173 protein-coding genes and 4 pseudogenes are annotated in these 193,397 nt (G+C 70.6%); 72 read left to right on the top strand and 105 right to left on the bottom strand.

The window, feature by feature from the left end; all coding sequences use genetic code 11:
- From SSP24_RS17510 to SSP24_RS17495, 4 genes and pseudogenes are all read left to right on the top strand, one after another.
- A pseudogene (locus SSP24_RS17510) lies at window positions 1-1,330 on the top strand (hypothetical protein); the annotation flags it as partial.
- Window positions 1,327-2,187 (top strand): immunity 49 family protein, encoded by an 861-nt coding sequence (locus SSP24_RS17505; RefSeq protein WP_141310486.1) that lies wholly within the window; start codon window positions 1,327-1,329, stop codon window positions 2,185-2,187. The pseudogene SSP24_RS17510 and the gene SSP24_RS17505, both read left to right, overlap by 4 nt.
- 192 nt (window positions 2,188-2,379) lie before the next feature.
- Entirely contained in the window at window positions 2,380-3,171 is a 792-nt protein-coding gene (locus SSP24_RS17500; RefSeq protein WP_141310485.1) for an immunity 49 family protein, read from the top strand.
- Between the two features lie 134 nt (window positions 3,172-3,305).
- Window positions 3,306-4,166 (top strand): immunity 49 family protein, encoded by an 861-nt coding sequence (locus SSP24_RS17495; RefSeq protein ID WP_141310484.1) that lies wholly within the window; start codon window positions 3,306-3,308, stop codon window positions 4,164-4,166.
- A gap of 21 nt (window positions 4,167-4,187) precedes the next feature.
- Here the strand turns inward: SSP24_RS17495 and SSP24_RS17490 are convergent, their stop codons facing one another.
- On the bottom strand, window positions 4,188-4,445 hold the full coding sequence (locus tag SSP24_RS17490) for a hypothetical protein (RefSeq protein ID WP_141310483.1): 258 nt from the start codon (window positions 4,443-4,445) through the stop codon (window positions 4,188-4,190).
- 78 nt (window positions 4,446-4,523) lie between these two features.
- Here SSP24_RS17490 and SSP24_RS17485 point away from each other — a divergent pair, with 78 nt between their 5' ends.
- Window positions 4,524-4,967, top strand: a complete 444-nt coding sequence (locus SSP24_RS17485) for an immunity 49 family protein (protein ID WP_229865903.1) — start codon at window positions 4,524-4,526, stop codon at window positions 4,965-4,967.
- 20 nt (window positions 4,968-4,987) lie between these two features.
- On the opposite strand, the gene SSP24_RS17480 is transcribed toward SSP24_RS17485, so the two are convergent.
- The gene (locus SSP24_RS17480) at window positions 4,988-5,413 is read right to left on the bottom strand and encodes an ATP-binding protein (RefSeq protein WP_373306767.1); all 426 of its coding nucleotides are present in this window, start codon (window positions 5,411-5,413) and stop codon (window positions 4,988-4,990) included.
- A gap of 226 nt (window positions 5,414-5,639) precedes the next feature.
- On the opposite strand from SSP24_RS17480, the gene SSP24_RS17475 reads away from it, so the two are divergent.
- The 3 genes from SSP24_RS17475 to SSP24_RS17465 all read left to right on the top strand — a co-directional run bounded on the left by SSP24_RS17475 (window position 5,640) and on the right by SSP24_RS17465 (window position 8,549).
- Complete coding sequence (locus SSP24_RS17475) at window positions 5,640-6,491, top strand: helix-turn-helix domain-containing protein (protein WP_141310482.1); 852 nt, start codon at window positions 5,640-5,642, stop codon at window positions 6,489-6,491.
- Window positions 6,492-6,495: 4 nt separating this feature from the next.
- Window positions 6,496-6,711 carry a DUF397 domain-containing protein gene (locus tag SSP24_RS17470; RefSeq protein WP_141310481.1) on the top strand — a complete coding sequence of 72 codons (216 nt, stop codon included), beginning with the start codon at window positions 6,496-6,498 and terminating at the stop codon, window positions 6,709-6,711.
- A 152-nt stretch (window positions 6,712-6,863) separates the two neighbouring features.
- Window positions 6,864-8,549 (top strand): immunity 49 family protein, encoded by a 1,686-nt coding sequence (locus tag SSP24_RS17465; protein WP_244951796.1) that lies wholly within the window; start codon window positions 6,864-6,866, stop codon window positions 8,547-8,549.
- 120 nt (window positions 8,550-8,669) lie between these two features.
- Here the strand turns inward: SSP24_RS17465 and SSP24_RS17460 are convergent, their stop codons facing one another.
- The 6 genes from SSP24_RS17460 to SSP24_RS17435 form a co-directional block, all read right to left on the bottom strand.
- Window positions 8,670-11,276: a SpoIIE family protein phosphatase gene (locus tag SSP24_RS17460; RefSeq protein WP_229865881.1), complete on the bottom strand. Its 2,607-nt coding sequence runs from the start codon at window positions 11,274-11,276 to the stop codon at window positions 8,670-8,672.
- Between the two features lie 262 nt (window positions 11,277-11,538).
- Entirely contained in the window at window positions 11,539-11,967 is a 429-nt protein-coding gene (locus SSP24_RS17455; protein WP_141310501.1) for an ATP-binding protein, read from the bottom strand.
- 202 nt (window positions 11,968-12,169) lie between these two features.
- On the bottom strand, window positions 12,170-12,586 hold the full coding sequence (locus SSP24_RS17450; protein WP_141310479.1) for a (deoxy)nucleoside triphosphate pyrophosphohydrolase: 417 nt from the start codon (window positions 12,584-12,586) through the stop codon (window positions 12,170-12,172).
- 36 nt (window positions 12,587-12,622) lie between these two features.
- Window positions 12,623-12,811, bottom strand: coding sequence for an SPOR domain-containing protein (locus tag SSP24_RS17445; RefSeq protein ID WP_141310478.1), 189 nt, complete (start codon window positions 12,809-12,811; stop codon window positions 12,623-12,625).
- A gap of 334 nt (window positions 12,812-13,145) precedes the next feature.
- A complete protein-coding gene (locus tag SSP24_RS17440; protein WP_141310477.1) occupies window positions 13,146-13,898 on the bottom strand; it encodes a GntR family transcriptional regulator in 753 nt (250 codons plus the stop codon).
- A 146-nt stretch (window positions 13,899-14,044) separates the two neighbouring features.
- Window positions 14,045-15,328, bottom strand: a complete 1,284-nt coding sequence (locus SSP24_RS17435; RefSeq protein ID WP_141310476.1) for a DUF4190 domain-containing protein — start codon at window positions 15,326-15,328, stop codon at window positions 14,045-14,047.
- Window positions 15,329-15,430: 102 nt separating this feature from the next.
- Here SSP24_RS17435 and SSP24_RS17430 point away from each other — a divergent pair, with 102 nt between their 5' ends.
- A complete protein-coding gene (locus SSP24_RS17430) occupies window positions 15,431-16,627 on the top strand; it encodes a serpin family protein (protein WP_141310475.1) in 1,197 nt (398 codons plus the stop codon).
- Here the strand turns inward: SSP24_RS17430 and SSP24_RS17425 are convergent, their stop codons facing one another.
- Both SSP24_RS17425 and SSP24_RS17420 read right to left on the bottom strand, forming a co-directional pair.
- Complete coding sequence (locus SSP24_RS17425) at window positions 16,628-18,205, bottom strand: S8 family peptidase (protein WP_141310474.1); 1,578 nt, start codon at window positions 18,203-18,205, stop codon at window positions 16,628-16,630.
- A 245-nt stretch (window positions 18,206-18,450) separates the two neighbouring features.
- On the bottom strand, window positions 18,451-19,281 hold the full coding sequence (locus SSP24_RS17420) for an SDR family NAD(P)-dependent oxidoreductase (RefSeq protein ID WP_141310473.1): 831 nt from the start codon (window positions 19,279-19,281) through the stop codon (window positions 18,451-18,453).
- Between the two features lie 87 nt (window positions 19,282-19,368).
- Here SSP24_RS17420 and SSP24_RS17415 point away from each other — a divergent pair, with 87 nt between their 5' ends.
- The gene (locus tag SSP24_RS17415) at window positions 19,369-20,274 is read left to right on the top strand and encodes a LysR family transcriptional regulator (protein WP_174864667.1); all 906 of its coding nucleotides are present in this window, start codon (window positions 19,369-19,371) and stop codon (window positions 20,272-20,274) included.
- Window positions 20,275-20,297: 23 nt separating this feature from the next.
- Here the strand turns inward: SSP24_RS17415 and SSP24_RS17410 are convergent, their stop codons facing one another.
- From SSP24_RS17410 to SSP24_RS17370, 9 genes are all read right to left on the bottom strand, one after another.
- Entirely contained in the window at window positions 20,298-21,311 is a 1,014-nt protein-coding gene (locus SSP24_RS17410; protein ID WP_167529613.1) for a metallopeptidase TldD-related protein, read from the bottom strand.
- The gene (locus tag SSP24_RS17405) at window positions 21,308-22,093 is read right to left on the bottom strand and encodes a JmjC domain-containing protein (RefSeq protein WP_167529612.1); all 786 of its coding nucleotides are present in this window, start codon (window positions 22,091-22,093) and stop codon (window positions 21,308-21,310) included. Before SSP24_RS17405 ends, SSP24_RS17410 begins: the two co-directional genes overlap by 4 nt.
- A complete protein-coding gene (locus SSP24_RS17400) occupies window positions 22,090-22,887 on the bottom strand; it encodes a hypothetical protein (RefSeq protein ID WP_141310469.1) in 798 nt (265 codons plus the stop codon). The genes SSP24_RS17405 and SSP24_RS17400 overlap by 4 nt, the downstream gene beginning before the upstream one ends.
- Window positions 22,877-23,812: a multinuclear nonheme iron-dependent oxidase gene (locus SSP24_RS17395; RefSeq protein WP_141310468.1), complete on the bottom strand. Its 936-nt coding sequence runs from the start codon at window positions 23,810-23,812 to the stop codon at window positions 22,877-22,879. The genes SSP24_RS17400 and SSP24_RS17395 overlap by 11 nt, the downstream gene beginning before the upstream one ends.
- A complete protein-coding gene (locus SSP24_RS17390) occupies window positions 23,812-25,773 on the bottom strand; it encodes a B12-binding domain-containing radical SAM protein (RefSeq protein WP_141310467.1) in 1,962 nt (653 codons plus the stop codon). Before SSP24_RS17390 ends, SSP24_RS17395 begins: the two co-directional genes overlap by 1 nt.
- An 80-nt stretch (window positions 25,774-25,853) precedes the next feature.
- Window positions 25,854-27,104 (bottom strand): tetratricopeptide repeat protein, encoded by a 1,251-nt coding sequence (locus tag SSP24_RS17385; protein ID WP_141310466.1) that lies wholly within the window; start codon window positions 27,102-27,104, stop codon window positions 25,854-25,856.
- Window positions 27,088-28,539, bottom strand: a complete 1,452-nt coding sequence (locus tag SSP24_RS42865; RefSeq protein ID WP_167529611.1) for an MFS transporter — start codon at window positions 28,537-28,539, stop codon at window positions 27,088-27,090. Before SSP24_RS42865 ends, SSP24_RS17385 begins: the two co-directional genes overlap by 17 nt.
- Window positions 28,540-28,732: 193 nt before the next feature.
- Complete coding sequence (locus SSP24_RS44930) at window positions 28,733-28,864, bottom strand: hypothetical protein (protein WP_268255099.1); 132 nt, start codon at window positions 28,862-28,864, stop codon at window positions 28,733-28,735.
- A 281-nt stretch (window positions 28,865-29,145) separates the two neighbouring features.
- Entirely contained in the window at window positions 29,146-29,505 is a 360-nt protein-coding gene (locus SSP24_RS17370) for a MarR family winged helix-turn-helix transcriptional regulator (protein WP_141310464.1), read from the bottom strand.
- A gap of 90 nt (window positions 29,506-29,595) precedes the next feature.
- Between SSP24_RS17370 and SSP24_RS17365 the strand changes: the two genes are divergently transcribed.
- A complete protein-coding gene (locus SSP24_RS17365; protein ID WP_141310463.1) occupies window positions 29,596-30,888 on the top strand; it encodes an MFS transporter in 1,293 nt (430 codons plus the stop codon).
- A 67-nt stretch (window positions 30,889-30,955) separates the two neighbouring features.
- On the opposite strand, the gene SSP24_RS44925 is transcribed toward SSP24_RS17365, so the two are convergent.
- A complete protein-coding gene (locus SSP24_RS44925) occupies window positions 30,956-31,084 on the bottom strand; it encodes a hypothetical protein (protein ID WP_268255100.1) in 129 nt (42 codons plus the stop codon).
- Entirely contained in the window at window positions 31,072-32,490 is a 1,419-nt protein-coding gene (locus SSP24_RS17360) for an ATP-binding protein (protein WP_141310462.1), read from the bottom strand. The genes SSP24_RS44925 and SSP24_RS17360 overlap by 13 nt, the downstream gene beginning before the upstream one ends.
- Before the next feature lie 59 nt (window positions 32,491-32,549).
- Here SSP24_RS17360 and SSP24_RS17355 point away from each other — a divergent pair, with 59 nt between their 5' ends.
- Entirely contained in the window at window positions 32,550-32,789 is a 240-nt protein-coding gene (locus SSP24_RS17355) for a hypothetical protein (RefSeq protein WP_229865888.1), read from the top strand.
- Window positions 32,747-33,292, top strand: a complete 546-nt coding sequence (locus tag SSP24_RS43375; protein ID WP_174864666.1) for a DUF6000 family protein — start codon at window positions 32,747-32,749, stop codon at window positions 33,290-33,292. Before SSP24_RS17355 ends, SSP24_RS43375 begins: the two co-directional genes overlap by 43 nt.
- 398 nt (window positions 33,293-33,690) lie before the next feature.
- Here SSP24_RS43375 and SSP24_RS17345 read toward each other — a convergent pair whose 3' ends face one another.
- Window positions 33,691-34,668: a hypothetical protein gene (locus SSP24_RS17345; RefSeq protein WP_141310461.1), complete on the bottom strand. Its 978-nt coding sequence runs from the start codon at window positions 34,666-34,668 to the stop codon at window positions 33,691-33,693.
- Between the two features lie 60 nt (window positions 34,669-34,728).
- On the opposite strand from SSP24_RS17345, the gene SSP24_RS17340 reads away from it, so the two are divergent.
- The gene (locus tag SSP24_RS17340) at window positions 34,729-35,400 is read left to right on the top strand and encodes a TetR/AcrR family transcriptional regulator (protein ID WP_141310460.1); all 672 of its coding nucleotides are present in this window, start codon (window positions 34,729-34,731) and stop codon (window positions 35,398-35,400) included.
- A gap of 83 nt (window positions 35,401-35,483) precedes the next feature.
- On the opposite strand, the gene ychF is transcribed toward SSP24_RS17340, so the two are convergent.
- On the bottom strand, window positions 35,484-36,572 hold the full coding sequence (gene ychF / locus SSP24_RS17335; protein WP_141310459.1) for a redox-regulated ATPase YchF: 1,089 nt from the start codon (window positions 36,570-36,572) through the stop codon (window positions 35,484-35,486).
- 198 nt (window positions 36,573-36,770) lie between these two features.
- On the opposite strand from ychF, the gene SSP24_RS17330 reads away from it, so the two are divergent.
- Complete coding sequence (locus SSP24_RS17330; RefSeq protein ID WP_141310458.1) at window positions 36,771-37,400, top strand: DUF6542 domain-containing protein; 630 nt, start codon at window positions 36,771-36,773, stop codon at window positions 37,398-37,400.
- Window positions 37,401-37,420: 20 nt separating this feature from the next.
- On the opposite strand, the gene ppgK is transcribed toward SSP24_RS17330, so the two are convergent.
- Together ppgK and SSP24_RS17320 are read right to left on the bottom strand one after the other, a co-directional pair.
- On the bottom strand, window positions 37,421-38,167 hold the full coding sequence (gene ppgK / locus SSP24_RS17325) for a polyphosphate--glucose phosphotransferase (protein ID WP_141310457.1): 747 nt from the start codon (window positions 38,165-38,167) through the stop codon (window positions 37,421-37,423).
- Window positions 38,168-38,238: 71 nt separating this feature from the next.
- On the bottom strand, window positions 38,239-39,258 hold the full coding sequence (locus SSP24_RS17320; protein ID WP_141310456.1) for a 4-hydroxy-3-methylbut-2-enyl diphosphate reductase: 1,020 nt from the start codon (window positions 39,256-39,258) through the stop codon (window positions 38,239-38,241).
- A gap of 89 nt (window positions 39,259-39,347) precedes the next feature.
- Between SSP24_RS17320 and SSP24_RS17315 the strand changes: the two are divergent.
- The 3 genes and pseudogenes from SSP24_RS17315 to SSP24_RS17305 all read left to right on the top strand — a co-directional run bounded on the left by SSP24_RS17315 (window position 39,348) and on the right by SSP24_RS17305 (window position 42,211).
- Window positions 39,348-40,652, top strand: a pseudogene (locus SSP24_RS17315) (APC family permease).
- Between the two features lie 104 nt (window positions 40,653-40,756).
- The gene (gene xseA / locus SSP24_RS17310) at window positions 40,757-41,965 is read left to right on the top strand and encodes an exodeoxyribonuclease VII large subunit (protein ID WP_141310455.1); all 1,209 of its coding nucleotides are present in this window, start codon (window positions 40,757-40,759) and stop codon (window positions 41,963-41,965) included.
- Between the two features lie 9 nt (window positions 41,966-41,974).
- A complete protein-coding gene (locus tag SSP24_RS17305; RefSeq protein ID WP_141310454.1) occupies window positions 41,975-42,211 on the top strand; it encodes an exodeoxyribonuclease VII small subunit in 237 nt (78 codons plus the stop codon).
- Between the two features lie 65 nt (window positions 42,212-42,276).
- On the opposite strand, the gene SSP24_RS17300 is transcribed toward SSP24_RS17305, so the two are convergent.
- Complete coding sequence (locus tag SSP24_RS17300; RefSeq protein WP_141310453.1) at window positions 42,277-42,813, bottom strand: DUF4245 domain-containing protein; 537 nt, start codon at window positions 42,811-42,813, stop codon at window positions 42,277-42,279.
- Between the two features lie 126 nt (window positions 42,814-42,939).
- Here SSP24_RS17300 and glpX point away from each other — a divergent pair, with 126 nt between their 5' ends.
- Window positions 42,940-43,971, top strand: coding sequence for a class II fructose-bisphosphatase (gene glpX / locus SSP24_RS17295; RefSeq protein WP_141310452.1), 1,032 nt, complete (start codon window positions 42,940-42,942; stop codon window positions 43,969-43,971).
- A gap of 150 nt (window positions 43,972-44,121) precedes the next feature.
- Here the strand turns inward: glpX and SSP24_RS17290 are convergent, their stop codons facing one another.
- Window positions 44,122-44,499, bottom strand: a complete 378-nt coding sequence (locus tag SSP24_RS17290; protein WP_141310451.1) for a WhiB family transcriptional regulator — start codon at window positions 44,497-44,499, stop codon at window positions 44,122-44,124.
- Between the two features lie 102 nt (window positions 44,500-44,601).
- Window positions 44,602-45,282, bottom strand: coding sequence for a DUF1707 SHOCT-like domain-containing protein (locus SSP24_RS17285; RefSeq protein WP_141310450.1), 681 nt, complete (start codon window positions 45,280-45,282; stop codon window positions 44,602-44,604).
- A gap of 178 nt (window positions 45,283-45,460) precedes the next feature.
- Here SSP24_RS17285 and SSP24_RS17280 point away from each other — a divergent pair, with 178 nt between their 5' ends.
- The 4 genes from SSP24_RS17280 to SSP24_RS17265 all read left to right on the top strand — a co-directional run bounded on the left by SSP24_RS17280 (window position 45,461) and on the right by SSP24_RS17265 (window position 51,908).
- Entirely contained in the window at window positions 45,461-47,152 is a 1,692-nt protein-coding gene (locus tag SSP24_RS17280) for a fumarate hydratase (RefSeq protein WP_167529610.1), read from the top strand.
- 237 nt (window positions 47,153-47,389) lie between these two features.
- Window positions 47,390-48,775, top strand: a complete 1,386-nt coding sequence (locus SSP24_RS17275; RefSeq protein WP_141310448.1) for a class II fumarate hydratase — start codon at window positions 47,390-47,392, stop codon at window positions 48,773-48,775.
- Window positions 48,776-48,856: 81 nt separating this feature from the next.
- Complete coding sequence (fomD, locus tag SSP24_RS17270; protein WP_141310447.1) at window positions 48,857-49,549, top strand: cytidylyl-2-hydroxypropylphosphonate hydrolase; 693 nt, start codon at window positions 48,857-48,859, stop codon at window positions 49,547-49,549.
- 289 nt (window positions 49,550-49,838) lie between these two features.
- Window positions 49,839-51,908 carry an ATP-binding SpoIIE family protein phosphatase gene (locus SSP24_RS17265; RefSeq protein ID WP_174864665.1) on the top strand — a complete coding sequence of 690 codons (2,070 nt, stop codon included), beginning with the start codon at window positions 49,839-49,841 and terminating at the stop codon, window positions 51,906-51,908.
- 53 nt (window positions 51,909-51,961) lie between these two features.
- Here the strand turns inward: SSP24_RS17265 and SSP24_RS17260 are convergent, their stop codons facing one another.
- Window positions 51,962-54,274 carry a transglycosylase domain-containing protein gene (locus SSP24_RS17260; RefSeq protein WP_141310445.1) on the bottom strand — a complete coding sequence of 771 codons (2,313 nt, stop codon included), beginning with the start codon at window positions 54,272-54,274 and terminating at the stop codon, window positions 51,962-51,964.
- A gap of 204 nt (window positions 54,275-54,478) precedes the next feature.
- Between SSP24_RS17260 and SSP24_RS17255 the strand changes: the two genes are divergently transcribed.
- The 5 genes from SSP24_RS17255 to SSP24_RS17235 all read left to right on the top strand — a co-directional run bounded on the left by SSP24_RS17255 (window position 54,479) and on the right by SSP24_RS17235 (window position 59,368).
- Window positions 54,479-55,414: an SPFH domain-containing protein gene (locus tag SSP24_RS17255; protein ID WP_141310444.1), complete on the top strand. Its 936-nt coding sequence runs from the start codon at window positions 54,479-54,481 to the stop codon at window positions 55,412-55,414.
- On the top strand, window positions 55,411-55,656 hold the full coding sequence (locus tag SSP24_RS17250; protein ID WP_141310443.1) for a type II toxin-antitoxin system antitoxin: 246 nt from the start codon (window positions 55,411-55,413) through the stop codon (window positions 55,654-55,656). The genes SSP24_RS17255 and SSP24_RS17250 overlap by 4 nt, the downstream gene beginning before the upstream one ends.
- 138 nt (window positions 55,657-55,794) lie before the next feature.
- Window positions 55,795-56,319 carry a PadR family transcriptional regulator gene (locus SSP24_RS17245; RefSeq protein ID WP_141310442.1) on the top strand — a complete coding sequence of 175 codons (525 nt, stop codon included), beginning with the start codon at window positions 55,795-55,797 and terminating at the stop codon, window positions 56,317-56,319.
- Complete coding sequence (locus SSP24_RS17240; RefSeq protein ID WP_141310441.1) at window positions 56,316-57,002, top strand: ABC transporter ATP-binding protein; 687 nt, start codon at window positions 56,316-56,318, stop codon at window positions 57,000-57,002. Before SSP24_RS17245 ends, SSP24_RS17240 begins: the two co-directional genes overlap by 4 nt.
- A gap of 68 nt (window positions 57,003-57,070) precedes the next feature.
- Window positions 57,071-59,368 (top strand): ABC transporter permease, encoded by a 2,298-nt coding sequence (locus tag SSP24_RS17235; protein WP_141310440.1) that lies wholly within the window; start codon window positions 57,071-57,073, stop codon window positions 59,366-59,368.
- A 1-nt stretch (window position 59,369) separates the two neighbouring features.
- On the opposite strand, the gene SSP24_RS17230 is transcribed toward SSP24_RS17235, so the two are convergent.
- A complete protein-coding gene (locus SSP24_RS17230) occupies window positions 59,370-60,326 on the bottom strand; it encodes a LysR substrate-binding domain-containing protein (protein WP_141310439.1) in 957 nt (318 codons plus the stop codon).
- A 140-nt stretch (window positions 60,327-60,466) separates the two neighbouring features.
- Here SSP24_RS17230 and SSP24_RS17225 point away from each other — a divergent pair, with 140 nt between their 5' ends.
- Both SSP24_RS17225 and SSP24_RS17220 read left to right on the top strand, forming a co-directional pair.
- Window positions 60,467-61,018: a peroxiredoxin gene (locus SSP24_RS17225; protein WP_141310438.1), complete on the top strand. Its 552-nt coding sequence runs from the start codon at window positions 60,467-60,469 to the stop codon at window positions 61,016-61,018.
- A 6-nt stretch (window positions 61,019-61,024) separates the two neighbouring features.
- Entirely contained in the window at window positions 61,025-61,558 is a 534-nt protein-coding gene (locus SSP24_RS17220; RefSeq protein WP_141310437.1) for an alkyl hydroperoxide reductase, read from the top strand.
- A gap of 94 nt (window positions 61,559-61,652) precedes the next feature.
- Here the strand turns inward: SSP24_RS17220 and SSP24_RS17215 are convergent, their stop codons facing one another.
- From SSP24_RS17215 to SSP24_RS17190, 5 genes are all read right to left on the bottom strand, one after another.
- Entirely contained in the window at window positions 61,653-62,969 is a 1,317-nt protein-coding gene (locus tag SSP24_RS17215; RefSeq protein ID WP_141310436.1) for an AI-2E family transporter, read from the bottom strand.
- Between the two features lie 151 nt (window positions 62,970-63,120).
- The gene (locus tag SSP24_RS17210; RefSeq protein ID WP_141310435.1) at window positions 63,121-63,816 is read right to left on the bottom strand and encodes an aggregation-promoting factor C-terminal-like domain-containing protein; all 696 of its coding nucleotides are present in this window, start codon (window positions 63,814-63,816) and stop codon (window positions 63,121-63,123) included.
- A 419-nt stretch (window positions 63,817-64,235) separates the two neighbouring features.
- Window positions 64,236-65,561, bottom strand: coding sequence for an RNA 5'-3' helicase PhoH2 (phoH2, locus tag SSP24_RS17205; RefSeq protein ID WP_141310434.1), 1,326 nt, complete (start codon window positions 65,559-65,561; stop codon window positions 64,236-64,238).
- A gap of 313 nt (window positions 65,562-65,874) precedes the next feature.
- The gene (locus SSP24_RS17195) at window positions 65,875-66,648 is read right to left on the bottom strand and encodes an isoprenyl transferase (RefSeq protein WP_141310432.1); all 774 of its coding nucleotides are present in this window, start codon (window positions 66,646-66,648) and stop codon (window positions 65,875-65,877) included.
- Between the two features lie 572 nt (window positions 66,649-67,220).
- On the bottom strand, window positions 67,221-68,024 hold the full coding sequence (locus tag SSP24_RS17190; protein ID WP_141310431.1) for a methyltransferase domain-containing protein: 804 nt from the start codon (window positions 68,022-68,024) through the stop codon (window positions 67,221-67,223).
- Between the two features lie 87 nt (window positions 68,025-68,111).
- On the opposite strand from SSP24_RS17190, the gene SSP24_RS17185 reads away from it, so the two are divergent.
- Window positions 68,112-68,615, top strand: coding sequence for a DinB family protein (locus SSP24_RS17185; protein ID WP_141310430.1), 504 nt, complete (start codon window positions 68,112-68,114; stop codon window positions 68,613-68,615).
- Here SSP24_RS17185 and SSP24_RS17180 read toward each other — a convergent pair.
- Window positions 68,596-69,468, bottom strand: coding sequence for an LLM class flavin-dependent oxidoreductase (locus SSP24_RS17180; protein ID WP_141310429.1), 873 nt, complete (start codon window positions 69,466-69,468; stop codon window positions 68,596-68,598). The two genes, SSP24_RS17185 and SSP24_RS17180, sit on opposite strands and share 20 nt — an antisense overlap.
- Before the next feature lie 172 nt (window positions 69,469-69,640).
- Between SSP24_RS17180 and SSP24_RS17175 the strand changes: the two genes are divergently transcribed.
- Both SSP24_RS17175 and SSP24_RS17170 read left to right on the top strand, forming a co-directional pair.
- Window positions 69,641-70,831, top strand: coding sequence for a DUF418 domain-containing protein (locus SSP24_RS17175; protein WP_141310428.1), 1,191 nt, complete (start codon window positions 69,641-69,643; stop codon window positions 70,829-70,831).
- An 84-nt stretch (window positions 70,832-70,915) separates the two neighbouring features.
- Complete coding sequence (locus SSP24_RS17170; protein WP_141310499.1) at window positions 70,916-71,272, top strand: DUF192 domain-containing protein; 357 nt, start codon at window positions 70,916-70,918, stop codon at window positions 71,270-71,272.
- A gap of 157 nt (window positions 71,273-71,429) precedes the next feature.
- Here SSP24_RS17170 and SSP24_RS17165 read toward each other — a convergent pair whose 3' ends face one another.
- The 17 genes from SSP24_RS17165 to SSP24_RS17085 all read right to left on the bottom strand — a co-directional run bounded on the left by SSP24_RS17165 (window position 71,430) and on the right by SSP24_RS17085 (window position 87,442).
- Window positions 71,430-72,986 carry a pectate lyase family protein gene (locus SSP24_RS17165; protein ID WP_141310427.1) on the bottom strand — a complete coding sequence of 519 codons (1,557 nt, stop codon included), beginning with the start codon at window positions 72,984-72,986 and terminating at the stop codon, window positions 71,430-71,432.
- Between the two features lie 488 nt (window positions 72,987-73,474).
- The gene (locus SSP24_RS17160) at window positions 73,475-74,959 is read right to left on the bottom strand and encodes an alpha/beta hydrolase (protein WP_141310426.1); all 1,485 of its coding nucleotides are present in this window, start codon (window positions 74,957-74,959) and stop codon (window positions 73,475-73,477) included.
- A 244-nt stretch (window positions 74,960-75,203) separates the two neighbouring features.
- Window positions 75,204-76,106, bottom strand: coding sequence for an NADP-dependent oxidoreductase (locus SSP24_RS17155; protein WP_141310425.1), 903 nt, complete (start codon window positions 76,104-76,106; stop codon window positions 75,204-75,206).
- Window positions 76,107-76,314: 208 nt separating this feature from the next.
- On the bottom strand, window positions 76,315-76,944 hold the full coding sequence (locus SSP24_RS17150; RefSeq protein WP_141310424.1) for an OmpA family protein: 630 nt from the start codon (window positions 76,942-76,944) through the stop codon (window positions 76,315-76,317).
- Between the two features lie 8 nt (window positions 76,945-76,952).
- A complete protein-coding gene (locus SSP24_RS17145) occupies window positions 76,953-77,534 on the bottom strand; it encodes a hypothetical protein (protein WP_141310423.1) in 582 nt (193 codons plus the stop codon).
- 16 nt (window positions 77,535-77,550) lie between these two features.
- A complete protein-coding gene (locus tag SSP24_RS17140) occupies window positions 77,551-78,162 on the bottom strand; it encodes a pilus assembly protein TadG-related protein (protein ID WP_141310422.1) in 612 nt (203 codons plus the stop codon).
- On the bottom strand, window positions 78,159-78,356 hold the full coding sequence (locus SSP24_RS17135; RefSeq protein ID WP_141310421.1) for a Flp family type IVb pilin: 198 nt from the start codon (window positions 78,354-78,356) through the stop codon (window positions 78,159-78,161). The genes SSP24_RS17140 and SSP24_RS17135 overlap by 4 nt, the downstream gene beginning before the upstream one ends.
- A 123-nt stretch (window positions 78,357-78,479) precedes the next feature.
- Complete coding sequence (locus tag SSP24_RS17130) at window positions 78,480-79,190, bottom strand: response regulator transcription factor (protein WP_141310420.1); 711 nt, start codon at window positions 79,188-79,190, stop codon at window positions 78,480-78,482.
- Window positions 79,187-80,485, bottom strand: coding sequence for a sensor histidine kinase (locus SSP24_RS17125; RefSeq protein ID WP_229865892.1), 1,299 nt, complete (start codon window positions 80,483-80,485; stop codon window positions 79,187-79,189). The genes SSP24_RS17130 and SSP24_RS17125 overlap by 4 nt, the downstream gene beginning before the upstream one ends.
- A 65-nt stretch (window positions 80,486-80,550) precedes the next feature.
- Entirely contained in the window at window positions 80,551-81,438 is an 888-nt protein-coding gene (locus tag SSP24_RS17120) for a DUF5936 domain-containing protein (protein WP_141310418.1), read from the bottom strand.
- A 25-nt stretch (window positions 81,439-81,463) separates the two neighbouring features.
- Window positions 81,464-82,408 (bottom strand): type II secretion system F family protein, encoded by a 945-nt coding sequence (locus SSP24_RS17115; protein WP_141310417.1) that lies wholly within the window; start codon window positions 82,406-82,408, stop codon window positions 81,464-81,466.
- Between the two features lie 14 nt (window positions 82,409-82,422).
- Window positions 82,423-83,760, bottom strand: a complete 1,338-nt coding sequence (locus SSP24_RS17110) for a TadA family conjugal transfer-associated ATPase (protein ID WP_141310416.1) — start codon at window positions 83,758-83,760, stop codon at window positions 82,423-82,425.
- Window positions 83,761-83,776: 16 nt separating this feature from the next.
- Window positions 83,777-84,187: a TadE/TadG family type IV pilus assembly protein gene (locus tag SSP24_RS17105; RefSeq protein ID WP_141310415.1), complete on the bottom strand. Its 411-nt coding sequence runs from the start codon at window positions 84,185-84,187 to the stop codon at window positions 83,777-83,779.
- A 1-nt stretch (window position 84,188) separates the two neighbouring features.
- The gene (locus SSP24_RS17100; protein ID WP_141310414.1) at window positions 84,189-84,572 is read right to left on the bottom strand and encodes a TadE/TadG family type IV pilus assembly protein; all 384 of its coding nucleotides are present in this window, start codon (window positions 84,570-84,572) and stop codon (window positions 84,189-84,191) included.
- Window positions 84,569-85,801, bottom strand: coding sequence for a CpaE/TadZ family protein (locus tag SSP24_RS17095; protein WP_141310413.1), 1,233 nt, complete (start codon window positions 85,799-85,801; stop codon window positions 84,569-84,571). The genes SSP24_RS17100 and SSP24_RS17095 overlap by 4 nt, the downstream gene beginning before the upstream one ends.
- A gap of 7 nt (window positions 85,802-85,808) precedes the next feature.
- Window positions 85,809-86,516 (bottom strand): Flp pilus assembly protein CpaB, encoded by a 708-nt coding sequence (gene cpaB, locus SSP24_RS17090; protein WP_141310412.1) that lies wholly within the window; start codon window positions 86,514-86,516, stop codon window positions 85,809-85,811.
- A 110-nt stretch (window positions 86,517-86,626) separates the two neighbouring features.
- Entirely contained in the window at window positions 86,627-87,442 is an 816-nt protein-coding gene (locus SSP24_RS17085) for a hypothetical protein (RefSeq protein ID WP_141310498.1), read from the bottom strand.
- 397 nt (window positions 87,443-87,839) lie between these two features.
- Here SSP24_RS17085 and SSP24_RS17075 point away from each other — a divergent pair, with 397 nt between their 5' ends.
- Window positions 87,840-89,501 carry a chitinase gene (locus tag SSP24_RS17075; RefSeq protein ID WP_141310497.1) on the top strand — a complete coding sequence of 554 codons (1,662 nt, stop codon included), beginning with the start codon at window positions 87,840-87,842 and terminating at the stop codon, window positions 89,499-89,501.
- Window positions 89,502-89,575: 74 nt separating this feature from the next.
- Here SSP24_RS17075 and SSP24_RS17070 read toward each other — a convergent pair whose 3' ends face one another.
- The 4 genes and pseudogenes from SSP24_RS17070 to SSP24_RS42860 form a co-directional block, all read right to left on the bottom strand.
- Window positions 89,576-90,988, bottom strand: coding sequence for an FAD-binding oxidoreductase (locus tag SSP24_RS17070; RefSeq protein WP_141310410.1), 1,413 nt, complete (start codon window positions 90,986-90,988; stop codon window positions 89,576-89,578).
- 356 nt (window positions 90,989-91,344) lie between these two features.
- The gene (locus tag SSP24_RS17065; protein ID WP_229865894.1) at window positions 91,345-92,145 is read right to left on the bottom strand and encodes an alpha/beta fold hydrolase; all 801 of its coding nucleotides are present in this window, start codon (window positions 92,143-92,145) and stop codon (window positions 91,345-91,347) included.
- Window positions 92,146-92,586: 441 nt separating this feature from the next.
- A pseudogene (locus SSP24_RS45125) lies at window positions 92,587-92,868 on the bottom strand (hypothetical protein); the annotation flags it as partial.
- 136 nt (window positions 92,869-93,004) lie between these two features.
- On the bottom strand, window positions 93,005-93,514 hold the full coding sequence (locus SSP24_RS42860) for an SMI1/KNR4 family protein (RefSeq protein ID WP_167529606.1): 510 nt from the start codon (window positions 93,512-93,514) through the stop codon (window positions 93,005-93,007).
- A 1,693-nt stretch (window positions 93,515-95,207) separates the two neighbouring features.
- On the opposite strand from SSP24_RS42860, the gene SSP24_RS17045 reads away from it, so the two are divergent.
- From SSP24_RS17045 to SSP24_RS17030, 4 genes are all read left to right on the top strand, one after another.
- Window positions 95,208-96,059 carry a helix-turn-helix domain-containing protein gene (locus SSP24_RS17045; RefSeq protein ID WP_141310407.1) on the top strand — a complete coding sequence of 284 codons (852 nt, stop codon included), beginning with the start codon at window positions 95,208-95,210 and terminating at the stop codon, window positions 96,057-96,059.
- Window positions 96,060-96,069: 10 nt separating this feature from the next.
- A complete protein-coding gene (locus SSP24_RS17040) occupies window positions 96,070-96,261 on the top strand; it encodes a hypothetical protein (RefSeq protein ID WP_141310406.1) in 192 nt (63 codons plus the stop codon).
- A gap of 87 nt (window positions 96,262-96,348) precedes the next feature.
- Window positions 96,349-96,852 carry a SigE family RNA polymerase sigma factor gene (locus SSP24_RS17035; RefSeq protein WP_141310405.1) on the top strand — a complete coding sequence of 168 codons (504 nt, stop codon included), beginning with the start codon at window positions 96,349-96,351 and terminating at the stop codon, window positions 96,850-96,852.
- A 57-nt stretch (window positions 96,853-96,909) separates the two neighbouring features.
- A complete protein-coding gene (locus SSP24_RS17030) occupies window positions 96,910-98,160 on the top strand; it encodes a hypothetical protein (RefSeq protein WP_141310404.1) in 1,251 nt (416 codons plus the stop codon).
- 21 nt (window positions 98,161-98,181) lie between these two features.
- Here the strand turns inward: SSP24_RS17030 and SSP24_RS17025 are convergent, their stop codons facing one another.
- The 4 genes from SSP24_RS17025 to SSP24_RS44125 form a co-directional block, all read right to left on the bottom strand.
- Complete coding sequence (locus SSP24_RS17025) at window positions 98,182-99,510, bottom strand: Nramp family divalent metal transporter (RefSeq protein WP_141310403.1); 1,329 nt, start codon at window positions 99,508-99,510, stop codon at window positions 98,182-98,184.
- A gap of 144 nt (window positions 99,511-99,654) precedes the next feature.
- Entirely contained in the window at window positions 99,655-100,149 is a 495-nt protein-coding gene (locus SSP24_RS17020) for an ATP-binding protein (protein WP_141310402.1), read from the bottom strand.
- A gap of 88 nt (window positions 100,150-100,237) precedes the next feature.
- Window positions 100,238-101,146 (bottom strand): anti-sigma factor RsbA family regulatory protein, encoded by a 909-nt coding sequence (locus SSP24_RS17015; RefSeq protein ID WP_141310401.1) that lies wholly within the window; start codon window positions 101,144-101,146, stop codon window positions 100,238-100,240.
- Between the two features lie 41 nt (window positions 101,147-101,187).
- Window positions 101,188-104,046 (bottom strand): LuxR C-terminal-related transcriptional regulator, encoded by a 2,859-nt coding sequence (locus SSP24_RS44125; protein WP_229865896.1) that lies wholly within the window; start codon window positions 104,044-104,046, stop codon window positions 101,188-101,190.
- A 349-nt stretch (window positions 104,047-104,395) separates the two neighbouring features.
- Between SSP24_RS44125 and SSP24_RS17000 the strand changes: the two genes are divergently transcribed.
- Window positions 104,396-105,751: a M14 family metallopeptidase gene (locus tag SSP24_RS17000; protein ID WP_141310400.1), complete on the top strand. Its 1,356-nt coding sequence runs from the start codon at window positions 104,396-104,398 to the stop codon at window positions 105,749-105,751.
- A 60-nt stretch (window positions 105,752-105,811) separates the two neighbouring features.
- Here SSP24_RS17000 and SSP24_RS16995 read toward each other — a convergent pair whose 3' ends face one another.
- The 6 genes from SSP24_RS16995 to SSP24_RS16970 all read right to left on the bottom strand — a co-directional run bounded on the left by SSP24_RS16995 (window position 105,812) and on the right by SSP24_RS16970 (window position 111,152).
- Entirely contained in the window at window positions 105,812-106,330 is a 519-nt protein-coding gene (locus SSP24_RS16995) for a hypothetical protein (RefSeq protein ID WP_229865897.1), read from the bottom strand.
- A gap of 33 nt (window positions 106,331-106,363) precedes the next feature.
- Window positions 106,364-107,929, bottom strand: coding sequence for an AAA family ATPase (locus SSP24_RS16990; protein WP_141310399.1), 1,566 nt, complete (start codon window positions 107,927-107,929; stop codon window positions 106,364-106,366).
- Window positions 107,930-108,018: 89 nt separating this feature from the next.
- On the bottom strand, window positions 108,019-108,582 hold the full coding sequence (locus SSP24_RS16985) for a hypothetical protein (RefSeq protein ID WP_141310398.1): 564 nt from the start codon (window positions 108,580-108,582) through the stop codon (window positions 108,019-108,021).
- Complete coding sequence (locus SSP24_RS16980) at window positions 108,579-108,803, bottom strand: hypothetical protein (RefSeq protein WP_141310397.1); 225 nt, start codon at window positions 108,801-108,803, stop codon at window positions 108,579-108,581. Before SSP24_RS16980 ends, SSP24_RS16985 begins: the two co-directional genes overlap by 4 nt.
- Window positions 108,800-110,572, bottom strand: a complete 1,773-nt coding sequence (locus tag SSP24_RS16975; RefSeq protein WP_141310396.1) for a sterol desaturase family protein — start codon at window positions 110,570-110,572, stop codon at window positions 108,800-108,802. Before SSP24_RS16975 ends, SSP24_RS16980 begins: the two co-directional genes overlap by 4 nt.
- Before the next feature lie 58 nt (window positions 110,573-110,630).
- A complete protein-coding gene (locus SSP24_RS16970; RefSeq protein ID WP_167529605.1) occupies window positions 110,631-111,152 on the bottom strand; it encodes a hypothetical protein in 522 nt (173 codons plus the stop codon).
- Between the two features lie 177 nt (window positions 111,153-111,329).
- Between SSP24_RS16970 and SSP24_RS16965 the strand changes: the two genes are divergently transcribed.
- Window positions 111,330-113,261, top strand: a complete 1,932-nt coding sequence (locus SSP24_RS16965) for a caspase family protein (RefSeq protein ID WP_141310395.1) — start codon at window positions 111,330-111,332, stop codon at window positions 113,259-113,261.
- Here SSP24_RS16965 and SSP24_RS44120 read toward each other — a convergent pair.
- From SSP24_RS44120 to SSP24_RS16920, 8 genes are all read right to left on the bottom strand, one after another.
- Window positions 113,242-117,657, bottom strand: coding sequence for a CHAT domain-containing protein (locus SSP24_RS44120; protein WP_229865898.1), 4,416 nt, complete (start codon window positions 117,655-117,657; stop codon window positions 113,242-113,244). The genes SSP24_RS16965 and SSP24_RS44120 overlap by 20 nt on opposite strands.
- A 37-nt stretch (window positions 117,658-117,694) precedes the next feature.
- Complete coding sequence (locus SSP24_RS16950) at window positions 117,695-118,348, bottom strand: RES family NAD+ phosphorylase (RefSeq protein WP_141310491.1); 654 nt, start codon at window positions 118,346-118,348, stop codon at window positions 117,695-117,697.
- Between the two features lie 5 nt (window positions 118,349-118,353).
- Window positions 118,354-119,037 carry a hypothetical protein gene (locus SSP24_RS16945; RefSeq protein ID WP_141310394.1) on the bottom strand — a complete coding sequence of 228 codons (684 nt, stop codon included), beginning with the start codon at window positions 119,035-119,037 and terminating at the stop codon, window positions 118,354-118,356.
- Entirely contained in the window at window positions 119,037-120,137 is a 1,101-nt protein-coding gene (locus tag SSP24_RS16940; RefSeq protein WP_141310393.1) for a macro domain-containing protein, read from the bottom strand. The genes SSP24_RS16945 and SSP24_RS16940 overlap by 1 nt, the downstream gene beginning before the upstream one ends.
- 145 nt (window positions 120,138-120,282) lie before the next feature.
- A complete protein-coding gene (locus SSP24_RS16935; RefSeq protein ID WP_141310392.1) occupies window positions 120,283-121,758 on the bottom strand; it encodes a GntP family permease in 1,476 nt (491 codons plus the stop codon).
- A 129-nt stretch (window positions 121,759-121,887) separates the two neighbouring features.
- Window positions 121,888-122,298 carry a RidA family protein gene (locus SSP24_RS16930; RefSeq protein ID WP_141310391.1) on the bottom strand — a complete coding sequence of 137 codons (411 nt, stop codon included), beginning with the start codon at window positions 122,296-122,298 and terminating at the stop codon, window positions 121,888-121,890.
- Window positions 122,295-123,056, bottom strand: a complete 762-nt coding sequence (locus SSP24_RS16925) for an IclR family transcriptional regulator (protein ID WP_141310390.1) — start codon at window positions 123,054-123,056, stop codon at window positions 122,295-122,297. The genes SSP24_RS16930 and SSP24_RS16925 overlap by 4 nt, the downstream gene beginning before the upstream one ends.
- Window positions 123,053-124,204 carry a sugar kinase gene (locus tag SSP24_RS16920; protein WP_141310389.1) on the bottom strand — a complete coding sequence of 384 codons (1,152 nt, stop codon included), beginning with the start codon at window positions 124,202-124,204 and terminating at the stop codon, window positions 123,053-123,055. Before SSP24_RS16920 ends, SSP24_RS16925 begins: the two co-directional genes overlap by 4 nt.
- 151 nt (window positions 124,205-124,355) lie before the next feature.
- On the opposite strand from SSP24_RS16920, the gene SSP24_RS16915 reads away from it, so the two are divergent.
- Together SSP24_RS16915 and SSP24_RS16910 are read left to right on the top strand one after the other, a co-directional pair.
- On the top strand, window positions 124,356-125,648 hold the full coding sequence (locus SSP24_RS16915) for an amino acid deaminase (protein WP_141310388.1): 1,293 nt from the start codon (window positions 124,356-124,358) through the stop codon (window positions 125,646-125,648).
- A gap of 10 nt (window positions 125,649-125,658) precedes the next feature.
- Window positions 125,659-127,269: an N-acyl-D-amino-acid deacylase family protein gene (locus SSP24_RS16910; RefSeq protein WP_141310387.1), complete on the top strand. Its 1,611-nt coding sequence runs from the start codon at window positions 125,659-125,661 to the stop codon at window positions 127,267-127,269.
- A gap of 18 nt (window positions 127,270-127,287) precedes the next feature.
- On the opposite strand, the gene SSP24_RS16905 is transcribed toward SSP24_RS16910, so the two are convergent.
- Entirely contained in the window at window positions 127,288-128,127 is an 840-nt protein-coding gene (locus SSP24_RS16905; protein ID WP_141310386.1) for a S1 family peptidase, read from the bottom strand.
- A gap of 110 nt (window positions 128,128-128,237) precedes the next feature.
- Entirely contained in the window at window positions 128,238-128,831 is a 594-nt protein-coding gene (locus tag SSP24_RS16900; RefSeq protein ID WP_141310385.1) for a hypothetical protein, read from the bottom strand.
- Window positions 128,832-129,018: 187 nt separating this feature from the next.
- Here SSP24_RS16900 and SSP24_RS16895 point away from each other — a divergent pair, with 187 nt between their 5' ends.
- The 6 genes from SSP24_RS16895 (at window position 129,019) to SSP24_RS16870 (ending at window position 135,450) form a co-directional block, all read left to right on the top strand.
- Window positions 129,019-130,230, top strand: coding sequence for a pyridoxal phosphate-dependent aminotransferase (locus SSP24_RS16895; protein WP_141310384.1), 1,212 nt, complete (start codon window positions 129,019-129,021; stop codon window positions 130,228-130,230).
- 101 nt (window positions 130,231-130,331) lie between these two features.
- Complete coding sequence (locus tag SSP24_RS16890; RefSeq protein ID WP_141310383.1) at window positions 130,332-130,754, top strand: SCO4983 family protein; 423 nt, start codon at window positions 130,332-130,334, stop codon at window positions 130,752-130,754.
- Window positions 130,755-131,012: 258 nt separating this feature from the next.
- The gene (locus SSP24_RS16885; protein WP_141310382.1) at window positions 131,013-132,089 is read left to right on the top strand and encodes a substrate-binding domain-containing protein; all 1,077 of its coding nucleotides are present in this window, start codon (window positions 131,013-131,015) and stop codon (window positions 132,087-132,089) included.
- A 13-nt stretch (window positions 132,090-132,102) separates the two neighbouring features.
- Window positions 132,103-133,314, top strand: coding sequence for a toxic anion resistance protein (locus SSP24_RS16880; protein WP_141310381.1), 1,212 nt, complete (start codon window positions 132,103-132,105; stop codon window positions 133,312-133,314).
- A complete protein-coding gene (locus SSP24_RS16875) occupies window positions 133,311-134,852 on the top strand; it encodes a substrate-binding and vWA domain-containing protein (RefSeq protein WP_141310380.1) in 1,542 nt (513 codons plus the stop codon). The genes SSP24_RS16880 and SSP24_RS16875 overlap by 4 nt, the downstream gene beginning before the upstream one ends.
- A complete protein-coding gene (locus SSP24_RS16870) occupies window positions 134,839-135,450 on the top strand; it encodes a hypothetical protein (protein WP_174864664.1) in 612 nt (203 codons plus the stop codon). Before SSP24_RS16875 ends, SSP24_RS16870 begins: the two co-directional genes overlap by 14 nt.
- Before the next feature lie 163 nt (window positions 135,451-135,613).
- Here SSP24_RS16870 and SSP24_RS16865 read toward each other — a convergent pair whose 3' ends face one another.
- Window positions 135,614-137,440: a phosphoenolpyruvate carboxykinase (GTP) gene (locus tag SSP24_RS16865; protein WP_141310379.1), complete on the bottom strand. Its 1,827-nt coding sequence runs from the start codon at window positions 137,438-137,440 to the stop codon at window positions 135,614-135,616.
- A 339-nt stretch (window positions 137,441-137,779) separates the two neighbouring features.
- Here SSP24_RS16865 and trhA point away from each other — a divergent pair, with 339 nt between their 5' ends.
- The 3 genes from trhA to SSP24_RS16850 are packed head-to-tail and all read left to right on the top strand — an operon-like array spanning window position 137,780 to window position 139,851.
- Entirely contained in the window at window positions 137,780-138,493 is a 714-nt protein-coding gene (gene trhA / locus SSP24_RS16860; RefSeq protein ID WP_141310378.1) for a PAQR family membrane homeostasis protein TrhA, read from the top strand.
- A 36-nt stretch (window positions 138,494-138,529) separates the two neighbouring features.
- Window positions 138,530-139,123 (top strand): TetR/AcrR family transcriptional regulator, encoded by a 594-nt coding sequence (locus SSP24_RS16855; protein ID WP_141310377.1) that lies wholly within the window; start codon window positions 138,530-138,532, stop codon window positions 139,121-139,123.
- Window positions 139,120-139,851 (top strand): Mut7-C RNAse domain-containing protein, encoded by a 732-nt coding sequence (locus SSP24_RS16850; RefSeq protein WP_141310376.1) that lies wholly within the window; start codon window positions 139,120-139,122, stop codon window positions 139,849-139,851. Before SSP24_RS16855 ends, SSP24_RS16850 begins: the two co-directional genes overlap by 4 nt.
- Here SSP24_RS16850 and SSP24_RS16845 read toward each other — a convergent pair.
- The 6 genes from SSP24_RS16845 to SSP24_RS16820 all read right to left on the bottom strand — a co-directional run bounded on the left by SSP24_RS16845 (window position 139,848) and on the right by SSP24_RS16820 (window position 149,918).
- Window positions 139,848-142,250, bottom strand: coding sequence for a galactose oxidase family protein (locus SSP24_RS16845; protein ID WP_141310375.1), 2,403 nt, complete (start codon window positions 142,248-142,250; stop codon window positions 139,848-139,850). The genes SSP24_RS16850 and SSP24_RS16845 overlap by 4 nt on opposite strands.
- Window positions 142,247-143,413: a glycosyltransferase gene (locus SSP24_RS16840; protein WP_141310374.1), complete on the bottom strand. Its 1,167-nt coding sequence runs from the start codon at window positions 143,411-143,413 to the stop codon at window positions 142,247-142,249. The genes SSP24_RS16845 and SSP24_RS16840 overlap by 4 nt, the downstream gene beginning before the upstream one ends.
- A complete protein-coding gene (locus tag SSP24_RS16835) occupies window positions 143,410-145,059 on the bottom strand; it encodes an ArnT family glycosyltransferase (protein WP_141310373.1) in 1,650 nt (549 codons plus the stop codon). Before SSP24_RS16835 ends, SSP24_RS16840 begins: the two co-directional genes overlap by 4 nt.
- On the bottom strand, window positions 145,056-146,318 hold the full coding sequence (locus SSP24_RS16830) for a glycosyltransferase (RefSeq protein WP_141310372.1): 1,263 nt from the start codon (window positions 146,316-146,318) through the stop codon (window positions 145,056-145,058). The genes SSP24_RS16835 and SSP24_RS16830 overlap by 4 nt, the downstream gene beginning before the upstream one ends.
- 193 nt (window positions 146,319-146,511) lie before the next feature.
- The gene (locus tag SSP24_RS16825; RefSeq protein ID WP_141310371.1) at window positions 146,512-148,542 is read right to left on the bottom strand and encodes a thioredoxin domain-containing protein; all 2,031 of its coding nucleotides are present in this window, start codon (window positions 148,540-148,542) and stop codon (window positions 146,512-146,514) included.
- A 50-nt stretch (window positions 148,543-148,592) separates the two neighbouring features.
- Window positions 148,593-149,918, bottom strand: a complete 1,326-nt coding sequence (locus SSP24_RS16820) for a recombinase family protein (RefSeq protein WP_141310370.1) — start codon at window positions 149,916-149,918, stop codon at window positions 148,593-148,595.
- Window positions 149,919-150,071: 153 nt separating this feature from the next.
- Between SSP24_RS16820 and SSP24_RS16815 the strand changes: the two genes are divergently transcribed.
- Window positions 150,072-153,272 (top strand): tetratricopeptide repeat protein, encoded by a 3,201-nt coding sequence (locus SSP24_RS16815; RefSeq protein WP_141310369.1) that lies wholly within the window; start codon window positions 150,072-150,074, stop codon window positions 153,270-153,272.
- 158 nt (window positions 153,273-153,430) lie between these two features.
- On the opposite strand, the gene SSP24_RS16810 is transcribed toward SSP24_RS16815, so the two are convergent.
- Together SSP24_RS16810 and mca are read right to left on the bottom strand one after the other, a co-directional pair.
- A complete protein-coding gene (locus tag SSP24_RS16810; protein WP_141310368.1) occupies window positions 153,431-153,691 on the bottom strand; it encodes a hypothetical protein in 261 nt (86 codons plus the stop codon).
- Window positions 153,684-154,544: a mycothiol conjugate amidase Mca gene (gene mca, locus SSP24_RS16805; RefSeq protein ID WP_167529614.1), complete on the bottom strand. Its 861-nt coding sequence runs from the start codon at window positions 154,542-154,544 to the stop codon at window positions 153,684-153,686. The genes SSP24_RS16810 and mca overlap by 8 nt, the downstream gene beginning before the upstream one ends.
- 168 nt (window positions 154,545-154,712) lie before the next feature.
- On the opposite strand from mca, the gene SSP24_RS16800 reads away from it, so the two are divergent.
- Both SSP24_RS16800 and greA read left to right on the top strand, forming a co-directional pair.
- Window positions 154,713-155,111 (top strand): DUF4307 domain-containing protein, encoded by a 399-nt coding sequence (locus tag SSP24_RS16800; protein WP_141310366.1) that lies wholly within the window; start codon window positions 154,713-154,715, stop codon window positions 155,109-155,111.
- Between the two features lie 168 nt (window positions 155,112-155,279).
- Complete coding sequence (greA, locus tag SSP24_RS16795; protein WP_141310365.1) at window positions 155,280-155,780, top strand: transcription elongation factor GreA; 501 nt, start codon at window positions 155,280-155,282, stop codon at window positions 155,778-155,780.
- A 151-nt stretch (window positions 155,781-155,931) separates the two neighbouring features.
- Here greA and SSP24_RS16790 read toward each other — a convergent pair whose 3' ends face one another.
- From SSP24_RS16790 to ilvA, 3 genes are all read right to left on the bottom strand, one after another.
- A complete protein-coding gene (locus SSP24_RS16790; protein WP_141310364.1) occupies window positions 155,932-156,777 on the bottom strand; it encodes an ABC transporter permease in 846 nt (281 codons plus the stop codon).
- Complete coding sequence (locus SSP24_RS16785; RefSeq protein ID WP_141310363.1) at window positions 156,774-157,796, bottom strand: ATP-binding cassette domain-containing protein; 1,023 nt, start codon at window positions 157,794-157,796, stop codon at window positions 156,774-156,776. Before SSP24_RS16785 ends, SSP24_RS16790 begins: the two co-directional genes overlap by 4 nt.
- Before the next feature lie 207 nt (window positions 157,797-158,003).
- On the bottom strand, window positions 158,004-159,233 hold the full coding sequence (gene ilvA, locus SSP24_RS16780; RefSeq protein WP_141310362.1) for a threonine ammonia-lyase: 1,230 nt from the start codon (window positions 159,231-159,233) through the stop codon (window positions 158,004-158,006).
- Between the two features lie 161 nt (window positions 159,234-159,394).
- Here ilvA and SSP24_RS16775 point away from each other — a divergent pair, with 161 nt between their 5' ends.
- The 3 genes from SSP24_RS16775 (at window position 159,395) to SSP24_RS16765 (ending at window position 160,967) form a co-directional block, all read left to right on the top strand.
- The gene (locus SSP24_RS16775; RefSeq protein ID WP_174864668.1) at window positions 159,395-159,901 is read left to right on the top strand and encodes a MarR family winged helix-turn-helix transcriptional regulator; all 507 of its coding nucleotides are present in this window, start codon (window positions 159,395-159,397) and stop codon (window positions 159,899-159,901) included.
- Between the two features lie 300 nt (window positions 159,902-160,201).
- A complete protein-coding gene (locus SSP24_RS16770) occupies window positions 160,202-160,705 on the top strand; it encodes a sigma factor-like helix-turn-helix DNA-binding protein (RefSeq protein WP_174864663.1) in 504 nt (167 codons plus the stop codon).
- A 13-nt stretch (window positions 160,706-160,718) separates the two neighbouring features.
- Entirely contained in the window at window positions 160,719-160,967 is a 249-nt protein-coding gene (locus SSP24_RS16765) for a hypothetical protein (protein WP_141310361.1), read from the top strand.
- A gap of 10 nt (window positions 160,968-160,977) precedes the next feature.
- On the opposite strand, the gene SSP24_RS16760 is transcribed toward SSP24_RS16765, so the two are convergent.
- Window positions 160,978-162,132 (bottom strand): cystathionine gamma-synthase, encoded by a 1,155-nt coding sequence (locus SSP24_RS16760; RefSeq protein WP_141310360.1) that lies wholly within the window; start codon window positions 162,130-162,132, stop codon window positions 160,978-160,980.
- Window positions 162,133-162,331: 199 nt separating this feature from the next.
- On the opposite strand from SSP24_RS16760, the gene SSP24_RS16755 reads away from it, so the two are divergent.
- The 4 genes and pseudogenes from SSP24_RS16755 to SSP24_RS16740 all read left to right on the top strand — a co-directional run bounded on the left by SSP24_RS16755 (window position 162,332) and on the right by SSP24_RS16740 (window position 165,776).
- On the top strand, window positions 162,332-163,450 hold the full coding sequence (locus SSP24_RS16755) for a hypothetical protein (RefSeq protein ID WP_141310359.1): 1,119 nt from the start codon (window positions 162,332-162,334) through the stop codon (window positions 163,448-163,450).
- A 198-nt stretch (window positions 163,451-163,648) separates the two neighbouring features.
- Window positions 163,649-164,326: a peptide-methionine (S)-S-oxide reductase MsrA gene (msrA, locus tag SSP24_RS16750; RefSeq protein WP_141310358.1), complete on the top strand. Its 678-nt coding sequence runs from the start codon at window positions 163,649-163,651 to the stop codon at window positions 164,324-164,326.
- Window positions 164,327-164,347: 21 nt separating this feature from the next.
- Window positions 164,348-164,607: pseudogene (locus SSP24_RS44115) on the top strand (DUF6247 family protein); the annotation flags it as partial.
- 83 nt (window positions 164,608-164,690) lie between these two features.
- Window positions 164,691-165,776: an AI-2E family transporter gene (locus tag SSP24_RS16740; RefSeq protein WP_141310357.1), complete on the top strand. Its 1,086-nt coding sequence runs from the start codon at window positions 164,691-164,693 to the stop codon at window positions 165,774-165,776.
- A gap of 32 nt (window positions 165,777-165,808) precedes the next feature.
- Here the strand turns inward: SSP24_RS16740 and SSP24_RS16735 are convergent, their stop codons facing one another.
- Window positions 165,809-166,441 (bottom strand): hypothetical protein, encoded by a 633-nt coding sequence (locus tag SSP24_RS16735; protein WP_229865899.1) that lies wholly within the window; start codon window positions 166,439-166,441, stop codon window positions 165,809-165,811.
- A gap of 285 nt (window positions 166,442-166,726) precedes the next feature.
- On the opposite strand from SSP24_RS16735, the gene SSP24_RS16730 reads away from it, so the two are divergent.
- Window positions 166,727-167,950 carry an FG-GAP-like repeat-containing protein gene (locus tag SSP24_RS16730; protein WP_141310356.1) on the top strand — a complete coding sequence of 408 codons (1,224 nt, stop codon included), beginning with the start codon at window positions 166,727-166,729 and terminating at the stop codon, window positions 167,948-167,950.
- A 40-nt stretch (window positions 167,951-167,990) separates the two neighbouring features.
- Here the strand turns inward: SSP24_RS16730 and SSP24_RS16725 are convergent, their stop codons facing one another.
- Entirely contained in the window at window positions 167,991-168,914 is a 924-nt protein-coding gene (locus SSP24_RS16725; RefSeq protein WP_141310355.1) for a helix-turn-helix domain-containing protein, read from the bottom strand.
- 171 nt (window positions 168,915-169,085) lie between these two features.
- Here SSP24_RS16725 and SSP24_RS16720 point away from each other — a divergent pair, with 171 nt between their 5' ends.
- Window positions 169,086-170,129, top strand: a complete 1,044-nt coding sequence (locus SSP24_RS16720) for an NAD(P)-dependent alcohol dehydrogenase (protein ID WP_141310354.1) — start codon at window positions 169,086-169,088, stop codon at window positions 170,127-170,129.
- A 155-nt stretch (window positions 170,130-170,284) separates the two neighbouring features.
- The gene (locus tag SSP24_RS16715; protein ID WP_141310353.1) at window positions 170,285-170,668 is read left to right on the top strand and encodes a VOC family protein; all 384 of its coding nucleotides are present in this window, start codon (window positions 170,285-170,287) and stop codon (window positions 170,666-170,668) included.
- Window positions 170,669-170,673: 5 nt separating this feature from the next.
- Here SSP24_RS16715 and SSP24_RS44920 read toward each other — a convergent pair whose 3' ends face one another.
- The 6 genes from SSP24_RS44920 to SSP24_RS16685 all read right to left on the bottom strand — a co-directional run bounded on the left by SSP24_RS44920 (window position 170,674) and on the right by SSP24_RS16685 (window position 178,591).
- Window positions 170,674-170,805, bottom strand: a complete 132-nt coding sequence (locus tag SSP24_RS44920) for a hypothetical protein (protein WP_268255101.1) — start codon at window positions 170,803-170,805, stop codon at window positions 170,674-170,676.
- 85 nt (window positions 170,806-170,890) lie between these two features.
- Window positions 170,891-174,187, bottom strand: coding sequence for a S8 family peptidase (locus SSP24_RS16705; protein ID WP_229865902.1), 3,297 nt, complete (start codon window positions 174,185-174,187; stop codon window positions 170,891-170,893).
- A gap of 212 nt (window positions 174,188-174,399) precedes the next feature.
- Window positions 174,400-175,083, bottom strand: a complete 684-nt coding sequence (locus SSP24_RS16700) for an ABC transporter ATP-binding protein (RefSeq protein WP_141310351.1) — start codon at window positions 175,081-175,083, stop codon at window positions 174,400-174,402.
- A 95-nt stretch (window positions 175,084-175,178) separates the two neighbouring features.
- On the bottom strand, window positions 175,179-176,624 hold the full coding sequence (locus SSP24_RS16695) for an ABC transporter permease (protein ID WP_141310350.1): 1,446 nt from the start codon (window positions 176,622-176,624) through the stop codon (window positions 175,179-175,181).
- Window positions 176,625-176,771: 147 nt separating this feature from the next.
- Window positions 176,772-178,022 (bottom strand): L,D-transpeptidase, encoded by a 1,251-nt coding sequence (locus tag SSP24_RS16690; RefSeq protein WP_141310349.1) that lies wholly within the window; start codon window positions 178,020-178,022, stop codon window positions 176,772-176,774.
- A gap of 224 nt (window positions 178,023-178,246) precedes the next feature.
- Complete coding sequence (locus SSP24_RS16685; protein WP_167529604.1) at window positions 178,247-178,591, bottom strand: hypothetical protein; 345 nt, start codon at window positions 178,589-178,591, stop codon at window positions 178,247-178,249.
- Window positions 178,592-178,700: 109 nt separating this feature from the next.
- Here SSP24_RS16685 and SSP24_RS16680 point away from each other — a divergent pair, with 109 nt between their 5' ends.
- A complete protein-coding gene (locus SSP24_RS16680) occupies window positions 178,701-179,006 on the top strand; it encodes an LPXTG cell wall anchor domain-containing protein (RefSeq protein WP_174864661.1) in 306 nt (101 codons plus the stop codon).
- A gap of 56 nt (window positions 179,007-179,062) precedes the next feature.
- The gene (locus SSP24_RS16675) at window positions 179,063-179,836 is read left to right on the top strand and encodes a hypothetical protein (RefSeq protein ID WP_141310346.1); all 774 of its coding nucleotides are present in this window, start codon (window positions 179,063-179,065) and stop codon (window positions 179,834-179,836) included.
- A gap of 44 nt (window positions 179,837-179,880) precedes the next feature.
- Here the strand turns inward: SSP24_RS16675 and hutH are convergent, their stop codons facing one another.
- From hutH to SSP24_RS16660, 3 genes are all read right to left on the bottom strand, one after another.
- Window positions 179,881-181,419 carry a histidine ammonia-lyase gene (gene hutH / locus SSP24_RS16670; protein ID WP_141310487.1) on the bottom strand — a complete coding sequence of 513 codons (1,539 nt, stop codon included), beginning with the start codon at window positions 181,417-181,419 and terminating at the stop codon, window positions 179,881-179,883.
- 907 nt (window positions 181,420-182,326) lie between these two features.
- Window positions 182,327-183,469, bottom strand: coding sequence for a GGDEF domain-containing protein (locus SSP24_RS16665; RefSeq protein WP_141310345.1), 1,143 nt, complete (start codon window positions 183,467-183,469; stop codon window positions 182,327-182,329).
- A gap of 993 nt (window positions 183,470-184,462) precedes the next feature.
- Window positions 184,463-185,263, bottom strand: coding sequence for an enoyl-CoA hydratase/isomerase family protein (locus tag SSP24_RS16660; protein WP_141310344.1), 801 nt, complete (start codon window positions 185,261-185,263; stop codon window positions 184,463-184,465).
- 227 nt (window positions 185,264-185,490) lie between these two features.
- Here SSP24_RS16660 and SSP24_RS16655 point away from each other — a divergent pair, with 227 nt between their 5' ends.
- Window positions 185,491-186,249: a hypothetical protein gene (locus SSP24_RS16655; RefSeq protein WP_141310343.1), complete on the top strand. Its 759-nt coding sequence runs from the start codon at window positions 185,491-185,493 to the stop codon at window positions 186,247-186,249.
- Between the two features lie 17 nt (window positions 186,250-186,266).
- Here the strand turns inward: SSP24_RS16655 and SSP24_RS16650 are convergent, their stop codons facing one another.
- Together SSP24_RS16650 and SSP24_RS16645 are read right to left on the bottom strand one after the other, a co-directional pair.
- Window positions 186,267-187,373: an adenylate/guanylate cyclase domain-containing protein gene (locus SSP24_RS16650; RefSeq protein ID WP_141310342.1), complete on the bottom strand. Its 1,107-nt coding sequence runs from the start codon at window positions 187,371-187,373 to the stop codon at window positions 186,267-186,269.
- A gap of 92 nt (window positions 187,374-187,465) precedes the next feature.
- Window positions 187,466-188,326, bottom strand: a complete 861-nt coding sequence (locus tag SSP24_RS16645) for a biotin--[acetyl-CoA-carboxylase] ligase (RefSeq protein WP_141310341.1) — start codon at window positions 188,324-188,326, stop codon at window positions 187,466-187,468.
- 110 nt (window positions 188,327-188,436) lie between these two features.
- Between SSP24_RS16645 and SSP24_RS16640 the strand changes: the two genes are divergently transcribed.
- Both SSP24_RS16640 and SSP24_RS16635 read left to right on the top strand, forming a co-directional pair.
- Window positions 188,437-190,047 (top strand): acyl-CoA carboxylase subunit beta, encoded by a 1,611-nt coding sequence (locus tag SSP24_RS16640; protein WP_141310340.1) that lies wholly within the window; start codon window positions 188,437-188,439, stop codon window positions 190,045-190,047.
- A gap of 9 nt (window positions 190,048-190,056) precedes the next feature.
- On the top strand, window positions 190,057-190,266 hold the full coding sequence (locus SSP24_RS16635; protein WP_141310339.1) for an acyl-CoA carboxylase epsilon subunit: 210 nt from the start codon (window positions 190,057-190,059) through the stop codon (window positions 190,264-190,266).
- Here the strand turns inward: SSP24_RS16635 and SSP24_RS16630 are convergent.
- On the bottom strand, window positions 190,251-191,393 hold the full coding sequence (locus SSP24_RS16630) for an SGNH/GDSL hydrolase family protein (protein ID WP_141310338.1): 1,143 nt from the start codon (window positions 191,391-191,393) through the stop codon (window positions 190,251-190,253). The genes SSP24_RS16635 and SSP24_RS16630 overlap by 16 nt on opposite strands.
- Before the next feature lie 123 nt (window positions 191,394-191,516).
- Here SSP24_RS16630 and mmpB point away from each other — a divergent pair, with 123 nt between their 5' ends.
- A complete protein-coding gene (mmpB, locus tag SSP24_RS44915; protein ID WP_141310337.1) occupies window positions 191,517-191,645 on the top strand; it encodes a morphogenic membrane protein MmpB in 129 nt (42 codons plus the stop codon).
- Between the two features lie 31 nt (window positions 191,646-191,676).
- Window positions 191,677-192,297 carry a Maf family protein gene (locus SSP24_RS16620; RefSeq protein WP_141310336.1) on the top strand — a complete coding sequence of 207 codons (621 nt, stop codon included), beginning with the start codon at window positions 191,677-191,679 and terminating at the stop codon, window positions 192,295-192,297.
- On the opposite strand, the gene SSP24_RS16615 is transcribed toward SSP24_RS16620, so the two are convergent.
- Entirely contained in the window at window positions 192,266-192,736 is a 471-nt protein-coding gene (locus tag SSP24_RS16615; protein WP_141310335.1) for a hypothetical protein, read from the bottom strand. The two genes, SSP24_RS16620 and SSP24_RS16615, sit on opposite strands and share 32 nt — an antisense overlap.
- Window positions 192,737-193,113: 377 nt before the next feature.
- Here SSP24_RS16615 and SSP24_RS16610 point away from each other — a divergent pair.
- Window positions 193,114-193,397: biotin carboxylase N-terminal domain-containing protein (locus SSP24_RS16610; RefSeq protein WP_280527083.1), on the top strand; the 284-nt coding region annotated here is incomplete at its 3' end.

Raw genomic sequence — 193,397 nt, 5'->3', positions numbered from 1 at the left:
CGGCGACGACACACCCACCATCAACGCAGGCGGCGACATCCCCGGCACCGGCCTGGGCAACCACCTCCCCGGCGGCACCGCGGACAACCTCCCCGGCGGCGGGGTCGGCGACAACATGCCGACGAACAGCGTGGACACCCACCTTCCGGGCAACAACGTCGGCGACAACCTCCCCGGCGGCCGCGCCGACAACCTTCCCGGCGGCCGCGCCGACGACCTCGGCCATGGCCCGTCCGGCAGCCACGACCTGCCTGGCGGCAGCACCACCGACACACTGCCCCGCGGCGACGGCCCGACGGGCGGCGGGCTGGACGACATCGGCCGTACCGGCGACGAGGCCGCCGCAGGCGGGGACAACGCGGCGCCCACGCCGGAAGGCAGCGCCCCCGCCCGGGACGCGGAAGCCGCCCGGCCCAGCTTCATGCGTGATGGCGACAACCCGTACGGCCCGGAGGGCTCTCTCACACCGGAGCAGGTCCACGAGATCCAGGTCTACCGTGCCAACCACGAACCCGGGTACTTCGAGCAGTTCTACAAGTCCAACGGCAACCGGAAGAACCTCGAGTTCCTCGACGAGAGCGGGACGACGCCTCCCCAACTGACCCGGCAGTCGCCCCAGCACCCCTGGGTCTCGGTCAAGGACGCGCCGGACCCCATCCAGCCCCACTACCTCGGCGACGCGATCAAGGCCGGGCGCGAGACCGCGAGCCCCGAGGCCCTCAGGACTCTCGACGAGGCAGCGGCCAACCGGCATTACGCCGTCGGCTACGACAAAGCCGCCGCCGGCCACAGGGCCGAGGCCATCGAGGCGCACAAGAACAACCCCACACCCGACACCCACCTGGACCAGGTCGAGCGCACCTACGAGTACAAGGCCGCGCACCGCGACATGCGGGACAACGCGGAGGCATACGGCGAGGCCATCGCCGAACACCACGTCATCCCGGAGCACTATCCGAACGCCACCCGGGAGCCTCTGGACGGCCCGGCAAACGGCAACGACCAGTTCGACCAGGTGTGGCGGCGCGAGGACGGCGGCTACGTCGTCGTCGAGGCCAAGAGCAACGTCACCACGGAACTGGGCGCGCGGAACTTGCCGGACGGAAAGCGAGTTTCGCAGGGGACCAGGGAGTACTTCCTGGACATCCTGAACGAGATGCGCAAACGCGGTGAGGACAACCCCAACGAGTTGCTGCTCGCGGACGAACTCGAAGCGGCGCTGGCCAGGGGAGATGTGGACTACATCGTCGTCAAGGGACAGAAAAACGTCGGCGAGTACGCTGGCTACAGCATGAGGCAGTTCAACATCGCCAACAGGAGCACGCCGTGACCGTCAGCATCGCCCGGCATGGAGCGCCGGGGCCGAACGCCGAGCGTTTCGCCGAGGCTCTGAGCGGGAGCACCACCGCGTCGATCGAGCGCTTGGAGGAGGCTCCTGCCATGATCGACACCACGTTCACCAAGTCCTTGTTGAACGTGCAGGCGCACTGCACGGTGGACCCCCGTGCCGCGAGCATCGAAACATGGGAGGCGGTGGTCGCCGCCATGCAGCTCGGCTCGGCGCTGTTCACCGTGACGAGCAGTACGGACGGTGTTGTCGAAACCCGCATCCACCACAAGATCCGGCACATCCCGGCTATCGGGCCCCGCCCGTACGCCGACGCGGGCAACTGGCTCACCGCCTTCTGGCTCGCGATCATCTGCCGCGACCAGAAACGCATGACCCGGCTCTGCGAGATCCCGATGGACCGCCTGCGCTCTCCCGAGGGCCAGTTCGACGAGTACGTCTACCACTGGGTGGCCGCCCTGCAGGCGTACTGGCTGCAGCGGCCGGGGATGGTGGAGGAACTGACCGCGGCGCTGCAGGGCTCGAACCCCGATGTGGCGACCGTCGCGCCCCGTGATCTGCTGCAGAAGGTTCTGTATCCGCCGATCAACCTCTTCTACCGCTTCCTGCGCAAGGACCACGACGGGTTCAACCAGGCCCTCGTGGAGGCCCTGGAGCTGCACAAGGCGTACTGGACGGCCGACGAGGACCGGGCGAAGGACCCCGAAGGCCGTATCGCCCTGGCCCCGCTCGCCATCGCCTGTCTCGCCTACGACGGAGAAATCCCGATCGAGGTGGAGTCGGACTATCTGCCGAAGCACCTGCTTCAGCGCGGCTGGCTCGGCGAGTTCGAGGTCTGAGTTCGCGATGCTGGTCGACCGGGCCCGGAACGAGGGCTGCAGCTGACCGGAGAGGGCGGGCTGCTGCATCAGCTGACCAAGCGGGTGCCGGAGCCGAGCTGGGCTGCTTCAAATCTTCTAGGGAGAAACGCGTTGGTCGCGATCATCCCCCGCCATCCCTTTCCCACGGGGAACGCGGAGGAGGGGCTCACTGTGCTCCACGAGAACGCGCTGGAACTGATCGACGGTCTGGAGGAACGCTCCACCAGGCTGGGCGACGCTCAGCGCACCACGCTCACCCTGGCCCAGTCGCGCTGTCTGGTGGACCCGCGGGCGTCGATCTTCCCCACGTGGGATGCCTGGGTCAACGCAATGCAGGTCGGCTCCGCCGTGTTCGCCGCCGCGACCACGGCCCAGGACCACGTTCAGTGCCGCATCGCACACAAGGACCGCACGCTCCAGGCCACCGGCCCGCAGTGGTACGTGAACCCAGGCAGCTGGATCAGCGCCTTCTACCTGGCGGTTGTGTGCCGGGAACGGGACCGGATCACGGCCCTGTGCGAAGTGCCTCTGTCCCTGCTGCGGGAGAACGGTTCGCAGTTCGACGAATACCACTACGCCTGGATCGACACCCTCCAGACCTACTGGCGCGGCGGCCCCGACCTCGGCTCGAAACTCGTGGCGGCGGTCGACGGCACAGACCCGGCAGTCGCCACCGACCCCGAGACGGCGGGCAAGCTGCTGTACCCGCCGATGGAGATGTTCCACCGCTTCATCCGCGAGGACAACGCCGGCTTCAACCGGGCGCTCGCCAGCGCCCTCCAGTGGCACAAGGAGTACTGGACCGAAGAGAGCCGAGCCTTCCAGGCCTCGGGCCTTGTCGCCCTCGCCCCCCTCGCCATGGCCTGCTTCGCCCACGACGTCGGCATCCCCATCGAGGTCGAGTCCGAGTACCTCCCCGCCACCCTCCTCGGGCGCAACTGGCTCGGCGAGTTCCCGACGTAGAACCAAGATCTTCCAGGGACAGACGCCTTGGTGGCTCATCGCCGACCGGCGGCAGGCGCTCGCCGGGATCGTCGGGCGGTGCACCGAGGCGGGGGCAGCATGAGGCAGTTCGACATCTCCGACAGGAGTACGCCGTGAGCGTCACCATCCCACGCCATAGTTCGCCCGGTCCCGACGACGAGCGCTATGCGGAGCGACTCGGACGGAGTGTGATCAAGGGCGTGGAGAGACTCGAACGATCTCCCGGTTCGCTCGACATGTCTCTCAGTACCGCAATCCTCCATCTCCAGGCCCGCTGCGCCGTCGACCCACGGGCCGCGCGGCTGGAGACCTGGGAAGCGGTGGTCACCGCCATGCAGCTCTACTCGGCGATTTTCGCGGTAACCGGCGCCACGGAGGGCACGGTGCAGTGCCGTATCGCTCACGAGGTCCGCACCATTCCGGCCATCGGCCCCCGGCCGTACGCCGATGCGGGGAACTGGCTCACCGCGTTCTGGCTGGCCGTGATCTGCCGCGACCAGAAGCGCATGACCGAACTGTGCGAGGTCCCGCTCGATCGGCTCCGCTCACCCGAGGGCGCGTACGACGAGTACGTCTATCAGTGGGTGGCCGCTCTTCAAGCGTACTGGCTGCAGCAGCCTGGGCTGGTTGAGGAAATGACCGCGGCACTCCAGGGCTCAAACCCCGACACCGCGGTCATCGCCCCCCGTGACCTGCTTCAACAAATCCTGTATCCGCCGATCAACCTCTTCTACCGCTTCCTGCGCAAGGACCACGACGGGTTCAACCAGGCCCTCGTGGAGGCCCTGGAGCTCCACAAGGCCTACTGGACCGCCGACGAGGACCGCACCGACGACCCCTCGGGCATGGTCGCCCTGGCCCCGCTCGCCATCGCCTGTCTCGCCTACGACGGAGAAATCCCGATCGAGGTGGAGTCGGACTACCTCCCCAGACACCTCCTCCAGCGCGGCTGGCTGGGCGAGTTCGAGGTCTGAGCCCGGTCGTCGTCCACGTCGTTACAGGATGTCCTCGATCCGTTCGCGGTTGAGCAGGTACTTGGGTAGATACGGCTGCGTGGAGGCGACCGGGAACTCGTAGTCGTCCCATGGTGCGTGAGGACTTCGTCGAGGGTCTTGGCGAAGGCGTCGTGGTCCCGTGGCGACCAGTTTCTGCACGACGTCGTCCATGGAACCGCGCGAGAAGTAGGTCCGCAGGGTGTCGATCCAGTGCAGTACGTATTCGTCGACCGGGGCGAAAGCACGTGACGTGCGCACGGACTTCGGGGCGGAAATAGTTCGGACCGCACACTCCAGGCCACCGGCCCGCAATGGTACGTAAACCCAGGCAGCTGGATCAGCGCCTTCCACCTGGCCGTGGTCTGCCGGGAACGGGAAAGAATCACGGCCCTGGCGCCTCTGTCCCTGCTCCGGGAGAACGGTTCGCAGTTCAACGAGCACCACTACGCCTGCATCGACACCCTCCAAACCTACTGGCGCGGCGGCCCCGACCTCGGCTCGAAGCTCGTGGCCCCGGTCGACGGCACCGACCCGACAGCCGCCTCCGACCCGGAGACGGCGGGCAAGCTGCTGTATCCGCCGATGGAGATGTTCCACCGCTTCGTGCGTTCCAGGCTTCGGGCTTCGTCGCTCTCGCCCCTCGCCATGGCCTGCTTCGGCCACGACGCGGCATCCCGATCGAGGTCGAGTCCGAGTACCTGCCCGCCGTCCCCCTCGGCCGCAACTGGCTCGGTGAGTTCCCTACGTGCAGGTAGGCATCTCTTGAGCGCCACGATCTGAGGTTCCGAAGCGCTCTGGGCTCAGGCAGTACGGCGCCTACGCTGCGGCAAGCTCGCACCATACGTACCCCGATTGCCCTCTCTTGCCAACGGCTGCCAGCCCCATACGTCTGCGCAGGCCCGGACCAGTGCCAGCCCGCGCCCCTGCTCCGCGTCAGCCCAGCTCTCCAACGATGCTGGCGGCTCGGGCGGCTCGGGGTCGGCGTCCCACGCGCCGATCCGCAGGACGCCGGCCGACCAGCACACCCGAAGGGCGGCGGGGCCCTTGGTGTGCCGTACGGCGTTGGAGACCAGCTCTGTTGCCACCAACTCGGCGACATCCCACCGGTGGATCAGGCCGTGCATGGTCAGAATCAGGCGGAGGGTTCGGCGGCTTACCGTGACCGCGCGCAGGTCGTTCGGGATGTAGAGGCAGTACTCCCACGGTTCGTTTTCGTTCTCGGACATGCCTGAACTCCATTCGGCTAGAGAGGGATCGCGGCCGACCGGGCGGTGGCAGTGCCGCCCCCGTCGTGGCAGGACGGTGCGGTGCGCTTCCGACACTCCGACATTCCGCAGCGCGCGCGTCGCGTCACTGACGGTAGGTCATAAATTTCAGTCCGTGCAAGCAGATCACCTAGTCTGACCCTCCAACGAGTCGTCCCACCAGGGCTGTTGAAGGAAGAAGGACGCCGTGCCAGTAAGGCAGCACCCCACGGCACGCCAGGTACGCCTGGGCGCCGAACTGCGGAAGATGCGTGAAGCAGCAGGGCTCAAGGCAACCGAGGCGGCGAGCCTCCTTGGCGTGAACTCTGTCCAAATGAGCCAGATCGAGTCCGGGATCTCAGGCGTGAGTGAGCAGCGGCTGCGTCGGCTCGCAGCCAACTACGCCTGCCCGGATCATCAGTTGATCGATGCCCTGGTGGCGATGGCGACGGACCGGACACGAGGCTGGTGGGAGGAGTACCGGGGCCATCTTCCTACATCGTTCCTGGATCTGGCCGAGCTGGAGCACCACGCCGACTACCGGTGGGACGTGGACTTCCTGCACGTCCCAGGCCTGCTGCAGACCAAGGACTACGCCCGAGCGCTCTTCTCCTACGTGAACCCGGAGTTCCCGGACGACGAGGTGGAGCACCGGGTGGACCACCGGATGAAACGCAGGGTCATTATCGAGCGCCCCAGTCCGACCCCGTACGTGACCGTGATCCACGAAGCGGCGCTGCGCATCAGGGTCGGCGACCGTGCCGCAGTACAGGCTCAGTTCGCCCGCATCCTGGAACTCTCCGAAGCCGACCAAGTCACCGTGCGCGTCATCCCCTTCGATCTGGACGGCTTTGCCGGAGCGGGAAGCGCCATGGTGTATGCGGGCGGCCCCGTCTCCCAGCTTGACACCGTCGTACGCGACGGTCCGCACGGCACGGCATTCATTGACGCCCAAGCCCAACTCAACCGCTTTCGAACGCTCTTCCGTAGGCTAGAAGCGGTGTCACTCGAACCCGACCGTTCGCGTGACTTCATCCACAGGCTGGCGAAGGAGCTGTGAGCACATGATCACCCCCGGCACCTGGCAGAAGTCGTCCTTCTCCGGCGGCGGCGAGGGCAACGCCTGTGTGGAGGTTGTACATCGCGACACCCACATAGCCATCCGCGACTCCAAGGCCCCCACCAGAGCAACCCTCACCATCCCAACCGGAGCCTTCACCACCTTCGTCGAAGCCCTGAAAACGCCGGTTTCCGGCTGGGCAGGCAAGACGGAGGCCTGAGCCCGCCACACGGAGATCACGGGAATGCAGCCGCTGTCAGTGACGCCCGCCGCATCCCTTGCCGGGCACCCGAGGGTTCAATGCGCCGGGGGCGGTTGTCGGTCGGCCGGGCCAGGCAGTGACCTCGCCCGCTGATCTAGGGTGAGATGGTGATGAACGGCCACGGGGAACGGGACATGCGGATAGAACGGCACTCGGTGAGCGCCGCTACGGCAACGGCGGCGCGTGAAGACTTCACCAACAGGATCGGCCGGGTGGTGCACGGCATGTCGAAGGCCGGGCCCATCACCGGGCACGACTGGTGGATGGTCGGTACGGCATTCCTCGACTACCTCGGGGCGCTGTCCTTGGAACACCCTGACCTGGACGTCCCAGAGGCCAAGGCGGTCCTGCTCGACGCCGCCGAGGCAGCAGTCGGCAAGGTGGCGTTCGCCGCCTACTACCCTGTTGCCCACTTCGAGGTATTCCTCCACTACGTCAACTTCGGCATGACCTACGAACAGGGCGAGTCAGCGGGCAAGGCAGAGTCCATTACCGCAGGGGAGTGGATCGATGCCTTCTGTTTGGCACTCCTCGCCGGGCGGGCCGAATGGCACGGGGAGGCGTTCCACTTCGCCCGCCAGAAGTGCCAGCGTGACTGTGCGGGACGCCCGGCCGGAGAGCTGATCAACGGTCTGATGGCATACGTTTTCGGGGACCTCGGGGACGACGACCAGAACTTCCCGCCGTCCCGCGCGGAGAAGCTGGCCGCGCTGGACGCCGCGCTTGCCCGGATTCACACTCACAACAGTGACTCCGGCGACATCCTCGAAACCACCGCACTGTCCGCCCTGCGTGCCATGGCGGCCGGCGACCGGGAGGACTTCCGCACCGCGCTCGCCGCCCTGCTGACCTACCAACGCGGCGCGCCCGACGCCACGCCCCGCTCCCTGCTGCCCCTCATTCCCTTGGCGCTGGCGGCTCTTGCTCACCGCCGAGAGGGTTGGCAGCCACCGGTCGAATCCGGCTACCTGCCGCGGGCACTGGTGACCGGGTTCGAGTCCGCGGGACCGCGGGTCAAGGCGTACGGCAGAGAGCGGCGCCCGGACGCGGTCGCGGAACTCGGCGCCGGTCCCGTCTTCGTCGGCCGCCCGGAGAATCCACGCCCGATGAACCCGGAGAGTGAAGCCATCTTCGAGCGAGGGACGCGCGCAGTCCTCGCATGCGGCGATGACGAGTCGGTCTCCGCCACACAACTGCTGGATGCCATGCGCGACCAGGAACTGCTGTTCAAGTTCCGCGCCACCCTCGGTGCCGAGGTCAGCGACCAGCAACTCGAAAACGTCGCCCTGGGGTCCCGGTTCGGAGCGGCTGCCGCCTCCTCCGTCAAGGCACCGCAGTGGCTCACCGCGACGTACTTTGCCCTGATCACCGGCAGGCGTGAGCATCTGGCCCCTCTGGTACTCATCGACCCCGGCGTTCTCGCGGACGGCTCCGCCTACGCGTCGTACTACCAGGCACTGCACGCCTACCTGCGCGCCGACGATCCCGAGCCCGCCATGGACCGCGCTCTGGCAGACCTGGACAAGGTGGCCAGGTGGGGCTTTCAGCTGCCACCCGCCATCCTGCTCTCCCAACTCGTCGAGGGCGACGAGGAGAGCTTCAACCTGGCCCTCATCGACGCCCTGGAAGCACACCGTGACCACTTCGCCGTGGCGGACCGCGGCGACGACGCGGACGCCGCAATCGACTTGGGCATTCTGGCTCTGGCCTGCCACGCCCGTCGCAGGGGCTGGCGGATCCGCATCAGCTCCCCTTATCTGCCGCCCCGGCTTCTGCAGGCGGCCGAGCCTCGGTAGCCCCCAGAGGCCGCCGGCTATGTCTGCACCGCTCCACGGGAGACCGGCTCGCCCCCGGCCCCGAAAGGGCATCGGCCCACGAAGGAACGCCCTTGCTCCAGCCGACCGTCAGACCCCGGTCTAGAACAGACTCAGCAACGCCTCCGCCGGGTCCACCACCCCGTTCTCCCCGTCCGGCAGCGGCAGTTCGAACCACACCGTCTTGCCGCGGTGCGTCCGGCGGGAGCCCCACGCGGCCGACAACAGGCCGACGAGTTGGAGGCCGCGGCCGCCCTCGTCGGTGTCGCGGGCGCGGCGGCGGCGGGGCTGGACCAGGCCCGAGTCCCAGACTTCGCAGACCAGGGTGCGGTCCAGCAGCAGACGGAGTCTGATCTCGCCCTCGCCGTACCGCAGCGCGTTGGTGACCAGTTCGCTGACCAGTAGTTCCGTCGTGTCGACCAGCGGCTCCAGGTCCCAGCTGAGGAGCTGGCCGCGCGCGTACTCCCGGGCCCGGCCCACGCTGCGCGGCTCTCGCGGGAGCGTCCAGTCGCCGACCGACTCGGCGGGCAGGCCCTGGACGCGGGCCATGAGCAGGGCGATGTCGTCCTCGCCGTGGTGGGTGTCGAGGGTGTTGAGGACCTGGTCGCAGACGTCCTCCAGCGGGCGGGCCGGGTCGGTGAGCGCCCCGACGAAGGCCTGGAGTCCCTCGTCCAGCGGGTGGTCGCGGGATTCGACCAGTCCATCCGTGTAGAGAGCCAAAAGCGCGCCTTCGGGGAGTTCCACCTCGACCTCCTCGAACGGCTCCCCGCCCACGCCCAGCGGCAGGCCCGGCGGTACGTCGAGCATCAGTGCCGCATCGCCGGGTTCGACCAGGACCGGCGGCAGATGGCCCGCGTTGGCGAAGGTGCACCGGCGGGTGACGGAGTCGTAGACCGCGTACACGCACGTCGCCAGGTACACCTCGGACAGATCCGCCTCGCGGGGACGGCGGGCGGCCCGCGTGGCCTGCTGGATGCCGCCGGGGGTGCCGAGGCCACGGGCGATCTCGTCCAAGTGGGAGAGCACCTCGGCCGGTTCGAGGTCGAGCTGGGCCAGCGTACGGACCGCCGTACGGAGTTCGCCCATGGCGACGGCGGCGCGCAGGCCTCGGCCCATGACGTCGCCCACCACCAACGCCGTACGGTGGCCGGGCAGTTCGATGACGTCGAACCAGTCGCCGCCGACCTCGCTGGGGCGGCCGGTGGAGGCGTTCCCTGGCAGGTAGCGGCAGGCGATGTCGAGGCCGGAGGCGACCGGGTCGCCGGGCGGGAGCAGGGACCGTTGCAGTATCAACGCGCGTTCGTGCTCACGGCGGTACAGGCGCGCATTGTCGATGCAGACCGCGGCCCGCGCGGCCAACTCCACCGCCAGGTCGCGGTCCCGGTCGCCGAACGGCTCGCTGCCCTTCGTCCGCGAGAACTGCGCGAGTCCTACGACCGTGTCGTGGGCGACCATCGGCACGGCGAGCGTGGACTGGACGAGGCCGCCCTCCTCGGCGGGGACGGTCCGCGGGCGGGCCGTGCGCAGGGCGTCGGCACAGGGCGAGTTGAAGGGGTAGTGGTGGACCGCGCCGACCGTGACCGGCTTGCCGGTGCCGGCGAAGGGCGCGTCGGAGACCGCGCTGGCGAAGGCGACGCGGCGCAGTTCGGCGCTGCCGTCGGCGAGTCCCTGCGGGATCTGATCGCCGACCAGGAGGCCCTGGTAGAGGTCGACCGTGGCCAGGTCGCAGAAGCCGGGGACGACGACGTCGAGGAGTTCGCGGGCGGTGGTCTCCAAGTCGAGGGAGTTGCCGATGCGCGCGCCGGCCTCGTTGAGGAGGGCGAGATTGCGCCGGGCGGCGGCGGCCTCGCGGGCGGCGGCGCGGCGGGAGGTGATGTCGGTTCCGAGCCAGGCGATGCCGATCGGGCGGCCGCTTCCGCTGTGCACCCGGTAGAGGTTGACCGACCAGTGCCGGCGTTCGTCGGAGCCGGGTACGAAGCCCGTGACGTGCATGTCCGTGATGCTGTCGCCGGTTTCCAGGACCCGGCGCAGCGTCGCGTCGACCCGTTCGGCCTCACCGCGCGGCAGATAGTCGTGGACCCCGCGGCCGCGGTGGTCGTCGGGTGTGCCGCCGAAGACGGAGGCGAACCGCTGGTTGGCGCGCCGCACCTTCAAGTCGGGGTCGATCAGCAGGAAGCCGAACGGGGATTGACCGAAAATCGACTGCGAGGCGGCGAGGTCGGTCTCGATACGGCGCAGCACGCGTACGTCGACGACGATACAGACGGCCGCTTTCTCGCCGTCCTCGGTGCGCGTCGGCATCACATAGACCTCGGCGAGCCCCGTGCCGCCGCGCCCGCCGTCGGCCGTCTCCGGCAGCCGGAAGGGCACGACACCGGTCCACTCCCGACCGTCGAGGATCTCGGCCATCTTCCGTTGTCCGCGCTCGCGCAGATCGGGGTCGATGAACGCCTCGATGGGGTCGGTCCCGACGGCGCGCGCGGCCGGGATGCCGAAGAGGTTCTCGGCGCGCAGGCTCCACTGCTCGATCAGTCCGTCGGGGCCGATGGAGAAGGACGCGACCTTGATGTAGTCGTAGATCGAGCCGGGCGGACTGCTCTGCCACAGCGCATCCGAAGACGCCGGCTCCCCGTAGGCACCCGCGGCCTGTGTACTCGCGCCGTCCGACGGGTCCTCGGACTCCGTGGCCTTCGCTGGTATCTCGCTCACGCGAACCGTCCCCTCCAGCTCACCGCGCCCGGCACCGGTCACCGGGGGCGGCTGCCCGCAGTATCCAGCACTACGGCGCCGCGCAACACGGTGTTCACGATCACAGCACGGTCCAGGCGGTTTTCGGACCGTGCCGCGACAACACTTCCAGTCTTCTAACCAGGGGACACGCCCTCGAATCACGCCTTCGGGCAACGCCTTCCGGCCGGACCCCGTCCATGGACAGAAGTACGACCGCTGTAATCGGCCGACGAGCCCGCCTTCAACCCGGGACGGCGAGTTCGAACCACACCGTCTTGCCCGACTCCCCGGGCCTGGTTCCCCAGCGGCGCGAGGAGGAGGCCACCAGTTGGAGCCCGCGACCGCTCTCGTCCTCGGGGTGGGCGTCGCGTTCGCGGGGCAGGTCCGGGAGGGGGTCGGAGACTTCCACGAGCAGGACGTCGGGCAGATCGGCGGGGCGTACCAGGCGTACCCCGATGGGGCCCGTGGCGTGCCGCAGCGCGTTCGTCACCAGTTCGCTGACCAGCAGTGCCGTGGTGTCACTGACACTGTCGAGCGCCCAGCCGTGCAACTGGCGGCGGACGACGGAGCGCGCGGTGCGCACGGCTGTGGGGTCGGCGGGAAAGGTCCACTCGACGCGGTCGCCTTCGGTGTCGAGCACGCCGATCACTTCCCAGGACAGTGAGCCCACCATGTCCGGTTTCGTGGGGTTAATGGGCACATACCCGATATCCCCGGCGCAGTACCGCCGGGGAGGGCGCACAGTGGCCCCAACGGCGTACGGGTGGAAGGCGCGCACCGAGAAGGCGGCCGCGGCGCCGGATCACGCCGGTCGCGCTCCTACGAGCCCACAGCTCACGCCCGTCGCGCTCCTACGAACCCACGCTCACGCGTCAGCCCTCCGCCCCACCGGCGTCAAGCACCCGCGCAACCTCCCGCACCGCCCCGACATCCTGCTCCAGCCACTCCACATCCCACAGCGTCCCGGCCGTCAGCCAGCGCAGTTCGTCATGGTCCTGGAGAGCCTTCGGCTCGGGAGAGCCGGCCAGCAGCCGTGCGGTCCACACCTGCAGGACGTACGGCGATCTCAGCGGCCACTCCCCCGCCACGCGCCGCACGGCCTCCGTCTCGACGCCGAGTTCCTCGCGCAACTCCCGCACCAGCGCCGCCTCGGGCGCCTCGCCCGGCTCCACCTTGCCGCCGGGCAGCTCCCAGCGGCCGGCCAGCTCGGTGGGCGCGCTGCGGCGCGCGGCGAGGAGTCGGCCGCCGTCGAGCAGGGCGGCGCCCACCACCACGATCCGTTCCGTCATGCGCCGGAGCCTACGGGAGCACCCGGGCGGCGCCGCTCACACCTGGTCTTCCCCGTCCTGCCCGATGCGCTCGACCCAATAGAGCTGCTTGTGCCCCCGGCTGTCGAGGCTGTCCGCGATCTTCTGGGCCTCGGCGCGCGTCGCATACCTGCCCACGCTGTAGCGATTGCCGTTGTCGTCCTGCCGTATGACCAGCCACGGAAGAGTCACCGTGCTGTCGTTCATCGCGCCCCTCCGCTTCCCGCCCTCGGCCCGCGCGCCCCGCCCGCTAAGGAAACCGCAATCCGCATATGCCCGAGCCTACGCCCAACCTTCACGCAGCGAATACGGCTTTTTACAAAGAGGTACGCAACAAGCCAGCACCAGGGGGGCGCACGACGTCGAACGCGCCGTCCGCGCACCTCCGCGCATCCGGTCAGCGGCATACCGGGCACGCCACGGGCCACCTGCGAAAACGTCCGGAATCCACCGCCGCGTGAAGGCGCGTGAAGGCGTGTGACGGTGCGTAAAAAGGCTCCCGGCACCCCTGTGCCGGGAGCAACTACCGCAAGGTTGTGCGCTACTTCACCGGGAGGTGGTACGCGACCCGGTAGCGGTCGGCCGGGATCACGACGTCGGCCGTCTCGACCGGGCGCCCGGAGGCGTAGAAGGTGCGCTGCACGACGAGGACGACATGTCCGGGGACACCGCCGAGCGCGAGCAACTCCTCGGCGAGTCCGGGACGGGCGCCGACCTCCTCGGTGACGTTGTCCACGACGACGTCGATGGCGGCCATGCGCTCGACGACACCCATGCCGCCGAGCGGGCCCTCCTCGGGCAGCATCACCGGCGTACGCCCGGTGACGGCGAGCGGCTCCCAAGAGGTGGACAGCATCATCGGCTCGCCGCTGTCCCGGAAGACGTACTTGGTGCACATCACCCGGTCGCCGGGCCGGATGCCGAGCCGCTCGGCGACGGCGCCGCTCGCCTCGGTCTGCGCGCTGCTGGACTCCCAGGTGCCGCGCGCGGCGGCGTCGGCCTGCTCCTGCCGGAACGGCGTGGCACCACTGGCCGGGCGGTACCCGGAGCGGGCGATGCTGCGGGGCACGGGCCGCTCCCGCACATAGGTCCCGGAACCGGAGCGGCCCTCGACCAGCCCCTCCGCCATGAGCACCTTGCGCGCCTCCAGCGCGACCGTGTCCGAGACCCCGTACTCCTCGCGGATTCTCGCCTGTGACGGCAGGCGGGTGTGCGGCGGCAGCAGACCGTCGACGATCTTCTGGCGGAGATCACCCGCGACGCGCAGGTACGCCGGCTGCTCACCGAATGTCACTGGCCGCTCCCATCAGGTTGTACAGACAGCAACAGCGTGGCAACCGTGGGTTGTGTCAGGCAAGCGGAGGCCAGAGAATCACTCGATGTGATTACTTCTGGCCCGCGCAGGCTTACGCAGGCACTTTCTCCCCGCTATAGGGGTGATCACACGTCGGCGTCCGAGCCGCCCTCGGCCGAATCGTCGGTGGGCGGACTGGTGTCCAGCCCCAGGGCCTCGCGCGCGGTGACGGTGGCCGGGCCGTCGTAGAACCCGTAGGCCTCGTCGTAGTGCACGTAGAAGGTGTCCGCGTCCCCGGCGTCCGCCGCCTTCGCCCACTCCTTCCGGGCCGACTCCAGCTCCTTCACCAGGTCGGCCATGGGCCGCTCGGCGTCGGCGGGCCAGGTGTGCGCGTCCAGCGCCGGGCCCTGCTCGGCCAGCACGTCGTGCACGTCCTGCGCCCACGCCCGGTTCGCCGCGAGGTCCTCGTCGGGGAACGCCTCGGGCTCCTCCCCCAGTACGGCGTCGATGGCGCGGGCCGCCTTCAGGTAGGCGACCTGGTCCGCGTCGAGCGTGCTCTCGTCGTTGCGCAGGGAGCCGGTCAGGCTGCCCTGCTCGTCGGTGTTGCCGAAGATGCAGGTGATCTCACGGTCGCCGAGGCTCCAGCTCTGCCGGGTCGGGGTGAGGTAGTACACGTCGACGTCGTTGGGCAGGGCCCAGCTGTCCATGGCGTAGTCGGCCTCCAGCGCGTAGCACTTGTCGTCGGCGACCTTCGTGATGTGGTCGTCGCCGGGGAAAGTGCCGCCGGGCAGGGTGACGGTGGCGAACACCTCGCCGTCGTGCATGCCGGAGCAGGGCACCACGTCGACGTCGTACGTCTCACCCTCCAGCGAGCCACTGGGCGAGTTGAAGCACTCGCCCTTGTCCGGCGAGGCGATCGCGCTGTCCCGCGCGCCCTCCTTGAAGCCCTCCCAGAAGGCGGACACGGCACCCGTCGAGAGCGACACGGTCAGCAGTACGAGCCCGACGGTCGACAGCACGGCCCCGGTGACCGCCATGCCCTTGCCGCGCTCGCCCTTCCGCTTGATCTGCCGCAACGCGATCAGCCCGAGCACCAGCCCGACGGCCGGCAGAAAGCAGAGGATGCCGAGCACGAGGGCGGCGATCGCGAGACCGTTGACCGGCGGCAGCCCTTGCGGCGGGTACGGGCCCCACGGCCCGTACGGCGGCTGAGGACCGTACGGCCCCGGCCTCTGAGGACCGTACGGCCCCGGGCCCTGACCGCCGTACGGTCCCTGACCGCCGTACGGTCCCTGGCCGCCGTACGGTCCCTGGCCGCCGTACGATCCCTGGGCGCCGTACGGCCCCTGGGCCTGCGGAGCCGGGTACGGGCCGTAGGGACCCTGCGGGTCCTGCGGCTGCGGGGGCCCAGAGGGCGGAGGTATGGACACAGGTACGGTGCTCCTGTTTCAGGGCTGCGGAGGAGGACGGGCCTACGGCTCTGCGAGTCGCAGGACCTGGCGCATCGTAAGCGGGCGACGAGTGGGGGCGGAATGCGGATTGCGCGGGCGACGACAGGCGCGGTGAACGGGCTGACGTCCCGCTGGGCCCGGACCGTCACGGACGGTACGGCCTTCTCGGCGGCCGGGGTGTGGCCCCTGCTCGCCCTCCTCGCGGACGGGGCCGGGGGCGCGGCGCGGGCGGAGCTGGCGGACGCGGTGGGCCTGCCCGCCGACCAAGCCGCGGACGCCGCACGGGAGTTGCTCGCCGCCCTGGCCTCGATGCGGGGCCTGAACTCGGCCCTGGGCCTGTGGACGAAACGCACGCTGGAGCTGAAGGAGACCTGGGCGGCCGGGCTGCCCGCCGAAGCACACGGGGTGCTCATGGGGGACAAGGCGGCCGATCGGGCCGCGCTGGACGCCTGGGCGGAGAAGCGGACGGGCGGGCTGATCGAGCGGATGCCGGTCGGGCTCACGGACGGCACCGAGATGGTGCTGGCGAGTGCGCTGGCCTTGCGGACGGACTGGATGCGGCCGTTCGAGGAGACCCCGCTGTGGCCTGCCGACGGACCCTGGCGGGGCAGGACCCTGGTCGGCCTGAACCGCTGGAGCGCCCTGCTGGACCGGGTCGGGGTCGCCGAGACGCCCGACGGTGCCGTCACCGAGCTGAAGGTGCTGGGCAGCAACGGCGTCAGCGTCCACCTGCTGCTCGGCGAGGAGCGGATGACACCGGGGCAGGTGCTGACGGCGGGCGTGGACATCCTCGCGGGCCGCCACACGGTCGTGCCGGGGCCGCGGCTCCCGTACGGGGACGCGGGACCGGGCCTGCGCATCGAGAAGATGCGCTGCGTCACCCCGGAGCCGCCGACGCTCCTGGTGCGCACGGTGGCGTACGACATGACGGCCGAGCACGATCTGCTGGCGGCGCACCGCCTGTTCGGGCTGACGACGGCGCGGGACGCCACACAGGGCCACTTCCCCGGCATCAGCGACGCCCCGCTGGCCGTCGGTTCGGCCCGGCAGTCGGCGATGGCGCGGTTCGGCGCGCTGGGCTTCCGCGCCGGAGCGGTGACGGCGGTCGCCGCGGTGCCGGGCGGGGCTCCCGAGTTCCGTTACGTGACCACCCTCGCCCGCGCCACCTTCGACCGGCCCTTCGGCTTCCTCGCCCTCGACCGCCGTACACGCCTCGTCCTCGCGGCGGGCTGGGTCACGGACCCGGAGCCCTACCGCGAGGAGAGTCATTCCATGTGATCAGAACTGCAGCGCCCAGGCGTCGATGCGCCCGGTGTCGAACCGCGCGTTGTCGCTGACCCTCAGCTTCCACGTGCCGTTGGCGGCCTCGGAGGAGGCGTTGACGGAGTACGTGGTGTCGATGTTGTCCGAACTGCCGCCGGTGCCGTAGCCCTTGAGCGTGTACGCCGTGCCGTCGGGGGCGATCAGCTGGACCTGGAGGTCACCGATGTAGGTGTGCACGATGTGCACCTCCACGGCGAGCGCGGAGGGCGCGTTGCCCGAGACGCCGGAGACCGTCACCGGGGACTCGACCGTGGAGTTGTCGCTGATCGCGTAGTCGCCGGTGTTCTCGAAGCGCGGGCCGGGCGGCGTCGGGTCGCCGCCGTCGCCGACGTACAGCAGCCGGTTGGGCGAGCCGGAGCCGGGGCTGGTGACGACGCCGGTGGTGGCCGCGGACGTCAGCGCGGTGGACACCTGGGCGGGCGTGGCCGAGGGGTTGTCGGCCAGGTAGAGTGCCGCCGCTCCGGCGACGTGCGGGGTCGCCATCGACGTACCGGAGATGGTGTTGGTGGCCGAGTCGCTGCTGTTCCAGGCGGACGTGATGGACGAGCCCGGGGCGAAGAGGTCCAGGACCGAGCCGTAGTTGGAGTAGCTCGCCTTGGCGTCGGAGCTGGTGGTGGCGCCGACCGTGATCGCCTCTGTCACGCGCGCGGGTGACCTGGTCGAGGCGTTGGTGGACTCGTTGCCGGCCGCGACGGCGAAGGTGACGCCGGAGGCGATGGCGTTGCGTACGGCGGTGTCGAGCGCGGAGTCGGCGCCGCCGCCGAGGGACATGTTGGCGACGGCCGGCTTGACCGCGTTCTGGGCGACCCAGTCGATACCGGCGACGACCTGGGCGGTCGTACCGGAGCCTGAGTTGTTCAGCACGCGGACGCCGACGATGTTCGCCTTCTTGGCGACACCGTAGGCGTTGCCGGCGACCGTGCCGGCGACGTGGGTGCCGTGGCCGTGGCCGTCCTGGGCGGTGTTGTCGTTGTCGATGGCGTCGTAGCCGTAGGAGGCGCGGCCGCCGAAGTCGCTGTGGGTGATGCGGACGCCGGTGTCGATGACGTACGCCGTCACGCCCTGCCCGGCCGAGTCCGGGTAGGTGTACGAGTTGTTCAGCGGGAGGTTGCGCTGGTCGATGCGGTCCAGGCCCCAGGAGGGCGGGCTGGGCTGGGTCCCGGCGATGGTGAAGGTGCGGTTCTGGACGACGGAGGCGACGGCCGGGTCGGCGGCGAGACGTTTCGCCTCGGTCTCGTCGGCCTCGATCGCGTAGCCGTTCAGGGCCTTGGTGTAGGTGCGCTCGATGGAGGCGCCGTACTTCTTGGCCAGCGCGCGTCCCTCGGCGGAGCCCGAGCGGGCCCGGTCCGCCTTGAGGGTCACGATGTAGCTGTCGGCGACGGCGTTCGCCGCGCCCTCGTACTGGATGTGGCCTTCGGCCGCCTGGGCGGGCAGGGCGGAGACGAGGCCCGCGGCGAGCACCGCACTGGTCAGGGCGCCGATCGCGGCCAGTCTTCGCCGGGAGGTGCGGAGGGGAGTACGCATCACTGCCATCTGAGGGGTCCTCCTCAATCGGTGGTGCGCTGGTGTGGGGGCGACGCCACAGATGGCTCATGAGATAGACAGGAACATGTCAACCCACACTGTGCTCACCTGTGCGTCAGCCGAAAGATTGAGGCTTCCACAGGAATTGCACAAGGGCCCTGCACGGATGTAACCAGGCTGCCATACGGCTGACATGACGGCGCGTCAAGGCCCTCCCGGAGCCGAATCCGCTCCGGGAGGGCCTCGCCGGTCGCTCACTCGTCGAACGCGGTGTCCCGGGTCCGCTTCTCCCACGCCATGACCTCGGCCCGCACCTGGTCGAGGTGGTCGAGCACGGTCGTCACCGAGTCGTCGCCCAGCGGCAGCCGCAGCGGCGTCCGGTCGGCCTCCAGCGCGGCCCGGATGAGCGCCGCCGCCTTCGCCGGGTCCCCGGCCTGGGCGCCGTCGCCGCCGGAGACGTATGCACGCGTCCCGCTCACCTTCTCGTACACCCCGCTGTCGGCGCTGAACCCGGCCCGGCTGCCCTCGAACAGCGAGGTCCTGAAGGCCCCCGGCTCCACGATCAGCACCTTGATGCCGAAGTCGGACACCTCGTCCGCGAGCGCCTCGGACATGCCCTCCAGGGCGAACTTCGTCCCGCTGTACGCCGAGAACCCCGCGAACGAACCCTGCCCGCCCACGCTGCTCATCTGCACGATCGCGCCCGATCGCCGCTCGCGCATGTACGGCAGCACGGCGCGCACCAGGGCCGCGGGGCCGAGGACGTGCAGGTCGAACAGGGCGCGCAGTTCGTCGTCGGTCGTCTCCTCGAAGGCGCCGACGTGGGTGCGGCCGGCGTTGTTGACGAGGACGTCGATCCGTCCGTGCCGGGCGACGACGTCCCGTACGGCGGCGGCGATGGCGAGGATGTCGGTGACGTCCAGCCGTAGCGCCTCCATCTGGTCGGGGTGGGCGGCGACCAGCTCGTCCAGCGCCTCGGGCCGCCGCGCGGCGCCGACCACCACGTCCCCGGCGGCCAGGGCCGCCTCGGTGAGCGCCCGCCCGAAACCGCTGCTCGCCCCCGTGATCAGCCAGACCTTGTTCATGGCCCCTCCTCGTCTCTGTGCCGTATGCGTCGACTCTCCCCCGCAGGGCGGTTGCCCGTCCAAGACCTGCGGTGATAACCGTTGGGCATGACCACCGACGTGCATGGCCGGGACCTGCGGTACTTCGTCGCCGTGGCCGAGGAACTGCACTTCACCCGCGCCGCCGAACGGCTGTACGTCTCCCAGCCCGCGCTGAGCAAGCAGATCCGGGCGCTGGAACGCCGGCTGGGCGTGGAGCTGTTCCGGCGCGACCAGCACGGCGTGGCGCTCACCGAGGCGGGCGAGGCGCTGCTGCCGCACGCCCGGCGGGTGCTGGAGGCCTGGGAGGCGGGCGCGGAGGCCGTGGCCCGGGTCAGGGCGGTGCAGCGCACGACCCTGCGGGTGGGCATGAGCACAAGCCCCGGCCGTGGGGGCCTGCTGCCCGCGATCCGCTCCCGCTTCACGGCGGCCCACCCGGAGGCGACCGTACGCCTGCGGCACGTCAGCTGGGAGGACGCGACCGCGGGCCTCGCCGACGGCGACGCGGACGTGGCGTTCGTCTGGCTTCCCCTGCCCGACGCCGAGCGCTACGGGTGGACGGTGCTCGCGGAGGAACCGCGCCGGGTCGCCCTACCCGAGACCCACCCGCTCGCGGCCCGTCCCGAGGTCGACTTCACGGACCTGCTCGACGAGCCGTTCCTGGCGCTGCCGGACAGTGCGGGGCCGCTGCGGGACTACTGGCTCGCGCTGGACGAGCGGGGCGGGCGGCCGCCGCGGATCGGTGCGGAGATCGCGAGCACGGAGGAGACGTACGAGGCACTGGTCGCCGGTCTCGGCGTCTGCCTCGTGGCGGAGGGCAACGTTCCCCTGCTCACCCTGGGCGGCGTGACGACACGTCCGGTGCGCGGGGTCTCACCGAGCCGTTATGCCGTGGCGTGGCGGCGGGAGGACGGGGAGCGGGCGCTGGTGCGGGGGTATGCGGAGGCGTGCCGACGGGTGGCCGGAATGCGCTAGCCGACCGGCTGCGCACCTCGGGTTCATGCCCGCGGGGCGGTGGAACGGGCCAGCAGCCGTTCGACGTCCGCGAGCGGGCGCAGGACGCAGTGGTCCAGCAGCAGGGACGGGCTGATGAGGGTCGAGCCGACCTCGTGGCCGTCCTTGACGCAGGTGTAGGGCGTGCTGTGCACCGTCACGTCGTCGCCGACGGCCGTGATCCGGCCCGCCAGCGCGGCCTTGCGGGCGCAGATCGCCACCGGTCCGACGATCTCGCGGGTCGGCCGACCCGCCCGTACCCGGCGCGCCCACAGCAGTTCCAGGATCAGGTGTCCGCGCACCGAGAAGCCCCCGATCGCCGTGCCCAGCAGCCAGCCGTCGCCCAGCCGGTCGCGCAGTCCCTCCGCCGTGTCCCGGCCGGCCGCGACCTCCAGCACGCTGCAGCGCGGGGCGACCGCGTCCCGGCGGCCCCGTCCGTGCCCGGTGCTGCGGCCGCCGCTGAGTGCGCGGGTGTTCCGGTCGGTGAGCAGGCCCGTCCAGCGGCCCTCGCTCAGCAGCGTGACGGTCCGCGCGGCGGTGCCCTCGTCGTCGTGCGCGTAGCTGCCCGCGTACGGGTGGGCCCGCGGCCGGTCCCGTACGGTCAGCGCGGCCGGTGTCCAGCGGTCGCCGAGGGTGCGGCCGAGGGCGCCGCCGTCGGCCAGGTAGTTGTCGGCCTCGCTGGTGTGTCCGAAGCATTCGTGCACCAGGACCCCGGCCGCCGTGGGCGACAACAGCGCCGGGCCGGCCACCGGCCCCGCGAGCGGCACGCGCAGCCGCAGCAGGGCTTGGTCGGCGAGGAGTTGCCGTAGGCCGTGCGGTATCTGTTCCGCCACGAAGGCGGGGTCGTAGGCGGCCGCACCCCACTGGGGCGTGGCGCCGTGAGGCGTGGCGCCGTGAGGCGCGGCGCCGAGGCTGATCCGCACCCGCCACAGCCCCTCCCGCTCGTCCCGGTCGATCCGCGCCCGGGGCCCCAGCCGCACGCGCGCCGAGTCCAGTGCCGCGTCCAGGACGTCGGTCACCGTGCGGGCGCGTCCGTGACCGCCCGCAGGGCGCGGCGCAGCGCGTCCTCCAGCCGATCGGTGTCGGGCCCGCCCAGCGGCAGCGGCTGCCACCAGGCAGGTTCCCGCGACAGCGCACTCAGCAGCGGTTTGAGGTGCCGGGACAGTGCGCTCTGGGCGTTGTAGGAGAAGGAGACGCTGACAGAGCCGTCGCTGCCGTCCCCCTCCACGCCCTCGTGCGGTGCGAACAGCGGCAGGTAGAGCACGTCGCCGGGGTGCAGCACCACGCTGTAGGGCTCCTCGGGCAGGCGGCCGGAAGGTACGAAGCCCTTGGTCTCCAGCATGCGTTTGCGCTGCCGCTCCGGTTCGGTGTCCTCGGGCAGGCCCACCAGCCAGGTCTTCGAACCCTGCTGCTGTACGACGAAGTTGTCGCTGTGGTCGAAGTGGCAGCCGATCCCCGCCCCGCGGCCCCGGGTCACGGACAGATCCGCCGTGCACTCGTCCCAGCCGAACAGGCCGGCCAGCTTCACGCAGGCATCGGCCAGTTCCGGCAGGGTGTGCTGGGCCTGGTTGACGAAGAGCACCGCGCCGTCGGGACGCCGCCGCACCTGGGCTTCGGACTCCGCCGCCGGGGGTGTCTGCTCCAGTCGGCGCTCCAGGGCCTCGATGTCGGGCCAGTCGAGCGCGGGGGCGAGGAAGCGCGGGCCACAGCCGCGCCAGACGATCGGGCGGCGGCGCCAGTGCTCGCGGTAGAACAGCTCCAGGTCGAACTCGTCCGTCTCCAGCGGTGGTCGTGTGCTCATCGCAGCCCCCATGAACGCAGTCGCTGTTGGAGTTTCGCCCGTACGTCCGGTGCCATCCCCGCATCGTGACCGGCCAGGACGGAGGTCAGCGCGTCAAAGAGGGGGCGCCCGGCCGGGCCGACGACGCAGCGCCCCGCACCTGCCAGGAACATCGTGGGGTGCAACTCCCAGGCGGCGGGCGCCTCGGCGTAGTCGCGGAAGGCGCAGAACACGCCCCCGTGGAAGGCGGCGCCGCGCAGCGTGACGTCGAAGGTGGCGCCCGCGCCGGTGGCGAGCGCGCGGGCGATGGCGCAGGCGGCCTCGTAGTGGACGAGCGGCTCCAGCGTGCCCTCGGGGTCGAAGGACGGCCCGGCCGCCATGAACCGGTGGAAGCACTCGGGCAGCGTCAGCCCGCGCCCCTGGGGGGAGTAGGGCACGTCGCGGAAGTGCTGGAACTGTGGGGAGGCGAGGAAGAGTTCGGCCACCGCGTTGACACTGAGCCCGTGCCGCTCCTGGATCACCTCCAGCGTCCGCGCGAAGGCGCCCTTCAGTCCCTGCCCCGTGCCGGTGCCGCCGCTGACCACCGCCGAGCGGATGTTGCGCCCGACCAGCCGCAGTTCCGTCAGGTCCACCCGGTCGAAGACCTCGATCAGGTCCGCGTCGAGCGGCGGCCGCATGCCGTCGGGGCCGTCCGCGATGAACGCGGAGCGGAACTCGGAGTCGTACAGCAGCCGGTCCAGCACCCGCAGGATACGCCCGTGCAGCCCGACTTCGGTCATATCGGCCATATCGGCCTCGGCGGCCTTATGCGGCATGGGCGGTCTCCTTCCAGTCGTGTACGAGGGCGAAGAGGCGCTCCGCGTTCTTCCGCGACTTGGGCACGAGCGTCCCGTCGGCGGTGAACTTCGGGTCCTCGTAGGTGACTCCGGTCAGTCGCGGCATCATCGGCAGCAGGTGTTCCAGCAAGGTGAGCTGCTCATCCAGCAGTACGCCGTGGTGCAGGTCGCGGAAGCGGCCGTCGACGATCTGGCAGCCCGACAGGTGCACCTCGTGGCAGCGGTCCAGTGGCAGCGCATCCAGTCCCTCGAACATGCGCGATCCCGTGCGCCCCATCAGCCACTGGTAGGCGAGGATGTGCCCGATGTCGATCGTCGCGTACGCGCCCGTCTCCCGGATCACGGTGTCGAAGAACGCGAAGGCGTCCATCGTGCCGACCAGGAAGCTGCCGCCCTCGGTGAAGCCGGGGAACTCCACGGACAGCGGCGCCCGCAGCCGCTCGCGCCACTCCGCGACCCCGGCGACACAGCGCCGCAGCCCCTCCGCGGTGAGCACGGGCGGCATCGGGTACGGCAGGCTGCGGCCCGACAGCGACCAGATCCCCAAGTCCTCGATGACCCAGCGGAATCCGTAGCGTTCGATCAGCGCGTTGGTGAAGTCCGCGACGGCTGCCCGCTCGTACGGCTCCGGGCTGCCGGTGTTGAGCAGGGTGTGGTGGAAGGCGCGCGGGCGGCCGTCGCCGAACAGGGCGAAGAGTTCGTCGTACGCCGGGAAGTACCGCTCGGGGCTGAGCGGGCCGTAGTCGATGGGCTGGAAGGCGACGAACATGTAGTCGTACGTCTGCGCGTTGCGCCGCAGGAACGCCGCCACCTGGTCGGTCGGGCGGCCCTGACCCGTCCTGTCGAATCCGATGCGCTCGCCCCAGACGAGGTCCATGCCCAGCCCGAGCCCCAGTTTCTCCATCAGGCACTCTCCGCATCCGGTGTGTCCAGCACGAGCAGCCTCTTGTCGACCATCTGTGCGAGCCAGCGGCGCGCCCGCGGCTCCTCGGCGACGAGGCCGCCGTCGGGGGTGCGCTCCACGTCGGCGGGTACGGCCGCCATCCGGGGCCAGGCGACATCGGCCAGGAACCAGCGCGTACGGACGGAGTCGAGCGCCACCCCGAACCGCGGCCGGGCCCGCACCACCGGCCCGGCGACCGCCGTTGGCGCTGCGGAGCGGTCCGGCGCACGCGGCGACAGGTCGGGCCGGACGGACCGTTCGGCGTCGGGCACCGCCTCGACGGTCATGCGCAGCAGCCGCTGCCGGGCCTCCTCCGTCGCGGTGTCCTCCAGCAGCGCGCCGCCGATCCGTCCGGCGGCGAAGGCCAGGCCGTCGTTGGTGACCAGGTAGGCGTCGTCGGCCTGGCGCCGCCGCTCGGCCCACAGGTAGCTGCCCGGTTCGGCGACGACCAACTGCATGGTGTCCAGGCCCATTTCCGCCGGGTGGCGTTGGATCACCCCGACCGTGTCGTGAAAGCCCTGGAGGGCGTCGTCGTGGTCGAAGCCGTCCATGAACGACAGGTTGGTGACGATTCCGGCCCGGGTGAGGTTCAGTACGGCGCGTTCGGCGTGCGCCGCGTCCTGGCCCTTGTGCAGCGAGTCGAGGATGTCCTGGTGGGCCGTCTCGAACCCGGTCGACAGCTGCACACAGCCCGCCGCGCGCAGCCGTTCGCAGAAGCCGGGGTCGGCCAGTTCGCGCTCCAGGCGCGCCCGGACCCGGAAGGTCAGCGGCGCCCCGCGCCTGCGGACCGCCTCCGTCACGCGCAGCAGGTGGCGCAGGCCGGTGTTCTCGTCGGTGACCGCCACATCGGTCATCTCCAGCCGGTCGGCCAGCGCCACCAGGTGTTCGGCGGCCACCTCCGGGGCGATCTGCTGGAAGGCACGGGCGTCGCGGTAGCGGTTGCCGTACGAGCAGAAGGTGCACTTGCCCCAGTAGCAGCCGACCGTGAGCCGGTAGGGGAACTGGTGGGCCATGTTGGTGTAGAGGGAGAAGTCGAACTGGTCGAAGTCGGGCATGGGCTGCTCGCTCAGGACGAAGCCGTCGGCGAGGCCTGGGGATTCCGGCGGGGGGTCGCCGACGGCGGCGGTGTCCGGTTGCGCGCCGTTTCGTCGCGCGCTGTTTGGTGGCGCGCCGTTTGGCCCCGCGCCGTTTCGCCACCCGCCGATTCGCCCGCCGCTCAGGATGCGGGCGAGGAAGCCCTCGCCGTGGCCCAGACACCAGTGGTCGACCGCGTGGGAGCTGGTGACGTGCCGGCGCAGCAGGGCCGCCCACATCTGCACGGTGGGCCCGCCGAGCGCGATCCGCAGCGCGGGCCGCCGTTCCTTGAGCAGCGCGCACAGGGTGAGGACGGGGACGACCTGGCTGAAGAACGGTACGGAGAACGCCAGCACCCGCGGCGGGTCTTCGGACAGCAGCTCCTCCAGGCGGTCGGCGCACCAGCGCGCCGACCAGCTGTCGCGGGCGGCGTCGACGAGCTTGTCCAGTTCGGACAGCAGCAGCGGGCCTTGGACGATCCAGCCGTCCTCGGTGGCCTGCCGCGTGACGTAGCGGACCATCGCCTGGATGGCCGTCTCCTGGGCGAAGCCGGTGGAGCGGTCGCGGGCGGTCTCCAGGATCCGGGCGCCGTGCCGTGCCCGGTAGCGCTCGCTGACGGTCCGGAAGACCTCGCCCGCGCTCGGCGCACCCGCCCCGAGGGCCGGGCCGTCCGCCGCGGGCGGGACGTGGCGGCGGACCAGGACGCGAGCGCGGTACTCCAGGTTCAGGTCGACGGCGCGGACCCGGTAGCCCTGGGCCGTCCAGGCCGCGGTGAGCTGCGGCAGCGCCAGGTACGGGAACTGCACGGCTTCGCTCACGGGCGGCATCACCAGCAGTACGTCGCTCATCGCATCACCAGCGCTACGTCGCTCATCGCGTCACCAGTAGTACGTCGCGCATGCGTCACCAGTAGTACGTCGCTCATCGCTCATCCCCGCCCCGTGCTCCGACCGGTGGTCCATGCCCGCGTGAGCCGTTCGACGATGTCCAGACGGTCCCGTGCCAACTGCGCGCTCTCCGGGTCGCCCAGCGCGTCGGCGAGCACCCGCACGGTTCGCCAGACACCGGCGCGCAGCGGCAACTCCTCGCCCACGGCCCGGAATTCCGCCAGCGCGGGGCCCGGCCCGTCCAGGCGCAGGGTGGCGCGGGCCGCCAGGACGCGCGCGTGCATCGCGAGGGTGTCGCGCGGGTCCAGCGCGATGGCCTCGCGCAGCCGGTCCCGAGCGGCGCGTTGGTCGCCTCGCGCGTAGTGCGCCGCGCCGATCTTGTACGCCAGCCAGCTGGACCGGTACCCCTGGGCGGCCGCCTGCTCGTAGCACTCCTGGGCCTGCTCGGGGCTTGCGGAGGCATGCGCCAGGCCCTGCAGGGCCACCGTCACTCCCGGCGCAGGATCCGCCGCGCCGGGCTCGTCGCGTTCGTCCAGGGCCGGAGGCCCGGCGCCTTGGTGGACGCGCAGCATCAGGTCCTCCGGCCACGGAGTGGCGGGCAGGAAGGAGGACTCGCGGGCCCGCAGTCCCAGCCGCCCCGCGACATCCGGGCCCACCCCGCGGAACTCGCCGGGCAGGAATCCGGACCGGGTCGACCACGTCATCGCGGACAGCTCGCCCCCGCAGGCCGCGACCAGGTCGGCCAGGTCGTCCACGGAGTGGTCGGGCACGCCGTGCTCGTCCACCAGCCAGTCAAGGTCGATGTCGGTGCTGACGTCGCCGGTCACGTGCCGGTCCAGGTGACGGGTGAGGAGATCGGGCGGTACGACCGACAGCCGTACGCCGCACAGTGTCACCGCCAGGCAGCAGTCGCCGGTCTGCGGATCGGTCGGCGCGCCGCCGGTGGCGATGAGGGAGACGCAGCCCACCGCCCGGCTCTCCCAGCCCTCGTACGAGGTCCAACTGGGTACCCACACCAGGTCGGTGAGGCCGGCGGCGAGGGCGGCGGCGGACCAGAAGTCGTCGAGCCCGAAGGCGCCGGGCACACCGCGCACCGGCAGCCGGCGCAGCAACTCCGCCGGGGACGTTCCCGTACGCGCCGCGGCGCGCAGGGCCTCCTCGCCGCCGGGGGCGAGGGGCTTGAGGTCCAGGTGGCGGTCGAAGCAGACGACGGTGCGGCCGCGGTAGGGGCTCTGCGGCCACAGCGCCGCGACCTCTCCGTGTTCCTCGAACAGGTCAACGTGTCCCGGCATCGCGCGCCCTCTCCGGGAACGGCGCGTCGAGCGCCGGTACGGGCGGTGGCATCGGGGGTGCCTCGGGCGCCTCGAGGGGCAGCACCGGCTCCGGCATCGGCACCGGCTTCGGCTCACGCTCGGATGAGAAGCGGCGCGCGTCCGGGCTGAGCGCCGCGACGGCGGTGGTCACCAGGACGAGGACGGCCGCCCACAGCATGATCGTCCGGGCGTCGGCCAAGCGGAGCAGCACCGCGCCGAGCAACTGGCCGAGGGGCAGTGAGGCGAAGGAGAAGAAGAAGTCGGCGGAGAACGCCCGGCCGTGCAACTGCTCGGGCACCTCCCGGCGCAGCCCGGCCATCTTGACGACGTCGAACGCCTGCTGGCCGATGCCGCCCGCGACGAACGCGGCCGTCAGCAGCAGCACCGATCCGGTCGCCACGGGCGCCAGCACGGTCACGCCGAACAGGCCGAGCATCGCCAGCGCGTACAGTCCCCGGTGCCGGCCGGTGATGCGCCCGCCCACCAGCGCGCCGGCGACGGTGCCGGCCGCGAAGGCGCCGAGCACGAAGCCGTAGACGGTGACGCTGTGTCCCGCTTCGAGCAGGAACACCGGCAGGGCAACCATCCAAGGTCCGACGGCGAGCAGGACGTGGACGACGGCGAGGAGCTGCACATACCGCAGCCACCGCACACGCCACAGCACAGCGAGCCCGCCGAGGGCGGAGCGCAGCAGCGATTCCTCGGACTCTTCGGACTCTTCGGACTCTTCGGGTGCGCCGGTGGCGGGTTCGGCGGGGTCGGCCTTCGCAGGGCTGTCGGCCGCGGGGCCGCGCGCCGCGGGGCCATCCACAACAGGACCGTCCGCCGCAGGGCCATCCACCACAGGACCGTCCACCACAGGACCGCCCGCCACAGGACCGTCCGCCGCAGGGCGCGCCGCGTAGCGGGCGCCCGCCCAGCGGGTCGCGGCCGCGGACAGGCCGAAAGCCGCGGCGGCGACGACGGCTCCCGCGGAGAAGCCGAGTACGGCGACGAGCGTGGCCGCCAGGGTGGGACCGACGATGCCGGAGGTGTTGCGCATGCCTTCGAGGAGGCCGTACGCGGCGGTGACTCCCGCTTCCTCGCCGGCGGGGTCGTCGGTCCTGCCGCCGTCCGTGTCCTTGCGCAGGACACGCGGGGTGATCAGCAGCAGGGCCGGTTCGCTCACCGCTTCGCACAGACCGATGAGGACGGCGACGGCGAGGACGACGGTGTCCAGCCGGCCGTCCCAGAAGAGGGCCAGCCCGATGAGCGCGAAGAGACGGGTGGCATCCGCGGTGACCGCCGGGATGACGGGGTTGACGCGGTCGAGGAGCGCGCCGGTGAAGAGGACGACACCGCCGAGTGCGAGAAAGCGTGCGGCGAATACCGCGCCGATGGTCTCCGCTGTCGTCCCCGACTGCGTCGCGGCCACCACGACAATGATCGGGAAGAATGCGTCACCGAGCAGAGAAACGGCCTGCGCCAGACAAAGTCCAGCGAAGCGCCGATTTCGAAGCAGCCGAAGATAAATTCTCACCGGAAGGTGCGAGACCTTTCTTGAGAAGCCTGCCGCCGGGGCTCTCGCCGGCCGGCGGCACGCCTGCGTCAGCCCTTCAGGTCAGGCCTCAAGACACTGCCTTGAAGCGGAACGCGTGGAACGCGACGCTCTCCTCCAGGTCCTCGGCCTCCAGAACTTCCAGGCTGTCGAGGTCTTCGATTTCATCGAGGATGGTCTGCTCGTTGTGCGACTCGCCCATAATTCCTCCTGAAAAGGAAGGGGGCGCGGCAGGCTGATTCCCGCGGCGCTGGAAGAGATGCTAACGGCGCCGTTCTCCGCCTTGAACATGCCGTATGCACTTTGACCGAAAGGGCGCTTCGAACAGGGAATCCACTACGGCTCCGAATCAGGCGCGGAGCTGGCAGAATCCGGTGAACGGAAGGGGAATTTCAGGATCCGTAATGATGCGCGTGGCTCGTTCCGCACCCGCAGAGAATCGCGGCACCGCCGGTCGGCCGTCCCGTCAGCCGCCGTGTCCCGTCAGCCGGTCTGAGGAACCGTCGGCCGCATCAGTGCCCGCGCGTCCACGTCGTCGACGGCCAGACGGGCAAGGACGTCCTCCACCGTCGCACTGGCCTCGCGGAACAGCGCCCGCCCCGACGGCGTGAGCTGGACCAGGGAGCCCCGGCCGTCCCCGGGGGAGGGTTTGCGGGCCGCATAGCCGGCGTCGACCATCTGCGTCAGCAGCCGCGAGACCTGCGGCTGGCTCCGCGAGGACCGGGAGCTGAGCTCTCCCGAGCGGATCCAACCGCGCTCGCGCCACATCACGTCCATGACTTCGTAGGCGCTCACACAGAGGTTGTGCCGGTCCGACAGAGCCCGCTCGACCGCCTGGTTCATGCGCGCGGTGACGCGTACGCAGGACAGCCACTGGTCACGAAGGTCCGAGGTGGAGACGGAACGACAGCAGGCACCGCGCCCTGGACTCCGATGGGCGTCGTAGGCGTGGCCCAGTTGATGGTCATGCTGGACTCGACGGTGGTGAACGTGGCGCTGCCGTCGATCGGTGCCGAGCTACCGGCGGGGCCGTCGGCACTGCAGTGGACGATCAGCGCCAATGTGCTCATGTACGGCAGTCTCCTGCTGTTCGGAGGCCGCGTCGCCGACGTGCTGGGCCGACGGCGGTCATTCCGCCTGGGTGCCGCGCTGCTGTCGGCCGCGGCCCTGTCGATCGTCCTGGCCGTCTACCAGATCCCCCAGCAACGCAAGATCGCCCTCACCGTTTGGAGCGGTCTGGGCGTACTCGGCGCGACCATCGGGGTGGTACTGGGCGGGCTCATGGTGACGGCGATCAGCTGGCGCTGGGCGTTCCTGATCAACATCCCCGTGGGTGTCGCCGCCTTCGTCGGCGCGCTGCGCACCCTGCCGGCCCTGTCCGCGACGACCGCCCGTCCCCTGCGCATCCCCACGGCGGCCCTGGCCACCGCGGGCCTCGCAGGCCTGTCCTACGGCCTGATCCGGCTCCAGGACGGGATGACCACCCCCGCCGCCTGGATCAGCATCGGCGTGGCCGCGGTGCTGCTCACCACGCTGACCATGGTGGAACTGTCCGAGAACGACCCCCTGCTGCCCCTGCACCTGCTGCGCATCCCGACCTACTGGCTCGCCAGCGTCGGCCTGCTGCTCGCCGCCGCGGTGATGATCAGCAGCTCCTGTCTGGCCAGCATCTACTTCCAGCAGGTGCACGACATGAGCGCGCTGGCCGCCGGCCTGTCGCTGCTGCCGATGGGCCTGGCCTCGCTGGTCGTGGCCCTGGTCGTGCCCAAGCTCGTCACCGCACTCGGCCCCGGCGGCCTCTACCTCTGCGGAGTCGTCGCCCAGCTGATCGGCGCGGGCGTGCTCGCGACCGGGACCTCCAGCGTGGCGGTGACCATCCTCGCGCTGGCGCTGATCGGCGCCGGCCTGCCCAGCTGCTTCGTCCCGCTGTACGGGATCGGCAGCTCCCATGTGCGGCTGCAGGAATCCGGTGTCGGATCGGTCCTGCTCAACACGTTCAACCAGACCGGGGCCGCGCTGGGGATCGCCGTCATCGGCACCGTCCTGGCAACCACCACCCGCGGCGAGATCTCCGCCGGGGCATCCGCCCCGGACGCGACGACGACCGGTGTCGGCCACGGCTTCCTCGCCCTGGCCGTGTGCGCCGCCGTCGCCCTCGTCGTGGCACTGATCCTTCGGCACCTGACCCGCTCCCCCCAGCCGGACACCCGGCAGCCACAGTCCTGAAAGGGAACCACCCGTGACCTCCGTCACTCCACCTGTGCCCCCGGGCCATGGGCTCGAACGAGGCGTGTCAGGCGACGTGCAGGACATCGGCGTGGACCGCCGGCCCCAGCAGACCGGCCGCGGCGGCCGGCGGATCGACGACCACGGTCGGTGGCGCGAAATGCGTGCCCGCGATTTCGCTGCTCACAGCGGCCATGCCGTCAGCAGATCGTCGGGGCCGTAGGCGGCGTCGAGTCCCGGACAGTCGACTCCGCTGCGCGAGACCGCCACGACCGGGACGGGTTCGGCGGTGAGCGCAGCTCGGTGGCGGTGGAGGGCTGCCAGGTCGTGCCGGTCGAAGGGTGATTGCTCCAGCCACTTGATGGAACCGACGAACAGCAGCTCCGTGGCGACGGGGGCGCGGTCTGCCCCGACGAGGTCGATCTCGATGTCGTTGGTGCGCGTCCAGTAGCCGCCCACCGCGGGGGCCGCGGGCAACCGGTCGTCGGGCAGTATCCGGGCGAGCGCCTCGCGGACGAGCGGCTCGACGGCCCTGCCGCGCCAGCTGGTCCAGTTCTCCCGAATCCGCGCCAAGGTCAAATCGCCCCGTCCCCGCTCGATCTCCTCCATGGCAGGGCCGAGAAGATGCAGCCAAAACCGCAGATACGGATCCGTCACCCGGTAGCGGCGGTCCTTCGACGCGCGCAGGGACACGGGCAATTCCCCGGCAACGATCCGCTTGTGCGTGAGCAGCTCCAGCGCTCGCTGCAGCGGCGTGGCGCCGATCCCGCCGGCCGCGCGGGCGATGTTGGTGAAGGTGCGCTCGCCACTGCCGATCGCCGCCAGCACCGCACGGGCCTGGGCCTGCGGCGGGAATTCCGCGGCCAGCGAGCGCTCGGCGGACACCAGCAATGCCGAGACCGGATCGTTCAGTGCCTCGCCGAGGAAGTCCCACAGTCCCGCGCCGTGCGGCCACTCTGCGCAGATCAGCGGCAGCCCGCCGGTGACCAACGCGGCGTCGAAGGCTTCGGCCGGATGCAGTCCCAGCATCCGCCCGACCTCGGCGGGGTTCAGCGGCCCGAGCACCATCTCCCGACCCCGCTGGTGGAAGGGGCGTCCGTAGCTGTTCAGCGCCTCCATCATCGACAGATCCGAGCCGATGAGGACCAGCAGCACGGGCTTGGTCTCCAGCGCCCGGTCCCAGGCCCGCTGCAGCATCCCCTCGAAGGCGCCATCGGCATCCATCAAGTACGGCACCTCGTCGATGACCAGCACGCTGGCCCGGTCGGCGGGCAGCGCCGCGGCCAGCACATCGAACGCCGCATCCCAGTTCTCCGGTCGCGCGGCGGCCACCAGCCGCGCCAGCGGCAGCGTCGACGCCTGGGCGTCCCGGGCCAGCCGCGCCAGATCATCCCCCGGCGATGCCCCGGTGGCCGCATAAAACAAGAACGGCGCCCCGGCACGCTCCACGAACCGCTCGACCAGCCGCGACTTCCCCACCCGGCGTCGCCCGCGCAGCATCACGCACCGACCGGGCCGTTCCCCGCCGACCCCCGCCGCCACCTTCTGCAGCTCTCGCTCCAGCGTCGCCAGCTCGTGCCGACGCCCGACGAAATCCACCACGTCCGCCGACCTCCACGCATCCCCAGCGTATGTCACTAACACCAACGTCAGTAACAATAATGTTAGCAACACGCCCGAGCAAGGCCCACCACGGGACCCGGGACCTCGACTGGACCGCGCCCTGGGAATACCTGGTCGAAGAGGCGCGTACCTGGTCCCTCCTCGAGGCCACCGAAGCCCCGTTCGGCGACAACATCTTCGTAGCCCCCACCTGGATCGACCGCGCCGACCTGCACCCCGGAGAGGTGGTGATCCCATGCCGTCCCAGCACCCAGAAGAGATCGGCTACGGCCATGTGATCGAGCGCTTCGTGACGAGGAAGGACTCGGATCATCCTCGCTACCTCGAACTGAACAGTGCGCGCGTCCTGCGGCCCGGGTGGCCACACGCCAAGCGCTTCGCCCGCCACCTGATCAACGACGCCGCCACGATCACCGACGCCGAGCTGGAGGCCCTCCTCTCCTACGAATGGCGCTCGCGCCTCACCGCCGCCTGGCTGATCGGTGTCGGTCGGCGCGAATCGTTCCGCGAGCGCATCGGCGACCTGCTCCTGGCCAGCGAGAACTGCTTCTCCAGCGGCGCCTACTGCTTCGCCCTGGCCCGCTTCGGCACGCACGCCGACGCCGAGATCCTCACTGCCTACCTCGACCGCTACCTCCCCCCACCGACCTCCGCTACGACCAGCCCCGCCGCCCTCGGCGCCGTCCTCCGCGACCTCCCCGCCTACACACCCGAGGAGCAGCGCCGCTGGACCGACCTACGCTGCGACTTCGCCAACGGCTGGACAGGCAGCGGTCGCTGACCCACCGCGCGATCCTCCGGCTGATCGACCCTGCTGCACGAGGCCGGCGTCGCCGGGATCGTCCGGCCGTCCTGCCCCCGCCGCCACACAGTCGTGCGCATCGACAAGCCCCTGGACGGGCAGCGGGTCTTTCGCACCTGCATCAGCAGCGGCCACTGTGCCCGAACTGCCTGGTCAACGATCCAGCGAACCTGGAGACCTTGCGGCACCTCCCGCTCCACGGGGCGACCGTGGTGCCCGGCCAGTCAGCGCCGCACACCATCATGCGCTCGCCACCGAGATCCCCGCCGCGATCCTCGCCCGCACCCAGCACCCAGCACGGAAAAGACATACGTGACCATCGATGATCAGCGCCGCTTGAGAAGCAGTGACTGCGTCTTCCATCGGCAGTGACAGCGTCAACGGACCGACATCATCGCTGGATCGCCCAGCTCGTTGATGAGGCGCCGGTATGTTTCGAAGGCCGGCTTGGGGGTGTAGTCGTCGCGCAGAAGACCGAAGTGATGGAAGAGCCCCTCGGCGGTGCTGTCGGCGTCTCGCAGGGCGAAGAACGAGTACCCGTCGATGTTCAGGTCGGCGGCGAGGGCGGACACGGTCCGCACGACGGCTTCGAGAACGGCGGCCTGTCGCTGCTCGCTGCGGCCGGGGCCGGTGGGCCAGCCGTTCTCGCAGATACGGATCGCGACGCTGTCGGGAATGCCGGCCTTTGGCAGATCGGTGCGCCGGAACGCGGTGAGGACCGCAGTGACCGCTTCCGTCAACTGCTCGGCGGCAATGGGACGGAACACGTCCGGGAAGAAGTCCAGGCCGACGTAGTCCAGGTCCTGCCGGAAGCGGTCGTCGGCCAGGGCGCCGAGCTCGGCCCAGAAGGTGTCGGCCGGATTGAACGTCGGCACGGCGTTGAAGCCGACCGCCAGGTTGAGGCCCAGGGCCCGGGCCTCCTGCTTGGCCGCGACAACCCCCTTGCCAAGCGCGTTCAGGACGTTGGGGATGCTGCCGTCGACTGCGGGCAGGTCGGCGTTGGGCTCTTCGCAGATCTGGACGGATGCCAGGTGCGGCCCACCGGCGCGGACGGCCTCGCGGATGAAGTCCAGCCACCCGTCCAGCTCGCCGGACGGCTCGCGGAACTGCAGCACGAGGTCGAGCTTGCGGCCCCGGTGGAGATACGACTGAGGGTCGGCGGGCGTGGGCGGTTCCAGCGGCGTCACGGTGGCGGCGAACGAGTGATAGGCACGCACCGACAGGCTGGCCCTGTCCCCCTGGAGCGCGTCAAGCGCCTCGATGATGCGGTCCGGCAGATCCGGGCGGCGCGGGTGGACGATGCCCTGGTCGTCGCCGAGGATCCCACCGGGATAGATGCCGAACTGCAAGGTCATGCTCACTCCCCCAGAACTTTGGCGTCACTCCAAATTTGGAGTGACACTATCATCTGGGACATGGGCCTTCGAGAGACCAAGAAGCAGCAGACCCGCACGGCGATCGCCGACGCGGCCCTGCCACTCTTCCTGAAGCACGGCTTCGACCGGGTCACGGTGGCCGAGGTGGCACGACACGCCGGCGTCTCCACCAACACCGTGTTCAACTACTTCCCCACCAAGGAAGACCTCTTCTTCGACCGCCAGGCAGAAGTAGAGGGCCACCTCGCCGCCCTGGTACGCAACCGCGCACCCGGCACCTGCCCAGTGGAGACCATCCGCGACGACCTCCTGACCGCCCTGCGACACGACGACCCCGCACTGGGGCTCCACCCCGACGCACCCCGGTTCTGGCAGGTCATCCACGACAGCGCCGCACTGCGTGCACGCGAACGCGAGATCAGCGAACGCGCCGAGACTGCCCTGACGGCCGCTCTGGCCGAACATCCGCCGAACATCGCCAACGGGCCGAACCAGGCCGACCACCCGGTGCTCGCACTTCTCGCAGGTGCCATCGCCGGCACACACCAGGCAGCCCTGCGCGAACTGCAACGACGCATCCTGTCCGGCGAAACACCCGCGGACGCCCGCGACAGCGTCGCCACAGCCGCAGCCCAGGCATTCAACATGCTCTGCTTCGGACTCCACGCAGATGCTGACCAGACATCGCAGGAGCTACGGCTCCTTCAGTAACCCTGCCGCCCCGCCAAGGCACTCGGAGCGAAAGGCCGCCCGACCCGCTCCGTCGCAGGTCGGACGGCCTTTCGCCGAACGTATTAGACGTTGAAGCGGAACTCCACCACATCCCCGTCCTGCATCACATAGTCCTTGCCCTCCATCCGCGCCTTCCCCTTCGCGCGGGCCTCCGCCACCGACCCCGCCTCCACCAGGTCGCCGAAGGAGATGACCTCGGCCTTGATGAAGCCCTTCTGGAAGTCGGTGTGGATGACGCCGGCGGCCTCGGGAGCCGTGGCGCCCTTCTTGATCGTCCAGGCGCGGGATTCCTTGGGGCCGGCCGTGAGGTAGGTCTGCAGGCCGAGGGTGTTGAAGCCGACGCGGGCGAGGGTGGCCAGGCCGGGCTCGGTCGCGCCGACCGACTCCAGCAGTTCCATGGCGTCCTCCTCGTCGAGCTCGGCGAGGTCCGCCTCCAGCTTGGCGTTGAGGAAGATCGCCTCGGCGGGGGCGACCAGCGCGCGCTGGTCGTTCTTGAAGTCCTCGTCGATCAGTTCATCCTCATCGACATTGAAGACGTAAAGGAAGGGCTTCGTCGTCAGCAGGTGCAGGTCGTGCAGGAGCTCGGCGCGCTCGCTGCCCTGGACGATGCCGTGCGCGAAGAGCGTGTCGCCCTTCTCCAGGATCTCCTGGGCCTCCTCGACCGCCTTGACCTTCGGCGCCACGTCCTTCTTGATCCGTGACTCCTTCTGGAGGCGCGGCAGCACCTTCTCGATCGTCTGCAGGTCGGCCAGGATCAGCTCGGTGTTGATCGTCTCGATGTCGTCCTTCGGCGAGACCTTGCCGTCGACGTGGACGACGTTCTCGTCCTTGAACGCGCGGATGACCTGGCAGATCGCGTCGGACTCGCGGATGTTCGCCAGGAACTTGTTGCCCAGGCCCTCGCCCTGGCTCGCGCCGCGTACCAGACCCGCGATGTCGACGAACTCCACGGTCGCCGGGACGGTCCGTTCGGACGTGAAGATCCCGGCGAGCTGGTTCAGGCGCGCGTCGGGCACACCGACCACGCCCACGTGCGGCTCGATCGTGGCGAACGGGTAGTTGGCCGCCAGCACGTCGTTCTTGGTCAGGGCGTTGAACAGGGTCGACTTGCCGACATTCGGCAGACCGACGATTCCGATCGTGAGCGACACGTTGCGACTTCCCGTACGTGAGAGGGGCTGGGGCCGGTGGGCCGGGGACGGCCAGGAGCCAGGAGGTCTGGCCGGCCGATCCACCAGTTTACGGGGTGCCGGACTCCGCCCGGGCGCCCAGTCGAACGCTTGGCCAAGCTCTGCCCAACGGCGTGTCGGACGGGCTATTCGGCACATTAAACGACCTAAGTTAGGCCAGTGGAGCAACACAGGCCGCGATCTCCTCAGCACGGACCGCGACGCGGAACCTCACCGCCGACGCCCCTGCCCCCGCAGGCACGGCGCGGCGGCGGTAGCGATAGCGGTCGCGGTGGTTCTTCGCCGCGCCCGGCCAAGCCCGCCGCGGCGCGGCCCGAACGCCGTCCCGCCGGTGCGGCCCGGACCCCGGCGGCGGTACGGCGTCCTGCCCCGCCGATCGTCCAGACGTTGCGCCGGATGCCCAACCCGCGGCTCACCGGGCTCGGCTGCGGCCTGTTCTGCGGGGCGGTGATGCTGACGTTCGGCTTTCTCGACTCGCTGCTGTTCGGGTCGTCGCTCGTCGTGTACGGCGTGCTGTTCCTGCCGGTGTGCGTGCTGGCGGCGGTGTGGGTGCGGGGGGTTGATCTGGTGACGGTGCCGGTAGTGGTGCCGATCGCCTTCGCGCTGGGGCTGGTGTTCGTCGCCGACAGGGGGGAGGGGCTGAGCGGGCGGGCCGTGGGACTGTTCACCGCGCTGGCCACGCAGGCGGGGTGGTTGTACGGGGGGACTCTCGTCGCCGGGTCGATCGTCACCGTGCGTAAGGTCCAGCTGATGCGGCGGCGGGTGGCGCGGAACCGCCCGCCGGTGTGAGCCTGCGTCCCGGCGCGGACCTATCCCCCGTTCGCCGCTCTCATCGCCGCCCCCACGATCCCCGCGTTGTTCTGCAGCTCCGCCGGGACGATCTCCGCCTTGATGCCCTCCAGGTACGGCAGGAACTTGTGCGCCTTGCGGCTCACGCCGCCGCCGATGATGAAGAGCTCGGGCGAGAACAGCATCTCGACGTGCGCGAGGTACTGCCGGACGCGGTGTGCCCAGTCCTCCCACGACATGTCGTGGTCCTCCTTGACCTTGCTGGAGGCCCGCTTCTCGGCGTCGTGCCCGTGCAGTTCGAGATGGCCCAGCTCGCTGTTGGGCACGAGAACGCCGTCGGTGAAGACGGCACTGCCGATGCCGGTGCCGAAGGTCAGCATGATGACCGTGCCCTTGCGGTCGCGCCCGGCGCCGAAGGCCATCTCGGCGACGCCCGCCGCGTCGGCGTCGTTCACCACGGTCACCGGAACGCCGCCCAGGCGGTCACCCAGCAGCAGGCTCGCGTCCGTGTCGATCCAGGCCTTGTCGACGTTCGCCGCCGTACGGATCATGGCGCCGCCCGTGACGACACCCGGGAACGTCGCGCCGACCGGCCCGGTCCAGCCGAAGTGGTCGACGACCTCCTTGACCCCGTCGGCCACCGAGTCCGGCGTGGCCGGGTGGGGGGTCAGCACCTTGAAACGTTCGTCCGCGAGGTCGCCCCTGTCGAGGTCCACAGGGGCGCCCTTGATCCCGGATCCACCGATGTCCACGCCGAAGATCTGCATGGCACCACGTTACGACGGCCCACCGACAGTCACGACGCCGGAGCCGTACCCGACCAACGCGCTACCGGCGCTCACCCCTCGGCGGAATCCCCCGCCTCCGTCCGCTGCGCGATCATCGCCGCCGCCTCCTCGCGCAGGTCGCGGCGGAGTTCCTTGGGCAGCGAGAAGGTGATGGACTCCTCGGCCGCCTTGACGATCTCGACGTCCTCGAAGCCGCGCTGGGACAGCCACTCCAGCACCTGCTCGACGAGCACCTCGGGAACGGAGGCGCCGGAGGTGACGCCGACCGTCGAGACACCCTCCAGCCAGTCCTCGTCGATCTCCTCGGCGAAGTCCACGAGGAAGGCCTCGCGGGCGCCGGCGAGCTTGGCGACCTCGACGAGCCGCTTGGAGTTGGAGGAGTTGCGGGAGCCGACGACGATCACCAGATCCGCCTCGGCGCCCATCTGCTTCACCGCGAGCTGGCGGTTCTGGGTGGCGTAGCAGATGTCGTCGCTGGGCGGCGAGATCAGCTGCGGGAACTTCTCCTTCAGGGCGTCGACGGTCTCCATGGTCTCGTCGACGGAGAGCGTGGTCTGGGACAGCCAGACGACCCTGGACGGGTCGCGGACCTCGACCTTCGCCACGTCGCCGGGGCCGTCGACGAGCTGGATGTGGTCGGGAGCCTCGCCGGAGGTGCCGATGACCTCCTCGTGGCCCTCGTGACCGATCAGGAGGATGTCGTAGTCCTCGCCCGCGAACCGGACGGCTTCCTTGTGGACCTTGGTGACCAGCGGGCAGGTCGCGTCGATGGTGGCCAGCTTGCCCTGCTCGGCCTCCTCGTGGACGACCGGGGCGACGCCGTGCGCGGAGAACATCACGATGTTGCCCGGGGGGACCTCCTCCGTCTGCTCGACGAAGATGGCGCCCTTCTTCTCCAGGGTCTGCACGACGTACTTGTTGTGGACGATCTCGTGCCGGACATAGATCGGAGCGCCGTACTGCTCCAGGGCTTTCTCGACGGCGATCACGGCGCGGTCCACACCCGCGCAGTAGCCCCGGGGGGCGGCGAGCAGGACACGGCGGCCAGTCGAAGCAGTCATGGCACCCATCGTAAGGCCGCGTTCGGGGGGTCAAAGATCGCGCCCTTGTGACGTTCCTGAGGAGACTGGACCGCGTACGCGACCGTCGGAGGCACCTGATGTCCGAACCCGGCACGGCGGCACCCACGGCGGACGAGCATCACCGGCTGCGGCGCACCCTGGGCTTTCGGGACCTGGTCGTCTACGGACTGCTGTTCATCGCCCCGATGGCCCCGGTCGGCGTGTTCGGCACTCTGGACGCCAGGTCGCACGGGGCGGTGGCCCTGGTACGTCGTTGCCACGGTGGCGATGGCGTTCACCGCGTTCAGCTACGCCCAGATGGTGCGGGTGGTCCCCCAGGCGGGCTCGGTGTTCGCGTACGCGCGCGTGGCGCTGGGCAAGGAGGCCGGGTTCATCGCCGGCTGGATGGTGATGCTGGACTATCTGCTGATCCCGGCGGTCGCCTATCTGTTCTCCGGCATCGCGATGGAGGCGCTGGTCCCGCAGGTCCCGCGCTGAGTGTGGACGGCGCTGGCGGTCGTGGTGACGACGCTGCTGAACCTGTGGGGCGTACGCGCGGCGGCCCGGGTCGGCTTCGCCGTCCTCGCCATGGAGATCGTGGTCCTGCTGGTCTTCGTCGTGTCGGCGATCGTCGTCCTCACGCGCGCGGGGGCCGAGCGGGGTGGCTGTCGCCGCTGTCGGGGGACGGCACACAGGCGTTCGCGGTGTCGGCGCTGTTCGGGGCCGTGTCGATCGCCGTGCTGTCGTATCTCGGTTTCGACGCGATCGCCACGTTCGCGGAGGAGATCACGGCAGGGTCGCGGCAGGTGGCGCGGGCGGTGCTGTTCTGCCTCGGCCTCGCCGGGGTGCTGTTCATCGCGCAGACCTACTTGGTGGCCCTGCTGCAACCGACGTCCTCCGCGGAGCTGGCCGCCGAGCCCGCCAAGCAGGGATCGGCCTTCTACGACGCCGTGGACGCGTCCGTGGGGACGTGGCTGCACGATCTGGTGGCCGCGAGCAAGGCGATCGGCGCTGCGTTCGCGGCGCTCGCCGGGCAGGCGGCGGCCGGGCGGCTGCTGTTCGCGATGGGACGGGACCGGCGGCTGCCACGGGCGCTGTCCCGGACGGACTCCGGAGTGCCGCGGGTGGCGCTGCTGTGCGCGGCGTTGATCACGATGGTCGCGGGGGTGTGGGCGGCTCGGCGGGACGACGGCCTGGACCAGCTGGTGTCGGTCGTCGACATCGGTGCCCTGACGGCCTTCACCCTGCTGCACGCGAGCGTGGTGGGGTGGTTCGCGCTGCGGCGGCGGGGCGGCGCGGTGAGCTGGTGGCGGCATGTGCTGGTGCCGGTGCTGGGGGCGGTGATCACGATCGCGGTGATCGTCGAGGCGTCGCGGGACGCGCAGGTGGTGGGGGCGGTGTAGTTGCTGATCGGTGTAGTGGTGCTGGTGGCGCAGGCCTGCAGGAAGAGCCCCTCCGGCGTCTGAGGTCGGGCCGGGATGTCGGTGCCGCCCATTACGCTCGCGGCATGGCAGTCAACACGTCCCCGGAATCCCCCCTGCCCGTCGGTGAGGTGTCGCGGCTCATCGGGGGCTGGATCGACCGGCTCGGGGCGGTCTGGGTCGAGGGGCAGATCACGCAGTTGTCGCGGCGGCCGGGCGCGGGCGTGGTGTTCCTGACGCTGCGGGACCCGTCGTACGACATCTCGGTGAGCGTCACCTGCTACCGGCAGGTGTTCGACGCGGTCGCCGACGTGGTGAGCGAGGGCGCGCGGGTCGTCGTCCTGGCGAAGCCGGAGTGGTACGCGCCGCGGGGGCAGCTGTCGTTGCGGGCCGCCGAGATAAGGCCCGTGGGGGTCGGGGAGCTGCTGGCGCGGCTGGAGCAGCTGAAGAAGAAGCTGGCGGGCGAGGGGCTGTTCGCGCCGGAGCGGAAGCGGCCGCTGCCGTTCCTGCCGCAGCTGATCGGGCTGGTGTGCGGGCGGGCCTCGGCCGCGGAGCGGGACGTGCTGGAGAACGCCCGGCACCGCTGGCCGGCCGTGCGCTTCGAGGTGCGCAATGTCGCCGTGCAGGGCGTGCATGCCGTGCCGCAGGTCGTGCAGGCGGTGAAGGAGCTCGACGAGATCGACGACGTGGATGTGATCATCGTCGCGCGCGGCGGCGGGAGCGTGGAGGATCTCCTGCCCTTCTCCGACGAGCAGCTCGTCCGCGCGGTCGCCGCCTGCCGTACGCCCGTGGTGTCGGCCATCGGGCACGAGCCCGACAATCCCCTCCTGGACCACGTCGCCGACCTGCGGGCCTCCACGCCCACCGACGCCGCGAAGAAGGTCGTACCTGACGTGGGCGAGGAGTTCGAGCGGGTACGGCAGCTGCGGGACCGGGCGCGGCGGTGCATGGCGGCGTTCGTCGAGCGGGAGGAGCGCGGGTTGGCGCACGCGCTGGCGCGGCCCTCGATAGAGGACCCGCACCGGATGATCGACGAGCGTGCCGACCAGGTGGCGGCGCTGATCGAGCGCGGGCGGCGGTGCCTGGGGCACCACCTCGACCGGGCCGAGTCGGAGCTGACGCACACGCACGCGCGCGTGGTGGCCCTCTCACCGGCGGCGACCCTGAAGCGGGGGTACGCGGTGCTGCAGAAGGCCGACGGCCACGTGGTCCGCACACCGGACGAGGTGACGGCCGACGAGCGGCTGCGGGCGCGGGTGGCCGAGGGTGAGTTCTCCGTACGGGTCGATGTCTAGGGTGGGCGGATGAGCAGCAAGGTGGATGAGGCGCTGGGCTACGAGCAGGCGCGGGACGAGCTGATCGAGGTCGTACGGCGGCTGGAGGCGGGCGGTACGACGCTGGAGGAGTCCCTCGCGCTGTGGGAGCGCGGCGAGGAGCTGGCGAAGGTGTGCCGGCGGTGGCTGGAGGGCGCACGGGCCCGGCTGGACGCGGCGCTGGCCGAGGAGGCGGCGGAGGAGGCCGGCGAGGGCGACGCCGAGTAGTCACACCGACATGGAAGGGCCCGCGGCTGATGCCGGGGGCCGCTCATGTTGTTACGACTCAGGTGTTACGACGTCTTCAGCGCCTTCGCCATCGTCACCAGCTGCTCGAACGAGCCCGTGCCGGCCACCACCGTCGTCGTGCCCTTGGCGTCGTCGTCCTCCGCGAGGACGAGCGCGTCGTACCGGCCGCCGGTGTAGCGGATCCACGTACGGCCGCCGATCTCCTCGGTGACCTCCGTCTCGTCCGCGCCCTGGGTGGCGTCCTCGATGAACGGGATCCGCTTGTCCATGGACTGCTTCACGGTGACGTACTCGCCGTCGGGGGCGTGGAAGCCGAGGTGCCAGGTGTCGTGCTCCTGGCCGTCGAAGCGGACCGACGTCGCCTTCCAGGTCTGCGGCAGGCCCTCCGGCGCTGCCACCGGGTACGCGGCGGCACGGCGGGCCGTGAGCAGCTCGACCCGGTAGTCGACTCGGGGGATGTTGGGTTCCTTGTCGTCGTCGTGCGGGATGAAGAGGTACATGACCAATCCCGCCAGCACGATCAGGCCCAGGGAGAGAACCATGTCCCGGACCGTCTTCTGCTTGCCGTTCGTACCTGCCACGCGCCCTATCGTCGCAGGTGCCCCGGCTGCTCATCCGTGGGGGGCTCTGCTCATTCTGCCGATCTGAGGATAGAGTCGACGCCGAACCCTCATCCGGCCGTCGTCGTATCAGAAAGGTGCGCTCCGATGACCGAGCATCACTTGCCGTCCGAACTCGATGTCCCCTCCGAAGCCCCCGACCGCAACCTCGCCCTGGAACTCGTCCGGGTGACCGAAGCCGCGGCGATGGCCGCCGGCCGCTGGGTGGGGCGCGGTGACAAGAACGGGGCCGACGGTGCCGCGGTGCGCGCGATGCGCGCCCTCGTCTCCACCGTCTCCATGAACGGCGTCGTCGTCATCGGGGAGGGCGAGAAGGACGAGGCGCCGATGCTCTTCAACGGGGAGCAGGTCGGCGACGGGACCGGGCCCGAGTGCGACATCGCCGTCGACCCGATCGACGGTACGACCCTGACCGCGAAGGGCATGCCGAACGCGATCGCGGTGCTGGCGGCGGCGGAGCGGGGGTCGATGTTCGACCCGTCGGCCGTGTTCTACATGGACAAGCTGGTCACCGGGCCCGAGGCGGCGGACTTCGTCGACATCGACGCGCCGGTGTCGGTGAACATCCGGCGGGTCGCCAAGGCCAAGCGGGCCACGCCGGAGGATGTGACCGTCGTCATCCTCGACCGGCCCCGGCACGAGGGGCTGATCCAGGAGGTCCGGGAGACCGGGGCGCGCATCAAGCTGATCTCCGACGGGGATGTGGCGGGGTCGATCCTGGCGCTGCGCGAAGGCACGGGTATCGACCTGCTGCTGGGGATCGGGGGGACGCCGGAGGGGATCATCTCGGCCTGTGCCGTGAAGTGCCTCGGCGGGACCATTCAGGGCAAGCTGTGGCCCAAGGACGAGGAGGAGCGGCAGCGGGCGCTTGACGCCGGGCACGACCTCGACCGGGTGTTGACGACCGAGGATCTGGTGACCGGGGAGAACGTGTTCTTCGTGGCTACCGGGATCACGGATGGGGAGTTGCTGCGGGGGGTTCGGTATCGGTCGGAGACCGCTACTACGGACTCGATCGTGATGCGGTCCAAGTCGGGGACTGTGCGGAGGATTGATTCCGAGCATCGGCTGAGCAAGTTGCGGGCTTACAGCGCGATTGACTTTGATCGGGCGAAGTAGCGCCTGATCAACGGGGGGCTGTGGCGCGTCGGCGGCTGCGGGTTCGTGGTGGCTGGTCGCGCAGTTCCCCGCGCCCTGGAGGGCATGCAGTTCCCGGCATCGCGAAGGCGCCCCCTGTGCGGAGGGGGCGCCTTTTTGCGTGTGCGGGTGTCAGCCCGCTGCCGCTATGCGGTTGGTTGCTCGGGCCGCCTTCTTCAGTTCCAGTTCGCGGCGGCGGCGCCTCGCCAGGACCACTCGGCGTTCGGCGGCCGTGAGGCCGCCCCACACGCCGTACGGTTCGGGCTGGAGGAGGGCGTGTTCGCGGCACTCGACCATGACGGGGCAGCGTGCGCAGACCCGCTTGGCCGCCTCCTCACGGGAGAGCCGGGCGGCGGTGGGCTCCTTGGAGGGCGCGAAGAACAGGCCGGCCTCGTCGCGCCGGCACACGGCCTCCGTGTGCCAAGGGGCGTCTTGGTCCCTGTCTCGCGCTGGCACCCGCTGGGCCGGAACTCCAGCTACCTGCAGGGACGAATGCGGCGGTTGCAGCACGGTCTACTCCTGACGACGGCTTCGCGAGCGAGAGACGATGCAGCAAGGTCTACCCGCTGTACGCGCGCCTATGCAGGGAGTCCCCAACCGTTGGAATGACCGTCAGCGATCCAGGTGCTTACGCAAACCCTTGTCGAGCTTGCGCTGCCGATCGAGAATGTCCGCCACGAGCTTCCCACGCTTCGGCCGCGCCTCGATGTTGCCGAGCACGGCCCAGCCGTCCACGAAGACGACGGGCGCGTCGGGGTCGGCCGCGTCCAGCGTGTCCACCTCGAAGTTGCCGAGGATGCCGCCGCCCGTGCCGCGCAGCGAGACGTTCTCCGGCACGCGGACCTCGACGTTTCCGAAGACGGACCAGGCCTTGATCAAGACCTGCTGGTACTCGAAGATCGCCTCGCTGAGGTCGAGCTCGACACTGCCGAAGATCGAGTACGCGTGGATACGGCGGCCCGCCCGCCAGCGGCCCTTGCGCACCGAGGCGCTGAACACCGCGACCACGTTCTCGTCCGGGTCCGCCGGTATCGCACCGGCCGTCGGACGATGGGGCGCGGAGGTGTACGCGGGGGTCGCGCGGGCCTGGTGCGCGCCGGGCAGGTCCCGCACATATGGCTCTAGTTCGCCGACCGTCTTGGCGCGGTAGACACCCTCCACCCGCTCGGCGTGCTCCTCGGCGGTGAGGCGGCCCTCGGCGAGGGCGTCGCGCAGGATGTCCGCGAAACGGTCGCGGTCGGCGTCGGAGGCACGGAGCTCGGCGGCGGGCGCGGTCTGCTTCTGAAGGTCCACGACAGCAGCGTACCCAAACACGATAGATCGCGACACCCCAGAGGCGCCCCGGAGCCGCCTGAGGGAACCGCGAACTGAGCCTTACCTCACAAGCTCCCCGTCAGTGGCACGTCCTACGCTGGTGGACGCTTGCCAATGGAGGCCAGCCGCTGTCTGCCGTAAGTGAGGAATGGGCGAGATGCCTGAGTTCGAGTACACCGATCTGCTCCCCATGGGGGAGGACACCACCCCGTACCGGCTGGTGACCTCCGAGGGTGTCTCCACCTTCGAGGCCGACGGGCGGACGTTCCTCAAGGTCGAGCCCGAGGCGCTGCGCAAGCTCGCCGAGGAGGCCATCCACGACATCCAGCACTACCTGCGCCCGGCCCACCTGGCCCAGCTGCGCCGGATCATCGACGACCCGGAGGCGTCCGGCAACGACAAGTTCGTCGCCCTGGACCTGCTGAAGAACGCGAACATCGCCGCCGCCGGTGTGCTCCCCATGTGCCAGGACACGGGTACGGCGATCGTCATGGGCAAGCGCGGGCAGAACGTGCTGACCGAGGGCGGGGACGAAGAGGCCCTGTCGCGCGGCATCTACGACGCGTACACCAAGCTGAACCTCCGCTACTCCCAGATGGCTCCGCTCACCATGTGGGAGGAGAAGAACACCGGCTCCAACCTCCCCGCGCAGATCGAGCTGTACGCGGCGGACGGCGGCGCCTACAAGTTCCTGTTCATGGCCAAGGGCGGCGGCAGCGCCAACAAGTCGTTCCTCTACCAGGAGACGAAGGCCGTCCTGAACGAGGCCTCCATGATGAAGTTCCTGGAGGAGAAGATCCGTTCGCTGGGTACGGCCGCCTGCCCGCCGTACCACCTGGCGATCGTGGTCGGCGGGACGAGCGCCGAGTACGCGCTGAAGACCGCGAAGTACGCCTCCGCGCACTACCTGGACGAGATCCCCACCGAGGGCTCGCCGCTCGGGCACGGGTTCCGGGACAAGGAGCTGGAGGAGAAGGTCTTCGAGCTGACGCAGAAGATCGGGATCGGGGCGCAGTTCGGGGGCAAGTACTTCTGCCATGACGTGCGGGTGGTGCGGCTGCCGCGGCACGGTGCGTCCTGCCCGGTCGCCATCGCCGTCTCCTGCTCGGCCGACCGGCAGGCGGTCGCGAAGATCACCGCCGAGGGTGTGTTCCTGGAGCAGTTGGAGACGGATCCGGCGCGGTTCCTGCCGGAGACGACCGACGAGCACCTCGACGAGTCCTCCGCCCGCGGCGAAGCCGCTCATAGGCACAGTGTCCGGATCGACCTGAACCAGCCGATGGACGACATCCTCGCCGAGCTGACCAAGTACCCGGTCAAGACCCGGCTTTCGCTCACCGGCCCGCTGGTCGTGGCCCGCGACATCGCGCACGCCAAGATCAAGGAGCGGCTGGACGCGGGCGAGGAGATGCCGCAGTACCTCAAGGACCACCCGGTGTACTACGCCGGTCCGGCGAAGACCCCCGAGGGCTACGCCTCCGGTTCCTTCGGCCCGACCACGGCCGGGCGGATGGACTCCTACGTCGAGCAGTTCCAGGCGGCGGGCGGTTCCAAGGTGATGCTGGCCAAGGGCAACCGCAGTCAGCAGGTCACCGACGCGTGCGCCGCGCACGGCGGTTTCTACCTCGGCTCCATCGGCGGTCCCGCCGCCCGCCTCGCGCAGGACTGCATCAAGAAGGTCGAGGTCGTCGAGTACGAGGAACTCGGCATGGAGGCCGTCTGGAAGATCGAGGTCGAGGACTTCCCGGCGTTCATCGTGGTCGACGACAAGGGGAACGACTTCTTCAAGGACCCGGCGCCCGCGCCGACGTTCACGTCGATTCCGGTACGGGGGCCCGGGCTGGCGTAAGTGGTGTGTGGCGGCGGGGGTTTTCTCGCCCCCGCCGCCCCTACCCTTCCCATCCCCAGGGGCTCTGCCCCTTCGACCCCGCCAGGGGGCTTCGCCCCCCCTGGACCCCCATCGGCCTGGACGGCCTCGTCCTCAAACGCCGGACGGGCTTTATTCAGCCGGCCTGCGCTGATCAGCCGAGCCCCGTTCAGCCCACGCCCCCGGAACATCCCCGCCGCCCCGATCGCTGTACCCGGTATGAGCGAATACCGGATCGAGCACGACTCCATGGGTGAGGTCAGGGTCCCCGCCGACGCCAAGTGGCGGGCCCAGACGCAGCGGGCCGTGGAGAACTTCCCCGTCTCCGGGCAACGGCTGGAGCGCGCCCACATCGAGGCACTCGCGCGCATCAAGGCCGCGGCCGCCGCCGTCAACGCCAAGCTCGGCGTTCTCGACAAGGACATCGCCGACGCCATCCAGGAGGCGGCTCGGGAGATCGCGGAGGGGTGGTGGGACGAGCACTTTCCCGTCGACGTGTTCCAGACGGGCTCCGGCACCTCGTCCAACATGAACACCAACGAGGTCATCGCGACCCTCGCGAGCGAACGGCTCGGCCGGGACGTCCACCCCAACGACCACGTCAACGCGTCCCAGTCGTCCAACGACGTCTTCCCCTCCTCCCTGCACATCGCCGCCACCGCCGCCGTCCTGCGCGACCTGATCCCGGCGCTGGAGCACCTCGCCGGCTCCCTGGACCGCAAGGCGGAGCAGTTCGCCGACGTGGTGAAGTCGGGGCGGACGCATCTGATGGACGCCACGCCCGTGACGCTGGGGCAGGAGTTCGGGGGGTACGCCGCCCAGGTGCGCTACGGCATCGAGCGGCTTCAGGCCTCGCTGCCCCGGCTCGCCGAACTGCCGCTCGGCGGCACCGCGGTCGGCACCGGGATCAACACCCCGCCCGGATTCCCGGCGGCCGTGATCGCGGAGGTCGCCCGCACGACCGGTCTGCCACTCACCGAGGCCCGCGACCACTTCGAGGCGCAGGGCGCCCGGGACGGGATCGTGGAGACCAGCGGACAGCTGCGGACCATCGCCGTCGGACTGACGAAGATCGCCAACGATCTGCGCTGGATGGCGTCCGGGCCGCGCACCGGGCTGGCCGAGATCAACCTGCCCGATCTGCAGCCCGGTTCGTCGATCATGCCCGGCAAGGTCAACCCGGTCATCCCCGAGGCCGTGCTCATGGTCTGCGCGCAGGTCGTCGGCAACGACGCCACCGTCGCCACCGCGGGCGCGTCCGGCAACTTCGAGCTGAACGTGATGCTCCCGGTCATCGCCAAGAACGTGCTGGAGTCCGTCCGGCTGCTCGCCAACGTCTCCCGCCTGCTCGCCGACCGGACCGTCGACGGCATCACCGCCAACCGCGAACGGGCCCGCGAGTACGCCGAGTCGTCCCCCTCCGTGGTGACGCCGCTCAACAAGTACATCGGGTACGAGGAGGCCGCCAAGGTCGCCAAGAAGTCGCTGGCCGAACGGAAGACGATCCGTCAGGTCGTGCTGGAGAGCGGGTACGTCGAGCGCGGCGACCTCACGGTGGAGCAGCTGGACGAGGCGCTGGACGTCCTGCGGATGACGCATCCGTAACGGACGCCGTGCCGTGTGACCGGCGCGTGAACCGTGACGCGCGCCGCAGCGTCGTATGCCTGTGACACCTAATATCTGTGCATGACGGACGACGGAGCGGTGAGACGCGTGGAAGCGGGCGGAGCTACGGCCTTCTGGGCACCCGGCAGTCACATCCTGTGGCGCTACCGGGAGAACGCAGGCGACCGCTTCCACATAGCGCGCCCCGTCACCGTCGTCCGTGACGACGCCGACCTGCTCGCGGTGTGGCTGGCGCCGGGCACGCAGTGCGTCAGGCCGGTGCTCGCCGACGGGACGCCGGTGCACCTGGAGCCCCTTCAGTCGCGCTACACCAAGCCGCGGACCGTGCAGCGCGACCGCTGGTTCGGCACCGGCGTGCTGAAGCTGGCCCGGCCCGGTGACCCCTGGTCGGTGTGGCTGTTCTGGGACCCGGGCTGGCGGTTCAAGAACTGGTACGTAAATCTTGAGCAGCCGCTGGCCCGTTGGGGCGGCGGGGTGGACTCCGAGGATCACTTTCTGGACATCTCCGTGAACGCGGACCGCACTTGGCACTGGCGGGACGAGGACGAGTTCGCGCAGGCCCAGCGGGACGGTCTGATGGACGCCGCGCAGGCCGAGCGGGTCCGGGACGCGGGGCGGTCCGCGGTGGAGGTGATCCGCGCCTGGGGGCCGCCGTTCTCGGACGGCTGGCAGCACTGGCGCCCGGATCCGTCCTGGACCGTACCCTCACTTCCGGAGGACTGGGACCGTATGCCTGCGCATGTGTCCTCATGAGACCCTTGCTGCGCCCCCGGGCAGGAAACGTAGGATCGTCCTCCGCAAGGGCGCGCGGCGGCAACTCGCGGGGCGCACAGTGTGCTTGACCGGATGTCACCGAGGGGCGGCAGGACGTGAGCGAGGGGTACGAGGGCAACACCCGTGCGGGGCGCTGTCGGCCCGCCGGTGGCACAGGAACAGCCTCTGACCACGCGGGAATTCCGTTCCTGGGGCATGTATTCCGGGTATCGGGACTTCTGCGGGACGAACTGCACGCGCGGTGCAAGGCGCGCACGGCCCCGGACGGATGGATTCGACACGCGTGACGGAGCAGCCGACCTCTTACGAGCGCCCCCAGCCGGGCACCGACCCCGCGGATCCCCGCGGGGCGCTCCTGCGTACCCCGGCGGCTCCGCTGACGCCCGGCGCCGCCGCCTTACCGGCGCAGGCCCGCAGCACCGGCGAGACGCCCCCGGGACCGTCCGTGACACCCAGCGACGGCAGCGGACCCGAGCACTCCCAGCCGGCCGCCGCGGAACCCGACACCCACCGCCCGCGCCCCGCGCCGGAGGTCATCCCGGCGCAGCCCGGCACGGACCCGGAGCGTTCCGGCCCCGGCGGCCAGGAGCGCCGTACCGGCCAGGTCACCCCGCCGGGGCGGCCCACGCCGATGCGGCGGGACGGCGACCGGCTGCGCTTCGTGGGCGCGGCCACCCGGCGGATCGCCCGCGGCATCGACCTCGACGAGATCGTGATGGGGCTGTGCCGGGCGACCGTGCCGACCTTCTCCGACGCGATCCTCGTGTATCTGCGCGACCCGCTGCCGGTCGGCGACGAGCGGCCGACGGGGCCGGTCGTGCTGCGGCTGCGCCGGACCGACCGGATCCCGGAGGAGCGGGACACCGAGGGCGGCTTTCTGCCGGTGGCCCAGCCCGAGCCGTCGGAGCTTTCGACGCTGACCGCCGAACTGTGCGAGGTCCGGCCCGGTGGCGCGCTCGCCGAGGTGCTGCGCGGGGTACGCCCCGTGTTCGCCGACGCGCCCGCCGCCCGCGCCGCGCTGCCCGAACTGCTCGGCGAGGACGGCGAGGCGGTGATCCCCGCCGGCCAGCGGGCCATCCTCGCCCCGCTGCGCGGCCGCCGCCGCGTCATCGGCGCCGCGGTCTTCCTGCGCCGCCCGGAGCGGATGGCGTTCGAGGCCGACGACCTGCTCATCGCCGCCCAGCTCGCCACGCACAGCGCGCTCGGCATCGACAAGGCGGTGCTGTACGGCCGGGAGGCTTACATCGCCGACGAGTTGCAGCGCACCATGCTCCCCGAGACCCTGCCGCAGCCGACGGGCGTCCGGCTGGCCTCCCGCTACCTGCCGGCCGCCGAGACCGCGCGGGTCGGCGGCGACTGGTACGACGCCATCCCGCTGCCCGGCAGCCGCGTCGCGCTCGTCGTCGGTGACGTCATGGGGCACTCCATGACGTCCGCCGCGATCATGGGCCAGCTGCGGACGACGGCGCAGACGCTCGCCGGGCTCGACCTGCCGCCGCAGGAGGTGCTGCACCACCTCGACGAACAGGCGCAGCGGCTCGGCACCGACCGCATGGCGACCTGCCTCTACGCCGTCTACGACCCGGTGTCGCACCGGATCACCATCGCCAACGCCGGCCACCCGCCGCCGGTGCTGCTGCATCTGGGCGGGCGGGCCGAGGTGTTGCGGGTGCCGGCGGGCGCGCCGATCGGGGTCGGCGGCGTCGACTTCGAGGCCGTGGAGCTGGACGCGCCGGCCGGCGCGACGCTGCTGCTGTACACGGACGGGCTGGTCGAGTCCCGGCTGCGGGACGTGTGGACCGGCATAGAGCAACTGCGCGAGAAGCTCGCCGCGACCGCGCAGCTCACGGGGCCGGACCATCCGCCGCCGCTCGAAGCGCTGTGCGACGAGGTGCTGGACATGCTCGGGCCGGGCGACCGGGACGACGACATCGCGCTGCTCGCCGCACGGTTCCACGGGATCGCGCCGAGCGATGTGGCGTACTGGTTCCTGGAGCCGGAGGAGATGGCGCCGGGCAAGGCTCGGCGGCTGGCTCGGCGGGCGCTGGTCCGGTGGGGGCTGGAGGAGCTGACGGACTCCGTGGAGTTGCTGGTCAGTGAGGTGGTGACCAACGCGGTGCGGTATGCGTCGCGGCCGGTGACCTTGCGGCTGCTGCGGACCGATGTGCTGCGGTGCGAGGTGGGCGACGATGTGCCGCAGCTGCCTCGGCTGCGGCAGGCCCGGGCCACCGATGAGGGCGGGCGCGGGCTGTATCTGGTGAACCGGATGGCTCGGCGGTGGGGGGCTACTCGGCTCAGTACCGGAAAGGTTGTGTGGTTCGAGCTGAACAGTGGGTGAGGTTCGCCCCCGAAGCGTTGAGGGCGCCCGGCGTTTGTGCCGGGCGCCCTTTCTCATTGCTCGTCGTTCGGGAAGAACGGGTTCTCCGGTGTGGTCCCGTCCGTCGGTTGGCCCGTGGTCGGGGTCTCCGTCGGCTGTTGAGGAGTCGTCGGCGTCTCCGTCGGCTCCTCGGTCGTCGGCGTCTCCGTCGGCTCCTGGGCCGTCGGGGTCTCCGTCGGGGTCGGGGTGAACGTCGGCTGCACCGCCGCGCCCTGAGTGGTGTCCAGGTCGAACTTGGTGACCTCGTCCATCACGCCGAAGGTGTACGCCGCCCAGATCTTCGCCGGGAAACCACCGCCGTTGACGCGGCCCTTGCCCGGCAGGGTGCCGGTGGCGCCGGCCATGTTCACCTGGCCGCCGGTCTTGGCGTCCTCGCCGAACAGACCGACCGACGTCACCAGGTTCGGGGTGTAGCCGGTGAACCAGGCGGACCTGCCGAAGTCGGAGGTACCGGTCTTGCCGGCCACCTGCTGCCCGTCACGCGCCGGGTTGTCGCGCACCGCCACGCGGGCCGTACCGTCGTCGACCACGCCGGTGAGCACCGAGGTGACCGTGTCGGCGGCCTCGCGGCTGATGACCTGTTCGCCGATGGGATCGGGCAGGTCGACCACGGCGTCCTTGTGCTCGGCCGAGGCCAGGATCGCCGGCGTGACCTTCTTGCCGTGGTTGTCGAGGGTGGCGTAGATCCCCGCCATCTCCAGCGGGCTCGCGCCCATGGAGCCGAGCGTCTGGGCCGGCACCGCCTGCATTCCGTCGGTGTCCATGCCGAGCTCGCCGGCGACCTCCATCACCTTCTCCATGCCGACGTCGACGCCCATCTGCGCGAAGACGGAGTTGATGGACTTGTTCATCGCGGTCTGCACGGTGACATCGTCGTAGTCGACGTCGTCCTCGTTCGGCGGGGCGAAGCCGACCTTCTTGCCGTTGTCCATGACCTGGTGCTTGCTGTCACCGTCGTAGATCGTGTTCGCGGTGATCGGCTCGCCGTCCTGGGTCTCGGCGTCCTCCTCCACGGCGGCGGCCAGGATCACCGGCTTGAAGGTGGAGGCCGGCTGGTAGTCGCGGCGGGTGGCGTTGTTCCGGTAGTGCTTGACGTAGTCCACGCCGCCGTACATCGCGACGACCTTGCCGGTCTTGGGGTCGACGGACACGGCGCCGGGCTGGATGTTCCCGTCGACCTTCCGCTTCTTGGGGTCGAGCTTGCTGGTGAGCTGTTCCTTGGCGGCCTGCTCCAGCTCGTCCTGCTTCTTCTTGTCGATGTTCAGCGTCATGGTCCAGCCGCCGCGCTTGACCAAGGCGAGGGCGTCCTCCTGGTTCTCCGCCGTTCCCTGGGCCACCAGTTGCCGGGCCAGCTCCGCGTTGGCCGCGTCGACCAGATAGCCGACCTGGCCCTCGAGTCCGGGCGTGCCCTGCGGCTCCTTCGGCACCGGGAACTCCATGCCCTGGCGCTCGGAGACGTTCAGCCAGCCCTCCTCGACCATGTTGTCCAGGACGTAGTTCCAGCGGTTCTTCACCAGATCCTTGCTGGTCGGCGAGGCGACCGCCCAGTCGTACTGGCTCGGCGCCTGGAGCAGCGCGGCGAGGTACGCGCCCTGCTCGACGGTGAGTTGGTCGGCGTCGACGCGGTAGTAGGCCTGCGCGGCGGCCTGGATGCCGTAGGCACCCCGGCCGTAGTAGCTGGTGTTGATGTAACCCGCGAGTATGTCGTCCTTGGACATCTGGCGGTCCACCTTCAGCGAGATCACCAGCTCCTTCAGCTTGCGGGTGACCGTCTGTTCCTGACTGAGGTAGTAGTTCTTGACGTACTGCTGGGTGATCGTCGAACCGCCCTGTGCGCCCTTGCCGCTGAGCGTGTTGAACAGGCCGCGCGCCGTGCCCTTCAGGTCGACGCCGTTGTCCTGGTAGAACGTCTTGTTCTCGGCGGCCACGAAGGTCCGCTGGACGGCCTTGGGCACCCTGGCCAGGTCGACGACCTCGCGGTTGACCTCGCCCTCGCGGGCCAGGACCGTGCCGTTGCTGTACTTGTAGACGTTGCTCTGCTGCTTCGCCGCCGCGTTGCCCTCGGGGACCGGCACGAGCAGGTACAGCAGGATGAAGCCGCCGATGCCGAGCAGGCACAGGCCGAGGAACGTGCCGAGGATCTTCTTCCAGGTGAACAGCCTGCGGATGCCGGTCTTCCCGGTCTTCCCGGGCTTGGCCCTGCGGCGGCCGGGACCGGTCGGGCCCGCCGGGCTCGCTGCGCTCGGCCCGCTCGACGAACGGCGGCGCTTCGGCGCCGCGCGGTGGCCACCGCGCTGTCGCGCTCGTCTGTCTTCCGCTCGTCCCATGAGTCCGTCGCTCCACTCCGCTCTCAGGTCAGCTCAGAAAGCTAACACCGCTCTCTATGACAAAGTCCGACTCATTCGGTCTTTTGTGGGCGTGAGAATCAGCACGCTTCCCTACGGAACCGACGCCCGAGAGGGGGTTGGGGTTGCCGTGGCGGGGTAAAGCGATATCAATTAGATAGAACTGAGCTAGAAACGGGGGACCCTATGTCCACGCACGACTCCCCGGCCGTCGCCGACGCCCCGGAGATGCCCGCCCCACACGTCCGTGAGTTCCCGGCGCACAGCATCGGCGGCGGACTCGCCCTGCTCCTGGGCCTGATCGGGCTGCTGGGCGGCATCGCCATGGTGGTCGCCGCCACGGCCGTCTCCGCGACCGGCGCCAAGGCCGCGCTGATCGTCCTCGGCGTCCTGATCGCCATCAGCGCGTTCGTCGCGATGTGCGGGCTGAACATGGTGGCGCCGGGCGAGGCCCGGGTCGTCCAGCTCTTCGGGCGCTACCGGGGCACGATCCGGCAGGACGGCCTGCGCTGGGTGAACCCGCTCACCTCCCGCACCAAGATCTCCACCCGCGTCCGCAACCACGAGACCGCGGTACTGAAGGTCAACGACGCCTATGGCAACCCGATCGAGCTCGCCGCGGTCGTGGTGTGGAAGGTCGAGGACACCGCGCAGGCCACGTTCGAGGTCGACGACTACATCGAGTTCGTCTCCACCCAGACCGAGGCGGCCGTACGGCACATCGCCATCGAGTACCCCTACGACGCCCACGAGGAGGACGGCCTCTCCCTGCGCGAGAACGCCGAGGAAATCACCGAGAAGCTCGCCGTCGAACTGCACGCGCGCGTGGAGGCGGCCGGCGTGCAGATCATCGAGTCCCGCTTCACGCACCTCGCCTACGCGCCCGAGATCGCCTCGGCGATGCTCCAGCGGCAGCAGGCCGGAGCGGTCGTCGCGGCCCGGCGGCAGATCGTGGACGGCGCGGTCGGCATGGTCGAGATGGCGCTCGCCCGGCTGACCGAGCGGGACATCGTGGAGCTGGACTCCGAGCGGAAGGCGGCGATGGTGTCCAACCTGATGGTGGTGCTGTGCGGTGACCGGGCCACGCAGCCGGTCGTCAACACCGGGTCCCTCTACCAGTGACCGAACCGTCCGAGGCTTCCTCGAAGCGGCGGCCGCAGCAGCAGCGCAAGCAGGTGCTGCTGCGGCTGGACCCATCGGTGTACGAGTCGCTCGCCCGCTGGGCGTCGGACGAGCTGCGGTCGGCCAACGCGCAGATCGAGTTCCTGCTCCGCAAGGCCCTCAAGGACGCGGGCCGACTGCCGGGGGACGCCGGTCCCCTGCCCCGCCGGGGCCGCCCGCCACGGGACTCCGAGCCGCAGTAACAGACCGGCTCCCGGAGGCCCCAACCGCCGTAGCAGAACCGTGACAATCGACTCCCACCAGCGGCGACGTACCGCAGGCCATGAGCTGCACACTGCACGTATACACACGACGTATACGCGGTGTGTAGAATGCTCCGCATGTCCATCGGTCACACCCTTCTCGGGCTCCTGGAGTCCGGCCCCCGCCACGGCTACGACCTGAAGCGGGCCTTCGACGAGAAGTTCGGTCAGGACCGGCCGCTGCACTACGGCCAGGTCTACTCGACGATGTCCCGCCTGCTGAAGAACGGCCTCGTCGAGGTCGACGGCATCGAGCCGGGCGGCGGGCCGGAGCGCAAGCGGTACGCGATCACCGACGCCGGGATCACCGACGTGGAGCGGTGGCTCGCGACGCCGGAGAAGCCCGAGCCGTACCTCCAGTCGACCCTGTACACCAAGGTCGTCCTCGCCCTCCTCACCCGGCGCGACGCCGCCGACATCCTCGACACCCAGCGCTCGGAGCATCTGCGGATGATGCGGATCCTCACCGACCGCAAACGCAAGGGCGATCTCGCGGATCAGCTGATCTGCGACCACGCGCTGTTCCATCTGGAGGCCGACCTGCGCTGGCTGGAACTGACCGCCGCGCGGCTCGACAAGCTGGCGGAGGTGGTGGCGAAGTGACTCCCTCCGGTTCCCTGCTCGTGGCCGAAGGCCTACGCAAGACGTACGGCCCCACCACCGCCCTGGACGGCGCCGACTTCTCCATCCACCCCGGCGAGGTCGTCGCCGTGATGGGCCCCTCCGGCTCCGGCAAGTCCACGCTGCTGCACTGCCTCGCCGGGATCGTCCCGCCCGACGCGGGCTCGATCCGCTACGACGGCCGGGAGATGGCCACGATGAACGACGCCCAGCGCAGCGCGCTGCGGCGCTCGGAGTTCGGGTTCGTCTTCCAGTTCGGCCAGCTCGTGCCCGAACTCACCTGCGTCGAGAACGTGGCCCTCCCGCTGCGCTTGAACGGCACCTCCCGCAAGGCCGCCGAGCGCACCGCCCTGTCCTGGATGGAGCGCCTGGAGGTCGACGGCATAGGCAAGAAGCGGCCCGGTGAGGTCTCCGGCGGTCAGGGCCAGCGCGTCGCCGTGGCCCGCGCCCTGGTCACCGGCCCGCGCGTGCTGTTCGCCGACGAGCCGACCGGCGCGCTGGACTCCCTCAACGGTGAGCGCGTGATGGAGCTGCTGACGGACGCGGCCCGCTCCACCAACGCGGCCGTCGTCCTGGTCACGCACGAGGCACGGGTCGCCGCCTACTCCGACCGCGAGATCGTCGTACGGGACGGGAAGTCCCGGGACATGGAGCGCGTCGTATGAGAGCCCGATGGGGGCACCTCCCTGCTCGAGCGAAGTCGAGAGCTTGGGGGAGGTCCCGTGACCTGGCCATGGGCGCCGGGTTCGCGTTCACCGGCCGGGGCGGCTGGGTTCGGGCGGTGCTCACCGCGGTCGGCGTCGGGCTCGGTGTGGCGCTGCTGCTGCTCACCACCGCGCTGCCGAGCGCGCTGGACGCCCGGCACGAGCGCGAACAGGCCCGCACCGACTTCACGTTCAGCCAGACCGTGCCGCCGAAGACCGACGCCACCCTGCTCGTCGCCAACGTCGGCACCACCTTCCGCCACGAGGACATCCGCGGCCGGGAGCTGGAGCCGGAGGGCCCGAAGGCGCCCCTGCCGCCGGGCGTCGACAAGCTGCCCGCGCCGGGCGAGATGATCGTCTCCCCGAAGCTGAAGGCGCTCCTTGAGTCGCCGGACGGCAAGCTCCTCCGCGAACGGCTGTCCGACCGGATCGTCGGCACCATCGCCGAGCCGGGTCTGGTCGGCTCCGCCGAACTCGCCTTCTACCGGGGCGGCGAGGACCTCGCGTCGAAGCTCGACAACGGCCGCGTGGTGCGCATCGAACGGTTCGGGGAGCCGATCCAGGGCACCTCCGACCCCTGGGACCCGGTCCTGATCCTCCTCGTCCTGGTCGTCTTCGTGGTCCTGCTGATGCCGGTGGGTGTCTTCGTCGCGGCGGCCGTACGGTTCGGCGGCGAGGGACGCGACCGGCGGCTCGCGGCGCTGCGGCTGGTGGGCTCCGACAGCGGGATGACCCGCCGGGTCGCGGCGGGCGAGGCGCTCGCCGGATCCGTGCTGGGCCTGGTCTTCGGCATCGGCTTCTTCCTGATCGGGCGCCAGATCGCGGGCCGGATGGAGGTGTTCGAGGTCAGCGTCTTCCCGAGCTATCTCAACCCCTCTCCCGCCCTCGCCGCGCTGGTCGCGGTAACGGTCCCGGCGGCCGCCGTCCTGGTCACCCTCTTCGCGCTGCGCGGTGTGGTCATCGAGCCGCTCGGCGTGGTCCGCACGGCCAAGCCGCGCCGCCGCAGGCTGTGGTGGCGGCTGCTGCTGCCGATCGGCGGCCTGGCGATGCTCGCCCCGATGATCGGCCAGGGCAGCGACGGCGGTGACTTCAACCAGTACCTGGTCATCGGCGGTGTGATGCTGCTGCTGATCGGCATCACGGCGCTGCTGCCGTGGATCGTCGAAACAGCCGTCGCCCGGCTCGGCAGCGGTCCGGTCGCCTGGCAACTGGCGGTGCGCCGCCTTCAGTTGAGCAGCGGCACGGCAGCCCGTACGGTCAACGGCATCGCCGTGGCGGTGGCCGGCGCGATCGCGCTGCAGATGCTGTTCGCCGGGGTGGAGGACGACTTCACCGAGGTGACCCCGTACGACGAGACCCGAATCCAGATGCAGGTGTCCATACCCGAGGGCATGCCGCCGGCGCAGGCCGCGGCGGACTTCCGGCGGACCGAGGGCGTGCGCAAGGTGTACGCGTACTCGGAGGGCTATGTCGGCGAGAAGCGCACCGACCCCGACTTCAGCACCCAGGTGACGGTCGGCGACTGCGCCGCCCTGCGGGAGGTGGCGAAGCTGCCGTCGTGCCGCGACGGCGACGTGTTCGCCGTATCGGGCGCGGAGTACGACACCGACACCTCCGACATGGCGAAGCCCGGCCGGACGCTCTACTTCGACCCCAGCTACGAGGACGGACACGAGGGCACGGAGACCCCCTGGACGCTGCCGGCCGTCAAGCGGGCGGAGGCGGCCGTGGACATGACCGGCAGCGAGCGCGGCGGCCTCCTCGTGACGCCGAAGGCGCTGCCTGCCGCGACCACGAAGAGCCTCGGCGGCCAGGTCTATCTCCGGCTCGACGAGTCCGTACCGGACGTCTACGACCTGGTCCGCAACACGGCGGCGGCGATCAACCCGCTCTCCGACCCCATGCTGTGGGTGTCCAGCCAGCGCTCCGAGCGCTACGACTCCATCCGCACCGGCCTGTTCGTCGGCGCCACCTGTGTGCTGGCCCTGATCGGCGCGAGTCTGCTGGTCTCCCAGCTGGAGCAGCTGCGCGAACGCAGGAAGCTGCTGTCGGCCCTGGTGGCCTTCGGCACCCGGCGCCGCACCCTGGGCCTGTCCGTGCTGTGGCAGACGACGATCCCGATCGTGCTCGGCCTGACCCTCGCCTCGGTGGTGGGCCTCACCCTGGGCGTGGTGCTGCTGAAGATGACGGCCACCGGGTTGAGCGTCGACTGGGCGAGCCTGCTGGCGATGATCGGCATCGGCGCGGGCGTCGTGCTCCTCGTCACGCTGCTCAGCCTGCCGCCCCTGCTCCGGCTGATGCGCCCGGAGGGCCTGCGCACCGAGTGAGCTACTCGCCCCCGTCCAGCACCCGCACGGGAAGCGGCCGCAGTGCCTCGCGCAGTGCGGCCGCCAGCTCCTCGTACTCCGCCCCGCGCGCCGCGCCCGCCCGCATCGCCAGCGCGATACGGCGGGTCGGCGCGGGATCGGCGAAATAGCCGGTGAGCAGCTGATTACTGCGGCTCGTCTCCACCTTGACGGCGGTACGCGGCAACAGCGTGCACCCGAGCCCACCGGCGACGAGCTGAACGAGCGTGGACAGCCCCGCGGCCGTGGTGGTCACCGGCGCATCCTCGCGCCCGGCCTCCCGGCAGATGTCGAGGGCCTGGTCGCGCAGGCAGTGCCCTTCGTCGAGGAGCAGCAGGTTGAGCTCCTTGAGCGCCTCGCGCGGAATGCCCTCGCGCCCGCCGAGCCAGTGGTCGAGGGGCGTGACGAGCACGAAGTCCTCGTCGAACAACGGCAGTTCGGTCACCCCCTGAACCCCGAGGGGTACGGCGAGCAGCAGCAGGTCGAGCCGCCCGGAGGTGAGCCCGTCGAGGAGGTTGGCGGTCTGCTCCTCGTGCACCTGGAGGTCGAGGTGGGGGTAGCGGTCGTGGACGAGCCGCAGGACGGTCGGCAGCAGATAGGGCGCGACGGTCGGGATGACGCCGAGCCGCAGCGCCCCGGTGAACGGCGCGCGGACCGCCTCGGCCTCCTCCATCAGGGCCCCCACCTCGCTCAGCACCGCCTTGGCCCGTACGGCGAGCCGCTCGCCGGCGGGCGAGAGGAGCACCTTGCGGGTCGTACGCTCAAGAAGCGTGACGCCGAGAACCTCCTCCAGCGCGGAGACGGCACCGGAGAGGGCGGGCTGGCTCATGCCGATCGCGGCGGCGGCGTCGCGGAAGTGCAGATGCTCGGCGACGGCGGCGAAGGCCCGCAACTGGGCAAGACTGGGCTGACGCCTCCTGCCGGCGTTACCAACGGTCACTGATAGCTACCTCCGATCAACTCGACCGAGTGTAGCTATTTCCCGAATCAATGCGCGTTGTGCCAGGATCGGGGCTCGTCCAACCCATGGGAAACACCCGCCAAAAGCGGGTGTTTTTCGCTGCGCTGCAAGGAGAGCTAGTGCTCACTGTCGGTGACAAGTTCCCCGAGTTCGAACTGACTGCCTGCGTCTCGCTGGAGAAGGGCAAGGAGTTCGAGAAGATCAACCACAAGACCTACCAGGGCTGGAAAGTGATCTTCGCTTGGCCCAAGGACTTCACCTTCGTGTGCCCGACCGAGATCGCGGCCTTCGGCAAGCTGAACGACGAGTTCGCCGACCGTGACGCGCAGGTCCTCGGCTTCTCCGGTGACTCCGAGTTCGTGCACCACGCCTGGCGCAAGGACCACGACGACCTGCGGGACCTGCCGTTCCCGATGATGGCCGACTCCAAGCACGAGCTGATGCGCGACCTCGGCATCGAGGACGAGGACGGCTTCGCCAAGCGCGCGGTGTTCATCGTCGACCAGAACAACGAGATCCAGTTCTCCATGGTGACCGCCGGTTCCGTCGGCCGGAACCCGAAGGAGGTCCTGCGGGTCCTGGACGCCCTGCAGACGGACGAGCTGTGCCCGTGCAACTGGACCAAGGGCGAGGACACGCTGGACCCGGTCGCCCTGCTGGCCGGGGAGTGATCCGGGGTGTCCCTCGACTCTCTGAAGTCCCGCATCCCGGACTACGCCAAGGACCTGAAGCTCAACCTGGGCTCGGTCATCGGCAACTCCGACCTCCCGGCGCAGCAGCTGTGGGGCACGGTGCTGGCGACGGCGATCGCCGCCCGCTCCCCCATCGTGGTGCGTGAGCTGGAGCCGGAGGCGAAGGCGGCGCTGTCGCCGGAGGCGTACACGGCGGCGAAGTCCGCTGCGGCGATCATGGCGATGAACAACGTCTTCTACCGCACGCGGCACCTGCTGTCCGACCACGAGTACGGCACCCTGCGCGCGGGCCTGCGGATGAACGTCATCGGCAACCCGGGCGTGGACAAGGTCGACTTCGAGCTGTGGTCCTTCGCCGTCTCCGCCATCAACGGCTGCGGCATGTGCCTCGACTCCCACGAGCAGGTCCTGCGCAAGGCTGGCGTCGACCGCGAGACCATCCAGGAGTCCTTCAAGATCGCGTCCGTCGTCCAGGCGGTCGCGGTGACCCTGGACGCCGAGGCGGCCCTCGCCGAGTAGCCGCAGAGCGACTGACCGCGCATGAAGACCCCGTCCACCGTTTGGTGGGCGGGGGCTTGGCGTTGGCCGGCGGTAGTGCCTCGGACTGCTGGGCTCAGGTGCCCGGTTCGGGTGGCTGGGTGGGCGCGGTGTCCGTCGCTGTGGCGCCTCGGGGGCGTGGGGAGAGACGTAGGGCTCGTTCGTGGGAGTAGGCGCGCAGGTAGCCGACGACCGTGTTCGTGACCGCCACCAGCGGCACCGCCACCACCGCGCCGCCGATCCCCGCCACCAGGCCGCCCGCCGTCACCGACAGCACCACCGCCAGCGGATGCACCCGCACCGCCCGCCCCAGGATGAACGGCTGCAGGATGTGGCCCTCGATCTGCTGCACGGCGAGCACGACCACCAGCGTCATCACCGCCGTGAAGACGCCCTGCGTCACGAGCGCCACGACCACGGCCAGCGCACCCGAGATCACCGCACCCACCAGCGGGATGAACGCCCCGAGGAAGATGAACACCGCCAGCGGCACAGCCATCGGCACATCCAGGAAGTAGATGCCGAGGCCGATGAAGATCGCGTCAATCAGAGCCACGACCACCGTGCCGCGCACATAGGCGGTGAGGGTCCGCCAGGCCCGGGGACCGGCCCCGGCCACTCCCGGCCGCGCCGCCGCCGGCACCAGCTTCAGCGTCCACTCCCAGATCCGGCGGCCGTCGTAGAGCAGGAAGAGCGTCGAGAAGAGCGCGAGCAGAATCCCGGTCAGTGTCTCGACGACGACCGTCACGCCCTCCAGCCCCGCGGAGGTGATCTGGTCGGTGTTCGCGCCGATCGCCTCGCGCAGATTCTCGGCGATGTCGTTGATCTGTTTGTCCGTGACGTGGAAGGGACTGTCGAGCAGCCATCGCCGCAGCTCGTCGATGCCGTCCTGCACCTGGTCGGAGAGGTTGTCGATGTTCTCCATGACCTGCCAGGTCACGAACCATCCGATCAGGCCCATCACCACGAACCCGAGGATCGCGGTCATCGCCGTCGCCGGCCCCCGCGGCACCCCCATCCGCCGCAGCCGCGCCACGGTCGGCTGCAGCACCGCCGTCATGAGCAGCGACGCCACAAACGCCAGCACGACCAGCTGTACGGCACTGATGACGCGCATCAGCACCCACAATGTCCCCGCCAGCACCAGCAGCCGCCACCCGGCCTCCGCCGCCACCCGCATCCCCCACGGCACGGCCTGCGCCGGATCGGGACGGGCGATGACCGGTACGTCAGGCGCGTACTGCGGGGACTCCGCCTTCTCGGCCGACTCCTCGGGCTCCACCTCCGGCTCGGCATGCGCTCGCTCGGCCTCGGCGCGGCGCTGCTCCCACCGTTGCCCCATCTCGGTCAGCCGGGCGCCGACCCGACCGAGCCACCCTGGCACTCGCGACATGATCCGTCCCTTTACCCCTGCTGTCCCCACCACTCCCCCCGGAGCCGTCCCGTCCGACCGTACATGGCTGGAACTCCACATGCCCGAAGCCCCTCACCGAAGGACGGCGAGGGGCTCGGAAAAGTTGAGTGGGAGGCTGCCCGACCGGGGCTCAGTACCAGTGGTTGGCCTGCCAGAACGCCCAGGCGTCACAGGGGCTGCCGTAGCGCTCGTTCATGTAGTTGAGGCCCCACTTGATCTGGGTGGCCGGGTTGGTCTGCCAGTCGGCGCCGACGGAGGACATCTTGGAGCCGGGCAGCGCCTGGAAGAGGCCGTAGGCACCGGAGGAGGGATTGACCGCCCGGTAGTTCCAGTCGGACTCGTGGTCCACGATGTTGCTGAAGCACTGGAACTGCCCGCTCGGCACCATCGCCGCCGCCATCGACTGGATCTCGGCGATGCTGTACGAACCCTGGGCGGGGAAGTCGGACGCGTCCCGGGTGGCGGAACGGCTGGCCGCCTTCTCCGCCTCCTCGCGCTCCTTGGCTTCCTGGGCCGCCTTCTCGGCGGCTTCCTTCTTCGCGATCGCGGTCTGGGCGGCCGCCTTGCGCGCAGCCTCCTCGGCTTCCTTCTTGGCGCTGGCGTCCGCGGCGATGGCCTGTACGTCGGCCTGCTGCGTCAGGGACGCGGTCTGCACCTGGGCCTGCTGGCCCGCGGGTATGTCCGCGAGGAGCGTCAGGTCGGTTGCCGCCGCCTCGGCGTCATTGGGCTGCGCGGTGCTGCCCGAGGCAACGCCGACGACGCTTCCGACAGCGGTGACCGCGGTGGCCGAGGCCACTGCGAATCCCCGGACCGAAATCCGGCTCACACGGTTTCCTTCCAGCATCGCCCGCTTCGGTGACCCTGGCGGACGCAATCGTGCCCCTGGCACTGGCCTCCCCAACTGCGGGTCACGGAAGGCACGGGCCCGGTGGGCAACTCCCGGTCCAGGAGCGCCACATGGTGCTCGGGCGGCATACGACGACGCTATGGAGTTAGCTGTGATGCCTCTGTTGTGCCGTACCGCTGGGGGTACAGGTGTGTCGTATGCGGGGCCTGACAGGAGTGAGACTCTGCCGTAACCCGACACCGCAAGGCAATTCTGAGTTGCGTGTGAAAGCTCACATGCCGTTTGGCCCTGGGGATTTTGAGAAACCGTGACGCGCGAAGGCGCCGCCCGACTAGGCTCTGGGCCTTTGCCGAACGGCGCCAACTACCGCGTAACCGCCCCGAGATGGGACGCGGTGCTCAGATCGCCCCGTCCTCCAGCATTTCGGTCACAAGCGCCGCGATCTGGGACCTCTCGGACCGCGTCAGGGTCACATGGGCGAAGAGCGGATGCCCCTTCAGCTTCTCCACGACGGCGACGACACCGTCGTACCGCCCCACCCGCAAATTGTCCCTTTGCGCCACATCGTGCGTCAGAACGACCCGTGAATTGGCGCCGATTCTGGACAGAACGGTCAGCAGGACGTTCCGCTCCAGCGACTGCGCCTCGTCCACGATCACGAACGCGTCGTGCAGCGAGCGGCCGCGGATGTGGGTGAGCGGGAGCACCTCCAGCATCCCGCGCGCGGTGACCTCCTCGATGACCTCGCGGCTGGTGACCGCGGACAGCGTGTCGAAGACCGCCTGCGCCCAGGGGCTCATCTTCTCGGCCTCGGTGCCGGGCAGATAGCCCAGCTCCTGCCCGCCCACCGCGTACAGCGGGCGGAAGACCATGATCTTCTCGTGCTGGCGGCGCTCCAGGACCGCCTCCAGGCCCGCGCACAGCGCCAGCGCCGACTTGCCGGTGCCGGCCCGGCCGCCCATCGACACGATCCCGACGTCCGCGTCGAGCAGCAGATCCAGCGCGATCCGCTGCTCCGCGCTGCGCCCCTTGATGCCGAACGCCTCCCGGTCGCCGCGCACCAGGCGGACGTTGCCCTCCGGTGTCACCCGGCCGAGTGCCTTTCCACGCTCGGACTGGATGGTCAGGCCAGTGTGGACGGGCAGGTCGGCGACTTCGGGGACGTAGACATGGCCTTCCTCGAAGAGGATGTCCACCTGCTCACCGGGCAGGGTCAGTTCGGACATTCCGGTCCAGCCGGAGGAGTCCGTGATGGCCAGTTCGGCGCGGTACTCCTCGGCGAGCAGGCCGACGGAGGACGCCTTGATCCGAAGCGGGAGGTCCTTCGAGACCACGGTGACGTCGAACCCCTCGGCCTGCAGGTTCCGCGCGACCGCGAGGATGCGGGAGTCGTTGTCCCCCAGGCGGTAGCCGGTCGGCAGCACACTGGGGTCCGAGTGGTTGAGCTCGACACGGAGCGTTCCGCCGAGGTCCCCGATCGGGATGGGGGCGTCCAGACGGCCGTACCGCACGCGGTAGTCGTCGAGCAGACGCAGGGCCTGCCGGGCGAAGTAGCCGAGTTCGGGATGGTGCCGCTTGGCCTCGAGCTCCGTGACCACCACGACCGGGAGCACGACCTCGTGCTCGTCGAAGCGGTTCAAAGCGTTCGGGTCGGCCAGCAGGACGCTGGTGTCGAGAACATAGGTGCGCCGGTCTGGCTTGTGGCGCTTTGTGCTGGTCACCACGGAAGGACGTACCCCCTCGGATGAGGTCGGGGAGCGACGGAGACGATCTGGACCGGTTGCCGGCCTCGATGCACGGGCCGGAACCGGCCCTTTCGCCTCTGTGTCCGTGCTGTGACCGCACGATCGGGCTGGTGCAAAGGGCCTCCCGGGCGGACGGCCCCGTGCCGTCCGCTGAGATCCGACACCCGTGGTTCGGGAGTCGACCTGCTTGCCTTATGCCCTCGAAAACGCGCCGCCATGCCACGGCATATGACGGCGCGCCGGTGAACTCCGTATGAAGCGCCGTACGTCCCGGGTGGTCGGGGTGGGTCCGTCAGCCGCCGTAGCGGCGGTGGCGCGCCGCGTAGTCGCGCAGGGCGCGCAGGAAGTCGACCTTGCGGAAGGCCGGCCAGAAGACCTCACAGAAGTAGTACTCGGAGTGCGCCGTCTGCCACAGCATGAATCCGGACAGCCGCTGCTCGCCGCTGGTGCGGATGACCAGGTCGGGGTCGGGCTGGTCACCCGTGTAGAGGTGGCGGCCGATCATGTCGACGTCGACGGCCTCGGCGACGTCCTCGATGGAGCGGCCCTTGTCGGCGGCGTCCAGCAGCATGGAGCGGACGGCGTCGGCGATCTCCTGGCGGCCGCCGTAGCCGATGGCGACGTTGACGAGTATCCCGTCGACGTGCGCGGTGGCCTCCTCGGCCTCCTTCAGCGCGGTCTGCATCGGGGACGGCAGCAGGTCGGGGGTGCCGACGTGGTGCACGCGCCAGCGGCCGTCGGCGGCGAGGGTGCGCACGACGTCCTCGATGATGCCGAGGAGCGGGACGAGCTCCTCCTGGGGCCGGTCGAAGTTGTCCGTCGACAGCAGCCAGAGGGTGACGACCTCGACGTCCGTCTCGGTGCACCAGCCGAGGAACTCCTCGATCTTCTCGGCACCGGCCCGGTGACCGTGCACCGTGGTGGAACCCGCGGCCTTCGCCCAGCGCCGGTTGCCGTCCATGATGACGCCGATGTGCTTGGGCACCTGAGCGTGGTCCAGGTGGCCTTCCACCCGGCGTGCGTAGAGCCTGACCAGCAGGCCGCGCAGCTTGTCGCGCAGGTTCACGTGATTGTCAGCCCCTCCGTACGGATCGGACAGGTACGGTCGAGCGCAACCCCTGTCCGTATGACGGTCCCCGGGGGCGAAGCCTACCCCCGCGGTACGACAGTGCCCCAACGGGCGTTTGGGGCAGAAAAAACGGGCCGGTCCGTGGGGGGGAGACGGACCGGCCCGAGGGGGGGCTTCCACCATAACCCTTCGTAAGGGCTGCTGGGTGCATCGGCGCGCGACAACTACTCTCCGAAATCGCCCGGCAACGCGCCGGTGGCCGCGGAATGCCTGGTTCACAGCGTATTCATGGCCGGACCCCGGGGGACGCACAGGATTTTTCCGGCATCCCTCTGACGGGCGACCCGCCTGCCGCCGACGGCTTGACGCCCGGGAACGGGCCGTGGGCACCGCGCAGCCCCCTCCACTGCGCGGTGCCGCCCGCGCAGCTTTGCTCACGCGAATTACCTTGGTCTGAACTTACGCGATGTGTCATGGGTGACTGAGTGGTGGCTGATAACAATGTGGAAAACCGTGGCCAGGGCTCGCCCGCTCACAGCACCGAAGGCCACCCAGGCGTAGGGCGTGTTTCAGTCGGCCGGTTTGCGGGCGTCGAACAGGTGGCGGGTGCTGTGGGCCACGAAGGGGCCTTCCGCCTCGATCCGCTCGTGCAGGGCGCGGAGCTTGTCCTCGTAGGCCTCGACGGTGAAGCCGGGGACCATCCAGATCACCTTGCGCAGGAAGTGCACGACGGCGGCGATGTCGTGGAACTCCATCCGCAGCCGCTCCGCGCGCAGCTCGACGACCTCCAGTCCCGCCGCCTGTGCGCCCGCGCGCTCACGGTCGGGGTGGCGGGCGCCGCGCACCTGCGCGGACTGCGGCCCGAGGAAGTACTCGACGAGTTCGAAGACGCTGCTGGGACCGACATGCTGGGCGAAGTACGTACCGCCGGGCCGGAGCACGCGCGCGATCTCGTCCCAGTGGGGCTGAACGGGGTGGCGGCTGCAGACGAGGTCGAAGGTGCCGTCGGCGAAGGGCAGCGGCGCGTCGTCCGGCGCGGCGACGACCACCACGCCGCGCGGGCGGAGCAGGGCGGTGGCCTTGGCGACGTTCGGCGGCCAGCCCTCGGTCGCGGCGAGCAGGCCGGGCGGGTGCGCGGTGGCGCCGAGCGCGAAGTCGAGGACCTCGCCGCCGCCGGTCTGGATGTCGAGGGCGGCACGCGCGCGTGCGAGTCGCCCGGCGAGCGACTCGGCGTACCGCCACGACGGCCGCGCCTCGGTGGCCCGCCCTTCGAACCAGGAGAAGTCCCAGCCCTCGGTGGGCACGGCGGCCCCTTCGGCGACGAGTTCCTCGAAGGTGCGGCGAGGTTCCGTGGGACGGTGGTCATGCTGCATGCGTTTGATCGTCGCAGGGCGTTGTCAGTGGCCGCTGCTAATTTTCCTGCAGTGGGGAACGAGGGCGGGACGAACGAGGGGGCGGGCATGCCGTACCGGGACGGCGAGAAGGCGACGCTGCACGCGAGTCTGGACCGGCACCGGGACGCGGTGCTGTGGAAGCTGGACGGCCTGGACGACGAGCAGTTGCGCCGACCGATGACACCGTCGGGCACGAGCCTGCTCGGCCTGGTGAAGCATTTGGGGTCGGTGGAGTACGGCTGGCTGGTGGAGACCTTCGGCCGGGAGGTTGAGCCGCTGTGGTTCGACCCGTACGAGAACGAGGACATGCGGGCCGACCAGGGCGAGACGACCCAGCAGATCATCGACTTCTACGGCCGTGCCCGCGCCGCCGCCGACCGCACGATCACCGAGCTGTCGCTGGACGACACAGGCAGCCCGGCGTGGCGGGAGGGCCGCGTCTCCCTGCGCTGGGTGATCGTCCACATGATCGAGGAGACGGCCAGACACGCGGGCCACATGGACATCGTGCGGGAGCTCATCGACGGGACGACGGGCGACCACCGACCAGCTACGGGACCAGCGGTCTGACCTCCCGCGCGGCGAAGCGGACGAAGCCCTCGGGGTCGGGTTCGTCGCCCGTCGGCTGCAGGATCACCGTGTCGGCACCGGCCTCGGTGAGCCGCTCGACGGCCTTGGCGACGGCCCCCGCGTCCCCGGCGACACCGAGGTCGGGGACGTCGGCGAGACCCTCGGCGGTGAGTTCGGCGCGCAGACGGGCGGCGGCGTCGGGGCCGGTGGCGGTGAGCAGGTAGACGACGACGCGGTGCGGGTCGGTGCGGTCGGCCGACGCCCGCCCCTCGTCGATGAGCCGCCGGGCCCGGCGTACGCCGTCCGGGGGTGTGCCCGCGGTGAGGACCGTGCCGTCCGCCGCCTCCCCGGACAGCCGGAGCGTGCGCGGGCCGGTGGCGCCGGCGAGGATCTCGACCGGGCCCGGCGGCGGCCAGTCGAGGGCGACGTCGTCGAGCCTGACGTACCGGCCCTCGGTCGTCAGCCGCTCACCGCGCAGCAGCGCCCGCAGCGCGTCGAGGTGCTCGCGCAGCAGCGTCAGCGGCGATTCGGCGCGGGCGCCGACCTGGCCCATCCAGTCCTGCACGCCGTGGCCGACGGCGAGGACCGGGCGGCCGGGGAACATGCGGTGCAGGGAGGCGGCCTCCATCGCGGTGATGGCGACGTTCCGCAGCGGCACGGGGAGCAGACCGACGCCGACCCGGACGCGTTCGGTCCAGGCGAGCGCGGCCGCGGCGGTGGAGACACCGCCCTCGCGGAAGCAGTCCTCCCACAGCCACAGTTCGTCGAGGCCGGTCTCGTCGGCCAGTTGAGCGAGGGCGCGCAGCCGCTCGGGGGGCAGTTGGGGACGGAACACAGCGCCGAGTCCGGTCATGCGCCCTTCCTACCCACCGTTCGGTGAGCGGACAACTGATTTACCCGGTCGGCTCGTTGGTTCCCACGGCTCACCTCGGGTTGAGGAGGATCGGTGCCTGCATCGAAGGATGTACGACGTTTTCGTCCGGCCGCAGGACGTTCGGGGCGCGGCGGGCCGGGAGCCTGGACGTATGGCTGGCATCTCGTCGAACAGCACGCGTGCGTCCACGGACGCCACCGCATCCCGCCCCTCCCCCACGGGCGGCCGACTGCCCCTGCTGGACGTCCTGCGCGGGGTGGCGATTCTCGGCACCTTGATGACGAACGTGTGGATCTTCGCCACGCCGGGTTCGGAGTGGGCGTTCCTGCAGGGTGCGCCCATGGCGGACCCGTTCGAGGAACCGGCGGAAGCGCTCTTCCGCTTCCTCGCGGACGGCAAGTTCCTGTCGCTGCTGACGATCCTCTTCGGCGTGGGCCTGGCCATCCAGTACGACTCCGCCCAGCGCCACGGCACCCCGTGGCCGCGCGGCTACCGCCCCCGCGCCCTGTTCCTGTTCGCCGAGGGCACGCTCCACTTCGTGCTGGTGTTCGGCTTCGACGTGCTGATGGGGTACGCCGTCACCGCCCTGCTGGTGGCGCGGTTGCTCGTACGCTCCGAGCGCCTGCGACGCGTACTCATGTGGACGTCGGTGAGCCTGCACGTGGCCCTGATGTCGCTGATCACGCTGGCCCTGCTGGCGGACGACTCCGAGCCGCGCCAGGTCTCCGCGAAGTCGGTCGACCTGTACGCGCACGGCAGCTGGTTGGATCAGATCGGCTTCCGCCTGGAGAACGCCGTCGCCCTGCGCATGGAGCCGGTCGTCACCTTCGGCCTGCTGGTCTTCCTCTTCCTGCTCGGCGTCCGCCTGTACCGCGCCGGTGCCTTCGCCCCTACCGACCGGGGCCGCCGACTGCGTGCCCGGATGGCGCTCTGGGGCCTCGGCCTGGGCATCCCGTTCAACGCGGCGCTGACCCTGGGCGGCGAGGACTTCTTCTTCCTCGGCCGCTACGTGGCGGCGCCGGTGGTCGCCCTCGGCTACATGGGCCTGATCGGCGTCGTACTGGACCGCGGCCGCCTCCCCGCCCCGGTCACCCAGGGCCTGTCCTCGGTCGGCCGCACCGCCCTGTCGTCGTACGTCCTCCAGAACGTCCTGTGCACGCTGCTCTGCTACGGCGTCGGCCTCGGCCTGACCGAGCGGTTCGGGCCGGACGGCGGGCCGTGGTGGGTGATGGCCATGTGGGCGCTGATCTGCGCGTTCCTCATCGCGGGCTCGACCCTGTGGCTGCGCCGCTTCTCGCACGGGCCTCTGGAGTCGGTGCAGCGGTGGGCGCTGCGCCGCTGAGGCCGGTTGGCGGACTGCCGATACGGTCGGTGCGCACACCGGAGGCGGACGTACGGCGGAGGGGGCGCGGGCGTGGGCGTGGGCCTGGGGCGGCGTTGGCAGGACGGGCGGGGGGAGCTGGTCGTGCACGGGGGTGCGACGGTGCCGTTGGAGATCGCGACGTCGTACCGAGCCCGTACGAGGGGACTGCTCGGGCGCGACGCGGTGCACGGCGCGATCCTGCTGTCCCCGGCGAACAGCATCCACACCTTCCGGATGCGCATCCCGATCGACGTCGCCTACCTCGACCAGAACCTGGTCGTCATCGCCGTACGCACGATGAAGCCGGGGCGGCTGGGCGCGCCGCGGGTGCGGGCGCGGCATGTGCTGGAGGCGGAGGCGGGGGTTATGGAGGGGTGGGGGGTGCGTGTGGGGGTCAGGGTGACGGTGGAGGCGGGGTAGGGCGGACCGGGCCTGGGCTTGCGCCTCGGTGAGTGAAGGCGACGTAGGGCGGCGGATCGGGCCTGGGGCTTCCGGTTCATGATCGGACGGTCGGGCCGGGTGCTCCTTGGGCCGTCTCCCCCGCCGCATTCGGGGGGACGGCAGGAGGAGCGTGCCGCTAACCGGCGTAGGTCTCGAACTCGGCGACCTGCGGGGTGCCGGACGAAGCGGTGATCTCGAAGGTGATCTTGTCTAGGGAGATCTGGGGGAAGCTGATAACGCCCGCCCCGCTGCCGGAGGTCAGGACGGCGCCGGTGTCGTGGTTGATGACCCGCCAGGACCCGATGGTGCCCGCGCTGCCCGGCGTCTCCCTGATGTTGATCCTGGAAACCGAGGTGGCGGAGTCCCACTTGACCGAGATGGAACCGGTCGAGCCGGACGGCGACCAGTAGGTGCTCATGTCGCCGTCCCGCACGTTGCCGTAGCTCGTGCCGGAGGCCTTGCTGGACCCGTCGGAGCCGGCTCCGATGCTGAGGTTGGTGCCGCCGGGCTGGGTCGGCGTCGGTGTGGGTGTGGAAGTCGGTGTGGGCGTCGGTGTGGACGTGGGGGTCGGTGTGGGCTGCTGCGGGGAGCAGCTGCCGTCCGACACCTGAAGGCCCTTGTTGGCGCCCGCCGTCGCGCTCACGACGCTCGGCACGCAACTGGCCGCGTCGAGAGCGTAGGAGTACGGGATGCTGACGGTGGTGTTGGACTGCGGGTCGGGTCCGGCCGGGTTGTTCTCGCTGCCCGGGCTGGACCATGTGACGTTGTCGTAGATATTGCCGCTGACCTGCCAGTAGCCGGCCGCGTCGGTGTAGAAGGTGCCGAGGACGTCCTTGGAGTCCTCGAAGTAGTTGTGGTCCACCTTGGCGCGGGCCCCGGCGCGGGAGTTGATGCCGGATTCGTTGATGCCGGTGTAGTGGTTGTTGTAGATGTGGGCGATGCCGCCGCGCAGCAGGGGCGTACGGGAGTCGATGTTCTCGTACCGGTTGTGGTGGTACGTGATGAAGCTGTTCGAGGTGTCGCTCTCGCTGGATCCGACGAGGCCGCCGCGGCCGGAGTTGCGCAGGATGCTGTAGGACAGGGTCACGTACTGGGTGTTGTTCTTCATGTCGAAGAGGCCGTCGAAGCCCTCCGACTCCCCGCCCGACGCCTCCAGTGTGGTGTGGTCCACCCAGACGTTGCGGACGTTGCTCTCCATGCCGATGGCGTCACCGCCGTTGGAGGTGGGCGAGCCCGACTTCTTGACGTTCCGTACGGTCACGTTCTGGATGATGATGTTGCTGGCTTGGCGGATGTGGATGCCCAGCTGGTCGAAGACGGCTCCACTGCCGACCCCGACGATGGTGACGTTGCTGATCTCCTTCAGCTCGATGACGTCGTCGGCGGTGTTGCAACTATCGCCCGACACCTTGCTGGTGTTGCCGTGATTGATGGTTCCCTCGACCTGGATGGTGATGGGGGTGCTGCTGCTCGCCCGGTTGCACAGCGCCGCGTGGATCGCGGTTCCGGTGGTGGCCCGTACGGTCTGACCGCCGGCTCCGCCGGTGGTGCCGCCGTTCTGGGTGGCGTAGCCGGTGACGCCGCCGGTCGCGGCCGAGGCCTCGGGCATTAACAGCAGCGTGCCGGTCGCGGCGGCCGTGAGGGCCGTCGTGGCCAGTGCGGCGGGGAGCCGCACTGTTCGTGATCGTCTCATCCTCGCTCTGTCCTTTCGTCGTCGGACGCGGGTGGTTCCTGCGTGCCGTTGTCGTTTCGGCAGACCGTCGAGGCGCCGACCTGACCCAGAGACCGGCAGGCCCATGTCGATCAGGTCGTCGAACCAAGTTCTGCTATCTGAACCCTCCGACGCGAAGGCCGCGCCAGGTCACGCGAGGTGGTTCAACTCGGCCGACGCCCCTCAGGCTGCGGATGCGTCGCGACGTGGATGCAGTCTCCACGCCGGGTTGGCGCGATATCTGTGCACGTCGGCGACGACGAAGGAGGGACGCCGCAGCAGCTCCCCGACAGTGGGAAAGCGTTTTCTCGCCCGGAGAATAGGATGGCGTCAGTGAGGCAGCAAGGCTTTGCACAGTTGTGGAATGCATGACTCCACATCATGAACATGAACCGGGCGAATCTACGCCCGAGTCGGTACCGCATCCTCGGCGCGTAAGCGTGTGGCGATGCCGGCGGATCGGCAAGCTGTCAGGACGGCACGGCGGGGCAGCTGGTGCCCCGTGGTGGGACTGCCAGGTCGGTGAGGTAGCTGTTCACGGCGTCCTCCATACACGGGCCGCTGGTGACGCTGCCGTGGCCGTGGCCCTCGTAGGTGAGGAGCACGCCGCTGCGGCCGAGTTGCCAGGCCACCGAGACCGCCCACGGGTAGCCGGTGGCGGGGTCGTGCAGCGCGTTGGACACCAGGATCGGCGGGGCACCGTGTGCGTCCAGGCGGTGCTGCGGGTTGGCGGTCGGCGCGCCCAGGCACGCCGCTGCCATGTGGATCGGCAGCAGGTAAGGCAGGTCGGGCGCGGTCCTGTTCATCATGGCGACGAGCGAGGCGTACTCCTGGTAGTCGCGCACTGGCAGGTGCCAGTCCGCGCAGAAGACCGGGGTGGCCTCAGGCAGCGGCGCCATCGAGGTGGGCGACGCGGGCAGCGGCCTGCTCGCGTCCATCCCCGCGATCGCCGTGGCCAGGCCCGCGTAATCGGCCCCGTAGAACCTCCGGAACGCGACCTTGTTGACCAGGTCCGAGGACGACAGCGAGATGCCCGGCTTCGCCGGGTCCTCCAGCTCGCCGCGCCCGGCCCGCGCCAACAGCCCCTGCCAGACGGCGCGGACGTCGCGGCCGTGCAGCGCGCAGTCCGCGGCACCGTCGCACCACTTCACGAACTCCTGGAATGAATCCTCTGCCGTGGCCGCCGCGGCCCGCAGGAAGTCACGGGTGGTCGGGACGCTGTGGTCCATGACGCTCTCCAGCACCATCGCGCGCACGCGGCGCGGGTAGGTCTCGGCGTACTGCGCCCCGAGCAGCGTGCCGTACGAGCTGCCGTGGAAGGTCAGTTTCCCCTCGCCGAGGGCGGCCCGGAGGGCGTCCAGGTCCCGGACCGTCTGGGCGGTGTCAATGTGGTCGAACACCGGGCCGGTACGGGCCCGGCAGTCCGCACGGAGCCGCCTGTTGTACGCCGTGGTGGCGTCGAAGTCCGCCTGGCTCTTCAGCTCCGGTGACGGCCGCTCGGCAAGCAGGTCGTCGGAGCAGGTCACCGGGTTGCTGCGGCCCACGCCGCGCGGGTCGAAGCTGACGATGTCGAACCTGCGGCGGACCTCGGGGCTGAACCGGCTGATACGGCCCACCACCATCTCCACACCCGAGTCGCCCGGCCCACCGGGCCCGAACACCATCGAGCCGACGCGTGCGCCGGGGTCGGTGGCCTTGCGGCGGGCCACGGCCAGGTCGAGTCTCGGCCCGTCCGGGTGGGCCCAGTCGACCGGCACCGAAAGAGCGGCGCACTCGGCGCCCGGCTTCTCCGGGTCTTCACACGGCGCCCACCTCAGGGCCCCGGTGGCAGACGGCGACGCGTGGACCGCGGGAGCGGCGGCGAGGCCGGTGATGAGGGCCATGGCGGCTCCCACGGCCATGGTCGTGCCCCGCGTGACGATGCGCCGCAGTGCGGATCTGCCCCTTAACGGCATGGATCCTCCTCGTGAAGAGAGCGGTTGTGTCAGGGCGTGCGGGCCCGGCCGGGGCACCGTCGTCACGTTAGGTGCACTGTTGCCCGTGTGGTGCCCCTGTCAGGGTGTTTTCCGGGTCGGGTCGGGGGCCGCTCAGGGGTGATCGGGGCGCAGGGCGACGCACCCGCGTACGGCAGCCCCGCCCACATACGCGCGAGCCGGGTGGTGGCACGCTTCAATCGTGAAAAGTCCCTTTGAAGGCCGGTCAGTCCACGAGTAGTACGAGCTTGCCGCGCACGGTCCCGGCTTCGCCGACGCGGTGCGCGTGGGCCACCTCGGTCAAGGGGAAGGTCTGGCCGACCTGGATGGAGAAGCGTCCAGTTTCGGCCATTTGAGCGTCCTGGGCCAGCGCGTAGGTGGCGCGGCCGGTGTCGCCGTGACTGAAGCGAATGCCCGTCTGCTGCGCGCCGTGGAAGTCGGCGACCGTGATCACGTGCTCGGGCGCGCCCACGAGTTCCACGAGTTCGGGAAGGACGCCGCTGCCGGCGACGTCCAGCGCGAAATCGACACCCGACGGCATGATTGCCCGGACTCGCTCTGGCATACCGTCGCTGTATGCCACCGGCTCGGCCCCGAGCAGGCGGAGGGCATCGTGCGTGCCCGGACTACCCGTGCCGATGACGCGCGCGCCGCGCTCCATGGCGAGTTGGACAGCGGCACTCCCGACGCTGCCGGATGCCCCGTTGATGAGCACGGTGCTGCCCGCTGTGACGCCAAGCTGGTCGAGCGAGCGCGCTGCGGTCTCGGCGGCCGCGGGGATCGCTGCAGACCTCGCATAGTCCAGCGAGTTCGGGATCGGGGCCCAATATGACAGCAGGGCCAACTCCGCTTGGGCGGCGCCGTATGGTGAGGCTCCGAAGACCCGGTCGCCAACCGTGACGCCCGAGACACCGTCGCCGATCTCGTCGACGATGCCCGCAGCCTCGTAGCCCAGGGTCTGTGGCAGCTCCTGGTCCATCAGGCCCTGACGCTTTTTCCAGTCGCTGGCGTTGATCCCCGCGGCACGGACCTTGATCCGTATCTCTCCGGCACCGGGGTGGGGATCAGGGAGGTCAACGATCTCAAGGACCTCCGGGCCACCGAACCGGCTGAACTGTGCTGCCCTCATGACGCACTCCTTCCGCGGAAGAAGTGGTGGATCGTCCGATACCGCGTGTGCGCGTACTCCCTGTCCGGCCATCTGCTCGGCCCCAGAGCACGTTTCTACTCCGATACATCGACCCTACGTCATGACCGCCGACACGTGGCGAGCTGCCTCCGGGGCCACCTCGACCCACACAGCCCCGCCGGCTCCCATGGCAGCTGGTCGCGGAGAATCAACCATCACTGCGAGGGAAAGACACCTCCACCCGGCGGTTCTTCTTGCGGCCGGATTCTGTTGAGTTGTCCGCGATGGGGTACTGCTCGCCGTAGCCGCGTACCTCGAAGGTGATGTTGGAGTCGTTCAGTTCCGAGTCGAGGACGTCGTGTACGGCGTTGGCGCGGCTGCGGGAGAGGGTGTCGCCGTGGGCGGAGGATCCAAGGTTGTCCGTGAAGCCGAAGACGCGGACCTTTGTGGCGTTCTGGGTGTTGATCTCCTCGGCGATCGCGGAGATGCGGGCCTTCGACTCGGCGCTGAGTTTTGCGCTGTCCTTGCCGAACAGGACTTCGGCCTGGAGGGCGAACTTGACGTCCGCGTTGGTGTCCTCGCGGCGTTCGTCGCCGCTCTGGTCTTCGACGACCTGCTTGATGTCCAGGACCTTGGGTTCGGCGAGGGTGGCGCCTTCCGGGAGCTTGAGGTCGGGGTCGTTGGGGTCGACTTCGACGGGGGCGGAGGCGGTGGCTTCGGTGCCTGGGGGGACGCTGGGGTCGTCTTTGGCGTGGGCTGTTGTGGTGGCGTAGAGGGTCGTGGTGAGGAGGAATGTGGCGGTGGTGAGTGCGGTCATGGTGAGGCGGGTTTGGGTCATGGCTGGCCTCAACCGGAGATGGTGATGGTGCCGCTGGCGAACGTCGGCAGTTGGAAGGAGACTTCGGTTGTGCTGGTCGGTGGCGCGGGGAACTGCATGAATACGGGGATGGAAGCGCCGCCCTTGATCCTCGGGATGCTCGTCGTGGTCAGTGGGCGGCCGTCCGTGTCCCGCAGTACGTAGTAGCGCTTCTTGCTCGCCGAATCCACGAGCGTCGCTCCACCGAGCGACGAGCCGTGTCTGATGATCTCCGTCTCGTCACCTGCGGTGCGCACCGAGACCCGAACCGACTCGTCTCCGTCGTTCTTCAACTCACCGCTGACGGTCACGAAACCGCCGGAGTCCCTGGTGGCTGAGGTGATCTGCAGGATGAGGCCGTCCTCGCCGCGGAGTTCGACCAAGGGTTCATCCGTGCCTTCCTGAGCACTCGGTTGCAGCCTGCCTTCCTCGGAAGTGGACGCGGAATTGTTCGGCTTCTTGTCCTCACCGCCACCGCCGCTGCCGCAACCGGCCACACCGAGGGCCAGACCAGCCGCAACAGTCAGTGCGACCATCCCCCTGCGGGCCTTCGTAGTGAACCGAATGCTCATGACTCCATTTCCTTCATCACTCGTCGTTCGCTTGTGAGTCGGCCAGATGGACGTCGAAGAGGTCCTCGGGTGCCGGCAGGATGTCCAGGTCATCCGGGTCCAGGTCCCAGTCCCTGTCCTTGCAGTCCAGGTCCGGCAGGACATCGTCACCCGCATCCTCGCCAGTTAGTTCGAACGAACAGCGCGGCTCGATGACGGCAGTGGCGGTTGCCGTCGCGTACATGTCCTCCGTACCGGGCACGATGGTGTCTCCGACGGGCTCAGTGGTCTCGATGCCGACCGTGTAGCCGAGGAGCTCCGGATCACAACCGGTCACTCGCGCGTCGTTCTGCGCAGCGAGCTGATCTGCGCGCCAGCAGGAGTTGGCTGCCCCCACGTTGCCGTCGAAGATGCCCTGCCACGAGTCCGGGTCCAGCACGTTCTCCAGCCACTGGCCCGCGAGCTGATCCCGAAGATCCTGCGCTGCTGCGAGCGCTGCGGCGTCCGCCGCCGTTTGAGCCTCGTTGCGAGTCGCCCCGGCCTGGCCGACCGCAAGGTACGCGAACGCGAGAAAAAGCAGGCCCGCCACCACCGTGATGTAGATGGGGAAGGCCTGCCCTGTGTCGTCGTACCTGCTAAGCCGCGTCAACCTCCGGTGACCTCGTCGATCTTGTCCACGATGGCGTCGTAGATCGACTGCCCGATGTCCGTGCCGGTAATGGCCAGTACGATCGCCACGACAACCGCGATGATCCCCAAATACTCCACCGCCGTCTGCCCCTTGTCGTTGCGGGCGACGCGGGCGCGAAGGTGCGAGACCGTGGTGTTCATCCAGTTGTTCATGGCGTTGCCCTCCGGGTGACTCGGCTTCGGTGCCGGGAGCGTACGGCGGAACGCCGGGGTTGGCAGAGGGTCCCGGGGCCCAATCGTGGGCCCAATCATGCGCTGACGGACGGTCCATCGTCGTCACCCCAACCCCAGCCACTTCGCCGTGGCTTCCGAGCGGCTGGTGCTGTGGAGCTTGGCGAAGATGCGGTTGATGTGGTTCTTGACCGTCTTCTCGCTGATGAAGCACGTGGCGGCGATTTGCTGGTTGTTCATGCCGGATGCGATGAGGTCCATGATCTCCGCCTCCCTCGCGCTGAGTTGGAACCGTGACCGGTATGACGACGACTGTGCCACAACCGGTTGCACTTGCGAAAGGTTTTCCGAAGAATTAGGCGCTGTTGGGGCATCAGAGTTTGCAGTCGCATTTGATGTGGCTCTGAGCCGGGCAAGGAGCGCCCCTGCCGCCGTCGCGGTGAAGTGGGGCCTGCCCCGTTTGATGTCCCGTACCGCCGCCACCAGTTGGTCCGCCGTGAACTCGCCGTGGACCAGGTAACCGTCCGCCCCTCGCCGCAGCGCCTCCTCGACGATCTCCGGCTCGCGGCTGTAGGTGAGCATGACGACGGGGGCGAGCTTTACGAGGTACGGGAGCGCCGCGATGCCGTCCACGCCCGGCATGCGGACGTCCAGGAGGATCACGTCGGGGCGGTGGGCCCTGGCCGCCTCGTACGCCTCTTGGCCGTCCGCCGCCTCCGCCACGACCGTGATGTCCTCACGGCCCGAGAGGAGGGCGGTGAGGCCCGCGCGGACCACGGGGTTGTCGTCGGCCACGACCACACGGAGCGATGTCATCTTTCGGCCTCCTCTCTGGTGCGCGTGTCGAGGGCCGCCAGCGGGAGTTCCAGGCGTACTTCCGTGCCCTTGGGGTGGTCGCCGCGGCCGATGCGGATGCGGGCGCCCACCGAGGCGGCGCGTTCGACCATGCCGACCACGCCGAAGTGGCCTGTTCGGCGGAGTTGTTCGAGGGTGGTTCCGGGCGGGAGGCCGCGGCCGTCGTCGTAGATGCTGAGGACGAGCAGGTCTCCGTCGATGCCTGCCGTTACGTCGATTCGGGTGGGGCTTGCGTGGCGGTGGGCGTTTTCCATGGCCTCCGCCGCGATCGTGAGGAGGTGGCGGGCCACCGCCGGGGGGACGGGGGGTACGGCCGTGTCACCGGTGGGGTGGTAGGTGGTGGGGACGCCTGTCCGGGTCGTGAAGTCCGCTGTACGGGCTTCCAGTTCCGCGAGCACGTCCATGCCCTGCGTCGGGTCCGATGCCCGGCGCAGGTCCGTGAGGAGTTCGCGGGACTCGGCTGCGGCTCGGCGGGCCGAGCGGGCCACCAGCTCCGCCTGGTGTTTGAGCAGGGGTGGATTCAGCTTGTCGACCGAACCCGCCAGGCCGTCCGCCGCCAGAGCCACGCCGTGCAGGGTCTTGGCCACCGAGTCGTGCAGTTCACGGGCAAGGCGGGCGCGTTCCGCCGCCACCGCCTCCGTGACGGCCAGGCGAGCCTGGACCGTGGTGAGGGCGTGGGTGGCTTCGCCGAAGCGGAGCATGAGGTTGCGGAGGGTGGAGCCGAGTGCGCCCGTGATGACGCAGAGGCCGGGGAGGAGGAGGGTTTCGGCGGGGGTCGCGTCCGGGGTCTTCGTGAGGGTGGCGTGGACCAGGAGCAGGATCAGGGACTGGAGGGAGGCGAAGACCGCGGCGCCTCGCCAGCTGTAGACGAGGCCGGCGAGGAGGGGGGTGCAGACGCTGACGTAGGCGAGGGTGCTGTCGGGGCCCGCCGAGATCAGGGGGAGGGAGCCTACGAGGGTGTCGAGCGCCAGGAGGGTGGGGTGGCGGAGGAGTAGCGGGCCGAAGCTTTCCCAGTCTCTGAAGAGGACGTACGAGGCCATGAAGGTGACGACGACCGCTGCGCCTACCAGGCGTACGCCGATGCCGGGGGAGGCGTTGAGGAGGGCTGCGGGGGCGGCCAGGGCGATCATGGCCAGGCGGAAGCCGAAAACTTGGCGGCACATTGCCTGTAGTGCGTTGAGCTGGAGGGCCAGTGCAGGTGCGGGTGGCCCCTGTGAGGGCCGAGCACCCTCGGCGGCTTTCCGTTCATGCGCCATGGTCAGTCCCGACGGTCCCTCCCTCGCCCACCCCACCGGCGGCATCGGCGTGATCGTCATCCCCGTCACTCACCCGTGAGCGTGCCGAAGTCCGTCCCAGAGCCCAGCAACAACCCCGCCCCCAACAGCAGCATCGTCGCCGGCACCATGAACGTCGTGATCATCATCGTGGCCTTGGGTACGGCCCGCGCCGCCTTGCGCCGCGCGTTCTGCGCGTCCGTGCGCCGCATGTCCTTCGCCAGCGACACCAGCGTGTCCACGATCGGCGCCCCCAGCTCCTCCCCCTGCTGCAACGCCGTCACGAACATCGCGACCTGCTCGGAGTCATTGCGGCGCCGCAGTTCCGCGAAGGCCTGGCGGCGGCTCATGCCGAGGTCCATCTGACGCAGGGTGATACGGATCTCGTCGGCCCACGGACCCTCGTAGCGCGAGGCGACCCGGTCGAGGGCCTGGCGGAAGCCGAGGCCCGCGCTGACCACGACCGCGAGGACGTCGAGGAAGTCCGGCAGCGTGCGCTCGATCACGTCCTTGCGGACCCGGATCGCCGACCAGAGACCGACCTCCGTCCAGAACGCGGCGAAGGCGAACAGCAGCAGGGTCATCAGTACGTTGCCCTGGAGCAGGAACACCAGGCCGCCGACGCCGCCCAGGAAGCCGTACACCGCCCTGCGCGCCGCGTAGCGGTCGATCGTCAGGCCGCCGGGGTTGCCCGCCAGGTCGATCTTGCGGCGGTACTTGGCGACCTGCTTCGGGCCCATCAGACGCAGTACGGCGGGGGCGTACCGCATGCCCATCCGGTCGACCAGCGAGTCCACCGCGCCCGTGCGGGTCGAGCCGACCTCCAGGGCGAGGACTAGGTCGCTGGGTAGTTTCGCCTCCGCCCGGTACATCCGGATCCCGGCGAAGATGCCCCAGACGCCCACACCCATCAGCAGTGCCAGCAGAAGTGCCATGCCGGATCCCTCCCTTCCAAGTCGCTCAGACGTCGATGCGGGACAGGCGGCGGATCATCACGAAGCCGACGGCGTACAGCGCGAACGCGATGAGCACGCAGGCCTGGCCGACCGGGGAGCCCGTCATGCGGTCCAAGGCGCCGTCCTTGACGCCGTTCATGAGGAAGAGCGAGCCGACGCCCATGACCGGGACCGCGTACGACGTCATGCTCACCTGCGACAGCTGGGTGCGGATCTCACGGCGGGTCTCCTTGCGCTCCTCCAGCGTCTCCGTGAGGTTGCGAAGCGCGCTGACCAGCTGGCCGCCGGCCCGGTTCGACAGCACCAGCGTGGTGACCAGGACCACCAGTTCCCGGGACGGCAGCCGGTCGGCCATCTCCCCCAGCGCCTCGTCCATCGACGCGCCCACCGCCAACTGGTTGGACACCTTGGCCAGTTCCTCGCCAGCGGGCGCCTCCAGCTCCTCCGCCGCCATGCTGATCGCGGTACGCAGGGCGAGACCGGCCTGGGTGGCGTTGGCCAGGATGCGGGCCAGTTCGGGGAGTTGGTTGATGAACTTCTCGATGCGTTTCTGGCGTTGCCAGTTGAGGAACTGGACCGCCACCCAGACGCCCAGCAGCCCGGCGATCGGGCCGAAGAAGGGGGCGAGGGTGGCCTGGCCGATCAGCCACAGCCCGGCGACCGCGGCGAGCATCGCGACGAAGAACTCGCCGGGCGTCACGTCCAGACCCGTCGCCAGCAGCCGCAGCTCCAGCTTCCGGCCCAGTTGCGTACGGCGCAGGCGGCGGTCCAGATTGCGGAACCGGCGTCTGCGGCCGACCGGCTGGACCTGGCCGGTGGACGACAGGCGCTCCACCAGGGCCTGGCGCTGGGCCCTGCCCATGGCGTAGGCGTGCAGGCCGGCCACGGCGAGGACGCAGGTCAGCAGGGTGACACCGGTGGTGAGGGAGACGAGGGTCGTCAGTTCCATGGGTCGGCTCCTGCCTACCGGGCTTCTCGGGTGGCCAGCTGCTGCGCGGACTGGGCGACGCCGAAGGCCTGGGGGACGGGCTGGCTCGCCATGTAGAGGCGGTCGGCGCTGCGGCGGGTGAGCGGGAAGTACTCGAAACCGCCGTAGATACGGCCGTCGGCGGCCATCGGCTGTGCGTTGAAGCGGGCGACCGTGGCCAGCCGGTACGGCTCTCCGCCGTGGCTGTCGAGCAGCGCGATCTCGGTGACCCGGCGCGCCCCGTCCGCGAACCGGGTGAGCTGCACGATCACATCGACCGCGCTGTTGATCTGGTCGTGCAGCGCCGCGAAGGGCACCTCGACGTCGGACATGGAGGCCAGGGTCTGCAACCGCATCAGCGCATCCTCCGCGCTGTTGGCGTGCACGGTGGCCAGCGAGCCGTCGTGGCCGGTCGACATCGCCTGGAGCATGTCCAGCGACTCACCGCCGCGGACCTCACCGACGACGATCCGGTCGGGGCGCATGCGCAGCGAGTTGCGGACCAGGTCGCGGATGGTCACCTGGCCCTGGCCCTCCACGTTGGGTGGCCGGGACTCCAGCCGGACCACGTGGTGCTGCTGGAGCTGGAGTTCCGCCGAGTCCTCGATGGTGATGATCCGCTCGCTCTCGGGGATCAGCCCGGACAGCGCGTTGAGCAGCGTCGTCTTGCCGGTGCCGGTGGCGCCCGAGACGATGATGTTGAACCGCGCCTGCACCAGCCCCGCCAGCAGATACACCATCGGCTCGTCCAGCGAGCCGAACTGGATCAGCTCCTGGAGCGTGAAGGAGCGCGGGAAGCGGCGGATGGTGAGCGTGGCGCCGGTGAGGGACAGCGGCGGGATGATGACGTTGACGCGCTCACCGGACGGGAGGCGGGCGTCGACCATCGGATTCGACTCGTCCACGCGGCGGTTGACCGTGGAGACGATCCGCTCGATGGTCTGCATCAACTGGTCGTTCGAGGCGAAGCGGAGCGGCAGTTGCTCCACCCGGCCGCCGCGCTCCACGAAGATCGCGTCGGGGCCGTTCACCATGATCTCGGTGATCGACGCGTCTTCGAGGAGCGGCTCCAGGATCCCGAGTCCGAGCGCCTCGTCGACGACCCGCCGGATCAGCTGCGACCGCTCGACCGTCGACAGCACCGGGCCCTCACGGCTGATGATGTGCCCGAGCACCCGCTCCAGCCGCGCCCTGCGCTCGGCCGCCGCAAGCGCGCTCATCTCCGCGAGGTCGATCTCCTCCAGCAGCTTGGCCCGGTACGAGGCGACCAGGTGCCCGTCCTCGCCCCGGCTGCCGTTCTCCTCCGGGGAGTTGATCCGTGCCCGCAGACTCATCGCCGTAACTCCCTGCTCAGCGGTCCATCGGCATGGTGGCGGTCTTGCGGGCGGGGTCGAAGTCCCAGCCGGGGACGATCGACGGGATGTCGATCGTGGCGGTGACCTCGACCTCGTCGCCCAGATCCGCCCTCGTACAGGCGGCGTCGAGCCAGGAGCTGACCGCGTTCTGGCAGTCCTGCGCGTAGGGCCCGTCGAGCGAGGCGCTGCGCGCGCCGGTGCGGGCGGCCGTACCGGCCTGCTGCGCGGTGTAGGCGATCAGGCCGATCTGTACGGCGGCCATCGCGACGAGGATCAGGATCGGGATGAACCCGAGGTATTCGAGGGCGACTTGCCCGCGGTCGCGGCTTTTGCGCTCGTACGCCGCCCCAGTCCGGCCTTCATGGCCGGACGCCACCCCAGTCCCGCCTTCACGGTCGTACACCATCTCAGTCCGACTCCTCCACGACGGCCCCCGCGTGGCCGACGACGCCCGGGAACTGGAAGCCGACCGAGCCGGGGAAGAGCACCGGCACCTCAAGACGCACGTCGGCCGTGACCAGGCCGCCGCTCTCGCCGCAGGACACCTCGGCACCCCCCTCCCACGCGGACGGCAGATGCCGTACGCCCGCCTCCTGGCAGGCCGCCTGGCGGTCCTCCGCTGCCGTGCCCGCCCGTACCGCCTCGTCCGCAGCGTTCCCCGCGAGCGCGTAGGTGTACCCCACGAGCACGAACTGCCACAGCAGCACCAGCGTCAGAATGATCAGCGGTGTCATCCCGAGGAACTCGATGGTGACCTGGCCTCGGTCCCGGTCCTCAGGCGCCATCCTCATCCGTCCCTCCGCCGCAGGAAGCCCACCGACCCGCGGCCCCCCTTGCGGTCGCCCACCGGCGCCTTGACCAGCCCCAGCTCCGCCGCGAGGCCCCACAGGGCCTGCTTCACGGCGCTTCTGTTGTCCAGTTCGTGGACGCGCCCGGCGTCCACCACCCCTTGCAGTTCCTTGAAGTTGGCGGGCACGGCCGTCGCGGCGACCGACGTGCCGGTGATCTTCTGGATGAGGGGCGGCTGGATCTCCGTACCGCGCGTGTGCCGGTTGACGACGACCGTGGTCTCCTCGGCCTTGCGGATCTGCAGCCGGTCCCACATCCGCACCGTCCGCTTGGCGCCCCGGACGGCGACCACGTCCGGCGTGGTGACCAGCAGGGCGGTGTCGGCCATCTCCACCGCCGCCGCGCTCGCGCCGCTCACCTGGGCGCCGCAGTCGATGACGACGGTCTCGTAGCGGGAGCGCAGGGCGCTGACGATCTGCCGGGCGGCGCGGTCGGTGACCTCCTCGCCGCGTTCGCCCTCGGCGGGGGCGAGCAGCAGGGCGACGCCGGTGTCGTGCCGGAAGACGGCGTCGGCGAGGACGCGCGGCGAGATGTCGGTGATGGCGGCGAGGTCGGCGACGGAACGCCGGAACTGTACGTCCAGATACGACGCGACGTCCCCGGCCTGGAGGTCCATGTCGACCAGCACGGTGGAGCGGCCCGACGCCTGGGAGGCGAGCGCCAGCTGGATGGCGGCGAGCGTCGCCCCGACCCCGCCCTTGGCGCCGCTGACCGTGACGACGGTGCCGCCGACGCCGGTGAAGACGTCACCGCCGTGGCCCAGGTGCCGTCGTACCCCCACCGACCACTGGGCGACCGCCTGCACGCGGTTGGCCAGTTCCTCGTACGACAGCGGCAGGGCGACCAGGCCGCGCGCGCCGGAGTCCATGGCGGCCTGGAAGAGGCCGGGGCTCGCGTCGGAGGTGACGAGGATGACGCCGACGGCCGGGAAGCGCAGCGCCACCTCACGGATCAGCTCCAGGGCCGGGACGGGGCCGATGCGTTCGTGGACGACGACGACTTCGGGCAGTTCGTCGACGGACTCGGCGGCGAGGCGCGCGAGGGTGTCGATGAGCTGGGTGGAGTCGACGACCGGGGCCACCGGTTCGGCGTCCGGGAGCTGGCTGAGCAGGGTCGTGACCGAGCGGACCGCGTCCGCGTCGCCGACGGCCGGCAGGATCCTCGTGGGCATGCGGGCCTCACTTGTCCTTCGCGAGTTCGTAGGTGCGGTCCTCGTCGGGGACGGTGGTGTCGCCGCCGGGCGCGACCAGGGCGAGCCGGACGCGCTCGGCGAACGACTCCGCGTACGTGATGCGCTGGGCGTCGATGGTGGACAGCGCGAAGGTGATGGGCACGGCCTCGGTGGCGCGCCGGGTGCGGTCGTCGGCGTCGGGTTCCAGGGCGGTGAGCTCGCCAACGTCGATCACTTGGGCGTTCGTCACGATGATCTTCGACTGGGCGGGGTCGCCCTCTCGCTCACCCGCGAAGGTGGCGTACACGTTGACCGTGGATCCCGGCGTGATCTTGCCGGCCACTCCGGTCGCCGCGTCGATCATGATGGCGACCTCCTGCTGCCCGGGCCGCAGGGCGGGCTGATCCACGATCATGTCGGTCTGCAGCAGGGAGCCCTCGCGCAGGGTGGTGACGGCGATCTTGCCCCTGACCTGCCGCAGATCGGTCACGGCGTTTTCCGACAGCCAGCGCTCGGGCATCTTGATCTGCTCGAACTTGTCCTCGGTGAGGGTCGTGTAGGGCGCCACGTCGTCCTTCAGCCGGTACGCGGTGACCTCGGGGCCGACCTTGGACTCGACGTCGTTGATGACGGAGAGCACGCCCGCGAACGCGCCGAGGGCGCACAGGACGGACAGAAGCAGGAGTATCACGCCGCGGCGCTGACGGGAGTTCATGAAGCGTGCAACCTCATTGGGGGGTGGGGTCGAAGGGGTCGGGGGTCTCGTCGGGGGTCTGGTCGAGGGTCTCGTCGGGGGCCTTATCGGGGGCTCATCGGGGCAGCGGGTCACCCCGCCGGAAGCTGGAGCTGGTTCTCGTACGACGGTGCCGTCGCGGAGCAGAACACGCACCGGTCGCCGATGACGTCGATGCCGCACCAGTGGCAGCGGCTGCGGCGTACGGAGCTGACCAGCTGGTAGAGCACCGGCAGGTCGGGCAGATAGGTGCAGAACTCGATCAGCTTGCCGGTCCCCCACCAGTCGGCGGACTCGGCGGGCAGCCGCACCTCGCGCAGGCCCTGCACGCGCCAGGCGGGCGCCAGCGCGGCGGTGACCCAGTCGGACTGGAGCTGTCCTCGGGCGAGCAGCATGCAGGTGCCGAACTCCGGTCCCGCGAGCCGCGCTTCCGGGCCGATCCGGACCAGCTGCGGCTCGGGATGGGCGATCACCCCGAACTGGCTGCCCGGGACCCAGGACTTGGCGTGCGACTTGAGGCCGACGGGGACACGGTCGAGCCGGGCGACGGAGCCGAGGAGTGCTCCGGCGTGGATGTAGTGGGTGAGCAGTCGGCCCGCGGAGGCGAGGACGCCCGGGCTGAGGTCGCAGGAGGCGAGCTGTCTCAACTGGCGGGCGAGGACGGCGAGTCCGAGTGGCGGCAGATCGGGGCGGAAGAGGGCGATCCGGTCACTCTCCAGCAGGGACCGGATGGTGTGCAGCCGCCGCTCCACTCCCGCCGGAACGGCCCGCGAGCAGGCGACGATCACATGCCCGTGCGCCTCGATCAGCGCCTGCATCTCGGCGAGCACCTGCTCCAGCGGGCGTTTGTCCACATCGTGCAGGACGACGGCGGGCAGGGTCCGCTCGTCCTGCGGCGGCAGCGCCATGTCGGCACTGGTCACGGCAACGGCTGTTGGCACGCGCAGCTCCCCGTTCCCACCCAAGTCCGGCCCGCCGATGCAACTCTCGTGCACCGGGACGACTTCATTGCGTGACTACCTCAGCACTGTATCCACGCCTCCGTGACCGGAGAACAGCGTTTCCGTAGCCGGACGACAACTCGCGTTGCACAAGAGATGTCAAATCGGGACAGGGTGAGCATCCCGACCGAACCCGAGAGGGTGAGGCGCCTGTGGGCGGCTGACGCGCCTGCCGAATTGGTCTGGACCCCTTGACAGTTGAATTGGTCTGGACCAACTTGGGTGAGCCGGGAAGCCCGGAACCCCGGAAGCCCCCTCTCCCCCACCGGAGGCCTCAGTGGACCGCAAACGCAGACGTACCCGCATGTGGTCGGGAGCGGTGACCGCCGCCCTCGCGCTCACCGTGTCGACGATCGGCCAGGCATCCGCCGCGGACATCAACAACGCCAAGAACGCCGGCTTCGAGTCGGGCCTGAGCAGCTGGACCTGCTCGGCGGGCAGCGGTACGGCGGTCTCCTCGCCGGTGCACGGCGGCTCGTCCGCGCTGAAGGCGACGCCGGCCGGGCAGGACAACGCGCGCTGCACGCAGACGGTGGCGGTGCAGCCCAACTCGACGTACACGCTGAGCGCGTGGGTTCAGGGCGGCTACGCCTACCTGGGCGCGACGGGCACGGGCACGACGGACGTCTCGACGTGGACCCCCGACTCGTCCTCGTGGAAGAAGCTGTCGACGACCTTCACCACGGGCTCCTCGACGCGCTCGGTGACGATCTACACGCACGGCTGGTACGGCCAGGCGGCGTACTACGCGGACGACGTCTCGGTGTTCGGCCCCGACGGCGGCGGGGGCGGCGACCCGGCGCCGACGATCCCGGGCGCGCCGGCCGGACTGTCCGTGTCGGGGACGACATCCTCGTCGGTCTCCCTGTCCTGGAACACGGTCTCGGGCGCGACGGGCTACAACGTCTACCGCGACGGTACGAAGGTGACGGCGGTGACCGGCACGTCGGCGACCGTGACCGGGCTCGCGGCGTCGACGTCGTACAGCTTCCAGGTCACGGCGACCAACGCGGCGGGTGAGTCGCCGAAGTCGGCGGCGGTGACGGGGACGACGGCGCCCACGGGCGGTGGCGGCTCCGATGTCCCCCGGCACGCGGTGACCGGCTACTGGCAGAACTTCAACAACGGGGCGACCGTGCAGCGGCTGTCGGACGTGCCGGGCCACTACGACATCATCGCGGTGGCGTTCGCGGACGCGACGACGACGCCGGGGGCCGTGACGTTCAACCTGGACTCGGCGGGGCTGGGCGGCTACACGGTGGACCAGTTCAAGGCCGACATCCGGGCCAAGCAGGCCGCGGGGAAGAAGGTCATCATCTCGGTGGGCGGCGAGCTGGGCCGCGTATCGGTGAACGACTCGACGTCGGCGACGAACTTCGCGAACTCGGTGTACTCGCTGATGCAGACGTACGGCTTCGACGGCGTGGACATCGACCTGGAGAACGGCCTCAACGCGACGTACATGACGCAGGCGCTGCGCTCGCTGTCGGCGAAGGCGGGCCCGTCGATGGTGCTCACGATGGCGCCGCAGACGCTCGACATGCAGTCGACGTCGAACGCGTACTTCCAGACGGCGCTGAACGTGAAGGACTTCCTCACGGTCGTCAACATGCAGTACTACAACAGCGGTTCGATGCTCGGCTGCGACGGCAGGGTCTACAGCCAGGGCTCGGTGGACTTCCTGACGGCGCTGGCCTGCATCCAGCTGGAGAACGGCCTCGCCCCGTCCCAGGTGGGCCTCGGCCTCCCCGCCTCGACGCGGGCGGCGGGCAGCGGGTACGTCTCACCGACGGTGGTGAACAACGCCCTTGACTGCCTGACCCGCGCGACGAACTGCGGCTCCTTCAAGCCACCGCGGACGTACCCGGACCTGCGCGGCGCGATGACGTGGTCGACGAACTGGGACGCGGCGAGCGGTAACGCGTGGTCGAACGCGGTGGGGCCGCACGTGGATGCGCTGCCGTAGCCCTTGGAGGTTCTTGGCGCCGGCCGTGGGTGTTTGGACGCGGCCGGCGCTGTTCTCAGGCAGCTAGTGCCGCGTCAGGCGGACCCGGTGGTGTTGGCCGGCTCGGGCGATCCGGTGGGCTTGATGTTCTGGTTCGCGTGGAAGAAGTTGTCCGGGTCGTAGGCCCGCTTGATCTCCGCGAGCCGCTCGTAGTTGCGGCGGTACGTGGCCAGCACACGGTCGCGGCCCTCGTCAGCGCCTATGAAGTTCACGTACGAGCCGCCCATTGAGTAGGGATGCAGCGCCCTGCAGTAGTCGCCGCTCCACTCCTTGACGAGCTCGGCGTTGGCCGGGTCGGGATCGACGCCGGCGATGACACCGGACCAGACGGCGTCGCGGTAGCCCCAGGCCGTCTCGTCCGGGCCCACCCGGTGCGCGGCCCCGTCGACCGGGTACAGGTGCATCGTCGACAGAGGGGTCGGCAGGTTCTGCCCGTACGTGAGATGTACGTCGATCGAGTCGTCGTCGATCCGGTCGAAGAAGGCGCCCCGCCAGTACCACTGCAGCCCTTTCCGGTACAGCTCGTCGAACATGCTCTGCAGCGCGGGATACGGCATCGGTGTCGCGAAATGAAACGCCGGCGGGCCCGGCTGATCCACAGCAGCGAAGATCTCATCCGTTCGGCCCAGGTCGCCCGTGAGGCACCACACCACGCCGCACACCTTCTGCCCGTGGATCTCCTCCGGGAACGGCGGCCCCGGCGGCACGACGAACAGGGCGAAGAAGCCGTAGACGTCCTCGGCCGCACCCGGGAGGAAGTCGCGGTACCACTCCAGCACCTCACGGATCCGCTCGACCGGCCACACGGTGACGCCGAACCCGATCGTGTCCACCGGGTGCAGCCGGTAGGTGAAGGAGGTGATGACCCCGAAGTTCCCACCCCCACCGCGCAACGCCCACAACAGGTCGGGCCGTTCATCCTCGCTCACCGTGACGAAGGTGCCATCGGCGAGCACTACGTCCGCGCCCAGCAGGTTGTCCGCCGTCAGGCCGTACTTACGGGTCAGGTAGCCGTGGCCGCCACCGAGGGTCAGCCCGCCGACACCGGTCGTGGAATTGATGCCCGAGGGCGTCCCGAGGCCGAATCCGTGTGCGGCGTGGTCCAGGTCGCCGAGCTGACTGCCGGCGCCGACCCAGGCGGTGCGGGTCACCGGGTCCACCCGCGCCCAGCGCATCAGGGACAGGTCGAGGGTCAGCGCGTCGTCCACCACGCAGAGGCCGGGGCCGCTGTGTCCACCGCCTCTGACTGCGAGGTCCAGGCCGCGCTCGCGGGCGAACCGAACTGTCCGGATGACGTCCGTCGCATCCACACATCGCGCGAACGCCGCGGGGTGTCTGTCGATCATCGCGTTGTAGATCGCGCGGGTTTCGTCGTACGCGTCGTCCTGCGGACCGATCACCGGTCCGCGCAGCGTCTCGCGCAGCGCATCGAGAGTCGCGCCGTCCATGAGAACTCCTCTGCAGGGCCCGCGCCCGGCACCTCCCCGGCCTTCCGCCTGCCGGCCGCACTATGGATCACATGGGCGCGCCCCGCCGGCCCCCTTCGGCGGCGCGTCGTCAGAGCCGTCGGCAGCCGCCACGACGCCTCCTCGGGGCCCGCAACCGCCACAACTCACTGAGGGCCGAGGGCCGACAACTTAAGCCTTCCATCGACCCTCCGCCCACGCAACGCGATCGAGGGCCGGGGCCTGCGGCGCGCCCCGCCAACCTGGTATCGCGGCAGCTCAGGCCCGGCGGGCAGTGGGCCGAACGCGGCGGCGTCCGGCAGTGGGTTACTCAGGTGGGGCGTCCAGCCGAGTGCCCCTCAGCCTCGTGCCTCGACCTCACGCCAGAAGGCGTCGACGCGTGCGTTGAACACGTCCGGTACCTCCTGGAAGGGCTGATGGGCCTCACCGGGCAGTACTTCGAACCGGGCCCCCGGGATCCCCTCGGCGACCACGCGACCGAGGCGCGGTGGCGCGGCGCGGTCGAGCTCGCCGGCCAGGACGAGGGTGGGCGCGGTGATCTGTGCCAGGCGGTCGAGCGTGTCGTGGGTTCTGAACGCTTCGAGCTGGCGCTGGAAGGCTTCGGTGGACTGCGGGTGCGGGAAGGCCAGCGTCTCCTCGATGAACCCCTCGACCGTGCCGTCGGCGTGTGCACGCGGCGTGTAGACCCACAGGTAGAACGCATCGAGCATGGCGCGCTCGCTCGGGGCGCGCTCGGCCATCCAGTGCCAGAAGCCCGTCATGGTGCGGAGGTAGGCATCGGAGCGAGCCCACGTGCTCATGAGAACGAGGCTGCGGACGAGCCCGGGATGGCCCAGCGCCAGCTCTTGGGCGATGAGGCTGCCTCCCGAGAAACCGGCGATGTGGGCGGCGGGGATGTCGAGCGCGCGCAGCAGCGCGGCGGCGTCGTCGGCCATCCCTGGCACCGACAGCGGCCCCTCGGGCAGCGGCGTGCGCCCGGCGCCGCGGTTGTCGAAGGCGGTGATCCGGTAGCGGTCGGAGAGCCCGTCGAGCTGCGCCTGCCACACTTCGGCGGGATCGCCGAGCCCCGCGATGAGAAGGACGTCGGGTCCCTGGCCCCGACGCTCGACCCAGAACTCGGCGCCGTTGGCGTTGATCATTTCGCCCATCCTCGGCCTCCCTGGGCGGCCTCGCGGTGCTGCTGCGGCGCGTCGAGACCGCCGACTCCTCGGCATGGTCGACGGGCGGGAGCCGCCCCCGCCTACGGCGTCGAAGCGGACTGGCTCGCCCGAGTGCCGCGGCGGCACCAGATGGCGGGCCGCACTCCCAGCGTCCCACAGGCCAGGGAGCCCTGCCCGGAGCGGCTGGCGGCCGACTGATCCACGCCGCGCAGGTCCGACGGGCAGGCCATCTCCATCACCGGATGCGGCTGCCCTCGACAACGAGCCGCACGGTGCGCAGAGCTCGAAGGGGCATGATCGACAGGCGCCCTGTGGCGACCACGTCCTCGTCACCGTCGCACTGCGCCACCAGTGCCTGTGGCCGATCATGTGATCACGCGCCCGGACCGGCGCGTCACATCACGACAGGGCAAACGTTGCCTAATGCGGCACCAGGGAAGAATGAATCCGACTGACAGCACGAAGCATCTCGTCTCGGTTCTTCGCTCGCTTGATCCATGCCGGGAGGCGGGCCACCAACGTCATCCTGGGGCCGGTCTCGTACGAGGGCGCTCGTTCCCGCAGCGACGCTTGGACGAAGCGGCGGATCACGTCGAGATGTTCGAGGTTGTACGCCCACAACCACCCATGCCGGGTCTCAACCTGGAGCCACAGCGGCAAACCGAAGTACGGATCCGTCGCGGGTTGACCTGTGCCGCCGGGGAGCTTGTCACCCGCGCGCAGTGGCTGGTGGGCGTCTACGGTCGAGGGTGCCAACCAAGTCGCGCTGTCAAGAGAAGAGCCCCGAGGTGGAGCCGTGTGACACCGCGTCGATGGCTGACCCCAGCTCGCAGCCTGATCAGCGTGCGGCGCAGTTTCTGCCGGAAAACTCACGCTGCGGATAAGGCCCGTCGGGCAAGGCGCCGCGCAGCCAATCAGTGATCCACTCGGCCAGCGACTGCCCGAGAGGGGCCAGGGCATGTTCGGTGCAGCAGCACAGGTTGGGGTCCCAGTCCCACATCTGCCCGTCGACCGTCCTGAAATCGATCAGAGCCCACATGGCGCAGCCCCGGTCCATGAGCGGAACGATCCCCGGCGGGAGAGGATCCTCGGGATCAGCGAAGTCACGGTATGCCTCCGTGAGATCGGCACAGTCGCTGAACCAGTCGCCGGTGTCCGTCAGGGACACCACCCTCCAGGGCCCGAAGCCGCCGTTGGCAACTTCGAGGTAGAGCCTCCGTAGAAGCCGGGGCATCGGGTGCCCCACCATCTGCTCCACCGCCCGGACGTCATCCGCGGACGCAGGGTCGGGCAGTTCCCGATCGGCCACATGCGCACGGACAGCGAGGATGAGATCGTCGTCAGTCACAAGCGGATCTTCGGCCACCTCGACCCGCTTGTCGATGGGCGAATCTCCACGGGCGGTTGTAGGCCGGACCGTAGAGGCCTGTTGGTGGAGTGCCGTCGGGGCCGCCCGCTTCTTTGCCAGTGTCGTGCTTCCACGACCCGAGTAAAGGGCGCTACGCGTCGGCTCCGCCGATCGGCCTTCGGCCGCCCCTTGACTCGGCTCGCTCCAGCACGGGGAAGAAGCGAGCGAGCGGCCCGCAAAGGCGGGTGGCCGAGGCCAGCGGTCGCCTGGGTCGGCTGCGTAGTCGGCCGGAGTAGACGGGCGCGTCAGCGGCTCCCATGCACGCCGGGTGGGCTTGGCGGCTTGCGGCCGGTGGGTGGGCGCGCTCGCGAAGTGGGGGCACTCCGTGTAGGTAAGCGGCTGCCGGTAGAGGGGTGAGGGGCAGTGGTGTGCCGGGCAGCTGGCGGCGTAGGGCCGGGTCTCTTGTGTCGCACGCATCCCGCTGGTCCCGTGCCGGGCCGTGATTGGGGCCTTTGGGGCATCGGTCGTCCTGACCCACCACGGTCTTCGACATCGACGAGTGTCCCAAACGCTCCAATCGCCGATGTTTGCGCCGCCCCAGGCCACAACCGCAGGTCGGGGTGCGCCCGCCCACTAGCCCGCAAGCCGCCAAGCCACCCCGGCGTGCCGCCACTGCGCGAGCGCGCCCCGCCCCACCGGCCGCAAGCCGCTAAGCCCGCTCGGCGTGCATGCGAAGTGCTGACGCGCCCCAACCCCGGCCAGCTGCTGAGCCCACCCGCATGGTCGGCCGACCTGGGGCACCCGCCTTCCGGGCCGCTCGCTCGCTTCGTCCCCGTGCTGGAGCGGGTCGGGTCAAGGGTGGCCCGGAGGGCCATCGCCGAAGGCGACGCGAAGCGCCCTTGAGGCGGGCCGTGGAAGCACGACACTGGCCAAGAAGCGGGCGGCCCCGACGGTCACTTGGCGGCGTAAGTTGCCGTTCCTGACCTCGGCAGGGTCGCCCACATCCTCGTTCCACCGCCTGGTTCTCGGGATTCGCCGAAGCCCCAGTCGCCTTCGCAGGCTCGGCAGACGCAGGCCAGGAGACGTAGGGATGCGCGGCGGCGGGTGTCGCAGGCTGTGGCGAGGTGGGGGTTGGTGTGGCGGGGGTGGTTGTCGTAGGCGATCAGACGGAGGGTTGCCGCGCGGTAGCGGAGGGAGAGGTAGAAGTCCGGGGCGTCGGTGAATTGGGCTGCCGTTGCCGTCAGTTCCGAGACCACTTGTAGCGCCGGGTCCAGCATGTCCGTGAGGGCGTGGGTTTTCAGGACCTCCCCTGTTGTCGCCCTTGCCAGTGCCGGGCTGGCCAGTGCGGCGGGGAACGTGAAGCTGTAGGCCAGGGTTTCGGGGATCGGCCTGGTCAGGTTCGTGGGGAGGGGGCGAGGGGGCAGTGGGATGCCTGCATGTGGGGCTCCGTTCCAGTCCGGGGTGGGCAGCAGTCGGTGGCTCGTCTCCCTGGCGCGGGCCCGCCCCTCCCAGGGCAGGAGGTTGCGGGCAGGCTCGCGCGATGCACTGCCGACCGCCACGAGTAGCGGGTGCGTTACTGACTGTAGGGTTGCCGTTGGTTACTTTGCCACGCGCTCGCTGAAATTGACCCGATCGTGGTGCGGCGACTCCGATTGACGGCAGACTGCTGACGACCCGCACGGGAAGGATGGGCATGCCACCGAGGACGACACCCACCGAGCGTCAGAGGCGTCTGGGCAGCGAGCTGCGCAAGATGCGGACGGCCGCCGGGATAACGGCCGACCAGGCCGCCGGGCTGCTCGGCCTCGACCGGGCGAAGATCTCCAACATCGAGACGGGCATCCGCACCATCAGTCCGGAGCGGCTGCGCACCCTCGCCTGCAACTGCGACTGCTCGGACCCGGCGTACGTGGAAGCGCTGGTGGCCATGGCGAGGCCCGACGGGCGGGGGTGGTGGGAGCGTTATCGAGGGACGCTGGCGCCGGGGCTGTTGGACATCGCCGAGTTCGAGACGTACGCAACGCGGATGCGCACGGCCCACATCGTCCACATCCCGGGCCTGTTGCAGACCAGCGACCACGCCCTCGAACTCTTCAGGGCCGTACTGCCTCCCCTGCCCGAGCACGAGGTCGCGCTGCGGCTGGCGTACCGGGTGGAGCGGCAGCAGGTGCTGGACGGGGACGACCCGCCCGAGTACGTCGCCGTCGTGCACGAAGCCGCGCTGCGGATGCAGTTCGGCGGGCGCAAGGTGGCTCGTACGCAGCTCGAGCATCTGCTGGACGCCTCCGAGCGCCCGGCCGTGCGGCTGGTGGTGATTCCGTTCGCCGCCGGTACGTTCCCCGGGTCCGGGCAGACCTTCACCTACCTGGAGGGTCCCGTCTCCCAGCTGGACACCGTCCAGGTAGACAGCACCCACGGGCCGGAATTCCTCAGTGGCGAGGCTCAGTTGGCGAAGTACCGTACCCACCTGGACCTGATGGAGCGCATCGCCCTGTCACCGGACGCTTCGCGCGACTTCGTGCGGGACGTCGCCAACAGCCTCTGAGGAGACCCCCATGGACGGCATCACCTGGGAAGAGCCCTTCTGCGGCGAGGGAGCCAGTTGTTTCCGCCTCGGCACCGACCCCCAAGGCAACGCCTACATAGCCGTCGCCGGTGCCGAGGACACCTACCTCTCCGACACCCGCGAAGCCCTGCGCCGCATGATTCTCGACATCAAGGCCGGGAAGGCCGACCACCTGCTGTGAGGCATGCTCCCGGAAAGGTGTGAAACATTTCCCCCGGCCCACCGCATCAATGAAGTGACGGGCGCCGACGACGGGGGGAAACAGGTCATGCAGGTCCGCCGGGACGAGTACGCGGAGTTCGTCGCGGCACGCGCGGGGCATCTCTATCGGTCCGCCTGTCTGCTCACCGCCGGGGACACCTATCTCGCCGAGGATCTCGTGCAGGAGACCCTCGGGCGGCTGTACATGAGATGGGGGCGCGTCTGGCGTGCCGAGAACCCGGCGGCGTACGCGCAGACCGTCCTCACCCGCGTCTTCCTCGCCCAGAAGCGGCGGCGCAGCAGCACCGAGCGGGCCACCGACGTGCTCCCGGAGACGGCCGCCGCCAGTGGGGACACGACGCTGCGGCTCACCCTGCTTGAGGCGCTCGCGCGGCTGCCCGCCAAGGACCGGGCGGTCATCGTGCTGCGCTACTGGGAGGACCGCAGCATCCAGGAGACGGCCGACGCGATGAACACCAGCTCGGCCGCCGTACGGACCCGGTGTTCCCGCGCCCTTGCCCGGCTGCGGGAGTTGCTCGGTGAGGATCTCGCCGAGTACGCGGCGACCTGAGCCCCGTACGCCCTCGCCTTTCACTTCACCACCACCCTCAAGAAACGGTGATTCGCCATGCCCACAGGACACCAGGACGACCCCTTCGAGGACCGGCTCGGCGCCGCCCTGCGGCAGACCGGGGACACCTTCGACACCGACCGCCCCGCCCTGATCGCCGCAGGCCAGGCCCGTGGGCGCAAGTTGCGGCTGCGCCGCCGGGCCGCGGTCGTCGGCGGCGCTGCGAGTATCGCCCTCGTGGGCATCGCCGGGGCGCTGGTCCTGCCAAAGGGCGGAACGGAGGCCGTCGGCTCCGGGCCCACGCCTTCCGCGCCCGCCTCCTCGACCGCCCCGCAGACCGTGTCCGCCGAGCGACTGATCGCCACGCTGAAGCAGCTGCTTCCCGAGGGGAAGGTCAGCGGCGCGGAGGCCTGGGGCGGCGGGGGTGTCCACTCGATGCCTTCCGTGCGGCTCGTCCACGACGACGGCGAGGGCGGCGGCGCGATCAGCGTCGGGCTGAACCGGGTCGAGCCGGGCAGCGCAGCGGCCCGTGAGGCCGTCAGTTGCCCGGACAAGGTCTATGTCCCGTACGACAGTTGCCGCACCAGCCGGCTGTCCGACGGCTCGATGCTGATGCTCTTCCAGGGGTACGAGTATCCGGACCGCCGCGTGGACACCAAGCTGTGGCGGGCGGAACTCATCACCCCCGAGGGTGAGCAGGTCAGCGTGATGGAGTGGAACGCCGAGGCCGAGAAGGACGCGCCGATCACGCGGGCCGAACCGCCGCTGTCACTGGAGGAATTGAGGGCGGTCGCCACGGCTCCGCAGTGGCGGGCCCTCGTGCCCGCCACCTCGGACGGCTCCAAAAAGGCGGGGGCTTCCGGGAAGCCCGCCGACCCGGCGCCGACGTTCACCGGGTCGGCCGTGGACATGCTCGTGCCCCTTCTCCCCAAGGGCGTCAAGGTGGTGAGCCGGGGCGGCGAGGGCGACTTCGGGTACGTCGTCGTCGACGACGGCAAGGGGCAGAGCCTCGTCCAGGTCAACGTGCAGCCCGACATGCGGGACGTGGCCAACGAGCTCTACGGCGGCGCCGAGACCCTGCCCGACGGCACGCTGGTCGCCACCCAACAGGGACCCGGCGAGAAGGGCGGCGCAGGGGTCGTGATGTGGACCGCCGACACCATGCGCACCGACGGCTTCCGTGTCGTGATCAGCGCCTTCAACTCCGGCGCCCAGCACACCGCCGCGACCCGCGAAGCCCCCGCCCTCACCATCGAGCAGCTCCGCGAGATCGCCCTCGACCCCAAGTGGTCCACCCAGCTCAAGTGATCGCTGGAAAAACTCCGAACGCTAGAAGAACTCCGACCACGGCTGGTCCCAGACCTGCTTCACGCACAGCACCAGGAACAGCAGCCCCGCGATCACCAGCATCCCGTTGCTCACCCAGCCGTTGCGCCACTCCCTGGGCGTGCGGTCGGTGTTGAGCAGCCAGAGCAGCGTGCCGGCGAGGAAGGGGAGGAACGCCGCGCCCAGGACGCCGTAGATGATGACCAGCCGGAACGGCTGGCCCTCGAAGAGCAGGACCATGGGCGGGAAGGTCAGCCACAGCAGGTACGCGCGGAACGGCCAGGAGCGTTCCCGCTCGCCCGAGGCGATCTCCTCGCCCTTGGCCGCCTCGCGGCGACGGTAGCGCGCGACGAAGTCGGCGAACATCAGGCTCACGCCGTGCCAGACGCCGATCAGGGAGGTGAAGGAGGTGGCGAAGAAGCCGATCAGGAAGAACTTCGCGGTCGCCGTGCCGTACTCGTCCTCCAGGATGCCGCCCAGCTGGATCAGGCCCTTGTCGCCGCTCTCCAGGGCGATGTTCCGGGCGTGCAGCAGCTCGGCGCCGACGAAGAGCATCGCGACGACGAAGACGCCGGTGGTGGCGTAGGCGACCCGGTTGTCCAGCCGCATGACCTTCATCCAGCCGGTGTTGGTCCAGCCCTTGGCGTTGACCCAGTAGCCGTACGCGGCCAGCGTGATGGTGCCGCCGACGCCGCCGATCAGGCCGAGGGTGTTGAGGATGGAGTCCTTCTCGTCGGGGAGGACGGGCAGGAGTCCGGCGATCGCGTCGGGGATGTTGGGGGTGACCCGGATCGCCAGGTACACCGTCACCACGAACATGACGCCGACCAGGACCGTCATGACCTTCTCGAAGACGGCGTACTTGTTGAACCAGACGAAGACCAGGCCGACCAGACCGCAGGCGATGCCCCACCACTTGAGGTCCATCACGTCCGGGAACAGCGCCTGCAGCGGCAGCGCGCTCGACGACATCGCCGCCGCCCCGTACACGAAGCCCCAGATCACGGCGTAGATGACGAAGAAGTACGTGGTCCAGCGGCCCAGGCTCGCCCAGCCGTCGAAGAGGGTGCGGCCGGTGGACAGGTGCCAGCGGCCGGCCGCCTCCGCGAGGGAGATCTTCACCAGGCAGCCGATGACGGCGGCCCACAGGAGGGTGTAGCCGAAGTTGCTGCCCGCGATCAGGGTCGCCACGAGGTCGCCGGCCCCGACACCGGTCGCCGCGACGACGATTCCGGGGCCGATGTACTTCCAACTGGCCTTACGAGGAGTGGAGTCGGAGTGGGGTCCGGGTGTCGCCCCGGTGTCGCTGGTGTTTCCCGTGGTGTCCGCCATGAAGGTCAAGTAAGCCGATGGACGGGCGGGGGACAAGAGGGCGTGCGGGATCTTCACTCGATGTGTTCGGAGCCCTGTGTGTTCGGGATCGGGACGGGGCCCGGCGGCTGGGCGTGCCGCCGGGACCGCCGATCCTGCGGAGCGCTACGGCTGTCGCCGACCGCAGCCGTCGCACGCGCACGTGCCGAGCTCGAACCAGACGGTCTTGCCCGGCCCGTCCTGGTGGCAGCCCCAGCGCCGGGCGAGCGCCTCCACCAGGAACATCCCCCGGCCGCTCTCCGAGGTGCCCGCGTCGAGCACCTGCGGGACCCGCCGGCCGCCGTCGGAGATCTCGCAGCGCAGCACGCCGTGGGCGGCGGAGAGCGTGAGCCGGAAGCGGCTAGCGGCGTGCAGCAGGGCGTTGGTGGCCAGTTCGCTGACGAGCAGTTCGGCGGTGGCCACCAGGTCGTCGCCGATGCCGTCCTGGTCGGCCAGTCCCCAGCTCTCCAGCTGCCGCCGGACCTCCGCGCGGGCCTCGCGGACGGCGGACGGACGCGGGTCGTACTCGACGCTCAAGTGGCCCGCGCCCAGGGGTGGTTGTGGATAGGCACTGTACCGGGGGTCGGGGTCCGGGCGGCCTCCCCCGGAGAGTTGCAGCATGTCTTCAGAGTGGGGCGTATCGGGTCTGGTGCACACGGGGAGGACTACCTGTTTCCATACCTGCGTGGGGGTGCGCATAGGGATCGGGCTACGCGTACTGCAGGCGGACGACCGCGCCCGCGTCGTCGTCGCGTACGTCGACGTACGCGCACACCTGCCGCGCGAACCACAGCCCCTGCCCGGGGGCGGGTTCGGTGGCGGGCGGCGGTACGAAACCGGCCAGCGGGTCGTCGACGCGGCGCGGTGAGCGCAGCTCGCAGACGCAGTTCGGCGCCTCGCCCCACAGCAGGACGTGGCTGACGGGGTCGAGCTGGGCCGCCGCCTCGGAGACGGCCGCGGCGAACCGTTCCGCGTCGGCGGCGGGCAGGCCGTGGTCGGTGGCCCAGGTGCGCACGGCGTGCGGTTCGGGGGCGGGCAGCGGGTGCGCGTCGCGCGGGGGCGGCGGCAGCGGTACGGCGTCCAGTTCGGCGGCGATGTGCAGCGGGTCCTCGTAGACGTCGGTGCCGGGGTGGGTACGGCGGGCGGCGGCGACCACGGCCGGGCCCGCGATGCGGGTGTCGTAGGCGCACAGGGCGGTGGTCGCGAGCGGGGCGAAGAGGAGGTTGGCGAAGGCCTCGTAGCGGATCCACTCGCTGCTCTCGCGGACGGAGCGTCCGGCGCGGCCGCCCCAGTCGGGTTCCATCAGCAAGTGGATACGGCCCTGGGGGCCGGCGTGCGCGGTGAGGTAACCGGCGCCCTGCGCCACGGCGTTGGCGGCGGACCCGGTGTACCACTCGGTGTTCGGCATGAAGCCGACGCGGCGGGCGTCGGGGCCGAGGGCGTCACGGAGGAGGTCGAGCTTGCCGGGGGCGGCGATGGCGACGGGCGGGGGCTCGTCGGGGGCGGCGAGGCCCTCGGTGAGGAAGGGCAGGGCGGCGGCGACGAACTCCTCGTCGGTGGCGAAGACGGCCATGCGGTGGTCGAAGGTGCCTTGGGCAAGTGCGGGTGGGGTGGGCATGGGGTTCCTGTCGGTTTGTAGGTATGTGTGGGTGGGTGCGGTCAGCGTTGGGCGGTGATCCAGGCGGCGATCTGGCTGCGGTTGCTGAAGCCGAGCTTGCTGAGGATGCGTTCGACGTGGCCTTCGGCGGTGCGGCGGGCGATGACCAGGCGGTCCGCGATCTGCTGGTTGGCGAGGCCCTCGGCGACGAGTTCGGCGACCTGTGTCTCGCGGCGGGTGAGGCGGACGCCGGGCTGGGGGCGCTGGGTGGTGGGCTGCTCCGGGCCTTGCTGTTCGGGGTGCTCGTCCAGCGCGTAGCGGGCGATGCCAGTGAGGTCGAGGGTGGCGCCGTGCTCGTACGACCGCTCGTAGGCGGCCGCGCCGAGTGCTTCGCGGGCCCGGGTCTCGGTGCCGCGGCGGGTGGCGTCGAGGGCGGCGGAGCCCCAGCGGTCGCGGTCGACGTCGGCCCAGATCCGGTCGGCGCCGCCGAGCAGGACGGCCGCGCGGTCGTGGGCGCCGCTCTGGGCCGCGATCTGGGCGAGCAGGTCGACGGTGAGTCCGATGCCGACGATGTCGTTCACGGCGAGTTTGAGGCGCAGGGCCTCGCGGGCGTGCCGTTCGGCCCGGCGGCGGTCCTTCTTGACGGTGTGGGCGAGGGCGAGCATGCGGTGGACGTACGACAGCACCCACTCCTCGCCGTGCCGCTCGCACAGCCGGCGGGCGTCCTCGCAGACCGCGATGGCCTGGTCGGCCTCGCCCAGGAAGCCGAGCGCGCAGGCGAGTTCGACGCGGTCGAGGCCGACGAGGCTGAGGTGCTGGCCGGGGAGGCGGCCGCGTTCGACGACGGTGCGGAAGTGGGCGAGAGCGGCGTGCAGGTCGTCGCTGAACAGCAGGATGACGCCGAGTACGTACTCGGCGTGCGCGGCCTCGGCCTCGACGCCGAGCCGCCGGGCCAGCGTCCGCGCCTCCTCGGCCCGCCGACGCCCCCTGGTGAGGTCCTCGGGACAACCGGCGAGCAACCCTGCGACCCACAGGGCCCGCGCACGCTCGGGCGTGGGCTCGGGGCACGCATCGAGGGCCCGATCGAGCCAGTACCGGCCCTCGCGGGGGGCACCACAGGCATGCCAGTAGAACCAGAGGGTGCCGGCCAGCCGAAGACTGGCGAGGGCGTCGGCGGGGGTGGGGCGGATCTCGGCGGAGGCGGCCAGGGGGTCGGCGGGGGTCGGACCGACCTCGGCGGGGACCACCAGGGCGTCACCAGGGGTGGGACGGACCTCGGCGGACACGGCCAACGCGTCAGCAGAGGCCCAACCGACCCCAGCGGCAGGGGCGGGACGGACCTCGGCGGACACGGCCAACGCGTCAGCAGAGGCCCAACCGACCCCAGCGGCAGGGGCGGGACGGGCCTCGCCGGGCGCGGCCAACGCATCGGCGGAGATCGGACCGACCTCGGCAGAGACAGCCAAGGCATCGCCGAGGGTGGGGCGGTCTTCGGCGGGGACGGCCAACGCGTCGGCGGAGGCCGGACCGACCCCAGCGGCAGGGGTGAGGCGGGCCTCCCCGGGCGCGGCCAACGCGTCGGCGGAGGCCGGGGCGAGCTCGGCGGGCACCGCCAGCGCATCGGCTGAAGCCGGGCCGAGACCAGCGGCAGGGGTCGGGGGGCCGTTCGTGGCGGAGCCCGAGGTGTCGTCAGGTGTCGGGTACGTGCCCGTCAGGCCGAAGGTCAGGGCCGCGCGTAGGTTGTCCTGGTCTGCCCGCAGCCGGGCCACGATCTCGCGTTGGCCCGGGCCGAACCACGCCCCCTCGCAGGCGGCCGCCCGTTGTTGCATCCAGTCCCGTTGACGGCGGCGGGCGGTGAGTTCCTCGCCGGGGTGTTGGCGGAGCCGTTCCAGGCCGTAGTGGCGCAGGGTGTCGAGGAGGCGGTAGCGGACGCCGTCGGGGCCGGGCTCGCGGCACAGTACGGACTTGTCGACCAGGCCGGCCACGGCCTCCAGGACGTCGTACGACCTGACCCGCGCACCGTCCGCGCACACCGCCTCCGCCGTCTCCAGGTCGAAGCTCCCGGCCAGCACCGACAGCCGCGCCCACACCAGCTGTTCCCGCTCGGTGCACAGGTCGTGGCTCCAGTCGACGGCCGCGCGCAGCGTCTGGTGCCGGGGCAGGACCGAGGGGCTGCCGGCGGACAGCAGGCGGTAGCGGTCGTCGAGGCGTTGCAGCAGTTGCTCCACCGACAGCACGCGCATGCGGACGGCGGCGAGTTCGATGGCGAGCGGGAGGCCGTCGAGGCGTTGGCACAGGCGGGCCACGGCGGGCCGGTTGGCGGGGGTGAGGCGGAAGCCGGGGACGACGGCGGCGGCCCGGTCGGCGAACAGGGCGAGCGCCGGGCCCGGTTCGGCGGCGGACAGCTCGCCGTCGGGGTCGGGCACGGGCAGGGGCCGTACCTCCAGGAGGTGTTCCTCGGTGAGGCCGAGCCGGTGGCGGCTGGTGGCGAGGACCCGGACGCCGGTGGTGCCGTGCAGCAGCGCCGCCGCCAACTCCGCGCAGGCGTCCAGCAGATGCTCGCAGTTGTCGACGACGAGCAGCAGCCTCCGCTGCCGTACCTGCGCCACCAGCGCCTCCAGCGGCGGCTGCGCGGAGTGGTCGTGCAGGTCGAGGGCGTCCGCGGCGGCGACCGGTACGAGCGCCGGGTCGTGCAGGCCGGAGAGGTGGACGACGCGCACGCCGTCGGGGAAGGCGCGCGCGACGCGGGCCGCGATGCGTCCGGCGAGCCGGGTCTTGCCGACGCCGCCGGGTCCGGTGAGCGTGACCAGACGGGCCCGCGCCAGCAGTTCGCGGCCTTCGGCCAGTTCGGCCCGCCGGTCGACGAAGCTGGTCGTCTCGACCGGCAGCCGGCAGTCCCGTCGTGGCGCTGATCCGCCCATGATCAGCCAGTCCTTGGGGGGTGGTGGGGTCGTGTGCGCGAACTTCACTCTTCCCCGCCGCCTACATATATGCACGCGCCGCTCACACCCGCGGGTGTTATTTGCCGGGGACTCATTCCGGTGGGGTCGGCCCGCGTACACTGCGCGGCCCCTCGCCCGGCCGTTTTGCGCCGGTTCCGGCGGCCACTTGGCGGCGCACTCTTGACCTGGTCATGCCAGAAGCTCACGATGAGCGCCACACCCGCACCAGAACGTCGTACGTCGCACGGAGAACCACCCCCACAGCTCCACTCCAGCTCACTCCCCACTTCCGGAGACCCCGGAATTCCTGGAGAACCAAGGAGATTTCATGCGACTTCGCATTCGCGGCTCAGGCGTCCGAAGCGGCCCACGCACCGCCGCCCTCGCCACCCTGCTGGCCCTCGCCCTCGCGGCCCCGATCTCGGCGACGGCCACCGACGCCACCGCCGACAGCGCGGGCAGGGCGGCGGCCTCGGCGGACGACATCCGCCAGTACGAGATCCACACGCATTCGTCCGCCAAGGACCGTACGGCGATCCAGCGGGCCGGCGTGACCGTGGACGAGGCCGACGACCACACCGTCGTCGTCTCCGGCCGCGCGGACCAGATCAAGAAGCTACGCGCGCAGGGCTTCGAGATCGCCCCGCTCGGCGCCGCCCCCGACCGGTCGGCCGGCGAGGACGACGTCCGGCTCTACGACTTCCCGTCCGCCGACTCCCGCTACCACAACTACGCGGAGATGACGAGCGAGATCAACTCGGTCGTCGCGGCGAATCCGAGCATCGCGAGCCAGCGCGTGATCGGTAGGTCGTACCAGGGCCGGAACATCGTCGCCATCAAGATCAGCGACAACGTGGGGACCGACGAGGCCGAGCCCGAGGTCCTCTTCACCCACCACCAGCACGCCCGTGAGCACCTCACCGTCGAGATGGCGCTGTATCTGCTGCGGGAGTTGACGTCGGACTACGGCACCGACTCGCGCGTGACGAACATGGTGAACGGCCGCGAGATCTGGATCATCCCCGACCTCAACCCGGACGGCGGCGAGTACGACATCGCCACCGGTTCCTACCGGTCGTGGCGCAAGAACCGGCAGCCCAACTCCGGCTCGTCGTACGTCGGTACGGACCTGAACCGGAACTGGAACTACCGCTGGGGCTGCTGCGGTGGGTCGTCCGGCTCGCCGTCCTCCGACACCTACCGTGGCTCGGCGCCGGAGTCGGCGCCCGAGGTGAAGGTCGTCGCGAACTTCGTGCGCAGCCGCGTCGTGGGCGGGACGCAGCAGATCAAGGCCGGGATCGACTTCCACACGTACAGCGAGCTGATTCTCTGGCCGTTCGGGTACACGTACTCCGACACGGCCCCCGGGATGACGGCGGACGACCGGAACGCCTTCGCCACGGTGGGGCAGAAGATGGCCGCGAGCAACGGCTACACGCCGGAGCAGTCCAGCGATCTGTACATCACGGACGGGTCGATCGACGACTATCTGTGGGGCTCGCAGAAGATCTTCGGGTACACGTTCGAGATGTATCCGCGCGGGTTCTCAGGGGGTGGGTTCTACCCGCCCGATGAGGTGATCGAGCGGGAGACCTCGCGGAACCGGGACGCGGTGTTGCAGCTGCTGGAGAACGCGGACTGTATGTACCGGTCGATCGGGAAGGAAGACCAGTACTGCAGCTGATGGTTGGGCCGGTGGGGAGCTGCGGGCCGTGGGTGGCTGGTCGCGCAGTTCCCCGCGCCCCTAAGCGGCGTTGTCGTCGCCGTCTGTTTCGAAGTACGCGTCGAGTACCGCGTCCAGCTGCTCGTCCCACTCCTTGTGCTGGGACTTCGACTGGGCCTCGATCTCGATCGGGTACCAGCGGCGGTCCGGCGTGTGCACCGTCACGGTGAATCGCTTGCCGAAGCGCGGTGACTCCGTCTCGATCGCGCCGATCTCGTCCCAGCGGAACTCGCAGCTCTCGTCGTCGAGGCTGAGGCGTACGCCCCTGGCGTCGGCGACGATACGGGCCCGGCGATCGGCGGCCTCGAAGACGGGGCCGTCGGCCGCCTCCGGCTCCTCGGGCTCCTCGGCCTCGGGCTCCACTGCGTCGGAGGCCTCCTCGGTGGCCTCCTCCTCGACCGGCGCCGCATCCTCGGGCTCGGGCTCGGCGGCCTTCTCCGGGCCGGTGAGCCCGGGGATGTGGGCCGGGTTCACCCCGGCGTCCAGGGGCTGACTGCTCGTACCTATGCGCTGCTCCACAGCGGGCAGTATGGCGGACATTGCTGTGCCGTGGGGCGCCGGGGGCGGCAGAGGTCACTCGTCCATGAAGACGATCCTCCGGGACGGTGTGGCCGCGCCCGCCGCAGCGGTCGTCACCGAACGGCCGGCCGGTACCGCGCGCTCCCGGCCCCACGCGCGGATCTCCTCGATCTGCTCGGGGTTGACCCGGCTCAGCGGCACCGTGTTGGCGAAGGTGTCCAGCACGAACGACGGCTTCAGCCGGTCGGCGCCGCCCAGCCGGTACGCCTCCTCCCCCACGTCGTGCAGGGTGGACTCGATGTCGGAGCCGGCGAAGCCCTCGGAGAGGTCTACCAGCCGGTCCACCTGCTCGGGCTCGGGGTCGGTCTTGAGATAGCGGTGGTAGTACAGCTCGATGATCTCCCGCCGGTCCTGGCTGTCCGGCAGGTCGACGAAGAACAGCTCGTCGAACCGGCCCTTGCGCAGCAGCTCGGGCGGCAGACTGCGGATGTCGTTGGCGGTGGCCACGACGAAGGCCCGCGACCGGGACTCCTGGAGCCAGAACAGGAACTGCCCGATGATCCGCTGCGGCACACCGGACATGTCGTCCTTGCCCGCGAGGCCCTTCTCGATCTCGTCGATCCACAGGATGCAGGGCGCCACCCGGTCCGCCATCGACAGCGCCTCCCGGAACCGGCCCTCGGACTCGCCCAGGTACTTGCCGTGGATGCTGGCCATGTCGAGCCGGTAGAGCGGCAGTTGCCACTCGTGGGCGATGGCCTTGGCGGACAGCGACTTGCCGCAGCCGGGCACGCCGACGAGCAGGACGCCGCGGGGCGGGCGGAGTTCGGTGTCGCGCAGGTCGGCGTGGAGCATGTCGTGCTTGCGCCGCAGCCACTCGCGCAGGCTGGTCAGTCCGCCGACGGTGTAGTTGCCCTCCTTGAGCTGGACGCGTTCCAGGCCGGTGAGATTGCTGAATATGCGGTCCTTGGCCTGGGCCAGGCCGAGGACGTCGGACTTCAGGATCGAGCCCTTGGCGGCGATGGTCGCCATGAGGTTGATGCACTCGGCCTCGGTGACGCCGCTGAGGAACTCGGCGGCGCGCCGGGTGTCGTCCTCGTCCCATTCGATGGGGATGTGGCCCCGGAGGTCGCCGAGGAAGCCTGCGAGGGTGCCGTACATCTCGTCGGCGTCCGGCAGGTCCAGGTGCAGGCTCATGCCGAGGCGTTGCAGGCCGCTCCAGATGGGGGCGTCCGTGATCAGGACGATGCTGCCCATGTTGTTGTCGGCGAGCCGGGCGAGTTCGGCGATGTGCCGGGTGACGGGGGTGTCGGACTCCAGGTGGTCGGGGTCGACGAGGACGATCGTGGCGTTGGCGCGGCTGCTGAACTGGGCGGCGGCGAAGTCCATGGCGCCGGTGAGGGAGCGGTCGTCCTGGACAGCGGCGTTGGTGCGGAGGTCTCGGAGGCCGGTGGCTCTGGTGTAGATCCAGAACGGCATGCTGCTGCGGCGGGGTTGGAGGGCGGCGTCTCTGAGGAGGCGGAGGGCGCGTTGTTGTTCGATGGTCCGCATGCCGATCACCGGGACACGGGCGGAGATGTAGCTGTCTAGGTGGTGGAGGCTTTCGGTGTAGTTCGACATGGGGGGCCTTCGCATCGTGGGCGGGTGCAGGTGCGTTGTGGTTGATCGCGCAGTTCCCCGCGCCCCTAGGTAAGAACAATCACGTTCGTCTAATCCGTTACGACTCTTCGGCGGGGGCGGTCCCCCACCGGTGCCTGCGCCCAGGGGTCCGCTGCCGGTGCAGTCGAACGGCCCGTCAGGGCGTTGTCCCGGACCGTGCGTCTGCGTTGTTCGATCCAGCGGATGTCCGAGCCGTTCGTTGCGGCCAGGTTGTCGAGGTTGCGTTCGATCTGGGACTGGAAGTCGGTGATCTGGGACTCGACCAGTTCGGTGAACCTGGTGCGGAGGGTTTCGGGCAGGCCGGGGTGGCCCGCCACCGTCCGTACCTCCTCAAGGCCCGCCCTCGCCTGGGCCAGGGCGCGGCCCGCCGAGAACTCGTCGGGGGCCGCGAGGAGTGCCTGGGCGAGGTGGCGGTCCCAGGACTTCAGGCGTTTGTCGAGGGCCTCGCCGAGGTGGAGGGCGAAGCGCTCCCAGGTCTCGCCGGGGAAGTCGTCCTCGGACAGGGGCGGCAGGGTGGCCGGGTCGGCGGGCGGCTCGGCGGCGGCCCAGCGGTGCAGGAAGTCCACCCAGGTCTCGTAGGGGCCGCCGTGTCCCCAGTAGGAGTACGTGTTCACACCGTGCCGCCCGGCCTGCGGACGAGGGTCTCGCCGGGGGGCAGGGGCTCCCAGTCGGGCAGGCCCTCGGCGATCTTGCGGACCCTGCTGGTGGCGCGCTCACCGGCGGGCCTGCGGCTGGCGCCCCAGGGTGAGGTGCCGGGGGTGGCGTACTGGGGGTCGCCCTGGGGTCTGCGGGGTGGGGGCGGGGCCGCGGGGGTGGGGCCGGGCGCGGTGCTCATGACGCGGTTTCCTCCTTGGCTACGGTGCGGCCCTCGAAGGGTGAGGCGCCGCGGGTCGCGGTGGCGAGGGAGTTGATGAACTCCCGGCACTGCGGCTCGACGGCGTCGGCGGCGCGGAACTTGGTGTTCCAGTCGGTGAGTTCGGCGGAGGCGGCGCGCAGGTGGTGCACGGACTCCTGCTTGGCCTGCTGGAGGATCTGCCGGGCGTTGTTCTGCAGGCGGGTCGCGGCCTGGGCGCCGTTGTGCAGGACGAGCCCCCACACGCCGCCGACGATCAGCGCGGCCACCAGGGCGACGGGGAAGGAGATGGAGCCGACGATCACCAGGATGCCGAACAGGACGAGGGCGAGCGGGATCGCCTTCTTGGCCCACGGGTAGGCGTAGGACGCGATGAACGGCTCCATGTGCTGGTCCCAGTGGGCGGACAGCGACGCTTCCAGCTCGGGCAGCGGGCGGGTGAAGGAGCCCTGCCAGGGCGGGAGTTGGAAGGTCTGCGCGGCGACCGTGTAGGCGGTGCCGAACTGAGCCTGCACGTCCTGCGGGACGGCGGCCCGGTAGTCGCGGGTGGACCCGGCGTGCGCCTGGAGGAACCACTCCTGGCAGGCGGCGACGGAGAGCCGCTGGGTGGCGGGCGAGGCGCCGATGGCCGTCGGGTTGAGGGCGGCGGTGGTCTGCACCGTCAGATAGTCGAGCGTCTCCTCGTACGAGGCGGAGTCCGCGTCGGCGGCCTTGCGGGCGGCGTCGAGGTCGCCGCCGTGGTCGATCACCGCGTGGTTGAACGCCAGGTCGCGGCGGAGCGGCAGCTCCTCGGTGTCGTACTCGGAGACGAGCCGGTCGAGGATGTCGTCGACGGCGTCCTCCAGCCGTTCGGAGGGCTGGAACTCGCGGTCCATGACGGCCCGGTACTTGTCGAGGACGACCTGGTGGGCGCGGGCTCTGCTGAGGACGGCGTCGAGCTGCGGCCACTGCGGGCTGACCTGGGCGATGCGGGGGAACTCGGCGGCGGCGGAGGGCTGGGCGAGGGAGTCGATCTCCTGGCGCCAGCGGTCGATCTGCTTCTGCTGGCCCTCGGCGCTGTCCATGAGCTGTTCGCGCCAGCCGGTCAGGGTGGTGTGCAGCAGCTCGCGTCCGGCCAGCCCGAAGGCGCCCTGGGCGATGGACTCCAGGATGACGGCGAACTCCCGGCCGAGCGCGGTCGGGTCCTGCGCGAGCAGGTAGTGGCGCAGCCAGCGTACGGCGGCCTCCCTGCGGTTCTGGCGGCGCAGCACCAGCGCGAAGAACAGCGAGGTGCGGTCCGGTGAGCGCCGGAAGGCCTCCTCGACGGCCCGCTCGCACAGCGTCCGGTCGTCGGCGGACCAGGAGGCGAGCGCCACCAGGGCGGGCGCCAGCCAGTAGCGGGGCGTCTGGATCATCAGCTGGTCGCCGACCGCGCGGACGTTCTCCTCGGAGACGAGGCCGACGTCGAAGGCCTGGAGCATGCCGACCGCAGTGCGCCGTACCGTCTTGTGGTGGCCGAACTCGTGGTCGACCTGGTCCTGGATCACGCCGACGCGGGTCTCGGCGCGCTGCACGTTGGCGGTGAGCTGGGCGCTCTTGACGAAGGCGAGGAATTCGTCGCGCAGTTGCTGCAGTTCGGTGCGGGTCTGCTGCTGGTTGGCCTCGACGGCCGAGACCTGGCCGGACACGGAGCCGACCTGCTCGCTGAGCCGGACCACGAGGTTGCTGACCTGCTGCACCTTCTGGTGCAGGGCGTAGTCCACCTCGGACATTCGGTTCTCCGATCACGATTGCATGGGGGACGAGGGGCGCCTGCTGCGCCGGGAGCGTTCAGGGACGTACGACGGTCCCGTCGTCGAGGACCGGCAGGAGCAGTCCGCCGGAGTACACCTCGACGAAGGCGTAGCCACCGGAGCGCACCAGCATCCGGGCGCCCGCGAACGGCTCGGGCACCGGGTCGGACGGGGCGAAGTGGCGGATGATCACCTGGAAGAGGTTGAGCTGGTGGTCCACGTAGGGCGGGCCGAGGTAGCAGCGGGCGAAGAAGCCGAGCGGGACCTCGCCGTAACTGGCCTGGTACTCCTCGCCGATCCACTGGGCGAGCTGCCGACGGGCCTGCTCTTCGAGGCCCGCGTCGAGGCGGCCGACGGCGTCGCGCAGTCCCTGCGGGCGGGGGGCGAGGCGCTCGCGGCGCAGTGGTGCGGCCGGGCCGGGCGCGCCGACGGTGCGGCGGGCGCCGCCCGAGGTGGTGAGGCCCTGGTCCGTGCGGCGCAGGGCGTCCGACGAGGTGGACGGCGGTGTCCCGGCGCCGCCTGGCTGCACGATGCGCCGTGGCCGCTCCAAGTGGCCCATGTGTCCCCCGAGCTGAAGTGCATGAGCGATGGCGAGAGAAGAGTAGTGACGTTCAGTCAATAGTGCGACCTGGTCTGCAACTTGGCACGCCGAAAACCGGTTCCTGCCCCGAACTCGCCCCGATGCCGCCCAGTTCACTCACGTCACGGGCCGGGGTGGGCTGACAGACTGCCCGGCATGGGGTCGATCCACACGTTCATGGCGGGCATCAACGACTATCCGTCCGAGATCGCACCGCCCCTGAAGGGCTGTGTCAACGACGTCACCGAGGCGCACCGGCTGCTGTCCGCCCGTACGGCGGGGGCCGCGCAGGTGCGGACCGTGCTGGACGGAGCGGCGACGGTGGCGGCGGTCGAGGACGGTATCCGTACGTTCCTGGGGGCGGCCGGGCCCGGGGACACGGCGTTGTTCTGGTTCTCCGGGCACGGCACGCAGCAGGTCGCCACGGGCCCGGACCTGCTGATCGAGGCCACCGGCTTCAACCAGGCGCTGGTGTGCGCGGACGGCCCGCTGCCCGACAAGCGGCTCGGCGCGCTGCTCGACGCGGTCGCCGCACGCGGGGCGCATGTGGTGGCGGTGCTGGACTGCTGCTACTCCGGGGGCGCCAGCCGGGACGACCTGCCCGAGGGCCTGACCGCGCGGTTCGCGCCACCGCGCCCGGAGTGGGCGGGTGCGGGTGGCCGGGAGGTCGGGCTGCCGCAGGGGCCCGCCCGGCATGTGCTGCTGGCGGCAAGTCGGCTCGATCAGCTGTCGTACGAGGGGCACTACGGCGGCCGGCGGCACGGGGCGTTCACGTACGCCCTGCTGAGCGCGGTGCGTGCGGCGGGCCCGGACGCCACTTACCGGCAGCTGCTGTCCGCGGCGGACGCGCGTGTGCAGCGCTCCGGGGGAAGGCAGCGGCCGGTGCTGTATCCGGAGACGCCGGCCGGTGCCGCCGATCTGCCGTTCCTCGGGGGTGCGGTCGCGCAGGCGGCCGGCGAGCATCTGCTGCGGTGCGCGGCGCAGGGCTGGGAGGTGGACTGCGGCACCGGTCACGGGCTGCGGGACGGGGAGGGCGCCGAGGGCACGGAGTTCGGCGTGGTCGGCCCGGAGGGCGCGCTGCCGGGCGCGGTCGTGCGGACCCGCTCGGTGCGGGCCGACCGGACGCTGGTGGCACCGGTCGGCTGGGCGCCCGACCCCGAGCGGGTGTACCCGGTGAGCCTGACCGCGCTGGCGACCCCGCCCGCGACGGTGAGCGTGGCCGAGGGCGACCCGGCGGAGCTGCTGCGGGCGGCGGTGGCCTCGCACGGCCCCGGCGGCGGGCCCGCACCCCTGCTGCGGGTCGTCGACCGGCCCGAGGAGTACGGGGATCTGCACTTCCGGGTGGTGGTACGCGGGGACAGTGCGCGCGTCCTGGGCCGGGACGGGACGGACTTCGTGGCCCCACTGCCGTTCGCCTCGGACGGCGACGCCCGGCGCGTGGTGGACTGCCTGGCGCATCTCGCCCGCTGGCACCAGTTGCGCGACCTCACCTCCCGGCCCTCCGTGCTGGACAACCTCGTCCAGGTGGAGGTCGTCCCGTGGGACGCGGCCGACGGCGGGCCCCTGGTGCCGGACGGCAGCGGCGACCTCGTCTGCTCCTACGCCCCGGAGGGCACGCCCGGGGCGCGCGAGCCGTGGGTCTCCATCCGGCTGCACAACCGCTCCCCGCACCGCACCCTGTGGTGCGTCCTGCTCGACCTCACCGACCGCTACGCCGCCGACCCGGCGCTCTTCCCCGGCCACTTCATCGGCCCGGGCCGTACCGGGTACGCCCTGGACGGCGACCCCGTCCAGCTCTCGCTGCCCGCCGACCGGGCCGTCGTACCCGGCGCGGAGTGCCGGGACTGGCTGAAACTGATCGTCGCGGAGGGCGAGTTGAACACGGCCCCCTTCCGGCTGTCTGCGTGGGATCCGGACGGTCCCGGCAGCCGGGAAGCCTCGGGCGATCCTTCCGGAGTACTGCGGTTCCAGCCAGCGGCCGCCGGTCCCCGGGAGGCGGGCCCGGTCGCGGGGGGCGTGCCCGGGCGCTGGGCGACCAGGACGATCGCCCTGCGCACGGTCGTGCCGCCTACTGGCCGAGGTGTGTGAACCCGGCCCAGGCGCTCAGGTCGTCCGGGTCGATGTGCGCGGCCCGTTCGGCGAGCCGGGCGGGCAGGCCGACGGGCAGTTCACGGGCGGGGTCCAGCATCCACAGCTGGGCCCGGCGCAGTGCCCGGGCGGGCGGTTCGCCCTCGGTGCGCAGGAAGTGGTGGGTCAGGAACATCAGCACCGAGGTCGCGTCGTCCGGCACCGGCCACAGTGAGCCGACCACCGAGCGGGCCCCGGCCACCAGGAACGCGGTCGCCAGGCTGTACGCCTCGTTGTGCCCGCGCCCCGAGACATGGCTGCGGCACGCGGCCAGCACCACCAGGCCGAGCCTGCCCCGGCTCGCCCCGGCGACCGCCTCGGTGAGTTCCTCGGCCGCCAGCTCGCCGTCGTGCAGGGAGAGATGGGCGGTGCGGTGGGCGGTGCGGGCGATGGAGGCGTGGCAGGCGAGGTGCAGTACGGCGCCCTGCTCGTCGGGGCTGTCCGTGCCGGTCAGCCAGGACAGCACCTCGCGCGGGGTGCCGGGCCCGTCGGCGCCGCCGTCCTCGCGCCGCCCGAGGAACCGGCCGCGCGGGTAGAAGGCCCGCTGCACCGCGTCGGCCTCCGCACCGGCCCAGTGCAGGTCCCCGGTGGGGTTGCCGACGACGAGCGCGGCGCCCGAGTGGGCGGCCTCGGGGCGGGCGGCCACGTCGCACAGGAGGCGGGCGGAGGCGGCGTAGGAGATCTCCGCCTCGTGCAGGGCGTAGCGGCGCCGCCCGTCGGGGCCCTGGGCCCAGGCGGCGTGCCAGGGAACCAGGCCGAGGGTGCCCATCGGCACGAACACGAGGCGGGGTGCCCGCCCGGTGCGGGTGGCGAAGACGTCGAGCAGGGGGCGCATCCCGGCGTACCAGGCCCAGCCGCACAGCCGGTCGAGGCGCTCCCGCAGGGACGGCAGGTCGGGCCGGGTGCCGGACCAGCCGGGGACTGGTCCCATGACGCGGTGGTCCTGCGGGGCCGCGACGAAGGGTGCCGCGTCGCGTGCGTCCTGCGCGAGCCGTACGGCGTCGGCGTGCGGGGCGCGGGCGTAGTCGCGCAGCGCGGCGGCGTCCTCCGTGAGCGTCGGCAGGGGCACGGAGTGGACGGCGCCGGTGGAGGTGACGACGACGGCGGTGCCGGGGGTGTCCTCACCGGCCGGGACGAGGTAGACGAGGGCGTCCTTGCGCAGGGTGCGCAGGGCGGTGCCGATCTCGTCCGGGGCCGGCGGGTCGAGGAGGCGGTCCTGGGTGGCGTCGGTGCCGGTGAGGGCGGCCAGGACGCGGCGGCGCAGAGCGCTCGGGACGGACATCGGCGCCTGCATCGCGGTGAACGGGTCGGCCGCTTCGGTGGCGAGGCCCGCGGCACGCCACTCCTCGGCGAGGGCGTCGTGGCCGGCCGCGACGAGGCGTTCGGGGACCGTTCGGGAGGTGGTCGCGGCGTGCAGCAGCAGGCCGCGACAGGCGTCCAGGGCTTGGACGGCCTCGTCGAGGGCGTTGTCGCGCAGACACCAGCCGGCGACCTCCAGCGCGGTCGTGGTCGCCATGGCCACGGCCTGCGCGGCGTGCTCGGTACCGGACTGCAGCAGCGCCGCCCAGGCGTGCCCGCGCAGCGCGTCCAGGCCGGTGCGGCGGCCGAGGCCCTTGTCGTCCCGGCGGAGTTCGCCGCGGGTGCGGTAGGCGCGGCCGAGGGCGAGTCCGGCGCCCGCGTAGAGCCGGTGCTCGGGGCCGCCGGCGGTGCGGAAGGCGTCCTCCAGCAGGGCGATGCCCTGGGCGAGATGGCGGGCGCGGGCCGTGGGGAAACGCTGCGTCTCGGCGAGCCCGCAGTGGCCGACGCCCAGGCAGTAGCCGTAGCGCAGCTTGCTGTCGCTGCCCTCGTCGACCAGGTCGTACGCCTCCTGGATCAGCTCCATCGCCTCGGTGATCGCCGCCGGGTCCCCGGTCGCCCCGGCCCGCATGAAGCGGGTGATGCCGTTGTCGCCGAGCACCCAGGCCCGGTGGTCGCGCGGCAGCCCGCGGGCAGCCCGGCGCAGTTCGGGGACCGAGGGGCGGCCGGCGAGCGGGGGCGCGGGCGGGGCGCCCAGCTCCTGGGCGAGGCGGTCGCGGGCGGAGCGGGCGTTCTCCAGCATCGTCCACAGTTCGATGCGGGTGCCGTCGTCGGGGTCGAGTTCCGTGTGCACGGCGAGCAGTTCGGCGATGTGCGCGTCGGTGGCCGCGAGGTCGCCGCGCTGGGCGGCGGCCTGTGCGTCGAACCCGGCCTGCTGGCCGCCCATCACGCGGCGCTCGTACGGGGACAGGGCGGGGCTGTCGCGCAGCCGCCGCCACATCTCACCGGCGGTCTCCAGGTCGTCGCGGGCTCCGGCGGTCTGCCCCCGGTGGCTCATGGCGGCGAACCGGGCGAGGTCGATGCCGTGCCCGAGCCGGTCGCCGGCGCCGCGCGCCGGGACGGCGCCCGCGCCCGCCGCGCCGTCGACTCCTCGTGCCGGACCCGCGCCCGCCCCGCCGTCGACACCCCGCGCCGGACCCGCGCCCGCGCCGTCGTCGACGCCCCGCGCTGGGCCCGCACCCGCCCCGCCGTCAACGCCCCGCGCCGGACCCGCGCCCGCCCCCTCGTCGACGCCCCGTGCCAGGCCCGCGCCCGCCGCGTCGGCCCGCGCGAGGTGGTCGAGGACCGTGTCCATGCCTCGGCCGGAGCCGCTGAGTTGCTCGCGCAGCCGGACCTGGGCGACGACGGCGTGCGCCTTGCGCTGCCACTCGGGGTCGTCCTGCCGGTACGACAGGACGGTGTCGATGAGTTCCGTCTTCTGCGCCTCGCTGATGAGCGTGCCGTGCGGGTCGAGGAGCATCCCGTGGGACAGCAGGTTCAGGGCGAGGACCGCGCGGTCCGACTCCTTCTCCTGGGCGGCGAAGAACGCGTACCCCTGGTCGAACGTCTCCGCGGCGACGTCGCCCCCGCCCAGGCCCTTGAAGATGCCGGGAAAGTCGTCGTCGGTGTCGGCGAAGTTCAGGGAGCCGAGCCCGCCTTCGAGGTCGCCGAGCAGACCGCGATAGGTGTCGGGGGCGCTCGACGGGCGCAGCGCCTCGGGGATGTCCTCCGGGGAGTCGGGGGTGATGCCGTGATCCTGTTCCAGGGCGTGCCAGGCCCAGCTGCCCATCGCACGGGCGACATTGCTCAGCTCACCCGAGAAGTTCTCGTCCTTCAGGACCAGCGCGGCGGCCTCGGCGATGTCGTGCAGCCGCCGCGGGTCGGGGTCGTCCCGGTAGCGGCTCTGCTGGAACAGCCCGAGGAAGAACGCGGTCACGGTGACCAGCCCGTCCCGCTCGGGCACCCAGAGGTCGACGGCCCGCCGGATCAGCCCGATCGCCCGGTCCCGTCCCGGCGCGTCGCCCCGCGCGCTCGCCCGCTCGTACAGCAGCCGCCCGAAGCTGTCGAGGAACACCGGGGTGAGCCGCTCGACGTCGGCCGGGTCGGCGAGCAGCCCGTTCAGCTCGACCTCGGCCGCGGCGGCCTGTGCCTGGTCCTTCCAGTTGGCCCAGAGCAGGAAGCGGACGAGGGCGCTGCGGATCTGGGCCTCCCACGCCCAGGACGGCTCACGTCCGGTCCGCTGCCGCGCTTCGAGCAGCGCGGTGCCGAACTCCTCGCGTGCCTGCTCCAGTTCGTCCCGGTCGGAGGTCGCCCGGCCGTGCACCATGAGGGCGAGGCCCAGGCTGTAGCGGACCAGCGGCAGGTCGCTGGTGGGCAGCGCGGCGTCGAGCACGGACCGGTAGTGGGCGGCGGCGGCCTCGGCGTCCGCCGTCACCCGGTCCAGTTCGCAGCGCTCCAGATACAGAAAGCCGCGGGCCTCCGCCAGGTCCACGGCCTCCTGGCTGCCCGGCTCCAGGGTGGCGGCGGCCGCCTCGTGCCGGCGCAGCGCCTCGTCGAGCAGTTCGAGTCGCTGCCGGGCGGGTCCGTCGCAGTGCAGGTAGCGCTGTTTGGCACAGGCCGCGAGCAGCTGCGCGCCGACCTCTCGTACGGAGGTGTAGTCGGCGTCGTCCGGGGGCAGGGCGGCCGTGCCCTCGGTGAGCAGCGCCCAGATGACGTCGATGAGGTCGGCGCGGGGCTCGATGTCGTACTGCAGGGCCCGGACGTGCCCGAACGCGACGCGCCAGGCCGCCCAGTCCTCGTCGTCGCCGGGTGCCTTGAAGGCGAGCTCGAACGCCTGGGCGGCCAGCTCCAGGTCGTCGGGGTCGTCCGCCAGGAGGTGCAGCCGGTAGCTGAGCTCACCGGCCAGCGCGCACAGGGCGGGTGCGTCCGGGTCGTCGGAGGCGGTCGCGGAGAGGGCGTCGAGGATCTCCTCGCGCTGGGCGCGGAGTTCGTCGACGAGGCCGGGGGCGTCGTCAGCGGTCACGGGTCGAGCTTTCCAGGATCGTCAGCAACATGCCGCCCTACGGCGCGAGTTGGACGTAGTAGGGCAGCAGGACGGAGTTGAGCCACTCCCGGCCCTCGGCCGTGTCGAAGTCCACGGCCTCGTCCTCCTCGCAGCGCAGCGCACCGTCCGGGCAGCGGTCGCCGAACAGCACCACGGTCCGGTCCGCCGGTTCCCGCTTGGACGACCACACCATCCCCTGCGCCCACGGCTGGGTGTGCCGGCGGATCCAGTGCGCCCAGTCCCTGGTGTACGGGTACTCGTGCGCCTCGGTGTGCACCAGCCAGGTGTCCTGGTGTACGGCGGCCAGGTCCTGCGCGGTCATCAGCGGCAGCACGCAGAGGTCGGCGGTGAGCCGGAGGGTGCTCAGGCGGCGCCCCTCGACGGCCCGGCGTTGCAGCAGGCGGGGGCCGCCGGCCGGGTCGAAGGGCAGGGAGCGCAGCAGGGTCTCGCACACGGCGGCGGCCGCGCTCAGGCCGACGTACAGATAGCCGTACCGGTCGCAGGAGGTGGCGTCGAAGCGGCCGCCTCCGTACAGGCAGTGCGCGGGCCTGGGGTTGAAGTCGGCGGCGCCGCGGTGGGAGCCGTGGATGCGGTACAGCAGGGTGCCGCGGGCCAGCGTGACCTTGCCGGGGGTGCCGGTGAGCGTCTCGGGCGGCCGGTAGTTGGGCACGACGGTCAACCCTCACTGTCCATCAGAAACCGTGCGGTCTCGACGAGTTGTCTGTCCCGTCCGGTGCCGAGCAGGCGGACGGGGCTGGTGCCGAGCCAGGCGTTGGCGGACAGCCACCAGTCGGCGGCGCCCCAGGGGTCGCGGTCGGCGTCCAGCAGCGCGTTGACCTCCAGGACGACCAGCCAGGGCAGGGTCTCCTCGGAGAACTGGAACCGCGGCAGCCGCAACCGGCCTCCGGCGCCACGCAGCCGGATCAGGTCCGGCGCGTACGGCTCACCGCCGCCCTGCTCCACGGTGTCCGCGTCCAGCGCGGGCTCCGCGAGCAGCCGTTCCCGCACCGGCCCGAGCACCGGACCCACCATGCGGTGCCCGTCGATCAGCAGCACGGCCAGGTCCTCGGTCGCGAACCCCTGCACGGTCGGCGCCCCGCCCTGTGCCTGCTGCACGGCGACGAGCCGCGCGTGCGCGTCCGCCCCGAACTCGTCGGGCAAGTGTTCCCGCAACAGTCCGGCGGCCCGCACCGCGCAGTCGTCGCGGCCGGGGGCGTCGGCGTGGCGGACGACGGTGAGCAGTTCGGCCAGCCGGGCCCGGGTGTCCGGCCCGAGCCGCCCGGCGACCCGGTCCCAGCGGGCCGCGGCGGCGGCGAGGGTGAGGTACGGGTCGGCCGGTTCGGACGGGGGCTGTCCCATCAGTCCTCCCCCACGGATGTCAGCAGCCGTTCCAGCAAATCGGCGCGCGCATGGCGGCGTACGACGAAATGGATGTCCCAGTCGGCGCCCCGGGCGAGTTCGGCCTCGACGGCCGTCCACAGCGCGCCGAAGCTCTCCAGCGGGGTCAGCCCGCCGCGCCCCGCGCCGAGCAGCGGCAGGCACACCGACCGCAGCGGCGGGTCGTACCGGCGGGCCTCCTCGGCGAGCAGGGCGAAGACGCGGGCCACGCCCCGCGTGATGTCGGCGGGCTGTACGTCGTAGTCGTTGGTCTCGGGGCGGGGCACGGCGACGGCCACGTGGTAGATGCGCCGGATGCCCTGATCGGCCAGCGCGCCCGCGGAGGTGACGGCGACCGTGCCCGGCAGGGCCGCCCGGCCGGGAGCCCCGTGCCGGGCGGCCCATGACCCCAACTCGTCGTGGACGCGGTCCTCGACGAGTCCCCCGGTGGGGTCCCTGCGCGCCCCCGCTCGGCGCAGGGTCGCGGAGATGGACGACTTGTAGGGCGCGGGGAGCGCGAAGTAGGTGTTCGTGGGCGAGACCACGACGTCCATGTCCCGCAGCAGGTCCACGGAGTGGACGTGCACGGTGACGGGCACGGTACGGCGCTCCACGCGGACGCGCAGCGCCCGGTGGGCGGCGGGGATGCGGTCGTACGGCGCCGGGGCGGGGGCGTCGGTCACCGGGGTGCGCCCGGCGACCTGCACGATCTGTTCCGCGACCTGCCCGAGGACCATGAACTCGTGGTGCTTGCGGAACCGTTCGACGCTCACCCCGTACACCTGCGCGGCCCGTCGGCGCCGGTCGGCGGCCGGCCAGTCCCGGGTGCCCTGGGCGAGGCCGAGGCTGTACTCGGCGGCGGTCTGCAGGGTGCCGCCGCCCATCCGGGAGACGGCGAGCCGTAACACCTTTTCCACCGGCCCCCCAGGCAACTCGCCGTCTCCCCGCGGAAGATCACGGGCGACCTCGGCGACCACCGGCAGGGCGAGTTCCCGCAGCCTGACGACTCCGGCTCGTCGCACCTTGCGCACCTCCGCGAGGACCACTCCGTGTTCGAGCGGGTGAGGCGGCGGCGACGGCATGACGATCAGCATCGCACCGGCGCGCGGCCGCTCACAAGCCCGTTCCGCCCTTCCATTGCAGCGCACGGCCCGGTCGCGGACGGGTCGGAATCAGGGCGCGTCCAGGGCCGAACCCGACCTCGGACGCGCCCTCACACAAAGGCGGTTATACGAAGAAACTGAGCACCGCCGCCGCCACGAACCCCGCCACCGACAGCACCGACTCCAGCACCGTCCACGTCTTCAGCGTGTCCCGCTCGCTGATGCCGAAGTACTTGGCGACGATCCAGAAGCCCCCGTCGTTGACGTGCGAGGCGAAGATGGAGCCCGCGGAAATGGCCATGATGACCAGGGCGACGAACGCCTGCGAGTGGTCGCCCTCGGCGAGCAGCGGGGCCACGATGCCCGCCGTCGTCACGATCGCCACCGTCGCCGAGCCCTGCGCGACCCGCAGGACGAGCGAGATCAGGTAGGCGAGGACGATCACCGGGAGGCCGACGTCGTTGAAGGTGTCGGACAGCGCCTGGGCCACACCGCTCGCCTTGAGGACCGCGCCGAAGACGCCGCCCGCGCCGACCACCAGCAGGATGTTGCCGACGGGCTTCAGGGACGAAGTCGACACCGTCTCCAGGGACTTGCGGGACCAGCCGCGCCGGATGCCGAGGACGTAGTACGCCAGCAGCAGCGCGATCGTGAGGGCCACGAACGGGTGGCCGAAGAACTCGATCACCGAGCGCGGCGTGGAGGGGTCCAGCGCGATGGAGGAGAAGGTGGCGGCGAGAATCAGCAGCAGCGGCGTACCGATGATGGCGAGGACCGTGCCGAGGGCGACCGGCCGCTCGCTCGGCGCGTGCTGGTCGTCCAGCACGGCGCGCTTGGCCTCCTCCGCGGCCTCCACCATGTCCTGCGGCACGGGCACGAAGATCCGGCGGCCGACCCACGCCGAGAACGCCCAGGCGGCCAGCACGGCCGGGATGCCGCAGACGATGCCCATGAGGATGACCCAGCCGAGGTCCACGTGCAGCAGACCGGCGGCGGCGACGGGCCCCGGGTGCGGGGGCAGGAAGGCGTGGGTCATGGACAGGCCCGCGAGCAGGGGCAGGCAGTACAGCAGGATCGACTTGCCGGAGCGCTTCGCGGCGGCGTACACGATCGGCGCGAGGACGAAGATGCCGACGTCGAAGAAGACCGGGATGCCGAAGATCAGGCCGGTGAGGCCCATGGCGAGGGGCGCTCGCTTCTCGCCGAAGAGGTTGAGCAGCCGGGAGGCCAAGACCTCGGCGCCGCCGCTGACTTCGAGGATCGCGCCGAGCATGGTGCCCAGGCCGATGATGATCGCGACATGGCCGAGGATGCCGCCCATGCCGGACTCGATGGTCGAGACGGCGTCGGAGCGCTGGACCGTGCCGAAGAGTTCGGTGACCGACAGGCCCGCCATCAGGCCGACGGCGATGGAGACCGCGAGCAGCGCGACGAACGGCTGGAGCCGGGTCTTGATGATCAGGAAGAGCAGGAGCGCGATACCGAGCGCGGCGACCGTCAGCAGTCCCGCGGTGCCGTCGATGAGGAGGAGCAGGCCGCCGGTGTGGGGTGGGGTCTCGGCCGGGGCGGAGGCAGCGAGCGGGAGGGATATATGGGACATTCGAGGGTCCTCTGCGTAAACACATGACGCTTTCGGGCATGGCGGGATCACGGCACGGCGCCCAAGGGGAGGGGGCGCCGTGCCGTGACGGCGTACGGTGTGCGGGAGTTGAGGGGTTCTGCGAGGCCGTCAGCCGAGGACGGCGAGGGCGTCGATCTCGATGAGGAGCCCGGCGGGCAGCCCGACGTAGACGGTGGTCCGCGCGGCCGGCGGCTGGGTGAGGCCCTGCTCCTCGAAGTAGGCGTTGTAGATCTCGTTCATCTCGGCGAAGTGGTCCACGTCCGTCAGATAGACGCGGATCATCATCACGTCGTCCCAGGTGGCGCCGCCCTCTTCAAGGATCGCCTTGACGTTGGCGAGGGTCTGGAGGGTCTGCTCGCGCAGGGTCGGCCCGGCGGGTGTCGGGGGCTGCCCCTCGACGGCGGGCAGGAAGCCGACCTGGCCGGCGACCTGGAGGATGTTGCCCTTCTTCACACCGTGCGAGAACTTCGCGGGCGGCGTGGTGTGGGTCTTGGGGGTGAGGGCGGTCTTCTCGGTCATACGACGTCCTTCGTCGGGGTCCTGCCGGAGTACTCGCCGCTGATGGCGTCCGCGGTGCGGCGGACCAGCGGGAGCAGGGTGAGGAGTTCGTCGCCGGTGACGACGACGTTGGGCGCGGAGACCGACATCGCGGCGACGACCCGGCCGTCCGCGCCGCGGATCGGTGCGGCGACGCAGTTGATGGACTCCTCGTGGCCACCGAGGTCGGTGGCCCAGCCCTGTTCGCGCACCTTGGCCAGCTCCCTGAGGAAGGCCTCGGGGTTCGGTGTCGAACGGGACGTGTACATGGGGTAGTCGAGCTTCTCCGCGAGGGCGCGGCGCTCGTGCTCGGGAAGGTCGGCGAGCAGGAGTTTCGCTACGGCGGCGACCGTGATGGCGACGGGCTTGCCGATCCGCGAGTACATGCGCACCGGGTAGCGGCTGTCCACCTTGTCGATGTAGAGGACCTCGTTCTCCTCGTACACCGCGAGGTGCACGGTGTGCCCGCACTGTTCGTTCAGCCGTACGAGGTGGGGGTGGGCGATCTCGCGGATGTCGAGGTTCTCCATCGCCTCCTGGGCGAGCGCGAAGAGGCGGGCGCCGAGGCGGTAGCGCTGGTCGGACTGGCGGTAGACGAAGCCGTGCTCGTGCAGGGTGCGCAGGAGGCGCAGCGCCGTGGACTTGTGCACGCCGAGGCGGTCGGCGACCTGTCCGAGGTCGGCGGGGCCCTCGGCGAGCAGCGGCAGGATGCTCAGCGCGCGGTCGACGGTCTGACTCATGGCGTACGTACCTCCTCCGGGGCCCGATCAACGGCGTGCGTCCAGCCGGGGCCGAGTCGAAGTCTCCCCCACGCGTCGTCATCGAGGGCGGCCAGCCGGTCGGCGTGGTCACGGGAGGGCGGGGTGGCGAGGTCGCCGGGGACGGTGAGGGCGGCTGCCGCCATGAGGTGGCCGTGGCGGAGGCGGTCCCTGAGGGGCAGGCCGCGCAACGTCCCGGAGAGAAACCCCGCGGCGAAGGCATCGCCCGCACCGACGGGGGCGACGACGCTGACGTGAGGGGCACGTTCGACGACGCGGCCCGGCCGTGCCGACCCCAGGGGCGCGGGGCTGTGACATATGCGGCTCCGCCGCGTGGGCGCGACCGGCCCACCACGGCCCGCAGCCGGACGACCACCGGGCCCCGGCGTCCGCTCGAACACCGTCGCTCCCTCGGCGCCCTGCTTCACCACCAGCGTCCCCGGCTCGGGCAGCAGCTCCCGAATCGCCTCGGGCCCGCCCGTCACGCCCCAGGCCTCCTCGGCCTCGTCCTCCCCCACGAACACGATGTCCGCGTCCCGCGCCAGCTCCAGCAGGATCCGGGGCCCGCCGGTCTCCCGCCACAGCCCCTGCCGGTGGTTGACGTCGAACGACACCAGCGGGCGCCCGGCGGCCGGAGCGGTCAGCTCGCGCATCAGCGCCAGGCAGTCCTCCGACAGCGCCGCAGTGATCCCCGACAGATGCAGGACCCGCGCCGCCCGCACCGCTCCCATCTCCACGTTCCCCACCGCCATCGCCGACGCCGCCGACCCCGCCCGGTAATACGCGACCTCGTGACCGTCACCGGCCCGGTCCCCCGCCGTGCGGAAGTACACCCCCGTCGGGCGCGACGGGTCCCGGCGGACGGACGACACATCGACGCCGTACGCCCCGATCGCCTCGACCAGATGGTCACCGAAGCCGTCCTCACCCACCCTGCTGACCCACCGCGCCGTATGCCCGGCCGCAGCCATCACACATGCCACGTTGGACTCCGCCCCACCGATCCCCCGGTCGAAGGACGGCACGTCGGCGAGGCGCCCCGGGCGGGAGGGCAGGAACGTGACCATGGACTCGCCGAGCGCGACGACGTCGACGACGTCGGGAGCGGTGCAGGAGGCGGTGGCGGTCACGATGGTGGGGACTCCTCGGTCGGCATCGCGGGATCGTGGCGGCTCCGTTGACCCCGCGTTGGCCGAGATGTTAGACAGCAGTTAGCGACATACGCAATGGGCGTTGCACAAAGCGCAACGCGGCAGCAACGCACCAGATCAGGGAGGCTCCATGGCCCTCGAACCCGGCTCCACGCCCGCCACCGAAGCGCTCGCCCGCCTCGCCGAGGAACGCGTCGACCACCGCTTCAAGGGCCTCCCGCCCGACGCCCACGGCCTGACCGTCGCCGAACTCGCCGCCCAGCGCCGCAACCTCTTCACCGACGGCTTCACCACTCCGGTCCTCGCCCTCTCCGCCGAGCACCTGGAACACAACCTCCGCCTCATGGCGACGTACACCACCCGCCACGGCCTCGCCTTCGCCCCGCACGGCAAGACGACCATGGCCCCGCAGCTCTTCCAGCGGCAGATCGAGCGCGGCGCCTGGGGCATCACCCTCGCGGTGCCGCACCAGGTGCGGGTCGCGCGGGCGTTCGGGATCCGGCGGATCTTCCTCGCGAACGAACTGGTGGACGCGGCCGCCCTGCGCTGGATCGCGGACGAGCTGGCCACCGACCCCTCCTTCGAGTTCGTCTGTTACGTCGACTCCGTACGCGGCGTCGAACTGATGGACGCGGCACTGCGCGGCGGCACCGAACGCCCCTTGGACGTCGTCGTCGAACTCGCCGCCGGTGAGGGCGCCCGCACCGGCGTCCGTACCGAGGCGGAGTGCGCGGCGATCGCCGACGCGGTGGCCGCCGCACCGACCCTGCGCCTGGTCGGCGTCGCGGGCTACGAGGGCGAGGTGCCCGAGGCCGACCCCGAGCGGGTGCACGCCTGGCTGCGCCGGCTGGTGGCGCTGGCGGTGGACTTCGACAAGGCGGGGCGTTTCCAGGGCCTGGACGAGATCGTGATCAGCGCGGGCGGCAGCGCCTGGTTCGACGCGGTCGCGGACGTCTTCGCGGAGATCCCCGGACTCAGCTCCCCGGTACTGAAGCTGCTGCGCTCCGGCGCGTACGTCTCGCACGACGACGGCCACTACCGCAAGCTGACCCCCTTCAACCGGGTCTCGGAGGAGGGCGCCCTGGAGCCCGCGTTCCGGCTGTGGGCGCAGGTGGTGTCACGGCCGACACGCGAGCAGGCCTTCGTCAACGCGGGAAAGCGGGACGCGGCGTACGACCTCGACCTGCCCTTCGCGCAGGTCATCCGCCGGGGCGACACCGAGCGCCCCGCGACCGGCATCGAGGTCACCGCGCTCTCCGACCAGCACGCCTGGCTGCGCACCGCCCCCGAGGCGGACCTGGAGGTCGGGGACTGGCTCGGCATGGGGCTGTCCCACCCGTGCACGTCGTTCGACAAGTGGCAGCTGATCCCGGTGGCCGAGGCGGACGGCACGGTCGTCGACTACATCCGTACGTTCTTCTAGGAGGCCCGGCATGGCAGACCTCGTCATCCGTGACGCGGACGTCGTCGACGGCACCGGCGCCCCCGCGTACCGCGCCGATGTGGTGGTGGCCGACGGCCGGATCGTGTCGATCGTCAAGGAGGCAGCGGCGGCGGGATGTCAACGCCCCAGCGCGACGAGGGAGCTGGACGCGGAGGGCCTGGTCCTCTCCCCCGGCTTCATCGACATGCACGCGCACAGCGACCTCGCCCTGCTGCGCGACCAAGACCACAGCGCGAAGGCCGCGCAGGGCGTGACGCTCGAAGTCATCGGCCAGGACGGGCTGTCGTACGCCCCCGTCGACGACCGCACCCTCGCCGAGGTCCGCCGTGCCATCACCGGTTGGAACGGGCACGGCGACGACATCGACTTCGACTGGCGTTCGGTGGGCGAGTACCTGGACCGGCTGGACCGGGGCATCGCGGTCAACGCGGCCTACCTGATCCCGCAGGGGACGGTCCGCGCGCTGGCCGTCGGCTGGGAGGACCGGGAGGCCACGCCGCAGGAGCTGGACCGGATGCGGCAGCTGGTGGCGGAGGGCCTGGAGCAGGGCGCGGTCGGGATGTCGTCCGGGCTCACCTACACGCCCGGCATGTACGCCAAGGACGCCGAGCTGACCGAGCTGTGCCGGGTGGTGGCCCAGTACGGCGGCTACTACTGCCCGCACCACCGCTCGTACGGGGCCGGGGCCCTTCAGGCGTACGAGGAGATGGTCGCCCTCACGCGGGAGGCCGACTGCCCCCTGCACCTGGCCCACGCCACGATGAACTTCGGCGTCAACATGGGCCGTGCGCCCGAGCTGCTGTCCCTGCTGGACGACGCCCTCGCGGCCGGAGCGGACATCAGCCTCGACACGTACCCCTACACCCCCGGCTGTACGACCCTGGTGGCGCTGCTGCCGAGCTGGGCGAGCGAGGGCGGCCCGGAGGAGATCCTGCGGCGGCTGACGGACGACAAGACGGCCGAGCGGATCCGGCACGACCTGGAGGTGGTCGGCGCGGACGGCTGTCACGGCGTACCGGTCGAGTGGGACACGATCGAGATCTCCGGCGTGACCGACCCGGCCCTTCAGGCGTATGTCGGCCGTACGGTCGAGGACTCGGCGGCCCTGCGCGGCGAGGCGCCCTGGGTCACCGCCCGCCGGCTGCTGGTCGAGGACCGGCTCGGGCCGACGATCCTCCAGCACGTCGGCCACGAGGAGAACGTCCAGGCGATCATGCGGCACCGGGTGCACACCGGCGGCTCGGACGGCATCCTCCAGGGCGCCAAGCCGCACCCGCGCGCGTACGGCACGTTCCCGCACTATCTCGGCCGGTACGTGCGGGAGTTGGGCGTGCTGTCGCTGGAGGAGTGCGTGGCCCATCTGACCGGGCGCCCGGCGGCCCGGCTGCGGCTGCCGGACCGGGGCGTGGTCCGTGAGGGGTACCGGGCCGACCTGGTGCTCTTCGACCCGGCCACGGTCGCGGCGGGCGCCACCTTCGACCAGCCGCGCACGCTCCCGACGGGCATCCCGCACGTCCTGATCGACGGCCGGTTCGTGATCGAGGACGGCCGGCGGACGGACGTACTGGCGGGGCGGGCGGTCCGCAGGACGCCGGTGTGATCGCCCGCCCCGGCTGGGTCACGGCTTGGGCAGGGTGCACCCGCTCGCATACAGGTCGAGCTTGTTGTCGAGGCCGAAACAGGCGGCGAGCTGATACGTCTGCTGGGCGTAGTTGATGCCCTGGCGGACGGTGACGTTGCCGCTCGCGTCGACCTCGCACGGGTTGTTCAGCGTGCAGCGCTGCCCGTCCTCGTTGCCGGTGTTGTTGACGGCGACGACGCGGCCGGTGGACCGGTCGACGACCGGGGAGCCCGAGGTGCCGCCGACGGTGTTGCAGGCGGAGGTGTACCGGACGGAGTCCTTCCAGGTCCAGTCGCTCTCCTTCAGCCGGTATGCGAAGCCGTCGATCGAGCAGGTGTAGATCCGCTTCCAGTACCCGGAGACGACACTGATGGCGGTGCCCGCCGTCGGGCGGGTGTCGTTGAGGGTGAGCGCTTCGATGCCGTAGGAGCCGCGGATCTGCGCGTAGGTGCGGGTGAGCTGGTAGACCGCGACATCCGTGTCGGTCATCGTGGAGTACGCGATCTTGGCGGCGCGCAGGGTGGCGACGCGGGTCCCGGCGGAGTTCAGCAGCCCGAAGGAGCGGGTGGAGGGCTGGTCGACGATGACCTCGCCGGGCTCCGGGAAGCCGCTCTCCAGGCAGTGCCCGTTGCTCAGCACGAGCGCGGGGTCGTCGTCGGCGGAGTCCGGCATCCGGATCACGGAGCCGGAGCAGTTGCTGAGCGCGACGGTACCGGCGAAGTCGACGGCCTGGATCGCGGGCGCGGCCTCCGCGTCCGGGGTGGCGGCGACCGCGGGGGCCGCACCTGCCCCGGTTGCTAAGAGGGCGGCGAGTGCGGCCAGGAGAGGCTTGTTCATGTGGGGTCCCCTCTGTTGTCTTGTCATGCACATTGTTCGTGTGCATGACAGGAGGGGACAAGAAGGCGTTCAGGCCCTCGGGTGACGCGTCATCGCGCGTGTATCCGGGGCTACTTGGGCCGTTTGGTGCTGCCCCGGCCGTTCCCCGGGTTGCCGTTGGCGTTCCCCGGACCATCGTCGGGGGCGGTCGCCGCGGGAGTCGGAGTCGCGGCGGGCGCGGTCGTGGGCGCCTTGGTGGCGGGGGCAGTGACGGGGGTCTGGGAGACGCCGCCGCCCTTCGAGGGGTTCGAGGTCGGGGCCGAGACGGGGACGTGGGCGCTCGCCGAGGTGGGCGCGGAGGGCGTGTCGCCGCCGCCCGCTTCCGCACGGGACGGCGTCGCCGCCTCCTCCGGGTCACCCGACGTCGAGTTCGTCCGGTCCTGCTTGCCCTGCGTGCCGCCGCCGGAGGACGACCCCGAGAAGGAGAACCCGGCGATCAGCGCCGCCACGGACACCGCGCCCACCGCACCGGCGGCCACCGCCACCCGCCGCTGCCGCCAGGGGCTGGGCTTGCGGCGGGAGCGCCGGGGCCGCCCAGGGGTCGGCACCGGCGGCAGCTCGCGCGTCTCGTCGTAGGCGTTCTGCCAGCCGTGCGCGGCCGCCGGGTCGGCGTACTCGTCGTAGGCAGGTATCTGCTCCGGCTGCGACTGCGGCAGGTACACCATCGGCGGACTCTGAGGTTCACCCGTTCTGGGGGGCTCTGACATGGCCACGCATTCTAGGGACTGGCGTGATGAGAGGGACAGCGGCGGCTTTACGGGGACAGCGGCGGTACGTACCCGCCCGAACCCGGCGTCTCATGTGGCGGATAGCACGAGCCGTGATGCGTTACGCGGCCGTAAGCTCCCAGACATGCAGGTGATCCAGTCGACCAAGCTCGCCAACGTCTGTTACGAGATCCGGGGCCCGGTTCTCGAAGAGGCGATGCGCCTGGAAGCGGCCGGTCACCGCATCCTGAAGCTGAACACCGGCAACCCGGCCGCCTTCGGCTTCGAGTGCCCGCCGGAGATCCTGGAGGACATCCTCCGGAACGTGTCGACGGCCCACGGCTACGGCGACGCGAAGGGCCTGCTGGCCGCGCGCCGGGCGGTCGTCATGCACAACCAGACCCTCGGCATCGAGACGGACGTCGAGCACGTCTTCATCGGCAACGGCGTCTCCGAGCTGATCACCATGGCGATGCAGGGCCTCCTCGACGACGGCGACGAGGTCCTCGTACCGGCCCCGGACTACCCGCTGTGGACGGCCGCCGTGTCCCTGTCCGGCGGTACGGCCGTGCACTACCGCTGCGACGAGCAGTCCGACTGGATGCCGGACCTCGCCGACGTCGAGCGCAAGGTCACCGACCGCACCAAGGCGATCGTGATCATCAACCCGAACAACCCGACCGGCGCGGTCTACGACGAGGCGATGCTCAAGGGCCTGACCGACATCGCCCGCCGCCACAACCTGCTGGTCTGCTCGGACGAGATCTACGACAAGATCCTGTACGACGGTGCCCAGCACATCCCGACCGCCGCCGTCGCCCCCGATCTGCTCACCCTCACCTTCAACGGCATGTCGAAGGCGTACCGGGTGGCCGGCTACCGGGTCGGCTGGATGTCGATCTCCGGCCCGCGCGCGCACGCCGACTCCTACATCGAGGGCCTGACGATCCTGGCGAACATGCGCCTGTGCGCCAACATGCCGGGTCAGCACGGGGTGGTCGCGGCGCTGAGCGGACGCCAGTCGATCAACGACCTGGTGCTGCCGGGCGGCCGACTGCGCGAGCAGATGGACGTCGCCTACGAGATGCTCACGCAGATCCCGGGCGTGACATGCGTCCGTCCGAGGGGCGCCCTGTATCTCTTCCCCCGCCTTGACCCCAAGGTCTTCAAGATCAAGGACGACCGTCGGCTGGTCCTCGACCTGCTCCGGCGCGAGAAGATCATGGTGGTGCACGGCACCGGCTTCAACTGGACGGAGCCGGACCACTTCCGGGTCGTGACGCTGCCCACGGTCGGCGATCTGCGGGACGCGATCGGCCGGATCGGCACCTTCCTGGACGGCTACAGCCAGCACTGACGCTCACGCTGCGTGGACACATACCCCTTATTTGTGAACGGCTCAACTTTAGACGAAATCTAAGCTAGGATGGCTTCTGCCAAGCACCAGGAGGCCATCCCATGTACGAACCGATCCGCGCCAAGTCGGTCCACACGATGGCCGGCACCCCTTCCGACTTCCCCCACCGGTCACGTGAGGAAGAGCTGGACATCCAGCTCGCGGGGCACCTCGCGGCGCTGCTCGCCGTCACCGACGAGCTGCGCGCGCTGGCCCCGTCCGACGACCTGGACACCGCCGCCGCACGGCTCGCGGAGCAGGTGGCCCGGCTGCGGGGAGGCCGTACGCCGGCCCGCATCTCGGCGACCGCGGCCGCGACCGCCGAGCCGCATCTCGCCGCGCTGCACCGGCGGGCGCATGCCCTCGCCGGGCGGGCGCTGGTGGTTGCGGCGTCGCGGGCGGACACCGCGGCCGCGATTCTGGCCGCGGAACGTATGGACGCTCACGCCGAGGCGCTGGGGCCTCGCGAACTCGCGTCCCACTGAGCCGTAGGGCTCCGCCGGGCGGCCCCGGTCCGCGTGCACCCGCAGCGACGCGCGGACCGGGTGCCACAGCACTGCGTTGGCTTGAACCGTGGCTCTTCGCCGTAGGGCTTGTTGTCGTCTTGCGGCTTTCTGTGGTCGGTGGCTTGTCGCGCAGTTCCCCGCGCCCCTGAGGGCGTCGTTGAATACCGGGACCTCCAAGTCACCCGGCGTTCATCCTCTGCGCCGGGGAACGTTGGGTTCCGGGAGCACGCTCCGGGCGTGAGACGAATCACGGGTATTGTCCTCGCGGTTTTGCTGATCGGCGGCGTGGTGGCGGCCGTCCTGGCGGGCCGGGACAACGGGGAACAGAGCGCGGCAACGAAGACCGTGCGTGGCGTGGTGGGGTCGGAGAAGATGGAGTTCTTCGCCGATCCCCAGGTGGTGGACGCCCTTGCCGCCAAGGGCTACACCGTGAAGGCGGAGCCGTCCGGGTCGTGGGCCATGGAGGACCTGGATCTGAAGGGGTACGACTTCGCCTTCCCGTCCAGCAAGGCGCCCGCCGACGCGCTGGCCGAGAAGTACGAGGCGCAGCAGCCGCTGCCGCGCCCCTTCTACTCGCCCCTCGTCGTCGTCGCCCACCGCAACGCCGCCGAGGTGCTTGAGGCCAACGGGCTCGTCACGCTCGACGCGCCCCACCGCGGCACGCTGAGGATGAGCGCCTATCTCGACGCCGCCCGGGACGATCGCACCTGGCAGCAGCTCAAGGGGGCCGAGAAGTACGGGGAGTTGAGCGGGACGCTCTTCATCGCCAGTACCGATCCCCTCACCTCCAACTCCGGCGCCCTCTACCTCGCCGCCGCCTCCTACGTCGACAACGACGGCAAGGTGGTCGCGAGCGACGCCGACGTCGAGCGCACCGCGCCGCTGCTGCGGAAGCTGGTCACCGTGCAGGGTGCCCAGCAGTCCAGCTCCGACGGTCCCTTCCGGGACTTCATCAGCGGCGCCGGGAATCCGCTCGTGCTCGTCTACGAGTCGCAGGTCGCCTCCCTGCTGGCCCAGGGGCAGGGCGTCGACGACCTCACCGTCCTCTACCCGGACACCACCGCCACCAGCGACCACACCGTCGTGCCGCTGAACGACGAGGGCCGTGAGTTCGGCCAACTGCTGTCCACCGACCCGACGTTGCGCGAGCTGGCCGTCCGGCACGGGTTCCGGCCGCAGGGCGCCACCGCCGAGTTCACCGCGGCCACCGCCGACCACACCGACTACCTCAACCAGAAGCTGACCGGCGTACGGCAGGCGCCCGTGCCCACCTACGAGGTGCTGCACGAGATGGCGCGCCGGGCGCGCGGATAGGGGGAGCAGCCAGATGAGCGACCACGACCTCGGCCACAGCGCCAGCCAGAACACCAGCGCCAGCCGCGACGACTCCTTCACCCTCACCCCACCCGAGCCGGTCTCCCCGGTGCCGCGCGAGAAGGCGGGCGGTCTCGTCCCCGTCGACGACGGCGTCCGTACGGACATGGCCCGCAAGGCCGCCGAGTACGTCGCCGGACTCGCCGCCCTCGACGCCCGCTCCCCCGAGTTCGCCGGCAAGGTCGGCGAGATCACCGCGCTGGGCGCCGGCGAGATGCGCACCGCGGCCGCGCAGTCCAACCGCATGCTGGAGCGGACCGTGCGCAGCCTGCCCAGCAAGGGCGGCGACGCCCAGTCGCAGGTCGCCGGGTCGCTGGTGGAGCTGCGCCGCGTCGTCGAGGACCTCGACCCGCGCGACCTGCCCGCCGCCAAGGGACGCAAGTTCCTGTCCCGGCTGCCCGGCGGGAACAAGCTGCGCGATCACGTCGCCAAGTACGCCTCCGCGCAGGGCACGTTGAACAAGATCGTGGGGTCGCTGCGCGGCGGGCAGGACGAGCTGCGCCGCGACAACGCGGCGTTGCAGACCGAGCGGGTCCGGCTGTGGGAGACCATGGGCAAGCTCCAGGAGTACGTCGTGCTGACCGAGGCCCTGGACCGGGCCGTCGAGGAGCACATCGGCGGGGTCTCCGATCCCCAGCAGGCCGACAACCTGCGCGCCGACGTCCTCTTCCCCGTCCGGCAGAAGCACCAGGACCTGCTCACCCAGCTCGCGGTGTGCGCGCAGGGCTACCTCGCCATGGATGTCGTACGCCGCAACAACGAGGAGCTGATCAAGGGCGTCGACCGGGCCGCCACGACCACCGTCTCGGCGCTGCGCATCTCCGTGATGCTGGCCTCCGCGCTGGACAACCAGAAGAAGGTCGTCGACCAGGTCAACGCCCTGCGCGGCACCACCGAGGACCTGATCCGGGGCAACGCGGAGATGCTCGCCACGCAGTCCGGCGAGATCCAGCGGATCGCCGCCGACCCGGCGGTGGGCGCGGAGACCCTGCGGACCGCCTTCCAGCAGATCTACCGCACGCTCGACGCCATCGACACCTACAAGGTGCAGGCCACCGAGGCGATGGCCACCACCGTCGAGTCGCTGACGAACGAACTCCAGAACGCCAGTGCCTATTTGGAGCGCAGCCGCTCGCAGGGCGCCCTGGAAGGAGGTCAGATATGAGACGCCGGATCGCCGCCCTCACCCTCGCCGCGCTCACCCTGCTCACCGCCTGTACCTCCGGGCAGGACGACCCCGACGACGATCCCACCGCCTACACGCCCGGCACCCTGCGCGTCCTCGCCTCCAGCGAGCTCAGCGACATGTCCCCGGTCCTGGACCAGGTCCGCGAGCAGACCGGCATCACCGTCCGGCCCACCTACATGGGCACCATCGACGCCGTCGACCTGCTGGCGGAGGGCAAGGCGGACCAGGCGTACGACGCGGTGTGGCTGGCCTCCAACGACTATCTGCGGCTGCGCCCCGAGGCCCGGAACAAGGTCGTCTCGGAGACGCCGATCATGTCGAGCCCGGTCGCGATCGGCGTCAAGCCGACCACAGTGCAGGCCCTCGGCTGGACTCCCGAGGACGTCACCTGGTCCCAGGTCGAGAAGGCCGTCCGGGACGGCGAGCTGACGTACGGCATGACCGACCCGGCCCGCTCCAACTCCGGTTTCTCCACCCTGGTCTCCGTCGCCTCCGCCCTGTCGGGCGCGCAGTCCGCGCTCACCGACACGGATGTGCGCAAGGCGACTCCGCGACTGCGGGAGTTCTTCCAGGGGCAGAAGCTGACGTCGGGCTCGTCGGGCTGGCTGGCCAGCGCCTACACCCGGCGCGGCAACGTCGACGCGCTGCTCAACTACGAGTCGGTCCTCAAGGGCATCCCGGACCTGACCGTGATCCGGCCCAAGGACGGCGTGGTCACCGCCGACTACCCGCTGTCCTCCCTCGCCTCCGCCAGTGCCACCGCCCGCGAGGACGTACGCCGCCTCGCCGAGGCCCTGCGCACCCCGGAGATCCAGCGCGCGATCACCGACCGCACCCACCGCCGCCCGGTCGTCGCCTCCGTCACCCCCGCACCGGGCCTGGAGACCACCCGGCGGCGCGAACTGCCCTTCCCGGGCAGCCGTTCCGTCGCCGACGGGTTGCTCGACTCGTACGAGAACGAACTGCGCCGACCCTCGCGCACGGTGTACGTCCTGGACACCTCCGGCTCCATGGAGGGCGAGCGGCTGGCCGGGCTGAAGTCGGCGCTCACCGGACTGACGGGGGACTTCCGGGACCGCGAGGAGGTGACGCTGATGCCGTTCGGGTCGGACGTGAAGAGCGTGCGCACCCATGTCGTGGACCCCGCGAACCCGAAGACCGGCCTCGACGCGATCCGCCGCGACACCCGGGCGCTGAAGGCCGAGGGCGACACGGCGATCTACACCTCGCTGGAGAAGGCGTACGAGCATCTGGGCACCGACGAGGACATGTTCACGTCGATCGTGCTGATGACCGACGGGGAGAACACCGTCGGCGCCAGTGCCCAGGACTTCGAGGCGTTCCACGGCTCGCTCACCGGCGAGCAGCGCAACATCCCCGTCTTCCCGATCCTCTTCGGCGACTCCGACCGCTCCGAGCTGGAGCACATCGCCGAACTGACCGGCGGCCGTCTCTTCGACGCCCAGCAGGGCTCCCTGGACGGCGCCTTCGAGGAGATCCGTGGCTACCAGTAAGGCACTGACGTACCTGGAGTCCCGCAAGAACCTCACCGGCTGCGCCTGCGGACTGCTCGGGCTGGTGCTGACGTTCACGGGCGTGGCGGGCCCGTACTGGCCAGTCGTCGTCGCCGGTCTGTACGGGGCGGGCGCACTCATCGCACCGCCGGAGCGTCCAGCACTGCCCGACTTCCCGGATCCATCCGCCCAACTCGGCGAACTGCGCGGCGACTTCGAGCGGCTGGGCACCTACCTCACGGACGTGGAACTGCCGCCCGCCGTATCCGGGCGCCTGACGGAGCTCACCGACCTGCTCGCCGCGTTGCTGGAACCGGGCTGGGTCGCCGAGGTACTGGCCCAGGACCCGGAGGGCGTGCACGCCCTGTCGCGGGCGGTACGGCAGGACATTCCCGAGGCCGTCGACACCTTCGTACGCACCCGATGGTGGCACCGGATGACGCCGGGGCAGGAGCCACCGGAGCGCCATCTGGAACGGCAACTGGCACTGCTGCACGAGGAGGCAGAACGCCTGGCAACGGACCTCAGGGAGACGGAGGCCCGCCGCCAGGAATCCCACACCCGCTACTTGGAAGACCGCTCAGAGCAACGCCCCTAGGGGCGCGGGGAACTGCGCGACCAGCCCCCACGAACCCGCACCCGCCAACGGCGAAGGCCACGCACCCCATTGTGCGTGGCCTTCAAAACCTCACCACGGTCGGCCGTGACGATGTTGCTGGTCAGGGCACGATCGGAGCCGACCGCGGCGTCCTTGGGGGGCGTCAGCCCAGCCGCTCCACCAGCGCCCGGTACTCGTCCCACAGCTCCTTCGGCGTGTGATCACCGAAGGTGTTGAGGTGCTCGGGAACCAGCGCGGCCTCCTCGCGCCACACCTCCTTGTCGACGGTGAGCAGGAAGTCCAGCTCCTCGTCGGCCAGGTCCAGGCCGTCGGTGTCGAGGGCCTCCTTGCTCGGCACGATGCCGATCGGAGTCTCGACGCCCTCCGCCTTGCCCTCCAGCCGCTCCACGATCCACTTCAGGACGCGGCCGTTCTCGCCGAAGCCGGGCCAGACGAACGCGCCCTCGTCGTTCTTGCGGAACCAGTTGACGTAGTAGATCTTCGGGAGCTTCCGCGGGTCCTTGTCCTTGGCGACGTCCACCCAGTGGCCCATGTAGTCGCCCATGTTGTAGCCACAGAACGGCAGCATCGCGAACGGGTCGCGGCGCAGCTCGCCGACCTTGCCCTCGGCCGCGGCGGTCTTCTCGGACGCCACGTTCGCGCCGAGGAACACGCCGTGGTTCCAGTCGAAGGACTCCGTCACCAGCGGTACGGCGGTGGCGCGCCGCCCGCCGAAGAGGATCGCGGAGATCGGCACGCCCTTGGGGTCCTCCCACTCGGGCGCGATGATCGGGCACTGCGCGGCCGGGACCGTGAAGCGGGCGTTGGGGTGGGCGGCCGGGGTGCCCGACTCGGGCGTCCAGTCGTTGCCCTTCCAGTCGGTGAGGTGGGCCGGGGTCTCCTCCGTCATGCCCTCCCACCAGACGTCGTTGTCGTCGGTGAGGGCGACGTTGGTGAAGACCGAGTTGCCCCACAGCGTCTTCATCGCGTTGGCGTTGGTGTGCTCACCGGTGCCGGGCGCGACGCCGAAGAAACCGGCCTCGGGGTTGATGGCGTACAGACGGCCGTCCTCGCCGAAGCGCATCCAGGCGATGTCGTCGCCGATCGTCTCGACCGTCCAGCCGGAGATCGTGGGCTCCAGCATGGCGAGGTTGGTCTTGCCGCAGGCGCTCGGGAAGGCGGCGGCGACGTACTTGGGCTCGCCCTGCGGCGGGGTGAGCTTGAGGACCAGCATGTGCTCGGCCAGCCAGCCCTCGTCGCGGGCCATCACGGAGGCGATGCGCAGGGCGTAGCACTTCTTGCCCAGCAGGGCGTTGCCGCCGTAGCCGGAGCCGTAGGACCAGATCTCGCGGGTCTCCGGGAAGTGGGAGATGTACTTGGTCTGGTTGCAGGGCCAGGGGACGTCCTGCTGGCCCGGCTCCAGCGGGGCTCCGAGCGAGTGCACGGCTCGCACGAAGAAGCCCTCGGAGCCGAGCTCGTCGAGGACCTGCTGACCCATACGCGTCATGGTGCGCATGGACACGGCGACGTACGCCGAGTCGGTGATCTCGACGCCGATCGCGGACAGCGAGGAGCCGAGCGGGCCCATGCAGAAGGGCACGACGTACATGGTGCGGCCCCGCATCGAGCCGCGGAACAGGCCCTTGTCACCGGTGAAGATCTCCCGCATCTCGGCGGGGTCCTTCCAGTGGTTGGTCGGGCCGGCGTCCTGCTCCTTCTCGGAGCAGATGAACGTCCGGTCCTCGACGCGGGCGACGTCCGTCGGGTCGGACGCCGCGTAGTAGGAGTTGGGGCGCTTGATCGGGTCGAGTTTCCGGAAGGTGCCCTTCTCGACGAGCTCTCCGCACAGTCGCTCGTACTCGGCCTCGGATCCGTCGCACCAGACCACGTTGTCCGGCTGGGTCAGTTCGGCGATCTCGTTGACCCAGGAGACGAGCTCCTGGTGGTTGGTCGGGACGGTACTGGGGGGAGCCGCGATGTCTCGCGCCACGATCGCTCCTAAATGAGGGATTTTTTGTCTGTCTGCCCCGTGGGGGCCGCGACCCGGATGCTTCGCTTACTCCCTTTGGCGCTCATCCGGTGTCGACCGCACTCATTTGATCATCCGAGGTGACCGCCCATTTGTCCAGAGGGCCGCCCACCTGAGCGGCGTGAGGAAGGCCACCACCTCTGTGTTCCCATTTGTTTCTTTACATGCACGTTGGGTTCGGATGACCGTCTCTTGAGGTGCGCGAGCGCCGCCTGAAGGGCTCCAACTGCCGTGAGACGATGACCACTACCCTCGGCGCACTGACCCGTCACTTACGGTTCCGTAGGTACGATGCGGCACATGACTGCGTCCGCCTCCGACGCGCCCAAGGACTCGCCGGTCGCCGACCGGATCTCCAGCGCGCTCTCCCTGCCGCACCCGATCAAGCCCAAGCTCCGCGGCTGGCTGCATCTCGGCATGTTCCCGGCGGTGCTGGTCGCGGGCCTGACACTGACCGCCCTCGCGGACTCGGCGCGCGGCCGCATAGCCTGCGGGATCTACGCCCTCACGGCCTGCCTGCTGTTCGGCGTGAGCGCGCTGTACCACCGGGGCACCTGGAGTCCGCGGATGGACGGCGTACTGCGCCGCCTGGACCACTCCAACATCTTCCTGATCATCGCCGGCACCTACACCCCGCTGACCCTGCTGCTCCTGCCGGGCAGCACGGGCCGCTGGCTGCTGTGGGGGATCTGGGCTGCGGCGCTGGCGGGCATCGTCTTCCGCGTCTTCTGGGTCGGCGCCCCGCGCTGGCTGTACACGCCCTGTTACATCGCGATGGGCTGGGCGGCGGTCTTCTTCCTGCCCGACTTCCTGCGCACCGGCGGTATCGCGGTGCTGGTCCTGGTGATCGTCGGCGGGGTGCTCTACAGCGCGGGCGGGGTCGTCTACGGCATCAAGCGACCGAACCCGTCACCGCGCTGGTTCGGCTTCCACGAGGTGTTCCACTCGTTCACACTGGCGGCGTTCGTCGTGCACTACGTGGGGATCTCGCTGGTGGCGTACCAGCACGCATGACAGCTGGTCTCCTTTGAGAGCCACTATCATTTTCTTATGACTGGACTCCGGGAGCGGAAGAAGATCAAGACGCGGGAGGCGATCCGCACCGCCACCTACGCACTGATCGAGGAGCAGGGGTACGACGCCACGACGATCGAGCAGATCGCCGACCGCGCCGAGGTGTCGCCGTCGACCGTGTTCCGCTACTTCCCCACCAAGGAGGACATCGTCCTCGCGGACGAGCACGACGCCCTGCTGCTGGAGGAGCTCCGGTCCCGTCCGGCGGACGAGCCCTGGCTTCAGTCGCTGCGGCAGGTCATGCACAAGGCCATCGTCGGCCTCGGCACCGGCGAGGCGCGCGAGGTCACCCGGCTGCGGTGCCGGCTGCTGGCGGAGGTTCCGGCGGTGCGGTCCCGGATGATGGAGAGCATGTCGCAGACCGGGCACGTGCTGGCCGAGGCCATCGGCGAGCGCACCGGCCGGGACCCGCAGAGCCTGGAGGTGCGGGTCTTCGCGATGTCCCTGATCGGCGGGCTGATGGAGGTGTCCCAGTACTGGGCCCGCACCGGCTTCCGGGACGACCTCGCGGACCTCGTCGACCGGGCCCTGACCATCTACGAGCGCCCGCCTGACATCCTGATCCCGTGAACCGACCCGAGATCCACGTCCAGTTCGCCACCGACCTGCACCTGTTCGTCCCGCACGGCCGGCGGCGCGGCGCCACCGCGCTCAGCACGGACGGGGTCTCCACGCTCGGCCATGTCGTCGAGTCCCTCGGCGTCCCGCTCACCGAGGTCGGCGCGCTCGTCGTGGACGGCCGCCAGGTGCCGCCGGCGCACATCCCGAAGGACGGCGAGACGGTCAGCGTCCGCGCGGTCGAGCGCCCGCAGCGCGTCCCCGGCGCCCCGCTGCGGTTCCTCCTCGACGTCCACCTCGGCACCCTCGCCCGCCGGCTGCGCCTGCTCGGCGTGGACACGGCCTACGAGTCCACGGACATCGGCGACCCGGCCCTGGCCGCCCGCTCGGCCGCCGAGCGGCGCGTCATGCTCAGCCGCGACCGGGGCCTGCTGCGCCGCCGCGAACTGTGGGCCGGCGCCTTCGTCTACAGCACCCGCCCCGACGACCAACTCCGCGACGTCCTCGACCGGTTCTCCCCCGAACTGCACCCCTGGACCCGGTGCACCGCCTGCAACGGCCTGCTCCGGGACGCCACCAAGGACGAGGTGGCGCAGCAGCTGAAAGGCGGCACACAGCGGTCGTACGACGTCTTCGCACAGTGCCGTGAGTGCGGCCGGGCGTACTGGAAGGGCGCACACCACGAACAGCTGGTGGCCATCGTGGAGCGCGCCCTCACCGAGTTCCCGGGCCGGGGCTAACGCCGGCGCACATCACCCTTTCCGCAGGCCACGCCGTCCTTGTTCGGGTCGAGGCGGAGTGGGTCGTCCTTGCCGTTGACCTTCAGGCGGCCGTAGTCGTGCTGTTTGAGCCAGGTGCAGCGGGCCGCCGTCGTCTTCTTCACGTCCGCCGGGAAGGTGGTCGGCACGCAGACGTTGGCGGAGCCGTAGTGGCGGTCGCAGCCGGAGACGGTGGTGGGGACCTGCTGCGAGGCCCGCTTCTTGCCCGGCTTGGTCACCTTGCCGGACAGGTCGTCGGCGAAGGAGTGGACGTGTGCGGAGGCGTCGGTGGCCTTCAGGGCCTGCGGGCCCGACAGGTGCACCCACTTGGCCACGGACGGCACGCCGTTGGCGTCGACCGCGAAGAGCATGTACCAGCCGGGCGGGGCCAGGTTGGGGTTGCTCGTGACGTTGAGGTCGATGTTGTTGCCGTCCACGCTCAGCGGCAGGTCCACGAACCGCTGGTTCGGGTCGGAGGAGTGCGTCACCGCCGCCGGGCGGATCAGCTCGGCCTTCGCGATCGGGCGGTCGACCGTGATCCGCTGGGTGTCGCCGTAGTTCCATTCCGTGTCGATCACCGACGTGATCGTCGGGCGTTCGCCCTTGAGCAGATACGGCGGGGTGTAGATCGACACGTTGTGGTTCCAGGAGCCGTTGCCCGGGTTGTCGCCGGTGGTCATCACCCGGCCGTCGGGCAGCAGGAACGCCGAGGAGTGGTAGCCGCGGGCCTCGGGGTCGGCGGCCACCGGGTCGAAGGTGTTGGTGGCCGGGTCGTAGATCGACGACTCGAAGACCGGGTTGGCGCGGTTGTGCAGGGCGCCGCCGGTCTCCAGGACCTTGCCGTCGGGCAGCAGCACCGCGGAGACGTACATCTTGCCCTGGTCACCGGTCTGCGGGACGGGCCCGTTGCCGAGGTCGACCGTGCCCTGCGGGATCGGCGGTCCGGCGACGTACGTCGGGTTCGGCTCCTTGAGGTCGATGACGTCGGTGAGGCGGTTCGCCTCCGGGTTGGAGTCGATATTGCCGCCGCCGATGGTGAGGACCTTCTGGTCCTGCGCCGGGGGCAGCAGCACGCTCGCCGACTGGTCCCGCTCGTCCTTGTTCTGCAGGCCGGGCACCTGGGTGACGGTGTTGGCGTCGTAGTCGTAGATCGCCGAGCCGGTGCCGGGGATGTTGTTGCCGAAGACATGGCTGCCGGAGTAGAAGAGGCGGCCGTCCTGCATCAGGATCATCGACGGGTACAGGCCCCAGTAGGACCAGGTCTGGTTGACCTTCCACAGCGGCTGCCACTGCTGCTCGGCCTCGGAGAACAGCTCGGCGGTCACCGACCCGGTGGAGTCCTCCTTCAGCCCGCCGAAGGAGATCACGTCACCGTTGCCGAGGATCGTCGCCGACGGGTACCAGTGCCCGTCGTTCATGTCGTTCGTCTTGATGTACGTCTCGGTCGCCGGGTCGAAGATGTACGAGTCCTTGTACCCCTGGTAGCCGATCGTGCCGTCCGCCGACGGATAGCCCTTGTTGCCGCTCATGATCAGCACCCGGCCGTCCTGGAGCTGGACGTGCCCGGCGCAGAACATGTCGTCCGGCGTGGGGATGACCTTGTACGTGCCGTTCTGCGGGTCGTAGACCGCGGAGGTGAACGTGCCCGCCTCGAACATCTCGGGGTCGTTGCCGGAGCCCGCGATCAGCAGCACCTTGCCGTTGTGCAGCACGACGGAGTGCATCGAGCGGACCGGGTTCTGCGCGGGCAGCACCTCCCACTTGCCGTTGGCGCACTCCTCCGCCGTGCCCGTGCACTCCGGCTCCGGGATCGGGTCGGCGACCTGTTCCATGGTGTAGTCGTCGGTGGTCGCGGAGCCGGTGCCGTAGACCGAGACGCCCCAGGAGATGCGGTCGGTGCCGGCCGGGACCTCCGGGGTGCGGACCGCGGCCTCGGTCCAGGCGCCCGCCATCTCCAGCGTCTTGAGGTCGGTCCAGTACTGCCAGCCGGCCGTGGCGTCGTGCCGGAACAGGGTGATGTTGGCGTCCGGCGTGGTCGTCTTGTACCAGAGCGACAGGTCGTACTGCTTGCCGGGCGTGACCACCGGCGCGCAGTCGGCGGACTCGGTGATCAGGGCCTTGCGGTCGCCGTCGACGCGGCGGGTGAGCTCGACCTTCATGGCCTTGCTGCCGGAGTGGGCGTCGGCGACCGTCTCGTAGGTGAAGTCGTTGTCCCCCCAGCCGGACTTCGACCAGCAGTACGGCATGTCGCCGGTACCGGCCGTCTCGAAGCCGGGGTTCTTGATGAGGTTGGCGGCGGAGGCGGGCTGGGGTGCGGTCAGAAGCAGGCCGCCGGCGAGGCCGGCGACCGCCAGCAGTGCGGTTCTGCGTCTGGATCTCATGTGCGGCTCCTACGTGGCAGGTAGACCAGCGCTTCGGTCCCGGCGAAGCGCAGGACGAACGTGATGACGAGGGCCAGTGCCGTGGCGGGCAGCGCCGCCATGCCGAACGTGCCGACCAGCAACGCGATCAGCGGAATGCGCAGCACCAGATCGGCATTGGCGAGCAGGGCGAACCGCACGGTCCGGTCGGCCCAGTGCCTGAACCGCCTCCGCTCACGGAACAGCACCTTCTCGATGAGGAGGAAGTTCCAGACCACGCCGAGCTGGTTCGCGAGTATCTCGGCGGGCAGGTAATGCATCCCGGCCTCGGTCAGGGCCCACAGTCCGGCCAGGTTCGGTACGAACCCGGTCAGCCCGATCAGCCCGAACACGATCATCCGGGCGAGCGGTGAGGCGGTGCGCAGGCCGGCGAGGTGCCGCAGGAAGCGCAGCCCTTCCTGCGCCGTCGACTTGGACTCCCCGGCGAACCGGTCCTGGAAGACGAACGGGACCTCGGTGACCGCGCGGGGGCGGCTGCGCACGGCGAGTTCGAGGAGGATCTTGTAGCCGAGCGGCTGGAGAATCTCAGCAGTGACGGCGCTGCGCCGGATGGCGAAGAAACCGCTCATCGGATCGCTGATGCCGTGCAGCTTGCGCGGGAACAGCGACTTGGTCAGCCAGGTCGCCGCGCGTGAGACGGCCACGCGGTAGCTGCCGGCGAGCCCGGCGCGGCTGCCGCCCTTGATGTAGCGGGAGGCGACGACCAGTCCGGCGTTCGCCCGCTCCCCCGTGGCGACCAGCTCCGGCACCAGGGAGGGCGGATGCTGGCAGTCGCCGTCCATGACGACGATCCAGTCCGACCCGGCCGCCTTCATGCCCTCGACGACCGCGCCGCCGAGCCCGCCGACGGGCTCCTCGCGGTGCAGGACGGTCACCGGAAAGGGACAGTCCTGGGCGGCCTTCTGGATCACCTCCGGGGTGTCGTCGGTGGAGTCGTCGACGAAGACGACCTCGCAGGGCAGCCGGGACGGCACCGACTCGGTGATCTGGTGCAACAGTTCACGGATGTTGGCGGACTCGTTGAAGGTCGGTACGACGATGGTGACGGCGCCCGGCTCGGGCACGTCCGCGGCGTACGCCGCCGGATCGCCCAGCTCGCCGGGGACCACGGACTCCTGGCTCATCGGTCGCCTCCCGTCCCGGCGCTGACAATCTGCCGGATCTCGATCCGGTCCTCACCGGCGCCGAACACGGCGACCGGCGTCGAGTGCTCCATCGCGGCCTTGACGTTCGGCAGGTCGACCGCGTCCCGTCGTACCGTCGGCGAGGCGACCACGTAGTCGAGGTCCCGCCAGCCGTTCGGCATGGTCTTCGTCACGGCCGGGTCGAGGTCGGCCTTGTAGAACCAGATGACGCCGAGACCGGGCCGATAGCCCTGGTGCACGAGATCCAGCCACATGGCGTCGTCGACCAGCACCCGGGTGTCCTTCGGATCCTCGACCTCGGTGGCCATCCACTGCGTGGCCGCCCGGTAGGGGGCGTTGGCGTCGGCGGTCATGGCGGTGCGGTCGCCGTCGTACCAGCGCGGTACGACGTACGCGCCCGCGGCGATCGCTAGGACGGCGGCGAGCGCGTACCGGCCGCCGGTCACGAATCTCTTCTCGCCCGCCCGGCGCCATCTCCGCAGCACGGCGTGGGCGACGGAGGCGGTGCCCCCGGCGAGCACCAGAGCGAGGAACGGCAGCGCCTGGATGATGTACATGGCGGGCAGATAGCCCGGCCGCAGGGCCATCCCGGCGAGGATCGCCACGGCGAGCGCGGGCCCGGCGAGCGCCCGCGCGGTCACCGACCAGCGCCAGGTGACGACGAGCAGCAACGCGCCGGCGAGTCCGCCGAGGGGCAGCACGCGGTCGTAGTACAGCCAGGACTGGAGCACGCCGTAGGAGCCGGTGCCGGGTTCGAGGATGAAGCCGGAGCCGGGGCGGCTCATCTGGTAGACGATGCCGTCCCACAACGACACGTGCCCTGCGCCCGGCAGCAACTCGCCCTTGAGCAGGGCGAAGAGCGGGTAGGAGATGCCGATGAGCGCGCAGGCCGTGATGGCGCCGGTGATGGCGAACTTGCGGGTGTCCCGGTGGCTGTGCCGCCACATGGTCACCATCACGGCCGGCAGCACGAGCAGCATCGTCTCCTTGGTGAGCACCGCGGCCGCGGCCGCCATGCCCGCCCCGAAGTGGTGCCAGAGGTGGCGGCTCGGGGAGGCGGCGAGGGCGAACGCGAGCAGCGTCCACATCACCGCGATGTTGTCCAGGAAGATCTCGCGCTGCAGGACCACCGACAGCGGGGAGAGCCCGAACAGCGCCATGGCGAGCCCGGCCGCCCAGCGGGGCAGCGACAGCCGGCGCGCGACGACGTAGACGAGGACCGCGCTGAGCGCGCTGATCAGCAGCATCACGGCCCGCATCGAGCCGACGGTCATCGACTCCGGCGCGAAGTACGCCGGGATCCAGGTCAGCAGGGCGAGCTGGATCCAGCCGAGCGGCGGGTGGTCGTACCAGTACGTGTAGTGGGCCAGGCCCCGGCCCTCCTGCACGGCCCAGGCCTGGGCGAGGTAGGTGCCCTCGTCGTCGCTGAGGGTGGGGTAGTCGGCGATGTTCCAGCCCTGCACGACGAGGATCGCCACGAGCAGGACGCCGCACAGGATGAGGTCGGGACGGGAGGAACGAAGTCTTTTGGGCGGCGTCGTGCGGTTTGTGGACCCGGTTCTGGGCGCAGCTGTTCGCTGCGCGGGGACCTTGACTCCGGTCGCCGCGGGAAGTGTGGAGGTCACGCAGGAACGTCCTCTCGGTTCACGTGCGCGAGATGTGCGCCGACGTGGCTGGTCAACTCCCAGTCGTTACGGCCGCGTTGCTCGCGCCACACTGCGCGCACGGCGGCTCCGGCGAGGAGCACCTGGTAGAAGGGGCCGCCGATGATCAGCTTCAGGTAGTGCACCAGGCGGACCCGGAGCCCGTACTGCTTGCCGAAGTCGTGCAGTCCGACGAGCTCGAAGACGAAGGTGACGAGCGCGGTGACGGCCGGCAGGAAGGTGATGAAGGCGACGCCGACCGGTACGTCGAGGAAGAGCGCGATGGCCACGTTGAGCGGGATGATGACGCCCGAGATGGCCTGGAGGTACGGCGTCATCAGGGTGTAGCGGGCCAGCAGCCGCTGGCGGAAGCCCGGCAGCTGTTTCCAGTCCCGCTTCCGGTAGACCTGAAGGAAGCCCTGGTTCCAGCGGGTGCGCTGCTTGAGCAGGGACATCAGGCTGCCCGGGGTCTCCTCGCGGGTGACCATGTCGGAGTCGTAGGCGACGACGACCTTCTTGCCGACGCTGGACAGGCGCACACCCAGGTCGCAGTCCTCGGCGAGGCAGTTGGGGTCCCAGCCGCCCGCCTCTTTGAGGACGTCCGTCCGCACGAAGACGGTGTTGCCGCCGAGCGGGATGAACCCCTTCTGGGCGTGCAGATGGAGCCGGGAGCGGAACCAGAAGAAGTACTCCAGGCAGTTGCGCAGGCTGTACCAGCTGGAGTGGAAGTTGATCAGCTGCACGCCGCCCTGGACGACGTCCGCGCCGGTGGACCGGAACGCGTGGTCGACATGGGCGAGCAGCTCGGGGTGTACCTGGTCCTCGGCGTCGAAGACCCCCACGATGTCGCCGCGGCAGTGCGGCAGCGCCGTGTTCATGGCCTTCGGCTTGTTCTTCTTCTCGTGGGTGTCGACGACGACCCGCACGCGCGGGTCGCGGGCCGCCGCCCGCCGGGCCACCTCGGTGGTCTCCGGATCGTCGTGTCCGACGATGACGATGATCTCGAAGTCGGTGTGCGTGGACTGGAGCAGCCGCTGGATGGTGTGGTCCAGCACGGCCTGCTCGTGCCTGGCCGGAAGCAGCAGCGAGAACGACACATGCTCGGCGCCGTCCGGCCTGCTGAAGCGGGTGGATGCGAGCACTTCGGGCGTGCGCCACGCGTGCATCTGCCACCACAGAGTGAAAGCCGCCATCCCGAACAAAGCCAGCGAAACAGCAGCAATGAAGACAGACGTCAGCAAAAGATCCCCCCAGATCTTGAAAGCCCCCCAGCCGCGACGGAGCAGTCCGTCCGCCTCGGCACTGTGGAGAGAGTAGGGGGGAACTGTGAAGCGCGGTAGCTGTTCCGATAAATAGCTTGTTTCGGAACGGTACGGCCCCTAGGGGGACGTGTCCGAACACGGGTGCAATTGCGCAGCCGTGTTCGGTATCCGGTCAGGCGTTCAGCGCGACCCGCAACCGCTCCGGGTCGGTCGTCGGAGCGTCACACGTGAAGTTACGGCAGACGTACGCCGTCGGTTCACCGCCGCTCAGCGGACGGTCGGCGAGCAACGGAAACTCGTCACTCCCGGGGACGCCGTACGCGACCACCGCACCCGGTGCGGTCCCCAGAAGTGCCGTGCGGTGCAGGGACTTTGTCGCCTCGTCATCGAGCGCCGGTCCTACGACGGCGACCTCGCGCGGCCCGTCCAGCCGGGCCTCGGCGACCGCGAGACCCCAGCCGATGAACCGCGGCACCCGCGGCCCGAGCGCCTTCACCACGCCCAACGCCCGCTCGGCGGCGGTGCGATGGGGCTCGGCGCCGGTCTGGGCGGCATAGCTCAGCAGGGCGCCCGCGGCGGCCGTCCAGCCGGACGGGGTGGCGTTGTCGGTCGGGTCCTGCGGCCGGCGAATCAACTGCTCGGCGTCGGCGGCGGTGTCGAACAGGGCGCCCGACTTCTCGTCCGTGAACCGGACGAGGACGTGATCGAGCAGCAGCCCGGCGAATTCCAGCCAGACACCCTCACCGGTCACGGACGCCAGCGCGAGGAAGCCCTCGGCGACGTCGGCGTAGTCCTCCAGGACGCCCGCGTTCGCGCCGACCCGGCCGTCCTTGCTGGTCCTGGCCAGGCGGGCATGGTCGTCGAGGTGAACGCGGACCAGCAGGTCGGCGGCGGCGACGGCGGCCTCCACCAGGTCGGGGCGGTCGAAGTAGGCGCCGGTTTCGGCCAGGGCGGCGATCGCGAGGCCGTTCCAGGCGGCGACGATCTTGTCGTCCCGTCCGGGCGCGGGCCGCTCGGCGCGCGCCGCCCGCAGCCGCCGCTTGACGGACTCGACCTTCTCGGCGTCGAACACAGCGTCGGACTGCGGGAGTTGCAGGACGGAGGCGCCCTCCTCGAAGGTGCCCTCCTCGGTCACGCCGAAGTACTGGACGGCGAGTTCGGCATCGTCGCCGAGGACGTCGCGCAGCTGTGCGGGCGTCCAGACGTAGTACGCCCCCTCGACATGCCTCCCAGTCCCGTCGTCGCTGTCGGCGTCCAGGGCGGAGGCGAAACCGCCCTGCTCGGTGCGGAGTTCGGCGACCATGAAGTCGGCGGTCTCCAGCGCGATCCGCCGGGCCAGGTCGGAGCCGGTGGCGCGCCAGAGGTGGGCGTACACCCGGCACAGCAGGGCATTGTCGTAGAGCATCTTCTCGAAGTGCGGCACCACCCAGTCCCGGTCGACGGAGTACCGCGAGAAGCCGCCGCCGAGCTGGTCGTAGATGCCGCCCCGGGCCATCCGCTCGCACGTGTCCTGCGCCATCTGCAACGCGCCCTCGGCGCCCGTGCGGGCGTGGTGGCGCAGCAGGAACTCGATGACCATGGACGGCGGGAACTTCGGTGCCCCGCCGAAGCCGCCGCGCTGCGCGTCGTACTCCCGGGTCAGCCCGAGCAGCGCCTGCGCCAGCTCCTGCTCGCCGGGCGCCTCGGTCCCGCCGAACCCGATCTCCCGTCCCGCCAGGTCCCGCGCGATCTTCCCGGCCACGTCGGTGACCTCCTCGCGGCGGTCCTGCCAGGCATGCCGGACGCCTTCCAGGACCTGCCGGAAGGAGGGCATGCCGTGCCGGGGGGCAGGCGGGAAGTAGGTGCCGAAGTAGAAGGGCTCGGCCTCCGGCGTCAGGAACACCGTCATGGGCCAGCCACCCTGCCCGGTGGCCGCCTGCACGGCCTCCATGTAGACGGCGTCCACGTCGGGACGCTCCTCACGGTCGACCTTGATGTTGACGAAGTGCTCGTTCAGGTAGTCGGCGGTCGCGTGGTCCTCGAAGCTTTCCTTGGCGAGAACATGGCACCAGTGACAGCTCGAATAGCCGACGCTCAGGTGCACGGGAATGTCGCGCCGTCGCGCTTCCTGGAACGCCTGCTGCGACCAGGGCCACCAGTCGACAGGGTTGTCGGCGTGCTGAAGGAGGTACGGGGACGTCTCGTGCGCCAGTCGGTTCGGCATAACTCCATCCTGCCCGACCGGCCTCTGGTCCGTCCTTCCCGGCCTGTCCCTCAGCCTGCCATCTCTGCCGGTCTCGCCCGATCCGCGCACTGCCATACCGGCTGCACCCGCGAGGGGTCCCAGACCGGGTTGCCTTTGACGCCCGGCCGGACGAGGCAGGCGGTGAGGACAAAGGCGAGGATCCTCCGTTTCTCCTCGACCTCCATTTCCCCGGAGTGCCACCGCTTTCGCACGGAATCCGGCAGCCGCAGATGAGCCGGAGCCTCGGAGAACACGATTCGTTCCAGGGCTTGGTCGGCCAGCGGCCCGCTGATGCTGCATCGGCCGCAGGAACGGCAGGAGTAGACGTAGGGGCTCCTGCGGCTCCTGCCCTTCTGGGCACTCAGTGCGCCGCGACAGACCGTGCCGTCGTGCCGCGCCGCCCCGCAACGCAGCAGGCCGCCGGCGATGCGACTCGGAGCGGCAGCCCTCTGCCCGGTGAGACGCGGCGTTCCACTGCCCCGGTGCATGTACAGGCTGCCGGGAGAGAACGTCGCGCACACCGACTGCCACCGGTCCGGCGTCACGATGGGCTCCCATCGCCCCACTACGGGCTCACCTGTCTCCGGCACTGTCAGCAGCTCTCCCCTGCTGGCGCGGTAGCCACACACCCTGGGTGCCGTGATGATCTGCGTGACGGTCTGCGCGTTGGGCCGACCTCCTCGGGTCCCGGTGACACCAAGATCACAGCAGTCCCGTGCGATGGCACGCACCGCCTTCCCGCCGATCCGATCGGCGATGGCCTGCTCGATCAAGGTCGCTTCATCGGTGTGCCGTGTGATCCTGTCCTCCTGCCAACCGAAGGGCCGCGGCCCGCTGTGCGGCACACCCTCGATGGCGCGTACCCAATGCCAGTCGGACACGCGCCGACTTCTGTTCCGTGTCTCCGCGACCGCCTCCTCCAGCGATTGCACGGCTTTCAGGAGTCCTTGCTGCGAGTACGGGTCACGAACGCCCTGCGGATCCACGTGGATGCGGCCCGGTCGGCTGGTCAGTGCGGCGAAGAACCTGGCAAGGTCTTCGGGTCGGCGATACAGCCGGTCGTCCGCGACACACACGACTCCCTCGATCGGTTCCCAGGCGGCTGTATATCCGCGAGACAGATCCTCGATCATGCGGTCGAACGCGGGTCTCGAAGCACCCTCTTTGGACGCGCTGCGGCCGTTGTCGACATACTCGGCCACAACGCGGCAACCGTACTGGTGTGCACTCCGTTCGTTGATCCGCAACTGATGCCGCACCCCATGCCCGTCCCGTTGCCGGAAGTCCTCCGACGTACGGGCATAGGACACGACCGGGGTCATTCCACTCTTCCGATGCACAGCCAGGTCGATCACAAGCCCCCCTCGACAATCAGCTCGACATCCCTACAAACGATCGAGCAGCCGCTGGGTCACATGGTTCGAAACGTTGATCGCGCCCTCTCGCCAGCACGCGCCCGCGGAAGGACACTCGTAGCCGAAGCAGTTGCCGCCGGAGGGGGACGTGACATGCGGGACAGTCATCGGGTCGAGGCCGAGCGGCTGTTGATGCGGGCGGTGGAGGAGGAGGTACGGCGGTCGGGCGGCCGTACCGACGGGAAGGTGCTCCTCGCCCGGGCGCGCGGCGCGCTGGACGCGATGGCGCAGACCGCCGCCGAGGAGTACGAGGCCTATACGCGGGCCCTGGACGAGACGGAGGCCGGGCGGCTGACGTTCGCGCAGCGGTATGCGCGCGAGGGTGCCGGGACGCCGCTGGTTGTGGCTGGTGTGGCCGCTGTGGCCGCCGTGGTGGCCGATCTGGCGCTCGGTACGGGGACGACGACCGCGCTCGGCGCGGGCGTGACCGTCGGGGTGGTGGGCGCGGCGACGACCGTGGTGAAGGTGGCCGGTTCCCATCTGCCCGCCGCGCACCAGCGCGCCGGAGCGGTGGGGCAGCCCGGCGGGCCGGAACAGTTGCGGTTGCAGTGGCTGACGGCACTGGAGGTACGCGGTATCCGCCCGTTCCTCGACCAGCAGCGGGTGCTGGCCGCGTCGACCGGGCCGAAGAAGCCGGGGCCCAAGCTGCTCGGTGCCGACAAGAGCGGGGCGGCGCGCGGACGGAGCGTGCTGGAGCAGTCGTTCGGTCAACTTCCGGAACCCGTGGGTCCGTTCGCGGGACGGCGGCAGGAGATGGCGCGGATCCGGCAGTGGGTGCAGGCGGCGCGCGCCAGTACGCAGACCCGGCCCACAGTGGTCGTCCTGCACGGGGCGCCCGGCAGCGGCCGTACCACCCTCGCGGTGCGCGCCACCCACGACCTGAAGGACCAATTCCGCGGCGCCTGCGTCGTCGATCTGCGCGGCGACAGCCAGGACGAGCCGCCGCTGTCCACCCGCGAGGCCCTGCTGCACCTGCTGAACCGCCTCGGCGCGCCACGCGAGCAGCTGCTGTTCCGGGAGCGTTCCTCGGCGGACCAGCAGGTCAAGCGGCTGAGCGAGCTGTACCACCAGCATCTGACCGGCGTGCCCGTCACCGTCGTCCTCGATGACGCCTCCGACCCCGAACAGGTGCGCGCGCTGATCCCCGAGCGGTCCGACAGCCTGGTCCTGGTCACCGCCCGGGCGCCGCTCGACCTGCCCGGTGACCTTCCGGCGTGGGTGCACCAGCTGCCCGTCGAGCCGCTCGACGCGGCCGGCGCGGAGGAGCTGATGGGCGCGGCGGCGCAGGGTGAGACGGGGCCGTACGACGCCGAATCCGCCGACCGGATCCGGCAGTTGTGCGGCGGTCTGCCGCTGGCGCTGCGCATCGCGGGCTCCTCGCTCGGCCCGCGCTCGCCCCGGCGACTGGCGTCGGACCTGGGCGCGTACGGCCCCGTGGCGCCGGTCGAACGGGCCCTGTGGCTGCGCTACACGGACCAGGGCGAACCGGCCCGGCGGCTGCTGCGGCGCCTCGCCCTGGCCGGGCGGGCCTCGCTCGGTGTCGCCGCCGCCGCGTCCCTGCTCGCCACCGACCAGGCCGAGGCGAACCGGCATCTGGTCGCGCTGTCCCGCGCGGGCCTGATCGACCACGTCCGCGGCAACCGCTACCGGCTGCACGACCTCGTCCGCGCCTTCGCGCACGCCCGGCTGGTGGACGAGGAGGATCCGGGCGAGCGGGCGGCGGCGCAGGAGCGGCTGATCGTGAACTACGCCGACCTCGCCGACTCGGTGCTGCGCCTGGTCGACGGCAACATGTCGACCCGCTCGGACCGCTTCGGCCCGCACGGCTTCACGTCCCTGGACGAGGCGCTGCGCTGGCTGGACGACGAGTCCAGCTTCATCACGGCCGCGCTGCGGCACGCGGAGGGCGTCAACCAGGGGGCGGTGCTGAACCTGCTGGGCGCGCTGTGCGACTACTGCTTGCTGCGCGGCGACCTCTACCGCCTCGGCGAGATCAGCGAACTCGCCCAGGCCGTCGACCAGGGCCTGCTGATCCGCTCGGTCCAGTGGCGCACGGGCATCGCGGCCCGCCAGCTGGGCGAGCTGGACAAGGCACGGACGACTCTGACGTCCGTAGTGGACCTGTATCGGGAGGCGCATCACGACGCGGGCGCGGCGCGGGCCCTGTGCTCGCTCGGCATCACCTTGCACCACCAGGGCAGTCTGACGGAGGCGGCGGCGCGGTTGCGCGAGGCGCTGGACATGCAGGCCGCGCCGTCGCTGGCCACGGACCGGGCCTGGACGATGCACGCGCTGGCGGCGGTGGAACGCGACCGCGCCCACCTCGCCGAGGCCCTGGACCTGCTGAACCGCTCCCTGGAACTGCACCGCGCCGGCGAGTCCCTGCACGGCGAGGCCTGGGCGCACTTCCAGCTCGGCCAGCTGTACCTGCGCCTCGGCGACGTCCCCCGCGCGGAGACCGAGCTGCGCAGGGCCCTTGAGTTGTACGGCCGTACGCGCGACGCCCGTGGGCAGGCGTGGGCCCTGACCCAGTTGGCCCGGGCCCGGCTGGTCGCGGGCGACGCGCTTCCGGCCCTGGAGGAGCTGCGCCTGGCGGCGGCCCGGCACCGCGACAACGAGGACGCGCGGGGCGAGGCGTGGACGCTGTACTACCTGGGCCAGGCGCTGGAGGAGTCCGGCAACCTGGATCAGGCGGTCCGGGAACTGGAGCGGTCACGGACGATGTTCTCGCGGATGCGCGATGTGTACGGCCTGGCCTGCGCGCGGCACCATTCGGCGCGGGCGACGAGAGACCAGCGCGCGGCCCAGACGGGCTCCCTGCGCAACTCCGGTTTCGCCCGCCAGCTGCTGGTCGACGCCCGCGCCGACTTCCAGCGCATCGGGGTCGCGCACGGGGAGGCGTGGACGTGCCTGGAGCTGGCGGTGGTGGATGCGGGCAACGCCCGTACGGCGGCCGCGCTGGCGCTGTGCGACGAGGCAGTCGGCCTCTTCGCGTCGTACGGCGACCGCCGCGGCGAGGACTGGGCTCGCTTCCTGCGCTGCACGCTGCTGCCGTATGCCTCTCCGGGGGGCGCGGAGGTCGGTACGGCGGTGGCGCAGGAGGAGCTGGCCCAGCTGGCCCGGGCCGGGCACACCGCGCGGGACGAGAAGCTCGACGATTACGTGGAGGCTTACCAGCTGCTGCTGGAGCGGGGCGTGGAACTGGAGGCCGGGTGGCAGGCCTGGCGCCTGGGCATGGTGCCCAGACGGCATGCCCGGGAGGTCATGGGGGTGCCGGTCGCGGCGGTGTCCTGAGGCGGCGGCGTCTTGAGTGGCGGACGCCACACGGACCGGCCGCCGGGCCACGATGACCGGCGGGTCGGCCGGTCGGGCGGGGTCGGCAGGCCACGATGACCGGCGGGTCGGCGGGCGCACGCTGCGATCAGCTGCGCCCGCAGACCGCGCGGGATGGCTCAGCCCTGTGAGGCCTTCCCCGAGGTGCCCGTCTCCGCGGTGTCCTTGCCGGAGGCCTCCGCCGGGTCCGGGGCCTCCTTGAAGTCGACTCGGCCCATGTGCCGGTTCATGGACTTCATCAGGCCCCAGACGGCCAGGGCCATCACCGCGAAGACGATGAAGCCGAGGACGCCGGGGGTCACCTTGTCCTCGTCGACCTCCTTGGCGAGGGTGACGAGGTTGGTCATTGCCAGGCTCGCGCTTGCGCTCATGTCAGGCATTGTCGCGGATGCCCGCAAAGAGGTCGTCCTCGGGGAGGGAGGTATCCACAAGGGACTTCGCGAGCTCGTACTCCTCGGTCGGCCAGACCTCCTTCTGCAGCTCCATCGGCACCCGGAACCAGCCCCCGTCGGGGTCGATCTGCGTGGCGTGCGCGATCAGTGCCTTGTCGCGGATCTCGAAGAAGTCGGCGCACGGGACGTACGTGGTGAGCGTGCGGTCCTTGTGGCCGGAGTCGTCCCAGCGCTTGAGCCACTCCCCGTAGGGGGACTCCAGGCCGCGGTCGAGCATCGCCTGGTGCAGCGCCTCGGTGCGCGGCCGGTTGAAGCCCTGGTTGTAGTAGACCTTCAGCGGCTGGTACGCCGTTCCGTACTCGCTCTCCGGGTACTTCTCGGTGTCCGCCGCGCCCTCGAACGCCACCATCGTGATCTTGTGGGTCATGATGTGGTCGGGGTGCGGGTAACCGCCGTTCTCGTCGTAGGTGGTGATCACCTGCGGACGGAAGGAGCGGATCTTCTTCACCAGCTCACCGGCCGCCTTGTCGACGTCCTCAAGGGCGAAGCAGCCCTCCGGCAGCGGCGGCAGCGGGTCACCCTCGGGCAGGCCGGAGTCGATGAAGCCGAGCCACTCCTGCTTGACGCCGAGGATCTCGCGCGCCTCGTCCATCTCTCGCTTGCGTACCTCGTGGATGTGCTCCTCGATGTACTGGTCGCCCTGCAGCTTGGGATTGAGGATGGAGCCGCGCTCCCCGCCCGTGCAGGTCACCACCAGCACGTCCACCCCCTCGGAAACGTACTTCGCCATGGTGGCCGCGCCCTTGCTCGACTCGTCGTCGGGGTGCGCGTGAACGGCCATCAGTCGCAAGTGGTCAGTCAAGACTCAATCCTCGTTTGGTCGGCGCCCGGCGTGACCGGGTGCGAACGGCGGCTTCTATAGTGACCGAATCGGGGGGCGATTAATTCCGGGGTACGGCCCGGAAGCCCCCTTCGGGACCTTCATCCCGCTCCGGCCGAGAGGACGATCATGAGCACGGCGAGCACGCGACTGCCCGAGGGCCGTTACGGCCGATCCTCGGACGAACGCGCCGACCGCACCCTCAAGGTCGTCGCCGCGATCCTCGGCGCCCTGCTCATCGCCGTGATCGGCTATTTCGCCTATCACTACATCGCGCAGAACAAGATCAGCGCGGAAGTGATCAGCTTCGATCTCTCGGACGATGCGGTGAAGGTGAAGCTGGCGGTCGAGAAGGACGCGGGCGCCTCCGGCTACTGCACGGTCCGCTCCCAGGCGGCCGACGGTGCCGAGGTCGGCCGGGCCGACTTCCGCTTCGACGGGGACGCCACCCGGATCACCGAGGTGGTCACGCTGCGCACCACGGCACCGGGCACCACAGCGGAGCTGCTGGGCTGTCACGCTGACTGACGTCACTCGTTATACGCAGCCCCTGACCTGCGTTGACGTGATTTTGGGCACTAATGTCCTCCCCCTTCCGCCATTGAATTGTTAGGCTCGTGGTTTCGCCCACTCATGGAGGAACATTCTTCTGGGTAGGGCGATGCTTTGTATTCCCAGTACCGACGAGGAGCACCTGTGACCCAGACCAGCGAGAACGTCACCTGGCTGACCCAGGAGGCGTACAACAAGCTCAAGGACGAGCTTGAGTACCTTACTGGTCCTGCGCGCACGGAGATCGCCGCCAAGATCGCGGCCGCGCGCGAGGAGGGCGACCTGCGCGAGAACGGCGGGTACCACGCGGCCAAGGAGGAGCAGGGCAAGCAGGAGCTTCGCGTGCGCCAGCTGACCCAGCTCCTGGAGAACGCCAAGGTCGGCGAGGCGCCGGCATCGGCGGAGGGCGAGGTGGCGCCCGGCATGGTCGTGACGATCGCCTTCGACGGTGACGAGGACGACACGCTGACGTTCCTGCTCGCCTCGCGCGAGTACGCGAGCGCCGACATTGAGACCTACTCGCCGCAGTCCCCGCTGGGGTCCGGCGTGATCGGACACAAGGTCGGCGAGGACGCGGAGTACGAGCTGCCGAACGGCAAGAAGGCTTCGGTGAAGATCCTGAAGGCCGAGCCGTACAGCGGCTGACCCCGCGAGCCGTGGCTGACCCCGCGGCCCGGCGGTGAGCCGCTGCGGCACCGACCTCGGTCCGCCCGTTCTTGACAGGCCCCTGGCGTCCACGCGACGCCGGGGGCTTAGTCATGCCCAGGTCAGCCCACCGGGCCCCGGCACGGGCGCCTCACGCCGTCGCCGAGCGGTACTTCCGCACCGCCAGGGTCCGGAATATCACGATGATCAGCGCCGAGTAGATCAGTGACGCCCAGACCGGGTGCTCCATGGGCCAGGCGCCCGAGTTGGAGACTCCGGGGTTGCCGAAGAGCTCTCGGCAGGCCTGGACCGTGGCGCTGAACGGGTTCCACTCGGCGATGTGCCGCAGCCACGGCGTCATCCGGCTGGAGTCCACGAACGCGTTCGACACGAAGGTGACCGGGAAGAGCCAGACCAGCCCGCCGGACGTGGCCGCCTCGGGCGTCCGCACGGACAGGCCGATCAGCGCGCCGATCCAGGTGAACGCGTATCCCATCAGAAGCAGCAGCCCGAACGCGCCGAGCACCTCGCCGACGTTGGTGTGGGTGCGCCAGCCGACCAGCAGGGCGACTATCGCGAGCACCAGCAGGGTGAGCGCCGTCTGCACCAGGTCGGCCAGGGTGCGCCCGGTCAGCACCGCCCCGCGGGCCATGGGCAGCGAGCGGAAACGGTCGACCAGCCCCTTGTGCATGTCCTCGGCGATGCCCGCGCCCGCGCCGGCCGTGGCGAAGGTCACGGTCTGGGCGAAGATGCCCGCCATCAGGAACTCGCGGTAGACGCCGGAGTCCGTGGAGCCGCCGATGTTCATGGAGCCGCCGAACACATAGCTGAACAACACCACGAACATGATGGGCTGGAACAGCCCGAAAATGATCATCTCGGGGATCCGGGACATCCGGATCAGGTTGCGCTTGGCGACGACCAGGGAGTCCCGGACGGACTGGCCGAGCGGATGCGGGCGGGTGGCCCGGGGTGCGGCGTCGGTGACGGCACTCACTTGACGGACTCCTTCTTGCGCTTGCGGCCCCTGGTGTCGGCGGACGTACCGCCCTCGTCGTCCTCGTCCGCGTCCTTGACCTCGGCCGCATGTCCCGTCAGGGACAGGAACACGTCGTCGAGGGTCGGGCGGCGCAGGCCGATGTCGTCGATCTCTATGCCTCGGACGTCCAGCTCGCGGATCACCTCGGCGAGGAGCTTGGCGCCGCCGGTGACGGGGACGGTGAGCTTGCGGGTGTGCTCCTCGACGGTGGTGTCGCCCTTGCCGAAGCCGGCCAGCACCTCGGCGGCGGCCGCCATGTGCTCGCGCTCGTGCACCACGACCTCGACGCGCTCGCCGCCGGTGCGGGCCTTGAGCTGGTCGGAGGTGCCACGGGCGATCACCCGGCCGTGGTCGACCACCGCGATGTCGTGCGCGAGGTGGTCGGCCTCTTCCAGATACTGCGTGGTCAGCAGGAGCGTCGTACCGCCGGAGACGAGCTGCTTGATGACCTCCCACAGCTGCTGGCGGTTGCGCGGGTCGAGGCCGGTCGTCGGCTCGTCCATGAACATCACGGGCGGCGAGACCACCAGCGCCGCGGCCAGGTCGAGCCGACGGCGCATGCCCCCGGAGTAGGTCTTGGCGGGCCGGTCGGCGGCGTCCGCGAGGTTGAACTGGTCGAGCAGCTCGCCCGCGCGGGCCTTCGCGGCCTTCGCGCTCATCTGGTAGAGCTGGCCGACCATCTGGAGGTTCTCCCGGCCGGTGAGGTATTCGTCGACGGCGGCGAACTGGCCGGACAGGCCGATGGAGCGCCGTACCTGGTCGGGATGGTCGAGTACGTCGATGCCCGCGACGACGGCACGGCCGCTGTCGGGGCGCAACAGGGTCGTCAGACAGCGGACCGTCGTCGTCTTGCCCGCGCCGTTCGGCCCGAGCAGGCCGAGGACCGTGCCCTCGGGGACATCGAGGTCGACGCCGTCCAGTGCCCTTACGTCACCGAAGGTCTTGACCAGGCCTTCGGCATAGATGGCGCCTGGCATATGAGTCTCCACGTCGTCGGGGATGCTTCGGAAAAACTGGGTCTGTGGGGTTCGTTCCGCCTGATGGGTGGGGCCACGAGACACACCATAACGCGATGTATCGCGTCTCTCAACGGGGTTTACCCGAACGAGCGACGAAGAGTTCACGATCTTGACCAGGCTCCGGCCTGACCTCGGCCTTTGCCGGTCGTATGCCGCCCCGGCGGCTCAGTCGATGACGGTGTACCCCGCCTTGCGCAGGGCCTCCCCGACCTCGACGCAGTGCGCCGGGCCCTTCGTCTCCAGATGCAGCTCGACCTCCGCCTCCGTGAGCCCGAGCCGTGGGTCGGTCCGTACATGGCTCACGTCGAGGACGTTAGCGTCCACCACTGACAACACCCCCAGCAGCGTCGCGAGCGCACCCGGCCGGTCCGTCAGCCGCAGCCGTACGGCCAGGTAGCGGCCCTGCGCCGCCATGCCGTGCCGCAGCACGCGCTGCATCAGCACCGGATCCACGTTGCCGCCGGACAGCACCGCCACGACCGGACCCTCGAAGGCCCCGGGATCGCTCAGCAGCGCCGCCACCGGGCTCGCCCCGGCCGGCTCCACGACCAGCTTCGCCCGCTCCAGGCAGAGCAGCAGCGCGGTGGACAGCTCATCCTCGCTGACCGTACGGACCTCGTCCACCAGGTCTCCGATGATCGCGAACGGCACGTCGCCGGGCCGCCCGACCTTGATGCCGTCGGCCATCGTCGCCGGGTTCTCGATCGACACCGGGCGGCCCGCCGCCAGCGACGGCGGGTACGCCGCCGAGCCCGCCGCCTGCACGCCGACGATCCGCACATCGGGCCGCAGCGCCTTCACCGCGATCGCGATACCGGCCGCGAGACCGCCGCCGCCGATGCCGACGACGATCGTGCGCACCTCCGGGCACTGCTCCAGGATCTCCAGGCCGACGGTGCCCTGACCGGCGATGATGTCCGGGTGGTCGAAGGGGTGGATGAACACGGCGCCGGTCTCGGCGGCGTACTCCTGCGCGGCGGCCAGGGTCTCGTCGACCACCTGTCCGTACAGGCGCACCTCGGCGCCGTAGTCACGCGTCGCACTGATCTTCGGCAGCGGGGCGCCCTTCGGCATGAACACGGTGGAGTGGACGCCGAGCAGTGAGGACGCCAGGGCGACGCCCTGCGCGTGGTTGCCGGCGCTCGCGGCGACCACGCCGGCCGCGCGCTCCTCGGGCAGCAGGCCGGCGATCCGGACGTAGGCGCCGCGCAGCTTGAAGGAGCCGGTCCGCTGGAGGTTCTCGCACTTGAGGTGGACCGGGGCGCCCACCAGCTGGGTCAGATATCTGCTGCCCTCCATCGCGGTGACACGTGCGACGCCGGTGAGCATCTTCTGCGCACCGCGCACGTCGTCGAGGGTGACCGGGGGCAAGGTGTCGGCCTTGCGGTAGTTCATGAGTCAAGTCTCGCAGTTCACACGCCGCGACAGCCGCTGTGACCAACGTCCGAGACGGGTTTGCGCAGCGCCGGTACGACCCGCCTCCCGGCCGCGTACCCTGTCCCCCAACCCAGCACCCAGCATGAAGTGAGCCCCCGGCCATGCCCACAACACCTGAAATGTCGATGGACATGACGACCGTCGGTGACACCGGCCTTCTCGACGCGCTGCAGCACGAGGTGGCGGTGTTCGCCCGGCGTGCCGAACAGACCCGGCTCGGCGGGGTCGGGCAGGTGCGCAACTCCATGGACCGCGCCGCATACCTGCTGCTGAACCGGCTCGACAAGGAGGGGCCGATGGGCGTCAAGGCGCTCGCCGCGAGCATGGGCATCGACTCGTCGACGGTCACCCGGCAGGTGGCTCCGCTCGTCGACACGGGCCTGGTCAAGCGGACCTCGCATCCCGAGGACGGGCGCGCGGTGGTGCTGCAGCTGTCCCCGCGCGGGAAGGCGCGGCTGGAGGAAGTGCGCTCGTCGAGGCGTCAGTTGATGGCCGAGCTGACCCATGACTGGGCGCCGGAGGAGCGCGAGGCGTTCTGCACGCTCCTCACCCGCTTCAATCTCGCCCTCTCGGCCCGGATGGCGGCCCATGGGATGCCGGGGGCGGACGCGCCGTCGGGTTCCTGAGAGCCGCTGCTTTATTGGGAGCTGTTGGCTTACTGGGACGGGTGGTGCCGCGCGTCAGGGATGTGCACGCGCGCGTGGTGCCCGGGTCAGGGCGGGTGCCCTGAGCGGTGGCGTGCCCTCCCCCGAAATACGTGCCCCCTGCAATCGGGCATCCCCACCGTGCGCGGCTCTTGACCGAAAGGGCGCGGCTGCCCTCATATGAGACCGGGTCCTCGTACGCGGGTTCGCAGCCGGTACGCCGGATGCTCCGGTGCGGCGGCGGGATCCGCTTCCTCAGGTCGGCCTCAGGCGGGAGGCGCGGTGCGAGAACGGCAAGCGTCCCAAGGTGCCCGCCGGGCCCGGGAGTTCGAGGCGTTCGTCGCCGGGGCGGCTGGGCGGCTGCTGCACACCGCCACGCTGCTCACCGCCGAGGCCCCGAACGCCAACCCGCGCGCGCGGCGCCTGCTGACGCTGGCCCTGGCCCGCACCTACGCCTCCTGGGACCGGCTGCGCGGCGAAGACCCGTACGACCGCACGCGCGCGTACCTCGCCGTCCGCTTCGCGCACCGCGCCTGGCACCAGTACGGCGCCCTCGGCCGGGCCCGCCCGCACCCCGGCAGCACGCTCGCGAACCTCGCCCCGCAGGAGCGTCTGGTCCTGGTACTCAGGCTGTACGAGGGCGTCGCCGAGGAACAGACGGCGGCGCTGCTCGGACTGCCCACGGAACGTGTCCACGCGATCTGCGACCGGGCCACGGCGACCCTGTTGCACCCGCCCCGGCCACCGGCACCCGCCGTGACGGGCGCGAAGGTGGCGGCGTCATGATCGGGAGGCCCCGATGAGCCGGGTCGAACGGGAGGCCGCCGCACGGCGGATCATGGAACAGACGCCACCCCGGGTACCGCCGGACCTCTGCGCCGACGCCGTACGCCTCGGCGACCGTCTGCTGCGGCGCCGGACCCTCGCCCTGCGTCTGGCCTGGCTGCTGCTGTGGGCGGCGACCGTGGCGTTCACCGTCTGGGCGCTGACCGTGCGCCCGTGGGTGGAGCCGCCGTCGGAGACGACTCCACCGCTCACCGGCTGGTAGCCGCTACGCCCTAGCCGAGCGCCTGCTGGAGGTCCTCCAGGAGGTCGTCGGCGTTCTCGATGCCCACGGACAGGCGCACCAGGTCGCCGGGGACCTCCAGGGCCGATCCGGCCGCGGAGGCGTGCGTCATCCGGCCGGGGTGCTCGATCAGCGACTCGACGCCGCCCAGTGACTCTCCCAGGGTGAACACCCGCGCACGGTTGCAGACCTCGACGGCCGCCTCCTCGCCGCCCTCGACCTGGAAGGAGACCATGCCGCCGAACGCGCGCATCTGCTTGACGGCGACCTCGTGACCGGGGTGGTCCGGCAGCCCCGGATACAGCACACGCGTCACGCGCGCGTGCCGGGTGAGCATGTCGGCGACCTTGACGGCGTTCTCGCTGTGCCGGTCCATGCGCACGGGGAGGGTCTTGGTGCCGCGCAGCACGAGCCAGGAGTCGAAGGGCCCGGCGACTGCGCCCATCGCGTTCTGGTGGAACGCCAGCTCCTCGCCGAGTTCCGCGTCACCGACGATCAGCGCGCCGCCCACGACGTCCGAGTGGCCGCCCATGTACTTGGTCAGGGAGTGCACCACGACGTCCGCGCCGAGCGACAGGGGCTGCTGGAGATACGGCGTGGCGAAGGTGTTGTCGACGACGAGCCGGGCTCCGGCGTCCCGGGCGACCTGGGCGACCGCGGCGATGTCTGTGATGCCGAGCAGCGGGTTGGAGGGGGTCTCCACCCACACCACCTTGGTCTTCGGGGTGGTGGCGGCCCGTACGGCCGCGGGGTCGCTGGTGTCGGCGACCGACCATTCCACGCCCCACCGGGCGACGACCTTCGCGAACAGCCGGAACGTGCCGCCGTACGCGTCGTTGGGGATGACCACGTGGTCGCCGGGGCTGAGCAGCGTACGCAACAGGCAGTCCTCGGCCGCCAGTCCGGACGCGAACGCGAGGCCGCGGCGGCCGCCTTCCAGGGCGGCGAGGTTCTCCTCCAGGGCGGTCCTGGTCGGGTTGGCGCTGCGGCTGTACTCGTAGCCGCCGCGCAGACCGCCTACCCCGTCCTGCTTGTAGGTGGACACCTGGTAGATCGGCGGGACGACCGCGCCGGTGAGGGGGTCGGCCGTGTTGCCCGCGTGGATGGCGAGCGTCTCGAAGTGCTGACTGATGTGCCTGTCGCTCATGGGAACCGAGCGTAAGCGCTGCGCTGGGGGTGCCGCAGGGCTCGGCGGGGTATTTCCGGAGCCGGTGGGTCGTTCGTGGCTGGTCACCCGGTTCTTCGGGCCCCCCGGCGGGGCGCGGCGCGCACCGCATGTCGAAGTTGTCCACAGGCCGGGCGGAGGAGGTTGGCCAATTGTCGGCGGTGTCTGGTTCGCTTGAGGCATGGAGATTCTTTGGGTCCTGATGGGCCTGCTCATGATCGGCTTCGTGCTGGGTCCGTTCGTGATGCGCCGGCGCAGGGGGATAGAGCTGGTCAAGCCGGGCCACCCGGACGCCGCGGACCCCGCGGACTACGGCTTCATGCGGCAGGAGGAGCTGGACGTCCGCATGCCCGGTCCCGACCAGGACCTGCTGGACGTCCTGGACCTGGTGCAGCGCACGCAGGAACACCGGGCCGCGGCGCAGCTCCTCGCGGGTACGGAGGCGGAGGGCGAGCGGCGCTGGCAGCGGGTGCAGGCCTTCGCCGGTGCCGCGTCCCTGGAGCTGCAGCAGCGGCCGGGCGGCGTCAGCGAGACGCCGGGCGGCCAGTGGCTGCGCGTGTGGCGGGCGGAGGCGCCCAAGGACGCGGGCGGCGCGGCGGTGCACGCCGAGTTCCTGGTGCAGCAGGCGTGGCGGACGGCGACGCCCGGCACGGACGAGTTCCGGATCATCATGGAGGAGGCGAAGGCGGCGTGCGGCGAGGCGGCGCTGCTCGCCCCCGGTGACCCGATCCCGTACATCATCGAGCTGTCGGTGGCCCGTGGCCTGGCCTACCCGCGCGCGGAGTTCGAGCAGCTCTGGCTGAAGATCCTGGACCGCGCGCCGAACCACATGGGCGCGCACCTGGCCGCGCTGCACTACTGGTGCGAGAAGTGGCACGGCTCGCGTGAGCTGGCGACCCAGTTCGCGGAGGCCGCGGCGGCCCGTGCGCCGCAGGGCTCGCTGCTGGCGGCGATGCCGCTGTTCGCGGTGTTCGAGCACCTCCCCGAGGTCAACCTGGTCGCCGGCTTCTACGAGAGCGAGGTCGTGACCAAGGCGATCCACGGCGCCCTGCACGCGGTCCACTCGGCCCGCGCCGACGACCCGATGCTGGCGCACGTCCGCCATCTGCTGGTGTTCTTCCTGGTCCGCTCCGAGCGCTGGGCGGAGGCCATGAGCCAGCTGATACACATCGACGGCCACGTGGGGGCCCTGCCCTGGACACTGTCCCCGGACCCGGCAGCGGAGTTCGCGGTCTACCGGGCGCTGGCGGTGGCGGGCTACGAGGCGAACGGCGGCAGCCCGGCGACGCTGCTGCGCTGAGGGCGCAGGTGCCCGGGGGCTGGTCGCCAACCGGACTGCCGGACACGCGGCGCGTCCTCGCAGGTGGCCGGTGCCGCGGGCTGGCGTACGGACGGAATGCGAACGGAATGCGGGGCGGCGCTCGAATGTTCTTCAGATGCCGCCCCGTGAAGACCGGGAAGGCCCCGTTGTAAGCCCGGCAAGAAGGGGAGCCCCGACATGCTGTTCGGCCGTACGCCCACCCTGCCCACCCCCGAGCAGGCGCTGAAGGGCCGCCCGGAGCCCGCCTTCACGGTCCCCGACCGCCACACCGTCCTCGGCAATCCGCTGCTCGGCCCCTACCCCGAGGGCCTGGAGATCGCCGACTTCGGCCTCGGCTGCTTCTGGGGCGCCGAGCGCAAGTTCTGGCAGCTCCCGGCTGGCGTGTGGACGACCCTCGTCGGCTACCAGGGCGGCCACACCGAGAACCCCATGTACGAGGAGGTCTGCTCGGGCCTGACCGGCCACACGGAGGTCGTCCGCGTGGTCCACGACCCGAAGGTGATCTCGTACGACCGCCTCCTGAAGACCTTCTGGGAGGCCCACGACCCGACGCAGGGCTTCCGCCAGGGCAACGACGTCGGCACGCAGTACCGCTCGGCGATCTACACCCACACCCCGGAGCAGGCCGCGACCGCGGAGGCCTCTCGCGAGGCGTACCAGAAGGTCCTGACCGGCTCGGGCTACGACAGGATCACGACGGAGATCCTCCCGGCGAAGGACCGGCCGTTCTATCCGGCGGAGGGGTACCACCAGCAGTACCTGGACAAGAACCCGGCGGGATACTGCGGGATCGGCGGCACGGGGGTGTCGTGCCCGATCGGCGTGGCGCCGGCCCCAGAGTCCACCGACGAGTAGACGGCCCGGAACACCGGGCGGCTGCCGCGTTGCCCATCGCAGGACTGGCCGCTCATCCCTCAGCCCCCAGCCACGGTTGCCGCGCTGCGGCAGGCATCGGGCAGATCGCCCCTGCCGCACAACCTACTTTCACTCGGGAGGTGGACCGGGCCGCCGACCAGTCCCGGCAGGGCTCTGATCTGGCGCCTCTCCAGCGGTTCGTGGCCCAGTGGGCCGTCTATGTCCACATCCAGCGCCAGCCGGACGTGGCAGCAGACCTCCGCCGTTGGGAAGACACCGCCGCATGGACGCCGCCGGCGGCTGGTTCTACTTAAGTGGCCCGCCCAAAGCCAGGAGTTCACCTGAGTACCAATAAGGTGCCTCCGTGACTGCCACGTTGAGTTCCACGAGAGCCCGCGCCGCACTGCGCACATCAGCGCGTGTCTCCGCGGAGTTGCTGCTCATATTCCTGATGCTCGCGGTGACTTTGTGGATCTTGGGCCGGATGTGGGCGGTCGTCTGGCCCCTCGTGGTCGGCCTGCTTCTGACCACACTGACCTGGCCGCTGACTCGTTTCCTGCGTCGTCACGGGTGGAAACCCGCCCTCGCCGCGTCGGTCGTAACCGTGCTGTTCCTCCTGGTCGCCATGGGCGTCGTGGCGCTGATCGCAGTACCGGTGGCATCCCAGTCCGACGAGCTGACCGACGGCGTGGTCGAAGGCATCCAGAAGTTGCGTGAATGGGCCGCCGGGCCGCCGTTGAACATCGGTGACGCCCAGATCACCAAGGCCTTCGACACCGCGGTCGCCCGCGCTCAAGAGGGCCTCGGCAGCATGGTCGGCGCTGTCGTCACGGGAGTGAGCACCGTGGTGAACGGCTTGGTCACTGCCGTCCTGGCCCTCTTCCTGATGTTCTTCTTCCTCAAGGACGGCCCGCGGTTCCTGCCGTGGCTTGCTCGTCAGCTGCCCGGTCGGCTCGCCACCGACGTCCCGGCTGTGGCCGCGCGGGGCTGGGACACTCTGGGCGCGTTCGTGCGTTCCCAGGCGGCTGTCGGCCTGCTCGACGCCGTCCTGATCGGCCTGGGCCTGTGGATTCTGGGGGTACCGCTGGTGCTGCCGCTGGCGGTGCTGACCTTTGTCTCAGCGTTCGTGCCGATCATTGGCGCCCTGTTCGCCGGTTTCGTCGCAGTTCTTATCGCGCTGGTCTCCAACGGTCTGACGGACGCGCTGATCGTGCTGGCCATCATCGTCGTGGTTCAGCAGCTCGAGGGCAACGTGTTCCAGCCCATGATCCAAAGTCGTGGGCTTGGCCTCCATGCGGCCGTGGTCCTGCTGGCGGTGACGTTGGGCGCCAGTCTGGCCGGCATCGTGGGCAGTCTGCTCGCAGTACCGATCGCCGCACTGATCGCGGTGATCTGGAACTATGTGCGCGCGCAGCTCCGCGAGCCGTCACCGGAACCGGGGATCGACTAGTCGGACACCTGCGCCGCCGCCCCGTCCCAGGACTACGTATGTGCGGCTCCGTCGCCGTCTCCGGTGGCCGATGGGCTGACAAACACCGCCAGATAGCGGAACTCTCCGCCTGGTCCGTCCTGCCTGGAGTACTGCTCCCAAACGAGGGGATAGGAACCTCGCAGCCTGCATGTGTTCGGCTCGTATGCTCCCTCGGGCCAGAGCAGCGTCCCGGCGAGCTCGCGCCCGTCGTGAATCCTGAAGTCGTGATCCCGAGTAGGTCGGCGGCCGGGGCCCGGCGGAGTCCACAAGGACGCCTCGTTGGTCAGCATCAGCGCGAGGCCGTTCTGTTGGGACTGACGGCAGAAGCGCTCCAGCCTGGCTATGTCCCGAACGAAGTGCAGGCGAGCGAGGTCCGTGGCGCCATGTGCCTTCAAGGCGTAGTCCTCGCCTGGAGTGCCGATCGTGCCCGTCCAACTCCGGGTGAAGTACTTGAACTCGATGGCCGTGCGAGCTTCCGGCCCGATGCACAGCAGGTCCAGGTACTCGGCCTTGCCCGACAGCCGCTGCGGGACCTCGAGCCTGGACTCCGCCTCCGGCACCAGCTCCCAGAGCACCCGAGCAAAACTGTGCTGAAGGTCGGCCTCGGAGTGGAAGACCCGCCTGTGCCGGCGCAGCTGCGCCATGACCTCGCGAAGTGGGGTCCGTCCGGCAATGACCTCTGAGCCGTGCATTGATGCCGTGGTCACGACGCCATTGAAGTGGTGCCTCGACCGAACTCTCAAGCCACGACGCCCCAATGCCGGCGCCGGACCCGTCAGCCCCCCTCCCGGTGCGGTGCAGCGCGGCGCTGCCTTACGATCACCTGGCTGCGTCGGCCGTCACCTCAGGGCCCCACCGCGCCCGGCCGGGAGACCGGCGGGCCCTCGGGACGAGACTTCGGCGCGCGTCAATGGGAGGGGAAACCGTATATGCAGAACCGTTTCAACCGGAGCGTGGCCACACTCGTCGGCATCGCGATCGCCGGTACCGGCCTGGCCGCCGCGAACGCCGCTCCGGCGGCCGCGAGTTCGTACGACTGCCCGGCGGGCTACTTCTGCGGGTGGACCGGCGAAAGCGCCAACGGCACGATGTGGAAGACGAACAAGAGCGTCGCCGACCTGGGCAGCTGGGACAACAAGATCCGCTCGTACGTCAACCGTACGAAGTCGATCGCCTGCGTCTACGAGGACAAGAACTACGAGCCGTGGGGCGGCTACTGGCCCCAGGAGCCGAACACGCCCGGCGAGTACAGCGGGTATCCGACCGCGACCACCAGCTCGATCAAGTTCGTCCGTACCGAGCGTGAGTGCAGCCAGACCGCCTACCCGCGCTGGTACTCCGAGATCTCCCCGAAGGTACAGGGCTTCGGGGACATGAACGGCGACCGCAAGGCCGACGTGATCGCCCGGGACGAGGCCGGACGGCTCTGGTTCACGCCGGGCAACGGCACCGGCAAGCTCATCGGCACGGGCGGCTGGAACGGCATGAACGCCCTCACCCGGCACGGCGACTTCAGCCGTGACGGCCGGGAGGACCTCATCGCCCGCGAGGCGTCCACCGGCAAGCTGTGGCTCTACCCCGGAACCGGCACCGGCTCCCTCGGCGCCCGCAAGCTCATCGGCACGGGCGGCTGGAACGCCATGAACAAGATCACCGCCTTCGGCGACCTCACCGGAGACAGCCGCTCCGACCTGATCGCGGTCGAGAAGGCCACGGGCAAGCTGTGGCTCTACCCCGGCACCTCCACCGGCGGCCTCGGCGCCCGCAAGCTCATCGGCACGGGCGGCTGGAACAGCATGAACGCCCTCGTCGGCATCGGCAACGTGACCGGTGACAGCCGTCCCGACCTGTACGCGCGGGAGGCGTCCACCGGCAAGCTGTGGCTCTACCCGGGCACCTCCACCGCCAGGCTCGGCGCCCGCAAGCTCATCGGCTCGGGCGGCTGGAACGCCATGGCGAACTTCATCGCGGTGGGAGACTTCTCCGGCGACGGACGCCCCGACCTGGCCACGGTGACCAACGAGAAGTACGTGATCGACGGCTACCCGGGCAACCCGGGCTGGCTGGTCACCTACCGGGGCCGGGACACCGGCGGCGTGCAGTCCGGCGAACGGACCGACGGCGAGTGGTGGGGCCTGAACGGCGTCTTCTAGCCCTTGGCAGGCTGCCGGTAGCCCTTACTGGGCGGCTGCCTCAGTTCGACGACGTCGAGGACCCCGACCCCGCCCGCGTCGCGTCCCTCCCCCAGCTGGCCAGGAGGCGCAGTGCCTCCGCGGACGGGGAGTGGGGCTCCGCGTGGTACGTGATCAGGGACTGCTCGGCGTCGTCGACGAGGCGGAACGTCTCGAATGACAGGGACAGTTCACCCACCAGCGGGTGATGGAACCGCTTGACGCCGTGGCTCTTCTCCTTCACGTCGTGCGTGGCCCACAGCCGCCGGAACTCCTCGCTCTTGACGGAGAGTTCACCCACCAGGGCCGACAGGCGCGGGTCGTCCGGGTGGCAGCCGGCGTCCATGCGCAGAAAGGCGACGATGTCGGACGCCTTCTGGTCCCAGTCCACGAACAGGTCGCGGTACTCCGGCTTCAGAAACACCAGCCGCGCCCAGTTCCGCTCCTGCGCCGGCAGCTCCGCCCAGTCTCCGAAGACGGCCGCGGCCATCCGGTTCCACGCCAGGATGTCCGAACGACGGCCCACGATGTACGCCGGGACGCTGTCGAACATGTCCAGCAGCTGCCGCAGAGCGACCCGCACCTGCTGGGTGCGTGCCGCCGGCTTCTTCTTGTGCTGCTTCGGCTTGGCCAGGTGCGTGAGGTGGGCATGCTCGGCGTCGGTCAGCCGTAGCGCCCGCGCGATCGCGTCCAGCACCTCCGCCGACACGTTCCGCCCGTTGCCCTGCTCCAGCCGCGTGTAGTACGCCACCGACACCCCGGCCAGCTGTGCCAGCTCCTCGCGGCGCAGTCCCGGGACCCTGCGGTGCCGTCCGTAGTCCGCCAGCCCCACGTCCTCCGGCTTCAGCCGGGCCCTCCGGCTGCGCAGGAACTCGCTGAGCTCGGCGCGCCGGTCCAGGCCGCCGCCGGTCTCCGGCACGGGCAGGGGCAGGGGCTGTTCGTCCATACGTCCAGTATTCATGGTCGTACGTATATGAACCTGTCCTCGCCAGTGGTAGGCACGGCGGACGTACGCAAAGCCGTGACCTGGGTGGATGTGCGTTTCGGCGGCAGCCTGGATGGCGTGCCCGGTCAAGAAGGCAGCCGGGCGCGATCACATCGCTAGGAGACCCCCGGCATGACCACTGTCACCGCATACGCCGCCCCCGCCGCCAAGGCTCCGCTGGAGCGGACCACGATCGAGCGGCGGGAGGTCGGTGAGTTCGATGTCCTGATCGACATCAAGTACGCCGGAATCTGCCACTCCGACATTCACCAGGCCCGTGAGGGCTGGGGCGAGGCCATCTTCCCGATGGTCCCCGGCCACGAGATCGCCGGCATCGTCGCCGAGGTCGGGCCCGGCGTCACCGGGTTCGCCGTCGGCGACCGGGTGGGCGTCGGCTGCATGGTCGACTCCTGCCGTGAGTGCGACAACTGCAAGGCCGGCGAGGAGCAGTACTGCACCGGCACCGGCATGGTCGGCACGTACAACGCGCTCGACAAGAACGGCGAGCCGACCTACGGCGGCTACTCGCAGAAGATCGTCGTCGACGAGAACTACGTCGTGCGCATCCCCGAGGGCCTGAGCCTCGAGGAGGCCGCGCCGCTGCTGTGCGCCGGTATCACCACGTACTCCCCGCTGAAGCACTGGAACGTCGGCCCCGGCAAGAAGGTCGCCGTCCTCGGCATGGGCGGTCTCGGCCACATGGCCGTGAAGATCGCGCACCACCTGGGTGCCGAGGTCACGGTCCTCTCCCAGTCCCTGCGCAAGCAGGAGGACGGGCTGAAGCTGGGCGCCGACCACTACTACGCCACCAGCGACCCGAAGACCTTCGAGGAGCTGGCGGGCACCTTCGACGTCATCCTGTCGACGGTCTCGGCCCCCCTGGACTTCAGCGCCTTCCTCGGGCTGCTGAAGACCGACGGCGCGCTGGTGAACGTGGGTGCGCCCGAGGAGCCGATCTCGCTGAACGTCTTCCCGCTGCTCATGGGCCGCAAGACGCTCGCGGGTTCCGCCATCGGCGGCATCGCCGAGACCCAGGAGATGCTGGACTTCTGCGCCGAGCACGGCTTCGGAGCCGAGATCGAGCTGATCCGCGCGGACCAGATCAACGAGGCGTACGAGCGGGTGCTGGCGAGCGACGTCCGGTACCGGTTCGTGATCGACACCGCCACGATCTGATCGTTCACGTCACTCATCGGCGGCCCAGTACCCAGGGGAGGTACGGGCCGCCGACGAGCGAGGTGAGGGCCCCGCTGTGAGGCGATGACCGGCAGGTCTAGCGTTGGAAGTCAGAACGTGACCGGTGGATCCGGAACAGACCGGAGGAGGCCCCCATGACGGTCCAGCTGAACCACACCATCGTCGCCGCCCACGACAAGGAAACCTCGGCCCGCTTCCTCGCCGACCTCCTCGGCCTTGAGGTGAGCCCGCCCTACGGCCCCTTCACCCCCGTCGAGATCGCGAACGGCGTGTCCCTGGACTACATGAACACGCAGGGCGACATCACGCCCCAGCACTACGCTTTCCTGGTCTCGGAGTCCGAGTTCGACACGATCTTCGCCCGCATACAGCAGGCAGGCCTGGCCTACTGGGCGGACCCGTACCACACCCGCCCCAGCGAGATCAACCACAGAGACGACGGCCGAGGCACGTACTTCGAGGACCCGAACGGCCACAACCTGGAGATCATCACTCGGCCTTATGGAAGTGGCGGCTGAGTCGTTCATTCACGCGGCTCCAGCTGTTCGGGCGGGCGGTCGCCGCCGTGTTCCTCGGCACCCTCTTCGCCCAGCTCCGCGGCAACGCCCTCGGCGAGTTCGGGCCGACCGCCGCCGAACTCGCCGACGTCATCCACCGAAACACGAAAGCCCGCCGGAAGGAGAACTTCCAGCGGGCCTTCGCTCACCGCTTCAACGAAGCCGGTTCACAGCGACACGCGATCACTTGCCGTAGTACGCGTTGTAGATCGAGATCGTCGACTTGTTGTTCTTCTTGTCGCTGATCTTCGCGTGGAACGAGATCCCCTTGCCCTTGGCCGGGTTCTTGACGGTGATCTTGCCGTTCTTGACGGTGACCTGCTTCCAGGTCTGGCCGTAGTCGTACGACACCCACACACCCAGCGACTTGAGGTTGCTGCCCTGGGCCGCGCCCTCGACGGTGACCGGGAAGGTGACCGTGCGGCCGGCCGGGGCGCGGCCGTCCAGGCCGGGCGGCGCGTTGAACCGGGCGGTGGACGCCGGCAGCTTGGCCTGCTCGGTGGACGGCGTCTTGGAGCGGAACGTCCAGCTCGCGTCGATCCGCGTGGACGTCGCCGCCACCTTGACGTCCCGCTTCACCGAGGTGGTCAGCCGGTACTCGGCGTCACCGGCCGGGACCCTGAACGCCTTCTCGCCGAACAGCGGGTCGTCGTGGGAGCCGACCTTGGTGCCGTTGCGGTACAGGGTGGTGGTCACCGAGCTGAACAGCGACGAGCCCGGGTGCTTGGAGCTGTCGGCGAACAGCGGCACATAGCCGTAGATGTCGTTGCCCTCGCGGTACAGGCCGAACTCGGAGTTCAGCGTCGGACCGAAGACCGCCTTGTTGAAGTGCCGCGTGTACGACTTGCCCGCCTTCAGCGTCAGCGGGCTGCCGAGCGTGTAGTACGCCTCCGGGATCGGGTTCCCCTGGGCGTCCTTGCCGCCGTACTGCTCGAAGTCGAACAGCCACTGGATGCTCTGGGCCGTCGACAGGTACACGGTGCGGCTGCCGGGCAGCTTCTGCTCGATGGGCTCACCCGCGTAGAAGTCGGCGGGGAAGAGGCCGACGGGGGCGAGCGCGCCGGTCTTGCCGGGGGTGGAAGCCGCGAGGTAGGCCTTCACCGTGGCGAGTTCGGCCTTGCTGAAGCGCCGGACCTTGTCGCCCTGGATCTTCTTGACGTTGGCGGTGGTCGCCACGTCGTACTCGGTGGCGGCGCCCTTCGTCCACTGACCGCCCCAGGTCTGGCTGAGGCCGCTCGCGATCTCGCCGCCCAGGTGGGCCATCCGCAGATCGGCGAAGGAGCCGGCGGCGAAGCCGAAGCCGAAGCCCGCGTTCTCCAGGAAGTAGGAGATCATCGCGGACCGGGGCTTGGCCGCGGTGTCCGGGACCGTGATGGTGGCGGCCTTGGTCTTACGGGCGTCGATCGTCACCGAGGTGTTCTTGGTGACGGTCAGCTGCGGCTGGACCAGCCAGTCGAGGCCGCCCTCCAGGTCGACGAAGTCCTTGGCGATCCAGGCGTCCAGCAGGTACGTGCCCTTGGGCACGCGCATGGTGGTGGCGCCGGACGCGACGGGCGGAACCTGGTAGGCACGGCCGTTGCCGAGGCCCGAGTATCCGAGCAGCGCGGTGTTGTAGTCGGCCGTGCCCTTCCCGTCCCGGCCGATGTGCTTGACCGTGACGTCGTACGACTCCACCTCACGCTGCACCGCGGCGGCCGTACGGACGGACTGCCCGCCGCCGGTCGCGGTCACGTACGCGGAGTACGCGCCGTCGACGGTGCCGCCCAGCTTGGTGTTGACGGTCATGTCGACGGAGGCCTTGCCGCCCGCCGGGACGGTCACCTTCGTCGCGCCGAGCTTGAAGAAGCCCGCCGGGACCGCCTGGCCCTTGGGGTTGGTGGCGGTGACCTTCAGGTCCAGCGTGACGTCGGTGGTGCCGAGGTTGCGGTACGTCAGCTGCTTGGTGACCGGGGTGTCGTCGGTGTGCGGCCACTGCTGGACGCCGAAGCTCACCGACACCGGGTCGGCGATCACGGTCTGCTTGATGGCCCTGTCGACCTGGATGCGTCCCGAGCCCTGCTGGAACGGCGTGTAGGCGCCGCCCTTGGTGGACGCGGTCAGCGCGCCCTTGAGCTCGGCGTACGTCCAGTCCGGGTGCTGCTGCTTGAGGATCGCCGCCGCGCCCGCGACATGCGGGGTCGCCATCGACGTACCCGAGATGGTCAGGTAGCCGGCCGGGTTCTCGCCGACCTCCTGGGCGATGGCGCTGCCCTTGGCGGCGGCCGCGGTGGTGTCCACGCCGGGCGCGGTGACGTCCGGCTTGATGGCGCCGTCGCCGATTCGCGGGCCGGTGCTGGAGAAGTCGGCCAGCGCGTCCTTGTCGTCCACGGCGCCGACGGTCAGCGCGGCCTCCGCGCTGCCCGGCGAACCGATCGACTCGGGGCCGGAGTTGCCGGCCGCGATGGCGAAGAGGATGCCCTTGTCGGCGGAGAGCCGGTTGACGGCCGCCTCCAGCGGGTCGATCTCCGGGGTGTCCATGCCGCCGAGGCTGAGGTTGACGACGTCGGCGCCCTGCTCGGCCGCCCACTCCATGCCGGCCAGGATGCCGGAGTCGTCGCCGAAGCCGCTGTCGTCGAGGACCTTGCCGTTGAGGATCTCGGCGCCGGGCGCCACGCCCTTGAACTTGCCGCCGGACTTCGCGCCGGTGCCGGCCGCGATGGAGGCGACGTGCGTGCCGTGGCCCTGCTTGTCGGTGGCGTCGGCGGCGGTGGTGAAGTTCTTCGACGCCTTCACCTGGGACTTGAGGTCGGGGTGCGTGGCGTCCACGCCGGTGTCGAGGACGGCGATCTTCACGCCCTTGCCGTCGTAGCCGGCGGCCCAGGCCTTGGGGGCGCCGATCTGCGGCACGGACTTGTCGAGGGTGGCCTTGCGGACACCGTCGAGCCAGACGTGCGCGATGCCGGAGACGGTCTTGTCGCCGTTGGTGACCGCGTCCCACAGCTCGGCCGTGTCCTTGGGCGCGGTCTGCACGGCGTCCGCGTTCAGCGTCTTCAGGCTCCGGCGCAGGGTGCCCGCGTCGCGGACGTCGGCCTTGGCGGCGGTGGCGGCGCCCTTGTAGCCGACGATGACCTTCAGGCCGTTCTTTTGGGCCTTGCGGGTGGCGGACTTGTTCAGCTCGGTGATGTCGAACAGCCGCTGGTCCAGCTTGCCGGTGGCGACCAGGCGGGCCGCGTCGGCGGGTATCACGAGCGTGCGGCCATGGGCCTTGCGTATCTGTACGGGTATGTGCTCGCGGCCCTCGGCGCGATCCACGCCGACGACCCGGCCCTTGGCGTCCACGGAGACCCGGTCGCCGGTGATCAGGGTGATGCGGTGGTGAGATGTGAGCTTCGCAGGGCCGTTCGGGCTCTGTTCCGGCTTCGCACTCGCCGGGCTGGTCAGTCCCGCGGCGAGGGCGACGGCGGCCGCGGTGGCGATCGCGGCGGCGCCGACTCTCTTCACTTGTCTGCGCAAAACTCCCCCTGGAGTTGAGGAACCGGGCGAATACCCCGTTCACCCGGCCAGGGGGTGGTTCCGCACAGATGCCGGTGCACCCCCCGGAATCACGCAGTATGCCGGGGGGTTATCAGCGGCCTCAATAGATCGGCCCGTCAGGAATTGGCCGGAAAGACGACAACTCCGTGAACAGGAGTTGTCCAATAGGGCGCGCGGTTCTATGAGTTGGCGTTCTCCTTCACCGTGATCCGCCCCTTGCGGATCGTCGCCACCCGCGGGGCCTTCTTCGCGATGGCGGAGTCATGGGTGACCATGACGAAGGTCAACCCCAGCTCCTTCCACATGCGTTCGAGTACGTCCATGATCTCGTCGCGCATCGACTCGTCGAGGTTTCCGGTGGGTTCGTCGGCCAGCAGCACCTTCGGCTGCTTCACCAGCGCCCGCGCGATGGCGACCCGCTGCTGCTGACCGCCGGACATCTCCCCGGGCAGATGCCCGAGCCGCTCACCGAGCCCGACCGACTGCAGCGCCTCGGCGGCCCGTTCACGCCGTTCCTTGGACTTGATTCCGAGGGGTACGAGGGCGGTTTCGACGTTCTCCTGGGCGGTGAGCGTCGGGATGAGGTTGAAGCTCTGGAAGACGAAGCCGATGTTCTCGCTGCGCACCCGGGTGAGCCGGGCCTCGGGCAGCCGGGCCAGGTCGGTCCCGTCGAGGACGACCTCACCGGAGGTGGGCCGGTCGAGTCCGCCGAGCATCTGCAGCAGCGTCGACTTGCCGCCGCCGGTGGGGCCCTGGATGACCAGCCGGTCGCCGTCGGCGATGGTGAGGTCGACGCCGTCCAGCGCGTGCACGGTGTCCTTGCCTCGGCTGTAGTGCTTGGTGACGCCTCTGAGTTCGTACATCGTGGTGCAACTCCTGGGATGCGTTGGGGTGTTGGCCGTTGCGCCGGAGCGCTGGACCGTCAGAGGGCCGGAGCGCCCGGAGCGCCGGAGCGCGACTACTCCACGCGCCGCAACGCATCCGCCGGCCGCAGGCGCGACGCCCGCCACCCGCCGAACGCGCCCGCGACAAGCCCACCGGTCACGGCCAGGGCGACCGCGAGGGCGATGGTCGTCACGCTGACGGGGGCCGTGAGGGCGACGTCGAGGGTGCGGGCCGCGGCCTGCCGGCCGGGACCGCCGCCGAATCCGCCGCCGCCGGGACCGGTCGTCCCGCCACCGCCGCCGAGTTCGGCCTGCAGGGTCGGGCTGATCGCGGTGACGACGTACGCCCCCACCAGCCCGAGCGCGATCCCGAGCGCACCGCCGACCAGCCCGTTGACGACGGCCTCCCCGACGACCTGCCGGGTCACCCGCCCCGACCGCCAGCCCAGCGCCTTCAGCGTGCCGAATTCCCGCACCCGCCGGGACACCGCGGAGGACGTGAGCAGCCCGGCGACCAGGAACGCCGCCGCCAGCACCACGATCGACAGCCACTTGCCGACGCTGGTGGCGAGGTCGGAGGCGGTGGACAGGGAGCCGGAGACGGTGTCCGCGAGGTCGGCGGAGGTCGTCACGGTCGTACCGGAGATGTTCTTCTGGATCTCCGACTTGACGGCGTCGATCTGCTGGGAGTCGGTCGCCTTGACATAGATCGTGGTGACCTTGTCCGCGGAGTCGCTGAGGGTCTGCGCCTGCTTGAGCGGGATGTAGAGGTTGGCCGCGGCGTCCCCGCTCTCGGGGGTGGCGATGCCGATGACCTCGTACTTGACGTCCTTGATGGTGACCGTGTCACCGACGGCCAGCTTCTTCTCCTTGGCGTAGGAGGCGTCGGCGACGACCACCTTCGCGTTGGTCTCGGCGGACGTGAAGGTACGGCCGCTGGTGATCTTCGAGGAGGTCAGCGGGCCGAGCTCGGGCTCGGTGACGTCGGTGCCGAAGACGGAGTAGCTGTTGACGTCGAAGTCCGCGCCGCCGCCCTCGACCCGGCCCTCTCCCCCCGGACCGGACGGCTGGCCGCCGCCACCGCCGCCGCCCTGCTGGAACTGGCCGCGGGTGAACTGGCCGCTGACCTTGACGACTTGCAGGCTCAGACCGCCGACCGCGTTCGAGACGCCGTCCTGCGAGCCGACCTTCGCCACGGTCGAGCTCGCCAGGGTCTCAAAGCCCTGGACCATCACCCGGTCGCTGCTCTGCTCCTCGTCGGAGCCGCTGTCCTGCGCGTCGAAGCGGAACCTCGGCCGCTGCGCCTGCCCCTCCTCCTGGGGATCGGCGGCCTTGGTGACGGTCATGTCGGTGCCGAGGCCGTACAGCGACTGCAGGACCTTGTCCTGTGCCTGCCCCATGCCGGAGGACACGGAGTTGACGACGATGACCAGCGCGATACCCAGCGCGAGGCCGGAGGCGACGACGAGGGCCGCCTTTCTGCGGCGGCGCAGTTCGCGCCTCAGGTAGGTGAAGAACATGCGCCGCAAGCTAGGGACGCACCGTGATGACGGGATAAGGCTGGGATAAGAGGAGGATGAGAAGGGGCGATGAGAACGAACGAGGAAAAACAAAGGCCGCCCCGGGTGGGGCGGCCTTCGTATTGAGCCTGCGTCAGACGGTGTGTGTCAGACCGCGGAACCGGCCTTCCACTGCTCCCAGCTCATGTTCCAGCCGTTGAGTCCGTTGTCCGGCGCGATGGTCTTGTCGCCGGTGTTCTGGACGACCACGACGTCACCGACCATCGAGTTGTTGTAGAACCAAGCACCCTCGGTGTTGGGGTCGTTGGCGCCCTTGGTGTCGTTCAGGCCGACGCAGCCGTGGCTGGTGTTGACGTTGCCGAAGATGGAGTCGGCGCCCCAGTAGTTGCCGTGGATGAACGTGCCGGAGCTGGACAGCCGCATGGCGTGCGGGACGTCCTTGATGTCGTACTCGCCCTTGCCGTCGTCGTCGGTGAAGCCGACCGTCGCGCCGTTCATCCGGGTCTCCTTGAACTTCTCGGAGATCACCATCTGGCCTTCGTACGTCTTGTTCTCGGGCGAGCCGGCCGAGATCGGGATGGTCTTGACGACCTTGCCGTCCTGCGTGACCTTCATCTGCTTGGTCTGCGCGTCGACGTAGGAGACCTGGTTGCGGCCGATGGTGAAGGAGACCGTCTTCTGCTGGACGCCGTAGACACCCTCGGCGCCCTCGACGCCGTCGAGCGCCAGCTTCAGCGTGACGGTGGAGCCTTCCTTCCAGTAGTCCTCGGGCCGGAAGTCGAGCCGGTTGGCGTTGAACCAGTGGCCGACGACCTCCTGGCCGCTGCTGGAGGTGACGGTGATGCCCTTCTGGACGTCCACCTTGTTGGTGATCGCCTTGTCGAAGTTGATCGAGACGGGCATGCCGACGCCGACGGTGGTGCCGTTGTCCGGCGTGAAGGTGCCTATGAAGCTGTTGTTCGGGGAGACCGTGGTGAAGGAGGCGTTCTCGTGGGCCTCCAGGCCCTTGGCGTCCTTCGCGGTCACCGCGACCTTGTAGCGCGTGGAGCGCTCCAGCTGGACGCTGGGCTTCCAGCTGGTCTTGTCGGCCGAGATCTCGCCCTCGACGGCCGTGCCGTCGGTCGTCGTCATCGTCACCTCGGTGAGCGTGCCCTTGCTCACGGTGACGGCCGCCGAGTTGTTGATGGAGGCGTTGGTCGAGCCGTCCTTGGGGGTGATCTCGATCTGGGCCTCGGAGGTCTTCTGCGCCGCCGCCTCGTCGACCTTGGCCTGCGAGGTGTCGTTGCCGCCGTCGCTGCCGGAGGCCTCCTCGCCGCCGGAGCACGCCGAGAGCACCAGAACGCCGCCGAGCAGTACGGACGCGGCCCTGAGGCCCCTGCGCCGCTTACTGTTCGTCATCACACGCTTCTCCATCGTTGCCGTTCCCCAGAACCCCAAGAATCCCCGTCAAGAGATTCAACGCTACGACCGGTTCGTCCCGTTCCACATTCCCGCGATGTGTGGGGCTCACCACGTCCCCGCGGGGACGTGGCAGGTGGTGCGAGTGCGGTCCGTGCGCCCCCTGAGACGACAAAGCCCCGGACGGCGGTTGCCGCCCGGGGTCACGTTTTTCCCAAGCCGCGTCAGCCGACCCGCTCTTCCTCTTCGTCGCCGTCCACATCATCGTCGTCGAGGTCCCAGTCCGGCGAGTCGGGGTCGTAGTCCACCTGCTCGCTACTCCAGGAGGCCTGCTGGAGTTCGACCCCGGGCACCTCGCTGACCAGGTCGAACGGATCCACGAGATACGCCAGCGCCTCCGCGGTGTCTTCCGTCACAGCGCTCTCGGCCTGGGCCCGTTCCTCGGCCTGCATGTCGACGTCCTCGGAGATCCGCCGCTGTGCCGCCCGGGTCACGGCCTCCGGGTCGTCGACCTGGAGGACGAGTTCCACCCGAAGCCGTACAAAACCTGATGTCTCTGGAGTGCTCATGATCGGAGGGTACGGCCAGGGGCCCCCGCGACTTTCCCGCGACCCGCGGCTTTCACTAGCATCGCCCCACACGGCCAATTCGCCAGCGTCACAAGGGGATCGATATTCCGTGTCATCCGCTCGCCGTCCGTTGCTGACCGCCACCGCCGCGGGCACCCTGCTGGGGGCCCTGTGGTTCGTCCCCTCCGCCAACGCGACGGGCGACGGCCCGGCGAGAGAGCACTCCACGGTGACGCCGACGACACAGGCCAGGGTCATGACCACGGACACGGCCGACTCGACGACCGACGGGCCCCGGCTCGCCGACACCGGCAGCTTCAACAGCACGCCCTACGTCGTCGGCGGCACGCTCTTCCTGACCCTCGGCGCCGGTTTTGTGGTGTATTCGGTGCGCCGAGAGCGTCTTGGGTTCTGAAAAGGTTCGGAAAACCTGGCTTGACGTGTCCTTGACCTGAGCCTCATAGTCCGCTCATGAAGAGATCATCGAGGGTGCGCATGGGCGCCACGGTCGCCGTGAGCGCGCTGTCGCTCGCCCTCATCACCGGTTGTGGCGGGGAGTCGGACACTTCCAACGACTCCAAGGACACGGAGTCCTCCTCCTCGCCCACTCAGGCCGCCGCCAAGGCGCTCAGCGCGGCCGAGTTGGAAAAGCTGCTCCTCGCGCAGGGCGAGGTCAAGGGTTACAAGGTCACCTCGGGGGACGACACCCTCCCGAAGTCCAAGACCGAGGTGAAGACCGACAAGGCGGAGTGCGACCCGCTCGCCTGGGCCACCGCCGCTCTCGCCCCGGGTGACACGGACGCGAACGCCAGCAACAACGTCGCGGAGGACAAGGCGTCGACCGCCACCGCGCAGCCCGAGGACATCGCGGACGCCTTCAACATCAACATGACGTTCGTCGGCCTCTCCTCGTACGAGGGTGACGGCGCCGAGAAGGCCATGAAGGCCGTGTCCGACGGCGTCTCGGCCTGCTCCGGCGGGTACGGACTCGCCACCGGCGGCGAGAACTCGAAGGTCACCAAGGTCGCCTCGGTGAAGGGCTCCGGGCTGGGTGACGAGTCGGTGGCGTTCGCCGAGGACGTCGACATGGACGGCGAGGGCACGGCCACCTTCCACACCGAGGTGGTGCGCAAGGGCAACACCATCGCCACGTTCTACACCGTGAACTTCGCCGCGCTCGGTACCGGCGAGGTGGCCGAGATCCCGGCGGCCGTGGTCGAGGCGCAGGTCGCCAAGCTCAAGTAATCTCCGGGGCCCTGCCGGTCGTACGGCAGGGCCCCTCAACCGTCCTACTGGAGCGGTCCGGTGACCGTCTCCACCGCCGCCAGCAGCCGCCCGTCCCGCACGAACGCGTCGGCGGCTTCCAGGTCCGGGGCGAGGAAACGATCCGGCCCGGGACCGGCCACCCCGGCGGCCCGTGCGGCGTCGATGACGGCCTGCGTGGCAGGGGCCGGGGTCAGCCCCTCGCGCAGCTCGACGGCGCGCGTGGCGGCGTACATCTCGATGGCGACGACCCGCGTGAGGTTGTCCACGGCCGTGCGCAGCTTGCGCGCCGCCGACCAGCCCATGGAGACGTGGTCCTCCTGCATCGCGGAGGACGGAATCGAGTCCGCGGACGCCGGTACGGCGAGCCGCTTCATCTCGCTCACCAGCGCGGCCTGCGTGTACTGGGCGATCATCAGGCCGCTGTCCACCCCGGCGTCGTCGGCGAGGAACGGCGGCAGCCCGTGGCTGCGGTTCTTGTCCAGCAGCCGGTCGGTGCGCCGCTCGGCGATGGACGCGAGGTCGGCGGCGGCGATGGCGAGGAAGTCGAGCACATAGGCGACCGGGGCGCCGTGGAAGTTGCCGTTGGACTCGACGCGGCCGTCGGGCAGGACGACCGGGTTGTCGACGGCGGAGGCGAGTTCACGATCGGCGACCAGGCGGGCGTGGGCGAGGGTGTCCCGTCCGGCGCCGGCGACCTGCGGGGCGCAGCGCACGGAGTAGGCGTCCTGGACGCGGGGCGCGTCGTCCTGGTGATGCCCCGTCAGACCCGACCCCTTCAGTACGGCCAGCATGTTGGCGGCGCTGGCGGCCTGGCCGGGGTGCGGGCGGATGGCGTGCAGCTCGGGGGCGAGGACCTTGTCGGTACCGAGGAGGGCTTCCAGGGACAGGGCCGCGGTGACGTCGGCGGACTTGTAGAGGGTGTCGAGGTCGGCGAGGGCCATGAGCAGCATGCCGAGCATGCCGTCGGTGCCGTTGAGCAGGGCGAGGCCCTCCTTCTCGCGCAGCTCGACGGGCTGGATGCCGTGCGCGGCGAGCAACTCGGCGACGGGGCGCACTGCCCCGTCGGGGCCCTCGGCGTCCCCTTCGCCCATCAGGGTGAGGGCGCAGTGGGACAGCGGCGCGAGGTCGCCGGAGCAGCCGAGGGAGCCGTACTCGTGCACGACGGGGGTGATACCGGCGTTGAGTACGTCGGCCATGGTCTGCGCGACTTCGGGGCGGACGCCGGTGTGCCCGGAGCAGACGGTTTTCAGCCGCAGGAACATCAGCGCCCGTACGACCTCCCGCTCGACCTTGGGCCCCATGCCGGCGGCGTGCGAGCGGACGATGTTGCGCTGGAGCTGGGTGCGCAGTTCCTGGCCGATGTGCCGGGTCGCGAGGGCGCCGAAGCCGGTGGAGACGCCGTAGACCGGGTCGGGCTTGGCCGCCAGGGCGTCCACGATCCCGCGGGCCGCAGTGAGGGCGGCCACCGCCTCACCGGAGAGCTCGACCCGGGCGCCGGCGCGCGCCACGGCGAGGACGTCGGACGCGGTGACACCGGACGTCCCTACCACCACAGTGTGCATATCCATATTCAGGAGCGTACGCAGTGAATTCGAAGATGTCACGGGTGGGGGTGGGATGTGGGCCTTACCGGGTGGGGTGGGGCTGGTGTCGCGGGTCTTCGGGGGGGTTGCGTGGGGCTGGGCGGGGCGGAGGGGGCTGGGCGGCGCGGGGGGCTCGGCGGGGCGGAGGACTGGGCGGCGCGGAGGGCTCGGCGGGGCGGAGGAGACTGGGCGGCGTGGGGGCTCGGCGGCGCGCGGGGAAGGCGCGACGGCGCGAAGGGACTGGGCCGAGGGGGGATGCTCGGCGGCTCGGGGAGGCGCGACGGCGCGAAGGGACTGGGCGGCGCGGAGGAAGCTTGGCGTCGGGGCGGGCACGGTGCTCTTCGCTCGGCGTCGGGGGCGGCACGCGTGCTCTTCGCTGGGCGTCGGGGGCGGCACGCGTGCTCTTCGCTCGGCGTCGGGCGCGGCTCGCCTGCTCTCCGCTCGGCGTCGAGTGCCGCTCGCGTCCTCTGTACTCGGCGTCGAGTGCTGCTCGCGTCCACTTCGCTCAGCGTCGGGCGCACGTGTGCTCTTTGCTCGGCGTCGGGCGCGGCTCGCCTGCTCTTCGCTCGGCGTCCAGTGCCGCTCGCGTGCACTTCGCTCGGCGTCGAATGCCGCTCGCGTCCACTTCGCTCGGCGTCGGGCGCGGCTCGCCTGCTCTTCGCTCGGCGTCCAGTGCCGCTCGCGTGCACTTCGCTCGGCGTCGAATGCCGCTCACGTGCACTTTGCTCGACGTCGGGCGCGGCACGCGGGCACTTCGCTCGGCGTCGGGCCCCGCCCGCGTGCCCTTCGCTCGGCGTCGAGTGCCACTCGCGTCCTCTTTGCTCGGCGTCAGGCGCGGCACGCGGGCACTTCGCTCGGCACCGGGCGCGGCACGCGTGCTCTTCGGTCAGCGGCGGCCGCGGAAGCGGCGGCGTTCGGGGGTGGGGCCCTCCGGGGGTGCGTCGGCGAGGCGTACGACGGGGTCGTCGGGGCCCTCGCGGCCGGCCACGACCGCCTTGGCGGCGCGGACGCCCTTGGCCTGGTATTGGGCGGCGTCCGCGAGCCGGAAGAGGCGGCGGGCGGAGCGGACCGGCCCGATCGGGTGCTCGGTGGACGCGACGCCGCAGGCGACACCGTCGCCGAGTTCCAGCTCGGCGGCGCGGCGGCACAGTTCGTCGGCGACTTTGACGACGTCGTCGGCGGGCGGACCGACGGCGAGCAGGCAGAACTCGTCGCCGCCGAGGCGGGCGGCGAGGGCGCCGGGCAGCATGGCGCCGCACAGGGAGAGCACGGAGCCGAACCGTTCGAGCAGCCGGTCGCCGAAGGCGTGCCCGCGGGTGTCGTTGACGCGCTTGAGCCCGTTGACGTCGCAGACGACCAGGCTGACCACCACGCCGTCCCTGCGATGCCGCTCGATGGCCTCGTCCAGACGCATGTCCACGGCGCGGCGGTTGGCGAGGCCGGTGAGGGAGTCGGTGAAGGCGAGCCGACGGGCCTCCTCCAGCCGCTCGGTCTGCGCGATCCCGGCGGCGACGACGGCGGCCAGGACGGTGGCGAAGTCGGCGTCGGCGCGGTCGAAGACGGGGACGCCGAGCGGGCGGGCGACGTACAGCTCGCCCCAGGCGCGGCCGTGCAGGACGACGGGGGCGACGACGCAGCAACCGCGTCCCCGGCGCCGCAGGGCGGCGACCCGCTGATGACAGAAACCGGCGCGCCCGGCGGTGGGCCCGTCGGCGGTCTCCACCCAGGCGTCGGGCTCGCCGCCGCCGGCCCACTGCTCGTGCAGGAACTCGGTGATCTCGGCGAACTGGTGCACCGGATAGGCCTCGTCCTGCGGGAACTCCTCCTCGTCGTCCGCCCGCTCACCCACGTTGACGAGCACCCGCAACCGCCCGAGGTCCCGCTCCCAGACCGACAGCGCGGCAAAACTCCCGTCCAACGCCCGACACGCCCCGAGCGCGGCGGCCCGCCACGCCTCACGCACCGACTGCGCCGCAGCCATCCCCTGCGCCAACGCCACCACAGCCGCAAGCCGGCTCTCCTCACCCATCACTCCAGGCTAGGGACGTTTGGGGGGAATGGGGATGTTTCGGGGGCGGTGGGGTGAGACGACGTACACCATCGACACCCGGGCGAGCCACTGCAACGCGGGCCGTGGGCGGCGTCTGCCGTGGCGGGCGACGGGGTGAAGTCCGTCAAGCCGCGGTCCGCCGTGCCACTGGGGCAGCACGGGCGGCCGCGGGCGGTGCCTCTCGACGCCGCGTCACGCGACCAACGCCTGGCCAACCGCGACACCGGGCGCCTGAAAACGCACGCCGGTGGACGGCCCCCGGCGGCACGCGCAGGCGCGGACCGCCCCCCGTCAACGCCAGGTTGCGCAGCCAAGCCTCGGTCAGCACGACGCCGGATGCCGCTGAGGCGGCATGGTCGGACGCGGACGGTGCCTCTCGACGCCGGATCACCCGACCGCCGCGGCGCGGCCCGAACGCCGTCCCGCCGGTGCGGCCCGGCCTCCGGCGGCGGTACGACGTCCTGCCCCGCCCCGGCCGACCGCAACACCGGGCGCCTGAAAAAACGCCCGCCGGTGCACGGCCCCCGGCGGCACCCGCAGGCGCGGACCGCGCCCTGTCAACGCCAGGTTGCGCGACCAAGCCTCGGTCAGCGCGACGCCGGATGCCGCTGAGGCGGCACGGGCGGCCGCGGACGGTGCCTCTCGGCGCCGGGTCACGCGCCAACGCCGGGCCGACCGCGACGCCGGATACCTGGAAAGCCGCGCGCAGGGGCGCACCCCAGCCTCCTCGTCAAGCCGCTGGCAGTCATGCCGCTGGGGCGGCACGGGCGGCCGCGGACCGGGCCCGTCAACGCCGCGCCACGCACCCAACGCCCGACCGACCGCAACACCGGCTGCCCGAAAACGCACGCCGGTCCACGGCCCCCGGCGCCACGCGCGGGCGCAAACCGCGCCCCGTCAACGCCGGATCACGCGCCCAACCCCCGACCGACCGCAACACCGGGCGGCGCCTGGAAAGCCGCGCACCCCCGCTCACTCCCCCGGCCACTCCGGCTTCCGCTTCTCGTTGAAGGCCGCGACCCCCTCCGCCCGGTCCCCCGAGAACGCCACCGAGCGCCACGCCGCGTCCTCGACCTCCAGGCCCGCCCGCAAGTCCAGCCCGTGTCCCAGCCGCAGTGCCCGCTTCGCCGCCCGCAGGCCGACCGGTGAGTTCGCGGCGATACGGGACGCCAGCGTCAGCGCCTCCTCCCGGTCCCGGCCCTCCTCCACCAGCACGTCCACAAGACCTAGCTCCCGCGCCTCGGCCGCCGCCACCCGCCGCGCCGTGAAAATCAGCTCCGCCGCCCGCGCCGCCCCCACCCGCCGGGGCAGCAACTGCGTACCGCCGCCCCCCGGAATCACCCCCACCGACACCTCCGGCAGCCCCACCACCGCCGTACCGTCCGCCACGATCACGTCACACGACAGCGCCAGCTCGAAACCGCCCCCCAGCGCGAACCCGTGCACCGCCGCCACTGTCGGCACCGGCAGCTCCAGTACGCCGGTGTACGCCCCCCGCGCCACCGGCCGCTGCCGTACCAACTCGGCGTCACTCAGCGAGTTGCGCTCCTTCAGGTCGGCCCCCACGCAGAACGCCCGCTCATGCGTCGACGTCAGCACGACCACCCGTACGTCCCGGTCCTCCCCCAGCGCCGCGCACGCCCCGGCGATCGACCTGGCCATCTCCGTCGACACGGCGTTCATGGCCTTGGGCCGGTCGAGTGCCAGCTCCGCGACATGCCCGTCCTCATGCCGCCGCACCAGCACGAACTCCCCGAACCGCTCCTCGCTCACGACACCCTCCCGGTTAACGCGGGTTAACAACACTCGCCCCGATCATTCCAGCCCCGCCCCTCCGGGGGAAGGCCGAGCCCCCGCGCGCCCTGGGTTCCCGACTCACCCCCCGACACCCCGTTCGAGTGACATCAGGCCCGACTCCCCCTCCTTGCCCCGGGGGAGCGCATAGCGTGCGCTCCGCTACGGCGCACCGGGGGGCGCGAGCGCATCGGGGAGGAACCGCCATGAGGACCGACACGTCGACGAACATCCGGACGAGGAACGGCCGGAGCAACGACACGGGGCACGACGGCACGAGCGAACGCGGGGCGGCCGCACCATCGGGCGCGAACGGCCACGCCAACAGCGCCGCGCCGACGCCAGATACACCTCAGGGCAGGACAGCGGGACGTACACACCAGGGCGCCGCAGGCACCACCCAGCGCCCCAACACCGCCTCCCCCACCGGCCGCGGCCGCCACCGTCGCCCCCGCCCCCGCAAGGCCCTCCTCACCGCCGGCGGCCTCGCTGTCGCCGCCGGTGTGCTGAGCCTCGTACGCCTGGCGTCCCCCGACTCCGGAAACGGCAGTGCCGGAGCCGCCGCGGCGGGACCCAGCCCCGATGCGGCAGTCGGCAGCGAGAACGAGCACGAGCAGGCGAGCAACACCTCCGCCACCGCCCCCACCACGGACCCCTCCGCACCCGCCCCCTTGGGCAGGCCGAGCGCGTTCCCCACACACGGAACGACGCTCGCCATCCCCATCCCGTCGTCCTCGAATGCCGCCGGACAGCCCTACGCCCCGCCCCCGACCTCCCGCAAGGCCACGACCGTCCCGGAAGCCCGGCACACGCCAGACAGCAGCACCAGCCGTCCCACACCACCACAGCCCCCGCCCACGACCAACCCCACCCCGCCACCCAAACCCAGCACCCCCACCCCCGAACCCGACGACCCCGGCCTCTGCCTACCGGTCATCGACCTGTGTCTGGACTCCCTGGGTTAGCTGCGAGGCACGCCCCGCTACGACACCCCGTCCCGCCGCGTGAGCAGCCAGGGCTCGACCACGCCCAGCCCACGCACCGGCCGCTGCCACATCGGCTGGAGTGCGAAGCGGTACGTCGGCGGCTCCTCGCCCTCCTTCTCCGCGGCCGCCGCGGCCTCGGCCGCCGCCGCCTCGGAGGCGGGGGCCTCGCCGCTGCGGATCAGCTCCTCGGCGAACGCGCTGTCGACCAGGACCGCATCCCGTGGAGCTATCGACGTCAACCGCGAGGCCAGGTTCACCGTCGTACCGAACACATCACCCATCCGGGTGGTCACCGTGCCGAAGGCGATGCCCACCCGCAGCTCGGGCATCGTCTCGTCGTTCGCCATGGTCTCGATGAGCCGCATCGCGATCTCGGCCGCGACCCCCGCGTCGTCCGCGGCGTACAGCACCTCGTCGCCCAGCGTCTTGATCAGCCGCCCGCCCCGCGCGGCCACCAGGTCGGCCGCGGTGGTCTCGAAGGCCTCGACGAGTTCGCCGAGCTCCTCCTCCTCCAGGCGGCGGGTCAAGCGGGTGAAGCCGACCAGGTCCCCGAAGCCGACGGCCAGGCGGCGGTCGACCATCTCCTCGTCGTCGGCGGCCTGCACGACCCGCCCGGTCGCGGCGGCGAGCTGGCGCCGCCAGACGTAGACGAGGAACTCCTCCAGTTCCGGCAGGAGCAGCTCGATGATCGGATAGGTCACCTCGGTGCGCGTCATGCCGGGCTCGGGGGGCTCGGTCAGGCCCTCCAGGAAGGAGTCCATCTGCCACTCGGCCAGCCGGGCCGTGGTCTGCCCGGTGGACCGGGCGACCTGCACGGCCATCGCCTCGCTGAGCAGTCCCGCCTCGACCAGACCGGCCAGGCGGCGCAGCGCCAGGACGTCCGCCTCGGTGAGCGCCTTGGCCTGGCCTATGTCGGCGAAGCCCATCGCCCGCCAGAAACGCGAGGCCAGCTCCATGGAGACACCGGCGCTGCGGGCCGCCTGGAACGGCGTGTAGCGCCGCTCGGCGCCCAGGATGAGCTGTTCGAGCCGCAGGGCGAGCGGGTCCTCGCCGGAGTCGGCGCCCTGCGGGTCCGTACCGGAGCCCGTGTCGTCGACGGTCACGCCTGCTGCCCTTCCGATCTGCCGCGGTCAGATATCGACCGGCCCCAACTTTACGTCAGCTGTGCCCCAGGTCACTCCTCCCGGCATCGCGGCTAAACGCCTCTCAAGTGCACGATGTCGCCGGCGCCGACCGGCTCCTGCACACCGTCCTCCGTCGCCAGCACCAGCCGACCGTCCCCGTCCACCGCGACCGCCTCTCCGATGATCGACCGGTCTCCGGGCAGTTCGGCCCGCACCACCCTCCCCAGCGTGGCGCACCCGGCGGCATACGTCTCCTGCAAGCCACTGGACGCCGCGTCACCGCCGGCCGTCCGCCACCGCCGGTACCACTCCTCCAGCGACCGCAGTACGGCCCTCAGCAGCGGGTCCCGGTCCGTGTTCACGGCCCCGGCCAGCGCCAGCGAGCCCGCAGTGGGCACCGGCAGTTCGTTCTCGCGGAGCGTGACGTTGATGCCGACGCCGATCACCACGCCGTCGTCCGCCGCCCGCTCGGCCAGGATGCCGCCGGCCTTGCGTTCCTCGCCGCCGACGGTCACCAGCAGGTCGTTGGGCCACTTGAGTGCCGTGTCGACGCCCGCCGCCCGGGACAGGCCCGTCGCCACGGCGACGCCGGTGAGCAGCGGCAGCCAGCCCCAGTGGGCCACCGGCACCTCCGTGGGGCGCAGCAGGACGGAGAAGAACAGGCCGGAGCGCGGCGGAGCGGTCCACTCGCGGTCCAGGCGGCCGCGCCCGGCGGTCTGCTCCTCCGCGACCAGCACCGCCCCCTCGGCCAGGCCCTTGGCGGCCCGGGCCACCAGGTCGGAGTTGGTGGAACCGGTGCGCTGTACCACCTGTACCTCGGACCACAGCCCGCCCGCCCGCACCAGCGCCTTGCGCAGCGCCGCGGCGTTCAGGGGCGGCCGCTCCAGATCGGTCCAGCGGTTGTTCGGCTCTGATGCATCTCGGGGCGTCATGCAAGCCACCCTAGGTGTGGTAAACGCCGCACTGCTGATCGGAAGGCACCCCACTACGCTACGGATGAGTAACCGTCCCCCCTTTTGAGCAGGCAGGGAGCCGTATCCCGATGTCCGAGCCGGAAGAGCGTCAAGAGCGTCAAGAGATCGACATCCACACGACCGCGGGCAAGCTCGCGGATCTCCAGCGCCGCATCGAGGAAGCGACGCACGCCGGCTCCGCTCGCGCCGTCGAGAAGCAGCACACCAAGGGCAAGTTGACGGCCCGTGAGCGGATCACGCTGCTGCTCGACGAGGGCTCCTTCGTGGAGTTGGACGAGTTCGCCCGGCACCGCTCCACCAACTTCGGTCTGGAGAAGAACCGCCCCTACGGGGACGGTGTGGTGACCGGCTACGGCACCGTCGACGGCCGTCCCGTCGCCGTCTTCTCGCAGGACTTCACCGTGTTCGGCGGTGCGCTCGGCGAGGTCTACGGGCAGAAGATCGTCAAGGTGATGGACTTCGCGCTGAAGACCGGCTGCCCGGTCATCGGCATCAACGACTCCGGCGGCGCCCGCATCCAGGAGGGGGTGGCCTCGCTCGGGGCGTACGGCGAGATCTTCCGCCGCAACACCCACGCCAGCGGTGTCATCCCGCAGATCTCCCTCGTCGTGGGCCCCTGCGCGGGCGGCGCGGTGTACTCGCCCGCCATCACCGACTTCACGATCATGGTCGACCAGACCTCGCACATGTTCATCACCGGCCCGGACGTCATCAAGACCGTCACCGGCGAGGACGTCGGCTTCGAGGAGCTGGGTGGCGCCCGCACCCACAACACTGCCTCCGGCGTGGCCCACCACATGGCCGGGGACGAGAAGGACGCCATCGAGTACGTCAAGCAGCTGCTGTCGTACCTGCCGTCCAACAACCTCAGCGAGCCCCCGGCGTTCCCGGAGGAGGCGGACCTCACCCTCAGCGACGAGGACCGCGAGCTGGACACGCTGGTCCCGGACAGCGCGAACCAGCCGTACGACATGCACACGGTGATCGAACACGTCCTGGACGACGCCGAGTTCTTCGAGACGCAGCCGCTGTACGCGCCGAACATCATCACCGGCTTCGGGCGCGTGGAGGGCCGCCCGGTCGGTCTGGTCGCCAACCAGCCGATGCAGTTCGCGGGCTGCCTGGACATCGCCGCCAGCGAGAAGGCGGCGCGGTTCGTCCGGACGTGCGACGCGTTCAACGTCCCGGTGATCACCTTCGTCGACGTCCCCGGCTTCCTGCCCGGCGTGGACCAGGAGCACGACGGCATCATCCGGCGCGGCGCGAAGTTGATCTACGCGTACGCCGAGGCCACGGTCCCGCTCATCACCGTCATCACCCGCAAGGCCTTCGGCGGCGCGTACGACGTCATGGGCTCCAAGCACCTGGGCGCCGACCTGAACCTGGCCTGGCCGACCGCGCAGATCGCCGTGATGGGCGCCCAGGGCGCCGTCAACATCCTGCACCGCCGCACCATCGCCGAGGCGGAGGGCACAGGAGATGGAGAGGCGACCCGGGCACGGCTCATCCAGGAGTACGAGGACCACCTCCTCAACCCCTACATCGCGGCCGAGCGCGGCTACGTCGATGCGGTGATCATGCCGTCGGACACCCGCCGCCACATCGTGCGCGGCCTGCGTCAACTGCGCACCAAGCGGGAATCCCTGCCCCCGAAGAAGCACGGCAACATCCCCCTGTAAGGAGCCGCTGTGACGATCAAAGTCGTACGGGGCAACCCGACGCCCGAGGAGCTGGCCGCCGCCCTGGCGGTGGTCCGGGTCCGCGCCGCGGCGGCATCGGCCGTGCCGCCCGGCGCACCCGGCCCGCGGGACTCCTGGTCCGACCCGGCCCGCCTCGCCGGCCGGCACGTGCCCCAGCCGGGCCCGACGTCGTGGGCGCGTACCTACTGGCCGGCCTGAAGCACGTCCGCGACGGCTTCGGCCATCACCTCGTAGCCCGCGTCGTCCGGGTGCAGGTGATCGCCGAAGTCGTACGCCGGGTGCAGCCGGTCCGGGTCCGCCGGATCGGCCAGGACGCGGTGCAGGTCCACCACCGCGTCGTACTCCCCCGAGCACCTGATCCACTCGTTGAGTTCATGGCTGACCTTGGCCGCGCGCTCGCCCCAGTGGTCGGACCCGCCGAAGGGCACCAGGGTCGCGCCCACCACCCGTAGCCCCGCGCCCGCCGCCTGTCGTATCAACTCCTGGTGCCCCGCGATGAGTTCGGCGGCCTCCAGTACCGGTGCGGGCCGGTACGTCGGCTGCTCGTCCGTCTCGCTGAAGCCGATGTCGTTCACCCCGAGCAGCACGACCAGCGTGTCCACGCCCGGATGACCGAGGACGTCCCGCCCGAGCCGCCCCACGCCCCGCTCGCCGTACCAGGCGGAGTCGTTGAGCAGCAGGTTCCCGCCGATCCCCGCGTTGATCACCGGCCGCCCGGTGCGCGCCGCGAGCGCGTCGGACCAGCGGCGGTCGGTGCCGGGGGTGGAGCCGAAGCCGTCGGTGAGGGAGTCGCCGAACAGGGCGATCCCGTCGGTGCGCCCGGCGTCCACCTCGACGGCGGACAGGAAGTACCAGGACTCGGTCACCGCGTCGAAGCCCGTCCCGGCGGTGTCGGCGAGCAGGTCTCCAGGGCCCCGGTAGCTGGTGGTGAAGGCCTGGGCGTGGAAGGTGGCGGGGCCGGTGACCGCGTCGAAGTGCAGCGTCACGGTGACCGACGCGAGCGCGCCCACCGCGAGGTCCACGGCGTCGCTCAGCAGCTGCCCGCGCGCCGGGATCTCGGCGTCGTACCCGCCCCCGAAGGTGAGGCGGCGTTCAGACCCGGGCTCGACGGCGGCACCGGCGGTCGTACGCCCCACCGTCGCGCCCGTCAGCCGCACGGGTGAGGTGCCGTACGCGTTCGACAGCCGCACGCGCAGCTGGTCGCCGCCCGCCGTCAGCCGCACGACCTGGCGCAGCGACTGACGCCAGAGGCCCTCGCGGGACCAGTTCGGAGTGAAGCCTTCGCTGGGGAGCTGCGGGGAGGCGGTCCAGGCGGTGGTGAACATGGGCACGACCCTTCCAAACGGGATTGGAGTCCCTTTAGCTTAACGGAACCAAGGACCCATTTATTCAAACTTGAGTACGCGTACTCAGGCGCCGCCCGGCGCCGCCGACTGACGATCGAAGGCATGCTGTGGTCCGACCCGGAGAACGAGCCGCCGAAGGAACTGCGCGACGCGCAGGAGATGTTGCGGCGGCTGGGCGTTCTCATGGCGCTGGCCGTAGTGCTCACGATGATCGTGCTCGGGCTGGGATGAGCCGTTCGGAGTACGCCGATACTCTGGCCGCATGACTGATCAGCCGCGCCGTCGACTCGTCCTCGCCTCCCAGTCCCCCGCCCGCCTCGGGCTGCTGCGGCAGGCCGGGCTCGACCCCGAGGTGATCGTGAGCGGCGTCGACGAGGACGCCGTGACCGCGCCCACCCCCGCCGAGCTGGCGCTCGCCCTCGCCGAGGCGAAGGCCTCCGTCGTGGCCGCCCGGCCCGACGTCAAGGGCGCCCTGGTGATCGGCTGCGACTCGGTGCTCGACCTGGACGGCGAGGCGCTCGGCAAGCCGGCCGACGCCGAGGAGGCCACCGCGCGCTGGAAGGCGATGCGCGGCCGGGCCGGGACGCTCCAGACCGGCCACTGCGTCTACGACACGCTGAGCGGGCGGTACGCGTCCGCGACCGCCTCCACGGTCGTCCGCTTCGGCGACCCCACCGACGAGGAGATCGCCGCGTACGTCGCCTCAGGCGAGCCCCTCTACGTCGCCGGGGCCTTCACCCTGGACGGCCGCTCGGCGCCGTTCATCGACGGCATCGACGGCGACCACGGCAATGTGATCGGCATCAGCCTGCCCCTGGTACGGCGGCTGCTGGCCGAACTGGGCGTGGGCATCACGGAGTTGTGGGCGCCGGCGGAGGGCTGACCGGGGCGTCGGTGGCCGGGGACTCGCCGTCCGTACCGTCGGGCCGCTGCTGACCGTCGTACGTCATCAGGAGCAGCACGATGAGGCCCATCACCACCACCATGAACAAGAACGCGTGCCAGCCCACCAGCCCCCAGGTGAACGCGCCCAGCACGCCGTGCACCACGGCCGCGCTGATCAGCAGGAGGCGGCCGAGGCCGGCCGGGGTGCGGTCGCGCACGGCGACCAGGAGGGCGATCAGCCCGCACAGGGCGAAGTAGAGCCCGAAGGCCACGCCGCCGATCTTCGAGGACAGGGACATCACGTCCGGGTCGAGGCCCGCCAGGGACATGTCCTGGTTGTCGACCACGATCCCCAGGAACCACTGCAGTGCCGCGATGCCGAACGCCTCGGCGAAGAGCACCAGCGCCACGATCCACGCCACCGGCCTGCGCACCACCGGTCCCCACCCACTTTCGACCGCCGCACCGCCACAGGGTGCCGTTACCCCGAGTACGTTCGAGTACATCGCGAACGCTACTAACGGGTAAACCGCGGGACAAGGGTTCGGCCGCGGGCAAAGAATCATTGGGCCATTCGTAGGGACTCGACAAAGAATCGGAGTGGGCCGCAGCACGCTCTCACAGAGACCTTGACCACACGGGACGGCTAGGGTTTTCCGAAGGAGTCCTGCGTACCGCGCCGCGACAAGGGATTTCTTGGGTCGAGCGAGCCTCGCATCACGCTCCGTGTGGGCAAGCTCACCATTGGGGACGGGTCGAAGTGCCGTGTCGGCAGTCCCTAAACTCGGCTTGTTTCAAGGAGGGAGCCTCAATCGTGCGCAAGGTGCTCATCGCCAACCGTGGCGAAATCGCTGTCCGCGTAGCCCGGGCCTGCCGGGACGCCGGTATCGCGAGCGTGGCCGTCTACGCCGACCCGGACCGGGACGCTCTGCATGTCCGCGCCGCGGATGAGGCGTTCGCCCTGGGTGGTGACACCCCCGCCACCAGCTACCTCGACATCGAGAAGGTCCTCAAGGCCGCCCGCGAGTCCGGCGCGGACGCCATCCATCCGGGCTACGGCTTCCTGTCGGAGAACGCCGAGTTCGCCCAGGCGGTCCT

Origin of the sequence: Streptomyces spinoverrucosus, from assembly GCF_006539505.1 — a bacterium.
GTDB lineage: Bacteria > Actinomycetota > Actinomycetes > Streptomycetales > Streptomycetaceae > Streptomyces > Streptomyces spinoverrucosus.
Note: the sequence above shows the minus strand (reverse complement) of the source record. Positions and strands in the feature narration are given on the sequence as shown.

Coding starts and splice junctions, on each gene's coding strand:
- SSP24_RS16990 (WP_141310399.1), bottom strand. CDS start 107,929: ATGTCGAACTACACCGAAAGCCTCCACCACCTAGACAGCTACATCTCC.
- SSP24_RS17345 (WP_141310461.1), bottom strand. CDS start 34,668: ATGACCTTGCAGTTCGGCATCTATCCCGGTGGGATCCTCGGCGACGAC.
- SSP24_RS16785 (WP_141310363.1), bottom strand. CDS start 157,796: ATGCCAGGCGCCATCTATGCCGAAGGCCTGGTCAAGACCTTCGGTGAC.
- SSP24_RS17145 (WP_141310423.1), bottom strand. CDS start 77,534: ATGAGCATTCGGTTCACTACGAAGGCCCGCAGGGGGATGGTCGCACTG.
- SSP24_RS17130 (WP_141310420.1), bottom strand. CDS start 79,190: ATGACATCGCTCCGTGTGGTCGTGGCCGACGACAACCCCGTGGTCCGC.
- SSP24_RS17415 (WP_174864667.1), top strand. CDS start 19,369: ATGACCACCGACGTGCATGGCCGGGACCTGCGGTACTTCGTCGCCGTG.
- cpaB (WP_141310412.1), bottom strand. CDS start 86,516: ATGAACTCCCGTCAGCGCCGCGGCGTGATACTCCTGCTTCTGTCCGTC.
- SSP24_RS16975 (WP_141310396.1), bottom strand. CDS start 110,572: ATGTCCGAGGTGGACTACGCCCTGCACCAGAAGGTGCAGCAGGTCAGC.
- SSP24_RS16965 (WP_141310395.1), top strand. CDS start 111,330: ATGGGGTCGATCCACACGTTCATGGCGGGCATCAACGACTATCCGTCC.
- SSP24_RS17265 (WP_174864665.1), top strand. CDS start 49,839: ATGGATTCGACACGCGTGACGGAGCAGCCGACCTCTTACGAGCGCCCC.
- SSP24_RS17260 (WP_141310445.1), bottom strand. CDS start 54,274: ATGGGACGAGCGGAAGACAGACGAGCGCGACAGCGCGGTGGCCACCGC.
- SSP24_RS17115 (WP_141310417.1), bottom strand. CDS start 82,408: ATGGAACTGACGACCCTCGTCTCCCTCACCACCGGTGTCACCCTGCTG.
- SSP24_RS17015 (WP_141310401.1), bottom strand. CDS start 101,146: ATGCCCACCCCACCCGCACTTGCCCAAGGCACCTTCGACCACCGCATG.
- SSP24_RS17105 (WP_141310415.1), bottom strand. CDS start 84,187: ATGGTGTACGACCGTGAAGGCGGGACTGGGGTGGCGTCCGGCCATGAA.
- ilvA (WP_141310362.1), bottom strand. CDS start 159,233: ATGAACTACCGCAAGGCCGACACCTTGCCCCCGGTCACCCTCGACGAC.
- SSP24_RS16940 (WP_141310393.1), bottom strand. CDS start 120,137: ATGCCGTCGCCGCCGCCTCACCCGCTCGAACACGGAGTGGTCCTCGCG.
- SSP24_RS17040 (WP_141310406.1), top strand. CDS start 96,070: ATGGACGGCATCACCTGGGAAGAGCCCTTCTGCGGCGAGGGAGCCAGT.
- SSP24_RS16895 (WP_141310384.1), top strand. CDS start 129,019: ATGCAGGTGATCCAGTCGACCAAGCTCGCCAACGTCTGTTACGAGATC.
- SSP24_RS16915 (WP_141310388.1), top strand. CDS start 124,356: ATGGCCCTCGAACCCGGCTCCACGCCCGCCACCGAAGCGCTCGCCCGC.
- SSP24_RS16755 (WP_141310359.1), top strand. CDS start 162,332: ATGGAGATTCTTTGGGTCCTGATGGGCCTGCTCATGATCGGCTTCGTG.
- hutH (WP_141310487.1), bottom strand. CDS start 181,419: ATGCACACTGTGGTGGTAGGGACGTCCGGTGTCACCGCGTCCGACGTC.
- SSP24_RS17445 (WP_141310478.1), bottom strand. CDS start 12,811: ATGAACGACAGCACGGTGACTCTTCCGTGGCTGGTCATACGGCAGGAC.
- SSP24_RS16775 (WP_174864668.1), top strand. CDS start 159,395: ATGTCGATGGACATGACGACCGTCGGTGACACCGGCCTTCTCGACGCG.
- SSP24_RS17035 (WP_141310405.1), top strand. CDS start 96,349: ATGCAGGTCCGCCGGGACGAGTACGCGGAGTTCGTCGCGGCACGCGCG.
- fomD (WP_141310447.1), top strand. CDS start 48,857: ATGACGGACGACGGAGCGGTGAGACGCGTGGAAGCGGGCGGAGCTACG.
- SSP24_RS16825 (WP_141310371.1), bottom strand. CDS start 148,542: ATGCCGAACCGACTGGCGCACGAGACGTCCCCGTACCTCCTTCAGCAC.
- SSP24_RS17100 (WP_141310414.1), bottom strand. CDS start 84,572: ATGAGGATGGCGCCTGAGGACCGGGACCGAGGCCAGGTCACCATCGAG.
- SSP24_RS17480 (WP_373306767.1), bottom strand. CDS start 5,413: ATGTCCGAGAACGAAAACGAACCGTGGGAGTACTGCCTCTACATCCCG.
- SSP24_RS16905 (WP_141310386.1), bottom strand. CDS start 128,127: ATGAACAAGCCTCTCCTGGCCGCACTCGCCGCCCTCTTAGCAACCGGG.
- SSP24_RS17275 (WP_141310448.1), top strand. CDS start 47,390: ATGAGCGAATACCGGATCGAGCACGACTCCATGGGTGAGGTCAGGGTC.
- mmpB (WP_141310337.1), top strand. CDS start 191,517: ATGCTGTGGTCCGACCCGGAGAACGAGCCGCCGAAGGAACTGCGCGAC.
- SSP24_RS17125 (WP_229865892.1), bottom strand. CDS start 80,485: ATGGCGCATGAACGGAAAGCCGCCGAGGGTGCTCGGCCCTCACAGGGG.
- SSP24_RS16855 (WP_141310377.1), top strand. CDS start 138,530: ATGACTGGACTCCGGGAGCGGAAGAAGATCAAGACGCGGGAGGCGATC.
- SSP24_RS16720 (WP_141310354.1), top strand. CDS start 169,086: ATGACCACTGTCACCGCATACGCCGCCCCCGCCGCCAAGGCTCCGCTG.
- SSP24_RS16675 (WP_141310346.1), top strand. CDS start 179,063: ATGAAGAGATCATCGAGGGTGCGCATGGGCGCCACGGTCGCCGTGAGC.
- SSP24_RS17075 (WP_141310497.1), top strand. CDS start 87,840: ATGTGGTCGGGAGCGGTGACCGCCGCCCTCGCGCTCACCGTGTCGACG.
- msrA (WP_141310358.1), top strand. CDS start 163,649: ATGCTGTTCGGCCGTACGCCCACCCTGCCCACCCCCGAGCAGGCGCTG.
- SSP24_RS16900 (WP_141310385.1), bottom strand. CDS start 128,831: ATGGTGTACCTGCCGCAGTCGCAGCCGGAGCAGATACCTGCCTACGAC.
- SSP24_RS17030 (WP_141310404.1), top strand. CDS start 96,910: ATGCCCACAGGACACCAGGACGACCCCTTCGAGGACCGGCTCGGCGCC.
- SSP24_RS17395 (WP_141310468.1), bottom strand. CDS start 23,812: ATGGAGAAACTGGGGCTCGGGCTGGGCATGGACCTCGTCTGGGGCGAG.
- SSP24_RS17255 (WP_141310444.1), top strand. CDS start 54,479: ATGTCCACGCACGACTCCCCGGCCGTCGCCGACGCCCCGGAGATGCCC.
- SSP24_RS16715 (WP_141310353.1), top strand. CDS start 170,285: ATGACGGTCCAGCTGAACCACACCATCGTCGCCGCCCACGACAAGGAA.
- SSP24_RS16665 (WP_141310345.1), bottom strand. CDS start 183,469: ATGGGTGAGGAGAGCCGGCTTGCGGCTGTGGTGGCGTTGGCGCAGGGG.
- SSP24_RS17305 (WP_141310454.1), top strand. CDS start 41,975: ATGAGCAGCAAGGTGGATGAGGCGCTGGGCTACGAGCAGGCGCGGGAC.
- SSP24_RS16630 (WP_141310338.1), bottom strand. CDS start 191,393: ATGTTCACCACCGCCTGGACCGCCTCCCCGCAGCTCCCCAGCGAAGGC.
- SSP24_RS16620 (WP_141310336.1), top strand. CDS start 191,677: ATGACTGATCAGCCGCGCCGTCGACTCGTCCTCGCCTCCCAGTCCCCC.
- SSP24_RS16645 (WP_141310341.1), bottom strand. CDS start 188,326: ATGACGCCCCGAGATGCATCAGAGCCGAACAACCGCTGGACCGATCTG.
- SSP24_RS17045 (WP_141310407.1), top strand. CDS start 95,208: ATGCCACCGAGGACGACACCCACCGAGCGTCAGAGGCGTCTGGGCAGC.
- SSP24_RS43375 (WP_174864666.1), top strand. CDS start 32,747: ATGCCGTCCCAGCACCCAGAAGAGATCGGCTACGGCCATGTGATCGAG.
- SSP24_RS44930 (WP_268255099.1), bottom strand. CDS start 28,864: ATGGGCGAGTCGCACAACGAGCAGACCATCCTCGATGAAATCGAAGAC.
- SSP24_RS17405 (WP_167529612.1), bottom strand. CDS start 22,093: ATGAGCACACGACCACCGCTGGAGACGGACGAGTTCGACCTGGAGCTG.
- SSP24_RS16765 (WP_141310361.1), top strand. CDS start 160,719: ATGAGCCGGGTCGAACGGGAGGCCGCCGCACGGCGGATCATGGAACAG.
- SSP24_RS16880 (WP_141310381.1), top strand. CDS start 132,103: ATGAGCGACCACGACCTCGGCCACAGCGCCAGCCAGAACACCAGCGCC.
- SSP24_RS44925 (WP_268255100.1), bottom strand. CDS start 31,084: ATGGCCGCTGTGAGCAGCGAAATCGCGGGCACGCATTTCGCGCCACCG.
- SSP24_RS16800 (WP_141310366.1), top strand. CDS start 154,713: ATGAGCACGGCGAGCACGCGACTGCCCGAGGGCCGTTACGGCCGATCC.
- SSP24_RS17215 (WP_141310436.1), bottom strand. CDS start 62,969: ATGTCGCGAGTGCCAGGGTGGCTCGGTCGGGTCGGCGCCCGGCTGACC.
- SSP24_RS17185 (WP_141310430.1), top strand. CDS start 68,112: ATGCCGTACCGGGACGGCGAGAAGGCGACGCTGCACGCGAGTCTGGAC.
- SSP24_RS16875 (WP_141310380.1), top strand. CDS start 133,311: ATGAGACGCCGGATCGCCGCCCTCACCCTCGCCGCGCTCACCCTGCTC.
- SSP24_RS44125 (WP_229865896.1), bottom strand. CDS start 104,046: ATGGGCGGATCAGCGCCACGACGGGACTGCCGGCTGCCGGTCGAGACG.
- SSP24_RS16840 (WP_141310374.1), bottom strand. CDS start 143,413: ATGAGCCAGGAGTCCGTGGTCCCCGGCGAGCTGGGCGATCCGGCGGCG.
- SSP24_RS16695 (WP_141310350.1), bottom strand. CDS start 176,624: ATGTTCTTCACCTACCTGAGGCGCGAACTGCGCCGCCGCAGAAAGGCG.
- SSP24_RS17320 (WP_141310456.1), bottom strand. CDS start 39,258: ATGGGTGCCATGACTGCTTCGACTGGCCGCCGTGTCCTGCTCGCCGCC.
- trhA (WP_141310378.1), top strand. CDS start 137,780: ATGACTGCGTCCGCCTCCGACGCGCCCAAGGACTCGCCGGTCGCCGAC.
- SSP24_RS16945 (WP_141310394.1), bottom strand. CDS start 119,037: ATGGGACAGCCCCCGTCCGAACCGGCCGACCCGTACCTCACCCTCGCC.
- xseA (WP_141310455.1), top strand. CDS start 40,757: ATGGCAGTCAACACGTCCCCGGAATCCCCCCTGCCCGTCGGTGAGGTG.
- SSP24_RS17370 (WP_141310464.1), bottom strand. CDS start 29,505: ATGAACCAGGCGGTCGAGCGGGCTCTGTCGGACCGGCACAACCTCTGT.
- SSP24_RS16690 (WP_141310349.1), bottom strand. CDS start 178,022: ATGACGAACAGTAAGCGGCGCAGGGGCCTCAGGGCCGCGTCCGTACTG.
- SSP24_RS17175 (WP_141310428.1), top strand. CDS start 69,641: ATGGCTGGCATCTCGTCGAACAGCACGCGTGCGTCCACGGACGCCACC.
- SSP24_RS17470 (WP_141310481.1), top strand. CDS start 6,496: ATGATCACCCCCGGCACCTGGCAGAAGTCGTCCTTCTCCGGCGGCGGC.
- SSP24_RS17280 (WP_167529610.1), top strand. CDS start 45,461: ATGCCTGAGTTCGAGTACACCGATCTGCTCCCCATGGGGGAGGACACC.
- SSP24_RS17120 (WP_141310418.1), bottom strand. CDS start 81,438: ATGGCACTTCTGCTGGCACTGCTGATGGGTGTGGGCGTCTGGGGCATC.
- SSP24_RS17085 (WP_141310498.1), bottom strand. CDS start 87,442: ATGGCGCTGCCGCCGCAGGACGAGCGGACCCTGCCCGCCGTCGTCCTG.
- SSP24_RS17155 (WP_141310425.1), bottom strand. CDS start 76,106: ATGAGGGCAGCACAGTTCAGCCGGTTCGGTGGCCCGGAGGTCCTTGAG.
- SSP24_RS16735 (WP_229865899.1), bottom strand. CDS start 166,441: ATGGCGCAGCTGCGCCGGCACAGGCGGGTCTTCCACTCCGAGGCCGAC.
- SSP24_RS17065 (WP_229865894.1), bottom strand. CDS start 92,145: ATGATCAACGCCAACGGCGCCGAGTTCTGGGTCGAGCGTCGGGGCCAG.
- SSP24_RS17020 (WP_141310402.1), bottom strand. CDS start 100,149: ATGCTGCAACTCTCCGGGGGAGGCCGCCCGGACCCCGACCCCCGGTAC.
- SSP24_RS16890 (WP_141310383.1), top strand. CDS start 130,332: ATGTACGAACCGATCCGCGCCAAGTCGGTCCACACGATGGCCGGCACC.
- SSP24_RS17160 (WP_141310426.1), bottom strand. CDS start 74,959: ATGCCGTTAAGGGGCAGATCCGCACTGCGGCGCATCGTCACGCGGGGC.
- SSP24_RS16655 (WP_141310343.1), top strand. CDS start 185,491: ATGAGGACCGACACGTCGACGAACATCCGGACGAGGAACGGCCGGAGC.
- SSP24_RS16845 (WP_141310375.1), bottom strand. CDS start 142,250: ATGAGATCCAGACGCAGAACCGCACTGCTGGCGGTCGCCGGCCTCGCC.
- SSP24_RS17425 (WP_141310474.1), bottom strand. CDS start 18,205: ATGGCAGTGATGCGTACTCCCCTCCGCACCTCCCGGCGAAGACTGGCC.
- glpX (WP_141310452.1), top strand. CDS start 42,940: ATGACCGAGCATCACTTGCCGTCCGAACTCGATGTCCCCTCCGAAGCC.
- SSP24_RS16980 (WP_141310397.1), bottom strand. CDS start 108,803: ATGAGCACCGCGCCCGGCCCCACCCCCGCGGCCCCGCCCCCACCCCGC.
- SSP24_RS16970 (WP_167529605.1), bottom strand. CDS start 111,152: ATGGGCCACTTGGAGCGGCCACGGCGCATCGTGCAGCCAGGCGGCGCC.
- SSP24_RS16930 (WP_141310391.1), bottom strand. CDS start 122,298: ATGACCGAGAAGACCGCCCTCACCCCCAAGACCCACACCACGCCGCCC.
- SSP24_RS16760 (WP_141310360.1), bottom strand. CDS start 162,132: ATGAGCGACAGGCACATCAGTCAGCACTTCGAGACGCTCGCCATCCAC.
- SSP24_RS17465 (WP_244951796.1), top strand. CDS start 6,864: ATGAACGGCCACGGGGAACGGGACATGCGGATAGAACGGCACTCGGTG.
- SSP24_RS17110 (WP_141310416.1), bottom strand. CDS start 83,760: ATGAGTCTGCGGGCACGGATCAACTCCCCGGAGGAGAACGGCAGCCGG.
- SSP24_RS17355 (WP_229865888.1), top strand. CDS start 32,550: ATGTTAGCAACACGCCCGAGCAAGGCCCACCACGGGACCCGGGACCTC.
- SSP24_RS17430 (WP_141310475.1), top strand. CDS start 15,431: ATGCGGATTGCGCGGGCGACGACAGGCGCGGTGAACGGGCTGACGTCC.
- SSP24_RS16700 (WP_141310351.1), bottom strand. CDS start 175,083: ATGTACGAACTCAGAGGCGTCACCAAGCACTACAGCCGAGGCAAGGAC.
- SSP24_RS17025 (WP_141310403.1), bottom strand. CDS start 99,510: ATGGCGGACACCACGGGAAACACCAGCGACACCGGGGCGACACCCGGA.
- SSP24_RS16935 (WP_141310392.1), bottom strand. CDS start 121,758: ATGTCCCATATATCCCTCCCGCTCGCTGCCTCCGCCCCGGCCGAGACC.
- SSP24_RS17095 (WP_141310413.1), bottom strand. CDS start 85,801: ATGCCCACGAGGATCCTGCCGGCCGTCGGCGACGCGGACGCGGTCCGC.
- SSP24_RS16725 (WP_141310355.1), bottom strand. CDS start 168,914: ATGGACGAACAGCCCCTGCCCCTGCCCGTGCCGGAGACCGGCGGCGGC.
- SSP24_RS17150 (WP_141310424.1), bottom strand. CDS start 76,944: ATGACCCAAACCCGCCTCACCATGACCGCACTCACCACCGCCACATTC.
- mca (WP_167529614.1), bottom strand. CDS start 154,544: ATGGCCGTTCACGCGCACCCCGACGACGAGTCGAGCAAGGGCGCGGCC.
- SSP24_RS17450 (WP_141310479.1), bottom strand. CDS start 12,586: ATGACGGAACGGATCGTGGTGGTGGGCGCCGCCCTGCTCGACGGCGGC.
- SSP24_RS16815 (WP_141310369.1), top strand. CDS start 150,072: ATGCGGGACAGTCATCGGGTCGAGGCCGAGCGGCTGTTGATGCGGGCG.
- SSP24_RS17070 (WP_141310410.1), bottom strand. CDS start 90,988: ATGGACGGCGCGACTCTCGATGCGCTGCGCGAGACGCTGCGCGGACCG.
- SSP24_RS17400 (WP_141310469.1), bottom strand. CDS start 22,887: ATGCCGCATAAGGCCGCCGAGGCCGATATGGCCGATATGACCGAAGTC.
- SSP24_RS17135 (WP_141310421.1), bottom strand. CDS start 78,356: ATGAACAACTGGATGAACACCACGGTCTCGCACCTTCGCGCCCGCGTC.
- SSP24_RS17190 (WP_141310431.1), bottom strand. CDS start 68,024: ATGCAGCATGACCACCGTCCCACGGAACCTCGCCGCACCTTCGAGGAA.
- SSP24_RS17165 (WP_141310427.1), bottom strand. CDS start 72,986: ATGAGACGATCACGAACAGTGCGGCTCCCCGCCGCACTGGCCACGACG.
- ppgK (WP_141310457.1), bottom strand. CDS start 38,167: ATGCAGATCTTCGGCGTGGACATCGGTGGATCCGGGATCAAGGGCGCC.
- SSP24_RS17180 (WP_141310429.1), bottom strand. CDS start 69,468: ATGACCGGACTCGGCGCTGTGTTCCGTCCCCAACTGCCCCCCGAGCGG.
- SSP24_RS16925 (WP_141310390.1), bottom strand. CDS start 123,056: ATGAGTCAGACCGTCGACCGCGCGCTGAGCATCCTGCCGCTGCTCGCC.
- SSP24_RS17235 (WP_141310440.1), top strand. CDS start 57,071: ATGGGCGCCGGGTTCGCGTTCACCGGCCGGGGCGGCTGGGTTCGGGCG.
- SSP24_RS16810 (WP_141310368.1), bottom strand. CDS start 153,691: ATGCCTGACATGAGCGCAAGCGCGAGCCTGGCAATGACCAACCTCGTC.
- SSP24_RS17340 (WP_141310460.1), top strand. CDS start 34,729: ATGGGCCTTCGAGAGACCAAGAAGCAGCAGACCCGCACGGCGATCGCC.
- SSP24_RS17000 (WP_141310400.1), top strand. CDS start 104,396: ATGCGACTTCGCATTCGCGGCTCAGGCGTCCGAAGCGGCCCACGCACC.
- SSP24_RS16995 (WP_229865897.1), bottom strand. CDS start 106,330: ATGTCCGCCATACTGCCCGCTGTGGAGCAGCGCATAGGTACGAGCAGT.
- SSP24_RS16640 (WP_141310340.1), top strand. CDS start 188,437: ATGTCCGAGCCGGAAGAGCGTCAAGAGCGTCAAGAGATCGACATCCAC.
- SSP24_RS17390 (WP_141310467.1), bottom strand. CDS start 25,773: ATGAGCGACGTACTGCTGGTGATGCCGCCCGTGAGCGAAGCCGTGCAG.
- SSP24_RS17385 (WP_141310466.1), bottom strand. CDS start 27,104: ATGCCGGGACACGTTGACCTGTTCGAGGAACACGGAGAGGTCGCGGCG.
- SSP24_RS17245 (WP_141310442.1), top strand. CDS start 55,795: ATGTCCATCGGTCACACCCTTCTCGGGCTCCTGGAGTCCGGCCCCCGC.
- SSP24_RS17420 (WP_141310473.1), bottom strand. CDS start 19,281: ATGAACAAGGTCTGGCTGATCACGGGGGCGAGCAGCGGTTTCGGGCGG.
- SSP24_RS16730 (WP_141310356.1), top strand. CDS start 166,727: ATGCAGAACCGTTTCAACCGGAGCGTGGCCACACTCGTCGGCATCGCG.
- SSP24_RS16685 (WP_167529604.1), bottom strand. CDS start 178,591: ATGAGCACTCCAGAGACATCAGGTTTTGTACGGCTTCGGGTGGAACTC.
- SSP24_RS16910 (WP_141310387.1), top strand. CDS start 125,659: ATGGCAGACCTCGTCATCCGTGACGCGGACGTCGTCGACGGCACCGGC.
- SSP24_RS17365 (WP_141310463.1), top strand. CDS start 29,596: ATGGGCGTCGTAGGCGTGGCCCAGTTGATGGTCATGCTGGACTCGACG.